This is a genomic window from Dissulfuribacter thermophilus (genome assembly GCF_001687335.1).
Taxonomy (GTDB): domain Bacteria; phylum Desulfobacterota; class Dissulfuribacteria; order Dissulfuribacterales; family Dissulfuribacteraceae; genus Dissulfuribacter; species Dissulfuribacter thermophilus.
Window position 1 is genome coordinate 57,672 of record NZ_MAGO01000002.1, and the last position, 175,526, is coordinate 233,197.

Annotated in this window: 162 protein-coding genes, 2 tRNA genes and 1 other RNA gene (1 of these 165 only partly in view); 72 read left to right on the top strand and 93 right to left on the bottom strand. The window is 42.4% G+C overall.

The genetic code is table 11. From position 1 onward, the window contains the following. On the top strand, positions 1–439 hold the 3' portion of the coding sequence (locus DBT_RS02175; RefSeq protein ID WP_244155289.1) for a CBS domain-containing protein. The gene continues 20 nt to the left of window position 1, outside the view; 439 of the gene's 459 nt are visible here — the last part of the coding sequence; its start codon lies beyond the left edge, outside the window; its stop codon occupies positions 437–439. A gap of 26 nt (positions 440–465) precedes the next feature. Here the strand turns inward: DBT_RS02175 and DBT_RS02180 are convergent, their stop codons facing one another. Beyond that, on the bottom strand, positions 466–987 hold the full coding sequence (locus DBT_RS02180; RefSeq protein ID WP_067616008.1) for an HPF/RaiA family ribosome-associated protein: 522 nt from the start codon (positions 985–987) through the stop codon (positions 466–468). 109 nt (positions 988–1,096) lie between these two features. Here DBT_RS02180 and DBT_RS02185 point away from each other — a divergent pair, with 109 nt between their 5' ends. The 4 genes from DBT_RS02185 (at position 1,097) to DBT_RS02200 (ending at position 5,433) form a co-directional block, all read left to right on the top strand. After that, the gene (locus tag DBT_RS02185; protein WP_067616010.1) at positions 1,097–1,765 is read left to right on the top strand and encodes an SOS response-associated peptidase; all 669 of its coding nucleotides are present in this window, start codon (positions 1,097–1,099) and stop codon (positions 1,763–1,765) included. 67 nt (positions 1,766–1,832) lie between these two features. Next, entirely contained in the window at positions 1,833–2,447 is a 615-nt protein-coding gene (gene lexA / locus DBT_RS02190; RefSeq protein ID WP_067616012.1) for a transcriptional repressor LexA, read from the top strand. After that, complete coding sequence (gene dnaE / locus DBT_RS02195) at positions 2,444–5,041, top strand: DNA polymerase III subunit alpha (protein ID WP_067616014.1); 2,598 nt, start codon at positions 2,444–2,446, stop codon at positions 5,039–5,041. Before lexA ends, dnaE begins: the two co-directional genes overlap by 4 nt. Next, the gene (locus DBT_RS02200) at positions 5,038–5,433 is read left to right on the top strand and encodes an OB-fold nucleic acid binding domain-containing protein (RefSeq protein WP_067616019.1); all 396 of its coding nucleotides are present in this window, start codon (positions 5,038–5,040) and stop codon (positions 5,431–5,433) included. The genes dnaE and DBT_RS02200 overlap by 4 nt, the downstream gene beginning before the upstream one ends. 36 nt (positions 5,434–5,469) lie before the next feature. Here DBT_RS02200 and DBT_RS02205 read toward each other — a convergent pair whose 3' ends face one another. The 6 genes from DBT_RS02205 to DBT_RS02230 all read right to left on the bottom strand — a co-directional run bounded on the left by DBT_RS02205 (position 5,470) and on the right by DBT_RS02230 (position 13,427). Further along, a complete protein-coding gene (locus DBT_RS02205; RefSeq protein ID WP_083186565.1) occupies positions 5,470–8,592 on the bottom strand; it encodes an efflux RND transporter permease subunit in 3,123 nt (1,040 codons plus the stop codon). Between the two features lie 10 nt (positions 8,593–8,602). Then, on the bottom strand, positions 8,603–9,715 hold the full coding sequence (locus DBT_RS02210; RefSeq protein ID WP_067616021.1) for an efflux RND transporter periplasmic adaptor subunit: 1,113 nt from the start codon (positions 9,713–9,715) through the stop codon (positions 8,603–8,605). 102 nt (positions 9,716–9,817) lie between these two features. Beyond that, a complete protein-coding gene (locus DBT_RS02215) occupies positions 9,818–11,125 on the bottom strand; it encodes a TolC family protein (RefSeq protein ID WP_067616023.1) in 1,308 nt (435 codons plus the stop codon). Between the two features lie 15 nt (positions 11,126–11,140). Beyond that, a complete protein-coding gene (locus DBT_RS02220) occupies positions 11,141–11,371 on the bottom strand; it encodes a thioredoxin family protein (protein WP_067616025.1) in 231 nt (76 codons plus the stop codon). Positions 11,372–11,524: 153 nt separating this feature from the next. After that, positions 11,525–12,811, bottom strand: coding sequence for a permease (locus DBT_RS02225; RefSeq protein WP_067616027.1), 1,287 nt, complete (start codon positions 12,809–12,811; stop codon positions 11,525–11,527). A 94-nt stretch (positions 12,812–12,905) separates the two neighbouring features. Then, a complete protein-coding gene (locus DBT_RS02230; protein WP_067616293.1) occupies positions 12,906–13,427 on the bottom strand; it encodes a type 1 glutamine amidotransferase domain-containing protein in 522 nt (173 codons plus the stop codon). Between the two features lie 310 nt (positions 13,428–13,737). Here DBT_RS02230 and DBT_RS02235 point away from each other — a divergent pair, with 310 nt between their 5' ends. Continuing rightward, complete coding sequence (locus DBT_RS02235) at positions 13,738–14,442, top strand: TVP38/TMEM64 family protein (protein ID WP_244155290.1); 705 nt, start codon at positions 13,738–13,740, stop codon at positions 14,440–14,442. 19 nt (positions 14,443–14,461) lie between these two features. Here the strand turns inward: DBT_RS02235 and DBT_RS02240 are convergent, their stop codons facing one another. The 8 genes from DBT_RS02240 to DBT_RS02275 form a co-directional block, all read right to left on the bottom strand. Next, a complete protein-coding gene (locus DBT_RS02240) occupies positions 14,462–15,286 on the bottom strand; it encodes an SDH family Clp fold serine proteinase (RefSeq protein WP_067616029.1) in 825 nt (274 codons plus the stop codon). An 84-nt stretch (positions 15,287–15,370) separates the two neighbouring features. Then, entirely contained in the window at positions 15,371–16,117 is a 747-nt protein-coding gene (locus DBT_RS02245; protein ID WP_067616031.1) for a rhomboid family intramembrane serine protease, read from the bottom strand. A 21-nt stretch (positions 16,118–16,138) separates the two neighbouring features. Next, entirely contained in the window at positions 16,139–17,200 is a 1,062-nt protein-coding gene (locus tag DBT_RS02250; protein WP_067616033.1) for an NAD(P)/FAD-dependent oxidoreductase, read from the bottom strand. Positions 17,201–17,281: 81 nt separating this feature from the next. After that, entirely contained in the window at positions 17,282–19,438 is a 2,157-nt protein-coding gene (gene feoB, locus DBT_RS02255; RefSeq protein WP_067616035.1) for a ferrous iron transport protein B, read from the bottom strand. Positions 19,439–19,443: 5 nt separating this feature from the next. Further along, positions 19,444–19,866 (bottom strand): hotdog fold thioesterase, encoded by a 423-nt coding sequence (locus DBT_RS02260; RefSeq protein WP_067616037.1) that lies wholly within the window; start codon positions 19,864–19,866, stop codon positions 19,444–19,446. Next, on the bottom strand, positions 19,863–20,441 hold the full coding sequence (locus DBT_RS02265) for a CvpA family protein (protein WP_067616039.1): 579 nt from the start codon (positions 20,439–20,441) through the stop codon (positions 19,863–19,865). The genes DBT_RS02260 and DBT_RS02265 overlap by 4 nt, the downstream gene beginning before the upstream one ends. Continuing rightward, on the bottom strand, positions 20,431–20,721 hold the full coding sequence (locus DBT_RS02270) for a DUF2250 domain-containing protein (RefSeq protein ID WP_067616041.1): 291 nt from the start codon (positions 20,719–20,721) through the stop codon (positions 20,431–20,433). The genes DBT_RS02265 and DBT_RS02270 overlap by 11 nt, the downstream gene beginning before the upstream one ends. A gap of 67 nt (positions 20,722–20,788) precedes the next feature. Further along, positions 20,789–21,424 carry a lysophospholipid acyltransferase family protein gene (locus tag DBT_RS02275; RefSeq protein ID WP_067616043.1) on the bottom strand — a complete coding sequence of 212 codons (636 nt, stop codon included), beginning with the start codon at positions 21,422–21,424 and terminating at the stop codon, positions 20,789–20,791. Between the two features lie 650 nt (positions 21,425–22,074). Here DBT_RS02275 and xseB point away from each other — a divergent pair. The 5 genes from xseB to DBT_RS12045 all read left to right on the top strand — a co-directional run bounded on the left by xseB (position 22,075) and on the right by DBT_RS12045 (position 26,222). Beyond that, positions 22,075–22,320 (top strand): exodeoxyribonuclease VII small subunit, encoded by a 246-nt coding sequence (gene xseB, locus DBT_RS02280; RefSeq protein ID WP_067616045.1) that lies wholly within the window; start codon positions 22,075–22,077, stop codon positions 22,318–22,320. Next, positions 22,304–23,221, top strand: a complete 918-nt coding sequence (locus DBT_RS02285; protein ID WP_067616047.1) for a polyprenyl synthetase family protein — start codon at positions 22,304–22,306, stop codon at positions 23,219–23,221. The genes xseB and DBT_RS02285 overlap by 17 nt, the downstream gene beginning before the upstream one ends. A 6-nt stretch (positions 23,222–23,227) precedes the next feature. Next, positions 23,228–25,096, top strand: coding sequence for a 1-deoxy-D-xylulose-5-phosphate synthase (gene dxs / locus DBT_RS02290; protein WP_067616050.1), 1,869 nt, complete (start codon positions 23,228–23,230; stop codon positions 25,094–25,096). Between the two features lie 16 nt (positions 25,097–25,112). Beyond that, entirely contained in the window at positions 25,113–25,970 is an 858-nt protein-coding gene (locus tag DBT_RS02295) for a hypothetical protein (protein WP_067616052.1), read from the top strand. 102 nt (positions 25,971–26,072) lie between these two features. Continuing rightward, positions 26,073–26,222, top strand: a complete 150-nt coding sequence (locus tag DBT_RS12045; RefSeq protein WP_153304043.1) for a hypothetical protein — start codon at positions 26,073–26,075, stop codon at positions 26,220–26,222. 6 nt (positions 26,223–26,228) lie between these two features. Here the strand turns inward: DBT_RS12045 and DBT_RS02300 are convergent, their stop codons facing one another. The 12 genes from DBT_RS02300 to rpsB form a co-directional block, all read right to left on the bottom strand. After that, on the bottom strand, positions 26,229–26,867 hold the full coding sequence (locus tag DBT_RS02300) for a DUF3334 family protein (RefSeq protein WP_067616054.1): 639 nt from the start codon (positions 26,865–26,867) through the stop codon (positions 26,229–26,231). A 7-nt stretch (positions 26,868–26,874) separates the two neighbouring features. Then, entirely contained in the window at positions 26,875–27,120 is a 246-nt protein-coding gene (locus tag DBT_RS02305) for a hypothetical protein (RefSeq protein ID WP_067616055.1), read from the bottom strand. Then, a complete protein-coding gene (gene sfsA, locus DBT_RS02310; protein WP_067616057.1) occupies positions 27,117–27,854 on the bottom strand; it encodes a DNA/RNA nuclease SfsA in 738 nt (245 codons plus the stop codon). Before sfsA ends, DBT_RS02305 begins: the two co-directional genes overlap by 4 nt. Continuing rightward, complete coding sequence (gene tsaB / locus DBT_RS02315) at positions 27,841–28,575, bottom strand: tRNA (adenosine(37)-N6)-threonylcarbamoyltransferase complex dimerization subunit type 1 TsaB (RefSeq protein ID WP_067616058.1); 735 nt, start codon at positions 28,573–28,575, stop codon at positions 27,841–27,843. The genes sfsA and tsaB overlap by 14 nt, the downstream gene beginning before the upstream one ends. A gap of 27 nt (positions 28,576–28,602) precedes the next feature. Then, positions 28,603–29,691 (bottom strand): RIP metalloprotease RseP, encoded by a 1,089-nt coding sequence (gene rseP, locus DBT_RS02320; protein ID WP_067616060.1) that lies wholly within the window; start codon positions 29,689–29,691, stop codon positions 28,603–28,605. 33 nt (positions 29,692–29,724) lie between these two features. Then, positions 29,725–30,891 (bottom strand): 1-deoxy-D-xylulose-5-phosphate reductoisomerase, encoded by a 1,167-nt coding sequence (locus DBT_RS02325; RefSeq protein ID WP_067616062.1) that lies wholly within the window; start codon positions 30,889–30,891, stop codon positions 29,725–29,727. Beyond that, positions 30,892–31,695: a phosphatidate cytidylyltransferase gene (locus DBT_RS02330; protein WP_067616064.1), complete on the bottom strand. Its 804-nt coding sequence runs from the start codon at positions 31,693–31,695 to the stop codon at positions 30,892–30,894. Between the two features lie 74 nt (positions 31,696–31,769). Beyond that, positions 31,770–32,507: an isoprenyl transferase gene (locus DBT_RS02335; RefSeq protein ID WP_244155291.1), complete on the bottom strand. Its 738-nt coding sequence runs from the start codon at positions 32,505–32,507 to the stop codon at positions 31,770–31,772. Further along, positions 32,508–33,065 carry a ribosome recycling factor gene (frr, locus tag DBT_RS02340; protein ID WP_067616067.1) on the bottom strand — a complete coding sequence of 186 codons (558 nt, stop codon included), beginning with the start codon at positions 33,063–33,065 and terminating at the stop codon, positions 32,508–32,510. Between the two features lie 16 nt (positions 33,066–33,081). Next, complete coding sequence (pyrH, locus tag DBT_RS02345; RefSeq protein ID WP_067616069.1) at positions 33,082–33,849, bottom strand: UMP kinase; 768 nt, start codon at positions 33,847–33,849, stop codon at positions 33,082–33,084. Positions 33,850–33,851: 2 nt separating this feature from the next. Further along, positions 33,852–34,454 carry a translation elongation factor Ts gene (tsf, locus tag DBT_RS02350; RefSeq protein WP_067616070.1) on the bottom strand — a complete coding sequence of 201 codons (603 nt, stop codon included), beginning with the start codon at positions 34,452–34,454 and terminating at the stop codon, positions 33,852–33,854. 30 nt (positions 34,455–34,484) lie between these two features. Continuing rightward, a complete protein-coding gene (gene rpsB, locus DBT_RS02355; protein ID WP_067616072.1) occupies positions 34,485–35,324 on the bottom strand; it encodes a 30S ribosomal protein S2 in 840 nt (279 codons plus the stop codon). A 569-nt stretch (positions 35,325–35,893) separates the two neighbouring features. Here rpsB and DBT_RS02360 point away from each other — a divergent pair. The 18 genes from DBT_RS02360 (at position 35,894) to DBT_RS02450 (ending at position 55,556) form a co-directional block, all read left to right on the top strand. Next, positions 35,894–37,411 carry a sodium-dependent transporter gene (locus tag DBT_RS02360; RefSeq protein ID WP_244155292.1) on the top strand — a complete coding sequence of 506 codons (1,518 nt, stop codon included), beginning with the start codon at positions 35,894–35,896 and terminating at the stop codon, positions 37,409–37,411. A gap of 187 nt (positions 37,412–37,598) precedes the next feature. Continuing rightward, positions 37,599–38,942, top strand: a complete 1,344-nt coding sequence (locus DBT_RS02365) for a replication-associated recombination protein A (RefSeq protein ID WP_067616074.1) — start codon at positions 37,599–37,601, stop codon at positions 38,940–38,942. Between the two features lie 26 nt (positions 38,943–38,968). Continuing rightward, positions 38,969–39,041, top strand: a tRNA-Ile gene (locus DBT_RS02370). 13 nt (positions 39,042–39,054) lie between these two features. Beyond that, positions 39,055–39,864, top strand: coding sequence for a Nif3-like dinuclear metal center hexameric protein (locus DBT_RS02375; RefSeq protein WP_067616076.1), 810 nt, complete (start codon positions 39,055–39,057; stop codon positions 39,862–39,864). 12 nt (positions 39,865–39,876) lie between these two features. Next, positions 39,877–40,587 (top strand): zinc ribbon domain-containing protein, encoded by a 711-nt coding sequence (locus DBT_RS02380; protein ID WP_067616078.1) that lies wholly within the window; start codon positions 39,877–39,879, stop codon positions 40,585–40,587. A 534-nt stretch (positions 40,588–41,121) separates the two neighbouring features. Then, positions 41,122–41,506, top strand: an RNA gene (gene rnpB / locus DBT_RS02385) — RNase P RNA component class A. 34 nt (positions 41,507–41,540) lie between these two features. Next, on the top strand, positions 41,541–42,371 hold the full coding sequence (panB, locus tag DBT_RS02390; protein WP_067616080.1) for a 3-methyl-2-oxobutanoate hydroxymethyltransferase: 831 nt from the start codon (positions 41,541–41,543) through the stop codon (positions 42,369–42,371). A 662-nt stretch (positions 42,372–43,033) separates the two neighbouring features. Further along, entirely contained in the window at positions 43,034–44,266 is a 1,233-nt protein-coding gene (locus DBT_RS02395; RefSeq protein WP_067616082.1) for a CAP domain-containing protein, read from the top strand. A 79-nt stretch (positions 44,267–44,345) separates the two neighbouring features. After that, the gene (locus DBT_RS02400) at positions 44,346–45,299 is read left to right on the top strand and encodes an ABC transporter substrate-binding protein (protein WP_161939890.1); all 954 of its coding nucleotides are present in this window, start codon (positions 44,346–44,348) and stop codon (positions 45,297–45,299) included. An 11-nt stretch (positions 45,300–45,310) separates the two neighbouring features. Beyond that, positions 45,311–47,665 carry an ATP-binding protein gene (locus tag DBT_RS02405; protein WP_067616086.1) on the top strand — a complete coding sequence of 785 codons (2,355 nt, stop codon included), beginning with the start codon at positions 45,311–45,313 and terminating at the stop codon, positions 47,663–47,665. Between the two features lie 32 nt (positions 47,666–47,697). Then, positions 47,698–49,158, top strand: a complete 1,461-nt coding sequence (locus DBT_RS02410) for a leucyl aminopeptidase family protein (protein WP_067616088.1) — start codon at positions 47,698–47,700, stop codon at positions 49,156–49,158. A gap of 26 nt (positions 49,159–49,184) precedes the next feature. Further along, a complete protein-coding gene (gene ftsE, locus DBT_RS02415) occupies positions 49,185–49,847 on the top strand; it encodes a cell division ATP-binding protein FtsE (protein WP_067616302.1) in 663 nt (220 codons plus the stop codon). After that, a complete protein-coding gene (locus DBT_RS02420; RefSeq protein WP_067616090.1) occupies positions 49,844–50,728 on the top strand; it encodes a cell division protein FtsX in 885 nt (294 codons plus the stop codon). The genes ftsE and DBT_RS02420 overlap by 4 nt, the downstream gene beginning before the upstream one ends. Before the next feature lie 196 nt (positions 50,729–50,924). Then, positions 50,925–51,884 (top strand): murein hydrolase activator EnvC family protein, encoded by a 960-nt coding sequence (locus DBT_RS02430; RefSeq protein WP_067616094.1) that lies wholly within the window; start codon positions 50,925–50,927, stop codon positions 51,882–51,884. A gap of 322 nt (positions 51,885–52,206) precedes the next feature. Next, positions 52,207–53,604, top strand: a complete 1,398-nt coding sequence (locus DBT_RS02435) for a S41 family peptidase (protein ID WP_067616096.1) — start codon at positions 52,207–52,209, stop codon at positions 53,602–53,604. Positions 53,605–53,708: 104 nt separating this feature from the next. Then, a complete protein-coding gene (locus tag DBT_RS02440) occupies positions 53,709–54,629 on the top strand; it encodes a divergent polysaccharide deacetylase family protein (RefSeq protein ID WP_067616098.1) in 921 nt (306 codons plus the stop codon). Next, positions 54,626–54,985: a preQ(1) synthase gene (gene queF, locus DBT_RS02445; protein ID WP_067616100.1), complete on the top strand. Its 360-nt coding sequence runs from the start codon at positions 54,626–54,628 to the stop codon at positions 54,983–54,985. Before DBT_RS02440 ends, queF begins: the two co-directional genes overlap by 4 nt. Positions 54,986–54,995: 10 nt before the next feature. After that, positions 54,996–55,556 (top strand): isochorismatase family protein, encoded by a 561-nt coding sequence (locus DBT_RS02450; protein WP_067616102.1) that lies wholly within the window; start codon positions 54,996–54,998, stop codon positions 55,554–55,556. A gap of 1 nt (position 55,557) precedes the next feature. Here DBT_RS02450 and DBT_RS12655 read toward each other — a convergent pair whose 3' ends face one another. Continuing rightward, positions 55,558–55,686 (bottom strand): hypothetical protein, encoded by a 129-nt coding sequence (locus DBT_RS12655; protein WP_279614747.1) that lies wholly within the window; start codon positions 55,684–55,686, stop codon positions 55,558–55,560. A 299-nt stretch (positions 55,687–55,985) separates the two neighbouring features. On the opposite strand from DBT_RS12655, the gene DBT_RS02455 reads away from it, so the two are divergent. The 3 genes from DBT_RS02455 to DBT_RS02465 are packed head-to-tail and all read left to right on the top strand — an operon-like array spanning position 55,986 to position 58,085. After that, positions 55,986–56,219 (top strand): nicotinamide mononucleotide transporter, encoded by a 234-nt coding sequence (locus DBT_RS02455; RefSeq protein ID WP_067616104.1) that lies wholly within the window; start codon positions 55,986–55,988, stop codon positions 56,217–56,219. Continuing rightward, entirely contained in the window at positions 56,204–56,644 is a 441-nt protein-coding gene (locus DBT_RS02460) for an archease (protein WP_067616106.1), read from the top strand. The genes DBT_RS02455 and DBT_RS02460 overlap by 16 nt, the downstream gene beginning before the upstream one ends. Positions 56,645–56,654: 10 nt before the next feature. Next, a complete protein-coding gene (locus tag DBT_RS02465) occupies positions 56,655–58,085 on the top strand; it encodes an RtcB family protein (protein ID WP_067616107.1) in 1,431 nt (476 codons plus the stop codon). Between the two features lie 36 nt (positions 58,086–58,121). Here the strand turns inward: DBT_RS02465 and DBT_RS02470 are convergent, their stop codons facing one another. The 3 genes from DBT_RS02470 to DBT_RS02480 all read right to left on the bottom strand — a co-directional run bounded on the left by DBT_RS02470 (position 58,122) and on the right by DBT_RS02480 (position 62,057). Next, complete coding sequence (locus DBT_RS02470; RefSeq protein ID WP_067616109.1) at positions 58,122–59,318, bottom strand: SAM-dependent methyltransferase; 1,197 nt, start codon at positions 59,316–59,318, stop codon at positions 58,122–58,124. 123 nt (positions 59,319–59,441) lie between these two features. After that, positions 59,442–60,542, bottom strand: a complete 1,101-nt coding sequence (locus DBT_RS02475; protein ID WP_067616111.1) for a KamA family radical SAM protein — start codon at positions 60,540–60,542, stop codon at positions 59,442–59,444. Positions 60,543–60,761: 219 nt separating this feature from the next. Continuing rightward, the gene (locus DBT_RS02480) at positions 60,762–62,057 is read right to left on the bottom strand and encodes an adenylosuccinate synthase (protein WP_067616113.1); all 1,296 of its coding nucleotides are present in this window, start codon (positions 62,055–62,057) and stop codon (positions 60,762–60,764) included. Between the two features lie 338 nt (positions 62,058–62,395). Between DBT_RS02480 and polA the strand changes: the two genes are divergently transcribed. The 3 genes from polA to DBT_RS02495 are packed head-to-tail and all read left to right on the top strand — an operon-like array spanning position 62,396 to position 66,893. Continuing rightward, a complete protein-coding gene (gene polA / locus DBT_RS02485; protein WP_067616115.1) occupies positions 62,396–65,068 on the top strand; it encodes a DNA polymerase I in 2,673 nt (890 codons plus the stop codon). A 3-nt stretch (positions 65,069–65,071) separates the two neighbouring features. Further along, complete coding sequence (locus tag DBT_RS02490) at positions 65,072–65,815, top strand: PilZ domain-containing protein (RefSeq protein ID WP_067616117.1); 744 nt, start codon at positions 65,072–65,074, stop codon at positions 65,813–65,815. Between the two features lie 16 nt (positions 65,816–65,831). After that, complete coding sequence (locus tag DBT_RS02495; RefSeq protein ID WP_067616119.1) at positions 65,832–66,893, top strand: histone deacetylase family protein; 1,062 nt, start codon at positions 65,832–65,834, stop codon at positions 66,891–66,893. 52 nt (positions 66,894–66,945) lie between these two features. Here DBT_RS02495 and DBT_RS02500 read toward each other — a convergent pair whose 3' ends face one another. Genes DBT_RS02500 through DBT_RS02510 form a run of 3 tightly spaced genes read right to left on the bottom strand, consistent with a single transcriptional unit; the run spans position 66,946 to position 69,604 of the window. Continuing rightward, complete coding sequence (locus DBT_RS02500) at positions 66,946–68,139, bottom strand: glucose-1-phosphate adenylyltransferase family protein (protein ID WP_067616121.1); 1,194 nt, start codon at positions 68,137–68,139, stop codon at positions 66,946–66,948. Positions 68,140–68,175: 36 nt separating this feature from the next. Then, a complete protein-coding gene (locus tag DBT_RS02505) occupies positions 68,176–68,523 on the bottom strand; it encodes an FmdB family zinc ribbon protein (protein WP_067616123.1) in 348 nt (115 codons plus the stop codon). Between the two features lie 22 nt (positions 68,524–68,545). Then, a complete protein-coding gene (locus DBT_RS02510; RefSeq protein ID WP_083186571.1) occupies positions 68,546–69,604 on the bottom strand; it encodes a DHH family phosphoesterase in 1,059 nt (352 codons plus the stop codon). Between the two features lie 436 nt (positions 69,605–70,040). Here DBT_RS02510 and DBT_RS02515 point away from each other — a divergent pair, with 436 nt between their 5' ends. Next, complete coding sequence (locus DBT_RS02515) at positions 70,041–70,283, top strand: Lrp/AsnC ligand binding domain-containing protein (RefSeq protein WP_067616124.1); 243 nt, start codon at positions 70,041–70,043, stop codon at positions 70,281–70,283. 6 nt (positions 70,284–70,289) lie between these two features. Here DBT_RS02515 and DBT_RS02520 read toward each other — a convergent pair whose 3' ends face one another. The 18 genes from DBT_RS02520 to DBT_RS02605 form a co-directional block, all read right to left on the bottom strand. After that, positions 70,290–70,634 carry a hypothetical protein gene (locus tag DBT_RS02520; RefSeq protein WP_067616126.1) on the bottom strand — a complete coding sequence of 115 codons (345 nt, stop codon included), beginning with the start codon at positions 70,632–70,634 and terminating at the stop codon, positions 70,290–70,292. Beyond that, positions 70,631–70,918: a hypothetical protein gene (locus DBT_RS02525; protein WP_067616127.1), complete on the bottom strand. Its 288-nt coding sequence runs from the start codon at positions 70,916–70,918 to the stop codon at positions 70,631–70,633. Before DBT_RS02525 ends, DBT_RS02520 begins: the two co-directional genes overlap by 4 nt. 1 nt (position 70,919) lies before the next feature. Beyond that, positions 70,920–71,888 carry a hypothetical protein gene (locus DBT_RS02530; RefSeq protein WP_067616130.1) on the bottom strand — a complete coding sequence of 323 codons (969 nt, stop codon included), beginning with the start codon at positions 71,886–71,888 and terminating at the stop codon, positions 70,920–70,922. Between the two features lie 10 nt (positions 71,889–71,898). Further along, positions 71,899–72,279 carry a chemotaxis response regulator CheY gene (locus DBT_RS02535; RefSeq protein WP_067616132.1) on the bottom strand — a complete coding sequence of 127 codons (381 nt, stop codon included), beginning with the start codon at positions 72,277–72,279 and terminating at the stop codon, positions 71,899–71,901. 89 nt (positions 72,280–72,368) lie between these two features. Further along, the gene (locus tag DBT_RS02540) at positions 72,369–73,172 is read right to left on the bottom strand and encodes a FliA/WhiG family RNA polymerase sigma factor (RefSeq protein WP_067616133.1); all 804 of its coding nucleotides are present in this window, start codon (positions 73,170–73,172) and stop codon (positions 72,369–72,371) included. 26 nt (positions 73,173–73,198) lie between these two features. Next, positions 73,199–74,011: a MinD/ParA family protein gene (locus DBT_RS02545; RefSeq protein ID WP_067616135.1), complete on the bottom strand. Its 813-nt coding sequence runs from the start codon at positions 74,009–74,011 to the stop codon at positions 73,199–73,201. Next, the gene (locus DBT_RS02550; RefSeq protein WP_067616137.1) at positions 73,995–74,891 is read right to left on the bottom strand and encodes a flagellar biosynthesis protein FlhF; all 897 of its coding nucleotides are present in this window, start codon (positions 74,889–74,891) and stop codon (positions 73,995–73,997) included. Before DBT_RS02550 ends, DBT_RS02545 begins: the two co-directional genes overlap by 17 nt. After that, entirely contained in the window at positions 74,892–76,982 is a 2,091-nt protein-coding gene (flhA, locus tag DBT_RS02555) for a flagellar biosynthesis protein FlhA (protein ID WP_067616139.1), read from the bottom strand. A gap of 193 nt (positions 76,983–77,175) precedes the next feature. After that, positions 77,176–78,243 (bottom strand): flagellar biosynthesis protein FlhB, encoded by a 1,068-nt coding sequence (flhB, locus tag DBT_RS02560; RefSeq protein ID WP_067616140.1) that lies wholly within the window; start codon positions 78,241–78,243, stop codon positions 77,176–77,178. A gap of 46 nt (positions 78,244–78,289) precedes the next feature. Then, positions 78,290–79,084, bottom strand: a complete 795-nt coding sequence (gene fliR, locus DBT_RS02565) for a flagellar biosynthetic protein FliR (protein WP_067616142.1) — start codon at positions 79,082–79,084, stop codon at positions 78,290–78,292. Beyond that, complete coding sequence (fliQ, locus tag DBT_RS02570; protein ID WP_067616144.1) at positions 79,081–79,350, bottom strand: flagellar biosynthesis protein FliQ; 270 nt, start codon at positions 79,348–79,350, stop codon at positions 79,081–79,083. The genes fliR and fliQ overlap by 4 nt, the downstream gene beginning before the upstream one ends. 12 nt (positions 79,351–79,362) lie before the next feature. Beyond that, on the bottom strand, positions 79,363–80,163 hold the full coding sequence (fliP, locus tag DBT_RS02575) for a flagellar type III secretion system pore protein FliP (protein WP_244155294.1): 801 nt from the start codon (positions 80,161–80,163) through the stop codon (positions 79,363–79,365). Then, a complete protein-coding gene (locus tag DBT_RS02580; protein ID WP_067616146.1) occupies positions 80,111–80,425 on the bottom strand; it encodes a FliO/MopB family protein in 315 nt (104 codons plus the stop codon). The genes fliP and DBT_RS02580 overlap by 53 nt, the downstream gene beginning before the upstream one ends. Before the next feature lie 4 nt (positions 80,426–80,429). Beyond that, a complete protein-coding gene (gene fliN / locus DBT_RS12410; protein WP_067616147.1) occupies positions 80,430–81,029 on the bottom strand; it encodes a flagellar motor switch protein FliN in 600 nt (199 codons plus the stop codon). Positions 81,030–81,060: 31 nt separating this feature from the next. Next, entirely contained in the window at positions 81,061–82,053 is a 993-nt protein-coding gene (gene fliM, locus DBT_RS02590) for a flagellar motor switch protein FliM (RefSeq protein ID WP_067616149.1), read from the bottom strand. Positions 82,054–82,062: 9 nt separating this feature from the next. Further along, the gene (locus DBT_RS02595; protein WP_067616151.1) at positions 82,063–82,590 is read right to left on the bottom strand and encodes a flagellar basal body-associated FliL family protein; all 528 of its coding nucleotides are present in this window, start codon (positions 82,588–82,590) and stop codon (positions 82,063–82,065) included. A gap of 281 nt (positions 82,591–82,871) precedes the next feature. Beyond that, entirely contained in the window at positions 82,872–84,155 is a 1,284-nt protein-coding gene (gene rfaE2, locus DBT_RS12660) for a D-glycero-beta-D-manno-heptose 1-phosphate adenylyltransferase (protein WP_083186572.1), read from the bottom strand. An 11-nt stretch (positions 84,156–84,166) separates the two neighbouring features. After that, complete coding sequence (locus DBT_RS02605) at positions 84,167–85,120, bottom strand: NAD-dependent epimerase/dehydratase family protein (protein WP_067616153.1); 954 nt, start codon at positions 85,118–85,120, stop codon at positions 84,167–84,169. Between the two features lie 439 nt (positions 85,121–85,559). Between DBT_RS02605 and DBT_RS02610 the strand changes: the two genes are divergently transcribed. Both DBT_RS02610 and DBT_RS02615 read left to right on the top strand, forming a co-directional pair. Further along, a complete protein-coding gene (locus DBT_RS02610) occupies positions 85,560–86,861 on the top strand; it encodes a metallophosphoesterase family protein (protein WP_067616155.1) in 1,302 nt (433 codons plus the stop codon). Beyond that, the gene (locus DBT_RS02615) at positions 86,782–89,880 is read left to right on the top strand and encodes an AAA family ATPase (protein WP_083186573.1); all 3,099 of its coding nucleotides are present in this window, start codon (positions 86,782–86,784) and stop codon (positions 89,878–89,880) included. The genes DBT_RS02610 and DBT_RS02615 overlap by 80 nt, the downstream gene beginning before the upstream one ends. A gap of 46 nt (positions 89,881–89,926) precedes the next feature. On the opposite strand, the gene DBT_RS02620 is transcribed toward DBT_RS02615, so the two are convergent. Next, positions 89,927–91,447, bottom strand: coding sequence for a methyl-accepting chemotaxis protein (locus tag DBT_RS02620; protein WP_067616159.1), 1,521 nt, complete (start codon positions 91,445–91,447; stop codon positions 89,927–89,929). Positions 91,448–92,169: 722 nt separating this feature from the next. Here DBT_RS02620 and queC point away from each other — a divergent pair. The 3 genes from queC to rpmB all read left to right on the top strand — a co-directional run bounded on the left by queC (position 92,170) and on the right by rpmB (position 94,361). After that, the gene (gene queC, locus DBT_RS02625; RefSeq protein WP_067616161.1) at positions 92,170–92,880 is read left to right on the top strand and encodes a 7-cyano-7-deazaguanine synthase QueC; all 711 of its coding nucleotides are present in this window, start codon (positions 92,170–92,172) and stop codon (positions 92,878–92,880) included. Then, positions 92,864–94,030: a TIM barrel protein gene (locus DBT_RS12165; protein ID WP_067616162.1), complete on the top strand. Its 1,167-nt coding sequence runs from the start codon at positions 92,864–92,866 to the stop codon at positions 94,028–94,030. Before queC ends, DBT_RS12165 begins: the two co-directional genes overlap by 17 nt. A gap of 136 nt (positions 94,031–94,166) precedes the next feature. Beyond that, on the top strand, positions 94,167–94,361 hold the full coding sequence (gene rpmB / locus DBT_RS02635; RefSeq protein ID WP_067616164.1) for a 50S ribosomal protein L28: 195 nt from the start codon (positions 94,167–94,169) through the stop codon (positions 94,359–94,361). Between the two features lie 17 nt (positions 94,362–94,378). On the opposite strand, the gene DBT_RS02640 is transcribed toward rpmB, so the two are convergent. From DBT_RS02640 to ispG, 3 genes are read right to left on the bottom strand one after another with little or no spacing between them, the layout of a single operon-like run. Next, complete coding sequence (locus DBT_RS02640) at positions 94,379–96,535, bottom strand: RelA/SpoT family protein (RefSeq protein WP_067616166.1); 2,157 nt, start codon at positions 96,533–96,535, stop codon at positions 94,379–94,381. A 12-nt stretch (positions 96,536–96,547) separates the two neighbouring features. Then, the gene (locus DBT_RS02645; RefSeq protein WP_067616168.1) at positions 96,548–98,266 is read right to left on the bottom strand and encodes a proline--tRNA ligase; all 1,719 of its coding nucleotides are present in this window, start codon (positions 98,264–98,266) and stop codon (positions 96,548–96,550) included. Beyond that, positions 98,263–99,363, bottom strand: coding sequence for a flavodoxin-dependent (E)-4-hydroxy-3-methylbut-2-enyl-diphosphate synthase (ispG, locus tag DBT_RS02650; protein ID WP_067616170.1), 1,101 nt, complete (start codon positions 99,361–99,363; stop codon positions 98,263–98,265). The genes DBT_RS02645 and ispG overlap by 4 nt, the downstream gene beginning before the upstream one ends. Positions 99,364–99,446: 83 nt before the next feature. Here ispG and DBT_RS02655 point away from each other — a divergent pair, with 83 nt between their 5' ends. Then, positions 99,447–99,911 (top strand): dynein heavy chain, encoded by a 465-nt coding sequence (locus DBT_RS02655; RefSeq protein ID WP_067616172.1) that lies wholly within the window; start codon positions 99,447–99,449, stop codon positions 99,909–99,911. Further along, a complete protein-coding gene (locus DBT_RS02660) occupies positions 99,908–100,606 on the top strand; it encodes a TIGR04283 family arsenosugar biosynthesis glycosyltransferase (RefSeq protein ID WP_067616174.1) in 699 nt (232 codons plus the stop codon). Before DBT_RS02655 ends, DBT_RS02660 begins: the two co-directional genes overlap by 4 nt. On the opposite strand, the gene DBT_RS02665 is transcribed toward DBT_RS02660, so the two are convergent. Next, positions 100,601–101,029, bottom strand: a complete 429-nt coding sequence (locus tag DBT_RS02665) for an NIL domain-containing protein (RefSeq protein WP_067616176.1) — start codon at positions 101,027–101,029, stop codon at positions 100,601–100,603. The two genes, DBT_RS02660 and DBT_RS02665, sit on opposite strands and share 6 nt — an antisense overlap. A 245-nt stretch (positions 101,030–101,274) precedes the next feature. Between DBT_RS02665 and DBT_RS02670 the strand changes: the two genes are divergently transcribed. Both DBT_RS02670 and DBT_RS02675 read left to right on the top strand, forming a co-directional pair. Continuing rightward, on the top strand, positions 101,275–101,865 hold the full coding sequence (locus DBT_RS02670; protein WP_067616178.1) for a 5' nucleotidase, NT5C type: 591 nt from the start codon (positions 101,275–101,277) through the stop codon (positions 101,863–101,865). Positions 101,866–101,871: 6 nt separating this feature from the next. Continuing rightward, positions 101,872–102,882 (top strand): J domain-containing protein, encoded by a 1,011-nt coding sequence (locus DBT_RS02675; protein ID WP_067616180.1) that lies wholly within the window; start codon positions 101,872–101,874, stop codon positions 102,880–102,882. Here the strand turns inward: DBT_RS02675 and trpA are convergent. The 3 genes from trpA to DBT_RS02690 all read right to left on the bottom strand — a co-directional run bounded on the left by trpA (position 102,860) and on the right by DBT_RS02690 (position 105,598). Then, positions 102,860–103,678, bottom strand: coding sequence for a tryptophan synthase subunit alpha (gene trpA / locus DBT_RS02680; RefSeq protein ID WP_067616182.1), 819 nt, complete (start codon positions 103,676–103,678; stop codon positions 102,860–102,862). The two genes, DBT_RS02675 and trpA, sit on opposite strands and share 23 nt — an antisense overlap. 96 nt (positions 103,679–103,774) lie before the next feature. Continuing rightward, positions 103,775–104,953 (bottom strand): tryptophan synthase subunit beta, encoded by a 1,179-nt coding sequence (gene trpB, locus DBT_RS02685; RefSeq protein ID WP_067616184.1) that lies wholly within the window; start codon positions 104,951–104,953, stop codon positions 103,775–103,777. A gap of 24 nt (positions 104,954–104,977) precedes the next feature. Next, a complete protein-coding gene (locus DBT_RS02690; protein WP_161939891.1) occupies positions 104,978–105,598 on the bottom strand; it encodes a phosphoribosylanthranilate isomerase in 621 nt (206 codons plus the stop codon). 479 nt (positions 105,599–106,077) lie between these two features. Between DBT_RS02690 and DBT_RS02695 the strand changes: the two genes are divergently transcribed. Both DBT_RS02695 and DBT_RS02700 read left to right on the top strand, forming a co-directional pair. Further along, the gene (locus DBT_RS02695) at positions 106,078–106,713 is read left to right on the top strand and encodes a YkgJ family cysteine cluster protein (RefSeq protein ID WP_067616188.1); all 636 of its coding nucleotides are present in this window, start codon (positions 106,078–106,080) and stop codon (positions 106,711–106,713) included. A gap of 25 nt (positions 106,714–106,738) precedes the next feature. Continuing rightward, positions 106,739–107,701 carry a PilZ domain-containing protein gene (locus tag DBT_RS02700; RefSeq protein WP_067616190.1) on the top strand — a complete coding sequence of 321 codons (963 nt, stop codon included), beginning with the start codon at positions 106,739–106,741 and terminating at the stop codon, positions 107,699–107,701. 75 nt (positions 107,702–107,776) lie between these two features. Here the strand turns inward: DBT_RS02700 and DBT_RS02705 are convergent, their stop codons facing one another. Further along, on the bottom strand, positions 107,777–108,109 hold the full coding sequence (locus DBT_RS02705; protein ID WP_067616192.1) for a hypothetical protein: 333 nt from the start codon (positions 108,107–108,109) through the stop codon (positions 107,777–107,779). A gap of 369 nt (positions 108,110–108,478) precedes the next feature. Here DBT_RS02705 and DBT_RS02710 point away from each other — a divergent pair, with 369 nt between their 5' ends. The 4 genes from DBT_RS02710 (at position 108,479) to DBT_RS02725 (ending at position 111,822) form a co-directional block, all read left to right on the top strand. Then, on the top strand, positions 108,479–109,783 hold the full coding sequence (locus DBT_RS02710; RefSeq protein ID WP_067616193.1) for a multiheme c-type cytochrome: 1,305 nt from the start codon (positions 108,479–108,481) through the stop codon (positions 109,781–109,783). Between the two features lie 325 nt (positions 109,784–110,108). Further along, positions 110,109–111,158 carry a phosphate ABC transporter substrate-binding protein PstS gene (gene pstS, locus DBT_RS02715; RefSeq protein ID WP_067616195.1) on the top strand — a complete coding sequence of 350 codons (1,050 nt, stop codon included), beginning with the start codon at positions 110,109–110,111 and terminating at the stop codon, positions 111,156–111,158. Continuing rightward, the gene (locus DBT_RS02720) at positions 111,130–111,360 is read left to right on the top strand and encodes a ferredoxin (protein WP_067616196.1); all 231 of its coding nucleotides are present in this window, start codon (positions 111,130–111,132) and stop codon (positions 111,358–111,360) included. Before pstS ends, DBT_RS02720 begins: the two co-directional genes overlap by 29 nt. A gap of 213 nt (positions 111,361–111,573) precedes the next feature. Beyond that, positions 111,574–111,822, top strand: a complete 249-nt coding sequence (locus tag DBT_RS02725; protein ID WP_067616198.1) for a flagellar basal body rod C-terminal domain-containing protein — start codon at positions 111,574–111,576, stop codon at positions 111,820–111,822. A gap of 77 nt (positions 111,823–111,899) precedes the next feature. On the opposite strand, the gene DBT_RS02730 is transcribed toward DBT_RS02725, so the two are convergent. From DBT_RS02730 to DBT_RS02745, 4 genes are all read right to left on the bottom strand, one after another. Continuing rightward, on the bottom strand, positions 111,900–113,675 hold the full coding sequence (locus DBT_RS02730; RefSeq protein ID WP_067616200.1) for a sodium:solute symporter family protein: 1,776 nt from the start codon (positions 113,673–113,675) through the stop codon (positions 111,900–111,902). 32 nt (positions 113,676–113,707) lie between these two features. Then, the gene (locus tag DBT_RS02735) at positions 113,708–113,959 is read right to left on the bottom strand and encodes a DUF4212 domain-containing protein (protein WP_067616202.1); all 252 of its coding nucleotides are present in this window, start codon (positions 113,957–113,959) and stop codon (positions 113,708–113,710) included. A 66-nt stretch (positions 113,960–114,025) separates the two neighbouring features. Further along, positions 114,026–114,739 (bottom strand): 3'-5' exonuclease, encoded by a 714-nt coding sequence (locus DBT_RS02740; RefSeq protein WP_067616204.1) that lies wholly within the window; start codon positions 114,737–114,739, stop codon positions 114,026–114,028. A gap of 4 nt (positions 114,740–114,743) precedes the next feature. Further along, positions 114,744–116,672 carry a DUF294 nucleotidyltransferase-like domain-containing protein gene (locus DBT_RS02745; RefSeq protein ID WP_067616206.1) on the bottom strand — a complete coding sequence of 643 codons (1,929 nt, stop codon included), beginning with the start codon at positions 116,670–116,672 and terminating at the stop codon, positions 114,744–114,746. A gap of 143 nt (positions 116,673–116,815) precedes the next feature. Between DBT_RS02745 and acs the strand changes: the two genes are divergently transcribed. Then, positions 116,816–118,777: an acetate--CoA ligase gene (gene acs, locus DBT_RS02750; protein ID WP_067616311.1), complete on the top strand. Its 1,962-nt coding sequence runs from the start codon at positions 116,816–116,818 to the stop codon at positions 118,775–118,777. A gap of 98 nt (positions 118,778–118,875) precedes the next feature. Here acs and DBT_RS02755 read toward each other — a convergent pair whose 3' ends face one another. From DBT_RS02755 to DBT_RS02765, 3 genes are all read right to left on the bottom strand, one after another. Next, positions 118,876–121,944, bottom strand: coding sequence for a DUF5714 domain-containing protein (locus DBT_RS02755; protein ID WP_067616208.1), 3,069 nt, complete (start codon positions 121,942–121,944; stop codon positions 118,876–118,878). A 351-nt stretch (positions 121,945–122,295) separates the two neighbouring features. Beyond that, on the bottom strand, positions 122,296–122,988 hold the full coding sequence (locus DBT_RS02760; RefSeq protein ID WP_083186575.1) for a DUF5714 domain-containing protein: 693 nt from the start codon (positions 122,986–122,988) through the stop codon (positions 122,296–122,298). A gap of 336 nt (positions 122,989–123,324) precedes the next feature. Then, positions 123,325–124,245, bottom strand: a complete 921-nt coding sequence (locus DBT_RS02765; protein WP_083186576.1) for a PfkB family carbohydrate kinase — start codon at positions 124,243–124,245, stop codon at positions 123,325–123,327. 474 nt (positions 124,246–124,719) lie between these two features. Here DBT_RS02765 and DBT_RS02770 point away from each other — a divergent pair, with 474 nt between their 5' ends. The 5 genes from DBT_RS02770 to guaB all read left to right on the top strand — a co-directional run bounded on the left by DBT_RS02770 (position 124,720) and on the right by guaB (position 130,521). Next, complete coding sequence (locus DBT_RS02770; protein ID WP_067616212.1) at positions 124,720–125,184, top strand: universal stress protein; 465 nt, start codon at positions 124,720–124,722, stop codon at positions 125,182–125,184. 649 nt (positions 125,185–125,833) lie between these two features. After that, positions 125,834–126,898 carry a tRNA 2-thiouridine(34) synthase MnmA gene (gene mnmA / locus DBT_RS02775; RefSeq protein WP_067616214.1) on the top strand — a complete coding sequence of 355 codons (1,065 nt, stop codon included), beginning with the start codon at positions 125,834–125,836 and terminating at the stop codon, positions 126,896–126,898. Further along, positions 126,889–128,199, top strand: a complete 1,311-nt coding sequence (mtaB, locus tag DBT_RS02780) for a tRNA (N(6)-L-threonylcarbamoyladenosine(37)-C(2))-methylthiotransferase MtaB (RefSeq protein ID WP_067616216.1) — start codon at positions 126,889–126,891, stop codon at positions 128,197–128,199. Before mnmA ends, mtaB begins: the two co-directional genes overlap by 10 nt. Then, the gene (locus DBT_RS02785; RefSeq protein ID WP_067616217.1) at positions 128,196–129,092 is read left to right on the top strand and encodes a Ppx/GppA phosphatase family protein; all 897 of its coding nucleotides are present in this window, start codon (positions 128,196–128,198) and stop codon (positions 129,090–129,092) included. The genes mtaB and DBT_RS02785 overlap by 4 nt, the downstream gene beginning before the upstream one ends. Next, entirely contained in the window at positions 129,058–130,521 is a 1,464-nt protein-coding gene (guaB, locus tag DBT_RS02790; RefSeq protein WP_067616220.1) for an IMP dehydrogenase, read from the top strand. Before DBT_RS02785 ends, guaB begins: the two co-directional genes overlap by 35 nt. Before the next feature lie 213 nt (positions 130,522–130,734). Here the strand turns inward: guaB and mutL are convergent, their stop codons facing one another. The 15 genes from mutL to DBT_RS02865 all read right to left on the bottom strand — a co-directional run bounded on the left by mutL (position 130,735) and on the right by DBT_RS02865 (position 151,169). After that, positions 130,735–132,489, bottom strand: a complete 1,755-nt coding sequence (gene mutL / locus DBT_RS02795) for a DNA mismatch repair endonuclease MutL (RefSeq protein WP_067616223.1) — start codon at positions 132,487–132,489, stop codon at positions 130,735–130,737. Beyond that, positions 132,489–133,088 carry a UPF0149 family protein gene (locus DBT_RS02800; protein WP_161939892.1) on the bottom strand — a complete coding sequence of 200 codons (600 nt, stop codon included), beginning with the start codon at positions 133,086–133,088 and terminating at the stop codon, positions 132,489–132,491. Before DBT_RS02800 ends, mutL begins: the two co-directional genes overlap by 1 nt. A gap of 113 nt (positions 133,089–133,201) precedes the next feature. Then, entirely contained in the window at positions 133,202–134,068 is an 867-nt protein-coding gene (locus tag DBT_RS02805; RefSeq protein WP_067616227.1) for a thiamine pyrophosphate-dependent enzyme, read from the bottom strand. Between the two features lie 79 nt (positions 134,069–134,147). Continuing rightward, positions 134,148–135,716, bottom strand: coding sequence for a 2-oxoacid:acceptor oxidoreductase subunit alpha (locus tag DBT_RS02810; protein WP_083186578.1), 1,569 nt, complete (start codon positions 135,714–135,716; stop codon positions 134,148–134,150). 596 nt (positions 135,717–136,312) lie between these two features. Next, positions 136,313–137,239, bottom strand: a complete 927-nt coding sequence (locus DBT_RS02815; RefSeq protein ID WP_067616228.1) for a universal stress protein — start codon at positions 137,237–137,239, stop codon at positions 136,313–136,315. A 14-nt stretch (positions 137,240–137,253) separates the two neighbouring features. Continuing rightward, positions 137,254–139,038, bottom strand: a complete 1,785-nt coding sequence (locus DBT_RS02820) for an ArsB/NhaD family transporter (RefSeq protein ID WP_067616230.1) — start codon at positions 139,036–139,038, stop codon at positions 137,254–137,256. Between the two features lie 14 nt (positions 139,039–139,052). Continuing rightward, entirely contained in the window at positions 139,053–141,011 is a 1,959-nt protein-coding gene (locus tag DBT_RS02825) for an SLC13 family permease (protein ID WP_279614752.1), read from the bottom strand. 506 nt (positions 141,012–141,517) lie between these two features. Further along, entirely contained in the window at positions 141,518–142,363 is an 846-nt protein-coding gene (locus DBT_RS02830) for a universal stress protein (protein WP_067616232.1), read from the bottom strand. Between the two features lie 25 nt (positions 142,364–142,388). Beyond that, complete coding sequence (locus DBT_RS02835) at positions 142,389–143,183, bottom strand: hypothetical protein (RefSeq protein ID WP_067616235.1); 795 nt, start codon at positions 143,181–143,183, stop codon at positions 142,389–142,391. 27 nt (positions 143,184–143,210) lie between these two features. Next, positions 143,211–143,597 (bottom strand): response regulator, encoded by a 387-nt coding sequence (locus DBT_RS02840; RefSeq protein WP_067616237.1) that lies wholly within the window; start codon positions 143,595–143,597, stop codon positions 143,211–143,213. Beyond that, positions 143,590–146,151, bottom strand: coding sequence for a PEP/pyruvate-binding domain-containing protein (locus DBT_RS02845; RefSeq protein ID WP_067616239.1), 2,562 nt, complete (start codon positions 146,149–146,151; stop codon positions 143,590–143,592). Before DBT_RS02845 ends, DBT_RS02840 begins: the two co-directional genes overlap by 8 nt. 167 nt (positions 146,152–146,318) lie before the next feature. Then, positions 146,319–147,098, bottom strand: a complete 780-nt coding sequence (locus DBT_RS02850) for a TIGR02186 family protein (RefSeq protein ID WP_083186579.1) — start codon at positions 147,096–147,098, stop codon at positions 146,319–146,321. A gap of 1 nt (position 147,099) precedes the next feature. Continuing rightward, a complete protein-coding gene (locus DBT_RS02855) occupies positions 147,100–148,023 on the bottom strand; it encodes a sulfite exporter TauE/SafE family protein (protein WP_067616241.1) in 924 nt (307 codons plus the stop codon). A gap of 370 nt (positions 148,024–148,393) precedes the next feature. Continuing rightward, positions 148,394–149,698 carry a sigma-54-dependent transcriptional regulator gene (locus DBT_RS02860; protein ID WP_244155295.1) on the bottom strand — a complete coding sequence of 435 codons (1,305 nt, stop codon included), beginning with the start codon at positions 149,696–149,698 and terminating at the stop codon, positions 148,394–148,396. A 16-nt stretch (positions 149,699–149,714) separates the two neighbouring features. Further along, a complete protein-coding gene (locus DBT_RS02865) occupies positions 149,715–151,169 on the bottom strand; it encodes a sensor histidine kinase (protein ID WP_067616245.1) in 1,455 nt (484 codons plus the stop codon). Between the two features lie 532 nt (positions 151,170–151,701). On the opposite strand from DBT_RS02865, the gene DBT_RS02870 reads away from it, so the two are divergent. The 3 genes from DBT_RS02870 (at position 151,702) to DBT_RS02880 (ending at position 154,134) form a co-directional block, all read left to right on the top strand. Beyond that, positions 151,702–153,066, top strand: coding sequence for a TrkH family potassium uptake protein (locus DBT_RS02870; RefSeq protein WP_067616247.1), 1,365 nt, complete (start codon positions 151,702–151,704; stop codon positions 153,064–153,066). 8 nt (positions 153,067–153,074) lie between these two features. Next, the gene (locus tag DBT_RS02875; protein ID WP_067616249.1) at positions 153,075–153,725 is read left to right on the top strand and encodes a potassium channel family protein; all 651 of its coding nucleotides are present in this window, start codon (positions 153,075–153,077) and stop codon (positions 153,723–153,725) included. Between the two features lie 172 nt (positions 153,726–153,897). Further along, complete coding sequence (locus DBT_RS02880; RefSeq protein ID WP_067616251.1) at positions 153,898–154,134, top strand: hypothetical protein; 237 nt, start codon at positions 153,898–153,900, stop codon at positions 154,132–154,134. A 47-nt stretch (positions 154,135–154,181) separates the two neighbouring features. Here the strand turns inward: DBT_RS02880 and DBT_RS02885 are convergent, their stop codons facing one another. Further along, a complete protein-coding gene (locus tag DBT_RS02885) occupies positions 154,182–154,979 on the bottom strand; it encodes a DUF362 domain-containing protein (RefSeq protein ID WP_161939893.1) in 798 nt (265 codons plus the stop codon). Positions 154,980–155,434: 455 nt separating this feature from the next. On the opposite strand from DBT_RS02885, the gene DBT_RS02890 reads away from it, so the two are divergent. The 11 genes from DBT_RS02890 (at position 155,435) to DBT_RS02940 (ending at position 164,112) form a co-directional block, all read left to right on the top strand. Then, complete coding sequence (locus DBT_RS02890) at positions 155,435–155,953, top strand: hypothetical protein (protein ID WP_067616255.1); 519 nt, start codon at positions 155,435–155,437, stop codon at positions 155,951–155,953. Then, positions 155,940–156,218 carry an FmdB family zinc ribbon protein gene (locus DBT_RS02895; RefSeq protein WP_067616257.1) on the top strand — a complete coding sequence of 93 codons (279 nt, stop codon included), beginning with the start codon at positions 155,940–155,942 and terminating at the stop codon, positions 156,216–156,218. Before DBT_RS02890 ends, DBT_RS02895 begins: the two co-directional genes overlap by 14 nt. Positions 156,219–156,289: 71 nt before the next feature. Continuing rightward, positions 156,290–157,306, top strand: a complete 1,017-nt coding sequence (aroF, locus tag DBT_RS02900; protein ID WP_067616259.1) for a 3-deoxy-7-phosphoheptulonate synthase — start codon at positions 156,290–156,292, stop codon at positions 157,304–157,306. Positions 157,307–157,392: 86 nt separating this feature from the next. Next, positions 157,393–157,468: transfer RNA gene (locus DBT_RS02905), tRNA-Cys, on the top strand. A gap of 48 nt (positions 157,469–157,516) precedes the next feature. After that, the gene (gene trkA / locus DBT_RS02910; RefSeq protein WP_067616261.1) at positions 157,517–158,863 is read left to right on the top strand and encodes a Trk system potassium transporter TrkA; all 1,347 of its coding nucleotides are present in this window, start codon (positions 157,517–157,519) and stop codon (positions 158,861–158,863) included. Positions 158,864–158,875: 12 nt separating this feature from the next. Continuing rightward, positions 158,876–160,351 (top strand): TrkH family potassium uptake protein, encoded by a 1,476-nt coding sequence (locus tag DBT_RS02915; RefSeq protein ID WP_067616263.1) that lies wholly within the window; start codon positions 158,876–158,878, stop codon positions 160,349–160,351. Next, the gene (locus tag DBT_RS12840; protein ID WP_425248295.1) at positions 160,317–160,487 is read left to right on the top strand and encodes a CD1871A family CXXC motif-containing protein; all 171 of its coding nucleotides are present in this window, start codon (positions 160,317–160,319) and stop codon (positions 160,485–160,487) included. Before DBT_RS02915 ends, DBT_RS12840 begins: the two co-directional genes overlap by 35 nt. Before the next feature lie 315 nt (positions 160,488–160,802). After that, positions 160,803–161,705, top strand: a complete 903-nt coding sequence (locus tag DBT_RS02925) for a 4Fe-4S binding protein (protein WP_083186580.1) — start codon at positions 160,803–160,805, stop codon at positions 161,703–161,705. After that, positions 161,678–162,280, top strand: coding sequence for an XTP/dITP diphosphatase (locus tag DBT_RS02930; protein WP_067616267.1), 603 nt, complete (start codon positions 161,678–161,680; stop codon positions 162,278–162,280). Before DBT_RS02925 ends, DBT_RS02930 begins: the two co-directional genes overlap by 28 nt. Positions 162,281–162,457: 177 nt before the next feature. Next, positions 162,458–163,027, top strand: coding sequence for a hypothetical protein (locus DBT_RS02935; RefSeq protein WP_067616269.1), 570 nt, complete (start codon positions 162,458–162,460; stop codon positions 163,025–163,027). 11 nt (positions 163,028–163,038) lie between these two features. After that, a complete protein-coding gene (locus tag DBT_RS02940) occupies positions 163,039–164,112 on the top strand; it encodes a pyridoxal phosphate-dependent aminotransferase (RefSeq protein ID WP_067616271.1) in 1,074 nt (357 codons plus the stop codon). 339 nt (positions 164,113–164,451) lie between these two features. Here the strand turns inward: DBT_RS02940 and DBT_RS02945 are convergent, their stop codons facing one another. The 5 genes from DBT_RS02945 to DBT_RS02960 all read right to left on the bottom strand — a co-directional run bounded on the left by DBT_RS02945 (position 164,452) and on the right by DBT_RS02960 (position 171,707). Further along, positions 164,452–165,504 (bottom strand): redox-regulated ATPase YchF, encoded by a 1,053-nt coding sequence (locus DBT_RS02945; RefSeq protein ID WP_083186581.1) that lies wholly within the window; start codon positions 165,502–165,504, stop codon positions 164,452–164,454. A 255-nt stretch (positions 165,505–165,759) separates the two neighbouring features. Beyond that, the gene (locus tag DBT_RS02950) at positions 165,760–166,275 is read right to left on the bottom strand and encodes a MogA/MoaB family molybdenum cofactor biosynthesis protein (protein WP_244155296.1); all 516 of its coding nucleotides are present in this window, start codon (positions 166,273–166,275) and stop codon (positions 165,760–165,762) included. Further along, positions 166,275–168,323: an elongation factor G gene (gene fusA, locus DBT_RS02955; protein WP_067616275.1), complete on the bottom strand. Its 2,049-nt coding sequence runs from the start codon at positions 168,321–168,323 to the stop codon at positions 166,275–166,277. Before fusA ends, DBT_RS02950 begins: the two co-directional genes overlap by 1 nt. After that, the gene (locus DBT_RS12050; RefSeq protein WP_153304044.1) at positions 168,305–168,469 is read right to left on the bottom strand and encodes a hypothetical protein; all 165 of its coding nucleotides are present in this window, start codon (positions 168,467–168,469) and stop codon (positions 168,305–168,307) included. Before DBT_RS12050 ends, fusA begins: the two co-directional genes overlap by 19 nt. Positions 168,470–168,617: 148 nt before the next feature. After that, on the bottom strand, positions 168,618–171,707 hold the full coding sequence (locus DBT_RS02960) for a beta-propeller domain-containing protein (RefSeq protein WP_067616277.1): 3,090 nt from the start codon (positions 171,705–171,707) through the stop codon (positions 168,618–168,620). A 277-nt stretch (positions 171,708–171,984) separates the two neighbouring features. Between DBT_RS02960 and rpsU the strand changes: the two genes are divergently transcribed. Next, positions 171,985–172,173 carry a 30S ribosomal protein S21 gene (rpsU, locus tag DBT_RS02965; protein ID WP_067616323.1) on the top strand — a complete coding sequence of 63 codons (189 nt, stop codon included), beginning with the start codon at positions 171,985–171,987 and terminating at the stop codon, positions 172,171–172,173. Positions 172,174–172,199: 26 nt separating this feature from the next. On the opposite strand, the gene prmC is transcribed toward rpsU, so the two are convergent. The 4 genes from prmC to rho form a co-directional block, all read right to left on the bottom strand. Further along, the gene (prmC, locus tag DBT_RS02970) at positions 172,200–173,081 is read right to left on the bottom strand and encodes a peptide chain release factor N(5)-glutamine methyltransferase (protein WP_067616279.1); all 882 of its coding nucleotides are present in this window, start codon (positions 173,079–173,081) and stop codon (positions 172,200–172,202) included. 79 nt (positions 173,082–173,160) lie between these two features. Further along, entirely contained in the window at positions 173,161–174,234 is a 1,074-nt protein-coding gene (gene prfA, locus DBT_RS02975; protein ID WP_067616281.1) for a peptide chain release factor 1, read from the bottom strand. Continuing rightward, entirely contained in the window at positions 174,235–174,453 is a 219-nt protein-coding gene (gene rpmE, locus DBT_RS02980) for a 50S ribosomal protein L31 (RefSeq protein WP_067616283.1), read from the bottom strand. Positions 174,454–174,473: 20 nt separating this feature from the next. After that, positions 174,474–175,526, bottom strand: a 1,053-nt coding sequence (gene rho, locus DBT_RS02985; protein WP_067616325.1) for a transcription termination factor Rho, incomplete at its 5' end; no start/stop codon positions are given.

The following is a 175,526-nucleotide window of genomic DNA, read 5'->3' on the forward strand; positions in this document are numbered from 1 at the left end:
CAAGATGGGGGTTGGGGAAATTTGCAATCGTGAAGTGGTCATCGTTGCACCAGAAGAAAGCGTTTTGACAGCTACTAGGCTCATGAAAAATCATTCGGTTGGCTGTTTAGTTGTAATAAAAGATGAACGTCCTGTTGGAATTCTAACAGACAGAGACATCGCGATTCGAGTAGTAGCTTCCTCGCTCAATCCTGAACAGACCATTGTTCAAGAGGTGATGAGCTCAAAGCTAGTAAAAATACGGGAAGATCAGGGAATTGGAGATACCATTAGGCTGATGCGTTCTGCTTCAGTGCGAAGGATTCCAGTAGTCAGCGATAAGGACGATTCCCTTGTAGGAATAATAACTTTAGATGATCTCCTTGATCTGATTGCAGAGGAAATGGATGAATTAGTCAAATTGATCCGAAGGCAGCAGGCGCAGAGCTTTCGAGTCTGAATATACGGTGAAAAGTGAAACTTGCCTTATCGTGCAGGTTTTATCCATATGGCCTGGGGACCCTTTTCTCTTTGCTCTCCCTCGTATCTGACTAGGTCTCCTACTTCAAGATCTTTAAAAGGGATAGTTTTAACAGCACTTTGCTGGAAATAGATTTCCTCGCCGTCGGCTCCCTCTAGAAAGCCGTAACCTTCTTCACGGAAGATCCTTTTTATTGAACCAACTGGGTGCATTTCATGAGACTTGATGATTCCCTGACGTCTTCGATTGTATTCCCTGATTTGACGATCCAGTTTGTCAAAGCATTCAACCAAAAGAAGTTGCACCCTCTCACCCTTGCGCTTCACCACAATTGTTTCCCCAGGCACCGAGGCAACTATGTGGATTTCAACATATCCGAGTCGATGATGTTTTGTCCCTATGAGCTCAAACCGTAAGTGATGAATAAGGTCAGGAAAATGTCTCTGGATCTTGGCGATCTCTTCATTTATCTTTTCTTCCCAGTTTGGAAGAAGCGTAACGTTTTTGGCTTCAATATGGACATCCATTTCTCCACCTCCTTTTAATTAAGCTAAGGAGTTATCACTGGATTGCAATACCTAAGCCGCTAGATTAATAATTTAGTAAATGGCTTTTCGCACAAAAAAATAGAAAAACATGTGTGGTCGTTTCGCCTTTACAGCCTCCAAAAAAGAACTACTCGAACACTTTAGTCTCTCCCATGCCCCTCCTATAGAACCCAGCTATAATATCGCTCCAGGCCAGGACATTGCAGCCATAAGACAAGCGGGAAACTCTCGAGAACTGGTTTTGCTCCATTGGGGCCTCATCCCTTCATGGTCTAAAGACAAAAAAATCGCTTACAAGATGATAAATGCCAGGGCAGAGTCAATTAACACCAAGCCTGCATTCAGAAATGCCTTTCGAAAACGTCGGTGTCTCATCCCAGCCACAGGCTTTTACGAATGGCAGAAAAAAGATGGAAAAAAGCAACCATGGTTCTTGCACTTAAAAGGCCAGGAGATTATGGCCTTTGCCGCTCTTTGGGAACATTGGGAGGGAACAGATGGCGAAGTTATTGAATCCTGCACTATCATTACCACTGAAGCCAACGAATTGATAAGACCTATTCACCATAGGATGCCAGTTATTATTGAGAAGAAAGATTATGACATATGGTTGGCTGCCCCAACTTCAAAGATGGCAGAATCGCTTTTAAGACCTTTTCCTAGTAAAAAAATGGTTGCCTATCCAGTCAGTACCTATGTTAACAATCCCCAAAATAATAATCCATTATGTATTAAACCACTAACAAACCGCAAATAAAAAAATTTTTGGCTAGCTTTAACTTAGTTCCCTTGACAAGAGAACAAATGTTCTCTATTCTCCGTCTATGCATCTTACTGAACGGGAACAGACAGTCCTTGAATTCATAAAGGAATTTTACAAACAACATGGCCACAGCCCTTCTATACGAGAGATCTGTAAGGGCCTGGGGCTTAAGAGTCCTGGAAGTATGTACAAGGTGCTAAAAAGTTTAAGAAAAAAGGGCCTTCTTGACATGGATGAAGGAAGAAGGCGTACCATACGGCTAAAGGTGCCTCCAAATTTACGGCACATTCCACTCATTGGAAAGATTGCCGCAGGTCCTCCTATCGAGGCCAATCAGGAGATCATAGAAGAACTTCCATGTGATCCAGGGCTATTTGGTGCATCAGAGTGTTTTGCCCTACTGGTCAAAGGAGACTCCATGATAGGCCAGCACATACGTCCAGGTGATATTGCCATTATAAAGCCAGGGCCAGTTGTAGAACAGGGCACCATAGCTGCAGTAATGGTAGAAGGGCTTTTTCATGAAGCCACACTAAAAAGGGTTAAATGGGATGAAAATTCCATAAAGCTCCTTTCAGAAAACCCTGCCTATCCACCTTTAGTATTCGAGGGAGAAGAACGCAGTAAAGTAACCATACTGGGGATGCTCGTAGGCATTATCAGGCGTTTTTCATGATTGAAGATGCTCACCTCTATGAGGACAGATTCGTAAACCTTGAGGCAGAAAGTGCCTACAGCTTTCTCCACGGCACATATAGGCCGGAAGAACTCGTAAGGGCTATAAAGAGTCTTGGCCAGCGGGCAGTAGGTCTAACAGACAGGTGGAGCATGTATGGATTGGCGGACTTTGTTGTATCCGCGCGAAAAGAGGGAATTCAGCCAATAATTGGGGCAAGGATAATGCTAAAGGACGGTTCATGGCTAAGCCTATATCCCCTTAACAGAAATGGCTTTAAAAATCTAAATGCCATTATTACAAACGGGCTCTTAAGATCTCCTACCCCATTCGTAACATTAAAAGAGCTAAGGGATAAGGCAGACTATCTTATAGCAATTGCAGGCGGACACCTTTCAACGATCAGGGCATTTGCAAGGAAGGGAAATATTGAGGCTGCTGAAAAGGGGCTCTTAGAGCTAAAGTCCATATTTGACCACAATCTCTACCTTTGCCTTTCAAAAAATGTAGAAGATGATCGAGCCACCAACAGACTTTTGAACGAACTAGCAGCGAAACATTCCATTCGGACCATTATATCCAACCCTGTAGTTTACTTAAGAAAGTGTGATGCCTGGCTCCACAGACTGCTCATAAAAATCCAGGTAAAACACCACAAAAGAACAGTAACAGCCCTTGCCGGAGATTCATTTTATCCTCTCACGCTAAAGAAAGCCCTAGAGCTCATCCCCTATGAGAATGCAGCATTAGAAACCATTAAGCTTGCGCAAAGACTAAAGGGATTCAAGATCCTTACAGGCCAATCAGCAATTAGAAGGAATCTGGCACAATATGAGACAGAGAGCGCAAAAGACATATTATGGAGGATGTCTCTTAAAGCATTATCAAGGCGTTACAGTCCATGTGCCCCTGCGTATATCTCAAGGCTATCAAAAGAGATAGAGGTCATATCCCAAAAAGGCCTTTCAAAGATATTTCTTTTAATGAGTGAGATAAAACGGTTCTCAGACTCAAAAGGAATCATTTCCAGTATACGAGGCTCATCAGGAGGGTCCCTTCTCGTTCATCTCCTCCTTGGAGGACCTGACCCCATACGCCACAGGCTCCTTTTTGAGAGATTCATAAACCAGGGAAGAGTCGATATCCCTGATATTGACATGGACTTTGACTCGGAAAGAAGAGACGAAGTCACCCACTGGCTCTTAAACCATGAACCTGAACGCTCTGCTCTCGTTGCCACAATCCATACCTTCAGGCCAAGGAGTGCTGTACGGCTTTTAGCCCGGGCCATGGGATACCCCCTTTATGAGATAGAGAGGCTCACAAAGTGTCTTCCATGGTCACTAAGGGGCATATCCCTTGAAAGGGCCCTTCAACACCTCCCTGAGCTAAAAGACTCCCCTCTTAAGAACGAAAAACACCTCGTCCGTGCAGCAGAACGGCTGGAGGGCCTTCCATTTCAGTCATCTGTGCACCTTGGAGGCGTGGTAGTGGCCCCTGACGATATTCTCTACTGGACTCCCCTCTTTTCTTCCAGAAAGAAATTTCGGGTAACACACCTCGATAAGGATGCAGTAGAGACACTTGGGCTCTTAAAGCTAGACCTCCTAGGCCTAAGGATGCATACAGCCATTAAAAAAGCCCTCGAGTGCATACCTAACCTCAGTAGTCCAGGTGGCCAGACCATCAAAAATATCCCTATAGATGATCGTAAGACCTATGAACTCTTAAGCTCTGGAGACACCCTTGGAGTCTTTCAGCTTGAATCTCCAGGGCAGCGAAACCTTGTTGCAAGACTCCTTCCTGAAAGGTTTGAAGACATAGTAGCTGAAATCTCGCTCTTCAGGCCAGGGCCAGTAAAAAGCGATATGGTGACCAGATACCTAAAAAGGCGACACGGAGAGGAGGCAATAGACTACCTCCACCCAATTCTCGCCCCGATTCTTAAAGAAACATATGGCGTTATCGTGTTTCAGGAACAGGTTCTAGAGATCGTCCATAGGTTTGCAGGCTTTTCATACGACGACGCAGACGCATTTAGACGGGCTATGACAAAAAACCGTTCAAAGCGTGAGATGGAGCGCCTCAAACAGGCCTTTATGGATGGAGCAAAACGCATGGGGCATTCAAAAGAACTTGCGGAAAAGGTCTTCAAGAGGGTATCAGCCTTTGCTGCTTATGGCTTTTGCAAGGCTCATGCAGTGGCTTTTTCTGAAATCACTCTAAAGAGCGCTTACATAAAGGCCCACTACCCAAAAGAGTTTTATATAGGGCTTCTAAATGCAGGCCATGTCGGCTCCTATCCTCCAGGTGTAATCCTGAATGAGGCAAGAAGAAAGGGGATCCCAATCTATCCGCCAAACGTAAATAAGAGCGCTCTAAAATATGCTCCAGAAGGTCCGGGCATACGACTTCCCCTAACAGTCATATACGGTATTGGCCCCAGGATTGCTCAGAGGATAATTGAGGAAAGGGATAGGAACGGGCCGTACTTTGGCATTTACGACTTAAAAGCAAGGACAGGGCTAAATAACGCCGTATTAGATACTCTTTACATTGCCGGTACTATAAAAGGAGCACTTAAAGCCGCATGAATCCCATAGAAACAAACCTTGACTTTCATATATTTGATCTCTGGGTAAATGGTCATCCGCTAGAGTATTTGCGTCCACAGTTAAATGCCCTGGGCTTTTTAAGTAAAAAGGACCTTGAGACCATCCCCAATAATTCAATGGTAAAGGTGGCAGGCGCCCTTGTAATGGTGCATACTCCACCAACACGATCTGGCAAAAGGGTGATGTTTATAACCATAGAAGACGAAACAGGTCTCATTGACCTTGTGGCCTTTGAAGATATTCAAAAGAAGTGGGCAAGAGAAATCTTCACATCTGAAATTTTAGCTGTTGAAGGCATATTGAAAAAAGAGGGCAAGGGGAAAAGGGCTATGTCGATTGTAGTAAAAAGGATCTTTCCCCAAATCCCTTAGTAGCCAAATACCAAAACGATAACAACTTGATTTTGGCTAAATCCTCATATGTTTCTTTCTCACCTTCTCAAAAAGGTCATAGAATATAGGGATATATATAAGGGTCAAAAATGTGGCCACTATGAGTCCTCCTATGGCGACAACCGCAAGCGGAGACAGCCTTTCAAGGCCAAGGGCGCGCTCAGCCGCTATTGGAAGCATTCCCACAATGGTACAGGTGGCAGTCATAAGAATGGGCCTGGTCCTCATCCGAACTGCCTCTTCAATCGCATTCCTGATATTGGCTCCTTTTGCCCTGGCCTGTTCTATGAAATCTATGAGGAGAATGGAATTGTTTACAACAATTCCAGCAAGGAGGATCATGCCCATATTGGCTGGCATACAGGCATGCCTGCCTGCCAGCACAAGCCCCCAAGCAGCCCCTATAAGTGAAAGCGGGATTGCCAGCATTATGGTGACTGGGTTTATCCATGAGCGAAAGGTGGGGACAAGGGTGAAGAAAAGGAGTATGATCGCAAGGCCAAGGGCCTTTCCAAGGCGCTTCCCTGCCTCTTTCATGTTCTTTACCTCACCTTCGTGACTTATTGTGTATCCGGCGGGAAGCGTGAGTCCGCTTAGGGCCTTATCTATCCTTTCCTGAAGATGTGATATGGAAGAAGTTGCCCTATAGCCATAAACACTTATTGTGGGCTGAAGGTCCTGGCGTGTAAACTTTGTCCTCGTATAACTCTTTTTTATAGAGGCCAATTCCCTTAATGGCACTGGCCCATACTTTGATGGAATGTATATCTCACCAATATCCTGGACAGAATCCCTCTTATCCAACGGATACTGTACTCTTATGAGGTAGCCGTCCTCTCCTGGAACCCTTAGCACTGAAGCGGCTTCACCTTTGATGGCGCTTGTAAGCTCTTTTGCGATTTCAGCAGGGCCAAGACCGTAGCGTTTTGCCTTACTTTCGTCAATATCAATTAAGAGCTGAACCTTGTCCATAGTCCATGAACGCGAAACCGTTGTAAGGCCTCGCACTTTCATTAGACGTGCCTTTACTTCGTCTGCAATCCTATCGAGTACCACTGGATCAGGACCTGAAATCATGATATCCACAGGTGCTGCAATGGAAGAAAGTGGTGTGGCGCCAAAGTCATAGACATCAATGCTCTTTAATCCGGGAATATTACTGGTCCTCTCCCTAATGGCATCCTCAATGTCCCATATAGTCTCTTTCCTGTGAAATCTGTCTATAAAATGGACAGTGATTAGTCCCTGTTCTGGGATCCTTCCAGTGCCAAAACTCACTACCCCTGGTTCAGATCCGACGGTAGTGGAGATACTTTCTATACCAGGCATATCCTTTATAACTTCCTCAATGGACTTGGCCACTTCCTCAGTCCTCGTTATAGAGGAGCCAGGAAATGTCTCAAAGGCTATCTTAACAATTCCCGTGTCCATAGGAGGCATGAGATCGCGTCCTGCAAGGGGCATTACAAAACGCATGCTCAGAATAAAAAGGACAATCCCTGGAATTATAAACAGGAGCTTATGACCCAGGGCAAAATTCACAAGGGCCACGAAAAAATCCCTTATGGGATCCACCACATACCTTCCAAAGATCCCCAAGACCATGTCAATCCTGCTCTTTCTGGAGTTGGCCCTAAGAATGTACCTAGTAAAAAGCGGGATGACCGTGACCGATATTATAAAACTTGCAATAAGGGCCAAGGATAAGACAACTGTGAATTGCCTGAGGATCTTCTGAACATAGCCACCAATGAACATGATGGGTACAAGGACTATGATGGTGGTAAATGTCCCAGACCAATCTGCAAGAAAAATTTCACTCACACCGTCAATTATTGATTGGCACAAGGACTTTTTAAGACTGTGATAGTGTCGCTCAATATTTTCAATTACAACTATTGTATCATCGACCAAAAGCCCGACAGCCACAATTACTGCTGTTAGAGTCACTATGTTGAGCTCATAGCCCAGCACATACATACAGGCAAAGGTAAAAAAGTACGTAAAGGGGATAGATATTGCAGCAAGGATAGACATACGGGAATTTGCAAGCATGAGGAAAATAACGCTTACTGTGAGAATGATGGAGTCTCTAAGGGCATCAACCATATTGGAGATGCTAGTCTCGATAAGGCCTTTTTGTGTGTCTACAACTTCAAACCTGATCTCAGGGTACTTTTTCTCAATTTTGGGGAGCGCCGCCTCCACTGCTGCAATGGTTGTTGTGACGTGGCCCTTTTCTGAACGAAGAATATTTAAACCAATGGCAGCCTTGCCATTTCCTCGGAAAAATGACCTACGCTCTGAATAGGAGGTCTTTATATTGGCAATATCACCCAGGTATATCTCTCCTCCGCCCTTGTCTTCACCTACCACGATCTGTTTGAGCTTGGCCTTAGAAAGACGCTCTCCCTGGGTCTTCAAAAGGAGTTCATCGTCTTTTCTGATGATAAGCCCGTTGGGGATGTTCACGTTTTGTGACCTTATGGAAAGGATTACCTCTTCCAGGGAAAGGCCATGGGCATGGAGTCTTGTTGGATCAATTTCCACTGTAATCTCAGGGAAATATCCACCAAACACCTCAACATTTGAGACCTCTGGGATCCTTAGAAACTCCTCTCTTATCTCATTGTCCGCAAGTTGCCTCACCTTCTCAAGGTCAAGTTGGCTATTTTGCCTGGGAACAAGGGCCAGGGTAAAAACTGGGGCAGTTGCATCGCTTACCCTAAAGATCTCTGGAGGACGTATGTCTAGTGGGAGCCTAGATTCAATGCGTTTCAGGGCATTGGCAACGTCTGTAGAGGCGGCATCAAGCCCCTTCTTATACTCAAACTCCACGGAAACCGCTGCCATTTCGTCCTGACTTACAGAACGCACCTTTCTCGCAAGGTCCACTGTAGACAGTTCTTTTTCTACTATACGGGTGACCTTGTCCTCAACGTCTTCGGCTGAGGCTCCAGGCCATGGGATGAGGACAGTTATCACAGGGTAATTCGCATCTGGAAAGAGATTTAAGGGCATGGACCTAAAGGCAATGATGCCCATTGACACTGTGAGCAAGACAATAGAGATGATGAGGTGCGGTTGATCCAGAAATCTCTCGACAATGTTTTTTAGCGCTTGTTTTTTAGTATCCATAATACTTTTTCTAGTGAGAAACCTTTATTTTATCCCCTTCATGTAATCTCAAGAGTGCACTCTCCTGTGCAACCACTACTCGATCACCATCCTTTAACCCTGGTCCTGAAACCACGGCATAATCCTCTCCCTCAAAAAGGACTCGTACTTTTTTGATGTGAACCCTGAGATCATTCCCAATGAGATACAGATAAGACGAATTGGTATTTTCCAAAATGGACCTCAAGGGTACCTTGAACCCATAGACCTCTCCCATCTCAATCCTACAATCTATTACTGCACCCGTGGGAAGGCCAAACGGCTTAGTGGCAACGTCTACTTCGACTATTCCAAGGGTACCCTCGCCTGTTGAAGGATGAATGCGGCTTACATACTGAACAATCTCATTTTTACTATGGCCATTACGTAAGAAAACCCGTGTTCCTTTGAAAACCAAAGGGACCTCATCCTGTGGAATTTTTATCTCAACATAGTAGCCATGGTCTGTGGCCTCCATTTCAAGGACCGTTTTCCCTGGAATTGCGAGATCACCTGGATTCTGGACTCTTTTTGTAATGACCCCGTCGAAAGGGGCAACGAGCCTCGTATAAGATAGAGCCGTACGTGCTGTTTCAAGGGAGGCCTTGAGGGCATTCAACTCTCCTCTAGCAGCATCTAAGGCTTTTTTTGAAATATCAAGGGCTTCCTGACTAATTGCCTTTTCTTTAAAAAGTTTTTCATCTCGTTTGAAGATCTTTTCTTGAGTAACCAGGGCAGTTTTTGCAGCCATGACCCTAGCGGAAAGTTCCTTGATTCTGTCCCTTTCTTCTCTGTCATCAATAAGTACAAGGATATCTCCCTTTTTGACTTCATCGCCCTCCCTACCCCTAACCTCGAGGATGTGTCCAGAGACCCTTGGGGCGATTTCCACTGTGACCTTGGCCCTTATTGTTCCAAGGTAGTATTTTTCAATGGAAAAATTCCCTTCTCTTATGGTAGCGTAATCAACTACGTGGATGGGTTCCTTTGGTGGGGGAATCTGGGATAGTTCCTGTTTTTTCTTTTGGATGAACTTTATACCTCCGACAACAAGCACAACCAGTATCACTAAGAAGATTCCCTTTTTTATGTTGGCCTTGGACATACCTACTCCTTCATCAAGCAAATGGTTTGTCTCACCCAGTACCTGCTAGACAACCACAGACTAATAGAAATTTTTATTCACTCTATTGACTGATTTCATGGTCTATATGGTCCCAGTTGAAAGTGCAAGGTCTGCCCTCGCCCTTTTTAAATCAAAAAGGGCGCGGAGCACATTTGCCCTGGCCTGAAGCCATGCAGATTGGGCAAGCAAAGTGTCTGTAACGGTTCCAGCTCCAGCCTGGTACTTTAGTTCTTCAATGCGGTAGGACTCCTTTGCACTCTTGAGGGCTGCCTTTGCTGCCTCAACCCTCTTTTTTGCCTCGGTAATAGAGGCTATTGCAGATTTTATCTCTCTTTTAGCCAAAAGCCTCGTATGACGTAGTCTTTCTCTTGCAGCGATAACGCGTTCTTTTGCCTCTCTTATCCTTGCAGATATCACTCCGCCGCTAAATATATTGAGCCCAAGGTTAATCCCTGCTGACCAGACCTCCTCAGAGCCTTCAAAACCGCCTCCAGCCCTCCTTCCATAGTCTCCAACTATATCAATAGTCGGCAAATTTAGTCCTTTCTCAAGTCGAACCTTCTTTTCCGCAAGCCTGACCTCTCTCAGGGCTATTTGTACATCTGGTCTATTTTCAACCAAGCTGTCCCAATCACCTTGAATCTCAGGCTCATATAGATCATCTTCGAGGGCTCCTACAACGTCCTCTATCTCTCCAGGATCTCTTCCAATAAGTTGCGAAAGCGTATAAAGCCCCTTTAATATCCCTTGTCTGGTGGAAATCAGTGCCTCTTCCTGGGCCATAACCTGAGTCTCAACTCTCATTACATCTACTGGGGCAAGCCTGCCTACCTTGAGTTTTGAGCGCGAATCATCGAGGAGTCTTTTTAAGGCCATGAGGGTCTCATTTTGTGCCTCTCCAAGACCCTTTAAAAACAGAATCTCATTATAGACGTTTGTTATGTTATATATGAGTTGTTCACGGGTAAGATTGAGTTGTTCCCTTGAGATAAGGGCTGAGATCTCTGATAGGTCAACCTGAGTTCTAAGCCTACCACCAACAAAGATTGGTATCTTGATGCCAATCCCAACCCTATACTGATCTCTTGAAAATTCTGGAATTGCCCCATGAAAACTCTTGATAGGAACCACTACCTGAGGATCACTAAACCTAAAATATGATGTATAAGCATCAATTCTTGGAAGAAGTGCCCCCTTGGCAGCACCTAACATGGCCTTTGTTGCACGGACTTCGCTCGACCTTGATTTTAAAAGCGGGCTTTCTTTAAGTGCAATCTCTATAGCCTGTTTGAGGCTAATGCCCTCTTTTGCTCCTGCCTCTGATGAAAATGAAAGATTAAAAACTATAGTCAGTACATAGAATATGCACCAGCACATAAAAGATTTCATAATGACAGATTCTCCCTAAGAGAGCATTCTCTTTATCTCCTCTACACTAAAGAGCTTTCCATAGCCCACCACCTTACCATCCACAACTAAACCCGGTGTACTAATTATGCCATAACCCATAATACGGCTCATGTCTGTAACTTTCTCAATCTTGGCATCAAGACCGAGCTCTTTGAGCGCTTGCCTTACATTTTCCTCAAGATTTTGGCACCTAAGACAACCTGGACCCAATACTTCAATTTTCATTTTTTTAAACCTCCTTTTTTAAAACTTAAATCCTACAATTAGCGAATTTGCCCAAGATCATTTCAGGACTCCGTCAAAGTAGATAAATCTGACTACGTTCTATGTTCTATGTTCCTTCAACTCAACACTCAAAACTCAAAACTTCTGAAATGCTCAAAACTCAAAACTTCCAAATATCTCACCTGTAATGGTGGCAAACACTATTACGAGGGTCACATAGGCAATAGTCTTTTTAGTACCCATAACGCTTCTAATTACCATCATATTTGGAAGTGACACAGCAGGCCCAGCCAGAAGGAGTGCAAGGGCAGGACCCACGGCCATACCAGAATGTAAGAGCCCTTGAATTATCGGAACTTCAGTAAGCGTTGCAAAATACATTAGGGCACCCATTACAGAGGCAAACAGATTTGAAAAAAGTGAGTTTGTCCCCACAAGAGAGGCCACGTATTCTTTACTTATGATCCCAGCATCATCTCCAGGACGCCCTAGGAAAATACCAGCAAAGAATACTCCAAGGAATAGAAGTGGGAGGATCTTTCGAGCAAGTATGTACGAGGATTCAAACCACTGCCTTGGAAGGCCGCCAGCAAAATAAAGTACAATGGAAAGCCCAATAGTACCTATACCAAAAGAAAGTTCAGGAGAATGGGTAAAAAACGCTACAAAAGCCACAACTATACCAAGCATTATTACAAAGAGAGATCTTATGCCGTGGAATAAAGACAGTTCTATGCCGAGTAATATCCCAAGTCCCCCTGTTATGTACCATTTCATTTTAAAAATATCGTTCCAAATCCCTGCTCCACTACCCCATGTGGCAAAGATAAGTATGAGCACAAGGGTTGCTATGACTGAAATGGTCTCATAAATGGGACGACTATTTAAATTATCAGGGCAAGCCATTTGGCCTAGCCTTTTTGCATCGCTCTCTTTAAAAAGGGCTGCCATCGAGAGTCCCACAAATAAACTTGCAACAATGGCCCCAATTGCCCTCCCCAATCCTATGTCAAACCCTAGAACCCTTGCAGACAGTATGATGGCAAGGATATTTATGGCGGGTCCTGAGTACAAAAAGGTTGTGGCTGGCCCTATTCCAGCCCCCATATTGTAGATTCCAGCAAAAAGCGGGAGTATTGTACAGGAACAGACTGCAAGTATTGTCCCAGACACCGCTGCCACCCCATAGGAGGCGAACTTTGGGGCCTTGGGTCCTAGGAACTTGAGTATAGACTCATCTGAGACAAATACTTCTATTGCACCTGCTATAAAAAAGGCTGGAATCAGACAAAAGATCACGTGTTCTTTTGCATAATCGTGGACAAGCAGCACACCTTGATTTACAGCCCTGAGAAAACCATCACCTCCTGGGAGCCAGTAAAATACTAAAAACGTGCCTATACCTAAAAAGATGATGGGAAATTCTCTACGCCAGTTCATATTAAGACATCCTCTTATATTTTATTTTTTATATATAGCCATATATCTATATATTGCAAGGAATTTTTTCTTGAGGATGTATGAATTAGAAGGGCTATATTTTTTTCATTATCTCCCTTAAAAACTTGGGAAGATCTGATGGTTGTCTTGAGGTAATGAGATTTTCATCGACTACCACCTCTTTATCTTGATAAAACGCACCAGCCTCCTCTAATTCTGCGGAAATGGATTTATAACAGGTAGCACGTCTGCCCTTTAAAACACCAGCAGTCACGAGCAGTAGGGGGCCATGGCAAATGGCTGCAACTGGCTTTCTTTGTAGGAAGAAGGACTTTACAATCTCAATAGCTACTCCTTCCCGCCTCAGTTTTTCTGGGGCCTTTCCACCTGGAATTATTAAAATCTCATAGTCTTTTGGGTCAATGTCATCTAACTCTCTGTTCACCTCCACCTCATATCCATGCTTACCCTTTATCTTTCCTGTTCTCATAGATGCGACATCCACCTCCACCTCTGCCTCTTTTAATCTATAGTATGGAACGAGCAGTTCTGAATCTTCAAAGTTGTCTGCACTTATAATAAGTGCCCTTGGCCGTTTATTTTTGTTTTCAGGCATGTTTTCACCTTTCATTGAATTTCCAATATCCTTTATAACCAATCATCCTTAATTCTATATTCATATCGCATGTAGTGTAAATCAAAATTCACCCTCAAACTGAGGCCATATGCCAACAAAATTGTTCGGCGTTTGAAATACAAAATTTGGGGAAAAACTTACATTGTCAAATAGAATGTGATAATCTTTTTAAAAAGAAGAGGTATTCTTTTTCCACTGGCTACTCCCATAGACTTTTGAAGCCCAAAGAGGCAGTTCCTCATTCTCACTAACTAGTTAAAGTAAAATCCTTGATCAAGGCCTAATTCAAGTGACTAAAACGAAAAAAAGAAACATAAAAATTAAGATAGCAGTCGTCGCAATTATAGGTACGCTGATAATCCTATTTTGGTACTTTGATCTCAGGGCCTATCTTACTCTCGATTACATAAAGGCATCCAAAGAAAAATTACTCACTCTATACGAACAAAGACCATTATTTGTAATTTCCACCTATATGGCGATCTATATCGTGACTACTGCCCTTTCCCTTCCAGGGGCGACAATTATTACTCTTGCAGGGGCAGCGATATTTGGGCTCCTAAAGGGCACGTTAATCGTATCTTTTGCAAGTACCATTGGAGCAACACTTGCATGTGCTGTATCGCGTTTTGTGTTGAGGGACTGGGTCCAGGCAAAAATTGGCCCTCGGCTAAAAAAGATCAACGATGGCATTGAAAAAGAAGGGATTTTTTATCTCTTTACCCTTAGACTCGTTCCACTCTTCCCATTCTGGGTGATCAACCTTGCAATGGGGCTTACCAATATACCTTTAAGGACCTTCTACTGGGTCTCGCAGTTAGGCATGTTACCAGGGACCATAGTATACGTGAATGCAGGTACTGAGCTTGCAAAAATAGAATCCCTCGGGGACATCATGTCCCCAAGGCTGATCATATCCTTTGCCCTCCTAGGACTCTTTCCCCTTATTGCAAAAAAGGTTTTAACTTACATCAAAAACAAAAGAAGAACTTAAAGAAGCTGATATTTTTATATTATCCTTTTGTCCCACTCTTTCTTGGAATGGGCAGAAACTCTACAGCCGGTTCTCTGCGCACAGGCTGTGGATAAAGGCTCATGAGCTGATAGACTTCGTCTGGCATGTCTTCTCGGACATTCAGACCTAGCTCTTTTGCCTCTTCAAAGGTAATAGGATGATCATGGGTCCATTTGCCCTGGGTCATTATCATTGACAGTTCCTCGGCCTTCTTATCGTCATAACGGCCCTTCAAAAGTTCTAAAACCGATGCTTTCATTTGCTTAAGGGCCTTTTCAGCCATATCTGCCATTATGATACTCTGGTCATCTACCTCATTAATTGGCTTTTTCTTAACGACTTCCACGATCGATGCAGCAGGAAGATTATTCAATTGAGGATCTACTGGCCCTAGTACTGCGTGTCTGTCCATAACGATCTCGTCTGCTGCCAGGGCAATTAGGGTCCCGCCACTCATGGCATAATGGGGTACAAAGGCTGTGACCTTGGCCTTATGGTTCTTTACAGCGCGGGCAATCTGCAGTGATGCCAGCACGAGTCCACCTGGCGTGTGGAGGATTAAATCAATGGGCACATCTGAATCGGTCATGTGTATGGCACGAATGACCTGCTCTGAGTCATTGATATCTATAAATTTCATCACTGGAAACCCAAGCAGGCTCATGGTCTCCTGTCGGTGAACAAGGAGTATTACACGAGAATTTCGCATCTTTTCAATACGTTGAATGGCTCGCTGACGAGCTGCTTCAAGCATCTTTTGCCTAAACACTGGCTGAAGGGCTGCTGCCATAAAAAAGAACCAGAAAATGTCAAGTCCGTTCATAATACCTCCAAATTATCCCAAATTATGCAATTGGCGAGTTTGCCCATTTGCTCCCTTTTGCCGTCCATAATTTTGGATTATTGGTTACCATCTATCGTATGGATCCAAAAGGCCAAAGGTCCTGTATTCGTCCTTAAAACGCTTGCAACTCCGCTGGCGCGACAAAATAAACAATCTATTGGTCAGCATTCCAAACAAAAAACCTCCCACATGGGCCCACCATGCTATGCCTCCTGAAGAAACCGGGGAGGCCAGGGAAAGAGCTCCGCTAAATACCTGCTCGAGGAACCAAAATGCCAGATAAAACAGTGCTGGGACTTCAAAAAATAAAGGGATAAAGAAAACAGGGAAAAATATGACTATTCGAGCTTTTGGGAATAAGGTGTAGTAGGCGCCCATTACTCCCGCAATAGCTCCAGATGCCCCAATGATAGGCACAGTAGAATTTGGATTCACAAATATGTGGACAAGGCTTGCTGCAATGCCGCTGACTATATAAAAGAACAAAAATCTCCATGGCCCCATGACATCTTCCACATTGTCACCAAAAATCCAAAGAGTCCACATGTTACCGAAGATATGGATCCAGCCTCCGTGTAGGAACATACATGTCAAAAAAGGCCATAATCCCAATACATCCAGCCCAAGACTCCTAGCCCAATCAGGATGAGTCACCTTGGCTGGAATAAGACCAAACATAAAGAAGAATTTTTCGAGCACGGGGCTTGGGAGAGTTGTCTCGAAAATAAAAATGAGGGAATTAAAGATTATTAGCCCCCAGGTAACGATAGGAGGACAGCGTCTTGGGGTACTGTCTTGTAATGGAAACATTGTCAGTAATTATAGGGTGAACTATATTCTAATGTCAAGAAAGTACTTCTTCCCTATAAGCTTCTTTAGCCATACAGCTAGTAACCCTGAAAAGGCCACTGTCTCCCCAATTGCAGCCACTGCTGCTTTATCACCGACCTTTACTGTTAATCCCATGTATTGAAAGTCAGGGGTCTTCAGCTTTTCTCCCTTCACAAGCCTTGGGAGATTGCTACCTAGGAACTTGCCCTGTTGCACAGCAATTTGACCGAGCATAGGCTGATCAGTTCCTGCGCAATCACCTGCAAAAAATACATTTGGAAAGTCTTCACTTCGGAGATACGGATCCACTATAGCCCGTCCGAAGCGGTCTGTGGAAAAACCGCTCTCTCGAACAAGACGGGAGGCCCTGACTCCCATAGCCCAGATTACAAGATCTCCTGATATGCTTTCTCCGTCCTGAAATGTTACTGTTCCATCTACTACATCTTTAACGGGTCTGCCTGTAATGACATTTACTTCGAGTTTCTCAAGGGCCTCTCTGGCCTCGTTCCTTGCATCGACAGGAAGTGTCGGAAGAATCTCCTCTGAGGCCTCGATGATCGTGATATCAAGGCCTAGACGTTTAGAGATCCGTCCTATCTGACCTGCTGTCTCGACTCCTACAAAACCTCCTCCACAGATTATGATTTTTTTTGCGTCGTCAAAAATCCTCTTTCTGATCTCAAGGGCTGATGGTAGATCCCGAATTACAAATGCGCCCTTTTGGGGAAGGAAAAAATTAGGCTCCCATCCAAGGCATATTATTGCGTAATCGTATTCACAGATAATTTTTTCGCCCTCGAAAGATCTGAGAACCACATGGGAATCCTTTGGAGAAATAGACTCGACAGTTGCAGGCAAAAAATTGTTAAACATGTTTGATAACCAGAGAATTCCGTCTTCATCTCTGATATTTCCCGTAACTAGGTCTGGAAGAAGAGCGGTCAGGGTCTGATATGGTCGGTTGTTGACTATGATAAAATCCTCACCCTGCCTCATCAATCTGTAAGCTATAGGGACTCCAGCATATCCTCCACCTAGAATCACAAACTTATGTTTCATTTCGCTTCCTTCCTTCTCTTAATTTTAAATTTATAACAACTCCAAACAAATAGTTTTTTTCTGGCATTCACAATGCGGGATTCAGGTTCCAATTGAAAAGAATCTTCCAATAGATACTATCATAAACGAAACTATCCATGCAAGGACCATGAGATAGCTTACAGAAAACGCGGTCCAGGCATAGGAGCCAGTCTCACGCCAAATGGTTGTAACTGTCACCATACATGGGACATAGATAAGGACAAAGACCATAAATGCATAGGCCGTCAATGGAGTGAGCCCACTTTCCCTCAAGGCCTTCCTTAATGAACCTGAATTTTCATCCTCGCCTCCGGCCTGATAAAGGACGCCCAGAGTACTAACAACTACCTCCTTTGCAACAAATCCTGTGATAAGGCTGATGCCAAGCCGCCAATCAAATCCAAGGGGCTTCAATACCGGCTCAATAAAATGGCCCATCCGCCCTATATAGCTATGGGTAAGCTTTTCTTGATGCATTTGGACCTCGAGCTCTTGGAGCCTCTTTAATAGGCTGTCCTTGGCCTCTACATCAAGAGAATTCTGAGCGAGTTTTGCCTCAATCCCCCTGATTTCTTTCTCATAATCCATTGAATAAGGGACATCTTTAGGAAATGAGCCAAGAAACCAAATTATAATGGAAAAAACAAGGACAACGCCGCTCATTTTGCGGAGGAAGATCTTTGCCCTATCCCACATGTGAATCAAAAGACTCTTAAAAGTGGGCAATCTATACGGAGGCAACTCCATTACAAATGGGGCGGCATCTCCTTTAAACAAGGTCTTTGAAAATAGCCTACCAACCAATACAGCAAGAATAATTCCTATTAAATAGACACTGAAGATAACGTTTGCCTCTCGGCCCTGAAAGAATGCCCCTGCAATGAGGACATAAACAGGGAGGCGAGCAGAACAGCTCATTAACGGATTGATGAGAATAGTGAGGATACGGTCCCTCCTACTCTCCAGAGTTCTCGCTGCCATAATTGCCGGCACATTACAACCAAAGCCCATGAGTAGTGGTATGAAGCTCTTTCCATGAAGGCCAAGGGTATGCATGACCTTATCCATGATAAAGGCAGCCCTTGCCATATATCCACTATCTTCAAGGATACTAATGCCCAAAAACAAGAGAAGTATGTAGGGTAAAAAGACTAAAACCCCACCGACGCCGCCGATAATTCCGTCAACAATAAGGCCTTGAAGGTCTCCTGGTGGAATGTAAAGCGTGGCCCAGTAACTCAAGGCCTCTAGGCCCTTCTCAATCCAGGAGACTGGATACTGGCCTAGGGTAAATGTCATCTGGAACAAGAGGTACATAAAAAGCAAAAAAACTGGATATCCCAGGAGCCTATTGGTCACGACCTGATCGATGGTATCGCTAATGGTCTTCTTCGCCACTGAGGAGAGCTTCATAGTCTCCTTCAAAGCCCCTGAGATGAAGCCGTATCTTGCCTCTGCAATTATGGTTTCTGGCTCGTCATCAAATATCGATGAAATATGTTGGGCGCTTTTCCTCACCTGCTCCAGGATCTCAGCTGCAGCTGGACTCCCCTCTATCCATTTGATAACCTGGGGATCTCCTTCAAGGAGTTTTACCGCAGTCCACCTGGGATAACAGTGGGAGGTTATCTGAGGATCCTTTTTTAATACCTCTCGAATCAACCGGATCTCTTCTTCTACTTCACTCCCGTAATTTACATGTATATGTCGCGCTACTGGATCTACATCCTGTGCTACCTCAAGTACCTTGTCTAACAGGGCGTGAATCCCCTCACCTTTCGTTCCCACTGTCTCAATTATTGGAACTCCAAGGAGTCGAGAAAGATGAGAGTAATCAACCACAATCCCGCGACTCCTGGCTACATCTACCATGTTCATGGCAAAAACGAGCCTTATATTCAATTCTATAAGCTGGGTGGCAAGATAAAGGTTTCTCTCAAGGTTTGAGGCATCGATGACGTCCACAACGACGTCTGGCTTTTGATCAAGAATGTAGTCTCTTGCTACGAGTTCTTCTACTGAATAGGCCGTAAGTGAATATATGCCAGGGAGATCTACTACCTTAATCGTATTTCCCTTATAGGTAACCACACCCTCTTTCTTTTCTACAGTAACCCCTGGCCAATTCCCTACCTTTTGCCGCGCACCTGTAAGCTGATTGAAGATAGTAGTTTTCCCGGCATTGGGATTGCCGCAGAGGGCAATTGTAAGCTCCATTAATCCTAGAGGCTCCTTTCGAATCTGTATGCTGTAGCCTTTAAAAATGCCACCTTTTTGCCTTCCTGATTGAAAACCCTGATGCAATACACACCAGTTGTGTTTCCGAGGTTTTCCTCTTCAGCAACTGCCCTGAGCTCTTCACCTAATTTAGCTGGTCTTAAATAATTTATTCCTACCTCAAGAGCAAGGGCTTGTCTACCATGACTGTTACACGCAAGAGCAAAGGCAACGTCGGCTAACGCGTAAATGGTGGCACCGTGGCATAGACGTGCGGCATTCAGGTGTTCTTCCTTTACTTTCATGGATACTACAGCAGAACCTGGCTCTACCTTCTCGATTTTCATACCAAACAAAGATATGAGCCTATCGTTCTCATTGATAAGATTTTTAACTCTTTCGATGACTTCTTGAGTTGCACCATTCATATTCCATACCTCTCCTTTTTATCGAATTGCCCAAGGTTTCTCCTCCATTTCCACATAAAATTGGCCTTGATATCCGATGGGACCATCAGTGTGACACTTCTCAAAATGGTAGTGAGCCTTGGATATAAAAATGACGTCTTTAGAAGCGTACTTTTGTTTGGAAGTAGCACTGTCAGTAAAAAACAGACAATCCCAACTAGGATCATTCCTTTTACAAGACCTAGAAAGACCCCCAGGGCACTGTCTATCCAGCTAAGCCTCAATGCCTTGATCATGAACCTTAATAGATGACCTGTTATGATAAAAAAGACATATACGCAAAGGTATATTAGGATAAAGGCAATAAGGAAACAGGCAATAGGATTGTCTATAAAAAAACCGAGTCGATGGGCAATCAAGGGGTGAAAATTTATTGCTGCCCAAAATCCTACTAGGATACCAATTATGCCAGTAAAAGACCTTATGAACCCCAAAAATATACCCCTTAAAAGGCAATAGAGGATTATGGAGCCAAGAATAAGGTCCAAAAGATTTAGATGGACTCCAAAGATGTCAAAAACAATGTCAAAGGTCACGATTTTTCCTCCTAAGTTCCCTCAATAGAAGTTTTGCCTCTCGAGAGAGTTCAAAATACGTATGATTCATATGCTTTGGCCGTCTAAGCCCCTTTTTCATCAAAAAAGTCCCCTTAACTCTCTTTAACCACCCCAATCTTTCAAGCTCCCCCAACTCCTCCATTACTTCTGCCAAGGGCAAATTTAACCTTCTGGAAATAAATTTTGCGCAGTCCGGTCCGGCTTGTTCAATGTCAAGGACAATATCACGCTGTACCTCTGTAATATTTCCAAGAGACATGAATCGAACTCCTCATTTCAAAAGACTTGGTCTAAGCGCATAAAATACGCCTATCTACCTCTAAATCCTAACCCTTCGATTCCATCAAGTTTCTCTTTGCCAGTATGGCAGATGCATTCAAACCATCTTCAAGGATCTTCCTGTATTTTTCAAGATGATTACCCTTTACCTCTTTTGGCACAAGAATTGGGTCCCCCAAGGTCACAGACACCCTTGAAAAAGGATATGGAATAACGAGTCTATCCCAGGTGTTAAGCCGTTTCGCTTTTGATATTGCAACCCCCAGTGGAAGTATGGGAGCATTGGTTAATCGGGACAGGACTAGGGCCCCAATCTGGGCCTTTTTTGGAGGACCTTGAGAACCGTCAGCCACAATACCTGCACCAACGCCCCTTTCTTTTATGTATTTAGCCATTTCCATTATGGCCCTTTTGCCACCTTTGTATCTTGAACCCCGTATTGGGTGTTGTCCCCAACACCTTAGGGCCCTGGCAACCCATTCACCATCTTTACTCCCGCTTACCATTATCACCCCTGGTTTCTTTCTAAAGTGATATAGTCCGTAGATGAGATCTCTATGCCATAAGGCAATTATATATGGTTGACCAGAGGCGATTAAACTTTGAGCTCTGTCACTATATATGATTTTGGGCCTTAAGGTATAAAGCCACAGCTCTATAAACTTGATTGCGATTCTGTACAATTCGTACTCCTCTAATTTAATTTCAAACTAAATCCCTCATGCCAAATGCCCGAAAATCATCCCAGATTATGCACTTCAAATGTCTGAAAAAAGGATTTTCTATGAATAATTCAATAGTTATCTGCATCTTCGGCAAACTTGCGAGCTGCATAATCTGGGATCATAACCCTTAAAAGGCTTGAGCGCAGCACCAAAATTTTTTGCCCTTCAAAACTGTGGGCTTATAAATATTGATGAAGGTACCCTGCCTCTCTGGTAGAGTCGGCAGCTATAGAAATCAAGATTAAAGAAATAAAATCTGTTTTGCCATTAAGGACAATAGGTCTATTGCATCTTTGTAGTCAATAGAGTATTAGAATCAAAAATATTTATACCTAAATCCTGCACGGCAAAAGTGGGCAAAAATGACTTATTTACGATTTTATAGAATACTAGCTAACATCTGGCTATTCACTAAATTCACTTTTTGGGTGAATCCATATTTTGTGTTTTTTGCCCCCTTTTGCCACCCTTAGGGATTGCCGATTTTGCCAAGTCTGCTGTCCTATGGGCAATAGAAGTGCTCAAGGACATCCGCAGGCCCTCCACTTCAATCTTTGGCAAACTCGGCAATTGCAGGATTTAGCTTATCCCCAAAAGGATCGACACATATGGGAGAAAAAAGTAAATTTCTGTTCAAGGATGCCTTAAAAAAGCTAGAGAGCATTGTTAACGAGCTCGAAGACGACACCATTGACCTTGAAGACGCCCTAAAAAAATACGAAGAGGGTGTAAAACTCGTAAGACAGTGTAATGAATACCTTGAAAAGGCAGAGTTAAAGCTCAAGGAACTGGAAAAAGATCAACAAGGACGACCTGTAATTAAGGAAATGGAAGGATATGAATCCGCCTTTTAACCTAGATTCCTTTGATTTGAAGGGATATTTAAACGAACGAGCTAAGCTTGTTGAAGAATGGCTAGAGGCCAATCTTCCTACTCCCGTTGGTCCGCATGCACCACTTATTGAAGCCATGAGATACAGCGCCCTTTCTGGTGGGAAGAGAATCAGGCCCATTCTCCTCATGGCAGCTGTGGATGCAGTTGGTGGAAATGGTCCACAATACATCGCAGCAGCATCTGCTATAGAATGCATCCATACATATAGCCTCATTCATGACGACCTACCTGCTATGGATGATGACGACTTGAGAAGAGGAAAACCTACCTGTCATAAGGTATTTGGAGAGGCTATGGCAGTTCTCGCTGGAGATGGCCTTTTAAACTTTGCCTTTGAAATTCTCTCTAGAACTCATCTATACCCAGGTGTATCCGACCGCATCGTACTGGAAGTCATAAGAGTCATTGGAGAGGCCTCTGGAATAAATGGTATGGTAGGAGGGCAGGCTGCAGACGTACTCATGGAAGGTAAAGAGGTTGATGAGAAGACCCTAAACTTTATTCATACACACAAGACAGGGGCATTGATAAGGGCATCGTTGAGATCCGGTGCCCTCTTAGGTGGGGGAATGGGCGAAAAAGTGGAGGCTTTAACCCAATTTGGCTATTTCCTAGGCCTGCTTTTTCAGATAAAAGATGATCTATTAGACATAGAAGGTGACGAGAAGGTTGTGGGGAAACGCCTTGGAAAAGATGCCAAAATGAAAAAGGCAACCTACCCCAGCATCTATGGGATCGAGGCAACCAAAGAAAAAGCCAAAAGCCTTTTAGAACAAAGCCTTAATTTATTGAGTGACTTTGGGAAAGAGGCAGATCCACTACGCGCCATTGCCCAATATGTAGTGAACAGAACGAGGTAACAAAAAATGCTTGAGCAGATTCAATCCCCACGGGACATTAAAAAATTAAATTTAAAGGATCTCAACACATTATCCAAAGAGATTAGAAAAAAAATAGTTGAGACCGTATCTGTTACCGGGGGACATCTTGCCCCAAGCCTTGGAGTCGTAGAACTGACCCTTGCCATACACTACGTTTTCGATGCCCCGCTCGACAGAATTATTTGGGACGTTGGACACCAGGCCTACGCACACAAGCTCATAACCGGCAGATATGAAAGCTTTCATACATTGAGACAATATGGAGGTATAAGCGGGTTTCCTAAAAGGAGTGAAAGCCCATATGACTGTCTGGATACCGGACACAGTTCCACCTCCATCTCAGCCGGTCTTGGAATGAGTACTGGCATTAGCCTTCAGAAAAAAAATTCTAAAGTGGTAGTAGTCATAGGCGATGGCTCTATGACCGCAGGACTTGCCTTTGAGGGACTCAATAATGCTGGCCATCTAAAAAAGGACCTCATTGTAATCTTAAACGACAATGAGATGTCTATTTCCCCCAATGTTGGGGCCCTATCATCATTTTTGAGTAGAAAGCTCACTGGCAGACTTGTTAGGAGGTTTAAGCAAGAACTTGAATCGTTTCTAAAGCGTTCAGAGGTAGGAGAGAATATCTGGGCAGTATTGAAGAGGAGTGAAGAGTCCTTAAAGGGCCTTTTTACCCCTGGAATGCTCTTTGAAGCACTTCAATTTGACTACATCGGCCCCATTCCCGGACACAATATTGAAGTGCTCATTGAAACATTGAAAAATATAAAGGATCTGGATGGACCAATACTCCTACATGTCATAACGAAAAAGGGAAAAGGATATCCTCCAGCAGAACGACACCCTGAAAGATTTCATGGCACAGGCCCCTTTGATCCAATAACCGGAGAACCCAAAAAACCCGCAAAAAAACTCCCACCAACCTATACAGAGGTCTTTTCAAATACGTTGGTAGAACTTGCAAAAGAAGACAAACGTATCTGTGCCATCACTGCTGCCATGCCCTCAGGCACAGGGCTCAAGAAATTTCAGGAAGAGATCCCTGAACGATTTTTCGATGTAGGCATTGCTGAACAGCATGCAGTCACCTTTGCAGCAGGTCTGGCCCTAGAAGGCTTAAAACCTGTATGTGCAATATATTCAACCTTTCTACAAAGGGCGTATGACCAGATAATTCACGATGTATGCCTTACATCACTCCCAGTGGTGTTCGCTATAGACAGAGGGGGGCTTGTTGGAGATGATGGCCCAACCCATCATGGTGCCTTTGATCTGTCATTTTTGAGAGCCGTTCCCAACCTCGTAATTATGGCCCCAAAGGATGAAAATGAATTGAGACACATGCTTTACACAGGCTTCAAGTTGGATTGCCCTGTGGCCATAAGGTATCCCAGAGGAAGAGGACTGGGGGTCGACCTTGAAAAAGACTTCAAGACCCTTGAGTGTGGTAAAGCGGAAGTCATCGAGGATGGCAATGACGTAACAATAATAGCAGTAGGACACCACGTTCAAACTGCGCTCACTGCCAGAAAGATCCTATTAAAGGATGGATTTAGGCCAACAGTCATTAATGCGCGATTTGTAAAGCCAATTGACGAAGATCTAATCATCCATTACGCCAAGATGACCGGCCATGTAATCACCATTGAAGAAAATGCCCTCATAGGAGGCTTTGGTTCCGCTGTTTCCGAACTTCTCATGGACAAAGACGTTTCTGAGGTTAAAATGAGGCGCCTTGGTCTTCCAGACAGATTCATAGAACACGGAGACCAATCTATCCTAAGGGAGACGCTGGGTCTGGATGCCAGATCCTTGGCGTCTGCAGCTAGGGAACTCCTGAGGAAGTAGAGAGCTTTTTCTTAGAATGGACAGGAAAAATCTGCGTAAAAATGACAGCTGGATCTTGGCCCTTGACCTCTTGAGACAACCGATCTGGCCCCTAATTAGGCTTGCTCATATGCTATTTTTAGCAGGAGGTTATGACGCCCCAAAGGATTTAATCAATGATTTACCATCCCCTTTGGATACCGGCTCCCTAGTCTACGAAAACCCTAAAGAAAGGCTTTACAACTACTTGGATATATTGGAACCACTCGTTTTAGGTAAGATTCCCACCCAAAAAATTTTGGGAAATGATTCAGAAGAGTTGGATCCCATTGAAACATCCCTAATTTTTTACCATCAAAAGGTACTGGAAAGAGAACTTGAGACCATCAACAGTCTTTTGTGCGGCCCATGTAACTGTCACCTTTGTTGTATTGGCCCAGGTGCTCACGATAAAAATCTCTTTTTTGAGATCCCTTTAAGAAAAGACGAATTGAGCCTCTTTAATGTAGATGTCATATCCACTCAGGCCTCAAAATCCATGAGTCCATATGATGACAATTCCTTACTCATCAATGGGGTCCCCTTTTTCGAACTGGGGCCAATAATTATCGAATGGAAAAGAGGCCATAGCCTTATCCTTTCAAGGGAATCCATTTGTCCAAATCTCGATGCTTCCCTTGGATGCAAAGTCTACTCAAAAAGACCGATAACCTGTAGAAGACCCCAGATATTTGCATATGTAATCGAGGAGAATTCAAAATCAGGGACCTTTCAATTCCAAGGGAAACTCCTGGCAATACTTGATTGTCCATATGTCCCAGAGCTCAGACAAGAAATACATCAATACGCCTCACTCAACGAACTAGATGTCATCCTCACAAAAAATCGTTGTTAATTGGGGTTGACATTTTAGTATTGATTCTTATTTTCATGTAAGCTACTTTTTTTCACAAAAAAAATAAACAAGAATAAAAAACTGAGTAGGAAGGTAGGAAAAATGCAGTGTCTTAAAAATCCAAATCGCCCAACTCAGCCAGCAATTTGTGCTAATTGTAGGAGAAAGTGTGAAAAGGCCGGGAAAAATAGACGCTATCAGACATTTCTAAAGGCAGCCTTAACCAAAAACGAAAAGGCAAGTGGGCAATAATCGACATTATGAATACTGTTCTATTAGGGCGTCTATATCAAGGTCTGATCCACCCTGATTGGAGGAGTTTCGCTCCTTCAAATGGTTGTTTTGTGCTTCAAAGTCCTCTAGTCTTATAAATTCTGTCTGTTCCATATTCATTTCAACGTAAAATGCACTATTGTTTTCGGTCTTAAATGAGAGCCTCCTACATACTGGCCTATCCAACATCGTAGCAATACTCATGGTGATTGCAGAACTAATTGTTATGGCCTTAGGCTGGTTGTTGGAGGCGCTCAGACCATACTCTTCTTCAACCATCCTCCTGGCAGTACCTATGATTTGATTTACCATTTCACCAATGAAGTTTACCACCTCATCTGCATCATAATCTTGTGCCATCTCCTCTTGGGGAAGTCCCATAAAGGACATGGCCTTTTGGTATAGCTCCAATGCTGCTTCAGCAGAAAAGTTCATTATAAATAGGCCTGAATAGTCACCTGAAAATTGCACAAAGCATCCGAGATCGGGCTTGAGACTGATATTTGGAACGTTCTGAATCGTTGGCGAATATCTAATCTTTGAGCCTGTATTCTGCTCGAGGACATGTTTGACTGCATTACAGCAAATTTGGGCAACCCTATTTATGGTCTTGACCTTAGGCATACTACAATTAGTTTCCTTTCCAATCTTCAAAGTCGTCTTGCCAGTGTCTCCGTTCCTTGACAAAGGCCCATACCAGGGTAACAACGCCACCCAATACTACCCCTATGGAGCCAGCCAAAACCCAAGAAGGAACCTGACACTGGGCCTTAGTGGATGAGCCGGCGTCATTTAGCTCACGATGACAGTATCGGCACACAATGGCCTCTCGTTTAATCTTTTCTTTACAGTAGGGGCAAAGTTTTGTACTCTTCATAAAATACCTCCCAGGAGCCTTATTTCTTCAGTATATACAAACCAGCCCCTTTGAAAACATATCTTTTTTATAAATATCCATACACCACCTTTTACACATTCCAATAAGGCCCTAGAGAAATCCGGATCTGTTTTAAAATTAGGAGAAAAGGCCCTGGCATCCGGCCTAAAGACGAGAAAAAGTATGGCTGCCTTTCCGCCGCTACTGACAATCTCATTGAGTTCCTCTACATGCCGTCTTCCTCTAGAGGTAGGAGCATCTGGAAATAATGCAACACCATCTCCATTGGCAAGGGTACATCCCTTGACTTCGAGCATACAGCTAGAGCCGTCCTTGAGTTGAACCATATAGTCAAATCTCGTACCGTGGCCATACTTCACCTCAGGGACAAGGCTTACCAATGATTCAAAAGGGGACAATTTAGGGTCCAAAAGTATTGTCTGAGATATTGGTCTATGAAGCGAAGAGTTTACAAGTATCCAATGTTTTTTATGTTGGGCAAACATCAAATCAAATCTGGTCTTTCGCCCCTTTGTCTCTTTTGCAGGTGTAATGAGGACCTTGTTTCCAGGATATAAGAGCTCTTTAAGCCTTCCTGGATCATGAATATGACACTTCACCAGATTCCCGTTATAGTCTACGATTCCGAGGAATCTATTGGGTCTTTCTTTGAAGATTGCCTGATCTAGTGGCCTATCAAAGGGAAGTAATCGATGCCCCTTACCCTGATTCAAAGATCTCTTCTCCAATGCCAAATCTTTTTATTTCCGCATCTGAAGGCCTCAGATAAAGAGGATCCAATTCATGAGGCAATTGACCCTTGGGATCTTGCAATAGCTTCCTCATGCCCAAGATTCCAATTAGGCCAGGCCTTACGGGCTTGACAGTATTTTTGAAAAGCGTGACAGTATCAAAACCTAAAGATTTTATTAAACTTTCGAACAAATCGCCATACTGCCTTAGGCCATCTCCCAACAAGATGCACTTTTCACCCCTTGGCAGCCTTTCAACCAATAGCTCTGGTCTGATTGCAAGATAAGGACTAATTCGCCTGGGCCCATGTTCTGTCATTTTATAAATGGCAGTAAATACCTGTCGCTTTTTAGCATCTATAATGGGGCAAATGAGCGTATTAAGCTCACATATCACGTCTTCTACAATCGCATCTAATGAGGGCACGCCAACTATTGGTATCCCCATGGAAAATGCTATTGCCTTGGAGGAAGCAACCCCGATCCTTAGACCTGTAAAGCTTCCAGGTCCTATACCAACGGCCACTGCATCCACAGATGAAAAAGTGAGTTCAGTGAGATCCAGGGCATTGTGTATCGCGGGGACAAGGCTCTTTGAATAGGTGGCCATTATGTTGAAGGAAAGCTCCAAACGTATCTCTTGATCTTCAACAATGGCCACCCCGCCCACTCTTTGAGAAGTATCAATGGCTAAGACAAGCATCTGATTTTGCCGTGCAGGATTTTAGGTCTAAGGCTTCAATGGATTTGGAGCCAAGCCCAATAACCTCAAAATATCATTATAAAAGACAATGAACATAAGGGTGCCGAGGATAAAAAAACCAATCCTTTGGGCAAACTCCATCTGTCTCATTGTCAGGGGCCTTCCGATGACTGCCTCTATTAGATAGAAAAAGAGGTGTCCTCCATCAAGCACTGGGATAGGCAATAGATTCAAAAAACCAAGATTGATACTCAAAAGGGCCATGAAATAAAATAGATTTAAAAGTCCAAGCTCTGCCTGTTGACCAGCCATCTGGGCAATAAGAATTGGCCCACCAAGACTCGAAAGGGGAACAGTCCGCTCGAATATCTTCAAGAATCCTTTCACAGTCAAGGCTATGAGGTCCCATGTCCTCTCAAAAGCAAGGAGAGTCCCTTTTATTGGATTGACGTTTTCAACTCTCAGGTTACCAGCAGCCGTAACACCTATGAGGGGTACCTTAACCTCTTCTCCAAATACATTTTTTACAGTATTGATCTTTGGAGTTACAGTGATTGAAAATTGTTGGCCACCCCTTTCAACAACTAGCTTAAGCGGCCTTTCTCCCATAGATTTGATCTTCTCTGAGACCTCTTCCCATGTATCAATGGGAATATCATTTATCATCAAAATCTTGTCTCCTGGCTTCAGACCAGCAGCCATGGCTGGGGAATCCGGGGTAACTTCTCCAATTACTGGGAGGAGAACCGGATTTCCATATAATACCAATATGAAGAAAAATACCACCCAAGCAAACAAAAAGTTGCTAAGGGGACCTGCTGCAACTATAAGAGCCCTCTGCCACACAGGACGATGGGAAAAAGAACCTGGCAAATCCTTTGGAGACACCTCTTCATCAGGCTGTTCCCCAAGCATCTTCACAAATCCACCTAAAGGGAAAAGTGATATGCAATAATCTGTTCCATTTTTTATTATGCCAAAAATCCTTGGACCAAACCCAATGGAAAACTTGAGCACCCTTACACCAAAGCCCCTTGCTACTAGGAAATGCCCAAGTTCGTGGACCAGTATGAGACCGCTAAGGACTAGTATAAAAGCCCAAATGGTAGTTATCATAGACAATATCCTCCAAATTATACGGTGTACAGTTTAGCTCTCAGTTCTTCCAATCATATCTTCAGCATAAAGTCTTGCGAGGCTATCCCAATAAAGAATTTCATCCAGACTCTTACAGTCTCGCTGTTCTATTTTCTCAAGCACACCGCTTACTACCTTTTGAATTGCTCCAAACCTTATACGTCGCGCAAGATATGCCTCTACTGCCAATTCATTTGCAGCATTCAAGGCTACAGAGTAGCTACCTCCCCTTTTTGCCGCTTCATAGCCCAATCTTAGGAGGGGAAACCTCTCAAAATCTGGCTGCTCAAAGGTAAGTCTTGCTATATCTGTAAATGATACCCTTTTTACCTCTAATGCAAGTCGTTCAGGCCAGGATAGGGCATATGCAATGGGGATCCTCATATCAGGACTTCCTAACTGGGCCATTATTGCCCCATCCTTAAATTCTACCATGGAATGGACAATACTCTGCCTATGGATCAGCACCTTTATCTTTTCTACATCCACATCAAAAAGCCACCTTGCCTCTATGACCTCTAGCCCTTTATTCATCATTGTAGCAGAATCTACTGTAATTTTCGCCCCCATAGACCAATTTGGGTGATTTAGAGCATCTTCTACTCTGGCATTCTCCATTTCCTCTAGAGAACGATCCCAAAATGGCCCACCTGATGCGGTGAGGATAATATTGTGGATTTTTGCCTTATCCTCTCCGTTCAGACACTGAAAGACCGCTGAATGTTCGCTATCTACTGGAAATATTTGAGCACCTGTCCTCTTTGCAATGCTCATTACCAATTCGCCGCCAATAACCAAGGACTCCTTATTGGCGAGAGCTACTGTCTTTCCTGCTTCAACTGCAGATATTGTAGGGATGAGACCAGCTGCCCCAACCATTGATGAGACCACTATGTCGGCCTCGTTCATCGAGGCAAGGGTCTTATAGCCCTCTTTTCCCCAAAGGAGCTCGCAACCTGTCTCCTTGAATTGGGCCTCATATCCCCTGAAACTCTCTTCAAACATTAGACAACAATATTTCGGTCTGAATTTGCGGGCCTGTTCAAGGAGGAGTTCTGTATTTTTCGCTGCAGCCAACCCTAAGACATTAAACCTTTCAGGAAATGCTTCAATGACCTGTAGGGTATTTTGGCCAATTGAACCAGTAGAGCCCAAAATTACTATATTTTTTCTACTCATCTAAAATATCCTGAGAACAGAATACAAAAGGGGTGCAGAAAATATCACACCATCAAACCTATCCAAAAATCCTCCGTGGCCTGGAAGCAGTCTTCCAGAATCCTTGATTCCAAAAGAACGCTTTAAAATGCTTTCAAAAAGATCTCCCATCTGGGCTATCACCCCAATGAGACCTGCTAAGAAGACCGTAAATAAGGTAAAGTCTTCTGGATTAAAGTAATACATAAATAGAGTTCCTGCAAAAATGGAACCTAAAAGACCACCTATTGCACCTTCCCACGTCTTTTTAGGACTGACCCTTGGGGCAAGTTTATGAGTTCCCAGAGATTTTCCAACAAAATATGCCAAAATATCACCAGCAAAAACCGTGATCAAAAGAAATACTATGTATTCCCTGCCCTTTTCCATACTTCTAATGGAAATAAATGAAAACAAAAAGAGTCCAACATAGTTCAAACCCAAAAAGTATGAAGAAGCCTTGTTAAAAGCCGCCCTTAGGTCAGTGGTCATTATTGCCAATATAAAAGCACAAAGGGCGTACCAATAGGCCCAATTGAGATAGTCTTGAAAAATGCCTGAAGTTACCCAAATGACCAGTGGTAAGAATCCAAGGAGAACATAGAGGATTTTACCAAAAAATTTCAATTCCAAACTATCAGGATCTATAACGCCCAAAAATTCAGCCCAAAAGGCCGTACCTAAAAGGATAGAGAGCAAAAAAAATAATACACTCCCTCCAAACCAAATTGTCCCAAAAAAAATTGGGCCAAGAGTAAGGGCAGTTATTATCCTCTTCAATAACATCTTTTTAAAAAACTCCTCACAAGGTAGGTATAGGGCATGATATTGAAAAAACAAGTGAGTTGTAGGTTACCCAATCACCTACTGAGAACCTGTTCACTTGTCTTCCCAAAACGTCGCTCACGACTTGCATAGTCTCTTAAGGCCTTAAAGAGCTCCTCTTTATCGAAGTCAGGCCAAAGGGTTTTTGTAAAATAAAGCTCAGAATAGGCGCCCTGATAAAGCAGAAAATTGCTTAGCCTGACCTCACCGCTGGTCCTAATGATAAGGTCAGGATCAGGCATATTCGACGTATAAAGATAGCTTGAAAACAGTTCTTCATTTAAGGCATCAGGGCTAATGCGTCCGTCAATGCAATCTTCAGCTATCTTTTTGGCGGCCCTTATGATCTCATTACGTCCCCCATAGCTCAGGGCAAGGCACAAGACCATAGATTGGTTATTCTCTGTTCTTTTCATTACTTCAAAGAGTTTTGACTTGACCCGTTTGGGCAGGAGATCAATCTCTCCTATAGTCTCAAGCCTTATATCATTTTCTAGCATTTCATAGAGTTCTTTCTCTAGATAGCTATAGAGGAGATCCATTAGGGTTGAGACCTCTTCTTTAGGCCTTTGCCAGTTTTCCTTTGAAAATGCGTAAAGAGTAAGGTATTTGATACCAATTTCACGAACTAGAGTAACAATACGCTTGACTGTCTTAACCCCTTGTCTATGGCCCATTATTCTTGGGAGCCCCCTCTTTTGAGCCCATCGGCCATTGCCATCCATGATTATAGCTAGATGAAGAGGGAGCTTGTGAGGCGGGATATCAATCACTTAAAACTCCATTATCTCCTTTTCCTTTTCACCCCTGATATTGTCGATCTTTTCAATATGGGAGTCTGTAACCTTCTGGAGTTCGTCTTGGAGCTTGAACATCTCATCTTCTGAGATTTCTTTGTCCTTTTTCATCTTTTTAAACTTTTCCATATAATCTCTTCTGACATTCCTAATGGCAACCCTGCTCTCTTCCGCCATCTTGTTTACCAGCTTGACAAGCTCCTTTCTCCTCTCCTCAGTCAATGGAGGAATAGAGACTCTAATCACCTTGCCGTCATTATTGGGAGTAAGCCCAAGTTCTGATTTCAATATGGCCTTTTCCAATTCAGGCAGTACGTTTACATCCCAGGGTTGAATGACTAATTGCCTGCTCTCTGGTACAGAAATTGAGGCAACCTGATTAATGGGCATCTGAGTGCCATAGTAATCGACTGTTATTCCATCAAGGAGAGCTGGAGTAGCCCTACCTGTACGTACTCTGGTGAGTTCCTTTTCAAAGGCCGCTATGGCCTTATCCATCTTCTTTGAAGCTTCATCTAGAACAGGGTGTTTCATGGCCTCATTCCTCCATTTATTCCATTGTAACTAAAGTTGCATCAGCTTTTCCAGAAAGAGCCCTGCATATGTTTCCATGTTCTTTTATGCTGAATACCAAGACCGGAAGCTTCGCATCCATTGCCAAAGAGATAGCAGCGTGGTCCATCACACGAAGATCCCTTTCAATAACCTCATGATATGTAAGCCGATCAAATTTTTTTGCATTGGGATATTTTTCTGGATCTCTATCATAGACACCATCGACTTTTGTGCCCTTAAAAAGACAATGTGCATTTATTTCCAATGCCCTAAGTGCTGCCGCAGTATCAGTGGTAAAAAAGGGATTGCCCGTACCTGCTGCAAAGATCACTACCCTTCCCTTTTCAAGGTGCTTTAAGGCCCTTTTTCTCACAAAAGGTTCACATACATTTCCAATATCGATAGCCGAAAGCACCCGTGCCTCAACACCAAGGCTCAGTAGCGCATCTTGCAAGGCAAGGGCATTCATGACAGTTGCGAGCATACCAATATGGTCTGCTCGCACTCTGTCCATACCCAATTTTGAACCAGCCACTCCCCTAAAGATATTGCCACCGCCGACAACTATCCCAATCTCGGCCCCCAGACGAACTGCATCTCGAAGCTCCTTTGAGATACGGGCAATTACTTCAGGGGATATACCGAAGGAGTGTTCTCCCATGAGGGCCTCGCCACTCAATTTTAGCAAGACCCTCTTGAATTTCAGCTGATTTTTCTCTAGGGCATGACCATGCCCGATATCACCTTCAACGCCGCCTTCCATAATTAGTCCTCTTGTCCAACCTGAAACCTGGCAAAACGGCGGATGGAGATGTTTTCTCCAATGGATGCTATGAGTTCGTTAAGAAGATCCTGGATACTCTTGTCTGGATCCTTGACAAAGGGCTGTTCCAAAAGGCAGACCTCTTTGTAAAACTTCTCAAGCCTACCAGTGACAATCTTTTCAATTATATGATCTGGCTTTCCCTGCTCCTTTGCCTGTTTTTCATAAAGTTCGCGCTCTTTGTTTAGCACATCCTCTGGCACTTCTTCTCTCTTGATACAAATGGGATTTGCAGCTGCTATATGCATTGCCACGTCTTTTGCGAACTGGACAAACTGGTCTGTCTTTGCAACAAAGTCTGTCTCACAATTGACCTCAACGAGTACGCCAAGTTTATTGCCAGCATGAATATAACTCTGGATAACGCCCTCAGAAGTGGCCCTTCCTGCGCGCTTGGCAGCCACGGCAAGACCCTTTTGCCTAAGCCACTGGACTGCCTTGTCCATATCTCCACCACACTCCTGGAGGGCCTTTTTGCAGTCCATCATACCTGCATTGGTACGTGTCCTTAATTCCTTTACCATATCTGCAGTTATTGTTGCCATTTTAACGCCTCCTTTAGTATTATTCTTCCTTTAAGCCTGTTCTTCTTTTGCTGCCTCATCCTGAACTTCAGCGGCTGCCACCTCATCGGCGACTTCGCTAGAGGTTTCCTGCCCTTCTAGAGAAGCCTCCTCTTGTACACCTTCACCACCGGCCTCTTTATCAGTCTCAGCCTGTAAGGCCTCTTCATACTTGTTTCTGCCCTCAATTACAGCATCTGCAATCCTTGATGTTATTAATCGAATGGCCCTTATGGCATCATCATTACCAGGAATGACATAATCAATGCCATCGGGGTCACAGTTAGTATCGACAATTGCTACAACGGGAATACCAAGCTTGTTGGCCTCTTTAACGGCAATCTGCTCCTGCTTGGCGTCAACAACGAAAAGAGCCTGAGGGATATCGTCCATGTCCTTGATTCCACCAAGGTTTCTTTGAAGCTTTTCTCTCAATTTATCGAGCTTTAAGACCTCTTTTTTGGGGAAGCGTTCAATCGTGCCATCTTCGAACATCTGCTCCAACTTTTTTAGCTTCTCTACACTCTTTTTGATAGTATTAAAGTTGGTAAGCATTCCTCCAAGCCAACGGTGTTGCACATAGGGCATACCACATCTTGTTGCTTCTTCTACTATTGAATCTTGGGCCTGCTTTTTTGTCCCTACAAACAAGACGTTCCCACCGTTAGCAGCACAGTCCACTACAAATTCATAGGCCTTTTTAAAGAGACGCACTGTCTTTTGAAGGTCAATGATGTAAATACCATTGCGTGCCCCAAAGATGTAGGGTCTCATCTTGGGATTCCACCGCCTAGTCTGATGGCCAAAATGGACCCCTGCCTCAAGAAGCTGCTTCATTGTGATGTAAGCCATAATTCCTCCTTTTTGTGGTTATTCCTCCGCCCAAAACACACCTCGTTGGTCGACCAAAAGATTGATCTAGAGAACCCACAGGTGCACTCCCTTATTAGCCAAACTTTGGCACCACAAGGGACAAGGGCGTGTGTATTCGGGGCCATTTCATAACACTCTAGCCTTTATTTGACAAGTATATTTTTTATCTTTTGCGGCCAAATTAGGGAAATTGAATCACGATTGGGGGGCTTTGTGATTTGACACCAGTCAAGATTTATTATTATAATACGCAGAATTACGTGCACCTAAATCCAGCATATCGAATACGAAGGAAAAGGATTTAGGTGTCATTTTTTATGTGCATCATACATATCAAGATGGCTTAATTTTATCTATTCCCAACATCTACTGGGGGAAGCTACAAATTAGAAAAAATAATGAAATATTATGTTAAAACATATTACATACTCGACTTATAAGCTTTGGTCCGCTTCCCATCATTTAGTCAGTCCCAGGTCTTTCGTCTCAGTCAGTTCAAGATTCAAAAGAACTAAGTCCTCTAAACCTACATGTGAAAGGAGTAAAAAGTGAGAGAGCATTGGGCATCTAGAATTGGACTCATCCTAGCAATGGCAGGAAATGCAGTTGGACTTGGAAATTTCCTTCGCTTCCCCACCCAGGCGGCTCAAAATGGTGGTGGAGTCTTTATGATTCCATACATGCTTTCCCTAGCGCTCATAGCAATACCACTCATGTGGGTTGAATGGGCCATTGGCCGTTACGGTGGTGTTCGAGGCCATGGTACTACCCCTGCTATATTTAAACTGCTTTGGAAACACCCAACGGCAAAATATTTGGGGGTACTCGGTCTATTCGTTCCATTCGTTGTGGTTTGTTATTATATCTATATCGAGTCTTGGACCCTTGGCTACGCCATAATGGCAATTTTAGGAGGTCTTCCCACAGCCGCAGACCTCGGTCAGCTCGGCACCCCAGACTACCTAGCTCCATTTGAGAACCTACTTAAAAGTTACACGGGTATGAATGGAACAGGCATCTATAACCCATCACTAATGGCTTATTCGATGTTTATTATAACTGTAGTTCTCAACATATTCATTCTTATAAAGGGTATATCAGGAGGAATAGAAAAACTAGCAAAGGTCGCAATGCCTTTATTATTTGTTTTTGCCATAATCTTGATGATAAGGGTATTGACCCTCAAAACCCCCCAGGGTTCGGCATTAGACGGACTCAATTTCCTATGGACTCCAAAGTGGGATCAACTATCCAACCCCAAGATATGGCTTGCAGCAGCTGGTCAGGTCTTCTTCACCCTCAGTCTTGGTTTTGGTGCCATAATTACCTATGCGTCATACTTAGGAAAGAACGACGACCTGGTACTATCAGGACTAAGCGCTTCTTCGCTAAATGAATTTGCCGAGGTAGTTCTTGGGGCATCCATCGCTATACCTGCAGCAGCAGCATTTTTCGGTGTAGTGGCTGCCCAAGATATCGCCTCATCAGGTGCTTTCAATCTGGCATTCGTTAGCCTTCCAGCTATTTTTGCCAATATCCCCTTTGGAAACATATTTGGATTTTTGTGGTTCACTCTCCTGTTTTTTGCCGGACTGACCTCTTCCGTGGCTATTACCCAACCAGTTATTGCCTTCTTAGAAGACGAATTCCAACTTTCGAGAAAAAAATCGGTCTTATTCACCATGGGTGTCTTGTTTTGTATTGCCCATATCCCAGTCTTTCTGGCTTCAGCATTAGATGAAATGGATTTTTGGGCCGGGACTTTTTGTGTAATCGTTTTTGCCCTAATTGAGGTAATGATCTTTTTCTGGGCATTTGATCCACAAAAGGCATGGGAGGAAATCAATAGAGGAGGCATCATTCAGGCACCTAAAATATTCTATCCAATAATGCGTTTCATTACCCCTGTTTTTTTATTTGTCATAACTTTTTGGTGGGTCATTGACATTCTTCCTCAGTACCTCACCAAGGCATCCTGGACAGCTTGGGTGGCAAGGGGGACCCTTATGGGCATAGCATTTGCCCTATGTCTTTTAGTATATATTTCAGATAGAAAGAGGAGGTAGAGAAATTGAATAGCCAAGCCCTGCTATTTATGTTATTTTCATGGGGTCTTGTATTGAGTTTGTGCACATTTTGCTTTAGGAAACTGTTTGCAGCTCACTCCAAAAAGACCAAACACTAAATCCATACGTCCAAGACGACAAAAACGGTAAATCCGTCAATTGCGGAAAATGACCAAGAAATAAAAAAATGATTGCTCCCCTTGCCCAAAGAATGAGGCCAAGAAGCCTTGAAGACGTAGTTGGCCAGGAACACCTACTTGGCGATGGGAAGATACTTAAAACTATCCTGGAAAAGGGGACAACCATACCCTCTCTCATCCTTTGGGGCCCACCTGGAACCGGTAAAACTACTGTTGCTAAACTAATTTCTAGGGTCGCTGGTACCAGATTCATACAGCTATCTGCTGTCTTAAGCGGGGTCAAGGACATCCGAGATGCAATTAATATGGCCAAAAAGGCTAAAGACGAAGGCCTCCATACAGTCTTATTTATAGATGAAATCCATAGATTCAATAAATCTCAACAGGATGCATTTTTACCACACGTTGAGGAGGGTCTAATCACGCTCATTGGGGCTACCACAGAAAATCCTTCCTTTGAAATCATAGCCCCTCTCCTTTCAAGATGTAAGGTACTGGTATTTAAGCCTCTTTCGCACCAGGCACTTGAAATCATACTCCAAAGGGCATTGACCGATAGAGAGAGAGGGCTTGGAGACCTTGGAATTAGCATTGAACCTCAGGCAAAAGAATTCCTTATTGAACATGCCCAGGGAGATGCCAGGTCTTTGCTCAATGCCTTAGAAGTGGCCTGTGAGATCCTGCTTGAGGTGAGGCCAGGTGATACCGGAGGGATAATAACCCAGGCCATAGTAGAAGAGGCTGTTCAAGAAAAGGCCCTTCGATATGATAAATCAGGAGAAGAACACTTTAACATCATCTCTGCTTTCCATAAAAGTCTGCGTGGCAGTGATCCTGATGCAGCACTCTATTGGCTCTCCAGGATGCTGGAGGCAGGAGAGGATCCTCATTATATTCTCCGGCGCATGGTGCGATTTGCATCTGAAGATATTGGAAATGCGGATCCAATGGCATTGATGATCGCGATTTCGGCCCTTCAAGCCTTTGATTTTTTAGGCAGCCCTGAGGGCGACCTTGCAATTGCCCAGGCAGCAGTTTACCTGGCAACTGCTCCTAAAAGTAACGCAGTCCATAAGGCCTTTGGTAATGCGATAAAGGACGCCCAAAAATTCGGTAGCCTACCAGTCCCACTTCACTTGAGAAATGCTCCATCTAAGCTCATGAAGAGGCTTGGATATGGAAAAGGCTATAAATATCCACATGACTACAAGGAAGCCTCTGTTTACCAGGAATATCTTCCATCAGAACTGAGGAATCGGCTCTATTACTTTCCTACTACCAGGGGACATGAAAGGACTATTAAAGAGAGATTAGACAAGTGGCGGAGACTAAAACAAAATAAAAGGCCCAATCTTTGGGAAATACACAAAGGACATCTTGACAAGGATTAAACAGCGAATATAGTAGTCGCCAATCAGGGCCCATAGCTCAGTTGGTAGAGCCACCGGCTCATAACCGGTTGGTCCCAGGTTCGAGTCCTGGTGGGCCCAATAATCAATTACCATGGAAGAAATAAATCCATCGGTTTCAGATATATTTGGCGTACTTTCAGAATTGGCGCCTATAGAACTCGCCGAGGGCTGGGATAATCCAGGCCTAACAATTGGAAATCCAAGAGGAATAGTAAAAAGGGTCGTTTGCGCCTTGGACGCATCATCGAACTCAATAAAATATGCGCTTGAAAAAAGAGCAGATCTTCTCGTAACACACCACCCTCTTCCACTCAAGCCGCTCTCTCACCTTCTTAAACAGGACCCTGTTGGTTCAAGGATTTATGAATTGGTTAAATCCGAAATTTCTTTCATCTCCATGCATACAAATCTCGATATTGCTCAAGGCGGAGTAAATGATTGCCTTTGTGGAATTTTGGGATTAAAAGACGTGGCGCCAATTGATCCAGATGGGAAGGGTTTTGGCCTTTTGAGAATAGGAGAACTTACTACACCCCTCTTCCTGACTGATTTCATGGTTGAGATCAGGGAAAAATTAGGGGCTAAAATGCTCACATATACAGGTTCTCCAAACAAATTAGTGAAACGGATTGCAGTATGCGGGGGATCTGGAAGTTCATTCTGGGAACTTGCCCAACAAAATGGTGCAGACTGCCTACTTACAGGAGAACTCAAACACCACGATGCCCTTGACGCTAAAGATGCGGGATTTTCTATTGTGGCAGCAGGCCATTTTGAGACAGAACGGCCTGTCGTCGACAAGGTTACCGAATTTTTAAGGGCAAAGGCTAAAGAAAGGGATTGGGAGGTCATTATCTATCCATATGTGGATGAGCAGACCCCCATAAATATATTTTCATAAAAGGAGCGAACATTGAGACCAGAACTGGAAACCCTATTACAGCTACAGCAAGTAGACCTTAAAATCCTGGCCTTAAAAAAAGCACTTGATGAAAGCCCCTCACACTTTAGGGCCCTTAAGAGTGCACAGGAGGAAAAAGAACAAGAACTTACTCAATTAAAAGAACGTCTTTCATCCCTCCAGGAGCGAAAGTTTGAAGTAGAAGACGAGCTCCAAATGGAGACAGAAAGGCTAAAAAAATCACAAAAGAAATTAACAACAATAAAGACGGAACGAGAATATCATGCCCTCTTAAAAGAAATAGATGAGATCAAAAAGGCCAACAAGGAAAGAGAAGACGAGATCATTGAGGTGGAAGAGGAGATTGAAAAAGTAAGTGCTGAAATTGAGGCCAAGAAAAAAGAATTAGACGAGTTAAATGCCCAGGTAAACCACGAAGAAAAAGAGCTTGAAAAGAAGACAAAGGCCCTGACCACTGAGATTGAATCCCTTGAAAAGGAACGGGAAAATATTGAAAAAGATGTACAACCAAACCTCCTCTCTAAATATACCTTTTTAAGAGATAAACGGTCAGGTTACGTAGTAGTGTCTGTTGTTCAAGGTGTATGCGGTGGTTGCAATATGAATATCCCACCACAACTCTTTAACGAACTATTGAGAGACGACAAAATTTATACGTGTCCTACTTGTCAACGTTTTATCTATGCAAAAGTGCCAGATTAGGTAAATCGTAAACCTTCATCCCAGATTATGCACTTCAAATGCCTGAGGAAAGTAATTTTTATGAATTATTGCATAGTTAGCATGCATCTTTTCCCGTTGTGCCTTCACCCAAAAGGTGAAGTTCAATCCGTGATAAATCCCTCAGGCATTTGAAGCCGCAAGGGGCTCGCAATTTTACCGAGGTCTCTTTGTTGTCGGGCACTTGAAGTATCAAAGTACGTCTTCGGCAAGGCTTTTGAGCTGCATAATCCGGGTTCATGGCATACAATAACGTCTTATTTATATAATAGGCCGATCACTACAGCGTTCGCATGGTCTCCATGGACGAAGAAAAGAGTTTGATAAGCCATGTGCTGCCTGTACCACAGGCGAGCTCTCGAAAGAGCAGATGGTGTGCCATGTGAGCGCTTACGGCAAATCTATAAAATGAGCAGTTATTGCTTGTAACATTAGCTTAACAGTATTATATAATATCAAAAACCTGTACACTGACTGTGAAAAAATAGGCAAATTTGCCTTTTGCAGGAAGTAAACGGAGATGGCCCGCGGTCGCTGGATGAGGGTCTAAAAGATCTTCATTCCAGAGGAAAGTCCGGGCTCCACAGGGCAAGGTGGTCCGTAACACGGACCGGGGGTGACCCCAGGGAAAGTGCCACAGAAAACAGACCGCCTGCGGTTGATACCTAGTGGTATCAACACAGGTAAGGGTGAAAAGGTGAGGTAAGAGCTCACCAGATCTCCTGGTGACAGGAGATGCTTGGTAAACCCCACCTGGAGCAAGGCCAAATAGGGAGGCGCTCGAGGGTGGCCCGCCCAAAGCCTCCGGGTAGGCTGCTAGAGGTGCTGGGCAACCAGCATCCCAGATGAATGACCGCACCCCATTCGGGGAACAGAACCCGGCTTATGGCCATCTCCATTTTTATTTTAAAATTCCACGATCAATTGATAGAAAAATGAATATTGCCGCTATACGAAAAAGAAAAAACTCTTCAGAAAAGATCATAATGCTAACCTGTTATGACTATTCCACCGCTCTACTCTTAGACTCTCTAGGGGTAGATTTACTACTTGTGGGAGATTCCCTTGGAATGGTCATGCTTGGTTATGACTCAACAGTGCCTGTTACCATGGAAGAGATGCTTCACCATTGCAAGGCAGTCTCAAGAGGTGCCAAAAATTCCCTTGTGGTAGGGGATATGCCGTTTTTATCGTATCAAATATCCAATGAAGAGGCCATTAAAAACGCCGGTAGGTTCTTAAAAGAAGCAGGCTGTGACGCAGTTAAGCTAGAAGGAGGGATTGAAGTAGCCGACAAGATTTCTGCCATGGTAAAGGCAGGTATTCCCGTAATGGGTCATGTTGGACTCACGCCTCAAACTGCATCATCTCTTGGCGGTTACAAGGTACAGGGAAAAGACCTTGATTCTGCAAAAAAACTCCTATTGGATGCCAAGGCAGTGGAAGAAGCAGGTGCCTTTTCAGTGGTTTTGGAGTGTGTGCCCGCTCCCCTTGCAGCACTTATTACTGAAAAGATAAGTATTCCCACAATTGGAATAGGAGCTGGTCCTGAATGTGATGGACAGGTGCTCGTTACCCACGATCTTTTAGGGATGTTTGAAAAGTTTACCCCATCTTTCGTAAAAAAGTATGCAAACCTTGCTCCAATAATTAAGGATGCTATCAACAACTTTATTGAGGACGTAAAAAATGACAACTTTCCAGATGACGATCATAGCTTTAGTGGCAACTCTGAAGTCATTGAAAAATTGAAATGGGGTAAATAACCTGCCCTGATATCCCGATTATTCTTTTGAGATAGTCTGTCCCCCTCCTCTTTCCTCCCCCCAATCATAAACCCAAATTATGCAATTGGCGAGTTTGCCCAAGATGCCAGGCAGAGGGCACGCAAAGAGTACTTAGGTACTTCAAGTACCCGACAACAAAGAGCCCTGAGCGAAATCGCCAATCCCGAAGGGCGGCGCAAGGGGGCAAAAAACACTTGATTTTGTTTCACCTAAAAGGTGCTTTTTGAGCAACTTTTTATGAGAAGGCAACAACTTGATATAATTGAAAAAATATTTTTTGCCCCCTTGCGTCGTGCATAATTACCGTGAAAATACCCGTAACAGGTAGAAGGTAGAAGTGAGAAGCAAGCCCTGTATGTACAAAAGCCAGAGGCTGGAGGCCGAAGACGTTATAAAAAGTTTAAGGTGCAAAGTTCTCTTCCTTCAACTCAACACTCAAAATTCAACACTCAAAACTCCAAAAATTAGGGCTTGGTTATTGTGTCATGTGTGGGTAAAGGTCAGCTTTATAACGTGACTCAACTTATGTAGGTTGATATTGTCTTATAAAAGAATATTACTCGTTTTTGTAAAAAAAATCACTTTTCTCACTTGCGCTGAACAACTTTTAACGCAAATAGTATGTAAAAAAGGAGTAGTCCATGTTCAAAAAGAATTTTTTCTCTGGATTGATCTTTTTCATTCTTTTCTTATTCTCATCTCATGTCCATGCATTTGACTATGGTGACCCTACTCCTTTAGAACAACTCCAACTAGAGGTAATCAATAGGGCCAGATTGAATCCTGTAGCCGAGGCCCTAAGGTTTGGAATCGATCTCATGGAGGGAGTGGATCCAGGGGCAATAAGCACAGAACCAGTTCAGCCACTTACTATGAATGCCAAGCTACTTATGGCGGCAAGACTACACAGCTTGGATATGTTAGAACAGAATTATTTTAGCCACTATGATCCTTTTGGCGTTGATCCTTTTCAACGGATAAAGGACGCCGGATATACTTACGTGGCTGCAGGGGAAAACATTGCCCTTCGAGCCAGTACAGGAATTCTTGATCCAGACCAGACGGCTCTATTGATACATCAAGATCTATTTGTAGACAAAGACTATCCCCAAAGGGGACACAGGGTAAATATACTTAATCCTACCTTTAAAGAGATAGGTGTAGGGATAGAACAAGGCCTTTTTAGCCAAAAAGACGTAAGCTACCCATACTCAATGATGGTTACATGTGATTTTGCTACTTCATCTGACACCCGCCCATTCATCTTAGGCGTTGTATACGAAGATACTGATAATGACGGATTTTATGACCCGTGGGAGGGCATACAGGGGGTCGAGATTACAGTCCTTGAGACCGGCGAGACCCATACGACAAAAAGCGCTGGTGGCTATGGATTCCCAGTGTTTCCCGGTAGCTATACCCTAAAATTTGCAATTGACGGATTGGGCTCAATAGAAAAGACAGTTTCAGTAGGGACACAAAATGTAAAGCTAGACATAATCACCAACGATATAACTCCAAAAGAGGCATGTAATTTATCCCTCACCGTAAGCACCAATCATATTAGACCTGGAACCTGGTTCTCAACATTTTTTAAGGCCTGTGAGTCAAAAGACAACTATGTAGCAATCATCTTGCCTGACAGATCATTTTACTCCTTAACAGAAAAAAATACCTTAAGCCAACCCAATAAATTAGAAAAGTTTACCGATCATTCAAAAGAATTGCTAAATATTTTTTGGCCAGGAGACGATAATCTAGAAGCAAGTGAAGAATTAATATTAGGCGCTATAGCTGTTGAGCCTGGAAAGGACCCCTTTAATCCTGACAATTGGCTAGATTTTGAGTTGGTCAACTTAATAGTAACTTATTAGCAATACACCCATGGTAAAAAGGGCCGTTTATCCAGCTTTTTTCGTATCCCTTGTCATTTTAGCAGTCCTTTTTCCACAAATGAGCAGTTCCCAAATAGACGTTCACTCCTCTAAGACGGTTGTCATCATTCGCTATAAGATTGAGCCAAATAACTTTGCCAGTGTCGTTGAGGGATTGAAGCAGAGTTTAAAAAAAAGAGGCTATGTCGAAGGTAAAAACATCACCTATATAGACGTGCTGACATCAACCGCTGACCAAAGTTCCATTCCTCAGGTCATGGAAGCTGTAAAAAAATATTCCTCAAAGACGGATCTCTTTGTTACCTGTGGTTGGGTATCCATGTTTGCTAGGATCCTTTTAAAAGATACTGGAATTCCACAATTTTATTGTCCCACTCTAAAATCAGTGGCTTTAAAAATGATGCCAAGTGTCAATAGCCCTCCTGGGACAAACCTGAGTGGAGTCTACCTCATGTATCCTCCAGAGAAAATTTTGAGGATCTCTAGGCTCATACTTCCAAATGCAAAGCACTATGCATATGTATTTGATTCGAGAATACCTGCTGACATGATCTTTAAAAAGGCGTATGAGAGATTGAGACCCGAAGAAAGACATGACTTTGAGATCTTATTCTTTGACCTAGCCAATGGAATCGACTCTGTAATCAGAAAATTACAAACCAACCACATAGAAGCCTTCGGAGGAATCGTCGGGGCTTTTAAAAATAGAAAGGCATTAAGTAGTCTTAGGATCCCAATTATTACCGCATTAACTCTGGATATAGAACAAACGGAAATCGCAGACTATCTGAAGGGAGACAATATCATAGCAGGTCTATTTAATCCCTTTAGTTATTGCGGAAAACAGGCAGGAGAAATGGCTGCAGACATCTTCGATGGTAAAACCAGCATTGAAAATACCATACCCAGACCTGCCCTCCAGATAGCATTCGTAAACTTAAGGGCGGCAAGGAGGCTTGGGATTTACATTCCATATAGGGCGCTTGAAGCAGTGGATATGGTGGTAAAATAGGATAATATCACATGAAATTCAAAGATCTTAAAGGCATCAAACTAAAGTCACTCCAACTTTTTTTTGGGATCGCCATTTGTCTTTTAATCACTACAATTTCCGTTCCCCTCTTCTTCTCCGGGACTTTATTGATGGAGAGTATCATCCTTGATTTCGGAGAAAAGCTGCTCAATGCCAACCTACACCAACTGCTAGAACATGTTGACAGACGCTATAAGACTCTCGAAAGAATTGGCTTGGAAGACAGTCTTGCACACCAAAGGGAGATCAAAGAAATATCTCTCAAGGAGTTTTCCAAATTTAATTTTGGAGAGTCAGGAGGTGTTTTTGTAATAGAAGATAACGGCTCAATTACCCTTCCAGGCCCATTAAAATCAATTGGTCCCAACGAATTTCAGATCCTGTTTAAACAGCTCCAACACAATAAAAAAGGATTTATAGAATACCATGCTGGGAGAACGAATTTTTGTTCTGTATTTACCTACTATCCCAAATGGAAGAGCTATATCGGTATATCAATCAAAAGAGCTGAACTTTTCAAGTCAAAATATAAGTACATTTTCATAAATACCTTAACTCTAATGATGGCCCTTTGTATCGCCTTTTTGTTCATACTCAAGATTGAGGAGACAATATTGAGACCAATCCTTTCAATGGCAAAATATGCTGACGAAGTATCTAAGGGCAATTATTCTTACAAACTATCAGGCACCTTCAAATATGAACTTCAAAGACTGAAAGATAATTTCATACGAATGGTCTGCAAGTTAAAGGACAAGATCGAGGAATCCCAAACTCAGTTAAAAATTATACAAGACAGGGAAATTCAACTAAAGAGTGCTTTAAATGCATTAGAAAGAGAAAAAGAACGACTTGCCATCACCCTCAAAAGCATTGGAGATGGAGTTATTACTACAGATATCATTGGCAGAATAGATATTATGAATGACGTGGCTGAGAGACTCACGGGATGGCAGTGGAAAGATGCATACGGAATGCCTCTCAAGGATGTTTTTAACATTGTCAATGAAAAGACAGGTGAACCAGTAGTAGATCCGGTCAGTAAAGTTATAGATAGAGGCAAGGTCGTTAGCTTGACAAATCACACTGTCCTTATTTCGAAGGATGGGACCAAACGCCTAATTTCTGCAAGTGCTGCCCCAATAAAGGATCATGAGGGCAGCATCATAGGGGTAGCCTTAGTGTTCAGAGACATAACAGAAAAAAGACGCATAGAAGAAGAATTTCTAAAAATAGAAAAACTCAAATCAGTAGGCGTACTTGCCGGTGGTATTGCCCACGACTTCAACAACATCCTCACGGCCATTTTAGGCAATATCAGCCTACTGGGCCTATCAGAGGATTTGGACGAAAGAAAACGAAAGATAATTGAGCAGGCTGAAAAGGCATGTTTGAGGGCCAGAGACCTTACACAGCAGCTTCTTACCTTTGCTAAAGGCGGTAGCCCAGTAAAAAAGACACTTAGGCTCCATGAAGTTGTAAAAGAATCAGCAGAATTCTCACTTAGGGGTAGTGGAGTGGCCCTTGATTTTGAGGCGAATGAAGATCTCTGGCTGACTGATGTAGATCCAGGTCAATTTAGTCAAGTCATTCAAAATATTGTCATTAATGCCAAAGAAGCTATGAATAACAGTGGGAGAATAAGAATCATACTGGAAAATATTGCCTCCTATGCCCCTACTGGTTCTGTTAAGCCAAAAGATTGGGTGTCTATCAGCATTGAAGATACAGGTCCTGGGATACCGGAAGACATTAAAAATCAAATATTTGAACCCTATTTTACTACAAAAGACCAGGGGAGCGGGCTCGGACTCGCTATTTGCCATTCTATAGTCAGTAAGCACGATGGTTTTATTGAAGTTGAAAGTAGGGATGGAAAAGGTACAATCTTTAGAATTCTCCTTCCAAAGTCTTTTGAAGAGACAGCCTCCCCTGGCACCAGAGAAGAAAAGGAGCTTGCCAGAATTAAGAGGGGAAAGATTCTCTTGGTTGACGATGATGAGATGATTCGATACGTAGCAAAGGATATGATTGAATACCTTGGACATCATGTGGAAGTTGCTGAAACTTGTGAGGAGGCCATTAATAAATACAAAATAAGCTTGGAACAAGACAGCCTATTTGATTGTGTTATCATAGACCTTACCTTGCCAGGAGAGATCGGAGGGCTGAAAATAAAGGATGAAATTCTCAAGCTGAATAGTAACGCAAAATTGATAGTCTCCAGTGGCTATGCAAGTAACCCCATTATGTCTCAACATAAGAAGTATGGATTTTTTGCAGTGTTGACCAAACCCTATAGACTAACTGATCTAGACAATGTAATAAGGGCTGCAATTAGCTAATACCTTTTAAATAAGGAGGATTAATAAGAACAATGGCCAATCCTATATTCGAAATCATAGATGCCTATCAGCCTGTAAATGGCGATCTATTGATATTTCCATTTTTAAATAAAGATACCCCTCTTTTTGATGAGGGAACTGTAGGTACCATTCCGGTTCCCATTGATCCCCCAACAGAGCCAGGTGGCAGTAAAACCATCTATGTAGGGCCACTAAAGGGGGAAAAGTGTGTGGTAAGGACTGTTCGAATCGACAAAAAATTTATTCCTCTCTCAGAGGCACTTAAACAAAAAGTGGCAGACCATCTCAAAATTGCACAAGATGAAGGGCTTAATCGCATAATAATAGTATTGAAATCAAGTGAAAGTATCGATCTTGTAAAGTCTTGTATGGAAGGAACAATCCTTGGGGGCTACAAATTCGACAGGTATCTGTCAGAAAAAAAGGATCCTGTCACAGTAAATTGTCTTTATGATGGAAAATTAAACAAGACCGAAAGGGAAGAAATCGCTCTCTATCAAAAACTTTATACATGGGTAAATACCGCTAGAGACATGCTAAATGAACCACCTTCGGTAATAAACCCAGTGTCTCTAGCACAGCGATTTCAAGAACTTGGCAAGCAGGCAGGGCTTAAAGTTACAGTATGGGACGAAAAGAAGATAAAAAAGGAAAAGATGGGGGCCTTACTTGCTGTAGGCCAGGGTAGTAGTTCCCCGCCTAGGCTCGTAATAGGAGAGCACAAGGTGCGTTCTGCAAAAGGACACCTAATACTTGTGGGCAAGGGAGTCACCTTTGATACAGGTGGCTATTGCCTCAAGCCAGCAGATGCCCAGATCGGTATGAAGTACGACATGGCAGGAGCAGCTGCATGTTTCTGTGCTGCCTGCGCAATATCTCAGGCAAAACTCCCTATAAATGTCACGGTAATTACACCACTTTGCGAAAATGCCATATCGTCTACTGCATATAAGACAACTGACATAATAGTGACAAGGAGTGGGAAATCCGTACAGGTGGACAATACTGATGCCGAAGGCAGGCTCATCTTAGCCGATGCTCTAGACCTCGCTTCTGAAAAAAGGCCTGATTGGCTCGTAGACGTTGCCACCCTTACAGGAGCGTGCGTTGTAGCCCTAGGCGAAGATATTGCTGGCATTATGGGACAGAGCCGAGAACTCTTGGACCTCATTAGAGAAATAGGTAATTCAGAAGGGGAACTCTTTTGGGAGCTTCCACTCCATCTCCCCTATTCAGAACAACTTAAAACAGAATCTGCAGATATAAAAAACATTGGTAGCCGTTGGGGAGGCTCGATTACAGGAGCCCTCTTTTTGAAGGAGTTCGTACCAGATGATATACCCTGGGTACACGCGGATATTGCTGGACCAGCGGTGAAAGAGGAACCTTTGGGACACCTTGGGAAAGGTGCAAAGGGCTTTGGAGTAAAGACTTTGTTTTCACTTGCAAGGAGGCTTTCTGGGAAAAAATAATGAATGGCCAAGGCGATGACCTCCCTATTATTGCTATAAAAGGCGTGAGCAAACGCTATCCCAATGATGTAGTTGCGTTGGAGAACATATCTTTTTCTCTTGAAAAAGGGGAATTCTGTTTTTTAACGGGTCCCAGTGGTTCGGGCAAAAGCACCCTATTGAGACTCCTTTATTGTGCGGAACGACCAACAAGCGGCGACATCTTTATAGACGGAGTCAATGTCAAGACAATTAAGCAGACTTATATCCCAATACTCAGAAGAAGGATAGGGGTAGTTTTTCAAGATTTCAAATTGCTACAGGATAGAACTGTTTTCGAAAACGTTGCACTGGCACTAGAGGTAATTGGTTTCAATAGGGATCAAATAGCCTTACGGGTCAACAAAGTCCTTGAAAACCTCGGCCTTGGAGGCAAAGGGAAACGTTATCCTCAGGAGCTGTCAGGTGGGGAACAGCAACGAGTAGCCATTGCCAGAGCAATAGTAAACAGACCTCCAATCATTTTAGCAGATGAGCCAACTGGGAATCTCGACCCCCAAAGAACTATGGAAGTACTCGATATCATGGATGAATTAAATGCCAGGGGAACCACTATATTGTTTGCAACTCATGATGAAAGGCTCTTTGAAGGAACCATGCGAAGAGTTGTAAGATTGCAGGACGGTAGATTGGAGGTGGAATATTCGTGAATCTTCACACACTTTTTAGGAGAGCATTCTCCGATATACGTCAACATTTGACTATCTATTGCCTGACTACCATTGTAGTTACCCTGACTATACTCATATGCATCTTCTTTTCTTTGATCTATTTTAATCTACACTCATTTGTCTCAAGATTTGGTTCAGAATTGGGAATCGTTGTCTATCTTAAAAAGGACATTAAAGAAGGTCGAATTCCAGAGATATACAGGGAACTTCTCTCAATAAAGGGTGTAGAAGAGGTAGTATATATATCTTCAGAAGAGGCATTTAAACGCCTAGAATCCTATCTGGGTGATGAAAGGCAGGTACTTGAGGGCGTAGAAGCCAATTTCCTGCCTCCTTCATTTGAAGTCAAGGTCAAAAAAGCGATCTTTCGTCCTGGCAGCCTTTCGGCCATTTCAAATAAAATCAAGCAGATTCCCGAGGTATCAAAGGTACAATATGGTAAAGAATGGGTGCAACGACTAGAGGCATTTACCAATGTAGCTAGAAATGTGGTGATAGGGACTGGCCTATTACTACTTTTTTCTGCCGCCTTTGTAGTATCTATTACCATAAAGCTAAATGTATATTCCAGGCAGGAAGAGCTTGAAATTATGAGGCTTGTAGGGGCGACCAATGGATTTATTGAAGGCCCTTTTTTAATAGAGGCCATGCTCCAGGGGCTGCTTGGCTCAAGTATTGCCATAGGGGTAGTCTATGTAACCACTAAGAATCTCAGTGCAAGACTCGTGGGTAGCCCTTTGTTAAATAGCATTGAGTTAGTCTTTCTGCCAAAGGAGATGATCGTGGCCGTAATAGGCCTCAGTATTTTATTGTGTTGCCTTGGAACGCACTTTTCAATGAGAAAAATCCTGAAGACATGAAAAAGGAAATTTTCATCATAATAAATATTCTATTAACCTTTCTAACGTCCATTTCATTTGCTGAAGAGGCTATAAAGCCGAAAATAATCCCTTCCAAGGCAACGCTAAAAAATATCACCAAAGAAATTCAAGAAAAAAAAAGAAACTTGAAACAATCAAAGAAGACAAAAAAAAGATTCTCCATTCAATTGAATTATTGAACAAAGAGATTCGAGTACACTGGAATGCACTCCAGGAAAAGAAAAAACAAATATCAGAGATCGAACAAAAGATTAAAAGGACCCATTCAGAAATAGAAAAAATGAATGAGGCCTTAAATAGACAAAAGGCCTTTATACAGAGAAGACTTAAATCATTATGGGAGTTTGGTCCCCTCGGTACCCTCAATGTGATCTTCTCATCGCATTCTTTAGGAGAGCTATATTCTAACCAACAATATTTAGTATATGTCATTGAAAATGATCAACAAATTAGAAAAAAATATATAATGGAACTCAAGGCACTCCGGAAAAAAAAGCTTGGCCTTGAAAAGGAAAAAGACAATCTCATTAAATTGACCCAAGAGATCCAGAACGAAGTCATAGAACTTGAAGAAGCTAGGGAGACTAAAAGAACATTTCTAGAAGATCTAGAATCCCAGGAAAAAGGTTATAGAAATTTAATTGCCTCGTTACAGGAAACGGAAAAGGGCATCACCACCCTAGTACAAAAACTCAAAAGCAATAAAAAAGTTGTTAAAGAGCCTCAGTCACGCTTTGAGGAAAATATAGGAAAGCTTACCCCTCCAATTTTTGAGGCATTGAGAGTGCTTACACCAAAGCTTCATCCCATGGTACCTAGAAATGGAGTTGTGTTTGAAGCCCCACTTGGCACTCCAGTCCGTACAATCTTCGATGGCGTAGTCAAATTCGTTGGAAGGGTAAAGGGATACGAAACAGTAATAATCATTGACCATGGTGGTGGATATATGAGCCTCACCGGTTATCTCAACCAGGCCTTTGTTCATGTCCGTCAAAGACTCTTAGAGGGAGACACCATAGGCATTGCAGGTACCGGTGGCTTTATAGAGTCAGGGGCCTATTTGGAAATCAGGAAAAATGGAGAACCAATCGATCCATTAAGGTATATAGATTTGAAAGGCATTCCTATAGAATGAGTAAAAGCCTTTAAAGGGGCTCATGCTTTGAGCATCTAGCCCTAGAGTGAGCGATACCTATACATAGCAAACTATCAACATGGCCTCTCATTGACTCTGCTAACACCTAGCCAATAGCATTTAATTTTTTTAAGTTACATAGTTGGGAACAGTTCTCAACTAGAAGCTCGTAAGCTGCTGTTTTTAGGTTTTTTGGTTGGAAAAGTTGAGCTATGGATTATAGTTAGAAAAAATGAATTTTATCACCTCATGTCCTCGACAAACCCGGCAATTGCCGTATATATTTTAAAGTCTGAAAAAGATTGGAGGCTTAGTATCAAACATGAAAGTATTTCCCCAAGGAAGTATTAAGGTGATCCTGACAACCCTTTTCTTTTTATGCCTTTTTATTGGCTTTGGCCTCTATCAAGTGAATGATATTTCTTCTGCTAAAGAAGATGACGATCTTTATAAAGAACTCAAGATGTTTGCCAGTGTTCTGGACATAGTACAGAGAAATTATGTAGAAGAAGTGCCGACACAAAAGCTAATCTATGGGGCCATTGACGGAATGCTCCAATCTCTCGATCCCCATTCCTCATTCATGAAACCAGAAGAGTTCAAAGAACTTCAAATAGAGACCAAAGGAAGTTTCTCTGGTATTGGAATCGAAATAACCATCAGAGATGGAGTCCTCACTGTGGTCTCTCCAATTGAAGGGACTCCTGCTTACAAGGCTGGGCTAAAGGCCAATGACAAAATTGTTAAAATCAATGGAAAGACCACCAAAAATATGAGCCTCATGGAGGCAGTAAAACTTTTGAGAGGTAAAAAAGGTACCAAGGTTACCATTTCTATCTTCAGAGAAGGCTGGCATAACCTTAAAGACTTTACGATAATAAGAGATGTTATCCCAATAAAAAGTGTAAGATATCAGATAATTGATAAAGGATATGGATATGTAAGGATAAGAAACTTCCAGAAAAAGACCGTGGGAGAATTAAGAGAGGCCCTCCATAAAATGGAAAAGGAAAAAGGTGGGCTCAAAGGACTCATCATCGATCTTAGAAACAATCCAGGAGGACTCCTTGAACAGGCAGTCAAGGTATCCGACGAATTCATTGACAAGGGACTTATAGTTTATACCAAAGGTAGACTCAAAAGCCAGGAAATGAAATTTGAGGCCCATCCTGACCATGGAGCACATGCCTATCCCATCGTAGTATTGGTCAATCAAGGCAGTGCCAGCGCCTCTGAAATCGTTGCCGGTGCCCTTCAAGACCATAAGCGCGCGATAATAGTTGGCGAGCCTACCTTTGGAAAAGGCTCTGTTCAGACTGTCATACCATTAGACGATGGAGCAGCACTCAGGCTCACGACAGCACTCTATTATACTCCCAGTGGCCGTTCTATACAGGCCAAAGGCATTATTCCCGATATCGAGGTACCATTTATACCAGATGAAAATCTGGAAAAGAAAAAGATTCCACAGGATCATTTTATCAAGGAAAAAGACCTTGAAGGCCATCTGCCAAATAATACCGATCTAGAGGCTTCAGAGAAAAATGATGCTGAGAATAAACAGGCTGACTCCGTGAAAAATGACGAGCAACCAAGTAACAAAAAGCCGAAGAACGGCTTCAAGATGGACAACCAAATACGTGAAGGACTTCGAATACTTAAGGCCTGGAATATATTTGCCAAAAGTTGCGTACCCGGTCTCCAAACTTGGAAAAAGTGATCAACAACCAACCACTAAGTATGTACCAAGATGCGAGGCAGAGGAATTGATGTATCTACTATCTGTAGATCCAAGATTCGACTACATAGGAGAACGGGTGCCCTGTGAGCGCTCACAAAAGGAAGGGATCTCGTAAGAAAGCAAGGCCTTACAAGGTCCCTATTCTGTTGTTAATAGCGTTTTTTCTGCTTAGTGGGGCCATTGCATCCATCCTGGTGATAGTCCCTCAAGGTGCAGGCAAGTTTACTTTAGGAAAGATGAATTTCGAGGCCTTTAAAGATAGATCTGTACCTCCGCCCAGGGCACCAATAATAAAACAATCTAAGACACCCCATTCATCATATAGCCTTCCACTGGTGGCAATTATAATTGATGATATGGGCTACCACGGAAAAATAGACAACCTTTTTTTGCACTTGAGTGCCCCTCTGTCTTTCTCCTTTCTACCGTATGGTCCTTTTACCAGAAAATATGCCGAGGTTGCTCATAAGCTTGGCCGTGATGTCCTCATTCACATTCCCATGGAACCTATTGAAAAGGACGTAAATCCAGGCCCAGGGGCACTTCGTACAGATATGGATCCTGCTGAAATCATACGGATTATAGGAGAAGAGATATCTTTGGTCCCCTATGCAAAAGGCGCAAACAATCACATGGGATCCCAATTTACTACCTCAAAAAAAATGATGGATATAGTGCTCCTGGAATTGAAAAAACGCGCTCTATTTTTCATTGATAGCAGGACTACCAAAGATTCCATTGCATGTTCAGAGGCAATTCGTTTAGGGGTCCCGGCCCTTGAACGGCAGGTATTTCTAGACTACCAGCCCAAAGAGCACATTGTAAGACAAGAGCTTAGAAGGCTCATTAACTTGGCAAAACAACACGGATTCTCCATTGCAATTGGCCATCCTTTCAAAGAAACTTACAATGTCTTAAAAAAGGACTTGCCCTTAGTTCAAAAAGAGGTGAAGATTGTCCCTGTAAGTTATCTTATTGCACTATTCAAGGGGGATCAGAGATGAAATATGGTGAAAAAGAAATCCAAGAGGCCAAACTCGAACCGTGGCCTAACCCCAGTCCCCAAAGGGACTACGAGATATCCATATCATTTCCTGAGTTTACATGCCTGTGTCCTCGGTCAGGATACCCGGATTTTGCAACTATCAAGATTACCTATACTCCAAATGAATGGATTGTAGAACTCAAAAGCCTAAAATTATTTCTCAACCAATATAGAGATCGCTATATTTCTCATGAACAAGCCACCTGTGAGATCTTTGAGGCATTGGATCAAATCCTCAAGCCTAAAAAATTAAAGGTAATAGGGGACTTTAATCCCAGAGGAAACGTCCATACTGTCATCACAGTGGAAAAATAAGGAGGTTTTTATGGATGCCTACTTGACCATTGAACGCAAAAGATGTGCCCTGATGATTATAGATCCTCAGGAAAAATTGATGAAGGCAATACATAAGGCAGATGAAGTGATTAAAAACACTGCCTTAATGATCAGGGCTGCCAAAGAGTTTTCCATTCCCATAATAGCTACAACACAATACAAAAAGGGAATTGGACCAATAGTGCCCGAACTACAGGAACTACTAGAAGATGTTAACGAAATAGATAAAGTAGAATTTGATGCCTTTTTAAACCATGGTTTCTATTCTGCCTTAAAGGCCCTTCCCTCTTCTGTTGACACCTTAATACTCACCGGAGTTGAGGCCCACATATGCATTCATCAGACTGCGCTTTCAGGCAAAAGGCATGGCTATCATATAGCAATTTGCCAAGACGCAGTATCTTCAAGGAACAAACGCCACAAAAAGATTGCAATCCAAAACTTCAGGGCCCTGGGTTTTAAGGTATGTCCTGCAGAGACCTTTGTCTTTGAGCTATTAGGAAGGGCTGGTACCCAAGAATTTAAAAATCTTTTGCCATATATAAAGTAGGTTACTTCTCAACACCAAATATAGTCGTTAGTTCAAAAGCTATTTCTATAGAGGTCAAAAGGCTACTTTTGACCTCTTCTATTATGCCTACACCAGTTCCTTCGTGGGTTAGGAAATTTCCATTTTTCATCCATGCCCCTGGCCTTTAAGGCATTGAAATGGCAAACCTCTCTTTTCAACAACGCTGATGTTTTTCTCATCAACATATGGAGCGTCAAATTTTCAGCTAGGATCCAGTTTTAAGAAAGAGACTTATCATAAAGATCAAACTGGTAGATCTCCATTACAAAAAATATGATAATTGTCACATAGCATAGTAGAGGAATTGGCAAAGATGCTGGCCATTCACTCAAAAATAGGAGATAATTAAATCCTTAAAGCCAAAAAACTTTTGGCATTGATTTCATCATGCAGGTTTGGAGCATTGATATGCTGGATACAATAATAACATGGTCTCTTACTGTCTTGAGTATTGTAGGGGCAGTGCTTAACATAAAAAAAAGACGTTCCGGTTTTGCAGTCTATACTGTGGCCAACATCGGATGGATAATCGTAGACCTCTATCATGAAATATATGCACAGGCCGCTTTATTCTGCATTTTTACAGGTCTTTCCACCTGGGGCTGGATAGAATGGGGAAGGCAAAAATGGCCAATTCATTAATTAAAAGTGGTTTTGAAACATTTGAACATGGTGCCGATATCGGCATAAGGGGCTATGGCACGTGCCTTGAAGAGGCCTTTAGCAACGGGGCAAAGGCCATGTTCTCGATAATGGTCGATGACTTGACTAAAATTGAAGCCAAACAAAGACGAGAAATAAGCTCTTTCTCCTTTGATCTGACAGGCCTTTTCGTGGCCTTTCTCAATACATTAATAGCAGAGGCAGATATAAATCATATGGTCTTTTCTGAATTTAACTGCGATATCGATACCAATACCTTTTCATTAAAGGGAGAAGCCCTTGGAAACACTATTCCATCTGGAATCGGCAATATAGGTGTTGAGATAAAGGGAGCCACATTTACTGAGGCCAAAGTGGAAAAAAGAGGAGACGTATTTTTGGCTCAATGCGTTGTAGACGTATAGGAGGAACAGCTTGGATACCAAAAGACTCAACAGGATAAATGAATACATCTGGGAAATCCTCAAAACTGAACCAATGAGGGTGCCTGCGCGTATCTTTGCAAGCACTGATCTCATCCAGGATATGGACGACAAGGTCTTTGAACAGATTTCCAATGTGGCAGCTCTTCCTGGGATCGTAAAGGCAGCCCTGGCCATGCCAGATGCCCATTGGGGATACGGTTTTCCCATTGGCGGTGTGGCGGCCTTTGACCCAGATGATGGTGGAATCATCTCAGTGGGAGGCGTGGGCTACGACATATCGTGTGGAGTCAGGACCCTCCTTACTGGACTCACCATTGAAGAAATCAGGCCCCATATAGAGACCCTGATAGATAGCCTGTTTGAGCACATACCTGCTGGGGTTGGCTCCGAAGGGAAGATAAAACTGAGCCCAGAAAAACTCGATGAGGTCCTCGAAGGAGGGGCTGTATGGGCTGTAGAAAAGGGATATGGCACAAAGGAAGATTTGAATCACATAGAAGAGAGGGGAAGATTAGATGGTGCTGATCCCAGTTGTGTCTCAGATACCGCAAAAAAACGTCAGTACAGGCAAATAGGCACTCTGGGGTCTGGGAATCACTATCTGGAAATCCAAGAGGTTGAAACAATCTTCGACCGAAAAGCCGCTGAGGTCTTTGGTATTTCAGAAGGCGATGTAGTAATATCAATACACTGCGGTTCAAGGGCACTGGGCCATCAAATTGGAACCGATTACATTCAAATCCTTGGGGCCGCGTCCAAAAAATACAACATACCTATAAAAGAACGTGAGCTCGTATGTGCTCCCATAAAATCACCAGAGGGCGAAAGATATTATAAGGCCATGGCATGCGGTGTAAATTGTGCCCTAGCAAATCGCCAGGTCCTAACACACCTGGTGAGAGAGGTTTTTGAAAACATCTTACCAAATGCTGAGATAAAAATTCTCTATGACGTAAGCCACAACACATGCAAAATAGAAGAACACGAGGTGGGGGGTGAACTCAAGAGATTATATGTGCATAGGAAAGGGGCAACAAGGGCCTTTGGTCCTGGGAGAAAAGAGCTAGCAGAGCCCTTCAGAAAAATTGGTCAACCAGTAATCATTGGAGGCACAATGGGTACCTACTCCTACATTCTCGTGGGGACAGAACAGGGAGAGGCCCTTGCATGGGGCTCTGCATGTCATGGTGCAGGCAGGTCAATGAGTAGGCGTCAGGCCCTAAAGAGATGGAAAGGTAAAAAAATTATATCAACTTTAGCGCATAGAGGTATATTGGTCAGGGCAGCTAGCTACAGAGGGGCTGCAGAAGAGGCCCCTGAAGCCTATAAGGATGTTACAAGGGTAGTAGATGCTACCCACTATGCTGGACTGGCCAGGAAGGTTGCAAGGGTGAAACCTCTTGCCGTTGTCAAGGGTTAAAAACAAGCAAAACGATTGCAGGCCTTACAAAAGATTTCAGCAGTGCATCCATTTCCGTGTCAATGGCAAACCTGGGACATCGCCCTTTGAAAAGAGAAATTGGCTCACATACATCCCCCCTGCCCTAAAACTCATCTGAGATCCTATGAGATATAGACGCCACATCCTTACAAATTCTTCTCCCTTCATTGCCTCAATCTCGTCTTTTGCAGCCTCAAATCGTCTTAACCAATGCCCCAGGGTCAGGTCATAGTGTCTTCTGAGATCCTCTATATCTATGAGTTTGAATCCAGCATCATAGGCAGCCTCAAGCACTTGGCCAATTGCGGGGATGTAGCCCCCTGGAAATATGTAGGTACATATCCATGGATCAGTATCTGCAGGCTTCATCCTTGAGATAGTATGGAGTAAAAAAAGGCCTTCGTCTTTTAAAAAGTCAAAGGCTCTTTTAAAAAAGATCTTATACTTCTCCCTTCCAACGTGTTCAAACATCCCTACAGAAACTAATTTATCAAAGGTCCCGAATTCTTTCCTTGAGACTTCACGATAGTCCTGAAGCCTCATCTCACACCTATCCTGAAGTCCTTTTTCCTCTATCAATTTCTTCCCATATTCCATCTGTTCATGGGAAAGGGTTAATCCAACTGCCTTGGCCCCGAATCGCTCTGAAGCAATCCTAATAAGTGCCCCCCATCCGCAACCTATGTCTAGGAGTCTTTCTCCAGGTGAAAGTTGCAATTTATGCAATACGTGAAGATTCTTATTCAATTGAGCCTGTTCGAGACTATCATCTGGAGTCTTAAAATAGGCACATGAATAATTCATATCTTGGTCAAGCCAAAGCCTATAGAACTGATTTCCACGGTCGTAGTGAGTCTTGATATCTCGCTTGCACTGGTTAATCCCATGTCTGCCCCTAAATTTCAACCAACAGAGCCTGACTTTTTTGCCCAAAGACACTCTAGAAAAAAAATCTCTTGAATAGGCTAGATAAAGGAGTGTTCCAAGGTCGCCCTCAACCTCTAACTCTCCTCTCATATATGCCTCTCCAAATCCTAGAGATAGATCAGATATGATGGCATCAATGACCTTTGGATTTTTTATAGAAATGGTCGCCTTTAATTCCTCTCCCCCTAGCCTTTGAGACGAGCCATCCCAGTATTTTATGAGGATACCCGGATCATCGTTATCAAAAAGGGATTCGAAAAGCTTTTGGGCCTGTTTGGCTTCCATGGCATCCTCCTTTTGTCCCCAAACTTCGAGCCCTCAATTATGTCCCTAAAATGCAAGACAAAAAGTATGTCTATTCACCTCCATCTTGACCTTTGACATACTTCATACATGCATAATTTGGGCTCAATTTTCTATATAAGGATACTTTATTATCTTTCCATTCTGGGTCCTAAATATGGCTTCACCTCCATCAAGAGCGATAAGATAATTGGGCATGAGGAGTGCCTTGCCACCTGCATCTGGAAGATCAACGACATAATGGGGAATACAAAGACCGCCAATTTTTCCCCAGAGATTCTCCATAATTTCAATACCTTTTGAAAGGGGCGTCCTAAAGTGATCAGTGCCCTTTACCGGGTCACAATGAAACAGGTAATAGGGCCTGACTCCTATAGTTTGTAACTTCTTAAAAAGTGTCTCTAATATTTCAATATCATCATTTACTCCCTTTAGCAAGACTGCCTGATTGGAAACAGGAATGCCTTTGGTAATCAGGCGTTCTACAGCCAAAATTGCCTCGTTCGTAATCTCCCTGGGGTGGTTGAAGTGGGTATTTATCCATATGGGTCTAAACCTGGACAACATTTCTGATAGAGAGTCGTCTATCCTCATAGGAAGAGTCACTGGGGCCCTTGTTCCGATTCTAATCACTTCAACATGAGCGATCTCTCTTAGAGACCTCAAAAGCTCTTCGAGTAAATGGTCTCCCATAAAGAGCGGGTCTCCCCCAGAAAGGATCACCTCCCTTATCTCGCTGTGTTCTGAAATATATTTGATTGCTTTTTCCCGATACTCTCTCTTGACCGCAGTGGGGACGTCAGTTTTACCCCAGTTCCTTTTTCTATTACAGTGTCTGCAGTATACTGCGCAACGACCTGTCGAAATGATTAAAGCCCTATCCTTATAGCGATGGATGAGACAAGGAGTTGGTGAAAATGGTTCCTCTAGGAATGGATCTTCTGTAGAACCTGCCTCGTTGACCTCTATCTCTTCCAGACTGGGTATACACTGACTCCTAATAGGGTCCATTGGGGCATCCCAGTCAATTAGGGACAGATAATAAGGCGTAGCTGCAAAATGATATCTTGAGACGAGCTTCTTAAATGCCTCTTCCTTTTCCCTAGGGATTTGAATTAACCCCTTGAGCCCATGATAGCCCTTTACTCTATTTCTAAACTGCCATCGCCAGTCAAGCCATTCATTGTTTTTAGGATAAGCGATCATAAGCCAGTAACTCTGAAATATGGCTAATTGGGAGCATACGAGAAGTATGCAGAATTTAAATTAATCACTGGTTTATTTGCTCTCCAGGCAGATGCTGATGGACATGGACAATTCTTTATCCGCTGGCGCCTTTACCAGCGGATAAAGAGCAATGCGCCAGCATTTAATATATGGGGTTTCCCCAAATTCGTCTGTAGCTATTTAAAAATTTTCTATATTTTAATCAAAAGGATTCTTGAGCACAATGGTCTGCTCGCGTCCTGGTCCTACAGAGACTATTTCTACAGGTACCCCGGACAAATCTTCTATAGCCTTTATATAATCCTGACACTGAACAGGAAGCCCATCAATGGAATCAATCCCGCTTATATCTTCATCCCAGCCATTGAACTCTGTATATTCTGGGACTAGTGATTCTACTTCCCTAATTGTACCAGGCATGTATTCCCAGGTCCCTGACCTACCCTTGTACTTAGTGCAGACCTTCAACGGATTAAATCCACTGAGAACGTCCAGCTTTGTTATGGCGAGACCATCGATCCCATTCAACCGAACAGCATCTTTCAATACCACGCCATCGAGCCAGCCACAGCGCCTCTTTCTTCCTGTGGTCGCACCGAACTCTCCACCTCTGACCTGCATTCTGTCTCCAACTTCATCAAAGAGTTCAGTGGGGAATGGCCCGCCACCTACCCTGGTTGTGTAGGCCTTACAGACTCCAATTACCTTGTCTATCCTAGATGGCCCAATTCCCGCTCCAGTGCATGCTCCACCTGCGACGGTATTGGAGGAAGTTACAAATGGATACGTACCATGATCAATATCCAACTGGGTACCCTGAGCCCCTTCGAATAGCACGTTTTTCCCATTTTTCAAAGCCTCATCAATAATAAATGAACAATTATCTACATAAGGGGAAAGAATTTCCCGATATCTCTCATATTCCCTTAATATCTCGTCAAAACTTATTTTTTGAGCGCCGAACTGTTTCTCAAGTATGAAATTTTTTGCCTCAACATTTTCTTTGAGCTTCTCTCTAAAAAGCTCTGGGTCCATCAGGTCGCCAATCTTGATACCGCACCTGACAATCTTATCCTCATAACACGGGCCAATACCACGGCCTGTTGTTCCAATCTTCTTTCCCTTACTCTTTGCCGCCTCTCGCGCATGATCAAGTGCCCGGTGATAGGGCATGATAAGGTGGGTATTATAGCTAATCTTAAGCCTTTGAGGGGTGATCTCTAGGCCCTTCGACTTCAGCTCTTCAAGTTCCCCAATAAGGACCGAAGGATCGAGCACCACTCCATTTCCAATGAGGCAAAGCTTATCCTCGTATAAAATACCTGATGGAATTAAGTGGAATATAAAAGTATTACCATCTACAACCAAGGTATGTCCTGCGTTATTCCCTCCCTGAAACCTTACTATCAGATCAGCATATTTGGTGAGGAGATCGACAATCTTGCCTTTTCCCTCATCCCCCCATTGTGTTCCCACAACTACTACCGCTGACATACTATCTTACCTCCACTTTAGTTTTTAATCTGAATCCTGCAATTGACAATTTTCCCGAACTTGGATTGTGGTCGAAGGGCACATAAGGCTTGAACTTATGCCTTTACCCATAGGCGCCTTTAATATTCGGAAAAATTGCCAATCCCGAATGGTGGCAAATGTGAGAAAATTCTGCTACCCTTGAATCACTAACTAATTGTTTTTTTAATATCAAACTTACAAAAGATAACATTTTGATATAAAAAGAAAAAAGCTTTTTTCTCGCATTCACCATGCAGGATTAAGGTTCAAACGCACTCAGGATACTTAAAGCATAAGAAGTTGTAAAGGGAAGCGACATGAAAAAGGGTCCAGAAGAACTTTTTATTATAGATGGAAGCTCTTATCTTTATAGAGGATACTTTGCTATTCGTCAGAACCTCACCACCTCTAGTGGATTCCCCACAAAGGCCATATTCAATGTCACCAATATGATCCTCAAGGTGCTCAGGGAAAAAGATCCTGGCTACTGTGTAGTTGTCTGGGATGCCAAGGGCCCAAACTTCAGGCACGAACTCTACCCACAATACAAGGCCAATCGCCCTCCAATGCCCGAAGACCTTGTGATCCAAGTACCTTATGTAAAAGAAATAGTGGAGGCCCTGGGAATACCTCAAATTGAGATCGAAAAAGTGGAGGCAGATGATTCAATTGCTACTATCTGTAAGGGATTAAAGGGGGTTAAAAAGGTTATTGTCTCTGGTGACAAAGATCTCGTGCAACTGGTGGACGATGAATGCGTGATCTGGGACCCTATGAAAGATGACTGGATTGACAAAAAGGCCGTACTCGAACGATTTGGGGTGGAGCCAGAAAAACTCCTCGATGTCCAAACCCTTTCTGGAGATACTGCAGACAACATACCAGGGGTCAAGGGTATTGGCCCCAAAAAGGCCTTAAAGCTCATACAAGATTTTGGCTCTGTAGAAGAGCTCCTCCAGAGAATAGATGAACTGCCCAAAGGGAAACTAAAGGACAATCTAAAACTCGAACAAGAAAACATTCCTGTCTACAAGGCATTAGTTGGCCTAAAAACAGATGTACCCATTGATCTCGACCTAAAAAAATTTGAAAGAAGACCTTGGGATATAGACAGATTAAAAGAGCTCTTTGAAAAATTCGAATTTCAGAAATTCCTTAATGATTTAATTCCTAAGAAAAAGATCGAATATGATGACTACGAACTAGCTCTAGATCACTCAAAACTCGATGAAATAAAAGAGCTTATCCAAAGGGCCAAGGAAGTAGTAATAGACACTGAGACTGATAGCGAAAATCCCATAGGAGCGCGGTTGATCGGTATTTCAATAGCCATTTCTCCGCCTAAGGCATACTATATCCCAATTGCCCACAAAGAAGAGACCAGAAACCTCTCCCTTGAGACTGTAAAATCAGTTTTAGGGCCTATTTTTAAAGATGAAAACATAAAAAAGATCGGGCAAAACATCAAATTTGACATCATTGTCCTTCGGTCTTCTGGATTCCAGGTACACGGTGTCTATGGAGACACCATGGTGGCCTCCTACCTTCTCGATCCCTCCAGACGTCAACACAATCTCGAAACCTTGGCCAAGGAATATTTAGGTCATCAGATGATAAGCTTTAAAGAACTAATGAGAGGGAGAAAATTCAAGGATTTTAGTGAAGTTTCAATTGAAGAGGCCATGAGGTATTCATGCGAGGACGTACATGTAACATTCCTTTTAAAAGATATCCTATTTAAACGCCTTCAGGATGCTGGCCTTATGGAGCTCTTTCACAAGGTAGAAATCCCTCTCATAAACGTGCTCGCTCACATGGAACAAGTAGGGATCCTCATAGATCAAAAAGGGGCCAAAGAATTGAGCAAAGAATTTGACTCTAAGATCAGTGAGCTTGAAAAGAAAATTCATGATCTTGCAGGTATTAAATTCAACATCAACTCTCATCAACAGCTCCAAAAGGTACTCTTTGAAAGGCTTGGACTGACCTCAAAGAAAAAAACAAAGAAAAAGACCGGATATTCCACTGACACTGAGGTGCTTCAGGAACTAAGAGAAGAACACCCCATTTGTGATCTACTCCTGGAGTATAGAAACCTCAGCAAATTGAAGAGCACATACTTAGATGGTCTTCTCAAGATGATCAACCCCAGGACCAACAGGATCCATACCTCTTATAACCAGACAGTTACAGCTACTGGAAGACTTTCATCAAGTAATCCCAATCTCCAAAATATTCCAATTAGGACTGAAGATGGTCTCAGAATTCGATCCTTATTCATTGCAGATGAAGGAAAGTTATTCCTTAGCTCTGACTATTCGCAGATTGATCTTAGGGTCCTTGCCCACTATTCTAAAGACAAGGCCCTAATTGAGGCCTTTTTAAAGGGAGAAGACATTCACACCAAGACTGCTTCGGAGATCTTCGATGTTCATCCTGCCTTCGTAACTCCAGAGATGCGGAGAATGGCCAAGACTGTAAATTTTGGAATCATCTACGGAATGAGTCCCTATGGACTTTCAAAGGAGCTTGGTATTGATAGATCAAAGGCCAAGACATTTATCCAAAAATACTTTGAAAAATATCCCGGTGTAAAGCAATATATGGATAAAGCCATAGAGACCGCAAGAAAGCAGGGCTTTGTAACTACAATCCTTGACAGACGTCGCTTTATTCCTGAAATAAATAGTCCTTTAAAACATGTTCGTGAGTTTGCTGAAAGAACTGCCATAAATACCCCTATACAGGGAAGCGCTGCAGATATTATCAAGCTTGCCATGATAAGGGCTCATGAATTCATAGAAAAAAGGCAGTTGAGAGCGAGGCTCATTCTGCAAGTTCATGATGAATTGGTATTTGAAGTCCCCGAAGACGAGATCGAGATATTAAAAGAAGAGGTAAAAAAGATCATGGAGGGGGCTGTAAAGCTCGATGTACCATTGATTGCAAATATAGGAATTGGAAAAAACTGGGCAGAGGCTAAGGCATAAGACATGTTTCAGACACTAGATGGTTCAAAGGCCTCAGAAAAGGGATGGGTGTGGAAGAACGAGGTACAGTATACATCCAATCCTGGACTCATAGGCAGGGAACTAGAAAGATTGATACGAGATGCCACCTGGGTTGAATTGAGGACTCCTGGATACAGGTCTGCTCCAACAATAATAATTGACATGGACAACTCATCCATAACAGTGGACAAGCCTGTAGACTGGAAAGAGGCATCGGAGGTCATTTTAACCTATAGGAGAAAGGGTGAACCCTGGAACTTTCTTAAGGCAAAGGCCAAGGCCACTCAGGAAAAGACATTAATATTTAGCAGACCCTATCTATGGGCCATACTGGAACGTAGGGAATTTTATAGAATACAGTGTCCAAGTGGTTGTACAATCAGGTTGTATCCTCAAAAGGGTGAGCCATTGGAAGGCATAATTAAGGATATAAGTCTAAAGGGAGTTGGCATCGAATGGATGCCTCCAAAAGGTGCAAAACTTCCCTCTCTTAGAAAACATTTTTCAAGTATTTTCCTTTCCTTGAGACTTGTAAATTCAAAAGATATCTGTCACCTTGAAATAAGAGGTGGAGAGATAAGAAGGATCCAGCGGCCTGGGAGATTTGGGCCACGGATTTACCGAATTGGGCTACAACTTTACCCTGACTCAAACCAGACAAATCAATTGTCTTCATATATAAGAAAGAGAGAGCTAGAGCTTTTGAGGCTTCTGAACCAGCCATGATTAGGAGAAAGGGACAATGAAAAAGATTGGAATTGTGAGAGACAACCGTTACATGGACCACATACCAGGACCATCTCATGTGGAGAGCCCTGAAAGATTAAAGGCGATTTACCAGGCCATAGATGAATGCTTTGTCCATGATGAACTCATAAATATCGAACCTCGACAGGCCAATTTTGAAGAGCTCAATTGGAATCACTATGCCAATTATATTAAATCAATAGAGGCTACTCAAAATAGACAGGATTTTACTACCTTGGATCCAGATACAATCGCCTGCCCGGAAAGTTTTTCTGTAGCAACCCTTGCAGTGGGAGGAGTATTTGCGGCCATTGATGCCATCATGACTGGAAAGGTAGAGGCTGGATTTTGTCTGATCAGGCCACCAGGGCACCATGCAGAGCCTGACAGGGCAATGGGATTTTGTCTTTTCAACAACATTGCCCTTGGAGCCTATTACTGTCAAAAGGTCCACTCACTCGATCGTTGCATGATAGTTGATTTTGATCTTCATCACGGCAACGGGACTCAAAGGAGTTTCTATTCTCAAAAAAATGTACTCTATTTTTCTACCCACCAATATCCTTACTATCCAGGCACAGGTGCTCATACTGAAGTGGGTTCCGGCAGTGCAAAGGGTTTTACTGTCAACTGTCCACTTCCAGCAGGCTGTGGAGACCAAGACTATGCCGCCATCTTTAAATTACTACTAGATCCCATTTGCTCATCATTCAAACCAGATATCATATTAGTATCCGCTGGATTCGATATATTTTGGCAGGACCCACTGGGGGGCATGAATGTAACAGAAAAGGGATTTTCCGCAATCTCTAGAGCTCTCATCACTATGGCTGAAACCACATGCAATGGAAGGCTCCTCTTTGTATTAGAAGGTGGCTACAGCATGGATGGTCTAAAAACTGGTGTAATATCAATATTGAGGCAACTTGTTTCCAGAAAAGAGGATGACAGTGTAATTAAAGATGCAACGAAATTCCTTGAAGAGGCACAACCATTTGCAGCCAGACAATCCTTAGAAAAGGCCATTGGGGTGCAAAAAAGCTATTGGGACCTTTGATTTTATACCTAAATCCTGCACGGCAAAAGGGGGCAAAAATTAATTGTATAGGTTATATACGCATCCCAGGAGCAGGCCCAATTTCAGTTCCATCCGGGACTACCTGGTCTTTTGATATAGTGGCACCTGCACCGATTGTAGTAATGAGTCCATCTTTTTTCCCGATGATGGAACCTCTTCCAACAGTCACTCCTATGTCCGTAATGGTTCTATAGACTCTGGCCTCAGGGGCTATTTGCGTATCAAAAAAGAGTATAGAATCTTCGATCACAGCACCTTTTCCCACTACGACACCTGGAAAGAGTATTGAACGCCTTACAATCCCGTCAACCCTCACACCATTATAAATCCTAGAGTCTGTAACCTGAGCATGCCTACCAAAACTTGCAGGACCCCTGTCTCGTATGGCCTCATGATCCAAATTTGTCCTAATATTCCAGCGATCCAAGTCGATTTTTGGTTCTTGGCCAAGTAAATCCATATTGGCCTGCCAATACTCTTCAAGAGTCCTCGAATATGCCCAGTAACCACGGAAAAAATAGCCGAAAAATCTCCTTCTACCAACTAACTTGGGCATTATATCCTTTCCAAACTCATGAGATGAGTCTCTAACATTTTCCTGTAGAAGCTCCAAGAGAACTTGGGTGTTAAAGAGATATACAGTCATTGACGCCCAGTTAGAGTAGTGTGTTTTCGGTTTTTCTTCGTAGCCAAGTATCCTTCCCCCTTTTGGGTGCGAATCTTCTATTTTAGCCTCTCCAAACCTTGAGGGCCCATCAGCCTCTCTGTCCACAAAGGCACAGGTAATTTCTGCTCCCATCTCTAGGTGGAATGATATCATGTCACGGTAATCCATTCGATAAATGTGATCTCCGGACAAAATCAAGACCATTTCAGGTTTAATAGATTCTATAAAATCAATATTTTGATATACTGCATCCGCAGTACCTTTATACCAATCCGATGCACGGAGGGCCTGAAACGGGGGAAGGAGCGTTACCCCGCGATTTCTTCCTACCATATCCCATGAAGATCCATTACCGATATGTTCCACCAGGGACGAGGCCCTGTATTGACAGAGGACCCCTACCCTTTCAATTCCAGAGTTCATTAGATTGCTTAGTGGAAAATCAATAATCCTGTAAAGTCCGCCAAAGGGCATGGTGGATTTAGGCCTTAGGTGAGTAAGTACTCCTAGCTCGTCCACTCTTCCGCCTGCAAGTATCAGGGCTAAAATATTATCCATACCAACTCCTAACCATCCTGCCCAGCATCACTCCACCTAGTCTGTTTCCTCTGTTTTTTGATCTCCTGAGGCTGCCTCTTCAACTGCTTCATCTACCATCTGATCGAAATCCTCTCCTAGATCATCTCCTGCAAGACTTCCCATCTTCTTCATCCATTTGGCCATAGTCTTTGGATCACTTTCGTCTAACCCCCCGAGCATTGTTGGATCCATGAGCCTCTCTAATCTTGTCTCCTCAGAGAGGCGAACCCTCACCCTTGATATGAGTTTTTTTACGGACTTACTTCCACAATGGGAGCAAAATGGTTCAAATTCTTTGACATTAAGCACCAGGTGAGAAGAGATTCTACTACACTCATGGCACCTGTATTCATAGATAGGCATACCCACCACCTCCTCAAAAAAGCTATTTCAAAACGCTCTTAAAAAATTTCTGAAGCCCTTTAGTGTCAAAGGTAGAGGGATCAATGTCTGGGAGATTTTTGAAGGGCACCTCTGCCCTTGCGCTTTGTCTATGTCCTCCAGCTGAACCCACTTTTCCGAAAACCTTTTGGGCCAGTTTGCCCGCATCTTTTTTATAACCATCGGAACGAAATATAACAATTAGTTTCTCTCCATATTGACCGGAGATGATGACCCATCCAATCTCATGGACATGGGTGAGAAAATCAGCCACCACAACGAGGATATCCGGATTTCCAACTCTCCCTAAGTGGGCATAAATTCGATTTTTACGAATTTTCATGTTTTCAAAGGCAATCTTAAAATATTTCAGCTCAGATCTTCTGATATCGGCAGTCTCTATTTTGTTTAGAAGATTTTGATTTATACGTTTAAAAAGATACTGAAAACACAATACATCTGAATAGGAGCACTTAACAGTGAAATTTTGGGTATCCACTTTTATTCCATAAAAAAGACCAGTGGATAGCGCAACAGAGGGCTTGATTCCAGCAGCTTTAAGATATTCCGTCATCATTGATGAAACAGCACCGTACTCAGGTCGAACGTCGATAAATCGTGCATTCCACCCGGTGGTGAGGGGATGGTGATCAATGACCACATCGAATTCAATCTTTTGGAAGTCTGGGTGATGGGAAGGCTGAGAATCCACAATGATCCTCTTGGTAAACTCCTCTGCCTTTACATTCTTCAGTCGCACTAGAGGGATCTTCAAAAGGTCTCTCATAGCAAGATTATTAACACGTTTAATGTTATTGGGGTGAGCTATAACTATTTCCCGAACCCTACGACTCAAAATTCTCTTGAGTGCCATGGCACTTGCCATGGAGTCTGGATCAGCAACTATAACTATGAGAACCCTATCTTCCCTTGAAAAAAGTTGGCAAAAGGAACGAAAACGCTCTTTATTGGAGAGCCTTTTTAGGGCCTTAACACAACATATTATATCATTACGACCGTTTTTACTGGCATTAGCACCCTTTTTACCATTTTCTGTAGCCATATCTTACCAGTTCTTTTTGAATGCCTCTATCTTTCCCTATGACTCTAATGGAGGTTCCGATTCCCTTGGAAAAGTTTCTTTTTGAGAATATTTTGTGGCGATTATAATCAGTATTCCCAACTGTGGCAATGCCAACCTTATATTGGATTCAAATTATGATGCAGCTGGCAAATTTTACAAAATATTATTTGAGGGCTATACAGGTGAAGTTTTCAATAGAATTTAGCTAACAACCTATTGAAATTTAAATATATTATTTTTTACTCACATTATGGAGTGCTCAATCTACTTGAAAAGCGCTTGCCTTATAGAAGTTCCCTAGATATGTTGACAAATAGTATGAGGTTTTACAAAATTGTCTGGCTGGGGCTCCTTATTAGGGGTATTTTAGATACGGCTGCAGAAATTAAAAGAAGGAAAAGGAGGACTGTTAAACATGAAAGCCTACATACTGATAAACACCCAGATAGGAAAAACAACAGAGGTGGTCAAGGAACTTTCGGAGATGAAAGAGGTAAAAAAACTTGATATCATTATGGGACCTTACGATATCATAGCAGAAGTGGAAACCGACAACCATGACACCTTATCACGGATAGTAATCAATCGCATGCAAAGAATAGATGCCATAAACCATACAATGACTTGCCCTGTTGTGGCCATGGAAGACGCCCTTTAAAGCCTTTTATTTAGGCCTTTTTGCCAGGGCAAGCTCAACTTCAGTTTGAGTTAGGCCTAAACGATCGGCAATTTCTTCCACGGATTTTCCCATTGAAGAGAGTCGTTTTATCTCTGTATAAACATCTATAGGAGCTGTTTTTTTTACCTTTGCTTTACTGGTAGCGGAGATCTCTTCTTGCAGTCTCGTGGTCAACTCTTGACTCTCTTTGAGAATCTTTATGAGTCGTTCGATCTTCTTGGGATCTAAAAACGTAAGGCGCCTGTAAATAGCCCAAAAGGCTACTATAAGTATAAGATCAATAATTATCTGAAATAGTATTAAGACATTAAGACCAACTTCGAAATTCATATGGTTATATCAACTTTTTTTGACTCAACAGGGTGTGTATCTTCTTCCTTTTCTCCTTTTTCTGATGAATAAGACCTGTCGTTGGCCTCATCCTCCTTGTCCGTTACAGAAAGAGTGACCCTGTCTTCAGGATAGACATCTTCCTCATGCCTTTCATCTTTATCTTGTTCTTTTTCTGGATCCTTTTCTTTACCCCTTTTGAAGACGGCATCACCTCCTCCATGTTTTTGAATACGAGATAGAGGAATAGCACCATTTATTTTTTTTACTATGCCATCTGACATTTTACTTCAGTACAAACCCTACCAATCTAAGATCTTCGACCTTGTTTGGGGCCAAAAACTTGTTTAGGCGATCCATTATGGGCTTTCTATAAGAAAATAAAGATCTTTGACTCAATCCAGAACTTATATCGATTCCTTTTAATTCAGAATATATAATGTCCCTTACCCATGCAACTTTTTCACTGAATGCCCTCTTTGATGCCACATCATCGAACACCAGTTCTGCCTTAAGCTTGAAAAATACGAGTTCCCCGTTCATTTGGGCTGGAATGATAAATGGATCCAAATTCATAGTATAAAAACCGCGATCCAACCTTTGTAAATCTTGGATCTTACCTTCTGAGGTCTTAGTTGAAGTTTTGACATTAAGTGTCTGTTGACTAGTGTGTTTTAGATAATCTTGAGGAGGAGGTTCTGTCTTGAGTACCTTGAACAGGACAAAGATACCAACAAGGAAAATAATAGAATTTACAAAAGAAAAAATATTCGTCAAATTGAACCATTCTAGCAGAGACCCATCTTTTTCTTCCTCTAATTCTTCCTCCTCCACCTGATCTTCATGCTCTTCAGATCCAGAGACTAGCTCATCTCCAGATTCATCTTTACTTTCCGTCACCACTGTCTCTTCATCAGACTCAGGAGGCTCAACTTGAGACTCTGGCTCTGGAGTGTCCTTTATAAGGGGTTCCTTGTTGTCCTCTGTTATATCGTCAAATAAAGGGATCTCATCAAGCCCGCCACTTTCATCCCAAAGTTCATCATCGGTAATAGAGATTCCAAGGTCTTCTTCAAAATCCTCAAGGGGAGGGACTGAACTTTGGTCCTCCTGCTCCTCATTCAGCTGGTTGTCTTTGAGTGCGTTATCGTCCTGGCCCTCTTGGGGAATATCCTTCCCGATTACTTCTTCTTTTTTAGGACCCGGCTCTACAATATCTTCTATTATGCCTTCTTTGCGTTCTTCTTCAGCCACTTTTTAAATATCAAGAAAAGATTTTTTCAATCTTTTCACTCAATGTTTCCGGAGTAAAGGGTTTTACTATGTAATTGCTAACCCGTGCCTTAACAGCCTCAATAATATTTTCTTTTTGAGCCTCTGCAGTGACCATCAGAAATGGAATATCTTTAAAACGCTCATCTGCCCTAACCTTTTTGAGCAACTCTAGCCCTGTCATCTTTGGCATATTCCAATCTGATACAATGAAATCTACAGGCTCTTTTTGAAGGATCTCCCAAGCGGTAGATCCGTCGTCTGCCTCAATAAAATTTTTAAAGCCTATTTGGGACAAAATATTTTTCACAATACGCCTCATAGTGGCAAAATCATCTACGATCATAACCTTCATATTATAGTCAATGGCCATGTCAACCTCCTTTTATTACGCAGACTTAATCTAAGCTACCCTCACATCTTATTCGGCTAATGGTTCAAAGATCTAAAATAGAATTCCTTCTACACGGCAACTGCAAAAAGATCCTCTTTAAAGGCCCTGAGCTTTGCCCTGAGTCTGAGAATGGCCTTGGTGTGCATCTGAGATATTCTGGATTCGGTATAGCCCATGATCTCACCAATCTCCCTCATGGTCAGTTCTTCATAATAGTACAGAGATACAACTAGCTTTTCCTTTTCCGGAAGTCCCTGTATGGCCTCTTTGAGAATCTCTTTTACCTCACTCATATTGAGCTTCACAAAGGGATCTTGGTCACCATTGTCTGCTATTAAATCAAAAAGATCCTCTTCTGAGTTACTATCAGGCAGGCGTCGCCTTATCATTTCAATGTCTAGAAAGGTGACATTTTTTGTCTGATCTAGAAGTTGGTAGAATTCATCCAGACTTATCCCCAAGGCCTGGGCAACTTCTTCATCCTCAGCCGGTCTTCCAAGCCTCTTTTCCAGGTCGGCATAGGCCTTTTCTAAGTCAGAGGCCTTCTTTCTCAGGGAACGAGGAACCCAATCAAGAGATCTTAGCTCATCGAGCATGGCACCTCTAATTCTGAATTCTGCATAGGTTTTGAACTGATTTTTTTTTGTTGGATCGAATTTTTCAATGGCATCAATAAGACCCATTACACCGGAGCTGATGAGATCATCTATTGAAATATGCGGAGGAAGACGCATGGCCAATCGACCAGCCACATAACGAATAAGCGGCGCATAGTGGAGTATGAGTTGTCCACGCTCCTCACTTGTAAGCCGCCTATTTTTACTTAATAGCTCTTCAGCTAAATCCTTTTGACTTCCAGAGCTACCAGACATCCCTATCCCGGCTTTAATCCTTTAAGTTATTGAATCATCAAAAAATCTTTCCAGAAAAATCTTATATTTCCATCGGGCTTGGCCTCTTGACCCATCCTGTTAATCCTGTGAGCGAGATCTCGGAATGCCGCACTCGATGAGGCATTAGGATACATATCAAGGACTGCCCTTTGTTGCAATACTGCTTTTTGTAAATATTGATCCCTTGGGACAAAACCAATGAACTCCAATCGTAACGGTCCCAAGAAACGATCTGCTACCGATGCCAATTGACTATAAACCTTCTTGGCATCATTTTCACTATTTGCCCAGTTTACCAGGATGCAAAAGTCCTCGACCTTGTGCCTAGTATAAAGGACCTTGATGAGTGCATAGGCGTCAGTAATAGAAGTTGGTTCTGGTGTGACTACGATTATTCTATGTTGACTTGCTATGTTGAAATAGAGGACATTGTCTGAAATACCCGCGGCAGTGTCTATAAGCAGCGTGTCAATCATATCAGATATGGTTTCCATTTCATCGAGGAGAATTCTCTTTTGAGTCTCAGTCAGATCCAAAAGTTCCGGAACACCTGAACCTGCGGGAAGAATGAGAATCCCATGAGGACCTTCAACAAGTACGTCCTTGATAGTCTTTTCCCCTGATAATACGTGCTTAATATTATAGCGTGGGGCCAGGCCCAAAAGCACGTCAATATTTGCCAGTCCAAGGTCCGCATCTAGGATTAATGGCCTTTTGCCCATATTGGCCAAGGCAATAGCCGTATTGGCCACTATATTTGTCTTACCTACACCGCCTTTTCCGCTTGAAAATGAAAAAACACTATGGGTGGATCCCACTGATTATCTCCTTTGCCTGCGTCCTCAAACTCTTTTTCGCAAGCGCCTTTAAAAAAAACTGCCTCTTTTTACATGAAGAATGGCCCAGGGTACTAAATTTAAACTCTTCAAAGTCGGCTGTTACCCTTTGACCACTTGAAACATATACAACATCTACACTCAGATCCGCAACAATTTCTCTTACACGGCCTCTGTCTTTTAGCTCGTCAACCTTTGTCAATACAAAGGCGCATAAGGGAAATTCATAGATTTCACGAACAAGTGCCTTTAAATCCACTGGATTCATGTTTGAAGGCATCACTGCCAATGCCTTAAGACCTGGTGTTGCTACAAAAAACCTTTTCAGTCTATCCCTCTTTTCTTCATCAAAAAGGTTAACTCCTGGAAAGTCTGCAAGTAGAATTTCGTCCTCTGCTGAGGCTGATACAATCCTTAGCAATTCCAATGGAGTCTTTGCATTATAATATGGTATCTCAAGTATATGGGAAACCTTTTTGAGGGCCTCATGAGCGCCTAAACGTATGTTATCAACGTTTACTATCTTTACCCTGTAACCCTTTTGTTTAAATCTGAATGCAAGTTTCAAAAGAACTGTGGTTTTACCACTACCAGATGGGCCAATAATGCCGAAAAATTTGGGACTTGCGCTCAATAATTCATTTTCTGTGCAATAGAGCTTACGCCTTGATATTGACCTTGCGTCAAATTCGTCGTGCTGGACCTCATCTAGGTCCACTGCTGCAACTACTTCAAATAGTCGTGCTCCGTTTTCCCCTTCTACGGATCCAGTTTCAATAATTACGGCGTCATCGCCCATATTCTTTTTGACCAATTCAAAGGCAGACGCCATGTCTCTTGCACGAAATCTTTGAATCTTCATTTATCCCAGACGAATTCCTCCTATTGATTCAAGTTTTACATAACTTGGAATTTCGGAATGAGAAAGCACTACTACTTGTGGTATAAACCTCTCAATGAGTCTTCTTAGGTGCCTTCTGATTTGAGGACTCGTCAAAATCACAGGCTGGTGCCCCTGATTTGTCACCTGCTCACACGCATCCTGAACGGCCTTGATGATCCTCTGGGCTGTTCCCGGATCAAGTGACATATAGCTACCATGTTCTGTATGTTGAACTGCTCCTTTGATCATGTCTTCAATGCTTGCATCCAATGTAAGCACCCTAAGTGTCCCATCTTCTTGCACCAGGGGTTTAACAATGGCGCGACCAAGCCTTTGCCGGACATATTCAGTCAAGATCTCCGGGTCTTTGGTCATTGGCCCAAAGTCTGCTAAGGTCTCCACAATTGTCAATAGGTCTCTAATAGACACCTTCTCGCGAACAAGGTGTTGAAGGACCTTTTGTATAATTCCAAGGCTTAAGGCCTGAGTGGCCTCTTCTACGGCCTTTGGATGATGCTTTGCCAGTGCATCCAAGAGCCTTTGAACTTCCTGGCGTCCCAATAGTTCGTCAGCATTTTGACGTATTATCTCAGCCAGATGGGTAGCAATAACAGTAGAGGGATCCACTACAGTGTAGCCTGCGAGCTGTGCCTCTTCTCTTTTTTCTTCAGGTATCCATATAGCAGGGAGTCCGAAAGCTGGCTCTTTAGTGGGTATTCCTTCGATTTCCTTTGAGACATCCCCTGGATTTATGGCTAGGTATTGGCCCATAATGACTTCGCCCTTTGCTATATCAATCCCCTTAATAAGTACTACATACTGCCCTGGATTCAGTTGGAGATTGTCCCTAACATGTAGAGGGGGAATGAGTATCCCCATTTCCTGTGCAAATTGTTTTCTAATTGAACGAATCCGCTCCAAAAGGTCACCTCCCTGGGATTCGTCCACTAAGGGGATCAGACCGTAACCCACTTCAAGTTCCAATATATCCAGGGATAAAAGACGCTCAATCTCCTCAGGGGCTGATTCACCTGAAGGAGTTTTTTCCTCCTTGGCCTTTTTTTCTTCTTCCTCCACCTCTTCTATAATATGCCTTTTTTTCTCCCTTAGAGTAATCCAGGCCAAGGTACCAAATATTGAACTTAAAAGAAAAAAAGGAAAAAAGGGAAGACCAGGTATCATCCCAAAGATAGCTACAACCCCTGCTGCCACGATCATTGCCTCTGGATTAAGTGAAAATTGCCTTACAAACTCCTTCCCCATGCCAGCGTCTGAGGCTGCGCGGCTCACTAGGATTCCAGAGGCGGTTGATACTATGAGAGCTGGAATCTGGGAGACAAGTCCGTCTCCAATAGTCAAAAGCGTGTAGCTTTGAGCTGCAGCTCCAATATTGAGGTCTTGTTGAAAAACCCCAATAATAAAACCACCGATGATATTGATTGACATAATTATAAGGCCTGCTATGGCCTCGCCTCTAACAAATTTACTGGCACCATCCATCGCCCCATAAAACTCTGCTTCCCGTGCAATCTCTTGCCTTCTTCGCCTAGCCTCATTCTCATCTATGAGGCCGGCATTGAGGTCTGCATCAATTGCCATCTGCTTACCTGGCATGGCATCCAAGGTAAAACGAGCTGCAACCTCTGCTATTCTTCCAGCACCCTTGGTGATGACAACGAAATTAATGATGACGAGTATGGCAAAGATGATACCACCTACAACGTAATTCCCACCCACTACGAATTGGCCAAATCCCTTAATGATATTTCCAGCAGCATCGACCCCTGTATGCCCTTGCAGGAGGATCAGTCTCGTAGAGGCTATATTTAAGGATAGACGAAATAGAGTAGTTAAGAGAAGTAGGCTAGGAAATATAGGAAAGTCAAGGGGCTTGATAATGTAGAGCGAAAGAAGCATCACAAGGAGACTAAATGTAAAGTTAAAGGCAAGCAGTATGTCCATGGCTGCTGCCGGAACAGGCATTACCATGATGACCAGTATTGCCAGCACACCACCAGCAGCAATAAGGTTATTGGACTCAATAGGGAGAATCGATGTAATCCTGCCCATTGTAGATGCTGGGGTTGCTGCCACTATTGAATGTCCCCCTGCGTGTTTAGGCTAAGGTCTAATAAATTAGATTTTGCTCTTAAGGTACTCATAGCATTTGTCATTTTTTTGTCTCTTTTTTTGCTCCTTGAAATTAATTAAGCAAAATAAATGCCACACATAAGTCTTCATGGTTCTAAGGCCCGTTTAATCATCATTGAACCTTTCCCTTCAACCTGTAAACATAGGCCAGAACTTCGGCCACAACCTTATAAAGGCTCTCTGGAATAATGTCTCCCACATTACAAGACCGAAACAGGCTCTGTGCAAGGGGCTTATTTTCCACTACTGGGACATCGTGCTCATAGGCTATATCTTTTATCCTCTGGGCCACATAACCAGATCCTTTGGCTACTACCTTTGGAGCGTCCATGGCACCGGGCTCATATCGCAAGGCTACAGCAAGCTTCGTAGGGTTAGTGATCACAACGTCGGCCTCTGGGACTTCGGCCATCATGCGCTTCCTTGCCATCTCTCTTTGTATGCTCCTGATCCTTGACTTTACTTGAGGATCACCTTCGGTCTGCTTGAATTCCTCTTTTAGCTCCTGACGCGTCATGCGAAGATTTTTTTCAAAGTCCCACCTCTGAAACAGATAATCCAAAATCGAAAGTACAATCATCACTGCACATGTCTTCCAAAAGATCGCAAAACTGACCTGTCCAAGATAGGCCAGGATTTGAAAGGGACTCTTCTGTAACATCAGCGGGATATTTTCAAACTCAGCCCTCACGGTCACATAGGCAACATAGCCTACCACTGCCACCTTAAATAGACTCTTCAGGAGTTCGGCAAAAGATTGGGCGGAAAAGAGTCGCTTAACCCCTTCTAACGGATTGATACGCGAAAATTTTGGCACAAGTGGTTCACTAGTAAATATGAATCCAAACTGAAGTATATTTGAAAGTATTGCCAGGACCACCACTACCAAAAAGATTGGCGCCAGTATCACAAAGAGCTGTTTTATTATGAGATATGAAACTCCAAGGATATTTGTATCATCAATACTTATGCTGCCAACACGTCCAAAATAGTATCGCAGGCATATAGTCAACTGGTGATAAAAGAAGGCGCTCCCCCAATACAGTGTAAATAGCCCACCTAGAAGGACGGACACTGAGGCAAGCTCCCTGCTCTTTGCTACCTGTCCCTTTTCTCTTGCCTCTTGCCTCCTTCGCGGAGTGGCCTTTTCAGTTCGTTCTTGAAAGCTCTCATCAGGCATGGGCTTTTTTCTCCCTTAACTCAAAACTCAAAACTTTTTTGAGAGCCTATCTCCCAGAAAAGGCCTGGAGCAGGTCTGGCAAAATTTTAAGTCCAGTATCTAGTTCTTTTGCCAGTGTAGGCCAAAATACCTGGAGCGTTATCCCCAAGAAAAAGAGTCCGAGTATGACATTCATTCCAAAACTCATCATTAGCATATTCATTTGCGGCACTGTCTTTGCTAGTATGCCCAAGGCTACCTGCCCCAATAAGAGGATTGCCATAACAGGGGCCATGAGCTTTATTGACAGTACGAACATCTTATTTCCTAGTTCTACCATGAGGTCAAAAATAGGTTGACTTAGGTTTAATTCGCCGGGCTTAAGCAACCAAAAACTGTCATGGAGCACTTTCAATACGTAATGGTGACCATTGGCTGTCAGAAAGAGAAGTAAGGCAAAAAGATACGCAAACTGCGAGATGACCACTGACTGGGTCCCGGACTGAGGATCAACGACGTTTGCAACACTGAATCCAATCTGAAAACCAACCATCTGCCCTGCTGTCTGAAGCCCCGCAAATATTAGCCTTAGGATCAGGGCAAGACTCATCCCCACAAACAACTCACTTACTACAAAGAGAATAAATTGAACTGCCTCTCTTGGAAGTTGCTCTGGTGTTAGAGGGACAAGTGGGGTCAACACCAAGGAAACTACTATGGTAAATGCAGCCTTTACCTGGATTGGAAGTACCCTGGAACTAAACACTGGCATCATGAAAAAAATTGCCCCGACTCGCATGGCCACTAGCACGAATACCTCAAAGTATTGGATCAAAAATATGTAAATTTCTGCCTCTTTCATCGTATCATTAATGGTATTTGTTCAATAAGTTCTTTTGTAAAATCTAGTAGTTTGTGCATTATCCATGGAAAGGAAAAAAGGAGTCCCAAAAGCACTGCAACTATCTTGGGAACAAAAGAAAGGGTCATCTCCTGAATCTGGGTTACAGCCTGAAAGATGCTAACTATGAGTCCAACAATTAGTCCCAACCCCAACATGGGGAGACTGATGATTAGCGTAAGTTCTATTGCATGTCTTGCAAGGCCCACTACAAAATCCTGTGTCATACTTTTGACTCCTTAAAAAAAGCTCTTCACCAAGGAACCTATGAGTAGATGCCAACCATCCACCAGTACAAACAAAAGGAGTTTAAAAGGAAGTGAGATCAATACTGGTGGGAGCATCATCATACCCATGGAAAGAAGTACACTTGCCACTACCATGTCTATTATCAAAAAGGGAATGTATAAGACAAAACCTATCTCAAAGGCAGTTTTGAGCTCACTTATCATATATGCCGGAATGAGGACAAATGTAGGTATATCATCCTTGGTGTTGGGATTGGTTATACCAGCCATATTTGTAAAGAGCTTAAGATCCGCCTCTCGTGTCTGCCTGAACATAAATTCCCTGATGGGTTTTTGGACACGATCAAGGGCCGTCTTCAAGCTTATTTCATCCCTCAGATAGGGTTGAATGGAATTCACATTGGCCTCGTTCCACACTGGATACATAATAAAAAAAGTGAGAAAGAGGGCCAGCCCTATGAGGACCTGATTGGGAGGCATCTGTTGAGTCCCTATAGCCTGCCTTAAGAATCCAAATACCACTATGAGCCTCGTAAATGAGGTAGTCATAAGAAGGATGGCAGGTGCCACAGACAGGATTGTCAGTAGCAATATGACCTCTAGGACAGTTGCCACTTTGGATGGATCTTCAGTATTTTCAAACCCTACTTGAAAGGTGGGAAGTGTGAGACAGTGAGCTGGGCTGCTACTAAATAGTAAGAAGAAAAGAGATGTCAATAAAATGACAACAAGGTATTTGCTACTTATTGCCTCCTTCGTTTTGTTCTTTAACCCCTGAATCCCCTTTTCCACGATTTAACTCCCCCAATAAATTGATACCTGCATCTGAAATACCAAGAATGAGCTCATTATCTGCTACTCTCACTATAGATATGTATTTTTTGGGGAGAATCTGCTTCGTGGATACCACGTGAATTTGCTCATCCTTTGAGCCCTTGCCTGGCAGACACGCTCCCCATCTTCTTACTGCATAGTTAAATGCAAGGAGCATGCCCAAGATAATGCTGAGGGCCCCTATAGTCTTTATGAGCAGGGGGAAGGTTACTGAATCCATATTATCATCCCAAAGACTTAACTCTATCAGATGGACTAATAATCTCTGTCAACCGCACTCCGAACTTCTCATTAACCACTACTATCTCGCCTTTTGCCATGAGCTTATGGTTTACGTAAATTTCCGCTGGCTCTCCTGCCAATTTATTGAGCTCTACAACAGACCCCTGTCCAAGCTGTAGAAGGTCCTTTATCCTCAATTTGGCGCGTCCTAGCTCAACTGACACATCAAGTGGGATATCCAGAATAAAATCGAGGTCCGGGTGTTCTACCCCCTTTTTGGAAGTCTCTTGTCCGAAGTCTGAAAAATTGGGTGCCACATCTTTCTCTGAGTCTGTCTCTTTAGGCCCCTCTGAGCCTACTTGACCTTGATCCAATGCCTTCTTAGCAGCTTCATCGCCACCCTGTGCAGCTTCTTTGAAGGCATCATCCCAACTTACATCTTCTGTGCTTGATTCTTGTCCATCCTTACTATCCCCGACCTCAGTCTTTTGTTGGGCATCCTGTTGGCCTTCACTCCCACTCTTGGCATCTAGAGAGCCTTCACCCTCCTGTTCGTCAATCCCTTCTTCCAAAAGCTTATCTAATTCCTCTTGTGACAACATGACACAACTCCTTGTAATTTATTGCAAACTACTATAAGTCGTCAGGATTCAAGATCAGGCTTTCGATCTTGAATGCCCTATGTCCCCTCTTTATTCCTGGAGAACCTTTAAATTTGGGAAGTCCCTGGACATATGCCAGTAACAAATCATCTACATTTGTATCAAGCTGAATTATATCTCCTTCATCCAAATCCAATAATTCAGCGCCAGAGATTGTGGCCTTTCCAAGCGGGACAACAAAATCAAGTTCTGTCTGTCTTAGATTGAGAATTATTCCCTGCCTCCATTGGGGATCTGTGGACTCCTCTCCTTGAAATGAGGTCTGCAACTTGTTTTTAATCGGTTGTAATATGGTTAATGGAATACACAGAGTCATGAATCCTGTCACTTCTTCCAGTTCGAGCTGGTACTTACTCACCAGAACAGTGTCATCATCTTGGGCAACTTTGGCAAACTGCGGATTAATCTCGCTCCTCACATACTGGAGCGTGACAGGATAAATTGGTCTCCAGGCCCTCTCAAGATCGGACAAGAGGGCATTGACTACCTTTTTGATTAGCCTCTGCTCAATAGAGGTGAATTCTCGACCCTCTACCCGCATCTGCCCAAACTGAGATGCTCCCAAAAAAATCTCCACAATACTAAATACGATCTGAGAATCCACCACCATGAGCACATGGCCTCTTAGCGGTTCCATCTTGAGAACATGAATATTACTAGGTACAGGTACCCGCCTTAGAAACTCCTTGAATGTTATTATCTCTGTGGGAACAACTGTACTATCGACAACTACCCTCAGAATAGAAGAAAGTGTGGTTCTCAGTCCACGATTGAAATAGTCGTTTATTACGTCAAATGCCGGGAATCGAACGCGAGTTAGCCTTGCAGCATTAGTAAAATCATATGGTTGAATCCCATCAGGGCTCTGTTCAGCCTTGGAACTTTCTTCTGGCTCCTCTGACGCTAAGTCATCAAGCCCCCCCAACAGGGCATCTATTTCTTCTTGACTCAATACCTGGGCCATAGCACCCTCTTACTGGACAACAAACTGGGCAAAGTAAACATTTTTTACGGCATCCTTTCCAAGGATCCTGCTAACTCTTGCCATAATTTCATCCCTTAGCCTTATCTTACCTTCCATGGTAATTACGTCTTCAAGGGTTTGACTACTTAGCAGTAATATTATGTCATTTCGAATCCTTGGAAGCAATTTATCTGCTTTATCTTTGACTTCATCGTTTACCAACTCAAGAGTAATGGTGGCCTTCACAAAATGCCTTGCCTTAGGATCTGCAAGATTTACCACAAAAGGATCCATAGAGAACATCACACCTATTTCAGGGGAACTTTGTTTTACTGGTTGAGAGCTTTCCCCTTGTTGTTGCTCTTGCTGTATCTCCTGGGCAATCTCTTGATCACTAGGTCCTGAAAAGAGGAAAAAATATGCTCCTGCACCGCACAACAACAACACTACCACCCCTATAATAATGAAAAGAAGCAGAGGCTTCTTCTTCTTTTCTGTCCCTTCAGCCTGCTCTTTGCCTTTTTTTTCCTTTGCCATGCCTTTTCCTCCTGCAAATCTTATACCTTTTTTTCGTCACACTTTTGACGCTTATCTTGAATCAAATCGTACAGCCTAGGTTAGGCATAATCTTTATAGATCTATCGGCTGTATTGAGCACAACACAAAATTCTCTGTCCACTTGCCAAGGCCCTATTTGTTACAGCAAGTTCTGATTCACCGACAATGTCAGAAAAAACTTCCAAATCCTTCCCTGCCTCCTCTCTCTACTTGTTAATAGACATATTTCTTGTTCGACATTTAAAGTGAATAATCTTAATTTAAGTCTGGCTCCTCAGTATCTTGCCAATGATTTTAGTGGTGGAAACATCATGGACAAAAGGAATCCTTTTTACTACTCCCCCATGTGCCTTGACAAAATTGGCCCCTACTATCTCATCCTCACGCCAGTCTTCGCCCTTTATCAGACAGTCAGGGACAATTGCCTTGATGACATTAATGGGCGTTGGCTCATCGAATAGCACCACATAGTCCACTGCCTCTAGTCCAGCAAGGACAGATGCCCTCATTGCCTCTGGATTTACAGGCCTAAATGGCCCTTTAATGGACCTTATAGACTCATCAGTATTCATTCCCACTACAAGAAAGTCTCCAGCCCTACGGGCCTCTTCAAGGTAGGCTACATGACCTGCATGAAGGATATCAAAACAGCCATTTGTAAATACGCATTTTTGCCCTGTGGCCTTACGCCGTTGAACAATCTTCACAAGCGTAGGAAGATCTAGCACCTTGCTTGAAGAACATTGATGCCAGGTTGGTGGACGAGCTGTAAAAAATTTCTTTCTGACACCTTCTACTAGAGTTAGATCTATTTCACATACGATCTCCTCTGGGTCAGTACCTGCTTGGGCAATTACTCTACCATCAGGGGCAACGACAAGTGAACTTCCACCAAACTCAATGCCATGGAGCTGTCCTGATGCATTGACTCCTATTACAAAGCACTGATTTTCAATGGCCCTGGCCCTAATTAAGGTAGAGAAATGTTCGATTCTCTCCTTGGGCCAAAGCGCCATGCATACAATAATGGAACAGCCAAGTAGACTGTATTCCCTGGAAAGATCAGGAAACCTTAAATCATAACAGATAATTGGACCTATCCCCACCTCGACACCGTCAAAATTCTGCCACATGGCAACAGGCTCTTCTCCTGATTTAAACAACTTGTCCTCTTCAAAAGGTGGAAACAGGTTGATCTTTCGATAGCACCTGGGTTTCTGGCCAGGAGTTATAAAAAAGGCGCTATTATAAATTGTCTCTGCCGATCTCAACTCATCCTTTTCAGCAAGCCCACCTAAAATTGAAAAGGAATACCGAGTGGCAAGCGTCTCCAGTCTAAACAGGATTTGAGAAGTGCAATCTGCAAGACTAAGGCTATGTTCTTTGAGTGGGCCTGTACTCCATAGCTCAGGAAGCACTACAAGATCAGGAATCTTGCCTGAGAGATTGCGAATCTTTTCTTCTACTCTATTACATTCTTCTATAGGATCTTTACCCTCAGGATCATGTTGAATTAAGGCTACCTTAAAAGTTTTAGATTCCATAGTCACCCCTACTATTCCTTTTCCAACCTCCAGTCCAGTGTCTTCATGAGGCCTTCTCTTAAATTGTGCCTAGCCTTCCAACCAAGCTCCTTTTCAGCAAGTTTAACATTGAGACAGCTTTTCTTTAGGTCTCCTGGACGGGCTTGTGCAAACTCTGGTTCCATGAGGTCTTTGTCCAATCCAAGTCTTTCATCCATGACATCGAAAATGGCTCGGTATAGCCACAGGGTCTTAGTTTCAATACCTGTGCCAATATTGAATCGACCCCTTGACCCCTTGTTAAGGGCAAGGATATTGGCCTCCACCACATCGCCAACAAAGCAATAGTCCCTTATCATGCCCTCGGCATCATCTTCATAGTGATAGATCGTACATTTTTTTCCATTTAGCAATCTGTCCATAAATATTGCCACAACCCCTGCCTCACCATGGGGGATCTGCCTTGGACCATAGATATTGGCATATCTCAAGACTGTATAGTCAAGACCATATTCATGGTCATAAAATCTCAGATAGTCCTCTGAAACAGCCTTTGCGATTGCATAAGGACTCAAAGGCACAGGGTTATATGCCTCAGATGTTGGATACTCTTTTGCTTCACCGTAAATTGCCCCACCAGACGAGATAAAAATGATCTTTTGGACAGAATTTCTCCTGGCAGCCTCAAGCACATTCAAGAAACCATCGATATTTACCGAGGCATCAAATCTCGGATCTCTTACTGATTCAGGCACTGAGATCTGGGCAGCATGGTGGTTTATGACGTGTGGCCTCTTTTTTTCCACCAAACGTTGAAATTCGTCTGATCTTATATCCATGAGATAGAATTCTGCCCTAGGATTTAGGTTTTCCCATTTTCCTGAATAAAGGTTATCGACTACGATACAGTCGTGGCCCATCTCCACGTACGCATCCACGACATTGGAACCAATAAAACCCGCACCTCCAGTTACAAGGATCTTCATTTTACCTCCTAATGATTAACTTCTTTTTAAAAGCATTTTGTGCTAGTATTAACCCCTAAAAATCAAATTCGAAATACAAATATCGTGATTCAAAACAAATTTTATTTGACTAAAATGCCACATTATCCAAAATTATGCACTGCGAAAGAGGGCAAAAATGAATTTTCTTTTTATATCAACTGGTTACCTTATTGTAGCCTATTGCTGAACATTCACCTTTTTGGTGCAGCAAAATTCATGCTGTTTTTGCCCTCTTTCGCAGCCCTTCGGGATTGGCGATTTTGCCCAATCTGCTTTGTTGCTCGGGGCTCGAAGTACCTAAGTACGTCTTCGCCCCTCGCGCCTCGCATCTTGGACAAACTCGCCAATTGCATAATTTGGGATTATTTGTGGCTGAAGGTCTTAAGTTCCTGTAATTCGATGTTTTAACGAGTTGAATATGAAATTTTCCTTTTTACATGCAGCAGACTTACACCTAGACAGCCCATTTTCTACCTACTCTAATCTACCAACTACATTAAAAGACGCCCTATTAAACGCCCCGTTCAAGGCATTACAAAAACTTGTAAATTTCGCCATAAAAGATAGGACCTCATTTTTATGCCTCTCAGGAGATATATTTGATTCCATGGAACTTGGTCTAAGGGCGCAGACGAGGTTCCTCATGGAAATTGAAAGACTATATAAGGCAGGCATAAAGGTATTCATATGTTTTGGAAATCATGACCCTTTAGGATCATCATCTCTTTCAGTGAATCTTCCTAAAAATTGTTTCGTCTTTCCATCAGAAAATCTTGAATCATTTGATATAGAGCCCATAACAGGGGTTCGCTGTAAGATTTCAGGCATTAGTTACAAAAGAAGGGATGAAAAAAGAAATTTATCGAGGCTCTTTGGAAAACTTACTCCTAAACAAGACCAATTTTCCATAGGGATGCTACATACCAACTGCGGGGGGATTAGCAGTCACTATAACTATGCTCCATGTACATTGAATGACTTAAAAGGAGCCCCTATTGACTATTGGGCCCTTGGCCATATCCACAAGATGACCATACTGTCAGACTCTAATCCATTTGTAGGATACCCAGGTGTAATTCAAGGGAGGAGCTTTAAAGAAACTGGCCCTAAGGGATGTTTTCGCGTACAAGTTGAAGGGCAAAAAGTAAAAGTGGAATTTATTCCCCTGGATACGATCAGGTGGACAGTTACCGAGTGTGTACTTTCTCAGGAAAAGACAAAAGAAGAAATCTTTGAAACAATTTCTAGAGTCCTTAACTCCTTTTTAAATAATATGCCTGATCAAAGTCCCTTACATATTGTTAGGGTCGTCCTTTCAGGAAAGGCCTTTTTAAAAGAGACCATTTATAAAGAAGACCTATTGTTCGACATCAAAGAGGCCTTGAATGACATTTTTTTTAGCGTGAATACAGGTCTTTGGATCGATGAAATAGTGGACAAGACCACATGCCCCATGGATATTGAAGAGCTAAAGATTGGAACGGATCTCGTAGCTGAGATCCTCAGGACCATGGATCATGTCCAAAAGGATAATGAGACGCTAGAGCAGTTGAGAAAGGTACTTGATCCAATCTATAGGAGACGGGAGATATCGAGGTTTCTTTCCCCTCCTGGAGAAGAAGAATTCCTAACACTGCTAAATGAAGCGAGAGATCTACTGCTGGAACTATTTGAACCTAAATCCTGCACGGCAAAAGAGACAAATCTGGACAGTTTTTGAGATTGCGATGGAAGATATAAGGCTTTATCCGTACATAAATTCAATTCACATAGATAAATTTTTTGAATTTTACAATGTATCTTTAGAAGGTCTCGGTCCCTCTCTAAATATGTTTATTGGCCCAAATGAAGCTGGAAAATCCACCATACTCAAATTTTTAAGGGCAATCTTCTTTGGTTTCGATAAAAAATATCCAAAAGATTGGGGAGGGAGAATTGAAATAATCTCAAAGAACTCTACTCCAATAATTGTTGAAAGAAAGGGCGGGACAAAAACTGGTATCCTTAAGGTTCTTGACCAAAATGGCACTTTAAAAGGAGAAGAAGGCATTTCCTTTTTCATCCGTGGCATAAACAAGACACTTTTTGAAAATTGCTTTGCATTTAGTCTTGATGAACTTCAGACCATATCAAGTCTCCAACATGATCAAATGCAAGATGCACTCTTTGCAGCTGCAAGCGGAACCTCGCAAAAGGCACTGTCAAGAGTGAAGCTTTATCTTGTAAACCTGGAAAAAGAACTCTTTAGACCCAGGGGACAAAAACCCCTAATAAATAAGCTTCTCAAAGAACTTACTGAGGTCAGTTCAGCCATATCAAAAGTCGAAGATGAATTGAAGGGCGTGATTCATATCGAAGACACCCTAAAGGAGTTAAAGAACGAGAGACTAGAAATCCAAAGCAGGATCGAATCACTTAGAATCACTGAAAAACGCCTTGAACTCTTAGATGAACTCTGGGACAAGTGGATTAATTATAATAATGTTAGAGAAGAGCTATCAAAGCTAGAACATTTAGACACCACCATTCCAGAAGGGATCGAGAATCTCTTTAGCGCCGTCAATTCCTCAATAGAGGATATAACTCTAAGAATAAACAGGACTGAGAGGGAACTCAGGCAATTAAATGAAAGGATCTCCTCTTTAGAATTAGACTCTAGAATCACTTCCAATGAAGAAGTAATCGAAAAAATTTTGAGCAGGCTCCAAGAGGCCATTGGAGCTAAGGAGAGATTTGAAGAATTCTCTCAGAGAAAGACGGTCCTGGCAGAAAGGATAGAGAGGCTGAGGCGAGATATTGGAATCGATATAGATGAGGACAATATAGTCAATATTGATACATCCTTTATTGTCCGCCAAAAGATATCAACCCTATATGAAGCCATAGACGAAGGCCAAAAAAAGATAATAGACCTAGAAAGATCCTTTAAAGACCTGGAATCGAGATCGACCATCCTGAGAGAAAAGGAGCTCCCAGAAATTCAACAACGCATTGAAGAAATTGAGGTTCTCTTAAAAGAGTTCCAAGGCCTCAAACTCGAGGCAGAGGAACTCTCAATTACTCAAAAGGCCATCTTCCGCCGCTTTATTTCTATTGAGGCGCTTTTGCTCATATTATTTATCACATTGGCCCTGTTATCTATCTGGGGCCAGATAGCCACCAATACCACCTTAGCTCTTTTAGGTGGTATACTTTCGACTTTTATGTTTTCTGTCTTGTACCTGCACCAGAAAAAACGAAAATTAGTCCAAAAACGCCTTTCAGAGCTTAAAGAAGCCCAAAATGTAGTCACTCAACAGACTTCAAAAATCTTGAATGATTTTAATCCAAGAGAAGGATCTTTTTTGGAAATGGGACCTACTGAAGAGCTCAATATCTCTATACTAAGAGCACTTGACCAATTGGGCTTAGAAAAAAGGCATTTGGAAGAAAAAAAACTCGATATTGATAATGAGTTACAAGAACTTTCAAAAAACTATAAGACTTTAAAAAAAGCCCTGGCCCACGACAATGATCTCCTGAGAAAAAAGGAAGAAGACCTTTTGGGCCTTTGTAAAAGGCTTGGACTTACTTCTATCCCTCCACATAATCTTTTTGTACAATATCTTGATACTATTGAACAACTTCGTGACCTACTTGGAGAGATCCACAAAATTGATAAAAAGATGAAAGAAGAAAAGACCGATCTCAAATCTTTTTTAGAAGAGGCAACTTCCCTTTTTGAAGCACTTGGTCAAAACCTTCCTCAGGAGGGAGAGATCTTTAACGAACTATATCTCTTGAAAGATAGGCTTTCAGATAACAAGACAAAGGCAGCACTTAAAAAAGAACTTGAACTTCAAATTGAATTGAAGGCAAAGGAACTAAAGGACCTTAAATCAGCCCTGATGAATCAAAGACAAGAGCTCAATCGAATACTTAATATGGTTGATGCAACCAATTCTGAAGAGTTTTGGTCCGTGGTTGAACAGGTGAAAAAGAAAAGGAAGCTATTAGAAAAAGAGACCCTACTACGCCTTGAACTTTCACAGCTAGGAGAAGACTTTGACGAATTATACAGGGATGAAGACAGAGATGTAGTGAGGGCAAAACTTCAAGGCATCATAGACGAGTTAAAAGAACTCGAAACAAAACGCGAGGCCCTCCTCAAAGAAGAGGGTTCTCTAAGAGAAAAGATCACTTCTTTATCTTCAAGGGACCTTCTACAAGAACTCAAGACCCAAAAGGAAGGCCTGGAAAGGCAGATCGAGGCACTCACTAAAAAGTGGGCAGTAGTACAGATATCAAAGGCCATTTTTGACCTGGCCAAACGGTCTTTTGAAGAAAAGAGCCAGCCCGCTGTCCTTAAGGAAGGCGCCCATTACTTTTCCCTCCTCACACGGGGACGTTACAGTCGAATTCACTATGAAATCGAGACTGGGGCCCTCAGGGTCGTTTCCAACAAGGCACACTGGAAGGGGATAGATGAACTCAGTCGTGGCACTAAGGAACAACTCTTCCTGGCTCTAAGGTTCGGCTACATAAAGACCCTTGACTCTCAACTCCCGCTTATAATGGATGATATTCTGGTCAATTTTGATCCAGAGCGCACTCGAAATGCTGCGGACGCCATTTTAGATTTAGCCAGAAAAAGACAGGTCCTTTTTCTCACCTGTCATCCCGAGACCAAAAATGTCTTCGAAGAGGCGTCTAGAAAAATAGGAGGCAATGACATAAAATACTTAGAAATCAAGTCATAAATGCCTCAACAACAGATACATTAGCGTCTCTTGTGATGGTCTTGTTTTAAATCCTGAATTGTTCTAAGACTACTTTTAAATCACTCGACAACCTACTCAGTCGATCAACGGCCTCCTGTAACTGTCGCGCCCCCTGTGCAGTTTGATCCCCTGCGGCGGCAATGGATTGGCTCATCTTTACTACCTCGTTTACTTCGCTATTGACTCTCTGGGTATTGCTACTGATCTCATTGGTAGCGGCGGTCTGTTCTTCCACAGCAACAGCTATGTTGTTAGACAACTCCGCAACAGTTTGAATCACCGAAACGATCCTTTCCACAGCAACCATTGCCTCTTCTGCCCTATCTTGAAGGTCTCTTACTACCTCGTCAATTTCAGCAACAGAATCACCTGTTTGTCTGGCAAGTTCTTTGATTTCATTTGCCACAACGGTAAAGCCTTTGCCAGCCTCTCCAGCCCTTGCTGCTTCAATAGTGGCATTCAATGCCAGTAGATTGGTCTGTTCCGAGATAGTACCTATCAGTTTACTGATATCATCTATCTTTTTGGAAGAATTGGCTAAGGCCTTAATGACCTGATGGACGTGACGGGCCTTCTCATCAGCCTCGTTGGCAACTGTGTTGGCCTGCGAGGTATGCTGAGCAATCTCAGATATAGCGGCCGTCATCTCTTCCATGGCAGTCGCTATGCTGGATACATTTTCTCCTATTGTTTCGACGGCACTGTTTACCTCATCAACAAGATTCCGGGTATTATCTGCTGTATCAGCCATCTGTTCTGAGACAGACCTCAAATCTTGGGCCTCAATGGCAACTGTCTGTCCCTTATCCTTTATCTGAGCCACCAGGTGGTGAATCTTATCTAAAAATTGATTGAAGTATTTTGCTACCTTTGATATTTCGTCTTTCGTCTTACTCTCAATCCTTTTTGTCAAATCACCTGTTCCAGAGGCCAAATCCTTAGCTAACTCTCTAAAATTATCCAAAGAATTCAATATTTGTTTACTGAGGAAGAAATTTACTAGGAGTATCAATAAGAATAGAATCAACCCAAGAGTACTGAGCCATTTTAAAAACTCGTTTTTTAATTGTTCAAAGTAGTCGGCCTTATTGATTCCAGGGATTACCCAAAGTTTCCAAGGAGCTATATATCTAAAAGCGACGATCTTGTCCTGTTGAGTTGCAGCTGAAACGTATTCATAAATTCCACCTTCTTTATGCCTTCTTATGTAATCTACATAACCATGTCCTGCAAAATTTCTTCCTTCTTTTGTAGGATGAATCACAAAATCACCCTTTTCATTCATAAAATATACATATCCTGTTTTACCAATTTTCAATTCATGCATTGTTTTTCTAAATTTAGGATCTTTCCACGCATCTGTTCTTATATTTGCAACATATGTTAACTGTTTTTGAAGTACATTAGCCATATTTTCTAAATCTAAAATCATTATCCTTTTAATCTCTAATACACTCAAAAAATATGAGACTATTACAGAAATAACTATTGCAATTAATGATAAAATTGTGCTCAGTATTAGCTTTTCTTTAATAGTTTTGAACATCTGCCGACCAACTCCTTATACTTATATTGTTTAGATTGGTTATTTTTTTTATTCTTTATCCCTAAAAAAACAAACCCCAACCTGTCAAGACTAAATGCTATTGTCTAGCATATATGTGATTGTTATCACATTTGCCATATAAGCACTCTTTCGATATATTATCGTAATAAGATGTCAACACCTTTAAAAAAAATATTTTTATGGTTCTTTATTAACAAAATCAGATAATTATAAACCATAAATTCTCTTCCCAAAAGGAGATTTCTAGTAGTCGAATGCCGCTATTGAAAATTAGTTGGTAAAAATTTCTATGAATAGGCACATTACCTGTTTGTACCAAACGTAGGCGTTCCCGTATCACAAGGACCTTCAAGGTAGGGGCTGAAGAGGCGTGCGTGGATACAGTCACCGACCTTCACGGCATGGATGCCATGTAGGTCGGCCAAACAAAAAATGGCGGATAGGACAAAGCCACTAGATGGCCATTTATATAGAAATTGGGACCAACTTGGAATGTTCCTCCATAAATTCCAATGGCTCATTCAATGACTCGTACGAATTGCAGGCCTCTTAAATTTCACTTTGTTGTTATATAATATTTATATGCGTTATCCAATATTGGCCCTTGCCATAGAGGACATTCTGGTTAATTTTGGTCATGACTGACCAGGAAGTTTTCAAGAAAGACAAGGATTATCATAAAAATATTTGGGATTTGCCACATGGAAAATAACAAAAGACCCTTAGCAGTCTGTTTGGTAAGCGGAGGTCTCGATAGTTGCGTTACTGCTGCCTTTGCAAAAGAAGAGTGTGAAGTCGCCTTTGTCCACGTAAATTATGGACAAAGGACCCAACAAAGGGAACTCGAGGCATTTAACAAAATTGCAGACTACTACCAGGTGGAAAAACGGCTTGTTGTAGACATTGGTTACCTAAAAAAAATCGGTGGTTCTGCGTTAACAGACACTTCTATCGACGTCCCTCAAGATACCCTTTCAACCAATGGGATACCCATTACATACGTACCCTTTAGAAACGCCCACCTCATCTCAATTGCTACTTCGTGGGCAGAGGTTATTGGTGCTCAATTTATCTACATAGGCGCCACAGAGGTCGACTTTTCTGGATATCCTGATTGTAGGAGGTCCTTTTTCGACGCAATGGAATTGGCCATTCATGAGGGCACAAGACCTGAGACCAACATCAAGATAAGGACCCCCATTATCCATATGGGCAAAAAGGAAGTAGTAGAAGCAGGCGCAAGGCTTGGAGCTCCACTTGAACTCACCTGGTCCTGTTATAAAGATGAGGACCTTGCCTGTGGTAGGTGTGATTCATGCCTTTTGAGACTAAAGGGATTTAAAGAGGCGGGCCTAAAAGACCCAATTCCGTACAAAGCAGACAAGGAGAATAGGGGTGAGACCAGTATTTGAATGTGCACAATGTGGCCACTGTTGTCATGGGGTAGCAACTGTTTCATTGACCCCAGAGGAACAAACAAGAGTTGCTGAGTTTCTAGGGCTTACTAAAGAAGAACTGTTCCAAAAATATCTCATCTACAACGGCAACAGAGTAGAAATGAAAATAGTGGATGGCCACTGCATATTTTACGGAAAAGATAATCTGTGCAAAATCCATCCAGTAAAACCCTTTCACTGTAGACGCTGGCCACTTCATCCCAGCATCCTTAATGATGAAAATGCATGGCTGGCTATAAAGGCCGATTGCCCCGGTTTTAGAAAAGATGCCACATATGAAGAAGTGGTGACCTTAATTTGCTCCAGATCTTTTCTTAACGTAACATGCCCATTTGACCTATTGGTAGAACAATATTTAGACACAGTGTTGGAGTCCAGGCTAAATCTTGAAATCGGCTTAAACGGGGGAATTTTAGATAAATTCTCAGTACAAGACTTTGAACGAGTAAATGACATACTCAAAAAAAATGATCTTAAAGTGACTATACACGGACCCTTTACAGATCTTCCCTTAGGATCAGTAAATTCTTCGATCAGGGAGGCTGTCGTAAACATCCTTAAAAAAGCCATTGATATTACAAGAATATTTGGTTCAAAAACCATGGTAATTCACACGGGGTTTGATCCCAAGCACCATGGCGAATACGAGAAGGCCTGGGGAGAAAGGGCAAAGGAATCACTTTTTGAACTCATAGATCATGCAAATCAAAAAGCCCCTAATGTCAAACTCCTGATAGAAAACACCTTTGAATACGATCCTAGACTTCACGAAGACATTTTTGCCGCATTTGCCCAAGAGGCTGTTGGCTTCTGCTTTGATCTTGCCCATCAAGTAGTATTTTCCAAGTGCTCCATGGATGAGTGGCTGAGTAGTTGCGGAGATCGTCTCATGGAACTTCACCTTCATGATAATCATGGAAAGAGCGATGAGCACCTTGCTGTAGGACGTGGAAGACTTGACTTTGATTCCCTATTTAAGTGGTTAAAGGAACATAAAAAACTACCAATCCTCACCATCGAGGCCCATAATGAGGATGCAGTCATGCCCGCAATTCGAGCAGTAAGTAACCTACTGAAAAAATACCTAAATACCTCCTTGAAATAAAACTCTAAATGTTATATATATGCGCGAACTATTTCACCTAAATCTTGCACGGCAAAATGGGGCAAGAATGCCTATTGGGTAAACTCGCCAATTGCAAGATTTAGGTTCTATAAAAAAGGACGAAAGGAGTTCAAAGATGGCCAAACGTTGCGATATTTGCGGAAAGGGTCCAGTTACAGGCTGCAATGTAAGCCATGCCAATAACCACACCAAAAGGCGTTGGCTTCCAAATCTTCAAAAGGTCAAGGCAGTAGTAGGTGGAAAGACAAAGAAGATTACTGTATGCACCAAGTGTATTAAGGCCGGGAAGGTTACAAAGGCGATTGGATAGAAAAGTTTAAGAGGGCCTTATGCGTAAGAGGCCCTTCCCACCCAATTTACTCCCTGAACCCGTCTGATTCCGCTTATAATCTTCTTTAAGTGGGAACTGTCTCTGACTTCTACTAAAAAATTGAACATGGCGTTATTGTCAGGGGTAGTTATTACCTTGGCCTCTTTTATATTGCCCTCTCCATTACTTATGGCGTTGCTTACTGCTGCGAGCATTCCCTTTTTGTCTGTAGTCATTACATGAAGCCTTACAGGGTAAGTCTCTCCAGGCTCTCTATGCCATGTAACGTCTACCTTTCTCTCAGGATCTAAATTTTTTACGTTTACGCAATCTGTCCTGTGAACAGTGACCCCACGGCCTCGAGTAATGTAGCCAATAACGTCATCGCCCGGCACAGGAGTACAACACTTTCCAAGATGAACCATTATGTTGTCAATACCATGAATATTGATTCCCTGCTGAGCGCTTTCTTCTAGTTTCTTGGCATCGTCCTGGTTAAGCTCTTCTATTAATTCATCGTCTGTCTTTTCCTCTATCTGTTCAAGGCGTTGAAACTTTTTAAAGACCTGAATCGGAGAGATCTTTCCATAGCCAATGGCAATAAGCATGTCGTTCAGACCTTTAAAAGAAAGCTCTTTTGCGACTTCTTCGCCCTTATCTTTTATAAACTCTGAAAAATCGGCCCGGTTCTTCTTAAATTCCCTCAAGAGCAGGTCTTTTCCGAGATTTAAGCTCTTTTGTCTCTCTTCAGTTTTTATCCAATGACGAATACGTGTCAGGGCCCTGCTAGTCTTGGCAATCTTCAGCCAGTCTCTGCTGGGCACATGCTGAGGAGAGGTAATAATTTCAACAACATCACCATTTTGCAACTCATACTTAAGAGGGACCATTTTTCCATTCACCTTAGCTCCAGCACAATGGTGACCAACTTCTGTATGGATGGCATAGGCAAAATCTATAGGGGTTGCTCCTCTGGGAAATTCCTTGACATCTCCCCCAGGTGTAAAGACGTAGACATCGTTAGGGAATAGATCCATCCTAACAGAGTCAAGAAACTCCCGTGGATCTTCGAGCTCCTTTTGCCACTCCATTAGCTGATTGAGCCAGTCAAACTGTTTTTGTTTATCAGGTGTGATGATGGTCCCTTCCTTGTACAGCCAGTGGGCTGCGATACCTTCCCGAGCCACCTTGTCCATCTCTTCCGTACGGATCTGGATCTCCATCTTCTCGCCATAAGGACCAATTACCGTTGTATGGAGACTCTGGTACATGTTGGCCTTAGGAAGGCTAATATAGTCCTTAAAGCGCCCTGGGACCGGTTTCCACAGGGAATGGACTATGCCAAGGGCTTCATAACATTCCTTTTTTGTCTTAAGAATTATCCTAAAGGCAATTAAATCGTATATCTCCTCCAGAGGAAGGTTTCTAAGCCTCATCTTTCTAAAGACGCTATAAAGGTGCTTTGGACGCCCTAGCACCCTACAGCTCAGGCCAAAGTCTGCCATCTTTCTTGCAATAAGATCTTTGACCTCCTCTACATAGGCCTTCCTCTGACCGAGCTTGGCCTCTACCTTCTCTTTTAATTCTTCATACTCTGCAGGATACAGATATTTAAAAGAAAGATCTTCGAGCTCTCTTTTTATCCAGTCAATTCCAAGCCTACTGGCAAGAGGGGCATAAATGTCAAGGGTTTCTCTTGCGACCTTCACCCTCTTGTGTTCCTTTTGGTATTCTAGGGTCCGCATATTGTGAAGTCTGTCTGCTAGTTTAACCAGTATGACCCTAAGGTCCTTGCTCATAGCAAGGATCATTTTTCTAATATTTTCAGCCTGCTTTTGTATCTGACTGTGAAATTTTATTTTACTTAGTTTGGTGACACCGTCTAGGATCTGAGCAACATCGTCTCCAAAAAGGCTCTTTATATCGTCTAGAGTAGCCAGGGTATCCTCGACTGTGTCATGAAGTAATCCCGCAGCAATACTTGGGAGATCAAGGCGCATCTTCGCCAGAATTAGAGCAACTTCAAGAGGATGTGAAAGATATGGCTCTCCAGATAGCCTCACCTGCCCTGCATGTACCTTTGCAGAGTATACGTAGGCCTTTTCTACTAAATGAGTGTCGGCATCAGGCAGATATGAGTGAATCTGATCAAGGATGTCATGTATTCGGATCATTGTCACTCTACACTAAGAGCTATATTTGAGAGAATTAAGCACATCTTCGAGTTTTTCCATTGGAATCAATTCCACTTGCCTCGTCTTTCTATGAAAGACCTCTACGCTCCCATCTTCTTTCAGGCGTTTACCTACTGTTATGCGAACAGGGATTCCAATCAACTCAGCGTCCTTAAATTTTACTCCAGGACGCATATCCCTATCATCGAATAGACAATCGATACCTTTTGACAGAGCTGCTTTGTAAATATTCTCACCAGACGCCCGAAGCTCTTCATCTTTAACATTAACTACTGTAACTATTAAATCAAATGGAGCTATTGGCTCAGGGAATACTATACCCAGTTCATCATGGTTTTGTTCAATTGCTGCCTGGACCGTTCTTGAGACTCCAATTCCATAACAACCCATTACAATGGGCCTTTCTTTTCCGTCCTTGTCTAAGAAGGTGGCCCCCATGGCCTCACTGTATTTTGTTCCCAGCTTGAACACATGTCCTACCTCAATCCCCCTCCTAATCTCAATTGTGGATCCACATTCAGGACAAGGATCGGCCTCAGTAATGTTCCTTATGTCTGAAAAACTGACATCTTTTATGTCACGGTCCCAGTTGACATTCAAAAGATGAGCATCTTTTTCATTAGCTCCTACCACGAAATTCCTTAGGCTTTTTATGGAGTTATCTGCAATAAGGATTACCTTTTCCCTTAATCCCACTGGACCTGCAAATCCTATAGGCGCACCTGTAACCCGCTCTACTGTCGCCTCTTTTGCCAAGGTCAACTCATCGCAGCCAAGGACCTTTTTCATTTTGACCTCATTTAACTCGTGATCCCCTCTCACCATGGCGACAACCACGTCTTTTTTATCGGTCTCAAGGACAAGGCTTTTCACAATCTTATGTAGAGGCACCTTTAGAAACTCAGAAACATCTTCTACCTGTTTGACCCCAGGGGTATTCACCTTTTTGATCTCATCGAAAGCTTCGCCTTCATCACCACTGTCTGAACCTGACTTCACCTCTGCTAATTCTATGTTGGCAGCCCACTTACATACTGTACACGAAGCAATCTCATCTTCTCCAGTATCTGCAATAACCATGAACTCATGGGATTCATGCCCACCGATGGCACCTGTGTCTGCCTTAACTGCCTTAAAATCCAGGCCACAACGTTCAAATATCCGACAATAGGCCTCGAACATATTCCAATACTGCCGATCAAGGGCCTCTTCATCCACATCAAAACTATAGGCGTCCTTCATGACGAACTCTCGCCCCCTCATAAGGCCAAATCGAGGGCGAATCTCGTCCCTAAATTTTGTTTGGATCTGAAACAGATTAAGGGGCAAGTCCCTATAAGAGCGCACCTCTCGACGTACAAGGTCGGTTATCACCTCTTCATGGGTAGGACCAAGACAAAAATCGTGTTCGTGTCTATCCTTAAATCTCAGAAGCTCCTTCCCATACTTTTGCCAACGACCACTCTCTTCCCAAAGCTCCCTTGGCTGGACCATGGGAAGTAAGACTTCTTGGGCACCTGCCCTAAACATCTCTTCCCTAACGATGGTCTCAACCTTTCTAAGTGCCTTTAACCCCAAAGGAAGATAACTATATAAACCCGAAGCCAGCCGTCTTATCATTCCGGCCCTTAACATGAGTTTATGCGAGATAATCTCTGCCTCGGATGGAACCTCTTTTAGAGTTGGCAAAAAGAGCTTTGAATATCTCATTTACTTCCTCCTCTCTTTTCCTTAATAAGCGTCTCCACCTCTTCCCAGAATTCCTTTAGAAGTCGTTCTTCTTTTACCTTTTTCAAAATCTTACCGCGTTTAAAGATGATCCCTACCCCTTTTCCTCCGGCAATTCCAATATCTGCGGCCCTCGCCTCTCCAGGGCCATTCACAACGCACCCCATTACTGCAATAGTAATGGGCTCTTCAATGGTCTGAGCCCTGCTTTCTACCTCTTCAGCAAGGGAGAAGAGATTGATTTCACACCTACCACAGGTTGGGCAGGAAATTATTTCCGCCCCCCGCTGTCTCAATCCAGTGGCCTTGAGGATCTCATAGGCTACCTTGACCTCTTCTTCTGGAGGACGAGTAAGCGAGACCCTGATGGTATCTCCAATCCCATCCATCAACAAGGCCCCAAGAGCAACACTGCTCTTTACAGTCCCTGAAATTAGCCCACCTGCCTCTGTCACTCCCAGGTGTAGAGGATAGTCTGTCTTTTCAGCAAGCATCCTGTACGCCGCAATAGTTGTGAGTACATCAGAAGACTTTATTGATATCTTGATAAGTTCATGTCCCAATTCCACAACCCGTTCTACATTTCGAAGGGCACTTTCCACCAGTGCTTCCGGGGTCGGACCGTGATATTTTTGCCGAATATCCTTTTCAAGGCTCCCTGCATTTACTCCAACACGCACAGGGATCTGAAATTCTTTTGCCTTTTTTACAACCTTCTCTAACTTCTCTTTTCCCCCAATATTTCCAGGATTTATGCGTATTCCATCGGCTCCATGTTCAATTGCAGAGACTGCAAGCCTCCAGTCAAAATGGATATCCGCAATTATAGGCACAGGACTTGCATGCTTAATCTTCGAGATGGCCCTCGCAGCCTCCATGTCTGGGACTGCGACGCGGACTATCTCACAACCACAAGAAGAAAGGGATGTTATTTGGTTGATGGTGGCATTTACATCTCTGGTATCTGTATTTGTCATAGATTGTACTACAACGGGATGGTCGCCACCTATAGGGACATTGCCAACATGGATGGTCCTTGTTTTTCGTCTCTTAGGTATGTTAAAGGTAAAGTGAGTCATAGATGAAAAATACTCCACATACAGGATTTGGGCAATCTATTGACAGGCTTTGCGCTTTGAAAAAATGAAACAAGGGGCTTTTTATGAAGATATTTCCAGGGACATCACCAAAGACACCTACAATTGAAATAAATAACGATCCAAAGACCACAAATGAAAAGGGAGGCAAGGCTGTAGGAAGATTTGATGAAATCCTACGCGAGAAGACTGCTGTTTCCAGTCCTAATCCCGCTTCTCCTGTAGATCCAATTCAAGGTATACAGGATACTTCGACGACTACTGATATACAAAAACATGCATTGAGTTATGGGGAAGAAAGCCTTACGTTCCTTGAACGCCTATCCTTTACCATTAAAGAAAACCCCCCTCAAAAAGATAAGATTTTAGAACAGTACCGTGATATTCTCAATGATCGTACCGAGACCTTAAAGGTCATTCGAGACCTCCTCAATGAAGGAGATCCACTAAGGGATACATTGAATGAAATTGGGGTAAGGACTGCGGTCGAGGCATACAAAATATATAGAGGCGACTACTCAAGTGGATGAACAAGACCATTTCTGTAATTATCCCGTGCCTAAATGAAAAGGCTAATATAGGCAATTTGCTGAAGACAATCGAGGTGTTCGAGGACGTAGAGGCCATCGTTGTAGATGGTGGCAGCAGTGATGGCACCCCTGAAATAGCAAAGGCCCACAGGACAAAATTACTTAAAGCAGGAGCATGCAGAGGATCTCAGTTAAACGCAGGGGCAAGGGCTGCAGGGGGTGATATATTTTTTTTTGTCCACGGCGATTCAACTATACCCAGGACGTTTAAAGAAGACATATACCAGATACTCCTGAAAAAAGGGGCAACCTTAGGGGCATTCAGACTAAAAATAGATTCTCCATCACCTCCATTCAGGCTCGTAGAAACCATGGTCAATCTGAGATCCTCAATTCTTTCATTGCCATATGGGGATCAAGGGCTCTTTATCAAAAGGGAGGACTTCTTTAGTGCCGGTGGCTTTAAAGACTATCCAATAATGGAAGATTTCGATTTTGTAAGGAGGATGAAAAAGAGAGGGAGGATTTTACTTGCAAGATCCCATATAAAAACTTCTCCAAGACGCTGGGGAAAATACGGGATCCTAAGGACAACGTTTTTAAATCAGTTGATTATACTCGGTTTTTTCCTAGGCGTCCCTCCCAACCACCTAGTTCGTCTGTACTATCCACGAAAGACAAGAAAAGACTTATGAAAGGGCCTTTTCCTTGGCGAATCTGATTTCCATTGCCCTGACTGGACAAACCACCACACAGAGCTCGCATCCCTTACACTTTTTGGGCTCGAACACCACCTCAAAAGTGTCTGGGTCTAAGGTAAGGGCATTTGTAGGACATATGCCAGTACATGCGCCGCAATGGATGCAGACTTCCTCATTTCGTCTGATCTCCTGAGCAACAGACTTGACCTTTACACCCTGTGCCTTCAAATACTTGAGTCCTTCTGAGACGTGTTTTTTATGCCCAGAGAGTTCGAGTACCATTATACCCTCCTGACCAGGAAGGATCTCGGCCTTCAATATGTTAAAACAGAGGTCAAACTCTCTTGCCAGGCTACACACCAAAGGCTTGTCTGTAATTTCAGGTGGAAATCTCAAAACTAGGATTCGCGTATACATAATTACACCTCCAAAAACAAAGAGATACTTAATTACAATTATTATTTGGTGATTATTGAGTTGTCATTTAGTTGTTATTCGGTAGGTACTATATCCCATTACACCAGCCTAAAGCTCCTTCAGGAGCATGAATTTATAGGTGGTGGTCTTTATGGAGGACCATGTGCGAACCACAACAAAGTACTACGAAGTGCTACCGAATAACTATTGAATAACGATAGATTTAATAGTATATCATATTTATCATGAAACACAAAAGAAAAAACTTAGCACCAGAATTTTTTGCCTTTGATATCGACGGTGTTGTGGCAGACACCATGGGGACCTTTATCGAGGTTGCCAGAAATGAATACGGCATTACCAATTTGAGCAAGGATCAGATCACTAATTATTGGCTTGAACAATGCCTGCCTGTACCTGAAAAAATAGTATGGGAGATAGTTGACAAAATAATCAAAGATCCATTCCAGGTAGGGCTGAGACCAATTGAAGGGGCACGCGAAGGACTCAAGGCCTTTTTTGAAAAGTGTGAACATCTTACCTTTGTGACAGCAAGGCCCGAAAAAGAGGGAATTGAGGCATGGTTGCATGATCTCTTAAAGGAGTTACCTCCAAACCAGATAAGGGTCATTGCCACTGGAGTACATGAAAAAAAGGCCGAAGTTTTAAAGGGTTATGGGTATAAATACTTTGTAGAAGACAATCTCGACACCTGCATTCAGCTTTATGAACACGGCATTGGCGCGATTGTTTATGATCAGCCATGGAACAGGAATCATACCCCTTTTAAACGCGTAAGGTCCTGGAAAGAGCTCCTGGAGCTCACTGGTCTCTAAATAGTCATGTATCTGGCCCATGTAAAAGACAAAACAGGTAAAACACGTTTTGTGATCCGGGAATCCGTTAAAGGCCAAGACGGGCTTTACAGGTCCCGAGACCTCTTTGACCTCGGCGAAGATCCAGAAATTTTTATTAAGTATGTGGGACCAAAGGGCTTTTACATTGATCCTGACCTAGAAGACGAGGTGAGGTCAAAGGCCACATATTTTGACTATAGAGAGCTAGAAGAACTTTTTTGGCCGTTTCTTGATCCCGAAATCAAGATAACCATTGAAAACTTCTCTCATGGCAGATCTAGCCCAAAAGGGCGTTACAGAAGGGGGATCAAGGGACAAAAAATCGATATTCATCCATTTGACAGGCGAAGACTACTCTTTCTAAAATTTGGCCAGATTAATATTGAACCAATGTGGGAACACCCCTTCCCTTTTTTGGAATTGCCCCTCAATAAGTCTAGGGATGAGATAGAACACGCAATAGGATTCATGGAATTGGAACTAAGACCTTGGGAGATGAGGGGCTACTTATATACGATTTTTAACCTCCCAGAACATTTTAAGCCAAGACAATCGAGATTCATTCCAGAGGTCCAGGATCTCAATCAGATGGACTCTTTCTTTTTAGAAGAGCTATGCAAATTAAACAACGATCCTACCTACCTGGATCAAGGGGCCAGGGAGACGGACCATTTAGGTGTTCATCCTTACCTAAGGAAATATCTTATATACTACTTCGATATCTTCTTTCACTCAAAAGGTGCAGGATACATTGGAGGAAGATTCAGGACAGAAGGTACTTATAGGGAGCCTTCAGCTATCCATCCGAACGAAGACGAATACCTGGCCATTCTAGGAATCACTAAGGACGAATTTGATTCAATGGACGAACAAGAACTGACCAGGACATTTAGGAAAAAGGCCTTGAAACTCCACCCAGACAAAGGTGGAGATCATGAGAATTTCATCAGATTAAAAGAGGCCTATACTTTTCTCATGAGGCGTAAGAATTGGTAGTAGCCTTTTTCATCTCCTTGACAAAATTCCCAATCTCGTCCACGATCAACTTTTTAGAAGGATTATTTTTCTCAACAATTTTAATGATTGCGCTACCCACGATTATTCCGTCGGCATATTCTCTGAGTTGGCGCACCTGATCTGGCCTAGAAATGCCAAAACCAACGGAAACCGGCACAGGACTAACCTTCTTCACTTTCTTGAGTCCATCCACAAGCTCCTTCGGTAGCTCCTGTCTGGCACCTGTGATCCCTGTTACGGACACATAGTATAGAAAGCCCCTCGACTTTCTCGAGATCTTTTCCACACGGTCCATAGGAGTATTGGGAGCAACGAGAAAGATGTTTGACAACCCAATCTTATCTGCCTCCTTTTGCCACTGGCCTGACTCTTCAAGGGGTAGATCAGGGATAATAGTGCCGTCAGCGCCTGCCTCTTTTGCATCCTTGGCAAATTGCTTGAGCCCATATTGTAGTATTGGATTATAGTAGCCCATGAGTACTATTGGGCACTGAGTAACAGAACGGAGCCTTGAAACAAGGGAAAGGATCATTTCAGTGTTAATTCCTCTGGTCAAGGCCCTTTGACTCGATGCCTGAATGGTTGGTCCATCTGCAAGTGGGTCTGAAAATGGCATCCCAAGCTCAATAATATCGGCCCCCATCTCTGCCATCTTAAGGCAGATCTCATATGTAGTATTAATATCAGGGTCCCCGGCTGTAATAAATGGTATAAAAGCAGCCTCTCCCCTTTCCTGACAATGAGAAAATGCCTTATTAATCCTTGATTCCTTCATTTACGTCATTCCTCACTTATAATCAACTCACTGGTTTTAGTTTACTCAAATGATACAGCTCTCCAAACCGTAATTAACAAGAGTTCAGCGATTATGTTAAACGAGCTCAGACACTGTCTGGACATCTTTATCTCCCCTACCAGAGAGGTTCACCACCACAACCTGTCCCTTTTTTAGACTACTAGCCATTTTTATTAGTTGAGCTACTGCGTGTGCACTTTCAAGGGCTGGTATGATCCCCTCTATCTCTGAGAGGAGCTTGAAGGCCTCCAAGGCCTCATTATCGTCTACTGCCACATAATCTACCCTTTTTTCATCTTTTAAGGCGCAATGTTCTGGCCCGACTCCTGGATAATCGAGTCCTGGTGCAACAGAGTGGGCTCCCTTTATCTGCCCCCACTTATCCTGCAGGAGATAGCTCATGGCACCGTGAAGGACACCAGGTGTTCCTGCACTCAGGGTTGCAGAATGATAATCGCTGGTCAATCCCTTGCCTGCTGCCTCTACGCCAATAAGCCTCACTTCCTCATGCCTCAAGAACGGGTAAAACATACCCATGGCATTGCTACCGCCACCTACACAGGCAATACAAAAGTCAGGTAACCGTCCTATGGCCTGTTTGATCTGCCTTTTGGTCTCTTCACCAATCACGCTTTGAAAATCCCGCACGATCTTTGGATAAGGGTGAGGTCCAACTACAGATCCAATGACGTAGTAGGTATTTTTAACATTGGTAACCCAGTCCCTAATGGCCTCATTTATGGCATCCTTTAGAGTCTGGGTCCCAGATTCCACAGGGACGACACGGGCACCTGTTAGTTCCATCCTAAAAACATTCATAGCCTGGCGCACTGTATCCTTTTTCCCCATATATACAGTGCACTCGAGCCCCATCAATGCCGATGCCGTGGCAGTGGCTACTCCATGCTGACCTGCCCCAGTCTCTGCAATGATCCGGGTTTTCCCCATCCGCTTTGCAAGGAGCACCTGACCTATGGTGTTATTGATCTTATGGGCTCCAGTATGGGTTAGGTCCTCACGTTTTAAAAATACCCTTATACCCCCTAAGTGCTCACCAAGGCGCTTTGCCTCGTAAAGGGGCGTAGGTCTACCAACATAATCCTTGAGAATGGCCTTAAACTCTTGCCTAAAATTCTTATCTTTTTTGGCCTCATTATAGGCCTCTTCAAGCTCAAGGAGGCACGGCATAAGGGTCTCTGGTACATATCTCCCTCCAAAGATTCCAAAATGCCCCCTTTTGTCCGGTCTAGCCATGTCAAATATCCCCCACAAATTTAATCAAAGTCCAAATCTACGTGCGATTATAATAAAGTCTTTTACACGTTTAAGATCCTTTTTTCCAGGTCTTTCCTCTACACCTGAACTTACATCAACCCCAAAAGGCTGTACACAGGTGAGTACTTCGTCCAGATTGGAGGGATCAAGCCCTCCAGCAAGGATCACTGGTCTTTTAAACATACCACACAGCCTTTTTGCGAGCTCAAGATCAACCCTTTTCCCGGTTCCTCCATAGCTTTGAGCACACCATGCATCCACAAGAAAACCACGAACATAGGGTTCATAGACCTTAAAACGATCTAGGTCATCATCGGCCTTCACCCTAAGGGCCTTGACCACCCTTTGTGGAAACAGCTTACAAAATTCTGGCGATTCATCACCATGAAGTTGGACAATGTCGATCCCCGCCTCTCTAATTGCAAAGTCAACTAGATCTTTTTCTGGATTTACGAAGACACCAAAGGTGCTTATCCCAGGAGGAAGTTCATCAACCATTTTCTTGACTGCTTCTATACCAACCTGCCTGGGACTCCTCGCAAAAACAAATCCCACAGCATCAGGCCTAAGGGATGCAATAAGCTTTAAGTCTTCTAGGTTTGTTATTCCACAAATTTTGATCACGATCTGTGAAGGTAATCTTGTTTTCTCTATTCTTCAATAGACTGAAGCCAGTTTATGAAATATGAAGCAAATATCATTTTCAACTAAGTGAAAAAAAGCACCTTTTTAGCCCCCCCTTTTATTTAATAAAATTTATGGTATTCCTTATTTCTTGGCAGGAATACATGCTTACATGCTGAAAAATATTACCTAAATCCTGCAATTGGCGAGTTTGCCCAAGATTCAAGGCGCGAGGGGCGAAGACGTACTTAGGTACTTCGAGCCCCGAGCAACAAAGAAGATTGGGTAAAATCGCCAATCCCGAAGGGCGACAAAAGGGGGCAAAAAACACAAAATATGGATTCGCCCAAAAAGTGAATTTGAGGAAAGGCTAAATATTGGCTAACCCCCTAATATAATCGTTCAAAATTCATTTTTGCCCCCTTTTGCCGTGCAGGATTTAGGTATTAGCTGAAAATATTTATGAATATTTAGGTCCTATGACAACTCCAAAGACAAATACTCCAAAAAGACTTCAATTTCCAGGTGACGAAAGGAGAAACCCTTGGCTCCCCTTACTCCTTGAGGCCTATTATTGGGGGGATAAAGGGGTCTATGAAGGAATCAAGAGGAGATTAAAAAGGGGGGAGAAACTCGCGTGTAAAAAGGGCTGTTCGTCCTGCTGCCATACTCATTCAACGATTCCGGTCTATCCCCTTGAAGTCGTAGGAATCTATTGGTTTGCAGATCAAAAAATTCATGGAGAGATTAGAAAAAAGCTCTCTGCAAAACTCTTATCACACACATCCAAAGGCCCCTGTCCTTTCTTGATCGATGGGGCATGCTCAATACACCCAATGCGCCCGTTGGCGTGTAGACACTTCAATGTATTTAACAAACCCTGTGCCGAGGGTGAGGACCCATTTTTTACTCGCAGACGAGACGTCTTGACCCCAATTGAATCCTACAAGGAAAAGGCATTAATGAAGATGCTTCCATTCCATGGAATAAAAGACAAAAAAATAGCAAAAGATACAGTACGTTCAGGCATCATCAACCAACAGGTTAAAAACCTCCTTGAGATTGATTGGAAAAATCTCGGTATTCGTCTGAGTTTATCAGTCAAGCTAAAATAGGCAAGAATTAGGGGTCATTTTAAACATGCTTGTTCCAATAAAATTAAGAGGTAAAGTAAAAGAAATCTTAAGTCGTTCTAATATCCAAATATTTAACCTCAATGCAATCGACAAAAAGTATAGAGACCTTCTCTTGTCTGGCAAGATCCCGGTCTTGATAATCTTTGAAAATGAGACAAAAAAGGGACGAATTCACGATCTCGGTAATGGTAATATTTCAGTAGAAACCTCTGAGGAAATACCAATATATATTAAAAAGGGCAATACTGTAGTTGTAGTATTACCAGTAAGTCAAAATAGAAGATACATTCTTCAAGGCATAGTTACCAACCGCTACATCAATAGTGTTGAACTTACTATCCTTGACCCACGTACTGACAAGCGCTTTAATGTATTTGATAAAAACATTTCAGTAGGCGTACACTTTTTACCTGAATCCATAATCCACGGCATCACCTATGAGACTTTATTGATACTGCGCGACATTAATTACGGAATGGAAGATCAAGACCGTTTAATCCAAGAAAATGCAAGGCATAGGGCCCTAGCAATGTCAAAAGATACTACTATTGATACAAATAATTCTATATCACAGATTAAAGATCCCAAGGACCAAGATGATTCGAACGATAAATCCAGTTTCACATATAGGGCAAAGGATTTCTGTATTGACTTGGCTACAAGAAAGATTCACCCTGAATTCCAATCTCTAAAGGATTCTGAACCCAGTTTTTTCGGTACCATGTATGACATTTCAAAGGGGGGACTCAGTCTCTTGTGTCCAGATGGACAAGAAGGCATGGACTCAGGCACTGCCATGTTAGTGACGGCCAAATTTCCTCTGGATGATGTATTATGGTTTGACTTCTCTCTTCTCGGCATTGTTAGAGGAATAACCCAAATAGACGAGGGCAAAAGACTACATGTCATGTTTTTTAAGGCCCTACCAGAACGAACCCAGAACCTCTTTGAAAGAATGATGCAGTGAACCTTCCACTATAAATTGAAACACTCAACTTTCTAAATTTATAAGGGAGGGTAAATACAAAATTTGCAATATATACTAATGATTTTTCAGTCTTGACCTGGATTGAAAGAAAATAACAAGACCTGAAAAGGACAGTCCAATAATGCCCAACCCAACTACCATTCGATAAGCTAGGCCGTACCAGCCACCTCCCCTATGTACTACTCCTATCAATGATTCAAAAACAGGACTGAGGGCATCGTGCTCGGCATGAACATGTTCTACTGGAATACTGACTTTTTCTTTCTTACTTATATTATTCCAATTCCGAACACTAAGGTATAGGCCAGTAATTGCCTGTAATCCTAAAAAAATGGACAGAGCCACACCTAATATCCTATGGATCTTTCTTATTTTAATTTCTTTCATTCGAATACTCCTAAAAGATACTTAGAAGGAATGAACAAAGATGGGACGTTCAGGCATATTTATACAAATCACCCCCAAAAGACATAAACACTTTTCATAAAAATAATATGTTCTTTTAAAAATAAATACAACTAAATATTTGATATAATCAAAGGAAAAAGAAAAAATAACTGCATATTATGGCAATCATGTCCTAGATATAGGTCGGGTATTTGGCTGATTTTCTTTTATGAAATTAAACAATTAGACAAATAAGATTGGATATATAAATAGTATATCTCAATCATTGACAATTACTTGCTTTTTTCTAGACAAAGATAACTTTTTTTTATATGGTAAATTAATAATATTATATGAGGGAGGTTTTCCATGAAGCTTTTTAAACAAATTTTGTACCATGTGTTACTGTTTTCAGCTGTTGTCTTTTTAGGCAATGTTTATGCAGAAGAAAACTGTATCACATGCCACAAAAAAATTAGTCCAGGCCAGGTCAAAGACTGGAGTGTTAGTAAACATGCCGAAAATGACATCACTTGCTCTGTTTGCCACGGAGATGAACATAAAAGTAAGGCTGACGTCAACAAAGTAATTCTTCCAGACGAACACAAGTGCGCTGAATGCCACGAAGAACAATTTAACCAGTTCAGAAGGGGAAAACATCAGTTCGGCTGGACCTCACTGAATGCCCTTCCCATTACCCATGTTGAGCCGGATGAATTGATGGAAGGTGGCCGTGGATGCGGGGGCTGCCACAATATGGGTATAAAAACTGAGGCCCAAAAACAGGAACAGCGCAAAAAGGGCTATCGGTACCAAAATAATTCCTGTGACGAATGCCATACGAGACACAGCTTCTCAAAGAAAGAGGCGTTGGATCCAAGGGCATGTCAGCAATGCCACATGGGATATGACCACCCACAATGGGAGATGTGGAGCAGTTCAAAGCATGGTTCAAGATGGTTTGCAAAACAAGCAGGAAACCTCCCCAAAGATGCACAGGCCCCCAAATGTCAGGACTGCCACATGCCCAATGGCGATCATGAAAACCGTACTGCATGGGGCTTTTTGGGTGTGAGACTTCCTTTACCCAAAGATCCTCAGTGGGCAGCTGATCGAGTCACTATTTTAAAGGCCCTTGGGGTACTAAATCCTGAAACCGGAAAACCCACTGCCCGCCTAGAGGCTGTAAAGGCGGTGAAGATGGTACGACTGACAGAGGAAGAATGGCAGAAGGAACGCAACAGGATGCTTGATATATGTGCAAAATGTCATTCAAGAACATATGCCAAGACCCAACTTGATATGGGAGACAATATCATGAAGAAAACAGACAGAATGCTTGCCGAGGCCATTGATATAGTAGCCGGGCTCTATAAAGATGGGATCTTGAAAAAGAGGCCTGACCAACCATTTGCCTACCCTGATTTCCTCTATTTCATGAGGACCGATTTTAGCGCCCCTAATCCCAATAGCTACAAAACAATGGACAAAGGCATATCCTACATCGAACAAGTGCTATTTCAAATGTACATGAAGCACAGAATGCGTACCTATCAAGCCTTCTACCACGTAAATCCAGATTATGCATATTGGTATGGATGGGCAATGATGACCAAAGACCTAGGAGAAATAAAGGAACTCGCAGACCAGATGAGGGCAGCTGCAAAAAAATAAAAAGAGACTGCTCATGACCTTAATTTTTTGAGTTTTGAGTGTTGAATTTTGAGTGTTGAGTTGAAGGAAAAGAACTTTAAAAGGTGTTCTGCAACCAACTCAACACTCAACACTCAAAACTGAAAACTTTTTTAGGTTTTGCCTTTGTCGTGATTCTGACCTGGGAACGAGGAGAAAACCCACTGTCTCAACTGTTTGCTAGACTCAGCTTTTAAGGGCCGCCTTTTTTAAGTCCGAAATCTCAATTAGGTGATATTTATATTTTATCTAATATGTTATATTAAAGTTTATAAGATGGATTTGATAACAAAGGAGGAAAATCCAAATGAAATCTAGTGTTCGACTCACACTACTCCTATTTTGTCTGGGTATGCTCCTATCATCTAATGCCCTTTCTTCCAACATTATCACTGGAGCAGGAGCAACATTTCCGTATCCACTTTACTCAAAATGGGCACATACCTATGCCAGAGAAACAGGAATCAGGCTCAATTATCAATCCATAGGATCAGGTGGAGGTATACGTCAAATAAAGGCACATGCAGTAGATTTTGGTGCATCTGACGCCCCACTTGAGGCCAAGGAACTTGTTTCGTCAGGGCTTATACAGTTTCCAATGATAATTGGAGGAGTAGTTCCAGTAGTAAATATTAAAGGCCTCAAGGGAAACAATATAAAACTGGATGGTGAAACATTGGCACAAATCTTTCTCGGTGAAATCAGGTACTGGGATCATCCAAAGATAAAAGGCCTCAATCATGGGCTAAACCTTCCACATTTAAAAATCTACGTTGTCCATAGATCCGATGGATCAGGTACTACTTGGATATTCAGTAAGTACTTGGCCTCAGTGAGTCCACAGTGGCAGAAAAAGGTTGGATTTGGAAAGGCCCTGAGATGGCCCACTGGCATCGGAGGAAAGGGAAATGAAGGAGTAGCGGCATACGTTAAGCGCCTAAAGGGGGCCATTGGCTATATCGAGTTTGCTTATGCCAAGCAGAACCACCTAACCCCGGTGCTTTTAAAAAATAAGGATGGTAACTTCGTAGTTCCAAGCATTGAGACCTTCCAGGCTGCTGCTCAAAATGCAGACTGGCTCAATACCCCAGGCATGGGTGTAATCCTAGTAAACCAGCCAGGCAAAAACTCTTGGCCAATAACCGGGGCCTCATTTATTTTAATCCACAAGGTTCAAAAGGATAAAGAAAAGGCCCTTACTATGCTGAAATTCTTTGATTGGTGTTTTAAACACGGGCAACAGATGGCAAAAGATCTCCTATACGTTCCAATTCCCGAAAATGTAGTACAAATAGTAGAAAAAATGTGGGCAAGAGAGATCCTTGTAAATGGGCAACCCATCTGGACGATACAATAAGAAAAAAGAGATTGAACTAGACCTCTTCCATTGTAAGGGGTGTGGTGCATGTGTTGAAGTGGCACCAGAACACTTTGTGATGGATGAGGACAATGAGCTTCCAAAGGTTATCGACTCAATTGTAGAAGGAGAACATGATGATCTGGAACAGGCCATGGCCATATGTCCCATGGCCTGTATTCAGATCAAGGAAATTGAATAACTCAGCTACTGTTTAAAGTTACTAAGCTATTTATCCTCTGTTAAACCATCCAATAAACTCTCCTCAGCACACCCCCTTCCATCGAAAACGAAATCTCTTCTACTTTAATTTGGATCACCCTCTACAAATTTAAAATTTATTACACAAGGCTAAAAAAAATTTAAGTTGCTTTACCACACAGTCGATAAACACAATATCTTGGAGGAAAAAAGGATGGCGGGTATTTCCACTATAACTCAATCTCTTAACTCATTGACAAACCTTACAAATAAAATTTACGACAGTCAGAAAAGGCTTCAGGAGACCTTCAGTCCAAAAGACCATACAAAGAACGAATCGACATTTGAACCATCAAAAGAAATAGTAGAACAAATTTCACTGACAAGGGCATTTGAGGCAAACTTGAAGGTCATTGAGACAGAAAATGAAAGAATAGGCACTGTAATTGACATAAAAGTATAACTAATTTTCTCCACAACCCAAAAAGGCCGGCAGGATAAACCTACCGGCCTTTGATGTCTTTAAATTATATTCAACTGTTAATGATCTATAGCGGCTCCGGCACCCCTTGGAGTCCTAATGGAATCCACAAGATCCTGAATTTCTTTTGGAGGAGCCTTTGTTACCATTGAGACCAATATAGTTACTATGAAGTTAATGAGCATACCTACAACACCGATACCTTCTGCACTGATGCCTAGGAACCACGGCTTCATTCCAAGGAACTTAACCTGGATAATATAGACAGCCGTGAACACTATTCCGGAAATCATACCGCAGATAGCTCCCTCCCTGTTGGTCCTCTTCGAGAAAATACCGAGGATTATGATTGGGAAGAAGGATGAAGCCGCAAGACCGAATGCAAATGCCACGACCTGCGCCACGAATCCAGGAGGATTGATTCCAAAGTACCCTGCAATACACACCGCAACTGCGATCATGATACGGCCCACTAATAGTCTCTGCTTTTCAGAGGCCTTTCTATTGATCATACGGTAGTAGAGGTCATGAGATATGGATGAGGCGATGACTAGGAGCAATCCTGATGCAGTTGAAAGTGCTGCAGCAAGACCTCCAGCTGCCACGAAAGCAATAACCCAAGCGGGGAGATTTGCAATCTCCGGATTTGCAAGCACCATTATGTCTCTATCTATGTAGAGCTCGTTTGGATTTGATGTGAGCTCATTTTTTACGAGGCGCTGTCCAAGAGGACCAGTACCCTCTGCAAATACTGGTTTACCCTTAAATGGTTTTCCTGCTCTATACTGAATAATACCGTCTCCGTTTTTATCCACCCATGCTATAAGACCTGTCTTTTCCCAGTTTTTGAACCAAGAAGGAGCTTCCTGATAGGGCTTATTATTTAGGGTGTCTATCATGTTGTAACGAGCAAAGGCTGCCACTGCAGGAGCAGTTGTATAAAGAATTGCTATAAAGAGGAGTGCATAACCAGCGCTGAGCCTTGCAGCCTTGACACTGGGAACTGTATAGAACCTGATGATAACGTGAGGAAGACCAGCGGTACCGACCATAAGTGCCAGAGTAATACAAAATACGTCGAGCATAGACTTTTGTCCCGGGCCAAATGCCGACGTATATTCAGCAAAACCAAGATCCCGGTTCAGTTGATCCAGGACTTCTAACAGATATTTGCCTGCATGTTGCCCTACTTCTACGTGACTTCCAAGTCCGATCTGTGGTATTGGTGTGCCTGTAATCTTCATGGCAATTGCAATGGCAGGAATAAGGTAGGCAATAATCAGGACTGAGTACTGAGCCACCTGGGTCCAGGTAATGCCCTTCATTCCTCCAAGTCCGGCGTAGAAGAACACGATGACCATACCTATGAGGACGCCTGTATTAACGTCAACTTCAAGGAAACGGCTGAAGACGATTCCAACACCGCGCATCTGGCCTGCAACATATGTGAGAGATACGAAAATAGCACATATTAAGGCCACTACGCGAGCTGCATTTGAATAATAACGGTCTCCAACAAAGTCTGGAACTGTAAATTTCCCAAATTTCCTAAGATAAGGTGCGAGCAATAGGGCTAAGAGCACATAACCACCAGTCCATCCCATTAAGTAAATTGAACCAGTGTATCCCAAAAATGAGATGAGACCTGCCATTGAGATAAAAGATGCAGCACTCATCCAGTCAGCAGCAGTAGCCATTCCATTGGCAAGGGCTGGAACACCGCCTCCAGCTACGTAAAATCCCTTTGTATCTTTAACCCTCGATGCCCATGCAATAAATATGTATAGGCCAAAGGTCAAACCCACCATTATGTAAGTCCACGCTAATATTGACATCATTCCCCTCCTTCTCTCCTTAAGTCACTTTTTTACTCATGAACATCATAATCACGGTCCAACTTATTCATGATCTTATAGTACACAAAGATTAAGACGACGAATACCAGTATTGATCCCTGCTGTGCAAACCAGAATCCCAACGGAAAGCCACCGAGGTGAATGTTATTTAATGGCTTCACAAAGAAGATACCGCAAAAGTAGGAAACCACTGCCCAGATACACAACAGGACAGAAACTACGGAGATATTTTTCCTCCAGTATTCTTCAAGTCTATCTTTCATCTCTATCCCTCCTTTCAAAAATTTTGTACGAGGATAGTGGAATCAAATTTGAATGTCAATATGTCACTAAAAAATCCACCTCCAACTCCTACCTGCCATATAGAGATCTTTCATGGTTTCAAATCCACCTGATCTCAATTTCTTAACCAAAAAAAGGAATAGATAGGCTGTTTGGTAGGCGTCTTCCAGGGCATCATGAGGTTCAAAATCCGGGAGTCCATATTCCTCAGATAGGTCTTCTAAATTGAAAGAAATTCTGTAATTAAATTTGTCATAATAATTTCCCCACTGCTCTTCTTTATATAACTGAGCAAGCTTCATAGTATCTATACACGGATTGTGAATAGTACCCCCAAGATATTGTTTTAAGGCCTTATTTAAAAATCTTACATCAAGGCCAACATAATGGCCAACCAAAAAACTTCCATGACAGAAGGAAACAAATTCAGGTAAAACCTCTTCAATGCTATGGGCCTCGTTTAGAACATCTGGTGTTATCCTGTGAATCAAGGTGGCTGCCTTTGATGGAAGATTTTGGGGGCGAATGTAACAATGAAAGTTTTCTCCTGGGACAATTCTAAGATTTCGCACTTTGACAGCACCGATGCTGACTATTTCGTCCTTTCTTAAATTAAGACCAGTGAGTTCTGTATCAAAAACTGTAAATTCGTAATCTTTAATTGGCCTTGATTGATCAAACTCCAAAAAAAAACGCTGGTTTTCTACAAGAATAGGATGAACATCTTTTGTCCTGTGAAAGAGACGAAATAGACCAAACATTTACTCACGATACTGGATAAAGTTCCTTTATGAAGGACTGAATCCTCCCAATAACGGAGAAGGCCTCCTTTAGCGTCTTTTTTTCTAGTTCTGTAAGATCTCCTGGATCTATAAAATTGTCAGGCTCTTTACCATCTTCAAGAAGCCTCATTTGATGAACAAGCCTGAGCTGCATCAAAAATTCATATGCATCTTTTGACTCTAAAAATATATCTCTAGAAATGAAATCTTTTTCATAAAGTACTTGTAACCTCATAAGGGTATTGGTCTCTTTGATGCCATGTCTAAGACTCATCAAACGAGCAAAATCCACGAATGGTACAATCCCACGTGTTTTTAGGTCCAGTCGATTCTTGTGTTCACCATCTTTTTCAACAATGAAATTCCTAAAAAAAGTAAGAGGAGGCCTTATTGCCAGACAGTCCCCTGCAAGTTGATATTGAAAAATAGAGTATTTTTGGGCCATTTTACTTAGGTGGTCTCTGAGAGAACGGCCTAGGTGTAGGTCTCCAAAACCCGGCCTAAAGTCAAAAAATATAGTGGCGTTTCTTACTTCATCTGGCTCAGGTCTTTTTATCCATTCGTCAAAATAGCCTTCCCACGTCCTATAGGGCTGGCACCACCGTGGATTCGAGGCCATGATGTCACCTGGACACCTTGGAAAACCACATTTTACTAGATGCTCAATGGCTTCTTTTCCAAAATTACGGAAATATTCTTGCGCCGCCTTTGAAAGTTCCTCGTCTGCCGGATCTTCATATATCAGGGCATTGTCCTGGTCTGTCCTAAATGTCTGCTCCTTTCTCCCTTCACTGCCCATAAGCAGCCAGCAATAGTTGACTGGAGGCATTCCCATCTCATCCTGTAGAAGGGTGAGCAGTTTTTCCAATATCAGGTCGTTTAAAATAGTAATGACCCTAGTAATATTATTTGACCTAGCACCTTCATCTAGGAGATTTCTGATTATAAAGGGGACCTTTTGAGATATTGGATAAAGGTCCTCGATCCTCTGTTTGGATACGATCTCCCGGAAGATGTATAGAGGTGAGCTTCCCTGAAGCACCATTATATCGTGAGCAGTTACTACCCCTATGATCTCCCCTTCCTGTTCTATAGCCAGATGATGCACCTGTTCCTGCATCATGGTTAAAAGTGCGTCAAATGCAACGGTCATTGCAGAGACCTTTTTCACAGGACTAGACATGATCTTTCGCACTGGCTCACTAAAACCAAGTCCTTTGGCAACCACTTTGGTCCTCAAATCCTTATCTGTGACAATCCCTGTGATAGCATCATCCTGTCCCCGTACCAGCAGGGAGCCAATGTGTTTCTCTGCCATTTTCTGAGCAGCAGTTTGGATGGATTCCCCCTGGCCTATTGTCTCTGGTTTCCTTTGAATGAGATCTTTTAACTGTACACTAAAGAGATAGAGTGTGCTTTCTGATTTAGGAGTAATTTTGTGTTTTCTAAGCTCTGAATAGGCCGTTCTAATAAGCTTTTGAGAGAAACTCCTTAAAAAGAACTTTACAACCTTTGGGTACTTTTCCAGAAGCTCAAGAAACTTGTCTTTCTCTATTAGAAAACAAAAGGTATCCTCGACTGTCTCTACATTTAAATTGGCTTTTGAATTCTGTATGATGGGAAGAGCACCAATGTAGGACCCCTCCCCTCGGTAGTCTTTTAAAGTAATATCCCCTTCATCGTCTTTCAAATAGAGTTTGACCCCACCCTTTTGGATCAAATATAAGTGAGAGACTTCGGTTTCATCCTGTTTAAAAATGAGGGTACCTCTTGGGAAAAAGTCAATCACTATGTCTTTCGACAGTTCCTTAAGGGCCTCTTCAGGTAACTCATTAAAGGGATGAATCTTTTTTAAAAAATCAATGATGACCTGTGGAGGGACGGAATGAGGATTTTTCTTGTTATAAACCATACAAAAATCCCTTATTTTATCTAGATTAGTTGACAAAAAACATACTTCATAGTAGCTGTTTCTACAACCAAATTTACGTGATAATAATAACTTGATAAGGAGGTCCCGTCGTGTGTGCGAATGAAACCCAAATAGAAAGTTTGATGCAAGAAGAACGCTTGTTTAGGCCCTCTAGAAAGGACCAGATGAAGGCCCATGTGAAAAGTATGAAAGAATACAAGGCCTATTATAAAGAATCCATGGAAGATCCAGAGGGATTCTGGGCTAGACGAGCTGAAGAACTCATCACATGGAACAAAAAATGGAGAAAGGTACTTCGCTGGGACTTTAATGATCCTAAAATTGAGTGGTTTATTGGAGGGAAGTTAAATGTTTCCTATAACTGCCTAGATAGACACCTAGAGAACGGGAGGAGGAACAAGGCAGCACTCATATGGCAGGGAGAGCCAGAAGAGGACGTTAAAGTCTACACCTATCAGATGCTTCACACAGAAGTCTGTCGTTTTGCCAACGTCCTTAAAAAGCTGGGTGTCAAAAAAGGGGATAGGGTAAGTATTTATCTCCCAATGATACCAGAGCTTCCCATTGCAATGCTTGCATGTGCAAGGATTGGGGCTCCGCATAGCATAGTCTTTGCTGGCTTTAGCGCTTCAAGTCTTGAAAGCCGTATTCAGGATTGTAAGGCAAAGGTCCTTATCACTGCCGATGCAGTGTTGAGGTCCGGTAGGACAATTCCCCTCAAACCAAATGCTGACCAGGCCCTCAAGAACTGCCCCACCGTAGAAAAATGTGTCGTGGTAAAAAGGGCCGGTAATGAAATCAACATGGAAGAAGGTCGTGACCTTTGGTGGCATGAGTTGATGGCAGATGAAAGCATCAAGGATACCTGCGAACCAGAGATCATGGACGCCGAAGATATGCTCTTTATCTTGTACACCAGTGGAAGCACTGGCAAGCCCAAAGGCGTCATTCACACAACTGGAGGCTATCTGACCTATGCCGCCCATACAACACAGTGGGTTTTCGATCTTAAAGATGACGATGTCTACTGGTGTACTGCAGATATTGGTTGGATCACAGGTCATACCTACATCGTATACGGTCCACTTGCCCTAGGTGGAACCTCCCTTATGTTCGAGGGTGTTCCAACATGGCCTGCGCCAGATCGCTTCTGGAAAATAGTTGAAAAATTCAAAGTCAATATCTTCTACACAGCCCCAACTGTCATTAGGGCACTTATGAGGGAAGGAGTCGAGTGGACCCAGAAACACGACCTCTCTACTCTTAGAATCCTTGGATCAGTAGGTGAACCAATCAACCCAGAGGCCTGGATGTGGTATCACGAAAATATTGGAAAGGGTAAACTCCCCATTGTAGACACGTGGTGGCAGACAGAGACAGGAGGTATCCTCATTGCTCCTCTCCCATATGCCACACCACTAAAACCCGGATCAGCTACCCTGCCACTACCTGGTGTTGATGCAGCCATCGTTAGAAGCGACGGAACCCCAGCGAAAAAGAATGAAGGTGGCTACCTCGTAGTTAAAAGGCCATGGCCTGGAATGCTCAGAGGCGTCTTTGGTGACCCAGAGCGTTTCAAGAAACAGTACTTTGACAGATTCCCAGGGATGTATGAATCCGGTGACGGTGCAAGAAGGGATGAAGATGGATATTTCTGGATCATGGGTCGTCTTGATGACGTCATAAACGTCTCCGGCCACAGACTTGGAACAGCAGAAATAGAGTCTGCCCTTGTATCACATCCGTCTGTGGCAGAGGCAGCAGTAGTTGGAATGCCTCATCCAGTAAAAGGCCAGACCATTTATGCATATGTCACCCTTAAGGCAGGCCTAGAAGAGAGCGATGACCTGAGAGCTGAGCTCAGAAATCACGTTAGAAAGATCATCGGTCCTATAGCATCACCTGAGTACATCCAGTTCGCAGTGGGGCTGCCCAAAACAAGGAGTGGTAAAATTATGAGGAGGATCTTAAGAAAGATCGTTGCAGGGGAGACTGAGGACTTTGGCGATACCTCAACCCTCGCCGATCCATCAGTAATAGAAGACCTTATCAAAGGGAACAAAGAACTGACTGGAAACAAATAATTAGAACTTAAATCCTCGAGGAGGGCTGGGAGGAAAAAATGATTTTTTCTCCCAGCCTCTTATTTCTGCCTCTTTAATTATCACGCATCTAGCAACCATTAAAGAAACGATACACCTTTAAGGCCATATTTTTTACTGGGATATAGGCAGCAGGCCCTCTTAATACACTCCCTGTTCCTGTCATATTGAGTACATATGAGATCATGATCCGCCACGAGGTTTATATCAAGATATTTTTCAGAGAATCTCTTTGCCTCTTTAAGGGCAATATAGGATTCCCTTTGACAACACCTTGAGGCGACCCTTTCCCCTATCTTTAGGAGTACTTCTCCCACAATCTTCTGGACAATGGACCTAGCTCGTGGACTCAACGGAGATGAGTCCAATAGGACTGAAAATGCCACTCCAACCCCTATAGCGGCCCCACAAGAGCCCATAAACCCACATGCTCCGCCTGGAACTTTAGAGCCCTTTTCAATGGCAGCCAAAATCTTTTCATCGCCAATATCGCCTCCGAGATTTTTATAGGTTGCGAGAATAATTCCCGGAACCATGGCGTGATGTTCTGGACCATGCATTGGAAACCTTGGATTAGTCCTAATGCGCTTCATAAGACTTATCATGTCTGTTTCTGTCGTATTTATGGCGAGCTCTCTAATCACTTCAAGTGGTTCTTCTACATGACACGAGTCACAGCAAAAGTGTCCCTTAATACACCTTGTCTGGGTCTTGAAAACAGTCCCACAGATATCGCACTCTAGTTTGACAGGGGTATCCAAATAGACAATGGGAGCGCCACACAAAAGGCATCCGCTAGGTTGTTTTGGCCTGATTCGTTCCTTTGGCATTACCTGAGCCAGATTTGGACTAGAGCAACATGAACATGACCCGTCATCTAGCTGATTTAGGGCCTCGCCACTGTGAGGGTCAATCTTTAAAACCAGATCATCAGGAAGGTCTTCGGAAATATCATGGGAAATACCCTTTGTAGTTCCTTTTGTTAGTAAGGTACCATCCTTTAAAAAAAGGCCCTCGATAGGCCCTTTCAACAGGGCATTTATCTTCTTTTCTTTAGGCCGATCCTCTAAGGGCTTTTTGGCTTCGAAAGTAAGGCTGTAAAACCTGTGACCTGAGACCTCCCTATAGGGAAATCGTTTTATTATCTTTGAATGCTCAAAGCCTAAATCCCTCAACATGGAAAAGAGATAGGACTGAACAAGGGCTCCTCCCAGACACTCGCCAACAAGGACCTTATTTCCCCGTATCCAAGGCATTGGTTCACACTCTGTCACCACGTCTGAGATAACTATTCTTCCTCCGGGCTTGAGACATCTAAAGGCCTCCTTTAAAACTCTCCGCTTGTTCTTTGTAAGGTTTAAGACACAGTTGGATATAATGCAGTCCAAGGTCCCTGACTCTATGGGGATATCCTCCAAATGGGCCTTTATAAAACTGATGTTGTCGTAACCAAGGCCTTTTACTATTGAGTGTTTCCCCTCATTAGCGACCTTTAACATTTCGTCAGTCATATCTAACCCTATCACCCTGCCTGACGGACCAACCTTTTTTGCGGCAATTAGACACTCTACACCAGTACCGCATCCAAGGTCGCAAACGTATTCACCTGCCTGAAGCAGGGCATCCTCCACAGGACTTCCGCATCCGTAAGACCTTTCAATATTCGCCTTGGGCACAAAATTTATCCCTTCTATCCCTGAAAGAGTAGGATTCTGGATCTTTTTGTCGGGTTCTTTCACTCGTCTTGAATAAAATTCCTGAACAAGCCCCCTCTGATCCCCTTGCCCCATAGAAAGTAGACAGTTTGAATGAAGAAAATTAACATCTTTAATTTCATGACATTCAAACGAAACATCACCCATCTTTAAGACAACTCCCATGTTATTCTCACGCTTTGGGAGTCCATTACACTCAAATTTGATAGCATATTGAATCATTGCTTCATAAAATGGGGAGTTGGGATCAGGATTCAGTGAAAAGCCTTCATGATTTTTGAGGGGCTCAAGACAATGATCAATATCTCCTCCTCCTGTGAGGAAATGCCATGGATCCTCTCTCATCTCTTGGGAATCAATGAGGCTTAAGGACCTGATCTCCTCCAGTTTAGGGGAAGTTTTCCATATGTCCAAAAGGTCTTCGCCGCCTTTTAAAAGTTCTCCACACAGAAAACCAGGTCTGTCAACTGTTGCAGGGGTTGGCCAGACCTTTCCATCCGGTCCAACACACAGGGACTCCCATCCCGCACTTCCAAGATCATAACGAGTGCCAGGAGGAGAAAAGACTTGAGAGCGTATTGCATCGAGATTGTCCACCTCTATACCAAGGCAATCAGCCTCCTTGAGAAAAGAGGCGAAGTTTTCTATGAGCAATTCATCTTCAGAGACTGAGAGCCCAGTTCCTGCCCCCTGATCAAAATGCCAAAGGAGATGACACCCAGTAATCCCCAAATCCTTTAGTATATGAAGAGTCTCTTTTATATGATGGATAGTAATTTTATTTACGCTCATTGCGCAGGTAACAGAAAAGCCTCTTTCAATCAACGACTCTATTCCTGCCTTTGCCCTGTCAAAGCTCCCTTTCCCTCGAATAGAATCGTGAATATCTTTAGGCCCTTCTAAACTGACCTGAAAATGGATCCTGTCTTTTTTCAAAAAAGAAAAATCTTTTAAAAGATCCTGGCAGAGAAGCCCATTTGTAAGTACTGCTATCTTTAAATTGGGGATATCCATGCAGTACCTTAAGATGCTATCGAAATGGGGATAAAGGAAGGGTTCACCCCCTGTAAAACAGACTACATTAAGTCCGTGATCAATGGCCTTTTTTATGGCCTTTTTTACTGTATCCTCTTTTAATGTCCTATTTCTCGCCCTAAATTCAGAAAAAAGGCAATGTCTGCAGGAAAGATTGCACCTGTCCAAAAGGTGGAACCATAGCTCACGTAGGCCCTCTAGCCCCTTTCCTTTTCTACCTTCGTATGGAGAGACAGGTGGAATGGTAATCGACCCCAAAAAGTGCCGCGCCTCAAAAAAGGCCCGTTCTGGTCCAATGCTAAAATTGATAAGGCTCCTTACAATCTCTTTTTCACATAACTTTTGAATATCTTTTAAAATGGTATCTGCCCTTTCATTAACTACAAACCAAAAAGGCACCTCAGGAAGTACGTAGGTCCTGTCCCCTACCCTCTTTAAAAAAAAGGTCTTGAATGGTCATATTTGCCACAGGCTCCTTTTTAAAAAACTAAAAATTTTGTTTACGGCTCCATGGACCAAAAAATAATTGATTAAAATCTAACACTATACCATGCCACCAGAGCCACAATGTATAAATGTTCTATTTCTCTATTTAGAACAAAAAAACTCTCTTCTAAAAGGCCTCTTCCTCAGTACAAAATGACAGGCTTTATAAGGCTAACCTATAGAAAAAAGAGAGCATTTTTTCTCAGACAAGAAATAGGGGGATGCTTAGAGCAAAAAGATTTGGCATGAATCTAGACCTTATTATTAAATAAGTTTTTTATAATAAGGACATTTTTCCTTCCTACATCCATGGGGATGAAACGTATCGTAATTACAAACTATTCTTTGTTCAGGTCTAGTCAGCGAAATATTTAGTTCTTCTTTCAAGAATTTTAAGGCTATTTCCAACGATTTCCATGAATAAGCTTTACAACAGCTTGGGCCAGTAAGCTCAGCGACTGCCTGAGCAATTTTTGCTGTCACATTCATGGTTGTCTTTTGTTCTCTGTCAGTACCGCATTTTGCCCCTAATAATATGGAAAAACATCCACCAATTGCAGGGACAATTCCGCATACTCCAGTTAAACCACAATAGCCACTAAAAGCCTGTTTACTAATTCTCGAAAATACTTCATCAAAAGTATCTTCTGCTATGGTTGTTTTTCCTGCATTCTTAATGGCTGCCAAAAGTGATCCTGCTACCATAAAGGCATGATGGCAGCCTAGCATTGATATATTTGGAGATTCCAGTATTGATTCAAATATGTGAAAAGGGTTGTCGGAAGTTGTGGCCAAACATATTTCCTTTGTTTTTTCAATGGCTGGTCTATTGTGGCAATCTTCACAGATAGCATGACCTTTTGAACAAATTATATATCCTAAAAATTTTTTCCCACAATAATAGCATATAAATCTCTTCTCTTTTAAATGATATTCAAGGGGTGCACCACATATCAAACAATCGTTTATTTCGGTTTTCGCCAGATCTGGCGAACTGTGGTTTGGCTGTCAGCAGCCAGTTGTAATGGGTTGTATCTTACCTATCATAAGTACCTCTTTGAGATTTTTTTCTAAATTTCGCTATTGAAGTTATGTAATATACAGGTGCCGATGATAGCGTCTCCTGCCATGTTTAATCCTGTACAACTCCAACTCATCTCCCCCATAATAACTCCACACCTCATCCCACACAACTCTGTGCCTACAGTTATATTCCCCTCCACCAGTAGACCCAGATTATGCAATCTGACTCGATTGAGTTCTTTCTAGAACCACTCCCTTAATATCTAACGGTTAGGTCATCTTGGGCAAAAAAGGCTGTCCAAGGGCATTGGCAAAATCCAGGACATCTTCTTCACTACCTCTAAACGGACCACCTTTTTCTAGCTTCATGGTGGCCGTCATCGCCGCAAATTTACCTACTTCATCAAGTTTGGTGGTTTGCTCCCTATAAAAGAGATAACCAGCCATGTAAGTGTCACCGCATCCTGTCGGATCAATGGTACCTAGATCCTGAGCTGAATAACTCGAAATCCAGTATGACTTACCTTTGGAGTAAATCAATGATGGATTACTACCACAGGTTATAACGACTTCTTCTACACCGAAGTTTGACAATTCAACGGCAATTTCTGTTAGATTCCATTTAGTAGATAGGATTCTCGCCTCTTCTTCATTGGCCTTTACTATGTTCACTAAAGCAAGCACTTCTTTTTTCTCTTCCCACACTACATGCCTCACTTGTGTCCAGCCTCGCCCCCTCTTTACAAAGTCCCTCACAAGTCCTTGCACATCGAGGGAAACTGTTGATCTGTCTGCTAGAAACTGTATTACCTCAAGGGGAATATCATATTTAGTCAATGGGCCAAGGTGGAAAATTCTCGCTTCACACCCTGATACATCCGAGACAGTAAACGGCTTAGCCACCTCTTTCACCCATTGTACCCTTGTATTGGTGTCATCTGAGTACAAATTCTTGAATGTCGTTGTCCAGTCACTCTCTCCTAAGAAGACGTGGATGTCCTCTTCCTCTAATTCTCTTAAAAGAAAGGTATCCTGATCATTTATTTTAGTGATCACGGCGACACTCATACCCAGATTCTTCAAAGCGATAGCTGTATAATAGGCAGTTCCTCCAGGCATTTGAAATTCACCGTCAGCGCTCTTTACTATGTCCTTCGTTATGTGTCCAACAACGCAAACATCAAACATCATTAGTTTCCTGTTCTTTTTTCCTGGTCAGCTCAAAAGAGCCTGTTTTAATGTGTAATATCTAGCTTTTTTCGAAATTCATTTTCATTATATACTTTAGATACCAAAATAACGAATTTACTATCGAGTGCCATCATTGATCATTGACCAAGTGTGCCAACTAATATAGCTCAATTCCTACTTATCTTTTTTCTTCAGACCAAAAGTGTTTTTGAAAAAATTTACTGAATAGAAAGCCATAATTTTCCATGGCTTTATTATCTCTTTTTTTCACAAAAAAAACGGCATTCTTTTTGCAAATAAAATTTAGGAAATGTCTCTAATTAATGGAATCCGGATAGGAATGGATTCTATAAGGTCAGTTCCTTAGCAAAAAAAATGGCAGGCAAAGGACCATTCCGGGCCCTGTTGAAGAAAAACTTTTAACAGGAATCCGGAAGAGGGAGTTTAATCTACAAAAAAAAGGAGGAAGTCTTAATGGTTGAGATCAAGAAAATTTTATTTCCAACAGATCTTGCAACAAGTTCTGAAAAAGTCGTGCCTTATGTAAAGCTTATGGCAGACAAACTAGGTGCGGAAATACATATAATTCATGTAATGAGGAGTTTGGAGGACTTCGGTTTTCTAGATGTAGTTTCAGAAGACTATTCTGAAACGCTTTCTTCCTATGAGAAGGAACTTCGTGTAGGCACTGAAAAGGCACTGGACAAGTTCATTGCAGACAATTTTAGTGATCAAAGCAATGTTCAAAAATTTATTACCATTGGTGATATCATAAATGAGATAATTGATTATGCTGATAAAAATCAGATAGATATGATAATAATGGGTACACATAGTAAAAAGGGCCTTGAAAAAATTATGTTTGGTAGTGTGGCAAATGGAGTGGTAAAGAGAGCCGATTGTCCTGTACTTACAGTAAATCCGTACAAGATGGATTAATAAGGAAGATTCTTAAATTATAATCTTGCCTGTTACTGCATTGCAGTAACAGGACAAACTCTGAAGGGGCCTATTCAATCTTTAGGGCCCCTTTTAGTTTTTTGCATGATATTATACGGCAAATTGGAAGAAGTAAGCTATATTTATACAACTCAAATATTAAACATTTTAAACTGATATTAGGGCACTTTAATGTTCCCTTTTGGAGACATATTGCTTCGATTCGTTCCTTTATAAGAACAGTTTTTCCGTGGCTCTCTTGGTTATTCAAAAATATGTCTCTTAAGATGTAAGCGCCTATACATCTAAATCACTTCGCTTTTAAATTATGAGTGGCTCCACCCAACTCAACGTATTGGCGACCAATTTTCCATATAACAAGAGGTCAAATTCCTATATCTTACGTAGCAGATATCAAATACCCGCAACTCAACTCCTGTGTTAAAGTGCCCTTAGACTTGCTATTGGCCTCGCTGGTATAGACAAGGAGCTGAGTGATAGTACACTACGTCATAGTTTTCAACTATGGACATTGACGTGCAAAGCTGGATAGACTCATTAATATTCTAATGCCAATATAGAAGATAGACTGATTTCAAAGGCTGCCTATCTGGTTACGAAATCTCGTATTGTGTAGTATAGTATCAAGATGAAAAATCTAAGAGAACGAGACGAAATTCTAGTAGCCCTTTCTGGTGGAGTTGATAGCGCGGTTTCCGCTCTTCTTTTGAAGGAACGGGGTTTTGATGTCCAGGGTCTTTATCTTGAACTCCTAGGAGAAAGTTTTGAAGCCACTGTTCGCAAACAGAAAAAAACCGTCTTGAGGATTGCAGAACAGTTAGACATCAAAATCCACTTCGTAGATAGGAAGAATGCCTTTAATAAAGAGGTAATTTCATATTTTATCGATACATATAGAAAAGGGCTTACTCCGAATCCATGTGTTTTCTGCAATCCATCCATAAAATTTAAGGAAGGCCTGGCGCAAAAAGAGAAGCTTGGCTTAAGGTTCTTTGCAACGGGACACTATGCCAGGATCGAGCTACATGATGAACTGGGCTTTATACTGAAAAAGGGTGTAGATCCCAAAAAAGACCAGAGCTATTTTCTCCATAGGTTACCCAAAAGATGGTTGGAGACTATCATTTTTCCCCTTGGCGCCTTTAAAAAGGAGGAAATAAGGCAAATCGCCAAGAACAAAGGACTCGATAAGCTCGTTTTAAAAGAAAGCCAAGAGATTTGTTTTGTTGAAGGTGACTATAGAGAAAGCCTAATTGGGGTTGAAGAAACACCAGGTCCGATTATTTTAAAGACTACTGATGAGATCGTCGGAACCCACAAGGGCCTCTATAATTACACAATTGGACAAAGACGCGGCATTGGCATCCCTGGCCCAGAGCCTTACTATGTCTTAGAATTAGATACGAAAAATAACGCCTTAATCATAGGAACTAAGAAAGATACTCTACAATCAAACTTTTACGTTGAAAATGTTAATTGGCTCGTACCAGAAGAATATGCACGATCTCAAGACATTGAGATAAAGATACGCTCTCGCCACAATCCAGCACCAGGTAAGATAGTTGAATGTAATAAAAAAACTGGACGATATAAGATTATGTTTTATGAACCACAATCTTCAATAACTCCAGGACAAGCTGCTGTCTTTTATGCAGGAGATGTGGTCCTTGGTGGTGGAGTAATATGCGGATAAGAATATATACCCTCGGGTGTAAGGTAAATCAATTTGAATCTCAGGCCATGGCAGAGGCCCTACAAACGCAAGGACACACTGTTGTGGGCCCAAAGGATGACTTTGATATCTTTATAATAAACACCTGTGCAGTCACATCCAAGGCATGCTATCAGGCTCGACAGGCGATTAGAAAGGCGCTCAAAAAAAATCCAGACGCAAGGGTCATTGCCACAGGTTGTTATACCCAAATCGACCCGTGGGGTCTTATTGAATCGATTGATACGAACATTTGCGTGATTGGAAATGATCAAAAGGAGATGCTCCTAAATCTCAAATTGTCTTCTATGGATTGTCTGGAGATATTTGTAGGAGACATCTTTAAAAAGAAGACAATTTCACAATTTACGCTTTCAAAACCACAAGGCAGGACCAGGGCCTATCTCAGGATCCAAGACGGATGTGATGCCTTTTGCTCATACTGCATAGTCCCTTACGCAAGGGGACCCTCTAGGAGCTTATCCATTGATAAAATCATTGAACAGGCTCAAAAGTATGTGGATTCAGGGGTAAAAGAGATAGTAGTAACTGGAATTCATGTGGGTTTTTACGGCAAGGATCTTGGTATGAATGATGGCCTTGTTAAGGGCATTGATGAACTCACCAGGAGATTTCCTGAGTGCCGTTTTAGACTCAGTTCAATCGAGCCCAATGAGTTAAAGGATGAAATCCTGGACCTTTGTGCAGAAAGAGAAAACTTTTGTAAGCACTTCCACATTCCCCTTCAAAGTGGAAGTTCCAGGGTTCTAAAGGCAATGGGAAGAAAATATGAACCCGAACTATTTGTTGAACGCACTCATACCATAAGGGAACGGTTTCCCGATGCCTCCATAGGTACAGACTGTCTTGTAGGATTTCCAGGAGAAGATATCTCTGATTTTGAACAGACTGCAAAAATCATTGAAGCAACCCCTGTGACATACGTACATGCGTTCCCCTTTTCAAAAAGGCCCGGAACAAGGGCATATGGGCTAAAAGAGACGGTGAACAAGAAAGAAAAAGACAGACGCTCCAAGATAATTAGAGAGATTGGGAAACGAAAAAAGGAAGAATTTTATAGAAATCATCTAGGAAAATATCTAAATTGTCTTGTTGAAAAGGTAGATTTTAAAAAGGGAAAGCTTACCGGTCGCACACAAAACTACTTGTTAATTGAGGCCCTGTTTGACCCACAAAAGTCAGATATTCATCCAAATAATGAAATCACAGTCCTAACCAAAGATTATGTTAATGAGAGCTTAATCGGAGTTGTAGTGGCGTGATATTTGGAGCAATTGATCTTGGAACCCAGACCTTTAGGCTTGGTGTAGCCGAAGTTTCAGAAGGACTGGTTTCGGCTAAGTCCTCAAGGCTCTTTAATGTACGCCTGGGGAAGGTCATTGAAGAAAGAAAACTTAACCAGAAGATCCAGACGGCATTAATGGATATCAAAGAAAATGTAAAACACTTTGGGATTCAACGCCTACGGGTTTGCGGTACTGAGGCAATACGGGCCCTTGCTCAAAAGGCTCCTAATATCTTAGAAGAAATAAAAGAAATCCTTTCCCATCCATTGGAAATCCTCTCTCCCCAGGAAGAAGGGAGGCTGACAGCTCTCGGCGCAAGCACAGCCCTTGGAGGCACTGTAGCCCCTCAACCAATATGCATTATTGATGTGGGCGGAGGTAGCACAGAGACTATCTATTACTCATCTCAGGAAATACTGATTAAAAGCATAAAGATTGGAGCTGTGAAGTTTACTGAAGAGTCCTTTAAAGAATTTTCTTTTCTTTCTTCCCATCCATTTAGCCAAGTTAAAAAAGCCACTGCTACAGGAGGAACAGCCACTACCCTTGGGGCGATGCTCCTTCAACTTTCTCAATATGAACCTCAAAAAATCCGAGGTCTGTTTGTAAATCGAGAAACAATTTCTTCGTTGATTAAAAAACTCTCTGTATTAAATCTAGATGAAAGAAAAAAGATTATAGGCCTTGAACCAGAACGCGCCGATATTATTATCCCTGGTTTAAGGATTCTTTTACATGTAGTAAAAAATCTCGATGTCCCTGGAGTAACCATCTCTGATGGGGGGTTACTTATGGGCATCTTAATAGACTTGATAAAAAAGGAGTATGATGATCATGCTAAACTTGATTGGCGAAGGCTATACCTTTGATGACCTTCTATTAGTACCTTCATTTTCTGAAGTTATCCCTACTGAGGTTGACGTATCAACCTGGCTTACTCGTGAGATCAGGCTCAACATTCCCATTGTAAGTGCAGCTATGGATACGGTGACAGAATCTCAGACCGCCATTAGTCTGGCCCGTGAAGGAGGCATAGGTATAATCCACAAAAATATGCCAATTGAAAGGCAGGTAAAAGAAGTAGAAAAGGTAAAGAAGTCAGAGAGTGGAATGATCATTGACCCTGTCACTGTGGAACCAGACCAAAAAATTTGGGATGTGCAACGAATAATGCGAGAGTACAAGATCTCTGGAGTTCCAGTAGTTAAAGATGGAAAACTTGTTGGCATTGTAACCAACAGAGATCTGAGATTTGAGACCAACTGGGACCTCGAGGTCAGGGATGTAATGACAAAAGAAAACCTCGTTACCGCCCCTGTGGGCATTACCCTTGAAGAATCCAAAGAGTTGCTACACAAACACAGGATTGAAAAACTTCTCGTTGTAAATGAAAAAGGGGAACTCAAGGGCTTAATCACCATAAAAGATATTGAGAAAATCAAGAAGTATCCTAACTCATGCAAAGATGACCTGGGAAGACTCAGGGTTGGAGCTGCAGTTGGAGTTGGTAAAGGACGTCTTGAACATGTAGAACAACTAAAGCAAGTGGGAGTTGACGTGGTAGTTGTAGACTCTGCCCACGGTCACTCAAAAAATGTGATTGAGGCAGTAAAGGAGATTAAAAGCAACTTTCCAGACTTAAATGTAATTGCAGGTAACGTTGCCACAGCAGAGGGTGCCAGGGCCCTAATAGAGGCAGGAGTAGACGCCATTAAGGTTGGCGTAGGTCCTGGCAGCATATGTACCACGAGGATAGTTGCCGGAGTTGGCGTACCACAGCTCACAGCAATTCATAACTGTGCCCAAGTGGCAGAAGAATATGGAATTCCAGTAATTGCAGACGGTGGAATCAAATTCTCAGGAGACCTCACAAAGGCCATCGGTGCTGGGGCACATTGTGTGATGGTTGGAAGCCTCCTTGCGGGTACTGCTGAAAGCCCAGGAGACCTTGAACTGTTTCAAGGTAGATCCTACAAGGTATATCGCGGAATGGGCTCAATTGGAGCCATGAAAAAAGGGAGCAAAGACAGGTACTTCCAGGAAGGAGTCAGAACCGAGACCAAACTTGTGCCAGAAGGTATAGAAGGAAGGGTTCCATATAGGGGCCCACTGTCAAATATGATTTATCAACTTGTTGGAGGCCTTAAATCCGGTATGGGCTACCTTGGCTGTAAAGACATCGACACCCTAAGAAAGAATGCCAAGTTCGTTAAGATCTCTCCAGCAGGACTCAGGGAAAGTCACGTCCATGACGTAATAATAACAAAGGAATCCCCCAATTACTGGGTTGATCGCTAATTGCTAGTCTCTATTTAGTTCTGTGAGAATCATGCCTTAGCCAAGGCTTCACATGAACGAACAAAGACATTTTCTTCTCTGGCCCATTGGCCAGAGAAGAAAAAAATGTCTGGCGAGCAGGCCGTCAAATGCCCTATCAAACCATCTATTCTACAACTGGGTTCTTATTTCTGGTAAAGTTGTAGATTATTGACTCGAATGGAATCTATGGTTTCATTTTCTCTTAAATAATCGCTCAAGATCATCCCTATTTAAAACGACAAATACTGGTCGGCCATGAGGGCAGTTGGTCACCCCTTCCTCAATACATTCGTAAACTAGGTTTTTCAACTCCATGCCATGCAAGGCCTGTCCTGCCTTTACAGCGCTTCCACACGCCACCTTTGCAACCAAATCGTGTAAAAAGGTCTCTGACGAAGCCGAAGGGGTTGAAAAGGCCTTGTCCACAATAGACCTGACCCCCTCTTCCCTATTTTCAAGGACGGCAAGACTTGCAGGCACCCGTCGGACTGCAACTTCTGTTGCTCCAAAAACGTCGAGGTCAAAACCAAGGGGCGACAGGGTCTTTTTTACTTCATGCACTATCTCCATTTCCTCAGGAGACCGTTCAATAATGATGGGAAAAGCAAGTCCCTGACCTGGAAGCCTTCCCTTAGCCTTTAATTGATCTAATAGGCGCTTAAAAAGAAGTGCCTCATGGGCACCATGTTGGTCCATTAAAAAAAGACCGTCTCTAACCATTCCAACGATATATGTATCTAAGACCTGTCCCAATATAGTAGGTAATTCCTCAGATTCGTTATAGGTTACATGCTCGAGTTGTTGTTCTTGGACCTTTGAATTTTCAAGCTCCTTTGTCTCCTCGAAAAAAGGTATTTGGGAATAGCTCGACATGACAGTCTTAACAGATTGTGACTCAGAGGGTGTTTCGTAACTATCTTCTTCAACTGTAGAAATCTCTTGCTCTGGCCTTTTCCTTAAAAAAGCGTTTTTTATAGAGGCGTAAACCAGCTTAAATACCCGATCTGAGTATCTGAATCTCACTTCCTGCTTGGATGGATGGCAATTCACGTCCACAAGCTCTGAATCCATATCAAGAAATAGGACGAGGGCCGGATACTCATTTTTCATGAATAGGCCCCTAGAGGCCTCTTTAACGGCCTTTAGAATAAAACGCGAACCAAAAGGACGCCTATTTAAAAAGAAATGACACTGTCTCGGGCCAGTTATCCCAGCCCCAGGAGTTGAGACAGCACCGCTGATCTTAATGCCATAGCCTTCCCCTTCAATAGGTACTAGTTTGGATGCCAATTCCTGTCCCAAAAGGGGAACGAATCGTTCTTGAAATCCTGCCCTCTTGGGTGAACTAAAAAGTTCCTTTCTACCAGACCTAAGAACAAAGGATTTTTCTGGGAAGGCTACTGCATAGGTCCTGACTACTTTATTAATGTGCCCCAGCTCTGCCTGATCTGATTTTAAAAACCTTCGTCTTGCCGGGATTTCAAGAAAAAGATCCCTTACCTCAACTATAGTTCCGAAAGGACAAGGACAGGGCCTTACCTCCTTGTTTCTTCCGAAAAAGACCTTGACCATCCAGCCCGAATCCATCTCCTCCCCACTCTCTATGGAGCGACTCTTTATAACTAGTTCACTCACTGCCCCAATACTAGGGAGAGCTTCACCACGAAAACCCAAGGTCTTTATTGCATAGAGGTCTTCTTCATCCTCGATCTTACTAGTGGCATGACGTTCAACACACAATTCTAGGTCTTCCTTTTTCATGCCATTACCGTTGTCCATGACGCGAATAAGGCTCTTTCCCCCCTTCTCAACCTCAACTACGATCTCGCTTGCACCGGCATCCAGAGCGTTTTCTATGAGCTCTTTGACTACAGACGATGGCCTTTCCACCACCTCGCCTGCTGCAATCTGGTTGGCAATATGGGGAGGAAGGATTCTAATAGACATCAGTTGATTAATGGAGTTGGGGCCTTCCTATTTAACCAGTATTCATATATACCAAGGACTGAGTAGGGTAAGCCCTCACTAATATGTGCAATCTCGTCAGGAGTATATGCCTCAAGCTCTTGAAGACCCTCTTCTGTACCAAAAAGTAAGGGGATTGTGAGAAAAAGGGATGCATCTTCAGATTCCATCATGGATTTCCAACTATCCATTCTAAGAGACATACCCCTTACAAAGCCATAACACCAATCACTGATTATAGGAAAGGACTTTCCATTGAACTCCAAAAAATATATTAATGGTTCAAAATTATCAGGATCTTCATAGAACTCACTAACTATACCAGTGTACATCCTCATAATGAGTTCAAGACTATCCTCTCTACCTTCACTATAATTCTCTTCAACATCATCTTCGACTAATCCAATGGCAATAGGCAACCATTCACTTGGCATTATATATCCAGGCCCAATCGTAATGGCTGTGAGGAAGCCATGGAGCCCTGACAGATCCAGGCATTCTTCTGGCACCTGGTCGGAATTCAAGAAGTCATCCAATTCTGCCAGTTCCTCCTCTGTAATGGGCCTGTTGATTTTATCCATTAAAAATGCCATTTTTTCTCCAAAACTACTCATAAGCTGAATATCGCCCAAATCCTCGGTCAGACAAGTTTGAAGAAAATGCAGGGCAACAGATTTCGAAGTATTTTATTACATCATCTCATTCTTTCCAGTATTTTTTGTATACCCTCTATCTTGTCAGTTCCGGGAACTTGCCTTTTTAATACCTCCTCCTCAAAGGTTGAACGCTGTTCAGTGTAAAAAATTCCAATGGCAATAGGCTGCTGAGATTGGTCATACGGCCAGCTTCTTATCATGGCATTGGCCTCATCAAATGACCGCGGGCGCTCCTTCGTTGCATCCTCTATCTCTTCCACCCACTTATTATAGTATTCATAAGTGTTAAAAAAGGTATAACAGGGCTGAAGAACATCGATGAAGGAAAAACCTTTGTGTTCTATTCCCTGGAGTATCAATTTCTTCAAGTGTTCAATCTTACCTGAATATCCCCTTGCTACAAAAGATGCCCCAGAGGCCAACATGATTTCAAGGGGATTCATCGGATACTCTGGACTCCCATCTGGAGTGGACCGACCTTTGAATCCCTTGGGGCTGGTTGGAGTGAACTGCCCAGTAGTAAGTCCATAGACACTGTTGTTATGAACAATAAAAGTGGCATCAACGTTTCTCTTTGCTGCAAATATCAGGTGTTCTATCCCTTCCCCATAAGCATCACCATCACCGGCATGACCAATAACAATAAGATCGGGATTGACTAGTTTAATGCCTGTTAGGGGAGGAATGACCCTTCCGTGAAGCGAATAAAATGAGTTAACATCTACATAGTCAACTATCTTTGCATGACACCCAATGCCAGATAAAAGCACTACATTTTCCAAGGGAGTTCCCTGGGCTTGAATCTCCATAAGGACTGATCTCATGGCACTAAGGATTCCAAAATTTCCACATCCAGGGCACCATGTATTGACTGCCTGCGTGTTAAGGGCCTTTTTGTCTTTCATGATATGGCCTCCTCGATCTTTTTTCTTAGCTCAGTTGGTGTAAATGGCCTACCGTCATACCGAAGAATCTTATGGTCTACTAAAATCCCATGTGATTCGAGGAGACTGGCAAATTGGCCTGTGGCGTTTGTCTCAGCACAAACGATTTTTTTACATCTTTTAATAAGGCCTTTATTTCACTTAAAGGAAATGGCTCCATGACAATAGGTTGAATCGCTCTTAGTCCAAGGCACTGGCAGGCCTCAACAGCTGCACCTTTGGTTGATCCCCAAAAAAATACACAGACGTCAGAGTCGCTTTCCCCATAGGACTTTACACACTCAAGTCCCTTCATGGTCTCTCTTATTGCCCTTGACTTCTCAAGACGCTTTTCTTGCATACAGGATATGGCTTCAGATTCTTCCGTTGTTATACCGTATTCATCGTGTTCATATGAAGTAACCTTAACCACAGCATTTTTTTGCCCTGGGAAGGCCATGGGTGATATACCGTCATCATTTACCTCGTATCTCTTGTACTCAGATGATCTATCCCAGAGCCTTGGAGCCGGCCAGTCAAAGAGATCTTTTGGCTCTGAAAAGGAAAAACCGCTTTCACTAAGGTGTTTATCAGACAGTATGAAAACCGGAACCTGAAAGGACCAGGCGGCATTCAGGGCATTATATGCCCACTCATATACCTCTTCAGCATCTCCAGGAGCAACGACAATCCGTGGGAACTCTCCATGTCCGGCATGAAGTACAAAAAATAGATCTGCCTGCATGGTGTAGGTAGGGACCCCTGTACTTGGGCCAGCTCGTTGGCACTCTACAAATACAATGGGAATCTCAGACTGGCCAGCCAGACTAACCGCCTCTGTCATAAGGGCAAAGCCACCACCTGAACTCCCTGTCATAGCCCTGTTGCCGGCATATGCGCTGCCTAAGGCCATAAGGGCCGCCCCAATCTCACTTTCAGGGTGAATAGTGGTTACTCCAAGATTTGGACCGTGTTGCGCCAAAAAATGGAGGATGGAAGATGCAGGAGTCATGGGATATGCAATATATATATCAAGTCCCCCCCTTACTGCTCCAAGGGCTAATGCCTCATTTCCCGTAAGGATCGGGCAGGGTGATTCACCTGTTGGTTCAATTTTAATATATTCCTCTTTGATACTGTCAAAAGAAGCCTTAGCGATTAGAAGGTTCGTTTCAACCCCCTTTTTTACAGTGGATTTGATGATCTCCTCGAAACTCTCCCAAGGTATTCCCAACACCCTTGTCAGTGCCCCAAGGGCTGCTACATTTCTCATGATAGGAATTCCCTTATGGGATTTTACGATGTCGGAAATGGGAACTCCAAGTCCTTCTGCATCGGCCTGGTTTGAGTCAAAGACTATGATCCCCCCTTGATTGAGCCGCTCCTTATTTTTATCAATAGCTTCCTGATTAAGGGCAACTATCACATCCACCGTCTCTTCATGGCAGAGTATCTTGTCTTTGGATGCCCTTATTATGGAAAAATTGTGGCCTCCACGTATGAGACTAGGATAATCATCATAGAAAAATATTTTGTAACCCAACCGATTTAAGAGTCGAGAAAGGGTATTACCTGCCTGCTTGACTCCATCTCCTGCCTTACCTCCAATTAAGATTGAAATTTCGTTCATGGGATTCTCCAAGGAAAAAAATTTAAAAAAGATACAAAAGACCGTACACCTACTTTCAGGCTATTTAAATGAGACAGGAAGTCAAGCGAATAAAGAAAAGAGTGCCTCAGCCAATAATGGTTGGGTGCGGTTTTAGGGCCTAAATTTTCAATTGACGAGTTTAGCTAAGATCTAAATCCTGCAATTGGCGAGTTTGCCCAAGATACGAGGAGCGAGGGGCGAAGACGTACTTAGGTACTTCGAGCCCTGCGCGACAAAGTAGATTGGGCAAAATCGCCAATCCCGAAGGGCAGCAAAAGGAGGCAAAAAACACAAAATATTGATTCACCCAAAAAGTGAATTTAGTGAATAGCCGGATGTTAGCTAACATTCCATAAAATCGTAAATAAATCATTTTTGATCCCTTTTGCCGTGCAGGATTTAGGTAAGACATAAAGGGCTAAGGCATGGTTGAGGCTATGAAGTATCTGAAAAAACAGCTAAAGAAAAAGCTGCAACTAGAATAATGGCGAATGCGAAAAAATCTTCCAATTTTTATATTCATTGGAAAAAACTCTTTTCTCGCATTCGCCATTCAAGGATAAAGCAGATTCTTTTTAACTAACAAGCGCAACTGTAGGATTGGAGCATTTATGGATCAATTCATGCGATACACTTCCCATGAAGAATTCCTGAATAGCACCTCTTCCCCTACGTCCCATAAAAATAAGATCTACGTCTTCTGATTCTGCTTTTTGCAAAATATTTTTTGCAGGTACTCCGTATTCATAACTGGTTGTTATCAAAGATTCCGGAATCCCCGCCTTAACTAGAATATCCTTTCCATTATTCAAGATTTCCTCTGCTTCTTTTTCAGGCAAAAGACCACTTTCTATGTTTTCAGGGTAATGGGCGAGACTGATCACGTTAAAAAGATGAATCATTTCTATACCATCAAGGCAACAACTTAACATGGAACTCGCCTCTTTTAATGCCTTATCTGAATGAACTGATCCGTCTAAGGGAATAAGGCATTTTTTTACAGAACAGGTACCCTGTTCAGCCATCTTCTTGCCTATCAAATAGATAGAGCAGCCAATATCTTTATGTAGAAGCCCTGCTGAGACACTTCCAAGAAAGATCTCCTGGGCCGTGCTAACTCCCCTTCTTTCAAGGAAGATTTGTGTATATCCACCCTCTTTTGCAACCTGTGTTATTCGTTCTACTGGATCACCATCTTCAATCTTTTCATCTATGGGAGAACTGGCACCTGCCGATACCAACTTTTCCTTGATTTCATGAAGGATAGGGAGGACCTCTTTTTCAATATGTTGTTTTCTAAGGTCTTTAATTAGATCTGAATTGAGCAATCTATCTGCCCGAATATCTATATTTTTTATATGACTCGTAAGATAACTTCCAGCCATTACAGTGAGGATAGTAATGGAATCCAGGCGTTGTCCTAAATTGGCAGCGAGGCATCCAACGAGTCCTGCCACTCTATAACTTGGTTTTTTGACGTCTACGGGTAAAAGAAACTTCATACCTCACCTCCTTTTTAATAAAAGAGAAGAAGCCAAATATTGGCTACTCCAACGGTCACTAGCATGTATATAAAGGCAATTTTCATAAATCCAAAGAAGCGAATTGGGTATCCGGCAGACTCTGCGATACCGAGGGTCACCACGTTGGCACTTGCACCGATCATTGTGCCATTTCCACCAAAACATGCTCCAAAGGCAAGTGCCCACCACAGCACCCCGCTCTCTGCTCCGGGTATAACCTTGGTGAGGTATCCAACAATTGGAAGCATGGTGGCTGTAAATGGAATGTTGTCAACAAAGGCACTCATAATTGCAGACACCCAAAGTATCAAACAGATAGATACAACTAGACTCCCCTGGGACAAACTCAAGACCCAGTCGGCGATAATGTCCAGAAGTCCCGTTTCTTCCACAGCGCCTACAAGAATGAAAAGGAAGATGAAAAAGAGGAGCGTCGGCCACTCAATGTCCTTTTCTATAAGATGAAGGAGATCAACCTTCTTTGTAATGAGCCCGTATGTAAAGAGCAAAGATGCACCAAAAAGTGCTGCAATACTTACCTCCATGTGCCAATATCCATGGGTAAGGAACATTGCTATGACAATACCCATGATAATCAGACCAACTGTGAGGAGATTTCCATCTGTTATCTGATACTCTTGTCTGAGTTTCTCTATAAAGGCCTGTATATCGGTAATCTTGGCCTTGGAATATTCATTCTTATAGACAAACTTAGAATAGATAAAAAGAATGATCATAGAGATAATACAGACTGGAGTAAGGTCTATAACAAAATCCATGAATGTGAGGCCGGCATACGAGCCGATCATTATGTTCGGCGGATCACCGATCAAAGTGGCTGTTCCACCGATATTTGAAGCAAGTATCTCTGGTATCAAAAGCGAAAGAGGAGATATTCCAAGGGAAAGGGCAATCTCTATGCTAACGGGGGTGAGAAGCAGCATGGTAGTAACGTTATCTAGAAACGCCGAAGATATTGCAGTAAAAGACATGAGTATGACGGCGAGAACTATCACATTTCCGCGGGCTAATTGATAGCATTTGTATGCAGTCCACTGGAATATACCGGTGTTTTTCAAGATGCCAACAATGATCATCATACCCATGAGGAGGAAAACCACATTCATGTCAATTGCTCGTATGGCGCTTTCGTAAGAAAGGATGTGATATTCGGGATTTATGGTCCCTATGGTGTAGCTTATAACCAGCATTGTTGCCGCACCGAGCATTGCAGCAAGGGTCCTGTGGAGCAACTCAAATGAAATCAATACATATGCAAGGATAAATACCACCGTGGCTATCCAAAATGCAGGCCCCAGGGTCCGCTTAATCTTCATATCTGCGCGGACCATGTATTCTTTACCGTTATGAGCAATATTAGCAGTGTCTATCTTAATTGTCGTCCTTTCGTAGCTAGGTTTGAATGCCTTTATTTCAATGTGTTTCCCCTTGATATCCTCATCAGCAGGAAGTAACACTTTAAACTGGTATGTACCGTCGGCTTCGCTTGTTATTCCTCCACCGCCATGCTCTTCATGACCACCATGGGATTCAGAAGTAACCAACTCAGCAGGTTTTCCGTCTACAAATACGCTTAAGCTTACATCTCCCACCCCAGTATTATGGGGATTCACAATCTTGCCATGCACATCGAGAATAACATGGGAGCCTGATTCTCGTTCATGTGCATTAATGTGATTCACTTGCGAGGCAAACGACTGGGCAAATGAAATCGGAATTAGACATAAGACAACGAGGATAAGAATCTTTAATTTCATAACAGTCCTCCAGATTAATAAAATAGATAGAGCATAGTAAGCATTACCACTAAAAAGAGAATTGTCATCCCTGCCCCAGCCTTTGCGTAATCCACTGTCCTGTATCCGCCTGGCCTCATAATGAGTGCGTTCACCTGGTGAGTTGGGAGTACAAAGGTATTTGAGGCAGAAAGTGCAACTACGAGGGCTGCCATACGGGGATCTGCTCCAGCCTTCACTGCCATACTAATTGCAAGTGGTACCAGAAGCACTGTTGCTCCCACGTTGGAGACCACGAGAGTGAAAAACGATGTCATAATACCGACTACGGCCAAAAATACTATGGGAGGAACAGTTCCCAAGGCATTCATAATCGTTGTTGCTATGTATTCAGCGGTCCCTGTCTTCTGAAATGCAAGTCCCAGTGGTATTAGTCCTCCAAGGAGAAATACTGTCATCCAGTCCACTGATTCATAGGCTTCATCTACACTCATAACCTTAGTCAAGATCATACCCAGAGCACCAGTTAGTAGGCAGATAGAAAGAGATATCTTCAATTCAGGATGGCCCAACTTGGTCACCACCGGATTCCAGAACATGACAAGGCCAAGGGCAACAAGCAGCCAAAAGACTGCAGTTTTGGCCTTTTCTGTCCGCATTATTTCTCCCTTGACCTCGGTGGTAAATGTAAAGGTCTGTTGACCCTTTAACCTGTGGAAGTACTCCCATCTTCCAAATAATAATATTGCATCTCCTGGCTTCAGTTTAATTTCAGCGATATTTTCCAAGGTACAGGTACCATCACTGCAAACTGCTACGGGATTCACCTGATAAGTCTTCCTAAAGTTTACCTCTGACAATGTCTTTCCCACAAGTTCTGATCTTGGAGTTACAATACCTTCAAGTATACCTGCATTGTTTGGTGATAAGTCCTCTGAGAAAACATCAAGGTCATCCTTTAATTTTAGACCAAGATCGTTTACAAAATTTTTAACTGCTGTTTCATTGCCTACAACAGCTATAACGTCTCCGGCCTTGAATTTTTCGCTACTTACAGGGGCAAAATTTTTACTCTTTTTTTGAGCATCATAGATAGCTACTACGGCAATTTTATACCTTGGCCTAAGATCTAATTCCCCTAATGTGCTCTCCCCTTTATATGTCTCAGGTACCTCAATTTCATAAATTCCAGTAATCTCTCTATAAGTATCTGCAATCATGTCTGGAATCAAACGGTTTTCAGACTCACCTGAAGTTTTGGGCAAAATGAATCTTCCAAACACTATGAAATATAAAATTGCACTAGTAACAAGGGCAATACCAATGGGTGTCTGGGTGAACAAGCCCAGGGTTTCAATGGGCTCTGGTGCTATTCCAAGTTGATTTGCCTGTTCGATAAGGTCATTCAAGAGAATGGTGGGGCTTGCACCAACAAGAGTGATAGTTCCACCAATAATAGCACAAAAGCCCATTGGCATGAGTATTCTAGAAACTGGGATGTTTACCTGCCTACTTATGCGGATAGCCGCCGGCATAAAGAGTGCGGCTGCACCAATATTTTGCATGAAGCTAGATATGAGCGCCACAGTTCCAGCAATAAGGGCCATAATTCTACTCTCTGCCTTGCCAGCAAATCTCAGGATAAATCTGGCCAATACGTTCATGCAGCCTGTTTTGTCTAACCCAGCCCCTATGATGATCACAGCAATAATAGAGACAACTGCGTTTGAACTAAGTCCGCTAATGGCCTCTTTGGGACTCACTAGTCCAAGCAGTGGTAATAGGACCATCATGATAATACCAACGACGTCGACTCTAACCCATTCGAAAACAAAAAGTAAAATGGCAAACCCTAACACTCCCATGACAATTATCATCTGAGTAGTCAACTGAGGGGCCTGACTAGACGCCGAATCTGAGCCTAGAGCCAAGCCAGATAGCGCAAACAAGTACATGAAGATGATTGAAAGACAACGAAATAACATTTTTGGCATCCTATTCCCTCCTCTTTTTAAGATTAAAAAATGCACAATGAATATGATTTCACAAACCCATTCTCATAGACCCATATTAGGTGAGTGTCAAGAGTTTCACAATGAAAAACCATTTTTTTATGTAAAAACAATAAGTTTTTACTGTAGATCAATTTAAAAGCTCAGTTACGTTTCAAAATGAAATTCAAATTTACCATTAAACCAGCGAAAATACCATCTCCTATGAAAATTTTAGCCCAAATTAGCAGAACAGACTAGCAAATCTCCCTTCCTATAGGGATGATGAGTAGGGGTTTAGGTGACTATGCTACAATCTGCACATGATCACCCAGTCTATTTCCAATTGTGCGCAAATTGCTCAACTATAAGCTAACTCGAAGCAAAGATATCTTTTTCTCAAAAATAGGCACTGAGAGGTATTTCAAGAGGTCCTAGTCACATAATCTGGGACAAAAAAAAGCCCACGAGTGTGGGCCCTACAAGATTAAGGGAAAACAGTTGATGACTTATCTCAAAATAAGGACTGAAGATTGTGCGTATTCAATTAACTTTCCCAACAAATCTCGAGAAAAAATCTTGGCAAAAAAGGATTGCTTACCCATCCAAAGGGCTACCATCCCCTCAGAAGTGGCCTGAGCAACATATTTTTCTATATCATTCTTCTCTATAAATGTAATCCATGCATGCATATTTTTATCAATATAATATTGCAAAATCTCGAGCATTTTTCTTTCTACATCGCCTTTGCCAACTACCCCCTTTTCCCCCATCAATCCTACAATCTTTAGTCCAGCCTCGTGGATGGTCACCATTTGATTTATGAGTTCCAAAGACTCTTGACTAACGTTTGTTTGATCCAAAAAGGAAATAATCTGCCTGGGTGTCGTGGTCTCCTTCACTACCAATACTGAACATTTGGCGTCTCTGGCAATTTTTTGAGGTAATCCCAGTACCCCTTCCCACTCACAACCTATACCCTTAGTGCAGCCTATAACTATCAAATCACTTTCAATCTCATTTGATTCTTTGAGGATAGCTTTAGCTGGATCACCCATACAGATCTTCAGAGTCAATTCTTTATGCCCTTTGGTGTGGAGTTCCAAACTTCCATTAGGGCCAACTTGAAAATGAAATTGTTTGGGCAAGGCATACGGACCTTCTCCTTCCCCTGCCATTTTATAAAAATTCTCCGTACAGGAAATAAGGGCCTTTTTACAGCTCTCCTCTGAATCTCCAGCCTTTTGAACCATGACTAAGGTCACGTCTGACCATGTATTGGAGCATAAACGGGCGAGATCCTGAATTATACCTAAACTATATGATTCCTTATCCAAGGCTCCTAATATTCGCATTTTATTCCTCCACGTCCTAATTCTACTATTTACACAAAAGAATAGATACTGGGGTTAAACCTAATATCTCCGTGATTAGAGATTTGCGCGCCAAAAAACTGCAGGCCACAAATGCATAGTTGATCAAAAAATCTCCTACAGATTCAGGCGTCCCTGCAACAACATGGGTCCTCAATAAAGGGAGAGAGTAATCCTGAAATATCTTCTCGGCATCAACGAGCAAGCTACCAGCCTGCTCTTTTTCCAAAAAGGCTAGATTGTCACTCTCCTGGTATGAATAATGAATCAATTCAATGTCCATGGATGAGCCACTCAGTAGATTCTTCAATGTCGACGCAACCATTTCTGGATCGACCCCATCTCCAACCAACACCCCTACAGTTTTCGATAATGATAAATTCTTCACACACATTATCGAACAGGGCGATTTTGTATAACGATCTGACTTGATAAGATCGTAGAATTCCTCACTCTTTGAGGTTGGGAGATAGCCCTCAATATACAGATCATACATCGTGGTCTTAAGTTCCCTAACGACCTCTCTATCTCTATCACCAATCTTGATTTTTGGGGGCCCAGCAAAAGAACACTTTACCTTTTCAGTTTTTAAAAGCCTTGAAATAGTTGCTTTACCCGATTCGATCATTCCTGCTTCCCATGTCCTTCTAACCCAGCCTACCCCTGCTTGTTCTTTTCCATCCGGTTCCACCACGTGTAATATAAATGGCTCCAATTCCACGACAGAACTCAAATAATCCAAGTATCTCAAGGCAATACTTGAAGCGAGATTTTCGTCTAAATATATTAATGCTCTGGCCATTTGTTGTCTCCCTCACTTAGTGTTGAATTATTTTTTCTCCTTCAAATGCTCTACTGCCTTACCAACGATTTCTATAATCTCTCCTAATTTGAATGGCTTTGCCAAAAAGTCGAAAACGCCTTTTTTAAAAGACTCTTTAGCTGTTTCCATTGTAGCAAATCCTGTAATTACGATAACTTCAGTATCTGGCCATTGATTTTTCACCTCTTCAAGAAATTCCATTCCAGATACACCTTCCATTTTTAAATCAGTTATAACTATATCAAATCGTTGTTCCTTTATGCGTTCAAGAGCACTATTGCTATCAGTAAATGTTTCAACTACATATCCTTTTTTTTCTAGTGCTGGTTTTAAGCGTTTAGTAACTATTGGTTCATCGTCTAGTATCAATATAGAGATTGCCTTATCACTCATTTTTATCCTCCATTAATTCACGTATTTTTTCTGCAAAAATATCAATTTGATCATCATTGATCATCATTACGTCTAATTGCCGGGTATACCCTATTAGCAGTCCTAATAAATATAACCGGTTAATAATGCCTCTTTTATCCAATCTCTTTAGGCGTGCCACTACGAGATCGCCATGGGTTTCTACTCTAAAATCATAATGTTCAAGTACCTCACTAATCATCTTGGCCCTTCTTGACCGACGAGTTAAGTCGGTTACTCCACCAAAAAATCGAAAATATATATAATTTTCTGCAATATTTGAGGTAACATAACTATCAACCATAGTAAAATGATATCCGAGCCTCAGACTTAGATTTACATAATTTTTACTTATTACAGCAAGATTTTGTCCGATGGCCTTTGGGCTCATATGTTCTAGTGAAAATGTACGTGTAAGACTGGACATAAAACTGGAAACATCTACAGACATAGGCCCACTGTCCCAAGCCCCAGGGTGTCCAATGCCATCTAACAAGGCATTCATTGGAATTGACTGAATATCTCCACGATGAACCGACTCAGAGGATTCACCTAATTGCTTTAAGCCGCCTCCTATATCTATAATTATGAGATCGAGGGGAATATCCCATTCTAGTTTGCCTGAAAAGGTCTCAGGATCGTGACTGCCATAAAAATGAAGATCAACTATCGTTTCAACGGCCTTTTCATGAATAAAACGTGTAATATCATGAAATGTTTTACAAAATTCGGGTTTAAAATTTGAGTCAGTAGGTTCTGCTAGATGCAATGGTTCAATTTTTCTAAGAATCCTTCTAAGTAGCCTATACTCGTAAGTATCGCCTATTGGTTCATGGGACAGACTATAAAAATATAGTTCCTTTACTTTTCCCTTATAAATCTTCTTGTCTTCTGCATCCAAGGTGACGACCTCTCCAGGCCTCACAAGTCCGGTGATCCCTGACACATTAAATAACGCAGGTACACTATATTCTCTGCAGATAGTTGCGAGGTGTCCTGTCACTGACCCTACTTCAGTTATAATACCCGAGGCCTTTGGTACTATCTTGGCCATCCTCGGAGAGGCATAACGGGCAACTACTATAGCGCCTGTTGGACAGGCTTCAAAATTGTCATCCTGTGAGGCCACATATATAGTACCGACTGCTATACCTTCTTGAGCGGTAATGCCTTTGTCTTTTATTATGATTTCATATTTACTTTCTAAATCTCGTAGGTCTTTGGCCCTAGGCAATCTCTTTTTTGTTATACCCAAGGGCCTCGTTTGTAATATTACCAACTTGCCTTTCTTATCAATACAGAATTCAATATCCTGTGGTTTTTTAAAATATTTTTCTATTGATAAAGCTATATCTGCTATTTCTTTGACTTCTTTTGTAGACAATGTTGACACCATTTTTAAATCCTCTTCTACTTCCACCAGCTCTATTTCACCGCTTTTTGTGACTTCTTTTTTGTATTCCTTCCATGCAATCTCTACGCCAACTATTCTCTTTGAATCCCGGTCAACCCAAAAAATATCACCTGTTTCTTTTCCAGAAACCACCAACCCTCCGAGCCCCCAGCTAGCGCTTATGATCATGGTATCGCTGTCGGGTTCAGTTGGATTCAATGTATAAACAACTCCACTGACCTTAGATGGTATAAGTTGCTGACAACATACTGCCATCAAAATTTCATCCTCTTTGAAACCAATACGCCGCCTGTATTCCATAACCTTTGGATTAAAAGTACTAGCAATCACTTTCTTGTATGCATCAAGTATGCCAGTATCTTTGACCCCTACAATACTATCGTATAAGCCAGCAAATGAATGTTCACTGTCTTCGGCCCATGCACTACTTCTAACAACAAAAAGATTAGATTCATCAACCTTTTTCTTGAGGTCATTGATGGCCTCTTTTATTTCATGTTTTAATTCAGAAGGGATTTTACTTTTTTGTATTTCAGATTGAATCACACTACCTACCTGAGAACTGGAAACTTCACCTCTTTCCCATTTTTGGAGGGCATCTTTAATAAAGGGCAAAAGGCCAGCAGAGTTTAAAAAATCGACATATGCAAAGAATGTTATGGCGAATCCATGGGGAATGGCTAAGTCCAAATGTTTTTTGACTTCACACAGTGTTGCATTTTTACCACCAACAGAATCTTCGTCTCCTTTTGAAACATCATCATAAGACAATACATATTTTTCTATCCCTACATGATGGCCAGCGAGTATCTCCCTGAGATCAAATTCAATTTTTTGATACACATCAAAGAGCTGCTTATACTTTCCTGGAACCATTTCATTTAAGGCAAATATTAATTGTTGGACATTCGTTGAAATTTCATCAACAAACTGTTCAATGAACCGTTTATCAAAGATGTAATCACCGCCTAGTTTCTGATTGGCATCAGCAATTAAATCCAGGATGTGGTTATTTAAGGTGAGAATCTGCTGAAAGATGACAAATAGTTCTTTAAATGAGCGACCCTTTGAAGAGCCGCTCTTGTAAAAAAGTTCCTTGATTATTTTTTTTATATCAATCATTTATCACAACACAAGACAAATCCCTGCAAGATTACCATAATAGGCTACCCTGTAAGGGCTCGCAGAGTACCGAAGCCTCGAAGCGGTTAGGACCAAGATGGAAATTCTTTTACAAAGACTCCATGCCAAGATAGCATAGGTCATACTCTGCGAGACCTTACAATAAATCAATGTGCTCCTCCTTTTCCCTTAAACAATACCCCCATTAAAAGACCTGCAAATATGGCAATCACCACTGCGGCCACACCGTAAACTAGTGGATATTGAAAAGCAAACTTCGTTACTAAAGCGGGAAAGCCTACCTGTTTTAAGGTAAGTTCCTCTTGGGCACTATCCACTATCTCAGAGTCTCTTATGGCAAACACTTCAACTTTATAAGTCCCCTGTTTCATCTTAGGTGGCACTGGAATCACTGCTTGAAATTCCTTGTAACCATTTTGGGCAGTTGAATACGAAATAGAGCCTGGATATAACCCATAGGTGCCAGACTTTTCCTGAAGTTTTACGAATTCATTAAAAATGAAATCCTTATTTTCACTCTCAGGTTCTATAGTCATCATCCTCTCTAAATATTTATATCCTAAATTTAATGTGGGGTCGTCAATTTTTTTTGCCATTGCTGCAGAAGTAACCACCATAAACACTTCAGGGATATTGCCTAGGGTTACATCGCCAACATTCATCCACAACAGGCCGGCGATCTTTCCTTTTTTCTTTAGATGTAATTCTGTGTAGTGACCGCTGATGCGGACAACTGCCTCTGTATCTGCAGGGATTTCCCCAATGGCAATCACCTTAGTCCCATTGTAAAAGGCCCCAATATCAATGTGTTTAGGACGTAATTCTAAGGTCAGTGTCTGGGCCTTCACTTCTCCTGTTTTCAAACCAAAAACGACATAACTCACTAATATTAAAACAATAATATTAAGCATTCTATTTATATACATATTAGTGTCCTCCTTTCAAAGCAACCATAATATCAGGGGCTACTAACAGGCTATAAAGCATTTTTACGCATACCAATAAGACCAAAGAAGCTAATAGAATCTTGATTTGATCGGCCTTGAGACGTTTATTTATTATTGTGCCTATTTGAGCTCCTATTGTAGAACCCAGTAAGAGCAAAAGGGCCAAAACGAAATCAACAGTGTGATTTGCATATGCCTGCATAATCGTTACATCTACACATGTAAAAAGAATTTGAAATAAACTAGTTCCAACTACTACGTGCATGGGCATTCTGAGTAGATAGACCATTACAGGCACCATTATAAAACCACCACCAACACCCATTATAGCGGCAAGAATTCCCACAAAGGCTCCAAAGACTAGAGGTAACAAAATGGAAATCTCAATACCTGATTTCTCAAAATTTGTTTGAAACGGAAGACTATTTAGCATCTTAGCATATGTAGATTCTTTGCCTTTATCACTCTTAGTATGTTGAGAGGTTCCTTTAAGACCTTTAAGACTATCCATGAACATATAACCACCAACTCCACCGAGCATGAGGACATAAGTGATTTTAATGAGAAAATCAGCATTTCCCATGGCACGAAGAATCTTAATTATTTGGACTCCAACTGTACCGCCGACTATACCACCCACAAGCAAAAGGAGTCCCATTTTGACATCTACGTTCCCAAGACGCCAATGAGCTAGGGTACCCGAGGTGGAAGCACCTACTATCTGATTTGAATCAGAAGCAGCTGCAACAGTAGGAGGGATCCCAAACATGATTAAAAGTGGTGTCATCAAAAAACCCCCTCCTACCCCGAAAATTCCCGACAAAAGACCTACAAACCCCCCCAATCCGAATATCAATAGGATGTCAACGCTATTCCCGGCTATGGGAAGATACATGTGGAACATTTTGGCAAATACCTCCTATAATTTGTTTTTCATGCCCTTTCGGACACGCCTGTTAAAAAAACTGACAACGACATTTACAACTTAATTAAACTAAGAGGTGCAATATGAATGCCAGATACTGCGAGAAAAAAAGAGAAAGAGTGGGCTTTTTTTCTTTTTTAAAACAATAACTTACAAAATGAAGCCAAAAACACCAAGATGAGGAGCACCAATAGGAATTGTTTAAAATTGAGATCTATTTTAGGGCTACATGTTCCATTGTGAAATAGTGCACTTTACCAGAAATAGCAATTAACCTACTGAAATCGCTATTTTTAACAAGACAAACTGAATTCTCAACTTTTTCAAAATGAAACACATGCGAAAACAATCACTCCTTGATTCCAAATTTCTTCATTCTTCTCCAAAGAGTGGTTCTAGGTATATTTAAAATCTTACTAGCAAGCTTTTTATTAAATCCCGTTTTTCTCAACACCCTAATTATATGCAATTTTTCAACCTCTTCTAATGGAAGCAAAAGTCCATCGTCATCTAATAATTCCTCCACCTCCTTTCCCAGTAAATCTCCTGGCAGGTGTTCTCTTTTTATTTGAGATCCTTCAGCCAGCGCTACTGCTCGCTGAATTATATTTTCCAGCTCCCTGACATTTCCTGGAAAATCATATTTAAGCAAGATATTAAGGGCGTCCTGAGAGATATTCCGCACATTCTTTTTAAATCTTCTGGAATATTTATTAATGAAATGGGTGACTAGAAGGGGTATATCCTCCTTTCTATCAGCTAATCGCGGCAATTGAATATTGACGACGTTTAGCCTGTAAAACAAATCTTCTCTGAAAGTTCCTGCCTGAATCGCAGATTTTAAGTCCTTATTGGTTGCAGCGATTATCCGAACATCAAGATCTATGGGTTTGGTGCCACCAACCCTAAGAATCTGTCTTTCTTGGAGAACGTGCAAAAGTTTTACTTGCATTGACATTGGCATCTCGCCAATTTCATCCAAAAACACCGTTCCCCCATTTGCAGTCTCAAAGAGTCCCTTTTTTGTTGAAGTAGCCCCTGTAAAGGCCCCCTTTTCATAACCAAACAATTCACTGCTAATCAGCTCTTCGGTAAAACTAGCGCAATTAAAGTATACAAACGGTTTTCCCCGCCTTGGGCTCAACTTGTGAATGGCCTTTGCAACCATTTGTTTGCCCGTACCTGTTTCAGCTTGTAACAACACATTACAATTAACCAGTGCCACCTTTTTTATAAGGGCAAAGATTTCTTGCATTGCCGGCCCTGCTCCGACAAAGCCTTCAATCAGCGCTCCCCCTGAGTTTGCCAATCTAAGTTTTTTATTTTCTTCCCTTAGACGAACTTGATCTCTAGCCCTCTTTGCTATAAGGCAAATATCGTGTCGTTTCAATGGCTTAGTTAGATAATGAAATGCTCCAATCTTTGTAGCCTCCACTGCGGTATCAATGCTGGCATATCCGGTCACTATAATGGCTTCAGAGTCTGGATTAATGTGTTTTAGCCTTTTTAGTACTTCTAGACCGTCCATATCTGGAAGCTTCAGGTCAATAAAGACTATGGGAAACTGAGTCTCTTTTAATCGATTAAAAAAAGATGCAGCTCCAGGAAATGTCTCAACCTGAAACTTTTCCTTCTCCAGGAAACGTTTAATCATATCTCGAGCAGTTTTTTCATCGTCTATTATTGCCACTCTCATCCTTATTTGCTCCGCTGTTCTCTTTTTTGGGTACGGGTAAAAATATGGAAAAGGTGGTCCCTTCTCCTACCTTACTCTTGACCTCGATATGACCACCATGTTTCTTGATAATCCCATAGACTATGGACAATCCCAGACCGGTTCCTTCACCGACCTTCTTTGTGGTAAAGAACGGATCAAATATCTTATCAAGCATCTCTTCAGGAATGCCTTTCCCTGAATCAGTGACATCTATCCTAATATATCCTTTAGGCTCTTCCCTTGCATCAACGTAGATGATGCCACCAGATTCCTTCATGGATTGGATAGAATTAAGGAATAGATTCAAGAAGACTTGTTGAAGTTTATCCATATCTCCAAGGACTGGAGGTAGATTGTCAGGAATATCCGTTCCAAAATAAATCTGGTTAATTTTAAGTTCATTATCAATTAATTTTTCAGTATTGTCAATAATATCTCGAATCCTTAATTCTTTAATCAGTGACTCTTTTTCTCGTGAAAAGTCTAATAGATTCTTAACTATTTTACTTGCTCTTTCAGCCTGTTGCATAATATCCTTAATTATCTCTCGTGCTTCCTCAGGAGAAAGCTCTTCATATTCTTCATACAAATAGTCAGCTGAAAGAGAAATATTATTTAAAGGATTGTTAAGCTCATGGGCAATTCCCGATGAAAATGTACCAATGGCAGCCAATTTTTTTGCCTGTAGAACCTCTTCATACCTGGTATCCAATTCCTGCGCCATTTTATTAAAAGCTAGAATCAAATCTGAAACCTCGTCTCTAATCCTCGAGTCGTCTTTGATCGGTTCAAATCTATCTTCTAACAGGTCTTTTGTTGCCTTTTCTAATATCTTAAGTCGTTCTATAATTGGTTTGGTTTGAAATTGAATCAAGAATGCCATTATTAATCCAAGTATAGTAGGGATTAACATGAAGCTCCACAGAATATACTTTAATTCTTTATGAATTTTGACCCTAGTCCTATTTAATATTTTATTACAAAACTCTATAATTCTCTTACCATGTTTTCGCACTAAAGTTTGATTTAAGTGCCCATTTTTTTTATAATTAGTAAAAATATGTTCGTATCTATTCAATGAATTAAGAAAATCAATAAATTCTTCCTCATTTGTTAATTGAATTATATCATTTCTTTTAATTTCAATACCTTTTTTTAATCTAGATAAATATTCCATCAACTTATCCAGATTTTTCTCTCCTACTCTTAAAAATATATCTTTTTCATAACGTCTAATTTCTAAAGAATTATGTAAGATCCTATTGAAGAATTCGATCGTCTCTAATCTCTTTTCAAAAGACACTATTTCCCAATAAAATACGCCAAAAATAATGACGAAAAATGACAATATCATTATATTTAAAAAAATTATTTGTTTTTTTATGCTAAATTGAAAAATAGAATTCATTAATGGAGACCTCCGTTCACTCCATCCAAACAAGCAAAATTTATGCCGCAAAAATCAAACCTTAAATTACTATGTCAATAGCCTTTAATATATCAAACACCAACTTAATATATATATATTTATAGAAAATTATTCATACAATTAATTATGCCTTAAATATCAATTCCTACGAAAGAATCAATATTTTCATTCTGTTAGCATACTAAAACGTCTCTTAGTTCTCTTTTTCACTACAGTGATAATATTCAACTAATTTGACAACCATTCAAGCCAAAAATGATTTATTTTTAAAATAGTTAAAAAATCAAAACATAACAGTCTCCAATTTCGTTCCCATCTCGTTACATCTTTTGCTACACAATTGACCCACATGATTTACGCCCCTGATTCATACTCCCTCTATTTGTCATCGTATTAAATTACCAATCAAAACCAATTTAAGTAAGTGCCCAATTTAACAAGCAAAAAAATAAAGACCTTTTAATGTAATCTGATTGTATTTTCGTAAAAAGGTGCTAATTTAGCGCCATCTATGGCTATTCAATATCTTACATCTAAAGTCAGTAAACATCCTTCTATCCTTGTAATTGCCTCTTTTGCATTAATAGACATTATCGGCACGCTTCTTCTCCTATTGCCTTGGATGCACGTAAAAGACATTTCACCCCTTGACGCCATCTTTACTGCTACCTCAGCAGTATGCGTTACTGGTCTCACAGTTGTCAATACTGCTTCAGCCTTCACTCCCCTGGGCCAACTAGTAATCATGCTGCTCATGGAAATAGGTGGCCTTGGAGTAATGACGTTTTCGGTCCTGTTTGCCATAGCATTAAAAAGGGACATAGGATTTTCTTCACGATTTGTTGTTCAGGAAGGCTTTCTACATATGAGGGTCCCAAATATTAATAATGTAGTTAAGATGATCATATTTTATGCCCTGTGGGTGGAGATATTAACTACGTTGGCATTGACCGTATTTTTCTCAAAAAAATTTCCTGTAGAAGAGGCCTTTTTTTATGCCTGCTTTCACTCCGTGTCAGCCTTTTGTAATGCAGGTTTTTCGACATTTCCAACAGGACTAACTCCATTCAAGGAAAATTGGGGAGTCTGTCTCACCATAATGATCGCCATATTGCTTGGAAATTCTGGCTTTTCTGTGTTTTATGAATTAAAAGAAAAAATTTTAAAAAGAGAAAAGAGACCATTTTCTCTCCATTTAAAGCTCACTTTAATAGTTCATCTAGGGCTTATTATTTTCGGTACCGTAGCAATCCTGTTTACCGAAGCAAATGGGATATTAAAAGATTTCTCTCCATTAAACAAACTACTGGTGGCCTCATTTCACAGTGTAAGTGCCAGAACTGCAGGTTTTAATACCATTGCGATATCCGATCTCACAGAAGATAGCCTTTACATTCTAATAATACTCATGTTCATTGGGGCATGTCCTGGCTCGACCGGAGGTGGAATTAAAACCACAACCATTTCGCTCCTTTTCGTAGCTGCAATAAGTAGAATTAGAGGGTTTACCAAGGCTGTGGCATTTGAAAAGACAATCCCAGAAGAGGCAGTCCAAAAGGCCACTGCCCTCTTTATCCTTTCTATAGTTACGCTCTTCATAGCGCATGCTTTAATGATGTTTGCTGGTCCAAACTTACCATTTCGTGCGTCCCATAGCGAATTTTTAGCATATCTCTTTGAGACTGTGTCAGGACTTGGTACTGTCGGACTTTCTGTAGGCATTACAAATAATCTCGGAGATTTTGGTAAGATCATCATGATCTTAATTATGTTTATAGGACGTGTAGGACTCCTTTCCTTTGTTTCAGTCTTAACAATGGCGGGTAAGACCCCAAAATCGTATCACTATCCTTCAGAAAACATTATGATAGGGTAAAAGAGAATATGAAAAAGAGAAAATATGCCATAATAGGGCTGGGTAAATTTGGTTATTTCTTGGCAAAAGAACTCAGCCAAATGAATTCCGAAGTGCTATGCATTGATAAAAATGAGGCCATAGTGGAAGAAGTGAGCAACTTTGTCTCCCATGCAGTAGTAGCAGATGCTAGCAAAAGGGAAGTTATAGAGGACCTTGGCCTTCACGAAATGGAAAAGGTTGTGGTAGCAGTAGGAAGCCTAACTCAAAGTGTCCTCATCACCCTCTACCTAAGAGAAATGCAATGCAAATTCATACTTGCAAAGGCAAATGACGAAGATCATGCTACTGTGTTGAATCTGGTTGGAGCCCACGAAATCATTATTCCAGAAAGAAATTCCGCTCGAAAAGTGGCCCAGATGCTAACCACACCCAACATAGTAGACTTTCTTCCTATGATGCCTGAGTTTTGTGTAGCAGAGGTTAAAGCACCCAGCGCCTTTATAGGGCACACTCTGGGAGAACTACAGCTGAGAAGGAAATACAATATCTACGTCTTAGGTATAAAAAATGATCTTAATGGCAAAATAGAACTCATGCCTCCAGCTGAACACGTAGTCCGAGAGAATGAAATTTTGATCTTCATGGGAAAACGGGTAGATGCAGAAAAGATTTCATAATCCCAGAACTGCCAATATTAGAACCAACACCTGGAGTTTTTTGTGACGATAGCATAAGAGGTATGTGTTTTTCAGTTTTTTAGGGGCTACTCTTTCTTCGTAAGGAACTAGTCCGGCATTTTGATAAAGCAGGCCATGACCTTGAGAGGTCAGACCTCATTAAAGAGTCTCTATGAAGGAGCTTATTGTAGGGACATCGCCCCTTTTATCCCGGATTATGCAGCTCGAAAGCCTTGCCAAAGATGCGAGGCGGAGGGCACGAAAGGAGTACTCTGGTACTTCAAGTGCCCAACAACAAAGAGACCTCGGTAAAATTGCGAGCCCCTTACGGCTTCAAATGCCTGAAAATTTATCACGGATTGAACTTCACTTTTTGGATGAAGGCACAACGGGGAAAGATGCATGCTAACTATGCAATAATTATAAAAAATTACTTTCCTCAGGCATTTGAAGTGCTTAATCTGGGTTTATATGGCCTATCTTTCTCCAGTCTTTCCCAAGGAGTCTTGCACCAAATGCATCAATAGATGCAGGATCAGGACTTGCGGCAATAATATCAGGAGGCGGATTGAGTTCAGGCCCAGATAGGTGACTTTTAGCAAGCCCTCTTCGAGCATCGAGTATGGTGAAATCAGGAGATCTGTACTGATTGAGTTCCAATATAGCAGTGTGGATTTCTCTATGACAATAGGACTTTTTCCAATGTCCCTGTTCCTGGTAAAACTTTGGTGGCAAAACTCCAATCATATTTTTCATGGTAAGGGTGACCTCTGCAAGGGTGTGAGCCTTAAGCACTGGAACGGAGAGCACATAGGCTTCAAAAAGGACCTTTGGAAGCCATATCTCTTTGAATATCCTCTTATTCGGGTCTTTGAGATGAATCAAAGATTCGGTATTGAGGTCTACCAACTCTACTCCCAGGCGGCTTGCAAGGTCAGTATAGCCAAGATTTGAAAATACCTGCCATGTGTCCTTAAAGACAGATGCGCTCCCCTCTCCTATTATGATATGGGCCTTTGGGAAACTCAATTTCAATTGTTTTACTATCTCCTCAACTATGTCGGTTGGAGTCGTAATTGGAGGGGGAGCATCAGTCACAAGATTTGGTTTTATTAAAAAAATATCCTTCTTCCGAGCCTTAGAGACACTTTCAAGATAGTTTATACAGTTTTTAATGGCCTCTTTTAAAAAAATTCCTTTATTAATGCATACCTTTTCCATGGGGCAACCATAATCCCAAATTATGCACTTCAAAAGCCTAAGAAAAAGATTTTTCTGAATATTTCAATAGTTATCTGCAACTTATTTAGTAAGTTCCTTCACCCAAAAGGTGCTACTTAATTACGGCTTCTATATCTCAGGTATTTGAAGCCGCAAGGAGGTCGCAATTTTAACGTGAAAATACCCGTTGGGATAATTCGCCTGGTACATAATGCAATGCAATAACAGGTAGAAGGCAGAAGGGAGAAGGGAGAAGCAAGCCCTGCCTGTACAAAAGCCAGAGGCTGGAGGACAAGCTGTCATAAAAAGTTCAAGGTGCAAAGCTCTTTTCCTTTAACTCAACACTCAAGACTCAAAACTTTTATTCGGGGGTGACGAATTCGTTCGTCATGAAAGTTTGGGATAATGACCTAAGCATAATTGACATCTTCAAGTAGAGAACTTACATATTTACAAAAAAATTTGCTACTGTTGTTCTGAGTGAAATTATGTTTGGTACAGGGGAGCTTAAGGTCTTGGAAAAGGCTACTCAAATTGCAGAAGAGGTGACAACAGATCACTTTTCATTGTCCTCAAGAGACTGGGCGAGGTCCCCTTTTTTCGTTGACACAGTTAGCAGAACAAATAGATCAATTAATTGCCCCCAAAACGTATTTGCACACTTAGTTTATTTTGGAAAAGACCCTGGGAAAAAAAATTTTCCCAGAGAGCGAAATGGTTATTATAAAATTTTTGTTAATGACCCAAAAATAATTGATTGGCTTAAGAATAGACCGGGTTATGGATTGCTTCCACTACTTACTTATGTTATGACTCACGAACTGGTGCACATAGCCCGTTTTCTGAGGTTTCACTGTCATCCTTTGACCAATATCAAGGACAAAGAGGAAGAGGTGGTGCACGAGCTTACTTACAACATACTTAAGCCAGTAAAAATGGATGGGCTCTATCCCATCCTTGAATATTTTAACAACTCTGAAAGGAGGTTTAGCCATGCCAATTTATGAATATGAATGTGAATCTTGTGGAAAGGTAATTGAAAAATGGCAGAAAATTACAGAAAGTCCCCTCACTACCTGTGAATCTTGTGGGGGAAAACTTCACAAACTTATTTCTATGTCTACCTTTCATTTAAAGGGTAGCGGATGGTATGTTACCGACTACGCCAATAAATCTTCTGGCAGTAGCTATAAAAGCACGTCCAAGAGTGACTCCAAGGACTCCAATAATTCCTCATCATCATGTTCATCTTGTTCAGGATCGAAGGCCTAATTCAGGCCAATCTGTGACCAAAGGGGCAAACTAGCAAGAGGGCGTTAAGCCCTCTTTTTGGAGAATGGATTATGCTCATTGTAATGCAAAAAGATGCGTCTCAGGAACAGGTAGATAAGGTTGTCTCGATTATTCGCGCCAATGGCTGGGATGCCAAACCAATACCCGGTGGGGAACGCACAGCAATTGGAGTGCTTAGAAACGACAGACCTGTAGATCCAGGACTATTCTTGGATCTACCTGGAGTAAAAGAAGCCATTCCTGTTTCTAAGCCGTATAAACTCGTTAGCAGAGAGATGCACCCAGACAATACCCAGATCCCCTTTGGGAATGGGGACGTGGTAATCGGAAACGGCCGCCTTCACCTAATCGCAGGCCCATGTGCTATAGAATCTGAATCACAAGCAATCAAGACTGCGATAAAGGTAAAAGAAGCTGGTGCGACCTTCTTTAGAGGTGGTGCATTTAAGCCAAGAACATCTCCTTACTCCTTTCAAGGTCTTGGAGAAGAGGGCCTAAAGATACTAAAAAAAGTAAAAGATGAGACCGGTCTATTCATTGTAACAGAGGCCATAGATGTAGACACAGTGGACCTTGTTGAAGAATACGCAGATGTCATACAGATTGGTACCCGCAACATGCAAAACTATGCACTCCTTAGAAGGGCCGGTAGGGCAAAGAAACCCGTGCTATTGAAGAGGGGAATGTGGGCGACGGTAGATGAATTCTTGATGGCGGCTGAATATATAATGAGTGAAGGCAATGATGCCGTAATTCTCTGTGAAAGAGGTATTAGGACCTTTACAAAACACTCTAGAAACACCCTTGACCTAAATGCCATCCCATTTTTGCAAAGAGAAACCCATTTACCCATATGTGTGGACCCAAGTCATGCTGCTGGCAGAAGATACCAGGTTACTCCACTTGCAAAGGCTGCATCTGTAATGAATATTGATGCCTTACTCATAGAAGTGCACATACAACCTGAAATGGCTCTATCCGATGGCCCTCAGTCTTTAACACCTGAAGAATTTGCAACTCTTTGCAAGGAACTTAGAGATATGCAAATTCCAGTGGGCACTGGCTAAAAAAATTTTATGCCATGTGAGTTCTCCTTAAAGAAGTGGTTGAAGTGCCGTCAATTTCATGGTATGAAAAATCCGGATTGCAATTGGGCGGCGTAGCCAAGTGGCTAAGGCGACGGTCTGCAAAACCGTTATTCCCCGGTTCGAATCCGGGCGCCGCCTCCACAATTATCTACCTCCCGCAAATCTTTTCTCCACAGTAAGGAAAACACCATGAAGATACTAATCATTGGAGCAGGAGCTGTAGGAGGGCATCTTTGTAGCCAGCTCTCAAGCGAAGGGCATGAAGTTACTCTCATAGATAAGGACGCTTCACGACTTAGAAAGATCGAAAACGAACTCAACATTATGACCATTGAGGGAAACGGCGCCTCAGCAGAGGTCCTTGAAGAGGCTGGGGTAAAGAAGGCCGATTTATTTATAGCCGTTACCAATATTGATGAAGTCAACCTCATAGCCTGTATCCTTGCCAAGGAATACGGAGTGGTCAGGAAGGTGGCAAGGGTCAGGAATGAGGAATATCTCTCCACTTCCTCTCCCCTCAATCAATCAAATCTAGGGCTGGATCTCCTCATAAACCCTGATCATGCAATGGCAGAAGAGATTCTTCGTATATGTTCTCATTTAGAGGCCTTTGAGGCAGTAGAGCTTGCTAGGGGAGATGTTACACTCATTGGTTATGAAATAAAGGATAAGAGTCCATTGTGTGGCATAACACTCATGGATCTCAGAGAACTTAAGGGACTCTATGATTTTGTGATACCAGCTATTGTTCGCCATGATGAAACCATAGTGCCAAGGGGCGAAGATGAAATAAAACCAGGTGATAAAATATACTTCATAGTTAAAAAGCAAGACATCCCCAAAATTGAGGAGCTCATTGGAGTAAAAAGCCGTGCCCCAAATAAAGTTTTTGTCATAGGGGGCGGACAGGTAGGCATAAGGGTGGCGAGAAACTTGGAAAAACAAGATGTACAGGTCTATCTCGTAGACGAAGATCCCATCAGATGCGAGTTCCTTGCTGAAAAACTAGACAAAACCATTGTATTAAATGTTGATGGTCTTGATAGCCATGAACTTATTACAGAGGGCATTGATACATGTGACCTTGTAATAGCAGTAACAGATGAGGATACAACAAACATTCTAGCCAGCCTCCTAGCCAAACATCTAGGGGCCAAAAAGTGTATCACGAGAATAAGTAGGCCAGACTTTATTCCACTTTTAGGCAAACTTGGTATTGATGTCCCATTGAGCTCAAGGCTTGTGGCCGCAAACATGATTCTTAGATTCGTTAGACGTGGGACTATCTTAAGTGCTGCTACCCTCCTAGGGAGTAATGCAGAAGTGCTTGAGTTCATAGTATCTAAAATGTGGCCATACTTAGGACTGCCATTAAAGGATATCCCCTTTCCCAAGGGTGCAAACGTCGGGGCAATAGTTAGAGAAGGCCATGCCGAAATCCCAACAGGTGCCTCTGTCATCAGACCAGATGACAAGCTCATTATTTTCACTTTAAAGAATGTTGCCCCAAAGTTAGAAAGGCTTTTTGCAGGATAATCTCTATATCCCATGAAGACTGGAACAATATTGGCGATTCTAGGATGGTTGCTCTTTTTCCTTGGAGTCATTCTCCTTATCCCGCTCATTATCAGTCTGGTTTACGACGATGGATCATGGACTGCTTTTCTGTGGTCTTCCCTAATTGGAATAACTATAGGAGGAGCCTTTGCCTATATCTTTAGAGCCGAGAAAGAAATAAATCACAGGGAAGGCTTTGCCATTGTTGGACTAAGCTGGATACTGGCAGCAGGACTCGGTGCGTTACCATACGTTTTTTCCGGGAAAATTCCTAATTTCATTGACGCCTATTTTGAGGCAATGAGTGGCTTTACCACCACTGGCTCCACAATATTAAAAGAAGTTGAAGTCCTGTCAAAAAGCCTTCTTTTCTGGCGGGCCCTCACCCATTGGCTAGGTGGAATGGGGATAATAATACTTTCCCTTGCCATACTGCCGATATTGGGCGTAGGTGGAATGCAGCTTTTTAAGGCTGAAATGCCCGGCCCAACTAAGGACAAACTCGCCCCAAGAATTCAGGATACAGCGCGTATCCTTTGGGGAGTGTATTTGTTGCTCACTCTATTGGAAATATTCTTTTTAATGCTCTCAGGTATGGATCTTTTCGATGCAACCTGTCATGCCTTTGCCACGCTAGCCACCGGAGGTTTTTCTACAAAGACTGCCAGTGTTGGCGGATATGAGAGTGCAACCATCGACACAATAATAATTATTTTTATGATCCTAGCTGGTATGAATTTCACTCTCCATTACCGAATCCTTCAGGGCAAAATAATAAAATCCATTAAAGGAGAAGAACTTAAGCTCTATCTAGGTGTCGGCTTCGGTGCCACAGTCTTTATTATGTTGTCTAATTGGTGGAATGGGATATATGGAGATATGTTAGAAAATTTGCGCTATTCAGCATTTCAGACCTGGTCCATTCTCACAACTACAGGATTTGGAACAGCAGATTTTGATCAATGGGCCCCTTCCGCGAAAACGATCCTGGTGACGCTGATGTTCCTTGGTGGCATGGCTGGATCAACTGGAGGCGGCATAAAACACGTCCGCGCCCTAATTTTTCTCAAGTTTACCAAGGTTCAGATAAAAAAACTCATCCATCCCATGTCAGTTGAAGCGATAAAACTCGATGGGAAAAAAATCCCCCAAGACGTTGTCCAATCTATACTTGGTTTCCTCTCTCTATATATGGTTGTTGGCATTGTGGCCACAGTCGTGGTAACATTTTCAGGGATTGACCTGGTTACAGGGTGTACATCTGTAATTGCGACTCTAAATAATATCGGACCAGGACTGGCTGGAGTTGGTCCAGCCAAAAATTTTGCAGATCTTCCATATCCTGCTAAAGTAGTACTTACCTTCTGTATGGTTGCAGGAAGGCTTGAACTATATACTATTGCTCTACTATTTGTCCCAGAATACTGGAGAGATGCAAGGCCGCCCAAGACCAGATGGAGTAGATAAAGTGAAAAGATATTTTCCATACATCATATTTATTTTATCAATTTTGTTTATATTTGTGGGAATTTTCACTGGTGAGGCCTCATCCATATACAAGAAGGCTATTGCCATCTGCCTAAGCTGTATTGGTATAGGCTGAAATCCATATTACCAACATATAATAATTACAACATATTAATTAGTTAAACTATCATGACGACGGAATTAGTCATCCGCGTGGATGAAAATAGATATAGGGAGAAGGAAGAAGCTTTTTAAAAGTGTTGAGTTTTGAGTGTTAAGTTTTGAGTTGAAGGAAGAAAACTTTGAACCATTAACTTTTTATAATGTCTTCGCCCATTGGCCTCTGGCTTTGGTACACGCAGGGCTTGCTTCTTCCTTCTACCTTCTGCCTGTTATATTAGGCGCATTACCCAAACAGATATTTTCACTTGAAAGGATAAGGTTCTCTTAAATGATTGAACGTGCAAGAAGAATAACACAGCACGTCTTTGCGGTTTTAATAAACTCCCATTTTTATGTAACAGGAAGCAGTCCTATTTATATGGGAAAGATAAAATATACCTGCTTCCCAGTACTAAACTGTTATTCATGCCCCCTGGCTGTTACAGCATGCCCCATAGGTGCCATTCAAAGCACGCTTTCGACACTACGCCCCCTTCTTCGTGCAGGCCTCATACCTCATATCGGTCTATATGTCCTTGGTTCCATTGGACTTGTAGCCTCGATTGTTGGCAGAATGCCCTGCGGATGGTTTTGCCCTTTTGGATTATTTCAAGAATACCTCTATAAGATTAAGACCAAAAAGTTCAGACTCCCTTGCTGGATGGGTTACATTAAGTATGTGGTCTTATTAGTATTTGTAGTGCTCATGCCCATGTTACTCGTAGACCCTCTCGGATTTGGGGAAACGAGTTTTTGTAAGTATATCTGTCCCGCAGGGACATTGGAGGCTGGACTCCCCCTACTCGCCCTAAAGCCAGGATTAAGACAGCTAGCCGGCCTATTATTTAGTTGGAAGCTTTTAATCCTAATTTCAATAATCATATGGGCTATTTTTGTTTCTAGACCATTTTGTAGGACAATTTGCCCCCTTGGAGCAATTCTAGGTCTTTTTAATAAAGTAAGTCTGATTAAACTAAAATATGATCCTGATACATGTGTTGAATGTGGAGCATGTAAGACTATCTGTCCTACTGGTGTGTCCTTTTTCGATGGTACCCATTCACCTAATTCTCCATCTTGTATTCGCTGTTTCAGGTGCTATTCTATCTGCCCGGTGTGTGCTATTAGCATTACAACAGAAAACGGCAGGAAGGTAATTCAGCAATGTACACCAAAGAAAAGTGCATCTTAGCCACCAAAAACCAGGGGAAAATAAGGGAATTTCATGAACTTTTTAAGGATCTTGGCATAGAATCTCTGTCTTTATTAGATGTCGAGAATCCGCCGTCTGTGGTAGAAGATGGAAGTACATTTTTTGAGAACGCCTTTAAAAAGGCAAAAACCATTTCAGAACATTTTGGAATCATTGCCATATCAGACGATTCAGGCCTGGAAGTGGATGCCCTAAATGGAAGGCCAGGAATATATTCAGCCCGTTACGCCGGTGAAAATGCCACTGATGAAGAGAACAATAAAAAACTTCTGAATGAATTAAAAGGTGTAGCTCTAGAGGATAGGACCGCGCGATTTAGATGTGTAATGGTGGCCTATAGGCCTGACGGAAAATGGGTTAAGGCTGAAGGTACGCTTGAAGGACTCATATCTATTGAACCTAGAGGGGACCAGGGTTTCGGGTATGACCCAGTATTTTTATTGCCTGAACTTGGTAAAACTCTGGCTGAAATAGCAATTGAAGAAAAAAACAAGATCAGTCACAGGGCCAAGGCACTACTTGCGCTCCATGAAAAGCTTCCAGAACTGTTATGATAAAGGAAAAATCAGGCATCTATAAAGGAAGGATCCCTAAATACACCAAAGAGACCTTTGACCACTACTAGCAATCTGCTGACAACATATGGCTTAATAGTAGAAACTTTTAACGCTTGTACATAAAAAACCGCATGAAATAATAGAAAATTCTATGATAGAAGAGGAGAATAAAAAATGACACAAGATGAATACAAACACTTAGAACCTTCAAAGTGTACCCTTTATAGTGGTGGACTCAAGGGAGCAGAAGCAGAATTTGGTAAGAATGCTGAGGCATGGGGGGTAAATGAAGTAAACTTCTCGTACAAAGGTCACCAGATGGAACGAGTTAAGGACGTACGAGTCCTATCGGAAGAAGAATTGAAGCAGGGTGACATTAGTATGACGATAGTTTCCAAACGCCTCGGCAGAAATTTTTCAGAAGCAGAACGCATCCGCAGAGTAATTCAATGTATATTTCACATGGTAAATAACGGTCATCAAATCTTTGCCATAGGCTGGATAAATGAAGATGGCACTGTAAAAGGTGGCACTGGTTGGGCAGTAGAACTTGGCAAATTCTTCAACAGGCCTGTCCACGTCTTTGATCAGGACAGAGAAAAGTGGTTTACCTGGAAAGGTGGTGTATGGGTCGAAGACACTCCTAGAATCCAGTATGAAACATTTGTTGGAACAGGTACGAGAAATCTTACCGATGCAGGGTATAAAGCCATTAAGGAACTTTTTGAAAGAAGCTTTGGTTAATTTCTCTAAACATGATTATAGGACACGGGGGCGACATATATTCAGCAGCACGCAAGCTTGGATGTGTTCCATCTGAGATCATTGATTTTAGTAGCAATGTTGCCCCTCTACCACTAAAACAAGATTTCTTACTATTCCTTGAGGAAAACATAGATACGATAAGGGTTCTTCCTGAGCCCGACAGCCTTGGTTTGAGACTGAAACTTGGGGCCAGATACGGTTTAAGCTCAGAATCATTTCTTGTAGGAAACGGGACCACTGAATGGATCTTCGACATCCCTTTGGTCTTTGACTACCCAAGGGTAGTCATACCTATACCCACATACTCTGACTATGAAGATGCATCTAAATTAGCAGAAAAAGAAGTCAGATTTATTGGTCCATTCGTTGACGACCCTGAAAATGCTGTCCAAAAGATATTAGAGACCCTAGAAAACATAGTACGCCCAGGGGATATCGTCTTCATCTGTAACCCAAATAATCCTACAGGTCACTTTTTTCAACCAAAAGATCTCATTGAGCTAATCAGAAACAAACAACAGAGTCTGTGGATCATAGATGAATCCTATGTGCCCTTTGTGGATGAAGATGAAAAGGCATCTGTCCTCTACCACAACCTTCCTGAAAACTGCCTTGTTCTACGGTCGTTTTCAAAAATTTATGGGATACCTGGACTCAGGCTTGGTTTCATCGTTGGGCAGAAAAACACTATCCAATTTATTAAAAGGAGGCAAAGACCCTGGTCTGTGGGGAGGATGGCTCAGATCGCCGGAGAGTACCTGATTCAGAAACTTGATTGGGAGGTTGAAACAAGAGACTATTTGAAAAAAGAAAAGAATGTACTAGTTAATGCCCTAGACGAAATCCCATTTTTACATCCAATATCCAGCCACACACATTTCTTTTTAGTCGAGGTCAATTATCCCATGACTTGTGAAGACCTTTATGAGAAACTCCTAGCCCATAAGATCTTGATTCGAATGTGTAAAAATTTTAGGGGGCTAGAAAATAGAGAGTTTGTGAGAATTAGTCCCAGATCCCACGAAGAAAATCAAACCCTCTTAGATGCCATTAAAAAAATATAGGAACAAAATGACACTCATTTTAAAAAAGCTATAATTAACTTAATGTTAGCGAACGGATGGATAATTTGGGATAATTATTATCCCAGATTATGCACTTCAAATGCCTGAAGAAAGTAATTTCTATGAATTATTGCGTAGTGAGCATGCATCTTTTCCCGTTGTGCCTTCACTCAAAAGGTGAAGTTCAATCCGAGATAAATCCTCAGGCATTTGAAGCCGCAAGGGGTCCGCAATTTTACCGAGGTCTCTTTGTTGTCGGGCACTTGAAGTACCAAAGTACTCCTTGCGTGCCCTCCGCCTCGCATCTTCGGCAAGGCTTTCGAGTTGCATAATCCGGGATTATACATTGAATCTAAAATGCATTATGTCCCCATCACTTACCACGTAATCCCTGCCCTCAAGACGAACCTTGCCAGCAGTCTTGCAGGCTGTATATGAACCAAGTTCAATCAAGTCGTCATAGGCAACAACTTCGGCTCGAATGAAGCCGCGTTCTATATCGGAATGTATCACTCCTGCTGCCTTAAGGGCTGTTGTTCCCTTTTTGATGGTCCATGCACGCACCTCATCCTTGCCCACTGTGAAAAAACTAATTAGCCCCAAGAGGTTATAGGATTCCCGAATGAGCATATGCATGGCAGGCTCATCAATACCCATCTCTTCTCGGAAGGCCTCCTGCTCTTCTTCTGAAAGCTCTAGAATCTCCATTTCCACTGCCCCTTTAATATTCACAACTGGAACATCCTTTGGGGGATTAAAATCGAAATTTTTTCCATCATCTCCTTGGTTTAAACAGACAATCATGGGTTTACTCGACAAAAAGGAATAGCCGCGAAGCTTTGGTGAGGTACTGATCTCAGGGTCTTGCCTTAGAGGGATTCCAGACTCCAATAATTCTTTTGCCTTTTTCAAGAGTTCAAACTCTTGGGGATCATATTTTCTCCCCTTCTTCGCCTCCTGTCTCATACGTTCAAGACGCTTTTCAACTATGATAAAATCAGCGAAAATGATCTCCTCTTCCAGAGAATCAAAGTCCTCTTGAGGATTGGGAGGAGTACCTGCCCACTCAAAACAGCGGACTACGTGTAAAAGGGCATCAACTGGACGTAGATGCCTCAAAAGTTCATCAAGCCCCTTGCTTTCACCTTCCTTTGCCTTTAGCGCCCCTGCCACGTCAACATATTGTACCTGTGCATGCGTGGTCTTTTGGGGTTGATACATTTCACTAAGAATATCAAGGCGTTTATCTGGAACTGGTACCAATCTAATGTTGGCATCCTGCCCCTTACCAGGTATTGAGCCTCCTCCTGAAAGATTCGCTGCCACTCCTGTAAGGCAGTTGAAAACCACAGTCTTACCTGAAGCGGGAAGTCCAATAATACCAATCTTCATATCTATATCACCTCAACTAACCATATATTTTTATTAACCATCCGTTCGCTTTGCTCAATGGACGCAAATAATATAATCTTCTGGTGAACAAACCAGAGAACAAAAAGCAAGCGCAAACTTGACTCAAAATTTAATATACCAGGATAAATACAGGCATCCAAATATTCTCTGGCACAAAAGAACGCCAGGAAATAGTATTTAAATACCTGTCTGTGTGCAGATCTAGCCGATTTAAAATAAAAATTCCCGTACTATCTAGGCATCTTTACCGCATGGGCTACTGTCTCCTGATACCTTTTCCACTGCGTGTTTTAATACAGGGAGTATGGCCAGAAGGGATTCCCGAACTGCTCTTACACTCCCTGGAAGATTTACAATAAGAGTTTTTCCCCTAATCCCAGAAACAGCTCGAGATAGTGCTGCATATGGAGTAGATTTTAGGCCCTCAAGTCTCATTAGTTCCGGTATCCCAGGCACTTCACGTTCTATAACCCGTTTTGTAGCCTCTGGGGTAACATCTCGTGGATAAAGGCCAGTGCCGCCTGTTGTCAGTATTAAATCAAGAGACAGTTCATCTGAAAATCTCACCAGAGCATTGACAATCATGTCCTCATCATCAGGAATCACTTCCTTAGCCTCAACAGAGTAGCCCCCCTCCTCTGTCAAGATCTTATATATTTCAGGGCCACTTTTATCTACCCTTTCGCCTCGAAAGGCAGAATCACTCAAGGTGATGATCCCAACCCTTATCAAGCGGTCTGATGGTAGCATTAGTCCTCAGTCTCTTCTTTTGCCTGCTGAATTACCTTTTCAGCAATATTTGGGGGCACTTCGTCATAGTGTGAAAACTCCATCTGGAAGGTACCGCGTCCCTGGGTCATTGAGTTTAAATCCAACACATAACGCTGCACTTCTGCCAAAGGCACCAGGGCCTGAACTACTTGCATCCCAGCACCTGCGGGCTCCATTCCCATGACCTTGCCGCGCCTCGAATTTAGATCTCCAATTACATCGCCTACATTTTCATCCGGCACATAAATAGTAAGTTTATAAATTGGCTCGAGCAAAACGGGCTTTGCCTCAAGAACACCCTTTTTAAAACACTGTATGGCTGCAATCTTAAAGGCCATTTCAGAAGAATCTACTTCATGGCTCTTTCCATCATAAAATCTCACCTTGACGTCCACTACTGGGAAACCGGCCAGTGGGCCAGACTGCATGGCCTCTTGTATCCCCTTTTCAACTGCTGGGACAAAATTTCTGGGGACATTCATTCCAACTAGAGCCTCTTCGAACTCAAAGCCCTCTCCACGTTTCAATGGAGAAATGTCAAAGTGGACCTCAGCAAATTGACCTGCTCCACCGGTCTGTTTCTTGTGCCTGTAAATTACCCCCTTCTTTACTGCCTTGATTGTCTCCCTATAGGGTATCTTGGGAAGTGTGAGATCCACATTGACCCCAAATTTTTCCTTCATCTTTGAAATTGTGGCATCTATATGAATTTGTCCATTTCCAGAGATCAAAAGTTCGTTGGTCTGCTGATCTCTCATGACCACTAACGTTGGGTCTTCTTCCTTTAATCGAGATAGCGCCTGGTTGATCTTTTCTTCATCTCCTCTACTCTTAGGTTTCAGAGCATAAGTAAGAACAGGAGTAGGCAGTTCCACAAAGTCATACTGTATAGGTTCCTGTGGAGAACAAAGAGTGTCTCCTGTTGCAACCTCTTTCAACTTCTGAATTGCCACGATCATGCCAGGACCTGCTTCATCTACGGACTTCTGTTCCTTACCTTCAAGCACAAAGATCTGGCTATAACGTTCCTGGGAATCTTTATTGGGATTGTATACTGCTCCATCAGGGGTGAGAGTCCCTGAAAAAATCCTCAATATAGAGAGCCTGCCAGCATATGGATCTATCATGGTCTTGAAGACTAGGCCAGAAAATGGGGCATCAGGTGATGGCTCTCTAGTTTCTTCCTCTTTTGTCTTTGGATTTTTCCCTATGACTTCTCCTCTATCCACGGGAGAAGGCAGCAGTCCTACTATAAGATCCAATAAGGTGGAAACACCAATTGTTTCAAGGGCAGAGCCAGGTATCGCTGGCACGAATCTAACTCCCTGTACACCGCTCTTTAGCCCCCTTAGTACCTCTTCCTGGGTGAGTTCTCCTCCTTCAAGAAACTTTTCAAGCAGCTCGTCTTCAGACTCTGCAGCAAATTCAATGAGATTGTTCCTGAGGGCCTCTGCTTCCTCTGCTAAATCTTCCGGGATATCACCACCAACGCCCTTCATTTTTACGAGGTCTACTAGTCCCTTAAAAGACGCCTCTTTTCCAATTGGTATTGCCAATGGAACGACCCTTACACCAAGGGCCTCACCAATTGCATCAATGGCCTTTTTATAATCCGCCCTCTCTTTATCCATCTTATTCACGAATAAAAGGACGGGTATTCCTGCCTCTTTAATCATAGACCAAACCTTGAGAGTCTGGGGTTTTACTGGATCAACGGCATCAACTACAAAAATAACACTATCTGCAACCCTTAGGGCGATCTTTGCCTCTGCTATGAAATTATCTTCTCCTGGAGTGTCCATAAGGAAAACCGAATTCTTTTGCCACTTGAGATTATGAAAGGCAGTGGATATAGTAATGCCGCGTTTTTGTTCTTCTGGTTCAAAATCAAGACAAGAAGTCTTGTCATCCACTTTCCCCAGCCTCTTGGTTGCTTTGGCAGTAAAGAGCATGGCCTCTGCTAACGAGGTCTTGCCGCTGCCGTTTTGTGATACAATGGCGATGTTTCTTACCTTGGTGCAGTCCATGGCGCATATCTCCCTTCCCTAAGACTTGGTTGCTCAAGATTCAACATATTAGGGCCTTTTAAAAGCGTCAAGTGGATTATCATCTCTATTTTGTTGCCATTTTGGGTCTCTTTATATCGAATTATTGAATCATCTGATAATCTCATTCATTCTTAATGCCTCAACATTATGGGCAGGACTTGGGAATAATGTCACTATAGCCATTGTATGTTGGAAAACTTTCATTAATCTCAAACATTAATGGCTATTTTCCAATCATGAACCCAACTTTGCAATTGAGGAGAAAAATTTGGCTTAATTGGTCTTATAACACCTATCATAGGCCACCCCCCTCTCGCCTGCAGCAATGAAGACTCCACCATCCGGTGTAATGGCTAGCCGCCTTCTGTCGTAGCAGTAATTGGTGTTGATCTGGCCAACTAACTCTGGCTCATCCCCTGACAAATCAAATATAACGCAACGATTTTGAGAAAAAGGCGCTACCATTCGGCTGGAGGCAGGAACGAATGGGCTAAAATCTTTCATAAAAATTGCAAGGCGGCTCTTGGGCTCAACCTTTACCAGACTGTAAAGGCCATCAAAGAAAAACCTTCGAGGAAGCATAAGACCCTCATCTGAGACAGAAACTTCGTAGATCACAGTCCTTTCTGTAAGCTCATCCAGCTGAGCATCTTTTCCCTTTAAAGAATAGCCCTTAGCCTCTGAGTCCACAGACATTGGGGATGGGTACCAGAGGGGGCCTTTGCACTGAATAAATAGAGAATCGCCTGCCATTACCGCCTCTAGTCCCCCACAGTTCGAAGGCCAGTGGTCAAGGACCACTGTATCCAAAAGGCTTATCGTTGAATCACTTACTTCTAGTAGATTGACCCTTACGGCAAAATCCCCTGTGTCTGTCCTAAAATCCTCCACAGTAACGAGTCTACCTTTATCGTCTAGGGCTACGGGCTTTCCAGGAACAGTAATAAACGGAAAACCTGTCTCTGTCTTTTTCTCTAGATCAGAAAAATTCACGATCTTTACTGCATAAAAAGGGAGGTCATTCCATACCAGAACATCTTTTGAGTCAGGGGTATAACAATAAAACGGAATGACTGCTAGCTCTCCTGAAAAAAGCGGATCATACATGGAACAGCCTGGGATAGAGGCAATCTCGTCTTTCTTTTCAAGCTCAAATGGTCCTCTAAGCCCTGCTCCTTCGCTATATACGATAAATCTAAACGGAAAGAGATTATAAAAAAGGACTGAACGTCCATTTCCTGCAATTATAGCATTACTAAAACCTGTAGGGATGGGAATGTCCTCAAGGATCGACTCGTCTGCTTTTCCAGTCTCAATGAGACTCCGTGTGTCAAAGACATAGAGTCGGTACACAGTTTCACCAGTAACAGAGACTCCAACAAGCCTTCCTTCTCGGGAACTTTCAAGCATATCCACTGCGGTGACAAGAGGTATCCGCGAAAAAGTGCCTATGTCTCCATCGCCGGGCTTGAAAGTGACGAGCTCTCTTGGTGAAAACGCCGCAAGATATGCCCCCTGATCAAACCAGAACGTCCGCTCTGCCCTGAAAGGAAGAGCAGCATGTCCTAGATCCTCGAGGCCATCTTTATCAATGCCAATTGCCTGCACCCAGTGCCCTGCCCCAGCCTGCCATGTCTCAAGTGGAAAGGCCAATATGCCCTGATTCCAGTCAAGATTCAAAGCTCTTTCGTCATAAAGGGCCTCAGAGTATGAACTCTGTACAACACCATCAAAGGGAGTGATTCTTGAAACCAAACGTGGTTTTTCAGGGTTGCTTACATCAAAAAGGCCAATCGAAACAAGGCTCGCCCTCATGGCATTGGAATCAATATCCATATATCCTGCTGCCAACAGACGGTCTTCATGAAAAAAGAGTTTTTCAGACCACCCTGGAACCTCAAGTTCGCCCACTATTTTCGGTTCTTCTGGCATGGAAAGATCTATTACCCATAGAGGGTCCTTTCTCTCATACGTGACGACATAAGCCCTGTCAGCAGAAAAGACCGTAGCGTATAGCTCTTCACCAGGAGCTATGCCAGAGAGGGCTGTAATCATCCTCCCTGAATCAAGATCATAGACGTAAAGACTACTGCCCTCATGAGAGCTAGACCATAAGGGACGGGCCACAAATACAAGCACATCCTTTCCGTTTCGCACCCTGCAGTCTATGTGAAGATCAGAGGGAATAGTCCCGTTTACCAAAACCTCGCGGGCTTTTCCTATTGGATCTTCAGGATCTCCTATTGGATAGGCCCTTAGGATCTCTCCAGAATCGAGTACATCTGGTTCATGAACTGTTACAAGCCAATCCTTGAAGATAGCGATCTTAGTTGGAGGAGTAGGAATGATTGCAGTGTCCACTTTTTCGAGCCGCCCATCTCCTGAAACTCTTACAGCCTCTATGATAGCTCCTTCATCTATAATGGATTTTGGGGTGGCATCCATTATCCATGGTTCCGAGTATAACCTCCCTCCTGCGACCACGAAAATGAGGTTATCACGTCTCCTAGACTCCCTGAATCCACGGTCCAATGTGAGGCTATCCACGACCTCAATGCCTCTTTCCCAGAGTTTCATGGTCAATATAGTGGTATTGGTGTCCCCTCCAGACAGGACAACGTAATAGCCATTTAGTTCATACACCTCCCTAATCTCCCCTGGAATTGAAATAGAGCCCTTTATTACAGGGGCCTCAGGAGAAGCAAGAGAGATGACCTCAAAGAGCCCTGCTGCAGTATTGGCATAGAGAAGCATGTTACCAGATAGCCTATAGATGTCCGGCTTCTCTGTCACAGGTACCTCTTTTTCACTATTGGTAGAATTCGGTTTTTCTTCTGTTCCAATGGGGGAAGCCTCTTGAGACACACTGGGCACAAGCATCTCATCTAAGGAGTCCAGTCCAACATAAGGGGCATCTGTTGCAAAAAGCCACTGCCCCTTTAGTCTCTCGAGGGCGGCTTCAAAATTCATGGGATAAAGAGATATCTCAATATCGCTACTCTTTCCTTGAAGTGGAACAAGTGCCGCTCCAAGAAAACACCTATGTCCCTGTGGGCACTCTGGAGTTTTATCTGCAATCTTTAGGTGTTTAACAACAACGGCGTCAAAGGCTTTTTCGCTAATTGGAAAAAGCCCATTCCGCCACTTACCAGCTACGTATGATATGTATTCAGGCTCCCCCAGGCCTTCATCTGCATCCATATCCCAGAAGACGAGGTATCCCACCACATCCTTGACCTCACGGCTGTTATCCACAAAAACAGCCCTATCCTTCTGAGAAAAATCCACCCGTAGTGCACCGTATACACTGGATGCCCCAACTAAAAGGAAAAAAATGACTATTGTCAGCCAATTTATTCTCATATTCCCACCTCCTCAAAGGCCATGCCCCTTTCTCTCTATTCCTTACTCATTAGAAAGGGAGAGCTTGTTAGAGAGCTACAGGGCGTAAATACATTTAAACCATCCTGCGTTCCTCTAAGGAACATATATATTCAGAGAAAAAATTATCCATAATGAAGAACGCAATTGCTTCAATTAGGTGAAAAGCAAAAAAATAGAAAAGAAAAAGTTGACATAACATGGCAAAAGAAAGTATATTCAAAAAAACTCCAAAAAGGAAGGGGGGATACCCTTGGCTATCGTTGTGGAAGTCCAGGATGACAACCTGGAAAAGGCTCTTAAGGCCCTCAAGAAAAAAATGCAACTTGATGGCCTTCAAAAGGAGCTGAAGATGAGGCGCTTCTATGAAAAGCCCAGCGTAAAACGCCGCAGAAAGATGCAAGAGGCCGAAAGAAGGCGCCGCAAAGCAAAGAGAAGAAGAGGCTAAATAATTGGGGGCTCATGCCCCCATTATTATTTTTTTAAAAAGACTACTCGTTCTATCCCTGATAGATCCTTTCTAATTTCAATATTGCTGAATAAAGATTCTGCTGATTCCAAATACCTTATAATATCTTCATGCTGATCATAGCCAATCTCCATGATTAGGGCCCCTCTATCTTTCAGTAACAATGAGGCTCCTTCTAAAGTCTTTTTAATGTAATATAGCCCGTCATGGCCACCCAAAAGCGCCAGCTGTGGTTCATAGTCTCTTACATCTTTAGCAAGCAATTCAAAGTCACTTTCAGATATGTAAGGAGGATTTGATACGATGAGGTCAAATGACCGTGGTTTAAATGCAGTCAGCCAATTTGTCCTTATAAAGTGTATAGCCTTTTGAGCACCATGAAATTTTGCATTGGTTTGGGCGATCTTTAAGGCCTCTTCCGAGATGTCCGATGCATATATCCTGGCCCTCTCTATCCCAATCCCAGAAAGTTCTAAAAAGAGGGTGATGGCAATACATCCGCTACCTGTACCGAGATCAAGGATGGCAGGGGCTAGAGCCTGTGTTTTCTCAATAAATTGAAGGGATACCTCTATTAATAACTCGGTCTCTGGCCGAGGAATGAGGCACCCAGGTCCAACCTTGAAGGACCTGGACCAAAACTCCTTCTCACCAATTAGGTATGCGATTGGTTCCCCGCTAGCTCTCCTTTTGAGGAGTTGAAAATACTCATCTCTCAATCGCGGATCACTTAAAGAAGGATCTATGTTTTTTATATAAAGGTCATAACGATTCAGCCCAAGGACGTGGGAGAACAGCAGTTCCGCATCAAGACGAGGACTCTCTATCCCAGATTTCTTTAAAATTTCTATACCCTGTGAAATTAAGGAATTAAGGCTGTTCAGCAATCTCGCACCTGAGACCTCTCCATAAGGATTAGTAGTGAGTGTTTTTTCCTGCCCTGACTATTGTAACTATACAAATGGACTACGAGTCCTCAGAGCCCTCCTTTAGGGCCTCTGCTTGAAAATGAGTGATCAATGGCTCGATTACTGGGTCCAGTTCTCCATCGAGCACTTGATCCAATTGATAGAGGGTTAAACCGATTCTGTGGTCCGTCACCCTCCCCTGGGGGAAGTTATAGGTCCTAATCCTCTGACTTCTGTCTCCTGTACCCACCTGACTTCGCCTCTGTTCTGATATCTTGGCCTGCTGCTCCCTTTGCCTCAATTCAAGGAGCCTGGCGTACAGGACCTTCATGGCCTTTGCCTTATTCTTGTGCTGGCTTCTCTCGTCCTGACATTGGACTACAAGGCCAGTTGGCAGGTGTGTAATCCTAACCGCAGATTCGGTCTTATTGACGTGCTGGCCTCCTGCACCTGAAGCCCTGTACACGTCAATCCTCAGTTCTGACGGATCGATTTCCACATCTACCTCATCGGCCTCTGGAAGCACTGCAACAGTACAGGCTGAGGTATGAATTCGTCCTTGGGTCTCTGTCTCAGGAACCCTTTGGACCCTGTGAGTGCCACTTTCATATTTTAAACGACTATAAACACCCTTTCCTGAGATAAGGGCAATTATTTCCTTAAATCCGCCAATACCTGTGGGATGAGAGCTAAGCACCTCGATCTTCCAGCGATTTCTCTCTGCAAAACGCGAATACATCCTGAATAGATCCGCTGCAAAAAGCGCGGCCTCATCTCCTCCGGTACCTGCCCTTATCTCAAGTAGGACGTTTTTCTCGTCATTTGGATCCTTGGGGATCAACAGGATTTTCAGCTTACCTGTGAGCTCTTCTTCTTTTTTTTGGAGATCCTGGATCTCAGCCTTGGCCAATGCCGAGATCTCAGGATCAGCATCATGCAAAAGCGCCTTGTTTTCCTCTATTTCGCTCTGGACCTTCTTTAACTCTCGATAGGTCTCAACTATAGGTGCAAGCTCTGCATGTTCCTTGGCTATTGCCTGATAGTGCTTTTGATCTTTCAGGCACTCAGGGTCCCCAAGCTCCTTTTCAAGGGCCAGAAACTTATCTTCTATTTCATCAAGACGTTTAAGCATTTACTCCTTATTTGCGTTGGGATCCCAACCGTATTTCTTAACAAATTTTTCCACTCGACCTTCTGTGTCAACGAGCTTTTGCTTTCCAGTGAAAAATGGGTGACAGGCAGAACAAATTTCCACCTTTATCTCTTCTTTTGTGCTACCAACTTCAAACTCGTTTCCACAGGCACACCGGGCCTTGGCCTTATAGTACTTTGGATGAATATTGTCTTTCATAAAGAATACAACCTCCTTAACTAACGATTCATACTTGCAAGGAACTCGGCATTGTTTTCTGTCCCTTGCATCTTGTCAAGAAGAAACTCCATACTGTCTATTGGATTTAATGGAGACAAGAGTTTTCTAAGAATCCACACCCTATTCAATACCTCTTTTGGTAACAACAGTTCTTCTTTTCTAGTACCAGATTTATTTATGTCAATAGATGGGAATATACGTTTTTCTGTGAGCTTCCTATCGAGGTGAATCTCCATGTTGCCTGTTCCCTTGAACTCTTCAAATATCACCTCGTCCATCCTACTTCCTGTATCAATCAAGGCAGTTGCAATAATTGTAAGACTTCCGCCCTCTTCTATATTTCTTGCTGCTCCAAAGAAGCGCTTTGGTCTGTGGAGAGCGTTTGAATCAACACCACCAGACAGTATCTTTCCACTAGGTGGTACAACAGTATTATAGGCACGGGCAAGGCGGGTAATACTATCCAACAGTATTACTACGTCTCTTTTGTGCTCCACAAGTCGCTTGGCCTTTTCAATCACCATCTCCGCCACCTGTACATGTCTTTGGGCAGGTTCATCAAAGGTGGAGCTCACTACCTCAGCGTCAACATTCCGCTCCATATCTGTAACCTCTTCAGGACGCTCATCTATCAGGAGCACAATTAGAAAGATCTCTGGGTGATTACGCGTAATGCTATTTGCAATATTTTGAAGGAGCATGGTCTTTCCTGTCCTGGGAGGTGCCACAATAAGCCCCCTCTGTCCCTTTCCAACAGGGGTCAAAAGATCCATAATCCTTGCTGAATAGTTATCTGGATCCGTCTCCAGGCGGATCTGCTCCATTGGGTAGAGCGGAGTCAGGTTATCAAAATAAATCTTCTTTTGACTCTTATCAGGCGGTTCAAAATTTAAGCTCTCCACTTTAAGGAGGGCAAAGTAACGCTCAGAATCTTTAGGTGGACGAATTTGACCTGATACTGTATCTCCGGTCCTCAAATTGAAACGCCTTATTTGAGATGGAGATACATAGATATCATCAGGGCCAGGCAAATAATTGTAATATGGGCTCCT

What these genes read in the sequence shown, in the direction of transcription:
- mnmA (WP_067616214.1), top strand. Translation starts at nt 125,834, where the DNA reads ATGAAAAATCTAAGAGAACGAGACGAAATTCTAGTAGCCCTTTCTGGT.
- DBT_RS02505 (WP_067616123.1), bottom strand. Translation starts at nt 68,523, where the DNA reads ATGCCTATCTATGAATACAGGTGCCATGAGTGTAGTAGAATCTCTTCT.
- DBT_RS12840 (WP_425248295.1), top strand. Translation starts at nt 160,317, where the DNA reads ATGCAAGGCCGCCCAAGACCAGATGGAGTAGATAAAGTGAAAAGATAT.
- DBT_RS02645 (WP_067616168.1), bottom strand. Translation starts at nt 98,266, where the DNA reads ATGAGATATTCAAAGCTCTTTTTGCCAACTCTAAAAGAGGTTCCATCC.
- ispG (WP_067616170.1), bottom strand. Translation starts at nt 99,363, where the DNA reads ATGACTCACTTTACCTTTAACATACCTAAGAGACGAAAAACAAGGACC.
- DBT_RS02595 (WP_067616151.1), bottom strand. Translation starts at nt 82,590, where the DNA reads ATGGCAAAGGAAAAAAAAGGCAAAGAGCAGGCTGAAGGGACAGAAAAG.
- DBT_RS02805 (WP_067616227.1), bottom strand. Translation starts at nt 134,068, where the DNA reads ATGAAAGACAAAAAGGCCCTTAACACGCAGGCAGTCAATACATGGTGC.
- feoB (WP_067616035.1), bottom strand. Translation starts at nt 19,438, where the DNA reads ATGGAGCTTACAATTGCCCTCTGCGGCAATCCCAATGCCGGGAAAACT.
- DBT_RS02860 (WP_244155295.1), bottom strand. Translation starts at nt 149,698, where the DNA reads ATGATTAAACGTTTCCTGGAGAAGGAAAAGTTTCAGGTTGAGACATTT.
- DBT_RS02890 (WP_067616255.1), top strand. Translation starts at nt 155,435, where the DNA reads ATGTTTGGTACAGGGGAGCTTAAGGTCTTGGAAAAGGCTACTCAAATT.
- DBT_RS02540 (WP_067616133.1), bottom strand. Translation starts at nt 73,172, where the DNA reads ATGTCTGGTAGCTCTGGAAGTCAAAAGGATTTAGCTGAAGAGCTATTA.
- DBT_RS12050 (WP_153304044.1), bottom strand. Translation starts at nt 168,469, where the DNA reads ATGAGATTATCAGATGATTCAATAATTCGATATAAAGAGACCCAAAAT.
- DBT_RS02765 (WP_083186576.1), bottom strand. Translation starts at nt 124,245, where the DNA reads ATGATGTTTGATGTTTGCGTTGTTGGACACATAACGAAGGACATAGTA.
- panB (WP_067616080.1), top strand. Translation starts at nt 41,541, where the DNA reads ATGAATATTGCCGCTATACGAAAAAGAAAAAACTCTTCAGAAAAGATC.
- DBT_RS02745 (WP_067616206.1), bottom strand. Translation starts at nt 116,672, where the DNA reads ATGGTTTATAACAAGAAAAATCCTCATTCCGTCCCTCCACAGGTCATC.
- pstS (WP_067616195.1), top strand. Translation starts at nt 110,109, where the DNA reads ATGAAATCTAGTGTTCGACTCACACTACTCCTATTTTGTCTGGGTATG.
- DBT_RS02490 (WP_067616117.1), top strand. Translation starts at nt 65,072, where the DNA reads ATGTTTCAGACACTAGATGGTTCAAAGGCCTCAGAAAAGGGATGGGTG.
- DBT_RS02700 (WP_067616190.1), top strand. Translation starts at nt 106,739, where the DNA reads ATGCTTGTTCCAATAAAATTAAGAGGTAAAGTAAAAGAAATCTTAAGT.
- fliN (WP_067616147.1), bottom strand. Translation starts at nt 81,029, where the DNA reads ATGTTGTCACAAGAGGAATTAGATAAGCTTTTGGAAGAAGGGATTGAC.
- DBT_RS02895 (WP_067616257.1), top strand. Translation starts at nt 155,940, where the DNA reads ATGCCAATTTATGAATATGAATGTGAATCTTGTGGAAAGGTAATTGAA.
- DBT_RS02735 (WP_067616202.1), bottom strand. Translation starts at nt 113,959, where the DNA reads ATGAAAGATAGACTTGAAGAATACTGGAGGAAAAATATCTCCGTAGTT.
- DBT_RS02740 (WP_067616204.1), bottom strand. Translation starts at nt 114,739, where the DNA reads ATGTTTGGTCTATTTCGTCTCTTTCACAGGACAAAAGATGTTCATCCT.
- DBT_RS02450 (WP_067616102.1), top strand. Translation starts at nt 54,996, where the DNA reads ATGGATGCCTACTTGACCATTGAACGCAAAAGATGTGCCCTGATGATT.
- DBT_RS02525 (WP_067616127.1), bottom strand. Translation starts at nt 70,918, where the DNA reads ATGTCAGATGGCATAGTAAAAAAAATAAATGGTGCTATTCCTCTATCT.
- DBT_RS02580 (WP_067616146.1), bottom strand. Translation starts at nt 80,425, where the DNA reads ATGGATTCAGTAACCTTCCCCCTGCTCATAAAGACTATAGGGGCCCTC.
- DBT_RS02620 (WP_067616159.1), bottom strand. Translation starts at nt 91,447, where the DNA reads ATGTTCAAAACTATTAAAGAAAAGCTAATACTGAGCACAATTTTATCA.
- DBT_RS02240 (WP_067616029.1), bottom strand. Translation starts at nt 15,286, where the DNA reads ATGAACGGACTTGACATTTTCTGGTTCTTTTTTATGGCAGCAGCCCTT.
- queF (WP_067616100.1), top strand. Translation starts at nt 54,626, where the DNA reads ATGAAATATGGTGAAAAAGAAATCCAAGAGGCCAAACTCGAACCGTGG.
- DBT_RS02915 (WP_067616263.1), top strand. Translation starts at nt 158,876, where the DNA reads ATGAAGACTGGAACAATATTGGCGATTCTAGGATGGTTGCTCTTTTTC.
- DBT_RS02800 (WP_161939892.1), bottom strand. Translation starts at nt 133,088, where the DNA reads ATGGATAAAATCAACAGGCCCATTACAGAGGAGGAACTGGCAGAATTG.
- DBT_RS02945 (WP_083186581.1), bottom strand. Translation starts at nt 165,504, where the DNA reads ATGAAGATTGGTATTATTGGACTTCCCGCTTCAGGTAAGACTGTGGTT.
- DBT_RS02730 (WP_067616200.1), bottom strand. Translation starts at nt 113,675, where the DNA reads ATGTCAATATTAGCGTGGACTTACATAATGGTGGGTTTGACCTTTGGC.
- polA (WP_067616115.1), top strand. Translation starts at nt 62,396, where the DNA reads ATGAAAAAGGGTCCAGAAGAACTTTTTATTATAGATGGAAGCTCTTAT.
- rfaE2 (WP_083186572.1), bottom strand. Translation starts at nt 84,155, where the DNA reads ATGGAATCTAAAACTTTTAAGGTAGCCTTAATTCAACATGATCCTGAG.
- DBT_RS02535 (WP_067616132.1), bottom strand. Translation starts at nt 72,279, where the DNA reads ATGGCCATTGACTATAATATGAAGGTTATGATCGTAGATGATTTTGCC.
- DBT_RS02260 (WP_067616037.1), bottom strand. Translation starts at nt 19,866, where the DNA reads ATGAATGGTGCAACTCAAGAAGTCATCGAAAGAGTTAAAAATCTTATC.
- DBT_RS02300 (WP_067616054.1), bottom strand. Translation starts at nt 26,867, where the DNA reads ATGCCTAAGGTCAAGACCATAAATAGGGTTGCCCAAATTTGCTGTAAT.
- rpmB (WP_067616164.1), top strand. Translation starts at nt 94,167, where the DNA reads ATGGCCAAACGTTGCGATATTTGCGGAAAGGGTCCAGTTACAGGCTGC.
- flhA (WP_067616139.1), bottom strand. Translation starts at nt 76,982, where the DNA reads ATGGGCAGGATTACATCGATTCTCCCTATTGAGTCCAATAACCTTATT.
- DBT_RS02410 (WP_067616088.1), top strand. Translation starts at nt 47,698, where the DNA reads ATGGCCAATCCTATATTCGAAATCATAGATGCCTATCAGCCTGTAAAT.
- DBT_RS02185 (WP_067616010.1), top strand. Translation starts at nt 1,097, where the DNA reads ATGTGTGGTCGTTTCGCCTTTACAGCCTCCAAAAAAGAACTACTCGAA.
- DBT_RS02375 (WP_067616076.1), top strand. Translation starts at nt 39,055, where the DNA reads ATGGAAGAAATAAATCCATCGGTTTCAGATATATTTGGCGTACTTTCA.
- trpA (WP_067616182.1), bottom strand. Translation starts at nt 103,678, where the DNA reads ATGAAGGAATCAAGGATTAATAAGGCATTTTCTCATTGTCAGGAAAGG.
- pyrH (WP_067616069.1), bottom strand. Translation starts at nt 33,849, where the DNA reads ATGGAAGGCGGCGTTGAAGGTGATATCGGGCATGGTCATGCCCTAGAG.
- DBT_RS02605 (WP_067616153.1), bottom strand. Translation starts at nt 85,120, where the DNA reads ATGAAGATCCTTGTAACTGGAGGTGCGGGTTTTATTGGTTCCAATGTC.
- DBT_RS02245 (WP_067616031.1), bottom strand. Translation starts at nt 16,117, where the DNA reads ATGTTTCCATTACAAGACAGTACCCCAAGACGCTGTCCTCCTATCGTT.
- DBT_RS02455 (WP_067616104.1), top strand. Translation starts at nt 55,986, where the DNA reads ATGCTGGATACAATAATAACATGGTCTCTTACTGTCTTGAGTATTGTA.
- DBT_RS02705 (WP_067616192.1), bottom strand. Translation starts at nt 108,109, where the DNA reads ATGAAAGAAATTAAAATAAGAAAGATCCATAGGATATTAGGTGTGGCT.
- DBT_RS02520 (WP_067616126.1), bottom strand. Translation starts at nt 70,634, where the DNA reads ATGAATTTCGAAGTTGGTCTTAATGTCTTAATACTATTTCAGATAATT.
- DBT_RS02710 (WP_067616193.1), top strand. Translation starts at nt 108,479, where the DNA reads ATGAAGCTTTTTAAACAAATTTTGTACCATGTGTTACTGTTTTCAGCT.
- DBT_RS02305 (WP_067616055.1), bottom strand. Translation starts at nt 27,120, where the DNA reads ATGAAGAGTACAAAACTTTGCCCCTACTGTAAAGAAAAGATTAAACGA.
- DBT_RS02880 (WP_067616251.1), top strand. Translation starts at nt 153,898, where the DNA reads ATGAAGGAGCTTATTGTAGGGACATCGCCCCTTTTATCCCGGATTATG.
- DBT_RS02665 (WP_067616176.1), bottom strand. Translation starts at nt 101,029, where the DNA reads ATGTATACGCGAATCCTAGTTTTGAGATTTCCACCTGAAATTACAGAC.
- frr (WP_067616067.1), bottom strand. Translation starts at nt 33,065, where the DNA reads ATGAAACACCCTGTTCTAGATGAAGCTTCAAAGAAGATGGATAAGGCC.
- DBT_RS02270 (WP_067616041.1), bottom strand. Translation starts at nt 20,721, where the DNA reads ATGTCTCTTGGAAATATTACAGAGGTACAGCGTGATATTGTCCTTGAC.
- queC (WP_067616161.1), top strand. Translation starts at nt 92,170, where the DNA reads ATGGAAAATAACAAAAGACCCTTAGCAGTCTGTTTGGTAAGCGGAGGT.
- DBT_RS02850 (WP_083186579.1), bottom strand. Translation starts at nt 147,098, where the DNA reads ATGTATATAAATAGAATGCTTAATATTATTGTTTTAATATTAGTGAGT.
- acs (WP_067616311.1), top strand. Translation starts at nt 116,816, where the DNA reads ATGCAAGAAGAACGCTTGTTTAGGCCCTCTAGAAAGGACCAGATGAAG.
- DBT_RS02215 (WP_067616023.1), bottom strand. Translation starts at nt 11,125, where the DNA reads ATGAAATCTTTTATGTGCTGGTGCATATTCTATGTACTGACTATAGTT.
- DBT_RS02495 (WP_067616119.1), top strand. Translation starts at nt 65,832, where the DNA reads ATGAAAAAGATTGGAATTGTGAGAGACAACCGTTACATGGACCACATA.
- DBT_RS02510 (WP_083186571.1), bottom strand. Translation starts at nt 69,604, where the DNA reads ATGGCTACAGAAAATGGTAAAAAGGGTGCTAATGCCAGTAAAAACGGT.
- trkA (WP_067616261.1), top strand. Translation starts at nt 157,517, where the DNA reads ATGAAGATACTAATCATTGGAGCAGGAGCTGTAGGAGGGCATCTTTGT.
- DBT_RS02845 (WP_067616239.1), bottom strand. Translation starts at nt 146,151, where the DNA reads ATGATTGATATAAAAAAAATAATCAAGGAACTTTTTTACAAGAGCGGC.
- DBT_RS02960 (WP_067616277.1), bottom strand. Translation starts at nt 171,707, where the DNA reads ATGAGAATAAATTGGCTGACAATAGTCATTTTTTTCCTTTTAGTTGGG.
- DBT_RS02405 (WP_067616086.1), top strand. Translation starts at nt 45,311, where the DNA reads ATGAAATTCAAAGATCTTAAAGGCATCAAACTAAAGTCACTCCAACTT.
- DBT_RS02325 (WP_067616062.1), bottom strand. Translation starts at nt 30,891, where the DNA reads ATGAGTAGAAAAAATATAGTAATTTTGGGCTCTACTGGTTCAATTGGC.
- DBT_RS02935 (WP_067616269.1), top strand. Translation starts at nt 162,458, where the DNA reads ATGACACAAGATGAATACAAACACTTAGAACCTTCAAAGTGTACCCTT.
- tsaB (WP_067616058.1), bottom strand. Translation starts at nt 28,575, where the DNA reads ATGCTTGTCTTAGCCATTGATACTTCTCAAAGAGTGGGCGGGGTGGCC.
- DBT_RS02810 (WP_083186578.1), bottom strand. Translation starts at nt 135,716, where the DNA reads ATGAACGAAATTTCAATCTTAATTGGAGGTAAGGCAGGAGATGGAGTC.
- aroF (WP_067616259.1), top strand. Translation starts at nt 156,290, where the DNA reads ATGCTCATTGTAATGCAAAAAGATGCGTCTCAGGAACAGGTAGATAAG.
- DBT_RS02515 (WP_067616124.1), top strand. Translation starts at nt 70,041, where the DNA reads ATGAAAGCCTACATACTGATAAACACCCAGATAGGAAAAACAACAGAG.
- DBT_RS02550 (WP_067616137.1), bottom strand. Translation starts at nt 74,891, where the DNA reads ATGAAGATTCAAAGATTTCGTGCAAGAGACATGGCGTCTGCCTTTGAA.
- DBT_RS02285 (WP_067616047.1), top strand. Translation starts at nt 22,304, where the DNA reads ATGAATCCGCCTTTTAACCTAGATTCCTTTGATTTGAAGGGATATTTA.
- lexA (WP_067616012.1), top strand. Translation starts at nt 1,833, where the DNA reads ATGCATCTTACTGAACGGGAACAGACAGTCCTTGAATTCATAAAGGAA.
- DBT_RS02500 (WP_067616121.1), bottom strand. Translation starts at nt 68,139, where the DNA reads ATGGATAATATTTTAGCCCTGATACTTGCAGGCGGAAGAGTGGACGAG.
- DBT_RS02210 (WP_067616021.1), bottom strand. Translation starts at nt 9,715, where the DNA reads ATGTCCAAGGCCAACATAAAAAAGGGAATCTTCTTAGTGATACTGGTT.
- DBT_RS02940 (WP_067616271.1), top strand. Translation starts at nt 163,039, where the DNA reads ATGATTATAGGACACGGGGGCGACATATATTCAGCAGCACGCAAGCTT.
- rpsB (WP_067616072.1), bottom strand. Translation starts at nt 35,324, where the DNA reads ATGGCTTACATCACAATGAAGCAGCTTCTTGAGGCAGGGGTCCATTTT.
- DBT_RS02640 (WP_067616166.1), bottom strand. Translation starts at nt 96,535, where the DNA reads ATGATCCGAATACATGACATCCTTGATCAGATTCACTCATATCTGCCT.
- DBT_RS12045 (WP_153304043.1), top strand. Translation starts at nt 26,073, where the DNA reads ATGCAGTGTCTTAAAAATCCAAATCGCCCAACTCAGCCAGCAATTTGT.
- mutL (WP_067616223.1), bottom strand. Translation starts at nt 132,489, where the DNA reads ATGTCTATTAGAATCCTTCCTCCCCATATTGCCAACCAGATTGCAGCA.
- DBT_RS02840 (WP_067616237.1), bottom strand. Translation starts at nt 143,597, where the DNA reads ATGAGTGATAAGGCAATCTCTATATTGATACTAGACGATGAACCAATA.
- DBT_RS02200 (WP_067616019.1), top strand. Translation starts at nt 5,038, where the DNA reads ATGAATCCCATAGAAACAAACCTTGACTTTCATATATTTGATCTCTGG.
- DBT_RS02825 (WP_279614752.1), bottom strand. Translation starts at nt 141,011, where the DNA reads ATGCCAAAAATGTTATTTCGTTGTCTTTCAATCATCTTCATGTACTTG.
- dnaE (WP_067616014.1), top strand. Translation starts at nt 2,444, where the DNA reads ATGATTGAAGATGCTCACCTCTATGAGGACAGATTCGTAAACCTTGAG.
- DBT_RS02400 (WP_161939890.1), top strand. Translation starts at nt 44,346, where the DNA reads ATGAGCAGTTCCCAAATAGACGTTCACTCCTCTAAGACGGTTGTCATC.
- DBT_RS02475 (WP_067616111.1), bottom strand. Translation starts at nt 60,542, where the DNA reads ATGATCGCTTATCCTAAAAACAATGAATGGCTTGACTGGCGATGGCAG.
- trpB (WP_067616184.1), bottom strand. Translation starts at nt 104,953, where the DNA reads ATGGCTAGACCGGACAAAAGGGGGCATTTTGGAATCTTTGGAGGGAGA.
- DBT_RS02950 (WP_244155296.1), bottom strand. Translation starts at nt 166,275, where the DNA reads ATGCTACCATCAGACCGCTTGATAAGGGTTGGGATCATCACCTTGAGT.
- DBT_RS02460 (WP_067616106.1), top strand. Translation starts at nt 56,204, where the DNA reads ATGGCCAATTCATTAATTAAAAGTGGTTTTGAAACATTTGAACATGGT.
- mtaB (WP_067616216.1), top strand. Translation starts at nt 126,889, where the DNA reads ATGCGGATAAGAATATATACCCTCGGGTGTAAGGTAAATCAATTTGAA.
- DBT_RS02870 (WP_067616247.1), top strand. Translation starts at nt 151,702, where the DNA reads ATGGCTATTCAATATCTTACATCTAAAGTCAGTAAACATCCTTCTATC.
- DBT_RS12655 (WP_279614747.1), bottom strand. Translation starts at nt 55,686, where the DNA reads ATGAAAAATGGAAATTTCCTAACCCACGAAGGAACTGGTGTAGGCATA.
- DBT_RS02660 (WP_067616174.1), top strand. Translation starts at nt 99,908, where the DNA reads ATGAACAAGACCATTTCTGTAATTATCCCGTGCCTAAATGAAAAGGCT.
- dxs (WP_067616050.1), top strand. Translation starts at nt 23,228, where the DNA reads ATGCTTGAGCAGATTCAATCCCCACGGGACATTAAAAAATTAAATTTA.
- fliR (WP_067616142.1), bottom strand. Translation starts at nt 79,084, where the DNA reads ATGAAAGAGGCAGAAATTTACATATTTTTGATCCAATACTTTGAGGTA.
- DBT_RS02720 (WP_067616196.1), top strand. Translation starts at nt 111,130, where the DNA reads ATGGGCAACCCATCTGGACGATACAATAAGAAAAAAGAGATTGAACTA.
- fliM (WP_067616149.1), bottom strand. Translation starts at nt 82,053, where the DNA reads ATGGCCCAGGTATTGAGTCAAGAAGAAATAGATGCCCTGTTGGGGGGG.
- rpmE (WP_067616283.1), bottom strand. Translation starts at nt 174,453, where the DNA reads ATGAAAGACAATATTCATCCAAAGTACTATAAGGCCAAGGCCCGGTGT.
- DBT_RS02670 (WP_067616178.1), top strand. Translation starts at nt 101,275, where the DNA reads ATGAAACACAAAAGAAAAAACTTAGCACCAGAATTTTTTGCCTTTGAT.
- DBT_RS02365 (WP_067616074.1), top strand. Translation starts at nt 37,599, where the DNA reads ATGATTGCTCCCCTTGCCCAAAGAATGAGGCCAAGAAGCCTTGAAGAC.
- tsf (WP_067616070.1), bottom strand. Translation starts at nt 34,454, where the DNA reads ATGGCAACAATAACTGCAGATATGGTAAAGGAATTAAGGACACGTACC.
- flhB (WP_067616140.1), bottom strand. Translation starts at nt 78,243, where the DNA reads ATGCCTGATGAGAGCTTTCAAGAACGAACTGAAAAGGCCACTCCGCGA.
- DBT_RS02205 (WP_083186565.1), bottom strand. Translation starts at nt 8,592, where the DNA reads ATGGATACTAAAAAACAAGCGCTAAAAAACATTGTCGAGAGATTTCTG.
- DBT_RS02225 (WP_067616027.1), bottom strand. Translation starts at nt 12,811, where the DNA reads ATGAACTGGCGTAGAGAATTTCCCATCATCTTTTTAGGTATAGGCACG.
- prfA (WP_067616281.1), bottom strand. Translation starts at nt 174,234, where the DNA reads ATGCTTAAACGTCTTGATGAAATAGAAGATAAGTTTCTGGCCCTTGAA.
- DBT_RS02180 (WP_067616008.1), bottom strand. Translation starts at nt 987, where the DNA reads ATGGATGTCCATATTGAAGCCAAAAACGTTACGCTTCTTCCAAACTGG.
- DBT_RS02220 (WP_067616025.1), bottom strand. Translation starts at nt 11,371, where the DNA reads ATGAAAATTGAAGTATTGGGTCCAGGTTGTCTTAGGTGCCAAAATCTT.
- DBT_RS02470 (WP_067616109.1), bottom strand. Translation starts at nt 59,318, where the DNA reads ATGGAAGCCAAACAGGCCCAAAAGCTTTTCGAATCCCTTTTTGATAAC.
- DBT_RS02815 (WP_067616228.1), bottom strand. Translation starts at nt 137,239, where the DNA reads ATGAAGTTTCTTTTACCCGTAGACGTCAAAAAACCAAGTTATAGAGTG.
- rseP (WP_067616060.1), bottom strand. Translation starts at nt 29,691, where the DNA reads ATGATAACTACCATTTGGGCTTTTATACTAGTCCTTAGCGGTCTCATA.
- DBT_RS02770 (WP_067616212.1), top strand. Translation starts at nt 124,720, where the DNA reads ATGGTTGAGATCAAGAAAATTTTATTTCCAACAGATCTTGCAACAAGT.
- DBT_RS02675 (WP_067616180.1), top strand. Translation starts at nt 101,872, where the DNA reads ATGTATCTGGCCCATGTAAAAGACAAAACAGGTAAAACACGTTTTGTG.
- DBT_RS02480 (WP_067616113.1), bottom strand. Translation starts at nt 62,057, where the DNA reads ATGTCAGCGGTAGTAGTTGTGGGAACACAATGGGGGGATGAGGGAAAA.
- DBT_RS02830 (WP_067616232.1), bottom strand. Translation starts at nt 142,363, where the DNA reads ATGCGAATATTAGGAGCCTTGGATAAGGAATCATATAGTTTAGGTATA.
- DBT_RS02610 (WP_067616155.1), top strand. Translation starts at nt 85,560, where the DNA reads ATGAAATTTTCCTTTTTACATGCAGCAGACTTACACCTAGACAGCCCA.
- fusA (WP_067616275.1), bottom strand. Translation starts at nt 168,323, where the DNA reads ATGGACTGCACCAAGGTAAGAAACATCGCCATTGTATCACAAAACGGC.
- DBT_RS02835 (WP_067616235.1), bottom strand. Translation starts at nt 143,183, where the DNA reads ATGGCCAGAGCATTAATATATTTAGACGAAAATCTCGCTTCAAGTATT.
- guaB (WP_067616220.1), top strand. Translation starts at nt 129,058, where the DNA reads ATGCTAAACTTGATTGGCGAAGGCTATACCTTTGATGACCTTCTATTA.
- xseB (WP_067616045.1), top strand. Translation starts at nt 22,075, where the DNA reads ATGGGAGAAAAAAGTAAATTTCTGTTCAAGGATGCCTTAAAAAAGCTA.
- DBT_RS02250 (WP_067616033.1), bottom strand. Translation starts at nt 17,200, where the DNA reads ATGAAACATAAGTTTGTGATTCTAGGTGGAGGATATGCTGGAGTCCCT.
- DBT_RS02925 (WP_083186580.1), top strand. Translation starts at nt 160,803, where the DNA reads ATGATTGAACGTGCAAGAAGAATAACACAGCACGTCTTTGCGGTTTTA.
- DBT_RS02395 (WP_067616082.1), top strand. Translation starts at nt 43,034, where the DNA reads ATGTTCAAAAAGAATTTTTTCTCTGGATTGATCTTTTTCATTCTTTTC.
- DBT_RS02435 (WP_067616096.1), top strand. Translation starts at nt 52,207, where the DNA reads ATGAAAGTATTTCCCCAAGGAAGTATTAAGGTGATCCTGACAACCCTT.
- DBT_RS02855 (WP_067616241.1), bottom strand. Translation starts at nt 148,023, where the DNA reads ATGTTCCACATGTATCTTCCCATAGCCGGGAATAGCGTTGACATCCTA.
- DBT_RS02695 (WP_067616188.1), top strand. Translation starts at nt 106,078, where the DNA reads ATGACAACTCCAAAGACAAATACTCCAAAAAGACTTCAATTTCCAGGT.
- DBT_RS02230 (WP_067616293.1), bottom strand. Translation starts at nt 13,427, where the DNA reads ATGCCTGAAAACAAAAATAAACGGCCAAGGGCACTTATTATAAGTGCA.
- DBT_RS02930 (WP_067616267.1), top strand. Translation starts at nt 161,678, where the DNA reads ATGTACACCAAAGAAAAGTGCATCTTAGCCACCAAAAACCAGGGGAAA.
- DBT_RS02295 (WP_067616052.1), top strand. Translation starts at nt 25,113, where the DNA reads ATGGACAGGAAAAATCTGCGTAAAAATGACAGCTGGATCTTGGCCCTT.
- fliQ (WP_067616144.1), bottom strand. Translation starts at nt 79,350, where the DNA reads ATGACACAGGATTTTGTAGTGGGCCTTGCAAGACATGCAATAGAACTT.
- DBT_RS02820 (WP_067616230.1), bottom strand. Translation starts at nt 139,038, where the DNA reads ATGAAATTAAAGATTCTTATCCTCGTTGTCTTATGTCTAATTCCGATT.
- DBT_RS02725 (WP_067616198.1), top strand. Translation starts at nt 111,574, where the DNA reads ATGGCGGGTATTTCCACTATAACTCAATCTCTTAACTCATTGACAAAC.
- DBT_RS02655 (WP_067616172.1), top strand. Translation starts at nt 99,447, where the DNA reads ATGAAGATATTTCCAGGGACATCACCAAAGACACCTACAATTGAAATA.
- DBT_RS02330 (WP_067616064.1), bottom strand. Translation starts at nt 31,695, where the DNA reads ATGTTATTGAAGAGGATAATAACTGCCCTTACTCTTGGCCCAATTTTT.
- DBT_RS02615 (WP_083186573.1), top strand. Translation starts at nt 86,782, where the DNA reads ATGAAGCGAGAGATCTACTGCTGGAACTATTTGAACCTAAATCCTGCA.
- DBT_RS02865 (WP_067616245.1), bottom strand. Translation starts at nt 151,169, where the DNA reads ATGAATTCTATTTTTCAATTTAGCATAAAAAAACAAATAATTTTTTTA.
- DBT_RS02875 (WP_067616249.1), top strand. Translation starts at nt 153,075, where the DNA reads ATGAAAAAGAGAAAATATGCCATAATAGGGCTGGGTAAATTTGGTTAT.